At 65.0% G+C, this 230,686-nt stretch carries 171 protein-coding genes, 3 tRNA genes and 4 pseudogenes (2 of these 178 cut by a window edge); 108 read left to right on the top strand and 70 right to left on the bottom strand.

The window, feature by feature from the left end:
• The 5 genes and pseudogenes from AC6UUM_RS12775 to AC6UUM_RS12755 form a co-directional block, all read left to right on the top strand.
• On the top strand, positions 1 to 4,164 hold the 3' end of the coding sequence (locus AC6UUM_RS12775) for an MBG domain-containing protein (protein ID WP_500802655.1). It extends 5,601 nt beyond the left edge of the window; 4,164 of the gene's 9,765 nt are visible here — the last part of the coding sequence; its start codon lies off the left edge, out of view; it ends in the stop codon at positions 4,162 to 4,164.
• An 88-nt stretch (positions 4,165 to 4,252) separates the two neighbouring features.
• Positions 4,253 to 5,950, top strand: a complete 1,698-nt coding sequence (locus AC6UUM_RS12770; protein WP_500802654.1) for a ShlB/FhaC/HecB family hemolysin secretion/activation protein — start codon at positions 4,253 to 4,255, stop codon at positions 5,948 to 5,950.
• 173 nt (positions 5,951 to 6,123) lie between these two features.
• Positions 6,124 to 7,218, top strand: a pseudogene (locus AC6UUM_RS12765) (choice-of-anchor tandem repeat GloVer-containing protein); the annotation flags it as partial.
• A 36-nt stretch (positions 7,219 to 7,254) separates the two neighbouring features.
• Positions 7,255 to 7,359: pseudogene (locus AC6UUM_RS12760) on the top strand (PEPxxWA-CTERM sorting domain-containing protein); the annotation flags it as partial.
• A 54-nt stretch (positions 7,360 to 7,413) separates the two neighbouring features.
• Entirely contained in the window at positions 7,414 to 8,208 is a 795-nt protein-coding gene (locus tag AC6UUM_RS12755) for a carbohydrate-binding family 9-like protein (RefSeq protein WP_500802653.1), read from the top strand.
• Here the strand turns inward: AC6UUM_RS12755 and AC6UUM_RS12750 are convergent.
• Positions 8,205 to 10,136, bottom strand: coding sequence for a beta-galactosidase (locus AC6UUM_RS12750; RefSeq protein ID WP_500802652.1), 1,932 nt, complete (start codon positions 10,134 to 10,136; stop codon positions 8,205 to 8,207). The two genes, AC6UUM_RS12755 and AC6UUM_RS12750, sit on opposite strands and share 4 nt — an antisense overlap.
• Complete coding sequence (locus tag AC6UUM_RS12745; protein ID WP_500802651.1) at positions 10,136 to 12,247, bottom strand: alpha-galactosidase; 2,112 nt, start codon at positions 12,245 to 12,247, stop codon at positions 10,136 to 10,138. Before AC6UUM_RS12745 ends, AC6UUM_RS12750 begins: the two co-directional genes overlap by 1 nt.
• Before the next feature lie 82 nt (positions 12,248 to 12,329).
• Here AC6UUM_RS12745 and AC6UUM_RS12740 point away from each other — a divergent pair, with 82 nt between their 5' ends.
• The 9 genes from AC6UUM_RS12740 to AC6UUM_RS12700 all read left to right on the top strand — a co-directional run bounded on the left by AC6UUM_RS12740 (position 12,330) and on the right by AC6UUM_RS12700 (position 25,454).
• Positions 12,330 to 13,796 carry a sodium:solute symporter family transporter gene (locus AC6UUM_RS12740; protein WP_500802650.1) on the top strand — a complete coding sequence of 489 codons (1,467 nt, stop codon included), beginning with the start codon at positions 12,330 to 12,332 and terminating at the stop codon, positions 13,794 to 13,796.
• Complete coding sequence (locus AC6UUM_RS12735) at positions 13,793 to 14,803, top strand: UDP-glucose--hexose-1-phosphate uridylyltransferase (protein WP_500802649.1); 1,011 nt, start codon at positions 13,793 to 13,795, stop codon at positions 14,801 to 14,803. Before AC6UUM_RS12740 ends, AC6UUM_RS12735 begins: the two co-directional genes overlap by 4 nt.
• The gene (gene galK, locus AC6UUM_RS12730; RefSeq protein WP_500802648.1) at positions 14,800 to 15,951 is read left to right on the top strand and encodes a galactokinase; all 1,152 of its coding nucleotides are present in this window, start codon (positions 14,800 to 14,802) and stop codon (positions 15,949 to 15,951) included. Before AC6UUM_RS12735 ends, galK begins: the two co-directional genes overlap by 4 nt.
• Positions 15,952 to 16,101: 150 nt before the next feature.
• On the top strand, positions 16,102 to 17,142 hold the full coding sequence (locus AC6UUM_RS12725; protein WP_500802647.1) for a sugar phosphate isomerase/epimerase family protein: 1,041 nt from the start codon (positions 16,102 to 16,104) through the stop codon (positions 17,140 to 17,142).
• A gap of 202 nt (positions 17,143 to 17,344) precedes the next feature.
• Positions 17,345 to 18,109 (top strand): ThuA domain-containing protein, encoded by a 765-nt coding sequence (locus tag AC6UUM_RS12720; protein WP_500802646.1) that lies wholly within the window; start codon positions 17,345 to 17,347, stop codon positions 18,107 to 18,109.
• A gap of 29 nt (positions 18,110 to 18,138) precedes the next feature.
• The gene (locus AC6UUM_RS12715) at positions 18,139 to 20,430 is read left to right on the top strand and encodes an outer membrane protein assembly factor BamB family protein (RefSeq protein WP_500802645.1); all 2,292 of its coding nucleotides are present in this window, start codon (positions 18,139 to 18,141) and stop codon (positions 20,428 to 20,430) included.
• A gap of 162 nt (positions 20,431 to 20,592) precedes the next feature.
• Positions 20,593 to 23,412 (top strand): TonB-dependent receptor plug domain-containing protein, encoded by a 2,820-nt coding sequence (locus AC6UUM_RS12710; protein WP_500802644.1) that lies wholly within the window; start codon positions 20,593 to 20,595, stop codon positions 23,410 to 23,412.
• 78 nt (positions 23,413 to 23,490) lie between these two features.
• Positions 23,491 to 24,177 (top strand): hypothetical protein, encoded by a 687-nt coding sequence (locus tag AC6UUM_RS12705; RefSeq protein WP_500802643.1) that lies wholly within the window; start codon positions 23,491 to 23,493, stop codon positions 24,175 to 24,177.
• A complete protein-coding gene (locus AC6UUM_RS12700) occupies positions 24,174 to 25,454 on the top strand; it encodes an MFS transporter (RefSeq protein ID WP_500802642.1) in 1,281 nt (426 codons plus the stop codon). Before AC6UUM_RS12705 ends, AC6UUM_RS12700 begins: the two co-directional genes overlap by 4 nt.
• A 33-nt stretch (positions 25,455 to 25,487) precedes the next feature.
• Here the strand turns inward: AC6UUM_RS12700 and AC6UUM_RS12695 are convergent, their stop codons facing one another.
• Positions 25,488 to 26,312, bottom strand: coding sequence for a 3-keto-disaccharide hydrolase (locus AC6UUM_RS12695; protein WP_500802641.1), 825 nt, complete (start codon positions 26,310 to 26,312; stop codon positions 25,488 to 25,490).
• Positions 26,303 to 27,304: a VOC family protein gene (locus AC6UUM_RS12690; RefSeq protein WP_500804968.1), complete on the bottom strand. Its 1,002-nt coding sequence runs from the start codon at positions 27,302 to 27,304 to the stop codon at positions 26,303 to 26,305. The genes AC6UUM_RS12695 and AC6UUM_RS12690 overlap by 10 nt, the downstream gene beginning before the upstream one ends.
• A 174-nt stretch (positions 27,305 to 27,478) precedes the next feature.
• Here AC6UUM_RS12690 and AC6UUM_RS12685 point away from each other — a divergent pair, with 174 nt between their 5' ends.
• From AC6UUM_RS12685 to AC6UUM_RS12660, 6 genes are all read left to right on the top strand, one after another.
• Positions 27,479 to 29,704, top strand: a complete 2,226-nt coding sequence (locus AC6UUM_RS12685) for a S8 family peptidase (protein WP_500802640.1) — start codon at positions 27,479 to 27,481, stop codon at positions 29,702 to 29,704.
• A gap of 85 nt (positions 29,705 to 29,789) precedes the next feature.
• Positions 29,790 to 31,418, top strand: a complete 1,629-nt coding sequence (pyrG, locus tag AC6UUM_RS12680) for a CTP synthase (protein WP_500802639.1) — start codon at positions 29,790 to 29,792, stop codon at positions 31,416 to 31,418.
• Between the two features lie 45 nt (positions 31,419 to 31,463).
• Positions 31,464 to 31,772, top strand: coding sequence for a BrnT family toxin (locus tag AC6UUM_RS12675; protein WP_500802638.1), 309 nt, complete (start codon positions 31,464 to 31,466; stop codon positions 31,770 to 31,772).
• Positions 31,741 to 31,998: a CopG family antitoxin gene (locus AC6UUM_RS12670; RefSeq protein ID WP_500802637.1), complete on the top strand. Its 258-nt coding sequence runs from the start codon at positions 31,741 to 31,743 to the stop codon at positions 31,996 to 31,998. The genes AC6UUM_RS12675 and AC6UUM_RS12670 overlap by 32 nt, the downstream gene beginning before the upstream one ends.
• Positions 31,999 to 32,052: 54 nt before the next feature.
• Complete coding sequence (locus AC6UUM_RS12665; RefSeq protein WP_500802636.1) at positions 32,053 to 32,769, top strand: type I pantothenate kinase; 717 nt, start codon at positions 32,053 to 32,055, stop codon at positions 32,767 to 32,769.
• A gap of 130 nt (positions 32,770 to 32,899) precedes the next feature.
• Complete coding sequence (locus AC6UUM_RS12660) at positions 32,900 to 35,686, top strand: TonB-dependent receptor domain-containing protein (RefSeq protein WP_500802635.1); 2,787 nt, start codon at positions 32,900 to 32,902, stop codon at positions 35,684 to 35,686.
• A gap of 74 nt (positions 35,687 to 35,760) precedes the next feature.
• Here AC6UUM_RS12660 and AC6UUM_RS12655 read toward each other — a convergent pair whose 3' ends face one another.
• From AC6UUM_RS12655 to AC6UUM_RS12600, 12 genes are all read right to left on the bottom strand, one after another.
• The gene (locus AC6UUM_RS12655) at positions 35,761 to 36,366 is read right to left on the bottom strand and encodes a glutathione S-transferase family protein (protein WP_500802634.1); all 606 of its coding nucleotides are present in this window, start codon (positions 36,364 to 36,366) and stop codon (positions 35,761 to 35,763) included.
• Positions 36,367 to 36,437: 71 nt separating this feature from the next.
• Complete coding sequence (locus AC6UUM_RS12650) at positions 36,438 to 37,178, bottom strand: hypothetical protein (RefSeq protein WP_500802633.1); 741 nt, start codon at positions 37,176 to 37,178, stop codon at positions 36,438 to 36,440.
• Positions 37,175 to 38,155 (bottom strand): sterol desaturase family protein, encoded by a 981-nt coding sequence (locus AC6UUM_RS12645; RefSeq protein WP_500802632.1) that lies wholly within the window; start codon positions 38,153 to 38,155, stop codon positions 37,175 to 37,177. The genes AC6UUM_RS12650 and AC6UUM_RS12645 overlap by 4 nt, the downstream gene beginning before the upstream one ends.
• A gap of 122 nt (positions 38,156 to 38,277) precedes the next feature.
• Positions 38,278 to 39,189, bottom strand: coding sequence for a Vgb family protein (locus tag AC6UUM_RS12640; protein WP_500802631.1), 912 nt, complete (start codon positions 39,187 to 39,189; stop codon positions 38,278 to 38,280).
• Positions 39,190 to 39,200: 11 nt separating this feature from the next.
• Positions 39,201 to 40,958, bottom strand: coding sequence for an allophanate hydrolase (gene atzF, locus AC6UUM_RS12635; RefSeq protein WP_500802630.1), 1,758 nt, complete (start codon positions 40,956 to 40,958; stop codon positions 39,201 to 39,203).
• Positions 40,955 to 44,548 (bottom strand): urea carboxylase, encoded by a 3,594-nt coding sequence (gene uca / locus AC6UUM_RS12630; RefSeq protein WP_500802629.1) that lies wholly within the window; start codon positions 44,546 to 44,548, stop codon positions 40,955 to 40,957. The genes atzF and uca overlap by 4 nt, the downstream gene beginning before the upstream one ends.
• Positions 44,545 to 45,180, bottom strand: a complete 636-nt coding sequence (locus AC6UUM_RS12625; RefSeq protein WP_500802628.1) for an urea amidolyase associated protein UAAP2 — start codon at positions 45,178 to 45,180, stop codon at positions 44,545 to 44,547. Before AC6UUM_RS12625 ends, uca begins: the two co-directional genes overlap by 4 nt.
• Before the next feature lie 11 nt (positions 45,181 to 45,191).
• Entirely contained in the window at positions 45,192 to 46,037 is an 846-nt protein-coding gene (locus tag AC6UUM_RS12620; RefSeq protein ID WP_500802627.1) for an urea amidolyase associated protein UAAP1, read from the bottom strand.
• Positions 46,034 to 46,519: a CopG family ribbon-helix-helix protein gene (locus tag AC6UUM_RS12615; RefSeq protein ID WP_500802626.1), complete on the bottom strand. Its 486-nt coding sequence runs from the start codon at positions 46,517 to 46,519 to the stop codon at positions 46,034 to 46,036. Before AC6UUM_RS12615 ends, AC6UUM_RS12620 begins: the two co-directional genes overlap by 4 nt.
• Complete coding sequence (locus AC6UUM_RS12610) at positions 46,516 to 47,277, bottom strand: ABC transporter ATP-binding protein (RefSeq protein WP_500802625.1); 762 nt, start codon at positions 47,275 to 47,277, stop codon at positions 46,516 to 46,518. Before AC6UUM_RS12610 ends, AC6UUM_RS12615 begins: the two co-directional genes overlap by 4 nt.
• The gene (locus AC6UUM_RS12605; RefSeq protein ID WP_500802624.1) at positions 47,274 to 48,083 is read right to left on the bottom strand and encodes an ABC transporter permease; all 810 of its coding nucleotides are present in this window, start codon (positions 48,081 to 48,083) and stop codon (positions 47,274 to 47,276) included. The genes AC6UUM_RS12610 and AC6UUM_RS12605 overlap by 4 nt, the downstream gene beginning before the upstream one ends.
• A gap of 43 nt (positions 48,084 to 48,126) precedes the next feature.
• Positions 48,127 to 49,197 (bottom strand): putative urea ABC transporter substrate-binding protein, encoded by a 1,071-nt coding sequence (locus AC6UUM_RS12600; protein ID WP_500804967.1) that lies wholly within the window; start codon positions 49,195 to 49,197, stop codon positions 48,127 to 48,129.
• 198 nt (positions 49,198 to 49,395) lie between these two features.
• Here AC6UUM_RS12600 and AC6UUM_RS12595 point away from each other — a divergent pair.
• Together AC6UUM_RS12595 and AC6UUM_RS12590 are read left to right on the top strand one after the other, a co-directional pair.
• Positions 49,396 to 49,472 (top strand) — tRNA-Pro (locus tag AC6UUM_RS12595).
• Positions 49,473 to 49,608: 136 nt separating this feature from the next.
• A complete protein-coding gene (locus AC6UUM_RS12590) occupies positions 49,609 to 50,583 on the top strand; it encodes an alpha/beta fold hydrolase (RefSeq protein ID WP_500802623.1) in 975 nt (324 codons plus the stop codon).
• Between the two features lie 91 nt (positions 50,584 to 50,674).
• On the opposite strand, the gene AC6UUM_RS12585 is transcribed toward AC6UUM_RS12590, so the two are convergent.
• Complete coding sequence (locus AC6UUM_RS12585; protein ID WP_500802622.1) at positions 50,675 to 51,919, bottom strand: acyl-CoA dehydrogenase family protein; 1,245 nt, start codon at positions 51,917 to 51,919, stop codon at positions 50,675 to 50,677.
• Between the two features lie 255 nt (positions 51,920 to 52,174).
• On the opposite strand from AC6UUM_RS12585, the gene AC6UUM_RS12580 reads away from it, so the two are divergent.
• Positions 52,175 to 53,899: an amidohydrolase gene (locus AC6UUM_RS12580; protein ID WP_500802621.1), complete on the top strand. Its 1,725-nt coding sequence runs from the start codon at positions 52,175 to 52,177 to the stop codon at positions 53,897 to 53,899.
• Positions 53,900 to 53,982: 83 nt separating this feature from the next.
• On the opposite strand, the gene AC6UUM_RS12575 is transcribed toward AC6UUM_RS12580, so the two are convergent.
• Entirely contained in the window at positions 53,983 to 55,470 is a 1,488-nt protein-coding gene (locus tag AC6UUM_RS12575; RefSeq protein ID WP_500802620.1) for a serine hydrolase domain-containing protein, read from the bottom strand.
• 214 nt (positions 55,471 to 55,684) lie between these two features.
• On the opposite strand from AC6UUM_RS12575, the gene AC6UUM_RS12570 reads away from it, so the two are divergent.
• From AC6UUM_RS12570 to AC6UUM_RS12555, 4 genes are all read left to right on the top strand, one after another.
• On the top strand, positions 55,685 to 58,099 hold the full coding sequence (locus tag AC6UUM_RS12570) for a M1 family metallopeptidase (protein ID WP_500802619.1): 2,415 nt from the start codon (positions 55,685 to 55,687) through the stop codon (positions 58,097 to 58,099).
• Entirely contained in the window at positions 58,096 to 58,584 is a 489-nt protein-coding gene (locus AC6UUM_RS12565) for a DUF6702 family protein (RefSeq protein ID WP_500802618.1), read from the top strand. The genes AC6UUM_RS12570 and AC6UUM_RS12565 overlap by 4 nt, the downstream gene beginning before the upstream one ends.
• Positions 58,585 to 58,757: 173 nt before the next feature.
• Positions 58,758 to 61,628, top strand: coding sequence for a TonB-dependent receptor plug domain-containing protein (locus tag AC6UUM_RS12560; protein WP_500802617.1), 2,871 nt, complete (start codon positions 58,758 to 58,760; stop codon positions 61,626 to 61,628).
• 26 nt (positions 61,629 to 61,654) lie between these two features.
• Positions 61,655 to 63,250 (top strand): amidohydrolase, encoded by a 1,596-nt coding sequence (locus tag AC6UUM_RS12555; protein ID WP_500802616.1) that lies wholly within the window; start codon positions 61,655 to 61,657, stop codon positions 63,248 to 63,250.
• 141 nt (positions 63,251 to 63,391) lie between these two features.
• On the opposite strand, the gene AC6UUM_RS12550 is transcribed toward AC6UUM_RS12555, so the two are convergent.
• From AC6UUM_RS12550 to AC6UUM_RS12530, 5 genes and pseudogenes are all read right to left on the bottom strand, one after another.
• The gene (locus tag AC6UUM_RS12550) at positions 63,392 to 65,797 is read right to left on the bottom strand and encodes a zinc-dependent metalloprotease (protein WP_500802615.1); all 2,406 of its coding nucleotides are present in this window, start codon (positions 65,795 to 65,797) and stop codon (positions 63,392 to 63,394) included.
• Positions 65,798 to 66,154: 357 nt separating this feature from the next.
• A complete protein-coding gene (locus AC6UUM_RS12545; RefSeq protein WP_500802614.1) occupies positions 66,155 to 67,354 on the bottom strand; it encodes a tetratricopeptide repeat protein in 1,200 nt (399 codons plus the stop codon).
• Positions 67,324 to 68,069, bottom strand: a pseudogene (locus AC6UUM_RS12540) (IS5 family transposase). Before AC6UUM_RS12540 ends, AC6UUM_RS12545 begins: the two are co-directional and overlap by 31 nt.
• Before the next feature lie 193 nt (positions 68,070 to 68,262).
• Complete coding sequence (locus AC6UUM_RS12535; protein WP_500802613.1) at positions 68,263 to 69,339, bottom strand: tetratricopeptide repeat protein; 1,077 nt, start codon at positions 69,337 to 69,339, stop codon at positions 68,263 to 68,265.
• Positions 69,340 to 69,609: 270 nt separating this feature from the next.
• Complete coding sequence (locus tag AC6UUM_RS12530; protein ID WP_500802612.1) at positions 69,610 to 70,920, bottom strand: Zn-dependent hydrolase; 1,311 nt, start codon at positions 70,918 to 70,920, stop codon at positions 69,610 to 69,612.
• Positions 70,921 to 71,079: 159 nt separating this feature from the next.
• On the opposite strand from AC6UUM_RS12530, the gene AC6UUM_RS12525 reads away from it, so the two are divergent.
• A complete protein-coding gene (locus AC6UUM_RS12525; RefSeq protein ID WP_500802611.1) occupies positions 71,080 to 71,694 on the top strand; it encodes a hypothetical protein in 615 nt (204 codons plus the stop codon).
• Here AC6UUM_RS12525 and AC6UUM_RS12520 read toward each other — a convergent pair.
• On the bottom strand, positions 71,579 to 72,388 hold the full coding sequence (locus tag AC6UUM_RS12520) for a kinase (RefSeq protein WP_500802610.1): 810 nt from the start codon (positions 72,386 to 72,388) through the stop codon (positions 71,579 to 71,581). The genes AC6UUM_RS12525 and AC6UUM_RS12520 overlap by 116 nt on opposite strands.
• 89 nt (positions 72,389 to 72,477) lie before the next feature.
• Between AC6UUM_RS12520 and AC6UUM_RS12515 the strand changes: the two genes are divergently transcribed.
• Positions 72,478 to 73,620, top strand: a complete 1,143-nt coding sequence (locus AC6UUM_RS12515; protein ID WP_500802609.1) for an acyl-CoA dehydrogenase family protein — start codon at positions 72,478 to 72,480, stop codon at positions 73,618 to 73,620.
• A 6-nt stretch (positions 73,621 to 73,626) separates the two neighbouring features.
• Here AC6UUM_RS12515 and AC6UUM_RS12510 read toward each other — a convergent pair whose 3' ends face one another.
• Together AC6UUM_RS12510 and AC6UUM_RS12505 are read right to left on the bottom strand one after the other, a co-directional pair.
• Positions 73,627 to 73,902, bottom strand: a complete 276-nt coding sequence (locus tag AC6UUM_RS12510; RefSeq protein WP_500802608.1) for a BrnA antitoxin family protein — start codon at positions 73,900 to 73,902, stop codon at positions 73,627 to 73,629.
• Positions 73,895 to 74,173, bottom strand: coding sequence for a BrnT family toxin (locus tag AC6UUM_RS12505; protein WP_500802607.1), 279 nt, complete (start codon positions 74,171 to 74,173; stop codon positions 73,895 to 73,897). Before AC6UUM_RS12505 ends, AC6UUM_RS12510 begins: the two co-directional genes overlap by 8 nt.
• A gap of 239 nt (positions 74,174 to 74,412) precedes the next feature.
• Here AC6UUM_RS12505 and AC6UUM_RS12500 point away from each other — a divergent pair, with 239 nt between their 5' ends.
• The 7 genes from AC6UUM_RS12500 to AC6UUM_RS12470 all read left to right on the top strand — a co-directional run bounded on the left by AC6UUM_RS12500 (position 74,413) and on the right by AC6UUM_RS12470 (position 83,254).
• Positions 74,413 to 76,035: a DUF885 family protein gene (locus tag AC6UUM_RS12500; RefSeq protein WP_500802606.1), complete on the top strand. Its 1,623-nt coding sequence runs from the start codon at positions 74,413 to 74,415 to the stop codon at positions 76,033 to 76,035.
• Positions 76,036 to 76,118: 83 nt separating this feature from the next.
• Positions 76,119 to 77,372 (top strand): acetyl-CoA C-acetyltransferase, encoded by a 1,254-nt coding sequence (locus AC6UUM_RS12495; RefSeq protein ID WP_500802605.1) that lies wholly within the window; start codon positions 76,119 to 76,121, stop codon positions 77,370 to 77,372.
• 148 nt (positions 77,373 to 77,520) lie between these two features.
• Positions 77,521 to 78,729, top strand: coding sequence for a CoA transferase (locus AC6UUM_RS12490; protein ID WP_500802604.1), 1,209 nt, complete (start codon positions 77,521 to 77,523; stop codon positions 78,727 to 78,729).
• Entirely contained in the window at positions 78,726 to 79,526 is an 801-nt protein-coding gene (locus AC6UUM_RS12485) for an HTD2 family dehydratase (RefSeq protein ID WP_500802603.1), read from the top strand. Before AC6UUM_RS12490 ends, AC6UUM_RS12485 begins: the two co-directional genes overlap by 4 nt.
• Positions 79,527 to 79,529: 3 nt before the next feature.
• A complete protein-coding gene (locus AC6UUM_RS12480) occupies positions 79,530 to 80,672 on the top strand; it encodes an acyl-CoA dehydrogenase family protein (RefSeq protein WP_500802602.1) in 1,143 nt (380 codons plus the stop codon).
• Positions 80,672 to 81,871: an acetyl-CoA C-acetyltransferase gene (locus AC6UUM_RS12475; RefSeq protein WP_500802601.1), complete on the top strand. Its 1,200-nt coding sequence runs from the start codon at positions 80,672 to 80,674 to the stop codon at positions 81,869 to 81,871. Before AC6UUM_RS12480 ends, AC6UUM_RS12475 begins: the two co-directional genes overlap by 1 nt.
• A gap of 156 nt (positions 81,872 to 82,027) precedes the next feature.
• Positions 82,028 to 83,254 carry a CaiB/BaiF CoA transferase family protein gene (locus tag AC6UUM_RS12470; RefSeq protein WP_500802600.1) on the top strand — a complete coding sequence of 409 codons (1,227 nt, stop codon included), beginning with the start codon at positions 82,028 to 82,030 and terminating at the stop codon, positions 83,252 to 83,254.
• A gap of 36 nt (positions 83,255 to 83,290) precedes the next feature.
• Here AC6UUM_RS12470 and AC6UUM_RS12465 read toward each other — a convergent pair whose 3' ends face one another.
• Both AC6UUM_RS12465 and AC6UUM_RS12460 read right to left on the bottom strand, forming a co-directional pair.
• Positions 83,291 to 84,091, bottom strand: a complete 801-nt coding sequence (locus tag AC6UUM_RS12465; protein ID WP_500802599.1) for a crotonase/enoyl-CoA hydratase family protein — start codon at positions 84,089 to 84,091, stop codon at positions 83,291 to 83,293.
• 25 nt (positions 84,092 to 84,116) lie between these two features.
• Positions 84,117 to 86,003: an acyl-CoA dehydrogenase family protein gene (locus tag AC6UUM_RS12460; RefSeq protein WP_500802598.1), complete on the bottom strand. Its 1,887-nt coding sequence runs from the start codon at positions 86,001 to 86,003 to the stop codon at positions 84,117 to 84,119.
• A gap of 92 nt (positions 86,004 to 86,095) precedes the next feature.
• On the opposite strand from AC6UUM_RS12460, the gene AC6UUM_RS12455 reads away from it, so the two are divergent.
• From AC6UUM_RS12455 to AC6UUM_RS12445, 3 genes are all read left to right on the top strand, one after another.
• Positions 86,096 to 87,451, top strand: a complete 1,356-nt coding sequence (locus tag AC6UUM_RS12455; protein WP_500802597.1) for an L-serine ammonia-lyase — start codon at positions 86,096 to 86,098, stop codon at positions 87,449 to 87,451.
• 1 nt (position 87,452) lies between these two features.
• Positions 87,453 to 88,235: an enoyl-CoA hydratase/isomerase family protein gene (locus tag AC6UUM_RS12450; protein WP_500802596.1), complete on the top strand. Its 783-nt coding sequence runs from the start codon at positions 87,453 to 87,455 to the stop codon at positions 88,233 to 88,235.
• 65 nt (positions 88,236 to 88,300) lie between these two features.
• A complete protein-coding gene (locus tag AC6UUM_RS12445) occupies positions 88,301 to 88,627 on the top strand; it encodes a hypothetical protein (protein WP_500802595.1) in 327 nt (108 codons plus the stop codon).
• Positions 88,628 to 88,662: 35 nt separating this feature from the next.
• Here the strand turns inward: AC6UUM_RS12445 and AC6UUM_RS12440 are convergent, their stop codons facing one another.
• The 3 genes from AC6UUM_RS12440 to AC6UUM_RS12430 all read right to left on the bottom strand — a co-directional run bounded on the left by AC6UUM_RS12440 (position 88,663) and on the right by AC6UUM_RS12430 (position 92,193).
• The gene (locus AC6UUM_RS12440; RefSeq protein WP_500802594.1) at positions 88,663 to 89,877 is read right to left on the bottom strand and encodes an acyl-CoA dehydrogenase family protein; all 1,215 of its coding nucleotides are present in this window, start codon (positions 89,875 to 89,877) and stop codon (positions 88,663 to 88,665) included.
• A gap of 175 nt (positions 89,878 to 90,052) precedes the next feature.
• Positions 90,053 to 91,357 carry an alkaline phosphatase family protein gene (locus tag AC6UUM_RS12435; RefSeq protein ID WP_500802593.1) on the bottom strand — a complete coding sequence of 435 codons (1,305 nt, stop codon included), beginning with the start codon at positions 91,355 to 91,357 and terminating at the stop codon, positions 90,053 to 90,055.
• Between the two features lie 38 nt (positions 91,358 to 91,395).
• Positions 91,396 to 92,193, bottom strand: a complete 798-nt coding sequence (locus AC6UUM_RS12430; RefSeq protein WP_500802592.1) for a glycosyltransferase family 2 protein — start codon at positions 92,191 to 92,193, stop codon at positions 91,396 to 91,398.
• A 122-nt stretch (positions 92,194 to 92,315) separates the two neighbouring features.
• On the opposite strand from AC6UUM_RS12430, the gene AC6UUM_RS12425 reads away from it, so the two are divergent.
• Genes AC6UUM_RS12425 through AC6UUM_RS12410 form a run of 4 tightly spaced genes read left to right on the top strand, consistent with a single transcriptional unit; the run spans position 92,316 to position 98,072 of the window.
• Positions 92,316 to 94,547: a fused MFS/spermidine synthase gene (locus AC6UUM_RS12425; protein ID WP_500802591.1), complete on the top strand. Its 2,232-nt coding sequence runs from the start codon at positions 92,316 to 92,318 to the stop codon at positions 94,545 to 94,547.
• Between the two features lie 44 nt (positions 94,548 to 94,591).
• Positions 94,592 to 95,581 carry an aspartate carbamoyltransferase catalytic subunit gene (locus AC6UUM_RS12420; RefSeq protein ID WP_500802590.1) on the top strand — a complete coding sequence of 330 codons (990 nt, stop codon included), beginning with the start codon at positions 94,592 to 94,594 and terminating at the stop codon, positions 95,579 to 95,581.
• Positions 95,578 to 96,816 (top strand): dihydroorotase, encoded by a 1,239-nt coding sequence (locus AC6UUM_RS12415; RefSeq protein ID WP_500802589.1) that lies wholly within the window; start codon positions 95,578 to 95,580, stop codon positions 96,814 to 96,816. Before AC6UUM_RS12420 ends, AC6UUM_RS12415 begins: the two co-directional genes overlap by 4 nt.
• Positions 96,813 to 98,072: an SPOR domain-containing protein gene (locus AC6UUM_RS12410; RefSeq protein ID WP_500802588.1), complete on the top strand. Its 1,260-nt coding sequence runs from the start codon at positions 96,813 to 96,815 to the stop codon at positions 98,070 to 98,072. Before AC6UUM_RS12415 ends, AC6UUM_RS12410 begins: the two co-directional genes overlap by 4 nt.
• A gap of 35 nt (positions 98,073 to 98,107) precedes the next feature.
• On the opposite strand, the gene AC6UUM_RS12405 is transcribed toward AC6UUM_RS12410, so the two are convergent.
• Positions 98,108 to 98,821: a GGDEF domain-containing protein gene (locus AC6UUM_RS12405; protein ID WP_500802587.1), complete on the bottom strand. Its 714-nt coding sequence runs from the start codon at positions 98,819 to 98,821 to the stop codon at positions 98,108 to 98,110.
• A 73-nt stretch (positions 98,822 to 98,894) separates the two neighbouring features.
• The gene (locus AC6UUM_RS12400) at positions 98,895 to 102,326 is read right to left on the bottom strand and encodes an indolepyruvate ferredoxin oxidoreductase family protein (RefSeq protein WP_500802586.1); all 3,432 of its coding nucleotides are present in this window, start codon (positions 102,324 to 102,326) and stop codon (positions 98,895 to 98,897) included.
• Positions 102,327 to 102,389: 63 nt separating this feature from the next.
• Here AC6UUM_RS12400 and AC6UUM_RS12395 point away from each other — a divergent pair, with 63 nt between their 5' ends.
• The 5 genes from AC6UUM_RS12395 to AC6UUM_RS12375 all read left to right on the top strand — a co-directional run bounded on the left by AC6UUM_RS12395 (position 102,390) and on the right by AC6UUM_RS12375 (position 109,710).
• Complete coding sequence (locus tag AC6UUM_RS12395; protein WP_500802585.1) at positions 102,390 to 103,094, top strand: endonuclease/exonuclease/phosphatase family protein; 705 nt, start codon at positions 102,390 to 102,392, stop codon at positions 103,092 to 103,094.
• Complete coding sequence (locus tag AC6UUM_RS12390) at positions 103,091 to 104,467, top strand: phospholipase D-like domain-containing protein (RefSeq protein ID WP_500802584.1); 1,377 nt, start codon at positions 103,091 to 103,093, stop codon at positions 104,465 to 104,467. The genes AC6UUM_RS12395 and AC6UUM_RS12390 overlap by 4 nt, the downstream gene beginning before the upstream one ends.
• Positions 104,468 to 104,535: 68 nt before the next feature.
• Entirely contained in the window at positions 104,536 to 105,771 is a 1,236-nt protein-coding gene (locus AC6UUM_RS12385; protein WP_500802583.1) for an acyl-CoA dehydrogenase family protein, read from the top strand.
• A 79-nt stretch (positions 105,772 to 105,850) separates the two neighbouring features.
• On the top strand, positions 105,851 to 107,773 hold the full coding sequence (locus tag AC6UUM_RS12380; RefSeq protein WP_500802582.1) for a TIR domain-containing protein: 1,923 nt from the start codon (positions 105,851 to 105,853) through the stop codon (positions 107,771 to 107,773).
• The gene (locus AC6UUM_RS12375) at positions 107,770 to 109,710 is read left to right on the top strand and encodes a TIR domain-containing protein (protein ID WP_500802581.1); all 1,941 of its coding nucleotides are present in this window, start codon (positions 107,770 to 107,772) and stop codon (positions 109,708 to 109,710) included. The genes AC6UUM_RS12380 and AC6UUM_RS12375 overlap by 4 nt, the downstream gene beginning before the upstream one ends.
• A gap of 13 nt (positions 109,711 to 109,723) precedes the next feature.
• On the opposite strand, the gene AC6UUM_RS12370 is transcribed toward AC6UUM_RS12375, so the two are convergent.
• Positions 109,724 to 111,415: a formate--tetrahydrofolate ligase gene (locus AC6UUM_RS12370; RefSeq protein WP_500802580.1), complete on the bottom strand. Its 1,692-nt coding sequence runs from the start codon at positions 111,413 to 111,415 to the stop codon at positions 109,724 to 109,726.
• Between the two features lie 87 nt (positions 111,416 to 111,502).
• Between AC6UUM_RS12370 and AC6UUM_RS12365 the strand changes: the two genes are divergently transcribed.
• From AC6UUM_RS12365 to AC6UUM_RS12325, 9 genes are all read left to right on the top strand, one after another.
• Entirely contained in the window at positions 111,503 to 112,924 is a 1,422-nt protein-coding gene (locus tag AC6UUM_RS12365; protein WP_500802579.1) for a cytochrome ubiquinol oxidase subunit I, read from the top strand.
• Complete coding sequence (gene cydB, locus AC6UUM_RS12360; RefSeq protein ID WP_500804966.1) at positions 112,924 to 113,928, top strand: cytochrome d ubiquinol oxidase subunit II; 1,005 nt, start codon at positions 112,924 to 112,926, stop codon at positions 113,926 to 113,928. Before AC6UUM_RS12365 ends, cydB begins: the two co-directional genes overlap by 1 nt.
• Positions 113,921 to 114,046, top strand: a complete 126-nt coding sequence (locus AC6UUM_RS12355; RefSeq protein ID WP_500802578.1) for a DUF2474 domain-containing protein — start codon at positions 113,921 to 113,923, stop codon at positions 114,044 to 114,046. Before cydB ends, AC6UUM_RS12355 begins: the two co-directional genes overlap by 8 nt.
• Positions 114,047 to 114,276: 230 nt before the next feature.
• Positions 114,277 to 114,361, top strand: a tRNA-Leu gene (locus tag AC6UUM_RS12350).
• A gap of 61 nt (positions 114,362 to 114,422) precedes the next feature.
• Positions 114,423 to 116,057: a trigger factor gene (tig, locus tag AC6UUM_RS12345; protein WP_500804965.1), complete on the top strand. Its 1,635-nt coding sequence runs from the start codon at positions 114,423 to 114,425 to the stop codon at positions 116,055 to 116,057.
• 141 nt (positions 116,058 to 116,198) lie between these two features.
• Positions 116,199 to 116,828 carry an ATP-dependent Clp endopeptidase proteolytic subunit ClpP gene (clpP, locus tag AC6UUM_RS12340; RefSeq protein WP_500802577.1) on the top strand — a complete coding sequence of 210 codons (630 nt, stop codon included), beginning with the start codon at positions 116,199 to 116,201 and terminating at the stop codon, positions 116,826 to 116,828.
• Between the two features lie 180 nt (positions 116,829 to 117,008).
• Positions 117,009 to 118,259: an ATP-dependent Clp protease ATP-binding subunit ClpX gene (clpX, locus tag AC6UUM_RS12335; RefSeq protein WP_500802576.1), complete on the top strand. Its 1,251-nt coding sequence runs from the start codon at positions 117,009 to 117,011 to the stop codon at positions 118,257 to 118,259.
• 4 nt (positions 118,260 to 118,263) lie between these two features.
• Positions 118,264 to 118,722: a cupin domain-containing protein gene (locus tag AC6UUM_RS12330; RefSeq protein ID WP_500802575.1), complete on the top strand. Its 459-nt coding sequence runs from the start codon at positions 118,264 to 118,266 to the stop codon at positions 118,720 to 118,722.
• 166 nt (positions 118,723 to 118,888) lie between these two features.
• Positions 118,889 to 120,907: a GmrSD restriction endonuclease domain-containing protein gene (locus AC6UUM_RS12325; RefSeq protein ID WP_500802574.1), complete on the top strand. Its 2,019-nt coding sequence runs from the start codon at positions 118,889 to 118,891 to the stop codon at positions 120,905 to 120,907.
• 200 nt (positions 120,908 to 121,107) lie between these two features.
• On the opposite strand, the pseudogene AC6UUM_RS12320 reads toward AC6UUM_RS12325, so the two are convergent.
• A pseudogene (locus AC6UUM_RS12320) lies at positions 121,108 to 121,877 on the bottom strand (IS5 family transposase).
• A gap of 19 nt (positions 121,878 to 121,896) precedes the next feature.
• Between AC6UUM_RS12320 and AC6UUM_RS12315 the strand changes: the two are divergent.
• On the top strand, positions 121,897 to 122,118 hold the full coding sequence (locus AC6UUM_RS12315) for a hypothetical protein (RefSeq protein WP_500802573.1): 222 nt from the start codon (positions 121,897 to 121,899) through the stop codon (positions 122,116 to 122,118).
• A gap of 198 nt (positions 122,119 to 122,316) precedes the next feature.
• Here AC6UUM_RS12315 and AC6UUM_RS12310 read toward each other — a convergent pair whose 3' ends face one another.
• The 3 genes from AC6UUM_RS12310 to AC6UUM_RS12300 are packed head-to-tail and all read right to left on the bottom strand — an operon-like array spanning position 122,317 to position 125,758.
• Entirely contained in the window at positions 122,317 to 122,628 is a 312-nt protein-coding gene (locus AC6UUM_RS12310; RefSeq protein ID WP_500802572.1) for a hypothetical protein, read from the bottom strand.
• A complete protein-coding gene (locus AC6UUM_RS12305; protein WP_500802571.1) occupies positions 122,628 to 124,337 on the bottom strand; it encodes an alpha/beta hydrolase in 1,710 nt (569 codons plus the stop codon). Before AC6UUM_RS12305 ends, AC6UUM_RS12310 begins: the two co-directional genes overlap by 1 nt.
• 56 nt (positions 124,338 to 124,393) lie before the next feature.
• Positions 124,394 to 125,758, bottom strand: a complete 1,365-nt coding sequence (locus AC6UUM_RS12300) for a M20/M25/M40 family metallo-hydrolase (protein ID WP_500802570.1) — start codon at positions 125,756 to 125,758, stop codon at positions 124,394 to 124,396.
• A 219-nt stretch (positions 125,759 to 125,977) separates the two neighbouring features.
• Between AC6UUM_RS12300 and ettA the strand changes: the two genes are divergently transcribed.
• The gene (gene ettA, locus AC6UUM_RS12295; protein WP_500802569.1) at positions 125,978 to 127,657 is read left to right on the top strand and encodes an energy-dependent translational throttle protein EttA; all 1,680 of its coding nucleotides are present in this window, start codon (positions 125,978 to 125,980) and stop codon (positions 127,655 to 127,657) included.
• Positions 127,658 to 128,082: 425 nt separating this feature from the next.
• Positions 128,083 to 128,580 (top strand): hypothetical protein, encoded by a 498-nt coding sequence (locus AC6UUM_RS12290; protein ID WP_500802568.1) that lies wholly within the window; start codon positions 128,083 to 128,085, stop codon positions 128,578 to 128,580.
• 3 nt (positions 128,581 to 128,583) lie between these two features.
• Here the strand turns inward: AC6UUM_RS12290 and AC6UUM_RS12285 are convergent, their stop codons facing one another.
• Positions 128,584 to 129,180 carry a pyridoxamine 5'-phosphate oxidase family protein gene (locus tag AC6UUM_RS12285; protein ID WP_500802567.1) on the bottom strand — a complete coding sequence of 199 codons (597 nt, stop codon included), beginning with the start codon at positions 129,178 to 129,180 and terminating at the stop codon, positions 128,584 to 128,586.
• A complete protein-coding gene (locus AC6UUM_RS12280; RefSeq protein ID WP_500802566.1) occupies positions 129,177 to 129,680 on the bottom strand; it encodes a RidA family protein in 504 nt (167 codons plus the stop codon). Before AC6UUM_RS12280 ends, AC6UUM_RS12285 begins: the two co-directional genes overlap by 4 nt.
• Before the next feature lie 72 nt (positions 129,681 to 129,752).
• Here AC6UUM_RS12280 and AC6UUM_RS12275 point away from each other — a divergent pair, with 72 nt between their 5' ends.
• A complete protein-coding gene (locus AC6UUM_RS12275) occupies positions 129,753 to 131,027 on the top strand; it encodes a serine hydrolase domain-containing protein (RefSeq protein ID WP_500802565.1) in 1,275 nt (424 codons plus the stop codon).
• On the opposite strand, the gene AC6UUM_RS12270 is transcribed toward AC6UUM_RS12275, so the two are convergent.
• Both AC6UUM_RS12270 and AC6UUM_RS12265 read right to left on the bottom strand, forming a co-directional pair.
• Positions 131,017 to 131,679 carry an HAD family hydrolase gene (locus AC6UUM_RS12270; protein WP_500802564.1) on the bottom strand — a complete coding sequence of 221 codons (663 nt, stop codon included), beginning with the start codon at positions 131,677 to 131,679 and terminating at the stop codon, positions 131,017 to 131,019. The two genes, AC6UUM_RS12275 and AC6UUM_RS12270, sit on opposite strands and share 11 nt — an antisense overlap.
• A gap of 49 nt (positions 131,680 to 131,728) precedes the next feature.
• A complete protein-coding gene (locus tag AC6UUM_RS12265) occupies positions 131,729 to 133,249 on the bottom strand; it encodes a fumarate hydratase (protein ID WP_500802563.1) in 1,521 nt (506 codons plus the stop codon).
• A 530-nt stretch (positions 133,250 to 133,779) separates the two neighbouring features.
• Between AC6UUM_RS12265 and AC6UUM_RS12260 the strand changes: the two genes are divergently transcribed.
• The 4 genes from AC6UUM_RS12260 to AC6UUM_RS12245 all read left to right on the top strand — a co-directional run bounded on the left by AC6UUM_RS12260 (position 133,780) and on the right by AC6UUM_RS12245 (position 138,139).
• Positions 133,780 to 135,639: a ribonucleoside-diphosphate reductase subunit alpha gene (locus tag AC6UUM_RS12260; RefSeq protein WP_500804964.1), complete on the top strand. Its 1,860-nt coding sequence runs from the start codon at positions 133,780 to 133,782 to the stop codon at positions 135,637 to 135,639.
• Positions 135,640 to 135,809: 170 nt separating this feature from the next.
• On the top strand, positions 135,810 to 136,862 hold the full coding sequence (locus AC6UUM_RS12255; RefSeq protein WP_500802562.1) for a ribonucleotide-diphosphate reductase subunit beta: 1,053 nt from the start codon (positions 135,810 to 135,812) through the stop codon (positions 136,860 to 136,862).
• Positions 136,862 to 137,353, top strand: coding sequence for a Panacea domain-containing protein (locus tag AC6UUM_RS12250; protein ID WP_500802561.1), 492 nt, complete (start codon positions 136,862 to 136,864; stop codon positions 137,351 to 137,353). The genes AC6UUM_RS12255 and AC6UUM_RS12250 overlap by 1 nt, the downstream gene beginning before the upstream one ends.
• Complete coding sequence (locus tag AC6UUM_RS12245) at positions 137,354 to 138,139, top strand: hypothetical protein (RefSeq protein ID WP_500802560.1); 786 nt, start codon at positions 137,354 to 137,356, stop codon at positions 138,137 to 138,139.
• Between the two features lie 71 nt (positions 138,140 to 138,210).
• Here the strand turns inward: AC6UUM_RS12245 and AC6UUM_RS12240 are convergent, their stop codons facing one another.
• Together AC6UUM_RS12240 and AC6UUM_RS12235 are read right to left on the bottom strand one after the other, a co-directional pair.
• Entirely contained in the window at positions 138,211 to 138,501 is a 291-nt protein-coding gene (locus tag AC6UUM_RS12240) for a type II toxin-antitoxin system RelE/ParE family toxin (protein WP_500802559.1), read from the bottom strand.
• Entirely contained in the window at positions 138,488 to 138,733 is a 246-nt protein-coding gene (locus AC6UUM_RS12235) for a ribbon-helix-helix domain-containing protein (RefSeq protein ID WP_500802558.1), read from the bottom strand. Before AC6UUM_RS12235 ends, AC6UUM_RS12240 begins: the two co-directional genes overlap by 14 nt.
• Before the next feature lie 138 nt (positions 138,734 to 138,871).
• Between AC6UUM_RS12235 and AC6UUM_RS12230 the strand changes: the two genes are divergently transcribed.
• Positions 138,872 to 139,129, top strand: a complete 258-nt coding sequence (locus tag AC6UUM_RS12230; protein ID WP_500802557.1) for a type II toxin-antitoxin system CcdA family antitoxin — start codon at positions 138,872 to 138,874, stop codon at positions 139,127 to 139,129.
• A gap of 171 nt (positions 139,130 to 139,300) precedes the next feature.
• Here AC6UUM_RS12230 and AC6UUM_RS12225 read toward each other — a convergent pair whose 3' ends face one another.
• Genes AC6UUM_RS12225 through AC6UUM_RS12215 form a run of 3 tightly spaced genes read right to left on the bottom strand, consistent with a single transcriptional unit; the run spans position 139,301 to position 140,617 of the window.
• Positions 139,301 to 139,624, bottom strand: a complete 324-nt coding sequence (locus AC6UUM_RS12225; protein WP_500802556.1) for a type II toxin-antitoxin system PemK/MazF family toxin — start codon at positions 139,622 to 139,624, stop codon at positions 139,301 to 139,303.
• An 8-nt stretch (positions 139,625 to 139,632) separates the two neighbouring features.
• Positions 139,633 to 139,884 (bottom strand): AbrB/MazE/SpoVT family DNA-binding domain-containing protein, encoded by a 252-nt coding sequence (locus AC6UUM_RS12220; RefSeq protein WP_500802555.1) that lies wholly within the window; start codon positions 139,882 to 139,884, stop codon positions 139,633 to 139,635.
• A gap of 52 nt (positions 139,885 to 139,936) precedes the next feature.
• Positions 139,937 to 140,617, bottom strand: a complete 681-nt coding sequence (locus tag AC6UUM_RS12215) for a S24 family peptidase (RefSeq protein ID WP_500802554.1) — start codon at positions 140,615 to 140,617, stop codon at positions 139,937 to 139,939.
• Between the two features lie 153 nt (positions 140,618 to 140,770).
• On the opposite strand from AC6UUM_RS12215, the gene AC6UUM_RS12210 reads away from it, so the two are divergent.
• From AC6UUM_RS12210 to AC6UUM_RS12175, 8 genes are all read left to right on the top strand, one after another.
• Positions 140,771 to 140,992 (top strand): hypothetical protein, encoded by a 222-nt coding sequence (locus AC6UUM_RS12210; RefSeq protein WP_500802553.1) that lies wholly within the window; start codon positions 140,771 to 140,773, stop codon positions 140,990 to 140,992.
• On the top strand, positions 140,976 to 141,299 hold the full coding sequence (locus AC6UUM_RS12205; protein ID WP_500802552.1) for a hypothetical protein: 324 nt from the start codon (positions 140,976 to 140,978) through the stop codon (positions 141,297 to 141,299). Before AC6UUM_RS12210 ends, AC6UUM_RS12205 begins: the two co-directional genes overlap by 17 nt.
• Before the next feature lie 149 nt (positions 141,300 to 141,448).
• The gene (locus tag AC6UUM_RS12200; protein ID WP_500802551.1) at positions 141,449 to 142,546 is read left to right on the top strand and encodes an efflux RND transporter periplasmic adaptor subunit; all 1,098 of its coding nucleotides are present in this window, start codon (positions 141,449 to 141,451) and stop codon (positions 142,544 to 142,546) included.
• Complete coding sequence (locus tag AC6UUM_RS12195) at positions 142,543 to 145,608, top strand: efflux RND transporter permease subunit (protein ID WP_500802550.1); 3,066 nt, start codon at positions 142,543 to 142,545, stop codon at positions 145,606 to 145,608. Before AC6UUM_RS12200 ends, AC6UUM_RS12195 begins: the two co-directional genes overlap by 4 nt.
• A 32-nt stretch (positions 145,609 to 145,640) precedes the next feature.
• On the top strand, positions 145,641 to 146,012 hold the full coding sequence (locus AC6UUM_RS12190) for a hypothetical protein (protein ID WP_500802549.1): 372 nt from the start codon (positions 145,641 to 145,643) through the stop codon (positions 146,010 to 146,012).
• Between the two features lie 70 nt (positions 146,013 to 146,082).
• Positions 146,083 to 147,288, top strand: coding sequence for an O-succinylhomoserine sulfhydrylase (metZ, locus tag AC6UUM_RS12185; protein ID WP_500802548.1), 1,206 nt, complete (start codon positions 146,083 to 146,085; stop codon positions 147,286 to 147,288).
• Positions 147,289 to 147,293: 5 nt separating this feature from the next.
• Complete coding sequence (apaG, locus tag AC6UUM_RS12180; RefSeq protein WP_500802547.1) at positions 147,294 to 147,704, top strand: Co2+/Mg2+ efflux facilitator ApaG/CorD; 411 nt, start codon at positions 147,294 to 147,296, stop codon at positions 147,702 to 147,704.
• A gap of 10 nt (positions 147,705 to 147,714) precedes the next feature.
• Positions 147,715 to 148,542 (top strand): LysR substrate-binding domain-containing protein, encoded by an 828-nt coding sequence (locus tag AC6UUM_RS12175; RefSeq protein WP_500802546.1) that lies wholly within the window; start codon positions 147,715 to 147,717, stop codon positions 148,540 to 148,542.
• Between the two features lie 9 nt (positions 148,543 to 148,551).
• On the opposite strand, the gene AC6UUM_RS12170 is transcribed toward AC6UUM_RS12175, so the two are convergent.
• Complete coding sequence (locus AC6UUM_RS12170) at positions 148,552 to 149,016, bottom strand: hypothetical protein (protein WP_500802545.1); 465 nt, start codon at positions 149,014 to 149,016, stop codon at positions 148,552 to 148,554.
• Positions 149,017 to 149,062: 46 nt separating this feature from the next.
• Here AC6UUM_RS12170 and AC6UUM_RS12165 point away from each other — a divergent pair, with 46 nt between their 5' ends.
• A complete protein-coding gene (locus AC6UUM_RS12165; protein ID WP_500802544.1) occupies positions 149,063 to 150,955 on the top strand; it encodes an ABC-F family ATP-binding cassette domain-containing protein in 1,893 nt (630 codons plus the stop codon).
• On the opposite strand, the gene AC6UUM_RS12160 is transcribed toward AC6UUM_RS12165, so the two are convergent.
• Complete coding sequence (locus tag AC6UUM_RS12160) at positions 150,925 to 151,569, bottom strand: SGNH/GDSL hydrolase family protein (protein WP_500802543.1); 645 nt, start codon at positions 151,567 to 151,569, stop codon at positions 150,925 to 150,927. The genes AC6UUM_RS12165 and AC6UUM_RS12160 overlap by 31 nt on opposite strands.
• A gap of 29 nt (positions 151,570 to 151,598) precedes the next feature.
• Positions 151,599 to 152,063 carry an acyltransferase gene (locus AC6UUM_RS12155; protein ID WP_500802542.1) on the bottom strand — a complete coding sequence of 155 codons (465 nt, stop codon included), beginning with the start codon at positions 152,061 to 152,063 and terminating at the stop codon, positions 151,599 to 151,601.
• Positions 152,064 to 152,207: 144 nt separating this feature from the next.
• Between AC6UUM_RS12155 and AC6UUM_RS12150 the strand changes: the two genes are divergently transcribed.
• Positions 152,208 to 152,522 carry an acyltransferase gene (locus tag AC6UUM_RS12150; RefSeq protein WP_500802541.1) on the top strand — a complete coding sequence of 105 codons (315 nt, stop codon included), beginning with the start codon at positions 152,208 to 152,210 and terminating at the stop codon, positions 152,520 to 152,522.
• 140 nt (positions 152,523 to 152,662) lie between these two features.
• Here the strand turns inward: AC6UUM_RS12150 and parE are convergent, their stop codons facing one another.
• The 3 genes from parE to AC6UUM_RS12135 all read right to left on the bottom strand — a co-directional run bounded on the left by parE (position 152,663) and on the right by AC6UUM_RS12135 (position 156,996).
• Positions 152,663 to 154,666: a DNA topoisomerase IV subunit B gene (gene parE, locus AC6UUM_RS12145; protein ID WP_500802540.1), complete on the bottom strand. Its 2,004-nt coding sequence runs from the start codon at positions 154,664 to 154,666 to the stop codon at positions 152,663 to 152,665.
• 526 nt (positions 154,667 to 155,192) lie between these two features.
• The gene (glnA, locus tag AC6UUM_RS12140) at positions 155,193 to 156,602 is read right to left on the bottom strand and encodes a type I glutamate--ammonia ligase (protein ID WP_500802539.1); all 1,410 of its coding nucleotides are present in this window, start codon (positions 156,600 to 156,602) and stop codon (positions 155,193 to 155,195) included.
• 55 nt (positions 156,603 to 156,657) lie between these two features.
• Positions 156,658 to 156,996 (bottom strand): P-II family nitrogen regulator, encoded by a 339-nt coding sequence (locus AC6UUM_RS12135; protein ID WP_500802538.1) that lies wholly within the window; start codon positions 156,994 to 156,996, stop codon positions 156,658 to 156,660.
• A gap of 134 nt (positions 156,997 to 157,130) precedes the next feature.
• Here AC6UUM_RS12135 and AC6UUM_RS12130 point away from each other — a divergent pair, with 134 nt between their 5' ends.
• The 3 genes from AC6UUM_RS12130 to AC6UUM_RS12120 all read left to right on the top strand — a co-directional run bounded on the left by AC6UUM_RS12130 (position 157,131) and on the right by AC6UUM_RS12120 (position 160,132).
• A complete protein-coding gene (locus AC6UUM_RS12130) occupies positions 157,131 to 157,325 on the top strand; it encodes a hypothetical protein (protein WP_500802537.1) in 195 nt (64 codons plus the stop codon).
• 40 nt (positions 157,326 to 157,365) lie between these two features.
• Positions 157,366 to 158,655 carry an ammonium transporter gene (locus AC6UUM_RS12125; protein WP_500802536.1) on the top strand — a complete coding sequence of 430 codons (1,290 nt, stop codon included), beginning with the start codon at positions 157,366 to 157,368 and terminating at the stop codon, positions 158,653 to 158,655.
• 310 nt (positions 158,656 to 158,965) lie between these two features.
• On the top strand, positions 158,966 to 160,132 hold the full coding sequence (locus AC6UUM_RS12120; RefSeq protein ID WP_500802535.1) for an outer membrane beta-barrel protein: 1,167 nt from the start codon (positions 158,966 to 158,968) through the stop codon (positions 160,130 to 160,132).
• Positions 160,133 to 160,206: 74 nt separating this feature from the next.
• Here the strand turns inward: AC6UUM_RS12120 and AC6UUM_RS12115 are convergent, their stop codons facing one another.
• The 3 genes from AC6UUM_RS12115 to AC6UUM_RS12105 all read right to left on the bottom strand — a co-directional run bounded on the left by AC6UUM_RS12115 (position 160,207) and on the right by AC6UUM_RS12105 (position 163,540).
• Positions 160,207 to 160,977 (bottom strand): SDR family oxidoreductase, encoded by a 771-nt coding sequence (locus tag AC6UUM_RS12115; protein WP_500802534.1) that lies wholly within the window; start codon positions 160,975 to 160,977, stop codon positions 160,207 to 160,209.
• 80 nt (positions 160,978 to 161,057) lie between these two features.
• The gene (locus AC6UUM_RS12110; RefSeq protein ID WP_500802533.1) at positions 161,058 to 162,686 is read right to left on the bottom strand and encodes a spinster family MFS transporter; all 1,629 of its coding nucleotides are present in this window, start codon (positions 162,684 to 162,686) and stop codon (positions 161,058 to 161,060) included.
• Positions 162,687 to 162,748: 62 nt separating this feature from the next.
• Complete coding sequence (locus AC6UUM_RS12105) at positions 162,749 to 163,540, bottom strand: helix-turn-helix transcriptional regulator (protein ID WP_500802532.1); 792 nt, start codon at positions 163,538 to 163,540, stop codon at positions 162,749 to 162,751.
• A 169-nt stretch (positions 163,541 to 163,709) separates the two neighbouring features.
• Between AC6UUM_RS12105 and msrA the strand changes: the two genes are divergently transcribed.
• On the top strand, positions 163,710 to 164,246 hold the full coding sequence (gene msrA, locus AC6UUM_RS12100) for a peptide-methionine (S)-S-oxide reductase MsrA (RefSeq protein ID WP_500802531.1): 537 nt from the start codon (positions 163,710 to 163,712) through the stop codon (positions 164,244 to 164,246).
• Between the two features lie 75 nt (positions 164,247 to 164,321).
• Complete coding sequence (locus tag AC6UUM_RS12095; RefSeq protein WP_500802530.1) at positions 164,322 to 166,373, top strand: M13 family metallopeptidase; 2,052 nt, start codon at positions 164,322 to 164,324, stop codon at positions 166,371 to 166,373.
• Between the two features lie 9 nt (positions 166,374 to 166,382).
• Here the strand turns inward: AC6UUM_RS12095 and glmS are convergent, their stop codons facing one another.
• Together glmS and glmU are read right to left on the bottom strand one after the other, a co-directional pair.
• Positions 166,383 to 168,206, bottom strand: a complete 1,824-nt coding sequence (gene glmS / locus AC6UUM_RS12090) for a glutamine--fructose-6-phosphate transaminase (isomerizing) (protein ID WP_500802529.1) — start codon at positions 168,204 to 168,206, stop codon at positions 166,383 to 166,385.
• Positions 168,206 to 169,567: a bifunctional UDP-N-acetylglucosamine diphosphorylase/glucosamine-1-phosphate N-acetyltransferase GlmU gene (gene glmU / locus AC6UUM_RS12085; RefSeq protein WP_500804963.1), complete on the bottom strand. Its 1,362-nt coding sequence runs from the start codon at positions 169,565 to 169,567 to the stop codon at positions 168,206 to 168,208. Before glmU ends, glmS begins: the two co-directional genes overlap by 1 nt.
• A 137-nt stretch (positions 169,568 to 169,704) precedes the next feature.
• Here glmU and gph point away from each other — a divergent pair, with 137 nt between their 5' ends.
• The 9 genes from gph to AC6UUM_RS12040 all read left to right on the top strand — a co-directional run bounded on the left by gph (position 169,705) and on the right by AC6UUM_RS12040 (position 178,773).
• Positions 169,705 to 170,373: a phosphoglycolate phosphatase gene (gene gph / locus AC6UUM_RS12080; RefSeq protein WP_500802528.1), complete on the top strand. Its 669-nt coding sequence runs from the start codon at positions 169,705 to 169,707 to the stop codon at positions 170,371 to 170,373.
• A complete protein-coding gene (locus AC6UUM_RS12075; protein ID WP_500802527.1) occupies positions 170,370 to 171,524 on the top strand; it encodes a sensor histidine kinase in 1,155 nt (384 codons plus the stop codon). Before gph ends, AC6UUM_RS12075 begins: the two co-directional genes overlap by 4 nt.
• A 164-nt stretch (positions 171,525 to 171,688) precedes the next feature.
• The gene (locus tag AC6UUM_RS12070; protein WP_500802526.1) at positions 171,689 to 172,741 is read left to right on the top strand and encodes a substrate-binding domain-containing protein; all 1,053 of its coding nucleotides are present in this window, start codon (positions 171,689 to 171,691) and stop codon (positions 172,739 to 172,741) included.
• Positions 172,738 to 174,132, top strand: coding sequence for a phosphate ABC transporter permease subunit PstC (pstC, locus tag AC6UUM_RS12065; RefSeq protein ID WP_500802525.1), 1,395 nt, complete (start codon positions 172,738 to 172,740; stop codon positions 174,130 to 174,132). The genes AC6UUM_RS12070 and pstC overlap by 4 nt, the downstream gene beginning before the upstream one ends.
• 68 nt (positions 174,133 to 174,200) lie before the next feature.
• Positions 174,201 to 175,442, top strand: a complete 1,242-nt coding sequence (gene pstA, locus AC6UUM_RS12060; RefSeq protein WP_500802524.1) for a phosphate ABC transporter permease PstA — start codon at positions 174,201 to 174,203, stop codon at positions 175,440 to 175,442.
• Positions 175,443 to 175,480: 38 nt separating this feature from the next.
• Positions 175,481 to 176,227 (top strand): phosphate ABC transporter ATP-binding protein PstB, encoded by a 747-nt coding sequence (gene pstB / locus AC6UUM_RS12055; protein ID WP_500804962.1) that lies wholly within the window; start codon positions 175,481 to 175,483, stop codon positions 176,225 to 176,227.
• A gap of 35 nt (positions 176,228 to 176,262) precedes the next feature.
• Positions 176,263 to 176,973, top strand: a complete 711-nt coding sequence (phoU, locus tag AC6UUM_RS12050) for a phosphate signaling complex protein PhoU (protein WP_500802523.1) — start codon at positions 176,263 to 176,265, stop codon at positions 176,971 to 176,973.
• A 28-nt stretch (positions 176,974 to 177,001) separates the two neighbouring features.
• A complete protein-coding gene (gene phoB, locus AC6UUM_RS12045) occupies positions 177,002 to 177,718 on the top strand; it encodes a phosphate regulon transcriptional regulator PhoB (RefSeq protein WP_500802522.1) in 717 nt (238 codons plus the stop codon).
• 158 nt (positions 177,719 to 177,876) lie between these two features.
• Positions 177,877 to 178,773 (top strand): SDR family oxidoreductase, encoded by an 897-nt coding sequence (locus tag AC6UUM_RS12040; protein WP_500802521.1) that lies wholly within the window; start codon positions 177,877 to 177,879, stop codon positions 178,771 to 178,773.
• A gap of 168 nt (positions 178,774 to 178,941) precedes the next feature.
• On the opposite strand, the gene AC6UUM_RS12035 is transcribed toward AC6UUM_RS12040, so the two are convergent.
• The 4 genes from AC6UUM_RS12035 to AC6UUM_RS12020 all read right to left on the bottom strand — a co-directional run bounded on the left by AC6UUM_RS12035 (position 178,942) and on the right by AC6UUM_RS12020 (position 181,373).
• Entirely contained in the window at positions 178,942 to 179,283 is a 342-nt protein-coding gene (locus AC6UUM_RS12035) for a DUF2794 domain-containing protein (RefSeq protein ID WP_500802520.1), read from the bottom strand.
• Positions 179,284 to 179,314: 31 nt separating this feature from the next.
• Positions 179,315 to 179,986, bottom strand: a complete 672-nt coding sequence (epsC, locus tag AC6UUM_RS12030; protein WP_500802519.1) for a serine O-acetyltransferase EpsC — start codon at positions 179,984 to 179,986, stop codon at positions 179,315 to 179,317.
• Positions 179,987 to 180,138: 152 nt separating this feature from the next.
• Positions 180,139 to 180,657, bottom strand: a complete 519-nt coding sequence (ahpD, locus tag AC6UUM_RS12025) for an alkylhydroperoxidase, AhpD family (RefSeq protein ID WP_500802518.1) — start codon at positions 180,655 to 180,657, stop codon at positions 180,139 to 180,141.
• Between the two features lie 167 nt (positions 180,658 to 180,824).
• Positions 180,825 to 181,373 carry a peroxiredoxin gene (locus tag AC6UUM_RS12020; protein ID WP_500802517.1) on the bottom strand — a complete coding sequence of 183 codons (549 nt, stop codon included), beginning with the start codon at positions 181,371 to 181,373 and terminating at the stop codon, positions 180,825 to 180,827.
• Positions 181,374 to 181,507: 134 nt separating this feature from the next.
• Here AC6UUM_RS12020 and AC6UUM_RS12015 point away from each other — a divergent pair, with 134 nt between their 5' ends.
• From AC6UUM_RS12015 to AC6UUM_RS11995, 5 genes are all read left to right on the top strand, one after another.
• Entirely contained in the window at positions 181,508 to 182,413 is a 906-nt protein-coding gene (locus AC6UUM_RS12015) for a hydrogen peroxide-inducible genes activator (protein ID WP_500802516.1), read from the top strand.
• Positions 182,414 to 182,455: 42 nt separating this feature from the next.
• The gene (locus AC6UUM_RS12010; RefSeq protein ID WP_500802515.1) at positions 182,456 to 183,430 is read left to right on the top strand and encodes an NADPH:quinone oxidoreductase family protein; all 975 of its coding nucleotides are present in this window, start codon (positions 182,456 to 182,458) and stop codon (positions 183,428 to 183,430) included.
• A 23-nt stretch (positions 183,431 to 183,453) separates the two neighbouring features.
• The gene (locus AC6UUM_RS12005; protein WP_500802514.1) at positions 183,454 to 184,896 is read left to right on the top strand and encodes an aldehyde dehydrogenase family protein; all 1,443 of its coding nucleotides are present in this window, start codon (positions 183,454 to 183,456) and stop codon (positions 184,894 to 184,896) included.
• Between the two features lie 196 nt (positions 184,897 to 185,092).
• On the top strand, positions 185,093 to 185,887 hold the full coding sequence (locus AC6UUM_RS12000) for an outer membrane protein assembly factor BamD (protein ID WP_500802513.1): 795 nt from the start codon (positions 185,093 to 185,095) through the stop codon (positions 185,885 to 185,887).
• The gene (locus AC6UUM_RS11995) at positions 185,887 to 186,303 is read left to right on the top strand and encodes an MAPEG family protein (RefSeq protein ID WP_500802512.1); all 417 of its coding nucleotides are present in this window, start codon (positions 185,887 to 185,889) and stop codon (positions 186,301 to 186,303) included. Before AC6UUM_RS12000 ends, AC6UUM_RS11995 begins: the two co-directional genes overlap by 1 nt.
• 166 nt (positions 186,304 to 186,469) lie before the next feature.
• Here AC6UUM_RS11995 and AC6UUM_RS11990 read toward each other — a convergent pair whose 3' ends face one another.
• The 6 genes from AC6UUM_RS11990 to AC6UUM_RS11965 all read right to left on the bottom strand — a co-directional run bounded on the left by AC6UUM_RS11990 (position 186,470) and on the right by AC6UUM_RS11965 (position 193,679).
• Positions 186,470 to 187,129 carry an MBL fold metallo-hydrolase gene (locus tag AC6UUM_RS11990; protein WP_500802511.1) on the bottom strand — a complete coding sequence of 220 codons (660 nt, stop codon included), beginning with the start codon at positions 187,127 to 187,129 and terminating at the stop codon, positions 186,470 to 186,472.
• Positions 187,130 to 187,251: 122 nt separating this feature from the next.
• Positions 187,252 to 187,728, bottom strand: a complete 477-nt coding sequence (locus tag AC6UUM_RS11985; RefSeq protein ID WP_500802510.1) for a Rid family hydrolase — start codon at positions 187,726 to 187,728, stop codon at positions 187,252 to 187,254.
• 89 nt (positions 187,729 to 187,817) lie between these two features.
• On the bottom strand, positions 187,818 to 190,598 hold the full coding sequence (locus AC6UUM_RS11980; protein WP_500802509.1) for a TonB-dependent receptor plug domain-containing protein: 2,781 nt from the start codon (positions 190,596 to 190,598) through the stop codon (positions 187,818 to 187,820).
• Positions 190,599 to 190,938: 340 nt separating this feature from the next.
• A complete protein-coding gene (locus AC6UUM_RS11975) occupies positions 190,939 to 191,508 on the bottom strand; it encodes a GNAT family N-acetyltransferase (protein WP_500802508.1) in 570 nt (189 codons plus the stop codon).
• Complete coding sequence (locus tag AC6UUM_RS11970) at positions 191,505 to 193,223, bottom strand: amidohydrolase (RefSeq protein ID WP_500802507.1); 1,719 nt, start codon at positions 193,221 to 193,223, stop codon at positions 191,505 to 191,507. The genes AC6UUM_RS11975 and AC6UUM_RS11970 overlap by 4 nt, the downstream gene beginning before the upstream one ends.
• A gap of 135 nt (positions 193,224 to 193,358) precedes the next feature.
• Entirely contained in the window at positions 193,359 to 193,679 is a 321-nt protein-coding gene (locus AC6UUM_RS11965; protein WP_500802506.1) for a hypothetical protein, read from the bottom strand.
• Positions 193,680 to 193,866: 187 nt separating this feature from the next.
• On the opposite strand from AC6UUM_RS11965, the gene AC6UUM_RS11960 reads away from it, so the two are divergent.
• Both AC6UUM_RS11960 and AC6UUM_RS11955 read left to right on the top strand, forming a co-directional pair.
• Positions 193,867 to 195,159 carry an acyl-CoA dehydrogenase family protein gene (locus AC6UUM_RS11960; RefSeq protein WP_500802505.1) on the top strand — a complete coding sequence of 431 codons (1,293 nt, stop codon included), beginning with the start codon at positions 193,867 to 193,869 and terminating at the stop codon, positions 195,157 to 195,159.
• Between the two features lie 9 nt (positions 195,160 to 195,168).
• Entirely contained in the window at positions 195,169 to 196,197 is a 1,029-nt protein-coding gene (locus AC6UUM_RS11955; protein WP_500802504.1) for a DUF2855 family protein, read from the top strand.
• Between the two features lie 3 nt (positions 196,198 to 196,200).
• Here the strand turns inward: AC6UUM_RS11955 and edd are convergent, their stop codons facing one another.
• Positions 196,201 to 198,015 (bottom strand): phosphogluconate dehydratase, encoded by a 1,815-nt coding sequence (edd, locus tag AC6UUM_RS11950; RefSeq protein WP_500802503.1) that lies wholly within the window; start codon positions 198,013 to 198,015, stop codon positions 196,201 to 196,203.
• An 88-nt stretch (positions 198,016 to 198,103) separates the two neighbouring features.
• Here edd and AC6UUM_RS11945 point away from each other — a divergent pair, with 88 nt between their 5' ends.
• Positions 198,104 to 199,411, top strand: coding sequence for an amino acid permease (locus AC6UUM_RS11945; RefSeq protein ID WP_500802502.1), 1,308 nt, complete (start codon positions 198,104 to 198,106; stop codon positions 199,409 to 199,411).
• On the opposite strand, the gene AC6UUM_RS11940 is transcribed toward AC6UUM_RS11945, so the two are convergent.
• Positions 199,354 to 200,934, bottom strand: coding sequence for a phytoene desaturase family protein (locus AC6UUM_RS11940; protein WP_500802501.1), 1,581 nt, complete (start codon positions 200,932 to 200,934; stop codon positions 199,354 to 199,356). The two genes, AC6UUM_RS11945 and AC6UUM_RS11940, sit on opposite strands and share 58 nt — an antisense overlap.
• A gap of 91 nt (positions 200,935 to 201,025) precedes the next feature.
• On the opposite strand from AC6UUM_RS11940, the gene AC6UUM_RS11935 reads away from it, so the two are divergent.
• The 10 genes from AC6UUM_RS11935 to AC6UUM_RS11890 all read left to right on the top strand — a co-directional run.
• Complete coding sequence (locus AC6UUM_RS11935) at positions 201,026 to 202,609, top strand: MFS transporter (RefSeq protein WP_500802500.1); 1,584 nt, start codon at positions 201,026 to 201,028, stop codon at positions 202,607 to 202,609.
• Positions 202,610 to 202,624: 15 nt separating this feature from the next.
• Positions 202,625 to 203,845, top strand: a complete 1,221-nt coding sequence (locus tag AC6UUM_RS11930) for a CaiB/BaiF CoA transferase family protein (protein ID WP_500802499.1) — start codon at positions 202,625 to 202,627, stop codon at positions 203,843 to 203,845.
• A 139-nt stretch (positions 203,846 to 203,984) separates the two neighbouring features.
• Positions 203,985 to 206,375, top strand: a complete 2,391-nt coding sequence (gene lon, locus AC6UUM_RS11925; protein ID WP_500802498.1) for an endopeptidase La — start codon at positions 203,985 to 203,987, stop codon at positions 206,373 to 206,375.
• 105 nt (positions 206,376 to 206,480) lie between these two features.
• Positions 206,481 to 206,555, top strand: a tRNA-Val gene (locus AC6UUM_RS11920).
• A gap of 174 nt (positions 206,556 to 206,729) precedes the next feature.
• Positions 206,730 to 207,299 carry an OmpA family protein gene (locus AC6UUM_RS11915; protein WP_500802497.1) on the top strand — a complete coding sequence of 190 codons (570 nt, stop codon included), beginning with the start codon at positions 206,730 to 206,732 and terminating at the stop codon, positions 207,297 to 207,299.
• Positions 207,300 to 207,399: 100 nt separating this feature from the next.
• Entirely contained in the window at positions 207,400 to 207,855 is a 456-nt protein-coding gene (locus AC6UUM_RS11910) for an OmpA family protein (RefSeq protein ID WP_500802496.1), read from the top strand.
• Between the two features lie 184 nt (positions 207,856 to 208,039).
• The gene (locus tag AC6UUM_RS11905) at positions 208,040 to 209,830 is read left to right on the top strand and encodes a ShlB/FhaC/HecB family hemolysin secretion/activation protein (protein ID WP_500802495.1); all 1,791 of its coding nucleotides are present in this window, start codon (positions 208,040 to 208,042) and stop codon (positions 209,828 to 209,830) included.
• Between the two features lie 14 nt (positions 209,831 to 209,844).
• Positions 209,845 to 227,097 (top strand): hypothetical protein, encoded by a 17,253-nt coding sequence (locus tag AC6UUM_RS11900; protein ID WP_500802494.1) that lies wholly within the window; start codon positions 209,845 to 209,847, stop codon positions 227,095 to 227,097.
• A gap of 14 nt (positions 227,098 to 227,111) precedes the next feature.
• A complete protein-coding gene (locus AC6UUM_RS11895) occupies positions 227,112 to 230,249 on the top strand; it encodes a CHAT domain-containing protein (RefSeq protein WP_500802493.1) in 3,138 nt (1,045 codons plus the stop codon).
• Positions 230,246 to 230,686, top strand: partial view of a type VI secretion system protein TssA gene (locus AC6UUM_RS11890; protein ID WP_500802492.1) — the beginning only. Its footprint extends 741 nt past the window's final position; 441 of the gene's 1,182 nt are visible here — the first part of the coding sequence; its start codon is at positions 230,246 to 230,248; the stop codon falls past the right edge of the window. The genes AC6UUM_RS11895 and AC6UUM_RS11890 overlap by 4 nt, the downstream gene beginning before the upstream one ends.

The raw sequence follows: 230,686 nt of genomic DNA, 5'->3' as shown, positions 1-230,686 counted from the left end.
GGCCAGGGGCTGGTCAATGGCGACACGCTGAGCGGTGCCCTGGCCACCACGGCCACGACGACCAGCAATGTCGGCGCCTATGGCATCACCCAGGGCACGCTGGTCGCCAGCAGCAATTACGCCTTGGGTTTCACCGGCGCCAACCTGACTGTTACCGCCCGGCCCCTGAGCATTGCCGCCGATGCGCAGAGCCGGATCTATGGCAATGCCAATCCGGCGCTGACCTTCACTGTCGGCGGCCAGGGGCTGGTGAATGGCGACGCGTTGAGCGGTGGCCTAGCCACCACGGCCGGCGCCACCAGCGGCGTCGGCAATTATGCGATCACGCAAGGCGCGCTGGCCGCCAGCAGCAATTATGCCGTCAGTTACACCGGCGCCAACCTGTCCGTCACCGCCCGGCCCCTGACCATCACTGTCGCTGAACAGGCACGGGTTTATGGCAATGCCAACCCGCCGAACAGCTATGCCGTGGGTGGCCTGGGCCTGGTGAATGGCGATGTGCTGAGCGGCAGCCTGGCCAGTACGGCGGTCGCAACCACCGGCGTGGGCAACGTCCCCATCACGCAAGGCACGCTGAGTGCCGGCAACAATTATGCGATCAGCTACATCGGTGCCAATCTGATCATCATGGCGCGGCCATTGACGGTGAATGCCTTTGCGCAAAGCCGGATTTACGGGGCCAGCAACCCGGCCTTGACCTATGAAGCCTTCGGGCTGGTCAATGGCGACAATCTGGCTGGCGGGCTGGCGACCACGGCCACCGTCAGCAGCAACGTCGGCGCCTATGCCATCACGCAAGGCACGCTGGCGGCCAGCAGCAATTATGCGATCAACTTCACCGGCGCCAACCTGACTGTCACGGCGCGGCCGTTGACCATCTCTGCCAGCAACTTGAACCGTGTCTATGGCAATGCCAACCCGGCGCTGACCTATACCATCGGCGGCCAGGGTTTGGTGAATGGCGACACGCTGAGCGGCGGCTTGGCGACCACCGCCACCATCACCAGCAATGTTGGTGGCTATGGCATCACGCTGGGCACGCTGTCGGCCGGCAGCAACTATTTCGTGCAGCTCTTCAACGGCGGGGTCTTGAACGTCACTGCGCGGCCATTGACCATCACGGCCAATGCGCTGAGCCGGACTTATGGTGAGGCCAACCCGGACTTGACCTATGGCATCGGTGGCCAAGGGCTGGTCAATGGCGACACGCTCAGCGGCGCGCTGGCCACGACAGCCGCGGCTACCAGCAATGTTGGCAGCTATGGCATCACGATCGGGTCACTGGCGGCCGGCAGCAACTATGCCGTCACCTACAACGCCGCCAATCTGACGGTCACCGCCCGTCCGCTGATCCTCACGGCCAACGCGCAGACCCGCCTTTATGGCGATGCCAACCCGGCCCTGACTTACACGCTTGGCGGCATGGGGCTGGCGAATGGCGATGTGCTGACCCCGTTCCTGGGCACCGTCGGCGTCGCTGCCAATGTCGGCAGTTTCCCCATCGTGCTGGGCAATGTGGGCAACAACAATTATGCCGTCACCTATATCGGCGCCAACCTGACCGTCACGCCGCGGCCCATCACCGTCGCCGCCAATGCGCAAAGCCGCGTCTATGGCAGTGCCAATCCGGCTTTGACGTACGCCGTCGGCGGCCAGGGCCTGGCCAATGGCGACAGCCTGAGTGGCAGCCTGGCCACCAGCGCCGGCCTGACCAGCAATGTAGGAACTTACGGCATCGCGATAGGGTCACTGGCCGCCAGCGGCAATTATCTGCTGCAGGGCTTCACGCCTGCCGATCTTGTCGTCACCGCCCGGCCGATCAGCATCACGGCCAATGCGCTCAGTCGCTTCTATGGCAATGCCAACCCGACGCTCGCCTACGTGGTCGGCGGCCTGGGCCTGGCCAATGGCGACACACTCAGCGGCGCGCTGGCCACAACCCCCGGCTTGACCAGCAATGTCGGTGCCTATGCCATCACGCAGGGCACGCTGGCCGCCAACAGCAATTATGCGGTGCAAGGCTTCACCGGCGCCAATCTGACCGTGGCGCCCCGGCCGCTGACCATCACCGCCGATGCCAAGACCAAGGTCTATGGCGATGCAACCCCGGCGCTCACCTACACGATTGGCGGCTTGGGCCTGGTCAATGGCGACACCTTGTCCGGCGCCCTGCCGACCTCGCAGAGCGTGGCGGGCCTATATGCCTATGTAGGCTCCTATGCGATCACGCAGGGCACGCTGGCCGCCAGCGGCAACTATGCCGTTACCTTCAACCCGGGCAATCTGGTCATCACCCCCCGGCCGCTGACCGTGACTGCGAATGCCATCTCCGCGGTTTATGGGCAGGGCGCCCCTTCGACATTTGGTTATACGCTGTCAGCCGGAACGCTGGTTCAGGGCGACCCATTGACCGGGTCGCTGGCTTCACCAGTGACCGCCACCACAAATGTGGGCTCTTACAACATAAGTCTGGGAACCCTGCGGGCTCAGAATCACCCCAACAACTACGCCATCACGCTGGTTACCGCCGCCCACACCGTCACCCAGCGCGGCCTGACGATCACGGCCCTTGGCGACAACAACCGCACCTATGGCACGCAGGCCGCGCTGGTTTACACCCTCAGCGGCCAGGGCCTGATCAACGGCGATACGTTGAGCGGTGCCTTGACCACATCGCAAGGCCGGCCCATCCATCTGACGGATGTGGGCAATTGGCGCGTCACCCGCGGTAGCCTGACGGCCGGCAGCAATTACGCCATCAACTTCATCGACGCTGCCCTTACCATCACAAAGCGGCCTCTCACCATCACGGCGAATTCGTTCAACATGGTTTACGGCGATGCCGTGCCGGGATTGACCTATGTTCTGTCTGGCGCCGGCCTGGTCAATGGCGACACGCTGACCGGTGCGCTGGCCACCAATGCCAGGTCGACCAGCAATGTTGGCACATATTTTGTCACCAAGGGCACGTTGACCGCCGGCAACAATTACGCGATCACCGATGCAGCAGGCACGATCACCATCACGAAACGCCCGTTGACGATCACCGCCTTGAATGCCGACCGATATTATGGCGATGGTAACCCGACCCTGTCCTATCAGGTGGGCGGGCGCGGCCTGGTGAATGGCGATGTGCTGACCGGCAGCCTGACATCGGGCACCACGGTCAGAAGCAATGCCGGCCGCTATGCGATCACCCAAGGCTCGCTGACGGCGACCAACAATTACTTGCTGAGTTACAACGGTGCCTTCCTGGATGTTGTGCGGCGGCCGATCGTGATCACCCCCACCACGGTGGAGCGGACCTATGGGGATTACGTACCCGACTTTGTTTTTGAATTCGGCGTACAACGTCGCAGCCTGCCCTTCACCGTGAGCGGCATCACCCAAGGCTTCACCACGTTGACCGGCCTGGTCAATGGTGACTCGCTGGTCGGTTCGCTGGGCACCAACGCCACCCAGTATAGCGAAGTCGGCCAATATTCGATCACCCTGGGCAGTCTGGCCGACAACAATCCCAACTATCGCCTGCTTCTGGACAACGCCTATGTGCTGGTCAGGCCCGCGGTGGTGCGGGTCATTCCGCAAGCGCAACAGCAGAAAACCTATGGCCAGGCCGATCCCAATTTCCTTTTTTCCGTCTTTACGACGAGATCCAATGAATTGCTCCCGGGTCTGAAGAACAGCGACACGATCGCCAACACCATCACCGGGCTGCTCAGCCGTGATGCCGGCAACGATGTGGCGTCCTACTTTATCCGGCAGGGCACGCTGTCCGCCGGGCCGAATTATACCATCCAGTTTGAACCTGTCCGGTTCACGATCAATGCCGCCCGCCTGACCATTTCAGCCCCCACGCTGACATCCGTTGCTGGCTTCGCCTTGCCGACGATCAACCTCAGCTACCAGGGTCTTGTGGCGCCTCGCCCGGGGCTGGCGGTTGACACGGTTGCCTCCGCCTTTTCCGTGTTGCCGCAGGCATTCACTGCGGCCAGGTCAAGTACGCCGGGCAATTACCGGATCGATATCCTCCCCGGCTTCGCGCGCAACTATATCGTCAGTAGCTCGCCGGGCCTGATGCTCGTCCTTCCACCGCCGCCGCCGCCCGCTTCCTGCTGCATTCCCAGGGTGACCTATACGCCCGGCATCCAGCAGAGACGATAAGCCGGCATGCGCCACAACCGGTGCCATCATGAGCGTCGCAAGGGCGGGTGCCGGTTCGGCGCCCGCCGGTGAAATTGCGCGGGCCAGCATGTTGAAATATCTTGCAGTGGCCCTGGCCGGGCTGGCCGCGCCGGCGGCCGCGCAGGTCAGCATCCCCAACCCCAGCCAATTGCCGCCCGGCCAGCAGCTGGAACGCCAATCGCCAGCGGCCACCATCCAGCTGCCCGCCACGGTCGGCCTGGAGATCCCCGAAGGCGCCGCAGCGATTTCGGTGAAGCTGGCCGCGGTGACGCTGCGGGGTGATCTGGCCGGCTTGCCCGCCGTGCCGGACGACCTGCTGCCCGTCGCCGGCAGGCAGGTCACGCTGGACGAAGTCTATCGCGCCGCCTTGCGGGTGCAGCAGCATTTTCTGGACGCCGGCTTCCCGCTGGTCCGGGTGTTCGTGCCGGTGCAGAATCTCAACCCTGACGCTGCCGACATCGGCATTTCGGTGGTGGCCGGCTATATCGCCCGCATCGACGCCACGGCCCTGCCGGCGCGCGCGCGCACCAGGGTGACGCATGTGCTGCTCGCGCTGGTGAATCGCCGCAACGCCACCACGACACAGATCGAACGCGCCATCCTGCTTGCCGGCGACACGCCGGGCTTGACCTTGTCCAGCGCGCTGGCGCCCGGCAACACCACTGGCGAAACCGTGTTGATCCTTTCGGGCGATTACCGCCCGTTCGACCTGATGATCGCTGGCGACAACCGGCTGGCTGCGGAATTCGGGCGCAATCAGATCACCGGCTCGCTGGCGTTCAACAATCTGTTGGGGCAGGGCGAACGCATTGGTCTGACTGCCGCCACCGCCGGGGCCGATCTGTCTTTCGGCCCGGCGGCGCTGCGGCGCTATGCCGGCCTGTCCATCGATCTGCCGATCGGCACGCATGGCCTGGCTGCCGGCATGGACACGGTGCTCAGTTCCTCGCGGCTGGGCGGCGCCCTGGCGCAGCTGCAACTGGAAAGCCAGTTCATCCGGGTGGCCGGTCGCCTGGCCTATCCCTTGGTGCGCAACCGGCAAACCAGCCTGCTTGGCCGCCTGCAGTTCGATGCCAACGCCGACAAGTTCCTGTCGCTGCTGCTGGGCTTTCCGGTGCCGTTGTCGCGCGATGAAACCCGGGTGCTGCGCGCTGGCCTGAACGGCAATCAGCGCATCGGGCGCAGCATCGGTGCGGCGTTCGACGTGGAATATTCCCACGGTCTGGCCGGGCTGGGTGCCCGCCGCGCGCAAGACGTTGGTGTCGATGAACCCCTGTCGCGCGCCGGCGCCGATGCGGTGTTCAACAAGCTGGTTGCCGATGTGCGGGCCGAAGCCGGCCTGTTCCGCCGGCCGGTGCTCCTGCGACTGACGGTGCGCGGGCAAAGCAGCTTTGGCACCGCGCTGGTGCGATCCGAACAATTTGCCGGGGTCAGCAACGATCTGGTCTCTGGGCCGCCGAGCGGCACCATGGTTGTCGATCAGGGCGTCGCCGGGCGGACGGAAATGGTGCTGCGGGCGTTGGAGGGCCGCTTTGGGCTGGAGCCTTATCTGCATGCGGCCGGCGCCTTCGGCTGGTTGCAGCAGGCTACGGCCCTGGAATTGCCCTACACTCGCCTGTTCGGAGCCGGCGCCGGCGTCAGGGCGACGGTGCCGCTGGCCAGTCGGCTGCGATTGAGCCTGCAGGCAGAATATAGCCAGACCAGCGGCAACAACCCGACCCTGAACGGCCAGTGGTTCTCGCTGCAAGCGTCCGCGCGCTTCTGATGGCTGCGGGTGGCGCAAGGCCCCGGCGGCAGGCCCACAAACCTGCCGAATTTGCGTTGATTGCGGCACGGGCGCGTGGCTGGCAACGTGCGATGTTCGTTAACCGTGGCGACGGGTTGACAGGGGTTGCGGGGCTGGCCAGTGAAGCGTCTCTTGATGGTTAAGGAGTAGTTATGCGCAGGGTCGGGCTTGGAATTGCAGTGGCCGCGACGCTGGCGCTGGGCACGCCGGCGACGGCCGCGGGGATCGACGTGCTGCACAGCTTCAACGGGGCTGATGGCAGCACGCCGTCCTATGGCAGTCTGGCCGTTGATGCGTCCGGCACGCTGTTCGGCATGACGACCTATGGCGGCAGCAATGGCCTGGGCACGGTGTTCAGCTTTGGCAACACCGGTTTCTCCAGCCTGCACAGCTTTGAGACCAGCGATGGCGCCTATCCCTTTGGCAGCGTGATCCTCGGCGCATCGCAAACCCTCTATGGCATGTCGTCCTTTGGCGGCACCGACCTTGTTGGTACGATTTTCAGCCGGACCCAAAGCGGCACCGTCACCACACTGCACAATTTTGATTATCTGGGCGGCGGCTTTCCCTTTGGCGGCCTGACGGCCGATGCCGCGGGCACGCTCTATGGCGTGACGGCTTTCGGCGGCAACTCCACGGCCGGTACGATCTTCAGCCTGACCAGCGGTGGCAGCTTCACATCGCTGTACAATTTCGATCTTCCCGAAGGCCTGATACCCTATGGCAATCTGACGATTGATGCGGCCGGCACGCTATACGGCACGACGACGGCCGGTGGCACATTTACGACCGGCACGATCTTCAGCCTGACCAGCAGCGGCACCTTCACCACCCTGCATCATTTTGATGGCGTGGGCGGGGCCGGCCCACTTGGCGGCCTGACGGCCAATGCCGCCGGCACGCTGTTTGGCATGACCGCTGGCGGCGGTGCCAATAATGCCGGTACGATCTTCAGCCTGGCCAGCGATGGCAGCTTCACCACCTTGCACAGCTTTGATGGCGCCGATGGCAGCTTTCCCTATGGGGATCTGCTGGTCGATTCTGCCGGCTCGCTTTACGGGATCACCTCGGCGGGCGGCGCCATGGATGCCGGCACCATCTTCAAGCTGACCAAAAATGGCAATTTTGTCACTCTGCACAGCTTCGATGGCCTGGATGGCGCCAAACCGCTCGGCGGGCTGACGGTTGACGGCCAGGCTCGGCTGTTCGGCACCACGTCCGAAGGCGGCGCGAACAATCTGGGCACGGTGTTCCGTGTGCTGGGCGCCAATTATCGCCTGACGGGTTCGGCCGTGCCGGAACCGGCCAGCTGGGCGATGCTGATCGCCGGCTTTGGCCTGGTGGGCGTCAGCGCCCGGCGCCGCAAGGCCAGGCTGATCCCGGCTTGAAGCCATCAGCGCGGCGCTGCTGGCGCTGGGCCTTGAGCGAGGGAGGCTGGATTGGTGGACTGTATTGCACGGCGGATATCAGCCGATCTGGTTGTTGATGGCGATCTCGGCAAGCCGGCTTGGGCTGCGGCGGCGTGGAGCGACAGCTTTGTCGACATGGCAACCGGCGCGCCGGGCCTGTTCGAAACGCGCACGGCAATATTGTGGAACGAGAAAAATCTCTACATCGCCTTCAAGGTTGAAGAACCCTTCGTCGAAGCCCAGCTGACGGAGCGGGACAGCATCATTTTCACCGAGAATGATCTGGAATTGTTCATTGATGGCGGCGATTGCTATTACGAACTGGAAGTCAACGCCGCCAATACCGTTTATGAAGTGTTCTTCATCTGGCGTGATGCGTTCACGCGCGGCGGCCGGTTCGATACGCCGCAATTCGATCTGTTCGATGCAAACACCTACAGCTTCGGCGGCGATTATGATCGCAGCGGGCCGACCTTTTGGCGCGGCACCCACCCACGCGGCGTCCGCTGGGCGTTCACCGGCTTTGACATGCCGGGCCTGCAAACCGCTGTGCAGGTGCAGGGCACATTGAATGACAACAGCGATCGCGATTCCGGCTGGACCCTGGAGATCGCCATCCCCTGGGCCAGCCTGGCGCTGCTCGCCGATGGCCGCCAGGTGCCGCCGGCCGATGGCGACATCTGGCGCATGTTCCTGGGGCGCTTCCAGAAACTGCTGCTCAGCGGCGGCGAAGTGATGCCGCATCCGGCTTGGGCGCTGAACAGCCATGGGGTGTATGACACGCACCAACCGGAAAAATGGAGCCGGGTCCGCTTTGATGCGGCCTAAGCCGGCACCCGCCACGCAGCGACGCCGGCCGGGGGCAGCAGGTGGGTGCCGATGATCAGCGACGGCGCTGCAAAGCCGCTGATGTCGGCCGGTTCGCGGCCATAGTTGAAGGCAAAGCCGATATCGCCAGCGCGGCGCAGCCGCACGCCTTGTGGCAGCGTAACCGTCGCCAATCCGGCCTCCGCTGCCATCGCGGTCAGCACACGGTCAAGCAGCCCATCGTCGGGCCATCCCGCCAAATAACGCAGCGGCCCGTCGCGATAGACGATGCCGCGGCCATCGTTCAGGGCGATTTCGGGTGTCAGCTGGCTTTCGACATGTTCGAACCAGCGCGCCACGGCAAAGCCGTCGCCTGATTCCACCAGGCCCTCGCGCAGCGATTCAACGCGGGGGATGATGATCGGCAGGGCGGTGCGCAGCGGGCCGGGTGGCAGGCCTTCGGGGATCTGGAACGTAGCCGTGCGACTGCCGCTGCGCGGACCGAACAGCACCGGCACATTGAGGCCGGCCAGCCGCGCCACCAGAGCATCGTCCAGCATCGGCAGCGACGGCACGATCACCATCGCATAGCCATCAAGCCCGGCATCTGCGGACACGATATCGACATCAAGGCCCAACTGCCGCAGCGCCGCATAACAGCGGAACACCAGCTCCATGTAGCGGAAGCTGCGCCCCTGCGGCTGGGCTTCGAACAGCCAGGCCGCTTCATAGGAAAACAGCAGCGCCACCAATCGGGCTGGCGGCCCCAGCTCGCCGAGCGCGGCGAGATCGGCCGCTGCGGCGCGTGCCTCGTGGGCGCCGACATCCTCGATGCTGTCGGGTCGCAACAGGCCGGCGTGGTGCGCCTCCTGCCCGAACGGCGCCTGGCGCCAGCGGAAATAGCTGACCAACTCGGCGCCATGCGCGGCGGCCTCCAGCGTCCACAGCCGCACCATGCCATCGAGCGGCGCCGGATTGTGCGCGGCCCAGTTCACCGGGCCTGGCTGTTGTTCCATCACCCACCAGCGGCCGCCCGCGCAACCGCGATAAAGATCATGGTGGAAGGCGGCGATATCGGGGTGGCCCTGGCGGGCATAGGCCAATTTCTCGTCGGCGTTGAACCAGAATTGATCGAGGAATCCGATCGGATAGCTGTCCCAGGTGGCGACATCGAGATCGCGGCTGAGATCATGGTGATCGAACTGGGTGAAGAAGCCCATGAAATTGTGGACAATGTCGCGCCCCGGCGATCCGGCCCGAAGAATTTCCACCTGGGCACGGTTGAAGCTGGCGACTTCGTCTGATGCAAAGCGCCGATAATCGAGCACATGCGCCGGGTTGGGCTCGGTCACGGTCAGGTTCGGCGGATCGATGGCGTCGAAGCTCGAATATTCCATGCTCCAGAACACATTGCCCCATGCCGCATTCAGCGTGGCGATATCGCCGTGGCGCGCCGCCAGCCAGCGCCGAAACCCGCGCGCTGCTGCGGCCGAATGGCTGACGACGGAATCGTGGCAGCCATATTCATTGTCGGTCTGCCAGGCGACGATGCCGGGGTGATGGCCATAACGATCCACCAGCGCGGTCACGATGCGCGCACATTCGGCGCGATAGCCGGGGTGGGAGAAACAATAATGCCGCCGTGATCCGAACCGGCGCTCACGCCCCTCGGCATCGATGGCCAGCATGTCGGGCATGGTATCGACCAGCCATTTCGGCGGGGTGGCGGTGGGCGTGCCCAAGATGATGCCCAGGCCCGCGGCGTGCAGCGTGTCGATGGCGCGATCGAGCCAGTCCCAGTCATAGCGGCCTGCCTCCGGCTCGATCCGGCTCCAGGCAAATTCGCCGATGCGCACGCGGCTCAGCCCCAGCGCCGCCATGCGGCGCGCATCCTCGGCCCACCAGTCTTCCGGCCAGTGTTCGGGATAATAGCAGCAACCCAGACGCATCAGCGGTGATCCTGTCGTTCAAAGGCGATCAGATGTGCGGTGGCCGGGCGGGACAACGGCAGCACCAGGCCGGCATCGGCCAGCATCCGCCCGCTCATGGCCAGCCCTGCCGCGCCATCGGCGAGCGGAAACGCGATGTCGTAAATGGCCTCAGGCGCCAGCCCCGGAAACCGCACGGGCCGCGCATTGTAGTCACCGGACAATTCGGTGCACGCCACCAGCGCCAGGGCATGAGCACCGTCGGCCACCATGGTGCCGAACAGGCCCGGTTCGTCAAACGCCAACTCGCGCTGCACGCCGCTGTGCAGCAGGCCGCGATGGCGCTTGTAGCAGGCGATATGCGCCGCCAGCGTCTGGCGTTCCGCCTCCAGCATGGCGCCCGGATCAGCCTCCACCCCCATATGCCCGAACATCGCCACCTTGGCGCGAAAGTCCATCGGCAGCACGCGGCCGGTGATCGGGTTGGGGCAGGGGCCGACATGGTTGCCCAGCACTTCGGGCGGCAGGAACAGGCTCCACGCGCGGTTGATGCGCAACCGATCGATGGCGTCATTATTGTCGGATGGCCACACCCGGTGGCAGCGGCTGAGCATGGCGAAATCGATGCGCCCCCCGCCGCTGGCGCAGCTTTCGATTTCGACGTGCGGGTGCGCCAGCCGCAGCCGGTCGATCAGGGCATGCAGGGCCTGCGTCTGGGCGAAGCCAACGCCATCATTGGGGAACAATTCCCGATTATGGTCCCATTTCAGATAGGCGATGGCGTGGTCGCGCAGCAGCCGGTCGAGCACAGCGAACAGATAAGCGTTCACCTCTGGCCGGGCGAGATCGAGCACCAATTGATGGCGCTGCGTGGGCCGATCCATCCCCAGCCGGTGCAGGCACCAATCGGGATGGGCGCGATACAGATCACTGTCGGGGCTGATCATTTCCGGTTCGACCCACAGGCCGAAATCCATGCTCAAGCCGGCGACGGTCGCGATCAGCCGGCCCAGACCAGCGGGGAAACGCTCAGGATCAGGCACCCAATCGCCCAGGCTGGTGCAGTCGTCGCGGCGGCCGGCAAACCAGCCATCATCCACCACGAACCGCTCGATGCCGATGGCCTGGCCAGCGCGGGCCAGTTGCACCAGCCGGTCTTCATCCATGCCGAAGGCGACGGCCTCCCAACTGTTGAGATGCACGCGCCGCGCCGGCCAATTGGCTCGCGCTGGCAAGACCTCGCTGCGTAGTTGGGCATGAAAGGCCCGCCGCACCGCGTTCCGACCGACGAGGCCCAGCGCGATGACCGCATCGGGCGTGGCAAAGGCCTCACCCGGCGCCAACATGATCTCGCCGGGATCAAGCCGCGGCCCGATCTGCACGATGGTGCCGTCGGCATTGCGCTCGATCAGACTGTCATGATCGCCGCTCCACGCCAGATGCAGCGCCAGCCCAAGGCCATGATCGGCGCCGAAGCCGGCGTCATGCAGGATCAGCCAGTTGCCGCCATCAAAGCCCGGCCGCCCACCGCGTGAGGCGCCACCGCTGGTGCCATGCGGGATGGCCGACGTGGCCTCCTGCATTTCGGCGGCCCAGCGCCCGTGAAAGCGGGTGGCGTGGGTGGCCCAGGCCGGCAGCGGCAGGCACAGGCTGGCGATGCGGTCGATGGCCAAGGGGGGCGCGCCGGTGTTGGTGATCGTGCTGCGCGCGCGGATCACGTCGCCGCTGCTGATCTGCCAGTCGATGGCAATGCGCACCCCGGCGGCGGCATCGCTGAAAACGAGATGGAAACCGCGCGGGCCGAGCGTTGATCCCGCATCGGGCACCAGATCGAGAGGCAGAGCCGCATCGCCGCGCCGGGCGATCAATGCCGGCTGGCCCATATATCCGCGCCCCGATTGCGGCCACAGCGACGCCAGCGGCGCAAGCTCCGGCTGCGAAGCATGGCGCAGCGGCCGCAACGCGCGGGCGAGCGCGCCGAGATTCTCGGCCGCCGGTAGCGCCGCGCCGGCATGAAGCAGGGTGGGCACCGCGCCGCCCTGCCGATCGAAGACCAGGGTGATGGCATCCCCATCTATGCGAAAGGCCTCGCCATCCCAAATGCCTGTGTTGCTGGCGATATCGCGTTCCATCGTGCAATCCTTGCCGCAGCCCCGCTTGCGCGCAAGGTCTGACCGCCTATGCTCTGGGCAAAATCGGCGCGGGGAGAGCAGTTTGTCGGGCATCGCCATTGATACGGGCGTCCAGTTGGGCGTGGCCATCCTGTGGCTGGCGGCGATCGGCCTTGCCACCTGGCTGAAGGTGCGGCGTGCCGGCCATGATGGCAGCGAGAAGGACGTCTATCTGGCCGGTGGCGGCCTCGGCTGGGTGTTTGTTGCCGGCTCGATCACGCTCACCAACCTGTCCACCGATCAACTGGTCGGCATGAACGGCAACCAGATGCTGCTGCTCGCCTGGTGGGAGATTTCGGGGTTCTTCGGGCTGCTCATCCTGGCGCTGGTGTTTGTGCCCATCTATTATCGCAACGCCTGCACCACGGTGACGGAGCTGCTCGATCGCCGATACCAGGGCGATACGCGCACGTTGCGCACGCTGATTTCCGGGCTGTTCCTGTTCGGCAACATCCTGATCTATCTGCCGGCCGGCCTGTATAGCGGGGCGCTGTTCCTGCAATCGCTGTTCGGCGGCGGGGTGTCGCTGCTGGTGTTCGCCGGGATATTGGCGCTGATCAGCGCCGCCTACACCATCGTCGGCGGCCTGCGGGCCGTGGCGGTGATGGACACCTATTCGGGCTTCGGCGTGCTGGCCATTGCCGTGCTGGTGGTCGTGCTGGCGGTGGCGGCGGTCAATTTTGATCCGTTCGGCGGGGTGCCGCCAGACCGCACGACGATGATCGGCAGTGCCGCATCGCCGATTCCGTTCCACACCTTGTTCACCGGCATGGCGTTCATCCAGATCTTCTATTGGTCCACCAACCAGAACATCACCCAAAAGGCGATGACCGCGCCGACCGTGCGGGAAGCGCAGAAGGGCGTGCTGGCCGCCGCCGTGATCCGCATCCTGATCATTCCGGTCATCGTCACCGTGCCCGGCGTGGTCGCCTTCAAGCTGATGGGCAATGTCGGCGACCGGGCCTATGGCTTGCTGGTGGCGCAGGTGCTGCCGGCCTGGCTGTCGGGCAGCTTTGCCGCCATGATCGCCGCCGCGGTGATTGCCCACACCAGCGCCGTGCTGAACAGCACGGCGGCGCTGTATGCGGTGGATTTCCACAAGGGCTTTTTCGGCAAGACGCAAGACAATTGGCGGCTGAGCAGCATCACCACGATCATCGTCACCATCAGTTCGGTGGCGCTGGTGCCGATGTATCAGAATGCCCAGAGCATCATCAATCTATTGCAGCAATTGAACGGCTTGACGTCGATGCCGATCCTGTCGGCGTTCATTGTCGGCCTGATGTTTCGCGGCGTTGGCGCCAGTGCCGCGACAACTGGCGTGATCTGGGGCGTCGGCGTGTACGCGCTCTACAGCTTCTGGCTGCAGCCGGCCGGCATTGTGCCCTTGCACTATATCGATTTCATGCTGATCACGCTGGTCAGCTCCGTGCTGGTCGCGCTGGCCTTCAATCGTCTGGTGTTGGGCCGCCGTGCGCAGCTGATTTCGTGGCGGCGGGCGGTGTCATGAGCGTGCCGCACCCGCATCGCCGGCGCAATCCGCTTACCGGGCGCTGGGTGATGGTGTCGCCGCACCGGCTGGCACGGCCCTGGCAGGGGCAGCAGGATGCGCCGGCGCCAGCGGCCCCGGCCCATGATCCGGCCTGTTACCTGTGCCCCGGCAATGCCCGTGCCCAAGGTGCGCGCAATCCGGATTATGCCGGCACCTTCGTGTTCGACAATGATTTTGCCGCCGTGCTGCCCGATACGCCGCCGGCCAACAGCGACGATCCGCTGTTTGCCAGCGCCAGCGCCCGCGGCGTGGCGCGGGTGATCTGCTATTCCTCCGATCATGGCGCCACCATGGCGCAGCTGCCAGTGCCGGCGGTGCGGCGCATCGTCGATTGCTGGGCCGATGAAAGCGCCAGCTTGGGTGTGCAGTACCCGTCGGTGCAGATCTTCGAGAACAAGGGCGCGATGATGGGGTGTTCAAACCCGCACCCGCACGGCCAGATCTGGGCGACAGCGCATGTGCCCGACGAAGTGGCGACCGAGGCCGCCAACCAGCGCGAATATCATGCCCGGCATGGCAGGCCGATGCTGCTCGATCTGGCGGCGCGGGAAGCCGATGGCCCGCGCGTGGTGGCCAGCAATGCTGATTGGCTGGCCATCGTGCCGTGGTGGGCGAGTTGGCCGTTCGAGACGCTGTTGCTGCCGCGCTTTGCCGTGGCGCGCATGCCCGATCTCTTGCCCGGCCAGCGTGACAGCCTGGCCAATATATTGTGCCGGCTGACGGCGCGGTATGACAATCTGTTCGCCTGCCGCTTTCCCTATTCGATGGGCTGGCACGGCGCGCCGTTTGGCGATGCGGATAGCGCGCCCTGGCAATTGCACGCGCATTTCTATCCGCCGCTGCTGCGCTCGGCCAGCGTGCGCAAATTCATGGTCGGCTATGAGCTGCTGGCCGAAGCGCAGCGCGACCTGACCCCGGAAGCGGCCGCCGCGATGCTGCGCGCCGTGCCGGATGCCCTGACATGACCGATCCTGTCGCCCGCGCTGCCGCGGCCTTTCGCGCTGCCTTTGGTGAAGAGCCGGCGCGGATTGTTTACGCGCCGGGCCGGGTCAATCTGATCGGCGAGCATACCGATTACAACGATGGCCATGTGCTGCCCTGCGCCATCGATCGCGGCACGGCAGTAGCCATCGGCCCGGCGGTGGACGGCATGATGGCCGTGACCAGCGCCGATTATGACGAGACCGACCAGTTTGATGCCGGGGCGCCGTTCGTGCCGGCGCCGGGCTGGCGCAGCCATGTCCGCGCGCTGGCGGCGGTGTTCCGGGCGCGGGGCATTGAACGGGATGGGCCGCTGGCCGGCGCGCGGCTGGCCATCGCCGGGGACGTGCCGCAGGGCGCCGGCCTGTCTTCCTCGGCGTCGCTTGGCGTGGCCCTGGCGGCGGCGCTGGATGCCGGGCAGCAGCTCGACGCCACGGCCTATGCGCTGATCGCCCAGGCGGCGGAAAATGAGTTCGTCGGCGTGGCCTGTGGCAACATGGATCAGCTGATCGCCGCCCATGGCCAGGCCGGGGCGGCGCTGCTGATCGATTGCCGATCGCTCGCCACCAGGGCGGTGGCGCTGCCCGGCGAGATGGCGGTGCTGATTGTCCACTCCGGCATTTCGCGCGGGTTGGTGGAAAGCGAATATAACGAACGCCGCGCGGCCTGTGAGGCGGTTGCGGCCCGGCTTGGGGTGAAGGCGCTGCGTGATGCCGATCTGCCGGCGCTGGCCGCAGCGGCAGGGCTTGATGCGGTCGCCATCCGCCGCGCGCGGCACGTGATCACCGAAAATGCCCGCACATTGGCGATGGCCGATGCGGTGACGGCCGGCGATTGGTCAAAGATCGGCACGCTGATGGCGGCATCCCATGCATCCATGCGCGACGATTTCGAAATCACCCTGCCGGAAATCGACGCACTGGTGGCGCGGCTGGCGGCGGCGACCGGTGGCATCGGCGGCGCGCGGATGACGGGCGGTGGCTTTGGCGGCTGCGTGGTGGCGCTCACCCGCAGCGATCTGATCCCGGCCTTGCACCGGGCCGCGCTGGCGCATTTCGCCAGCGTCGGGCGCGCGCCTGGCTTGATCCATGCCTGCCGGCCGGCCGCTGGGCTGCGGGTCATGCCAGCCTGATTGCACACGACCCATTGCTTGCGCCGCCGCGCCGGCATAGCATGTACGGACGAGTTCGGACATAAGAGCAGCGGACAGCCTCGGCAACAGGGGCGCCGATGGACCGAACAGGGGGAGGCAAAGGCGTTGGACGGCTGGCAGGGTGGCAGCATGGAGCACACACGGCGCAGCGCGCTTGCGTTGCTGGCGGCGGGTGCGGCTGCGTTGCCGGCGCAGCGGGCGATGGCCGAACAACCAGCTGCGCCCCCCGCTGTACCCACGCTGGCGCTGGTGTCGCGGCATCTGCAATGGACGAGTGCCGATCACGGCCTCGATGTCGCCCAGCGCGCCGGTTTCCCGGCGATCATCTGGACAGTGCGTCGCGGCGCCCATGTCGAACCGGGGAACGTGCGCACCTTATTGCCGCGCATCATCAAGGCCACGCAGGCGGCCGGCCTCGCCACACCGATGGTCATCACCGGCATCGCCGATGCCCAGTCCGAAGGCATCGACGCGACCCTGGCCACGCTGCAAAGCCTGGGCATCCGGCTCTATCGCGCCGCGGCGCCGCGCTATGATTATGATGCGCCGTTCCAACCGCAATATGATCGGCTCCGCACCAAGCTGGAGCAGCTCGCCCGGCTGAACGAGACATATGGCACCACGGCCGCCTTCCACACCCATGCCTATGCCGACACCATCGGCGGCAGCGCCTGGGATTTGTGGCTGCTGATGCGGGGCATTGATCCGCGCTTCATCGGCATCAATTACGATATCGGCCATGTCATGGCCAAGGGCGGCGCCGGCTGGCGCGAAAGCATCCGCGCGCTGGGGCCCTATCTGCATTCGGTGTCGATCAAGGATTTCCGCTGGGAGAAGCAGAATCAGGTGCCCGCCGGGCAATGGCCGTGGCGCACGCGGCTGGTGCCGCCGGGCGAGGGCATGGTCAATTTCGGCGACTTCTTCCGCTATCTGCAATCCAGCGGCTTTGGCGGCCCGCTGGAGACCTATTATGAATATATGGCGCAGGTGCCGGGGGTCGCTGCCCCGTTCGACATGCTCGGCACGGATGTGGGAAAATGGCAGCTCGCCATCCCTGAAGCCGCCTTCATCGCGCTGTTGCAGCGCGATGTGCAATTCTACCGGCAAGCCTGGACGACGGCGCTGACCACGCCGGCACCGCCGCCCTTCTCGGTCAAGGCGCCCGACTGACATGCCGCGCCCGCCAGCCTCCGGAGACACGTCGATGTCCACACGCCGACTTGCCGTGATGATGGCGGCCCTGCTTGCCGCCGCCAGTGCCTATGCGCAGCCCGCCGCACCGCCTGCAGCCCCGCAGGGAGGGCCAGCCCCGCAGGGAGGGCCTGGCGGCCCTGGCGGCCTGTGCAACGCGCCCTGCGATCCCTATCCAAACATGAAGAAGCTGCTGATCGTCGCCGATGTGCAGACGGGTTTTCACCACGCCAGCCTCAATCACACCATGGCGGTGCTGGAACAATTGGGCCGCAAGGCCGGCGTCTATGTGACCTTCCTGCGCACCGACAGCCAGCTCATCACCAAGCAGCCGATCAAGGTGACCAGCGCCCGCTATGCGCGCGGCAACACCAATATCCGCAATCTCGATTATTTCGATGCCGTGATGATCCTGGGCAGCGGCGAAGGCACGATGACCGACGCGCAAAAGACCGATCTGCTCAGCTTCGTGCGCGATGATGGCAAGGGCCTGATCGTCGGCCACGCGCAGGGCATCAATTTCTACAACTGGCCGGAATGGGGCGTGATGATCGGCGGCGTCATGGCCAGCGAATATCCGGCCACAGGCATGTTCGCGCGGGTGAAGGATCCCACCTGGAAATCCGCTGCCGCCTTCGGGCGCAAAAGCTTCCTGTGGAAAGACCAGTGGCCGGTGCTCACCCCGGCGTTCAAGCGCGGTGATGTCCACACCATCATCGAGCTTGATCCGGCCAAACTGACCCCCGACCAGTTGAAGCGCGCGGGCCGAACCGACAATTATTTCCCGATCGTCTGGGCCAAATCCTACGGCAAGGGCCGGGTGTTCAACATGACCGGCGGCCACAACGACGCGCTGCTGGATGAGCCCAAGACCCAGGCCCTGTATCTCGAAGGCATCAAGTGGGCGCTCGGCCTGACCCCGCATGATGTGACGCCCGACCAATGATCCGCAACCAACAGCCCGATGGAACCGCCATGCAAAGCACCAACCGCACGAACAATTGGCTTGCCGCCGGCTTCCTCGGCACCGCCGGCCTGATGGCATTGGCCGCCACTGCGGCTTTTTCGCAAGATACCCCGGCCGCCATGCAGTTGCCGGCCGGGCCAGGCCGCGATCTGGTCGCCACCAACTGTGCGCAGTGCCACGCGCTCGGTCTCGCGCTCGGCAAGCGCCGCACGCCCGAGGAATGGGGCACGCAGTTGACCGCCATGGTCGCGCGCGGCGCCCAGTTGGACGCGGATCAGCTGAAACTGGCGCAGGCCTATCTGGCCACCCATTTTGCGGCCGCGCCAAGCGCCGGCGGTGCGGTCCAGGCCGCCGCGTCGCAGCCAGCTGGCCCGGCGAAATCCTATCCACGCCCCACTGGCCCCGCCCAATGGCCCGCCTATGGCGGCGGCAACGCCAACCGCAACTTCGCCGCCCTCACCCAGATCACGCCCAAGAATGTCGCCAAGCTGCAGCCGGCCTGGTCCTATCATTATGGCGCCGGTGTCGTGGCGCAGGGTGATCAGGGCCTCGATTATCGCTTCGAAGTGACGCCGCTGCTGATCGGCGGCATCATGTATTTCTCCACGCCCTCCTCGCCCGCGACGCCAAGCCTGAAGGCGTCGATTACCGCACTGCGCCCGGAAACCGGCGAGCTGATCTGGAAATATGAAAGCCCGGTCAACATCCATGGCCGCGGCGTCGCCTATTGGCCTGGCGACGACAAGACGGCGCCGCGCGTCATCTTTGCCACCGATGGCGGCTTGATCATGGCGGTGGACGTCACCACCGGCAGGCTGGCGCCCGATTTCGGCTGGGGCGGACAGATTGATGCCTATATCGGCGTGTCGTCGGAAGTGGTCGGCGAAACCCGCCGTTCCAGCTTCACCATTCCTAATCCGGTCACCGTCTGGCGCAACCTGTTCATCACCGGGTCGCGCCCCGGCGAGGACGGCCCGCCCGGCCCGCGCGGTGATATCCGCGCCTTCGATGCCCGCACCGGCCGCAAGGTCTGGGAATTCCACACAATTCCGCACCCCGGCGAAGAGGGCAATGATCAGTGGCCGGGCAACAGCTGGCGCGATGTAACCGGCGCCAATGTCTGGTCGACGATGAGCGTCGATGACGAGCGTGGCATCGTCTATGCCACCACCGGTGATGCCAATGTGGCCGCCGCCGTCGGCGGGTCGCAACCCTATGCCGCCTCCATCCTTGCGCTCGACGCCGCCACCGGCAAACGGCTGTGGAGCCACCAGTTGACCCACCAGGATGTGTGGGACTGGGATTCACCGACCCCAGTGGTGCTGATGGACCATGTCGAGAACGGCAAGACCGTCCCGGCCGTGCTGGTGACCGGCAAGCATGGCCTGGTGTTCCTGTTCGACCGCGTCACTGGCGCGCCGCTGAACGGCGTGGCCGAACGGCCGACCCCGCAGCTGGACAAGCCCGATCCGTCGATCTGGCCGACGCAGCCGTTCCCGGCCTGGCCGGAACCGGTGGCGCGCACGCAGATGACCCGCGACGAAATCCCCGATCTGGTGCCCGGCATGAAGGCCGCCTGCCAGGCGACCTGGGATCAGTACAAGGCGGTCAGTGGTCCGTTGTACACGCCGCGCCGCCATCCCGATCACGCTGTTGTCACCTATCCCAGCTCGGTCGGCGGGCCGAATTGGGGCGGCGGTGCCTATAATCCGGAAACCGGCCTCTATTACATCGCCGTGCAGAACCGGGTGACCTTTTCGCTGCCATCGAACGCGCCCCAGGGCATGGGCCATGCCAGCCCGCCGGTGCCGGGCACCGCCGCTGCGGCCGCCGCTGCTGCCGCACCGCCCCGCCCGCGCGGCCGCCCCGGTGGCCGCAACCAGCCGTTCACCTTCACCACGCCCGACAACATCACCCTGTCATGCGGTGCGCTGCCGTGGGGCGAAATGGTCGCGGTGGACATGAAGGCCAAGAAGATCGCCTGGCGCGTGCCGCTGGGTATCACCGAAGGCATCGGCCCCAAGGGCCTGACAACCGGCACCAGCAACATCGGCGCCACGCTGACCACCGCCACCGGCCTGGTGTTCGTTGGTGCCACCAACGATCGCCGCCTGCGCGCGCTGGACGGCAAAACGGGGCGCAAGCTGTGGGAAACCACGCTGGACGCCAGCGCTGCCGCCGCGCCGATCAGCTACATGGGCAGCGATGGCAAACAATATGTCGTGGTTGCCGCCGGCGGCGGGACATCGGTGGGCCAGAAGCAGATGGCGGACACGCTGATCGCCTTCAAACTGCCATGAGCGGCCATCACGGCCCCTATGGTCAAGCCAAATCATCTGTTCTATGTACGAACTTGTTAAACCATCACTGGTCGGGAGCGGGTGTTGGTTGACGGCAAATAGACGGCATCAGGTGCGCAAAGACGCATCGTTACGACGATCAAATCCAGGGGGAGGGGTCTCATGACACAGGCACGATATTCACATCTGATCACGTATCTGGCGGCGACGGTGTTCACCTTGTCGCTCAGCGGGCTGGCCAACGCCCAGCAGGCGGCGGCACCGGCCCCTGCGGCTGACGATGAAAATGCCGAGGCCGAAATCATCGTCACCGGCACCGCCATCCGCGGTGTTGCGCCAGTGGGGTCCGCCACGGTCAACATCAGCCGCGACACCATCCTGCAAAGCGGCCTGCGCGATTCCAGCTCGCTGATCGCGCAGCTGCCGCAGGGGTCTTCGCTGGGTGCCACGCTGGCCAACAGCGGCGGCCGTTCGGCCGGGGTCAACCTGCGCGGCCTGGGCAACAACGCCACGCTGCTCCTGTTCGACAGCCACCGCACCGTCACCCAGGGCGTGCAGAATCTGGTGCCCGATCCCAACACCATCCCGTTCGGCGCCATCGAGCGCGTCGAGGTCGTCACCGACGGTGCCTCGGCCATCTATGGCTCGGACGCGGTCGCCGGTGTGGTCAACTATATCTTCCGCCGCCCGTTCGACGGCGCGGAGGTGACGGCCCGCTTTACCACCAGCATTTATGATCAGGCGGCGGTCGATGCCGTGCTGTCACGCAAGTGGAACGGCGGCGGCGTGCTGGTGGCCTTTGGTTATGAAGGCAACAGCCGCATTACCCAGGGCAGCATCCCGGCGCTGCGGGCGGATCTGCGCGCCTTCGGCGGCAACGACAGCCGCCTGCAAGGCACCGTCTTCAACGCGGTCGGCCAGAACGGGGCGCTGTTGCAGGGCAACACGGTCTATGGCCTGCCGAGCGGTCTGAATGGTCGCACGCCCACCACGGCCGAAGTGCTGGCGCTGCGCGGCAATCCCTCGCTGGTCGATTCGGCGGATTTCCAGGATTATTATACGGCGCGCACGCGTTATTCGGTGCTGGCGCGGGTGGTGCAGGATCTGGGCGATCTGGGTGACGTGTCGCTGACCGCGATGTTCAACCGCCGCACCAACGCGGCCCGCGGCCAGGGGGATGGTGCCTTCCAGTCGATCGCCATCGCCATCCCCAGCACCAGCCCCTATTTCGTGCCGGGCCTGGGCACCGGCAGCCAGTCGATCGTCTACAACTTCCGGCTCAACAATCCGGATCGGCAGTTGAACCGCAATGATTATGAAAACACCCATAACGTGCTGTTCGACTACAAGGTCGGCCTGTTCAGCAATTTCCGGCTGACCGTGGGTGCCGGCTGGGGCGTGTCGCAGGGTTGCGCGGTCTGCCAGCCGCAGGCCAACACCATCCTGACCAGCTTCATCGCCAACCCGGCCAACGCCGCGCGGTTCAACCCCTATGTGCAGGGCCCGCAGCCGTCAGCGGAAGGGATCTTCGGCATCTTCGTGCAGCGCGTGCGCAACGAGATGATCGATTTCCTGCCCAAGATCGACGGCACCTTGTTCAACCTGCCGGGCGGCGCGGTGCGTGTCGCGGTCGGCGGCGAATGGACCAAGAGCTATTACAAGCAGCAGTCCGATTATTCGCTGAACCCGACAACCACGCAGGTGATCTTCCGCTTCGCCAACAGCAACCGCACCGTCACCTCGGCGTTCGGCGAAGTGTTCGTGCCGATCTTCGGCGATGACAATGCGACGACCCTGTTCCGCAAGCTCGACCTGTCGGCCGCCGTCCGCCACGATCGCTATTCGGATTTCGGCAGCACCACCAATCCCAAGTTCGGCCTGACCTGGAAGCCGATCGACGATCTGCAGCTGCGCGGCTCCTATGGCACCTCGTTCCGCGCCCCGACGCTGGCCGAGACCAACTTCAACGTGGTCGGCGCGGCCAACCGTACCTTCCTCACCAACAATCTGGGCAATCCGCAGATCCCGATCAGCAACGCGTCGAATGGCACGTCGCTGTTCCTGGTCTCCACCTTCCGCTTCGCCCAGTTGCGGCCCGAAACCGCCGACATCTTCTCGTTGGGCGCCGATTATTCGCCGTCCTACATTCCGGGTCTGAAGCTGGGCGCCACCTATTACAACGTGGACTATCGGGATCGCATATCGGCGCTGCCCAACACGGCTTCGGCGCTGAGCAGCGCGGCCAATTTCGCGCTGTACCAGCCGTTCATCACGCTGGCGCCGCAGCCCAATACCTGCGTCAACGGCTCGGTGAACGGCAATCCGGGCGCGCCGGAATACAACACCTACAATCCGGCCTATCTCAAGTTCCTGAACGCGCCGGGCAGCTACCCTCCCACCACGGCCAATGACTGCCAGCTGGTCGGCATCCTGAACGCCGCCACCAGCAACCTGGGCCAGGTCAAGCAGAGCGGCCTCGATCTCAATGCCAGCTATGTCGCCGACACCGGCATCGGCACGATCAATCTGAACGGTGCCTTCACCAAGATCCTGAAGCTGCAGCGCAATCTGCTGCCGGGCGCGCCCATCTTCGACGCACTCGACCGCATCGGGGAGCAGATCGGTAACCGTGGCCGCTTTGCAGCTGGGCTCACCAATGGTGGCTTCTCCGGGCTGATCGCCGCCAACTATATCGGTGGATATCTGAACAACTTGCGGCCGACGGTCGCCGGGGTCCGCCTGCCTGACCAAAATGTGCCGTCGTGGACGACGGTTGATCTGACGCTCACCTACTCGTTCCAGAACAAGAGCGGCATGTTCGCAGGAACGCGCTTCACCGTGAACGCGCAGAATATCACCAACAAACAACCGCCGGTGGTGCTGAGCACGCAGGCGACCGGCGGCGTGCCGACGGCGACCGATCTCAACGTCCACAATGTGTTCGGGCGGATCGTGACGTTCGAAATCTCCAAAGCCTTCTGATCGGGGGCGTTTCGATACGGCGCGGGCGGGGGCAGGGTGCCGCCGCCCGCTGGCGTGTCACAGCAGACGGGAACCAGCATGGCGCTCAAGGGTACGGCGTTCGTCATCATGTGGCACGATATCGCCGCCGACGCCGACGCCGAATATAATCGCTGGCACACGCAGCAGCATATGCCGGAGCGGCTGGATCACCCCGGCTTCCTGCGCTCGCGCCGCGGCATCAATCGCGGGCTCGATCGCCAGATCTATTTCACCTGCTATGAAGGCGAGACACCGGACACGTTTGTTTCGGCCGAATATCAGCGCAGCCTGAACAACCCGACCGACTGGACGCGGGCGGTGGCGCCGTCGTTCCGCAACTTCCTGCGCATGGCCTGCACATTGCTCTACACCGGTGGGCGCGGCGTCGGCGGCGGGCTGGTCACGTCGCGCTTCACCCTGCCGGCCGGCCTGAGCGAAGCCGATGCGGCCGCGCGCCTGGGGCCGGTGATCGCCGCGCTGGAACAACATGATCTGATCAGCGCCGTGCATCTGGCAGGTGCGCGCCCCGCCGTGTCGGGCGGTGCCACCTCCGAAACTGCACTGCGCCCGCCGATGCACGAAGCGCCGTTCGATCTGGTGCTGTTCGCCGAGACCATCGGCCTGCCGGAAGCCGAAGCCGCTGCACCGGCCATCGCTGCTGCCATCACGGCGGCTGGCTTTGGCGATCAGATCGTGCAGCCTTATGCCGTGGCCTACACGCTCGAACGCCGCGACGCGCAATGACCGCCCAGCGCCCCACCCGCGCGCGGCACGCGATGCTGGCGCTGATCGCCATCGCCACTGCGCTCAACTATCTCGATCGCACCCTGCTTGGGGTCGCCGCGCCAGCGATGAGCAAGGAGCTGGCGATCAGCCCGGAATTGATGGGCGTGGTGTTTGCGGCCTTTTCCTGGAGCTATGCCATCGCCCAGGTGCCCGGCGGCGTCTTTCTCGATCGCTTCGGTACGCGCATCACCTATGCCGTCGCGCTGGTCGGCTGGTCGGCTTTCACGGTGATGCAGGGCTTCGTGCGCTCCAGCGCCGTGCTGATCATGGTGCGGCTGGGGCTTGGCGTCGCCGAAGCACCGTGTTTTCCGGCGAACAGCCGCGTGCTGATCGCCTGGTTCCCGCGTGCCGAGCGCGCCCGGGCCAACAGCATCTATTCGGTGGGCATGTATTTCGGCATCGGCTTTTGCAGTCCCTTGCTGTTCTGGATCGCCACCAATTGGGGCTGGCGGTCGCTGTTCTGGATTGTGGGCAGCATCGGCGTGCTGTTCGGGCTGGTCTGGTATCGGCTCTACCGCGACCCCTCCGAGCACAAATGGGTCAACGAGGCCGAACTGGCGCTGATCCGCGCCGATGGCGGCGTTACCGCCAAGGCGAGCCCGCGCGCCTTTCGCTGGAGCGATGTGACTTATCTCGCCCGGCAGCGTAGCCTGATCGGCGCCTCCATCGGCCAGTTTGCCACCAACAGCACGTTGGTGTTCTTCCTCACTTGGTTCCCGACCTATCTGGCCACCGAACGCCAGATGGATTGGATGAAGGCCGGCGTGTACGCCATGCTGCCGTTCATTGCCGCGTCGGTGGGCGTGCTGGTCGGCGGGCAACTATCGGATCGCGTGCTGCGCGCCGGGCGCAGCCTGACCTTCGCGCGCAAGCTGCCGGTGGTGACGGGGCTGCTGCTCTCCACCGTCATCACCTCGGCGATCTGGCTGGAAAGCGACGCTGCGGTGATCGCAGTGATGTCGATCGCCTTCTTCGGCCAGGGCATGTCCAATCTGGGCTGGACGCTGATTTCCGAACTGGCGCCGGCCAAGCTGGCGGGCCTGACCGGCGGCCTGTTCAACCTGTGCACCAATCTGGCCGGGATCATTACCCCGATCGTCATCGGCGTTACCGTCGGGCGCACCGGATCTTTCTATCTCGGGCTGGTCTATGTCGGGGCGATGGCCATGCTCGGGGTGTTGTCTTACGTCTTCGTGGTCAACCGGGCGGAGCGGTTGCCGGACCCGCAGGACTGACCCCTCTCCCTTGAGGGGAGAGGGGTCCTTTGCTTACGGTAACCGCTTCACCCACAAGCCCCGATAGGAAACCTTGCGCACCCCGCTGCCTTCCAGCTGGATGGCCAGCCGGCCGCTGGCCATGAAGCGCTGCGGATCATCATCGGTCACGACCGACATCAGCCGGCCGTTGAGATAATAAAGCATGGTGTGGCCGCGCGCGACGACGTGGAGCTGGTTCCAGTCCCCAAGCTTTACGCCGGGTTCCAGTTCGGCGCGCGGCGCGATCGTGCCGATGATCGTTCCGCCCGCGGCGTTGCTGCTGACATGCAGCGCCAGCCCCATGCCGGCGCGAAAGGGGCGCGGGCTGGGGCCACGGCGCGGGCCGGCGCAGCATTCGATCAGCGCGCCGGTCTGCACGTTGGCATAATCGAAATCGGCCTGATAGCCGAAGCTCTCCCACTCCGAATTCGGCTTCTCCGTCTTGCCGAGCATTTGCGCGCGAAACTGCACGCCGCTGTTGGCCTTCTCGCCTTCGAGCTTGATTTCGGTCTTGAACTCGAAATCGGCCAGTTCGCCCTTCCAGAACAGATAAACCGGCGCGTTGCTGCTGCCGTCGTTGGCCGACACGATGGCCCCATCGCTGACGCGCCAGGCGTCCATCTGGCCTTCCCAGCCGGCCAGCGTGCGACCGTCGAACATCGGCTGCCAGCCGTCATGCGCGGCAAAATCAAACGGCGCCGGATCGACATAGCGCGGCGGCCGGGCAGTGCCGGGCGCCGTGCCGGCGGGCGGCGGGGTCTGCGCGGCCGCGCTGCCAGCCAGGGCCAGCGCCACCATCATCATCGCCTTGTGCATTGTCGTGCCCCTCATGGCCATGGATAGACTCCGCGGATAGTGGCCAGGATCGGCGGTGCCGGCGGCCCCGGCGGCATCACCGAAAAGGCCGGGATCGCATCCGGCACCGTGTCACGGCTCATCAATTCCACCCGCGATCCATCGCTGTCGAACAAGTGGATCAACCAGTGGCGGTTATTGCCCACCGCGGTGCGCAGCCGCATGTCGTCAAAGCCGCCGCGTGCTTTCAGCGTTTCGCGTGCGGCGTGCATGTCATCAATCTCGAGCGCGAAATGATAGACCGCACCATAGACTTCGCGCGTATATTGCGGCAGCGTCGCCGGGTTTTCCGGATCGAGCGGCGGGTTCTTGGTTTCCAGATTGCGGTCACTCGCCGGGGTTTCGATATAATCGCCGCGCGGGCCGGGCAGCAGCCGCCCCCAGCCGAGGCTACGGAAAAACGCCTTGGTCGGCTCGTCGCGCACCATAGTGCCGGCATGCAGCAGGCGCGTGGCGATCCGGTTCGGGCCGAGCAACTTGCCCTTGAGCCGGCTCTGACGGGACGCGGGCGCATATTCGATGAAATCGAGCGGCGTGCCGTTGGGCGCCACGATCCGGAACACCGGATTGCCATCGCCACCGATGCCAATCGCACCGGGCTGCAACCCTTGCGCCACATAGATGTCATGCAGCTTGCGCACGTTCGACGCCTGCACCACCAGCCGTACCTGGCGGATCAGTTCCACCTTCGCCGCCGGCAGCAATTCGAGATACTGGTCATCGTTGATCTTGAAATAGACTGATCGGATTGCGCCGGCCCGGTTTTTCAGGGTGAAAGCCTCGGCAAAGCCCAGCACATCGCCATAAAAGGCCCGCGCCTTGGCGAGATCGCTCACCGTAACGCTCACTTGCGCCAGGCCCAGGATCGGCAGATCCTTGATCTCCACGGCTGGTGGCGGCGGCGTTGTCGGCGTGGGGGCCTGCGCCCACAGCGGCGCGGGCCCTGCCAGCCCGGCAGCAATAGCCACTGCCATCAACAATCTGGCCCCCATCCTGATCCTCCCCGTCGGCTTGGCTGCATGTACGAACCAGACCGTACCACAGCATAGCCGCCAACCGGCGGCGATCAAAGCCTTGCGTTGGCGCACCCCATCCAAATGCCGGCGCGGGCAATTGCCAGCGGCTTCGGGCTGACGCATGCTGCGGTCATGGCGGGGCGGCGTTTCGGGATAAGGATTGGCGAGGCCAGTGCGCTGGCGTTGCTGCTCGCCGGCTGTGGCGGCGGCAGCGGCGGCGTGTCCACGATTCCAGCGCCACCGGTGGTGACACCGACGCCGACCCCGACACCCACGCCGACACCCACGCCGACACCAACACCAACACCCACGCCCACGAGCAGCTTCAACAGCGCCGAATATCGTCGCTCCAATGGCGCGGTGGGGGTGCAGGCGCTGGCCGCCTATGATCGCGGCGCATCGGGGGTGGGGGTCACGCTGGCGCTGATCGATTCGGGCGTGAACCCGGCGCTCAGCGAATTTTCGGGCCGCATAGCGGCCGCCAGCCGTGATGTGGCGTCCAACCGGGTGCTGGCCGATGAACGCGGCCATGGCACATCTGTGGCCGGCGTCGCACTTGCGGCGCGGGACGGCAGCGGCATCCACGGGCTCGCCCCGCGGGCGACGTTGCTGGCCCTGCGCGCCGACACGCCGGGCACGTGCAACGATGAAGGCTGCTCCTACGCCAGCCCTGCCATTGCCGCCGGGCTGGATGCAGCGATTGCGGGCGGAGCGCGGGTGGTCAACGTGTCGTTGGGCGGCGGCAACACCACAGCAGCGCTGCGCGCGGCGGCCGCGCGGGTCAGCAATGCCGGCATCGTGCTGGTGCTGTCGGCCGGCAACGAAAGCCTGTCCACGCCGGAGGGCTTTGCCAACCAGTTGACCGCGGTGGGCCAAACCACCACGCTGGTGGTGGGTGCCGTCACCGATGCCGGCGAGATCGCCGATTTTTCCAATCGTGCCGGGGTATTGATCAACAATTATCTGGTCGCACCCGGCGTATCGGTGCGCAGCTTCAACCAGGATGGCACCGCGTTTCTGTACAGCGGCACGTCAATCGCGGCGCCAGTGGTATCGGGATCGGCGGTGTTGCTGGCGCAGGCCTTCCCGGCGCTGACCGGTGCGCAGATCGTCGAAATCTTGCTGCGCACCGCCGATGATCTCGGCGCGCCGGGGCCTGATGCCATCTATGGCCAAGGGCGCTTGAACCTGGCCCGCGCCTTCCAGCCGGTGGCCGGGCTGACTGCCAGCAGCGGCACGCCCATCACGCTGGGCGGCATCTTGGGCGGCCCCCTGGGTGATGGCGGGGCGCTGCGCAGCGCGCTGGCGGCAGTGCCGGCGCGCGATGGCTATTCAAGGCCGTTCATGGTCGATCTGGGGCAGGGGCTGGCCAATGCCGCGCCCGGCCGGCTGGCAGCGCGGTTGTTCGCGCAAGCAGCGGTGAGCGCGGTCACGCGGGGCGACGGCCATGTGGCGGCATTCCGGCTGAACGGCGATCCGCGCAACCTGTGGCTTGGCGATCGCGCCACCATGGCGGCGCTGGCGCCGGGCACCGCGCCACAAGCCAGCCCGGCCGGGCATGTCCGCCTTGCGCTCAATTCTGGCCAGGTGATTGCCGCCGGTCATGGCGAGGCCGCGACCAGCCTGATGCAGCTCGCCGACAGCACCGCCGCCGCGCCCGATTTGATTACCGCCGATGCGGCGCTGCCGATCGGCAGCCGGCCGCTGGGGGCGGCCGCGCTGGCGCAGCCGATCGGCGCCTTCACCCTGGCCGCGGGCGTCGGGCAATCCGTGCTGCCGATGACGCGCGGGGAGGCGGCAGCGCGTCAATCCACGGCGCTGCTGCGGCTGTCACGGCGCTGGCCCGGCCTGGAACTCGCCAGCCAACTGCGGATGGATGATGAACGCGGCAGCCTGGCCGGCACGCGGCTGTCGGGCGGTTTCGGCCTGGCTGGCGGCAGCACGATCAGTCTGGGCGTTGCGGCACGGCTGGCGCTGGGGCGCTGGGCGCTGGCGGGCGATTGGCGGCGCGCGCGCAGCCGACTGGCGCTTTCCCCCGGCCTGATCGCGGCGGCCGGCACGCTCGCCGGTGATGCCGCCAGCCTGTCGCTCAGCCGATCGGGGATGGCCGGCGATGTGCTCAGCCTGTCTATCGTCCGCCCGCTGGCATTGTCAGGGCCACTATGGCTGGCTGGCGGCAGCGGCCCGGTGCAATTGGGGCCAACGCATCGCGAAACCGCGCTCGAAGCTCTTTATGCGAGGGTGTTGCCCGGCGGCGGCCAGATGCAGGTCAGCTTGTTCCACCGCGACCATCCCGGCCATCTTGCGGCATCCGCGCCAGATCAGGGCGCGGCCCTGCGGCTGCACTGGGGTTGGTAGGCGAAACTCATCCACAGGCAAAATCGGGCGCTGGCAACGCAGGGGCTGGCGCTCACCCGCAGAATCGGCTTAACGCTCCTCTCCCATGACGCGGTATATTTTCATCACCGGCGGCGTGGTCTCCTCGCTCGGCAAAGGCCTTATGGGCGCCTCCCTGGCAGCGCTGCTGCAGGCGCGCGGATTCAAGGTCCGCATCCGCAAATTCGATCCCTATCTCAACGTCGATCCCGGCACGATGAGCCCCTATCAGCACGGCGAAGTCTTCGTGACCGACGACGGCGCCGAGACCGATCTTGATCTTGGCCATTATGAACGCTTCACCGGCGTGGCAGCGCGGCGGACGGACAATATCACCTCGGGCCGCATCTATCAGGACATCATCGCCCGCGAACGCCGCGGCGAATTCCTGGGCGGCACCGTGCAGGTGATCCCGCATGTGACCGACGCCATCAAGCTGTTTGCCCGCGCCGAAACCGAGGCGCTGGATTTCGTGATCTGCGAAATCGGTGGCACCGTGGGCGACATCGAAGGCCTGCCCTTCCTGGAGGCGATCCGCCAGATGGCCGCCGATACCGGGCGCGCCAATGTCTGTTACATCCACGTCACGCTGGTGCCGTTCATCGCGGCGGCCGGCGAATTGAAAACCAAGCCGACCCAGCACAGCGTCGCCGAATTGCGCGGCATCGGTGTGCAGCCCGATGTGCTGGTCTGCCGGTCTGAACATCCGCTGCCCGACAGCGATCGCGCCAAGATTGCGCTGTTCTGCAATGTCCGCAAGGAAGCGGTGATCTCCGCGCTCGATGCCGCTTCCATCTATGAAGTGCCGCTGCAATATCATGCCGAAGGGCTGGATGATGAAGTGCTGCGCGCCTTTGGCATCAGCGATGCGCCGCCGCCGGTCCTCACCCGCTGGCAGGATATTTCAGCACGTATCCACAGCCCGGAAGGCGAAGTCACCATCGGTGTGGTCGGCAAATATACCGGCATGAAAGATGCCTATAAATCGCTGACCGAAGCGCTGGTGCATGGCGGACTGGCCAACCGGGTGAAGGTCAACATCAAATGGCTCGATGCCGAAGAGTTCGAGACCGAGGATGTCGCGGCCCGGCTGGAGCCGATGCATGGCATTTTGGTGCCGGGCGGCTTTGGCGAGCGCGGCAGCGAAGGCAAGATCGCCAGCGTGCGCTTTGCCCGCGAACGCGGCGTGCCGTTTTTCGGCATCTGCCTTGGCATGCAGATGGCCTGCATCGAAGCGGCGCGCAACGAAGCCGGCATCGATGCCGCATCGACCACCGAATTCGGGCCGACCGACGCGCCGATTGTGGGCCTGATCACCGAATGGATGAGCGCGGAAGGCCTGCAGACGCGCGCCGAAGGCGGGGATCTGGGCGGCACCATGCGCTTGGGCGCCTATCCGGCGACTTTGGCGCACAACAGCGTGGCCGCCAGCGTCTATGGCGCGACCGCCATCGCCGAACGCCACCGCCACCGATATGAAGTGAACGTTGCCTATCGCCCGCAACTGGAAGCCGCCGGCCTGATTTTTTCCGGCATGTCGCCCGATGGTCTGTTGCCCGAAGTGGTCGAGCGCCCGGACCATCCCTGGTTCATCGGCGTGCAGTTTCACCCGGAACTGAAATCCAAGCCTTTCGAACCGCACCCGTTGTTTGCCGGCTTCATCAAGGCGGCCATGGCGCAGAGCCGGCTGGTGTGAGGCTTATTGACGTTTGTATAGACAAGGTGCGATAAACCGCGGTCGATGCAGGTTGCTGGCGGTTTTGATTGGGATGCGGGCAATCGGGACAAGTGCCTGAAACATGGCGTTTCAATTGACGAGATTGAGGCGCTTTTTCATCACGGGCACCATGTTTTTCCCGATCCGGCCCATAGCGCAGACGAAGCCAGGCTGCTGGCAATCGGCACGGGTGGTTCGGGCCGGCACATGTTCGTGGCGTTCACCTTGCGCCAACGGGGGCGTGATCGGCTGATCCGCCCGATCAGTGCCCGGTACATGCATGCAAAGGAAATCGCCCATTATGAGCAAGAAGTTGCCCGCTCTGACCAGTGATGCCGAGGCCGAAGCCTTTGTCGAAACGGCGGACCTGACCGCATATGACCTGTCTGCCATGGTGCCGCACAGCTTTGAATTCGCGCCGAAAACCGCTCAGGTCAACATGCGCTTTCCAGAGCCACTGCTCGCGGCGGTCAAGGCCCAGGCGGCTGTACTCGGCATGTCGTATCAACGCTTCATTCGGCACACGCTGGAAGCAGCGCTCCACAAGGCGGAGCGTTGATCGGAATCGCTGCTGCACTTGCCGGCTGCGGCTTCTCCCGCCACAATCATCGGCATGACTCAAATCACCCCCGCCGATCTTGCGCAGCACATCGCGGCGCGGCGGCGGCCGGGCGAGACGCTGGTGATCGGCGTCACCGGATCGGTGGCCGTGGGCAAGACGACGCTGGCCCGGCAGATCGCCGAAGCACTGGGTGCCGGCGTGGACATCGTCTCCACCGATGGCTTTCTGAAGCCCAACGCCGTGCTGGAGGCGCAGGGCCTGATGATGCGCAAGGGCTTTCCCGAAAGCTATGACGCGCCGGCGCTGGCCGCCGTCATAGCCGGCCTCAAAACCGGTCCGGTGACGGTGCCGGCCTACAGCCACGCCACTTACGACGTCGATCCGGCCGCTGCCCGCACCATCAGCGGCGCGGAGATCGTGTTGGTCGAAGGGCTGGGGCTGGCGCCGGACGGCGATGGTCAGCGCCCGCCGGTCGATCTGCTGGTGTATATCGATGCGGAAGAGGCCGATATCGTCGCCTGGTTCCTCGCCCGCTTCATGGCGCTATGGCAGGCGGCAGAGCATGACCCCACCAGTTTCTACGCCCGTTTCCGCCACATGAGCGTGGACGAGGCGCGGGCCTTTGCCTTGAACGTATGGAACGGCATCAACCGGCCCAACTGGCAGGATCATATCGCCCGCGCGCTGCCCGTGGCCGATCTTGTGGTCAAGAAGTTGGCCGATCACGCGCTGGTGCTGGCGCGGGGGATCGAAGCGCCCGGGCCGTAGTCATTGCCGCACGGCTTTCCCAAAGCTGCTTAGGCAGTTAGGGCCTCCGGCAACCAGATTTCGAGCCTGCCCCCGGCCCAGCACAGGAATTGCCCGTTTGATCCGTTTCCTCCCCCGTTTCGCCCTGTTGTTGGCGACTGCGCCCGTGGCGCTTGCTTCGGCGCAAACTGCGCCGCCGGTGCAGGTGGCGCAGGCTGCGCCCGAAGATGACGAGCAGATTACCGTTTCCACTGCGCGCCTGCCCGGCCAGGTGGTGGGCGATATCAAGCCGGAGGTGAGCTTTGGCGTGCAGGAATTGCGCGCCATCGGGGCCGGTTCGATCACCGAGCTGCTGGCCGAACTGGCGCCGCAAACCCGTTCGGGCCGCGGCCGCGGCGGCGGCCCGCCGGCCGTGCTGGTCAACGGCAAGCGCGTGTCGGGCTTTGCCGAAATCCGCAACATCCCGCCCGAAGCCATCTTGCGCGTCGACGTGCTGCCCGAAGAGGTCAGCCTGAAATATGGTTTCCGCGCCGATCAGCGGGTGATCAATTTCGTGCTGCGCCCGCGCTTTTCGGCCGTAACCGGCGAACTGACCATCGGCGGGCCGACCGATGGCGGGCGTTTTTCCACCGAGCTCGAAGCCAATCTGCTCAAGCTGAACAACGGCACCCGCACCAGCATCGAAGGCGAGGTGAAGATCGATACCATGGTGACGGAAGCCGAACGCCGCATCACCACGCCCACATCCAGCCGGCCGTTTGCCATCGGCGGCAACGTGAGCGCGATCCTGCCTGGCGCCAATGTCGATCCGGCGTTCCCCGGCCGCAGCGTGCTGGGCGTGCCGGCCGGTGTTGCCCGGCCCAGCCTGGCGCAGTTCGGCGCGGCGCCGGTGAACAGCACCGATGTGCGGCCGTTCCGCACCTTGCTGCCCGACACGCGCACCACCAGCTTGAACGGCACCGTCTCCGGGTCATGGGGCGCCGCCAACGCCACCCTGACTGGCGGTGTCGAGCGTACCGTGACGGAAAGCCTGGCCGGCCTGCCGTCATCCAGCCTGACCGTTCCGGCGGGCAACCCGTTTTCGCCGTTCAGCCAGGCGGTGCTGGTCAACACCCAGGCCCCCGATCCGTTGCGCCGCGAAGGCGACAGCTGGACCACCCGGCTGGGCACGGTGTTCGACGGCAATCTCGGCAAGTGGCGCTGGAACATCACCGGCAACTGGAACCATGCCGAAAGCTCCAGCCGCATCGATCGCGGCATCGATACCAGCGCCGCGCAGGCGCAGATCCTCAGCAACAGCACCAGCCTGTCGCCGTTCGGCGATGCGGTGCTGGCCGGCGCGCGGCTGACCGATACGGCGAGCAGCATCAGCAACAATGCCAATATTGATCTGCTGCTGAACGGCCGCGCCTTTGGCGTGCCGGCCGGCGACGTCGGCGTGTCTCTCAAGGGCCAGGTGCAGCATCTGGCGCTCGATACGCGTTCGCTGCGCGCGGGCCTGGCCAGCAATGCCGATCTGGCGCGCACGCAGGGCAATTTCCAGGCCAATGTCGATCTGCCCATCGCATCCGCGCGGGACAATGTGCTGTCCGCGCTGGGCAAGCTGACGCTGAACGGCAATATCGCGCTTGATACGCTGTCGGATTTCGGCACGCTGATCACCTGGGGCGCCGGGGTGAATTGGGAACCGAAAAGCGGCTGGGCAGTGATCGCCAGCTTCACGCGCGAACAGGGCCCGCCCACCATCGGCCAATTGGGTGATCCCACCATCATCACGCCCAACGTGCGGGTGTTCGATTTCATCCGCGGCGAAACCGTGGACATCAGCCGGCTGGATGGCGGCAATGCCGCGCTGCGCAACGACACGCGCCGGGTGTGGAAGCTGGGGCTGAACCTGAAGCCGTGGGAAGCCACCGATCTGGTGTTCAACGCCAATTTCATCGACACGCGCATCGATGATCCGATCGCGGCCTTCCCCACCGCGACCGCCGAACTGGAAGCGGCCTTCCCGAACCGCTTCACGCGTGACGCCAGTGGCCGCTTGCTGCAGATCGACAATCGCCCGGTGAACTTTGCCTATTCGCAGCGCACCGAACTGCGCTGGGGCTTCACGCTCACCCAGGCGCTGAAGCCTGATGCCACCGAGCGGGCGGCTGCGGAAAAGCGCATTGCCGAAACCCGCGCCAAGGCCGCCGCCGCCTTCCGCGCCGGACAGCCGCTGCCGCCGGAAATTCGCGCGTTGGCCCGCAATCCTTATGGATTTACCCCGGGGCAGCGCCCGCCGGGTGCATCGGCAGCGGCGGGTGCCGCCCCCGGCGTCGCACCGGCCGTGCCCAGTGCTGCGCCTGCTGGTGCCCCACAGGCGGCTGGCCCGCCGCCCGGCGGTGGTGGCGGCGGTCGGGGTTTTGGCGGCGGCGGCGGTCCGCCACGCGGTTTCCTCGATGGCCGCCTGCAACTGGCCCTGTTCCACACCGTCACCTTCCGCAATGAAATCGGCATTCGTCCGGGCGTGCCGGTGCTCGATCTGCTGAACGGTTCGGCTGTCGGCTCATCGGGCGGCGCGCCGCGCCACCAGGTGGAAATGCGGCTGGGCGCCGGCCGGCGCGGGCTGGGCGCGCGGCTTTCGGTGAACTGGCAATCGGCCACGTCGGTGCTGGTCGATCCCACTGGCGCCACCCAATCGCCGGATGACCTGTATTTTTCGGGCCGCACCACCGCCAATCTGCGGCTGTTCGTCGATCTGGGGCAGCGGCCGGAGATCGTCACCAAAATCCCGTTCCTGCGCGGCAGCCGCATCAGCCTGAATTTCGACAATTTGCTGAATGATCGCATCAATGTGCGCAACCGGCTCGGCCAGGAACCGCTGGGTTTCCAGCGCGACCAGCTCGATCCGCTGGGCCGCACCGTATCGCTGTCGCTGCGGAAGTTGTTCTTCTAGCGTCGATTGCAGATTGATTGAAGCGCCCAAGTTCCCTCCCTTCAAGGGAGGGCGCAAAGGCGCTGCAACCAAACCTAACCCGTCAGCCGCGCCGTGCAGCGCTGGTGCCAATCGCGCAAGCTTGCGGCTTCATCGGGCATGGCGAGGCCAATCCAGCCAGCGAAATCCACCAGGGTCAGCAGGGTGATGTCGGCCAGGGTGAAGCGATCGCCCACCAGCCACGGCCGATCTGTCAGTTGCGTGTCGAACCAGCCCATCATGGCCAGCGCCTGCGGTTTGGCGGCTTCCCCCATCGCCGGGATCTGGTTGACGACCTTGGCGGTGTAGGGGTGGCCGTGCTGCCAGAACAGGCTGACCGGTGTGCCCAGCGCGGTTTCGACGCGGCGGATCCACATGTCGGTTTCGGCGCGCTCGAACGGCGTGCTGCCCAGCAGCGGCGGTTCGGGATGAAGTTCATCCAGATAACGGCAGATGCTGATGGTTTCGGCGAGGACGCGGCCATCATCCAGTTCCAGGAACGGCACCTGGCCGCGCGGGTTCAGCGCCAGCACCTCGGCGGATTTATGCTCGCGCGCCATCAGGCTGACCATGCGTTCCGGGATGGTGATGCCCTTGGCGGCCAGAAACAGTCGCACGCGGCGCGGATTGGGCGCCGGATCCGGCGCAGACCATAACAGCATTTTGATTGTCCTCCCGGCGCGCAGCATGGCGCGGCCGGCCGGCAAAGGCCAGCCACTTGTGGGCAAAAGGCTTATTCGCCGAAGAGCGCCTTGCGGAACAGCTTCTTCGCCAGCCAGGCTTCGAGGATGCGCCCGATCAGATACAGCGCTGCAAAGATGCCGGCAAACACATAGGCCGGCGTGGCCGACGGCGGTTCCTTTTCCTTTTCGGCCTTGTCGGCGGCCATCTGCTTGCGGGTTTTTGGTGCCGGCGCGCCGAGCGCGACATCGATCGGATTGAGCACCAGCTCCTTCTTCTCGGGCTTCTTGGCCTTGGCGTCCTTGGCGGCTCCGGTCTTGGCGTCCTTGGCTGCTTCGGCCTTCTTCTCGGCTGCGGCCTCGGCGCGCTCGCGCTTTTCCACGTAGAGCATCACTTGCCCGAAGCCGAGGAACATGAGGGGCGCCACAAAACAGGCGAGCAGGCTGCGGCTGACCATGTCGAAGCGCAGAACTTGCTTGTCCGCATCCGACACGATGCGCAGCACGCCGGAATCGAACACCGCCAACTTGTCCTGTGCGGCGGCATCCCGCTTGATGAACACCAGCGCGTCGCCAGTGCGTTCGTGATGGGTGCCCGGCGTACCCAGCAGCGGCGCCAGCCGGTCGAGCGCTTCGCTGGCCGATTGGCCGGGGGGCAGTTCCAGCGTGCCATTGACGCGCCAGATCCAACCGAAGGTGCGTTGCAGGAAGCTGGCGTCATCCGATGGTGGATGCAGCAGCGTTTGCGGACTGGTAGGCAGGGCGGATGGCGGCAGGGGTGCGGTGCCGGTCACTCGGCAGCCACCGCTACGGGCGGGCCCATGCGCTTCCTGATGCTCTTCCAGCCTTCGGTGAACGGATGCAGCATCTGTTCGCGGATCGACATGCGGCGCCCGCCTTCCAGGCCGAGCACTTCGGCTTCGCCATCAACGCAGGTGCCAAAGATGCGATCGATGAAGATATACATGCCGGCATAGTTGCTGCGCGTCGCTTCGAAATCCTGGCTGTGGTGCACGCTGTGATGTTCGGTGGTGTTGAACAGGAATTGCCACCACATCGGCGTGTCGAAACGGACATTGAGGTGCATATAGACCCCGATGCTCAGCCGCAGCGCACCGGCCAGCAAGAACGCCCGCGGCAGGAAATCGAACAACCCGCCGATACCCAGACCGATCAGAAACAGCTCGATCGGGTTGCCGACCGCGCCCTTGTTGATGTTGAACTGGGTGATGTAGTGATGCACCGAGTGGGTCAGCCACAACGGATGCCAGTGATGCATCGCGCGGTGCATCCAATACTGGCCGAAATCGAAAATGAAGGTGATCGCGAAGGCCTGCACCAGCAGCGGCAGCGCGATGAACCAGGCGAACTTGTCCCAATCAAAGGCATCCTGTACCAGCCCGAGAATGACCTCGTCGCCGATGAAGCCATCGACCACGCCCAGGATCGTGGCGCCCAGACCGACATAAAACAAATCGACGGCCACTTCCTTCCAGGTCATCTGCCAGCTGTCGTGGCGCGGGAAAAACCATTCGAGGCCGAACAGCAGGATACGGAAACCCAGCCCGATCCCGAAGGCAATCGAGGCCTTGGCAATTTCGTTGGGAGCGTAATACCAGAAGGCCAGCAGGCCGAACAATACCGCCGGCTGGAACCAGCGGAAGAACAGCCGCTTGAACGGGCCACCTTCGACACGGGGCACATTTTCCCAGCCAATCGTCACCGGCGCTTCCGCCCCGATCACCCTCTTGCCTACGCGGACGCCTGTCATCGTTTCCCCGCCAATCCCGATCGAAGCTATCGGGTGTTGGAATTGCCCCGGCCATAACATACGTCAATTCGCGTAACGGCGTCCACCCGGCGGGTATGAGCCGGTAGAACCGGCAATCTGGCCTAATTTGCCGCAGCGCCAAGCGCAGGCTTCGGCCACCACGACAGGGTCTTGACGTCATGGGCGCTGGTCCACACGCCGCGCTTGGTGAAGCGCAGCGCACCGCTGCCCACTGGCTTGCCGACACGGGCAATGATGGCGAGGGATTTGGCGTCTATCACGGTATATTCCTGATCGTCGGTGGTACGGAGCCAGACGCGCCCTGCACCGGTATCGATGTCGCCATATTTCAGATTGGCGCCCACTTTCACCCGGCCGGTGACGCTGTTGCTGCGCCGATCGATGCGGGCCAGCGTGCCGTCGCCCTGTTCCTGCACCCACACCGCGCCTTCCCCGGCGGCGAGGAACCCCGGCTGGGCCCCAAGCGGCGTGGTCGCCGCCACGGTGTTGCTGGCGGGATCGATGCGTTGCAGCGTGCGCGTAGGGGCACTGACCGCCCACAGCGCGCCATGGCCGAAGGCAAGATAGGACGTGCCCTTGGCCGCCTTGATGCGGGCGGTGATCGTGCCGCTCTTGGGATCGACGCGGGCGACTTCGCCGTCGGCGGCGCTGGCCACCCAGATCGATCCGGCGCCGGCGACGACATTCAGTTCGCCGGATCGGTCGGCGATGCCGGTTGCCACGGTCTGGGTGATCGTGGCGGTTCTGGTGTCGATGCGGTTGATGGTGCCATCCTTGCAGTCGGCCACCCAGACGCCGTCCGCCTTGATCGCCATCGCGCCGCACGGCCGCGTCATCTTCACGGCAGCGATCAGGCCCGTTCGGCTCCAATGCTCCACCCGGCCGCGGTTGGTCATCCACACCGTCTTGCCATCGACGACGAGGAAATCGCCGAAATCCGGCACCGTCTGCACCTGGGCGGGTTGGGCGAGCGCTGGCGCGGCGAGCAGCGCGGTGAGCAGAAGGATGCGCATGATCGGTTCCTTCAGCTGCGCTGGGCGATATAGGCGCGCCAGCCGCCGAGATGGGTGATGTCGGTGGCGCCATTCAGCGCGCGCGGTTCGGCGACAAAGCCTTTCACGCTGCTGCCGTCGGCCAATGTCACCGTGCCGATGGCGAGCGGCGGCGGCACATCGACCACGAAGCTGCCGAATTCGGCGACGCCCAGTTCATACACCTCGATCTTGATCGCTGCGCCGCTGGGATCATAGACCAGCGCCGGCTTGGGCGGGGTGCTGTCGGCCATGGCATAGAGGCGGTAGCTGGGCGCGGTCTCGAACGCCCCGACAAACACGGCATTGCGGGAGGTGAGCTGCCAGTGCAGCGGCATCCCCTCCAGATGGGCGCCGACAACGGCGAGTTTCACGGTCTGCATCTTGCCCTCCAGATCAAGTGGTGGTGGTGCGTGGCCTGTCGCGGCGGCCCAGGTGGCCGCAAGATCGAGCAGCGCGCGATCCGTATCCGCCGGCGCGATGAAGCTGATGCCAAAGCCGACGCCATTCGCCTTCGCGCCAGCCGGCACCGCCACCGCCGCCATGTCGAGCAGGTTCACGAAATTGGTGTAGAGCCCGAGATTGCTGTTCAGCCCCACCGGCGCGGCCAGCATTTCCGCCACGCGGTAACTGGTTGGCGTCGTCGGGAAGGTCAGCACATCGATATTGGTCCACAAACCATCGGCATGGCGCTTGATATCGGCGAGGCGATAGACGGCATTCCACAGATCGACGGCGCTGTGCTGCCAGCCCTGTTCCACCACGGCGCGGACGGTGGGATCGATGGCATCCGGGTTGCTGGCGAGGATGCCGGCCATGGCGGCGGTGCGTTCGGCCACCCACGGCCCGCCATAGAGAAGTTGCGCGGCCTCCAGCAGCGGCGCGATATCGATTTCCACGACGTCGCCCAGCGTGGCCAGCTGTGCCAGCGCCTGATCGTAAAGATATTCCGCCGCGACATCGCCGAACCAGTTGCGCTGGTCGCGGCGCGGCACGCCGAAGCGGCGCGGGTTGATCGCTCGGTCGGCAAGGGGCTTGGAATAGGCGTCTGCCGGATCAAAGCCGGCCATCACGCCATCGACCAGCCCGGCATCGGCGGCATCGTTGGTGAAGGCGGTGATGCAATCGAGCGTGCGGCAGGCCGGCACCAGGCCGGTGCTGCTCCAGCGCCCGCGGCTGGGCTTGAAGCCGATCAGATGCTGGAAGGCCGCCGGCACCCGGCCGGAACCGGCGGTGTCGGTGCCGAGCGCGAACGGCACCAGCCCGGCGGCAACCGCCACCGACGACCCGGAGGACGAGCCGCCGCTGATCCAGGCCAGATCATGGGCATTGCGGGGCGCGCCATGGGGGCTGCGCGTGCCGTTCAATCCGGTGGCGAATTGGTCGAGATTGGTCTTGCCGACGCAAATCGCCCCCGCCGCCTTCAGCCGCGCGATCACCGCCGCATCGGCGGCCGGCTGATAGGCAAAGTCCGGGCAGGCGGCGGTGGTGGCAAGGCCGGCCACGTCGATATTGTCTTTGGCGGCAAAGGGCACGCCGGCCAGGGGCAGGATTTCACCGGCGGCGATGCGGGCATCCACGGCGCGGGCCTTCGCCAACAGATCATCATCGGCGGCGCGGCTGATCCAGATTTGCGGCTGCACGGCGTCATAGGCGGTGATGCGCGCCAGGGTTTCGGCCATCACGGCCTCGGCACTGGTGCGGCCGCTCTGGACGGCGCTGGCCGTGGCGGCGACGTGAACGCGGATCATGAGGCCCTCCGGATCGCCAGCATCGGCGCGCCGGGCTGCACCGCACGGCCTTCGCTCAGGTAAAGCGCCGCCACCGTGCCGGCCATCGGGCTTTCGACGGGGCATTCGGTTTTCATCGCTTCGATGATGGCGATGGTGTCGCCGGTCGCAACAGTGTCGCCGGGCGCCACCAGCAATTTCCAGACGCTGCCGCCGAATGGGGATTCGACCAGGTCACTGCCTTCGGGCACTTCGACGGCTGCGGCGCCCGGAGCAGTGCCGCCATCATCGGCCACGCGGTCAAATTCGCCCTTGCGCTGCCAATCGGCGCGTTCCTCGTTGAACGCGGCTTGGCGGGTGTGCTGGAATTCGGCGATGGGGCCGGCATTGTCCGCCAGAAACTGGCGATATTCGGCCAGCCGGAACTCCGAAGGTTCGATGCGGATGGCGCGGCGGCCGCTCGGCACGTCGCGCCGCCAATCCACCAGTTCTTCGGCGCTCACCGGGAAGAAGCGGATCTGATCGAAGAAGCGCAGCAGCCACGGCTTGCCTTCGATGAAGGCCTGGGTCTGGCGGTGGGTGTTCCACACCTGCACGGTGCGGCCGAACAATTGATATCCGCCCGGCCCTTCCATGCCATAGATGCACATATAGGCGCCGCCGATACCGACGACATTGGGCGGCGTCCAGGTGCGGGCCGGGTTGTATTTGGTGGTCACCAGCCGGTGGCGCGGATCGACCGGCGTGGCCACCGGCGCGCCGAGATAGACATCGCCCAGGCCCAGCACGAGATAGCTGGCCTGCCAGATGATGTCCTCCACGGCGCCTACATCGGGCAGGCCGTTGATACGGCGGATGAATTCGATATTGTCCGGGCACCATGGCGCATCATCGCGCACGGCGGACATATATTTCTGGATGGTCTCCAGCGTTGCCGGATCGCGCCAGCTGAGCGGCAGGTGGACGATGCGCGATGGGATGCTGAAGTCTGCCAGTTCGCCCAGCCGCTCGTCCGCGGCCAGCAACGCCGCGCGTGCGCCAGCCTGATCGAGCTGCTCGCCATCGAAATGCAGCTGCAAAGATCGGATGCCCGGCACGATATCAACGACGCCGGGCAGGGCGAGGCGATCGAGTTCGGTGGCCAGCGCCGCCACCCGGATGCGCAGCTCGATATCCAGCACGATGTCGCCATATTCGACGAGGATGTAGCGATCGCCCTGGGCGCGATAGACGGCGCGCGGCCGTGCAGCGGTGGCCGGGGTTTCGGCGAGGATCGGGGACAACGCTGCGATCGGTCGGGCCGGGCCTTCATTGGGCGCGGTGCCGTGCGTCAGCAGTGCGGTCACGGCCCGGTTGGCAGTCCGCGCGTCATCCTGCGTTACCGGCACGAAGCGCAACGTGTCGCCGGGCACCAGCTGGCCGATTTTCCACAAATCGGCAGCGATCACCACGAACGGGCAGACGAAGCCGCCCAGCGACGGGCCGTCAGGGCCCAGGATGATCGGCATGTCGCCGGTGAAATCGACGGCGCCGATGGCATAGGGATTGTCGTGGATGTTGGACGGATGCAGCCCGGCCTCCCCGCCATCGCGGCGCGCCCATTGCGGCTTTGGCCCGATCAGCCGCACGCCGGTGCGGTTGCTATTGTAATGCACCTGCCAATCGGCGGCGACGATGGTGGCGATATCGTCGGCGGTGAAAAACTCCGGCGCGCCGTGCGGGCCATAGATCACCCGCACATCCCAGCGGCTGGGCAGCGCCGGCAGCGGTGCCTGCGGCAGCGCTTCGCCGACCGGATCGTCGCCGAAATGCAGCATGTCGCCTGCCAGCAGCCGGCGCGCGCCGTGGCCGCCAAAGCCGCCCAGATCGAAAGTGGCGCGGCTGCCGAGATAAGGCGCGATATCGAAGCCGCCAGCGACCAGCAGATAGCCGCGGATGCCACCATGTTGGGCGCGGCCCATGGCCAGCACCTGGCCCGCCGCCACCTCGATGGCTTGGCCGCGCGCCACCGGCGCGCCGTCCAGCGTCGCGCCGAAATCGGCGCCCATCAGGCAGATGCGTGTCGGCGCCGTGAAGGCCAGCTTTGGCCCGGTGACAGTGATCTCCAGCCCGGCAGTGCCCTCGGCATTGCCGATCAGGCGATTGCCGAGCCGGAACGAGCGATCATCCATTGGCCCGGACGGCGGCACACCCACCGCCCAGTAATGCAGCCGGCCCGGCCAATCCTGCACCGTGGTCGCGGTGCCGCCGGAGATCACGCGAATGCCGCGCGGCGCATGGGCGACATCGTTCAGCGCACGGGTGGAGACCGCGCCGCTGGTGAAGGCCGGCATGCGCACCACCTCGCGCAGCCAACGCAGATTGGTTTCGATGCCATCGATGCGGCTGGCATCAAGCGCGCGCGCCATGCCGGCCACGGCGGCCTCGCGGGTGGGGGCATGCACGATCAGCTTGGCCAACATCGGATCATAAAAGGCGCTGACCAAGCTGCCGGCCATCACCCAGGTTTCGGTTCGGATATCGGACGGAAATTCCACCGCAGTGAGGAGCCCGGTGGTCGGCCGATAATCCAGCGCCGGATCTTCGGCATAGAGGCGCACCTGCACGGCATGGCCATTTGGCTGCGGCGACGGCGAGTCCAGCATGGCAAAATCGCCGGCCGCAGCGCGGATCATCCATTCGACCAGATCGATGCCCATCACCGCTTCGGTCACGCCATGTTCGACCTGAAGGCGGGTGTTCACTTCGAGGAAGTAGAAGTCGCGCGTGTCGGCATCATAGAGAAATTCCACCGTGCCGGCATTGCGATAGCAAGCCGCTTCGCCCAGCCGCACCGCGGCGGCAAACAACTGCGCACGCACGCTGTCGGGCAAATTGGGGGCCGGCGCTTCTTCCACCACCTTCTGGTTGCGGCGTTGCAACGAACAATCGCGTTCGCCCAGCGCCACCACGCGGCCTTGGCCATCACCGAAGATCTGTACTTCGATATGGCGGGCACGGGCGACATAGCGTTCCAGAAACACGCCGGCATCGCCGAAATTATTCTGCCCAAGCCGCGCCACCGCATCATACGCCTCGATCAGCGCGGCTTGATCGGCACACACGCGCATGCCGATGCCGCCGCCGCCGGCCGTGGCCTTCAGCATCACCGGATAACCGATCGCCGCTGCGGCGGCTGCGGCCTCTTCAATGTCACGCAGCAGCCCGCTGCCCGGCGCCAGCGGCACCTCGTTGGCCTCGGCCAGAGCGCGCGCACTGTGCTTGAGGCCGAAGCTGCGGATATTGTCCGGCGTCGGGCCGATGAAGATGATGCCGGCCGCAGCGCACGCCTCGGCAAAACCGGCGTTTTCCGCCAGAAAGCCATAACCGGGGTGGATGGCGCCGGCGCCGGTGGCCTTGGCGGCGGCAATGATGGCTGCGCCGTCCAGATAAGTGTCGGCGGGCCGCTCACCGGGCAGGCGCACCGCCACGTCCGCGGCTGCAACATGGGCGGACGCTTCGTCGGCATCGGAAAACACCGCGACCGATTTCAGCCCCATGGCCCGCACCGTGCGGATGATCCGCGTGGCGATGGCACCGCGATTGGCGATCAGGATGGTATCGAACCTCATGCGCTGATGATCATGCGCACGGGCGTCGGGTTGAACGCGTTGCAGGGATTGTTGATCTGCGGGCAGTTGGACACCACCACGATCACATCCATCTCGGCGCGCAGATCGACGGTCAGGCCGGGAGCCGACAGGCCATCGACAATGCCCAGCGCGCCATCGGCCTCCACCGGCACATTCATGAAGAAATTGATGTTGGAAACAATGTCGCGCTTGCCGCGGCCCTGGCCCAGATTGGCTTCCAGGAAATTCTCGACACAGGCGTGCTGCGATTTGGTGTGGTGGCCGTACCGCAGCGTATTGGACTCGCAGGAACACGCCCCGCCGATGGTGTCGTGATAGGGGATGGCGCTGGCGATGATGGTCATCATCGGCCGGCCTTCATTCGAAATCAGCCGGGTGCCGGTGCGCAGGAACAGATTGGCCTGGGCTGCCACTGTGTCCTGCGCGCTGTAGCGCTCGGCATCATCGGCGGCGGCATAGATCAGGAAATCCACCGCCTGATTGCCTTCCAGATCGACGATGCGCAGCGTCTGCCCGGCGGCGACCTCATGCAGCCACGGCGCGCGCGCCGGCACGATTTCGTCATGAACAATGGCGCCGGGCAGGCCGGCCAGATGCGGATCAATTGGCATGGCAAGCGTCCTCAGCGGCGATAATGGTCTTCGACATTCAGAAAGGCGCGCAGCCCTTCCGGTGTCGCGGTGCGAATGGGATCATCGACTGGCGTGACGGCCCCGCGCCAGGCCGTCGCGCGCAATGGTGTCACCGAATAGGTGGCGCGCGGATCGAGCACATGCGGGCAATTGGCGACGACGAAGATCAGGTCCATCTCGGCACGCAACAGCACGTGCCGGCCGGGCGCGAACGGGCCAATCTGGGGCGTGATCGTGCCATCGCTTTCGATGCGCGCGCCTTTGAACAGGGTGATCGACGGATGCACATCGCGCCGGCCCAGGCCATGCTTGGCCGCGCCGAGCAGCAATCGGTCACGCGCTGACGGGTGCGTGCCGCTGTTGGCACCCTCGCCATAGCGCGCCGCGTTGCTGACCGGGCTGGATGCACCGCAAAACGCATCATGCGTGCCGGCACTGTCCTCCACGAAGCTCATCAGCACCCGGCCCATATCCGACAGCAGCAGCTTGCCGGCCCCCAGATAGGCGTTCCACTGGATCTTCACCGTATCGGCGACATTCAACCGCTCGCTGGGCATTTCGGCGTTGAAAATCTGGATGGTGGCCGCCGCATCGCCGTAGAGATCGATCAGCCGCAGCCGCGCGCCGCGCGGCAGCCGCCTTGTGGCATAGCCGCCCGGCGCGATGGTTTCCGCCCACAGCAGATCGTCTGGCGCGACCCCGGCGGGCAGATCGTTGGCCACCGGCGGCAACAGCGGCATGGCCTCCACAATCGTGCCGCCCTGGGCGCGGGCATGATCGCGCGCGGCCAGCGGATCGGCCAGCGCATGACCGGGCAGGGGGGTGTTATCCGTCATTGCAGCCGTTTCCCATTTGCAGTGCGTTCCTGTTCGTGAAGGGGTGGCAGCAGCGCCGGGGTGGTCACCAGATCCAGTTGCTGCACGCCGCGCACCATGCGCAGCGCATCGGCCAGCGCGCGCAGCCGCCATGCCGGCCCCTGCAACAACAGCACCTCCAGCGACTGGTCATCCTCCAGGAAGACATGCTGGGCCGAAATCACCTCTTTCAGAAATTCGGATTCGATGTGCGCGAGCTGCGTGCGCACGCGGCCGCGATCGGCGCGATAGACCAGCGTGATGGTGCCGGCGAAGATCGCCTCCGGGTGCGCCAGCGCTTCATGCTCGGCCACGGCGTTGCTGATCAGCTCGGCGATCAGCTGCGACCGTGTTGCAATCTGGCGCTCGTGCAGCATGTTATCGAGCTTGCGCATCAGCGCTGCCGGCAGGCTGATGCTGAGCCGCGCCAGAGCGGCGACGGTGGCGGGCGCGGCATTCTTCATGCGCCGGCTGCCGCAACAGCGTCGAGCGCCACGTCCTTGGGCTTCAGCGCCAGATCATAGGTCGCCACCGCGCCAAAGCGATGCGGCGCATGCGGATCGTGGCGGCGCTTGTCCAGCGCGATCACCCGCGTGCCCAGCGTGAAGGCTTCGCGGATATCGTGGGTGACCATGATGATGGTCAGGCGGTGTTCCTGCCACAGCCGGCGGATCAGCCCGTGCATGTCGGCCCGGATGCCGGGATCGAGCGCGCCGAACGGTTCATCGAGGAGCAGGATGCGCGGGCGCATCATCAGCGCCTGCGCGATGGCCAGCCGCTGCTGCATGCCGCCCGACATCTGCGCCGGATACAGGCCGGCGGCATCGCCCAGGCCGACCGCCGCCATCATCGCCAGCGCGTCTTCGCGGGCGCTGCGCCGGGCGGTGCCGAACAAGCGCGCCAGGATCGGGCTGGTGGCAAATTCGCGCGCCAGCATCAGATTGCCCAGCGCGGTCAGATGCGGAAACACCGAATAGCGTTGGAACACCACGCCGCGATCCGGGCCGCACTGCGCCAGCAGCGGTTGCCCATCCAGCAGGATCTGGCCGCGTGTGGGCGCTTCCTGCCCCAGCACCAGCCGCAGCAGGCTGGATTTGCCAGCGCCCGAAGGGCCGACGATGGAGACGAACGCGCCGGCCTCGATGCTGAGATTCAGCCGTTCCAGCACGATGCGGTCGCCATATTCGACCCACACGTCGCGCATCTGCAGCAGGTCGGTCATGGCCGCTGCGCCCACGGGAACAGCCGGCGCCCGCCTGCGACCAGCGCCAGGTCCATCGCAATTGCCAGAAAGGCGATCCACGCGACATAGGGAATGATGATGTCCATCGACAGATAGCGCCGCACCAGAAAGATGCGGTAGCCGAGCCCGACGTCCGCCGCGATGGCTTCGGCGGTGATCAGGAACACGAACGCCGGGCCCAGCGACAGCCGGGCGGCCTGGATCAACCGCGGCATGGCCTGGGGCAGGGCGACGCGCAGGATCACCTGCCAACTGCTCGCGCCCAATGTTTGCGCCTTGATGATCTGTTCGGGCGGCAGGCCGGCGACATGCCCGGCCAGATCGCGGATCATCACCGGCGCGACGCCGATGACGATCAGGGCGACCTTGGCGGTCTCCTCCAGGCCAAGCACGATGAACAGGATCGGCAACAACGCGATCGGCGGGATCACCGCCACGCCCACCACCAGCGGCCCCAGCGCGGCGCGCGCCAACGGCAAGGCCCCCAGCGCCAGCCCGACCAACAGCGCCGCCGCCGTGGCAATCCCCATGCCCAGCCCCAGCCGTTGCAGGCTGGCCAGCGTGTCGGCCCAGAACAGATAATTGCCGGTGAGCGGATCGGGCTGTGCCGCCAGCGCCCACAGCGCCGACGCCATCGCGCCGGGCAGCGGCAGCAGGCGATCGGCCGGATTGGCCGCGTGCCGCATCGCCGCCGCCACCAGATAGGCGATGGCCAGCGCCGCGATCGGCACCGCGCCCAGCAGCACGGCTTGCTGGCGGCTGATCTTGTGACTCACCCCGCGCAAGGCAGAACATCACTGGCAAGGTGGAAGGGGCGGCTGCACGCGATCATAGCGCACCATCGGCCGCCATCTGCATGAAGCGTTCGTCAAAGCGCAGCGTGACGCGCGCCGGATCGCCCAGCGTCTTGCCGCCCGGAAAGCCGATGCCGACGGCGTCGGCGCTGGTGGCTCCCTTGAACAGCCCGCGCGAGAAGGAAAAATCGCGCACGCGGGTCATGGTGGTGATCAGCGCCGGGCTGGCGGTCGCTGCTACTGCAGCCTTGGGATCGGCATAGAAGAAGGTGGTGGCCAGTTGATTGTCGAACTGTTCGGGGCTGGCGCCGGCCATTTGCGCCATCGCCGCGCGCGCCGCCTTGCCCTGCGCATCCTGGCGTTGCAACAAGGCCACGGTTTCAAACCAGATGCCGGCCAGCGCCTTGCCCAGATCGGGATTGACCTTCAGCGTGGCGGTATCCACCACCAGCAGATCGATGATCTCGCCGGGCACGTCGGCGGAGCTGAACAGCAGCTTCGCGCCGGGCTGTGCGGTGATCGCCGACAATTGCGGATTCCAGGTGACCGCCGCCTCGACATCCGGGCTGGCAAAGGCCGCGACGATATCGGCATCGGCGGTGTTGACGGTCTTCACGTCGCGCAGTGTCATGCCCGCCTTGTCGAGCGCGCGCGCCAGCAGATAATGCGAAACCGACAGCTCAACCAGATTGATCGGCCGGCCCTTCAGCGCCGTGATGCTGGCGGCGCCCTTGGCCACCAGGCCGTCGTTGCCGTTGGAATAATCGCCAGTGATGATCGCGCTGGTGTCCTTGCCGGCCGCCGCCGGAATGGTCAGCGCGTCCATGCTGGCCACCGTCACGCCATCGAGCTTGCCAGCAGTGAACTGGTTGACCGATTCGGCATAATCATTGACCTGTACGACGTTGATTTTCAGGCCATATTTGTCGGCCCATTTCTTCACGATGCCGGCCTGGGCCGCATAGGGCCAGGGCATCCAACCGGCATAGATCGACCAGCCGACGCTGAACTCCGTGCGCTTGGCCGCGGGCGCATCGCCGCCCGAACCGCATGCCGTCACCAGCAGTAGCGATACGCCTGCGATGATCCTGCCAACCATGCCCATCTGCTTGCCCCAATCCTTGCATCCCACGCATGCCGGCGGGCCCGGCGCTCAGCAATCGGCAATATTACGTATTTCGATTTTCGTATTACCGGGCCGATGGCCACTTCAGATAGAACCGTTGCACAGCAGCCATCGCCGCCGCTCGTCCAGCCGCCAGCCTTGCGCTTTTCAGGGGCTTCACTTAGGGCAGGCCAGAGTCGGGGAGTGGCGCAGTCTGGTAGCGCATCTGCTTTGGGAGCAGAGGGCCGCAGGTTCGAATCCTGTCTCCCCGACCATTCTTCAGATCGGGAATGGATCAACAGCCTGGCCAGATTTCCGGGAACACCTCATCCTTGAATCTGCAGCATCTCAGGGCTTTGTCCTGACGTGAAAGGGCCGCCACATGCGGTCGGTTTGCAAGGAGCTCCATGCGTGGACGCACGTGATGACATCGACCCGCTTTGGGCACCGCAGCCCGATGCGCTGCCCGGCTGGTTTCATGAAGCACTCGCCGTGCCGCGCGAGGAAGGCTTCATCGATGTCGCGGGAACGCGCATCCATTATTTTGGTTGGGGGGACCGCTCGCATCCGCCGATCCTGATGACGCATGGCTTTCTGGCGCATGCGCGGTGTTTCGCGTTCATCGCACCGTTTCTGGCGGGCGACCATCACGTCATCGCCTATGACCTGTCGGGAATGGGCGACAGCGCCAACCGGCCCGGGTGCGATGCGCAGGCGCGCGGCGCCGAGATGGTCGCGGTTGCCGAGGCGCTGGGGCTGTTCGAAGGCCCCTCCAAGCCGGTCATCATTGCGCACAGCTTTGGCGCGTCTGTCGGCTTGACCGCGCTTGCGTTGGCCGCGGACCGATTTTCCGGCTTGATCCTGTGCGACATGATGGTCCTGCGGCCTGAGGTGCTGGCGGAGCGGAACCGGCAAGGCAACGGGCGTCCGGGCTCGGGCGACCCCGACAAGCCCCAGCGCCGCTATCCGGACTATCCCACAGCGCGCAGCCGATATGTGCTGTCCCCGCCGCAGCCGGTCGGTGAGGCCTTTCTGATGGATTACATGGCCTTTCACTCGCTGCGTCGGAGCGGCGAGGAATGGACATGGAAGTTTGATCCGCACGTTTTCCGTCAGAACGACGCGCAGCCGGGGTGGCATGAGATGGGCAAGCGCGTTGTTGCCGTTCCGGGCCGCAAGGCCATCGTCTATGGCGCACAAAGCCTGTTGTTCACCCCTGACTCGGCTGATTATGTCCGGGAATTGGGCGGCACCGATATTCCCATCATCGCCATTCCGGAGGCGCGCCACCATCTGATGCTCGATCAGCCGCTGGCGCTTGTAACGGCGCTCCGGGCAATACTCGAGATGTGGCACACCAACGCAAATAGGGGCCCAACCTTGTAAGGACGTTCCTCGGTTCGATCACGCCGCGTGCAAGACGGTCGAAGCGGGTTTGCCTCGACCGCATGCACCAATTTCGCCTGGAACCGAACGATCAGTGCAGCCCCGTCTCGTGCCGTCCGACAACCATGTGGTGCACCTCGTCCGGACCATCGGCAAAGCGCAAGTGGCGAACGTCGGCATAGAGTTCGGCCAGCGGTGTCCATTGCGAAATGCCGGCGGCCCCGTGGATCTGGATGGCCTGGTCGATGATCTGGCAGGTCTTTTCCGGCACCATCGCCTTCACCATGCTCACCCAAACCCGCGCCTCGCGGTTGCCCAGCACGTCCATCGCCTTGGCGGCCTTCAGCACCATCAACCGCATCGCTTCGATCTCGATGCGGGCGCGGGCGATCAGTTCCAGATTCTTGCCGAGCATGATCAGCGGGCGGCCAAAGGCCTCACGCGAATTGCCGCGTTTCACCATGTAATCCAGCGCGATCTCGGCCTTGCCGATGGTGCGCATGCAGTGGTGGATGCGCCCCGGCCCCAGCCGCACTTGTGAAATCTCGAACCCGCGGCCTTCGCCAAGCAGGATGTTTTCATACGGCACCCGGACGTTTTCAAAGCGCAGATGCATGTGGCCGCGCGGCGCGTGATCTTCGCTGAACACATGCATCGGACCCAGGATCTTCACGCCTTGCGTGTCCATCGGCACCAATATCTGGGATTGCTGGCTGCTCGCCGGGCCATCATCGCTGGTGCGCACCATCACGATCATCACCTTGCAGCGCGGATCACCGGCCCCTGAGATGTAGAATTTCTCGCCGTTGATCACCCAGTCCCTGCCATCGCGCACGGCGCGGGTGCGGATGTTCTTGGCATCGGACGAGGCCACATCAGGCTCGGTCATGGCATAGGCGGAGCGGATTTCACCGGCGAGTAGCGGCTCCAGCCAGCGTTGCTTCTGCTCGTGCGTGCCGACCCGTTCCAGCACTTCCATGTTGCCGGTGTCGGGCGCCGAGCAGTTCAGGGATTCCGATGCCAGCGGCACCTTGCCCAGTTCGGCCGCGATATAGGCATAATCCAGATTGCTCAGCCCTTCGCCGGTTTCGGCATTGGGCAGGAAGAAATTCCACAGGCCAGCCGCCTTGGCCTTGTCCTTCGCCGTCTGCAGCAATTCCAGCTGCCCCGGCGCCCAGCTCCAACGATCGGCCCGGCCCTTGCCCAGGGCTTCGAACTCCTCCGCAATCGGCACGACATTGTCGTTGATGTGCCGGACAACGGCGTCGAACAGCGGCCGCGCCTTTTCCGACATGCGCAGATCGTTCATCTCGGGATTTGTGAAGATATTGGTCATCGTCTGGGTCCTCTTGTCCGCCTGCATGCTTGCCGCCACGCCGCGGGCGCGCAAGCCCATAATTTGGTGATGGCCCACAGGCCGGTATCCTGTGTGACTGTATCGACCATCGGCGCTTGCAACACCGCAAGATCGCCGCCTAACATCAACGATGAGGCCGACATTCCGCCAATCTGCGCCGCCAGCTGGCGCAAATGAGCTGACGACGAACATGCGGGGGAGCAAATTGATATGAAGGCGGGTCAGTTCGCAAGCATGCTCGGCGCCTTACTGATCTCGGTCAGTTTTTCCCCATCAACGGCCAAGGCCGCGTCCGGCGCTGCGGATCTGATTTTGACCGACGCCCATGTCTATACGCTGCGCTGGGGCGAGCCCGCGCGCGATGGCAAGCCGGCGCCCGATGCGCCCTTTGCCAACGGCACGTGGCACCCCGATGCCGCAGCGGTGGCGATCCGTGGCGGCAAGATCGTCTATGTCGGCAGCGACAAGGGCGCGCTGGCGCTGCGCGGCAAGCGGACCCGGGTGATCGATCTCAACGGCGCGACCGTGATCCCCGGGCTGGTCGATTCGCACACCCATTTCATCGAACTGGGCGCCAAGCTGGAATCGGTTGACCTGACCGATGTCGCCACCGAAGCGCAGGCGGTCGCAAAGGTGGCCGAGCGGGCGAAGTCCGTCCCCAAGGGCGAATGGATCTTCGGTGCCGGCTGGGACGAGGGGGCCTGGGCCAACCGCTATCCGGACAAGCAGCAGTTGAGCGCCGCGGTGCCCGATCATCCGGTGGTGCTGCGCAGCCTGCACGGCTTTGCCATCTGGACCAACCAGGCCGCGCTCGATGCCGGCAAGATCACCAAGGCCAGCCCGGTTCCGGTCGGGGGCGAGATGCGGCTGGGCGCGGATGGCCAGCCGGGTGGCCTGTTCCTGAACCGCGCGGCGGTGATGGTTGACGCGGCAGTGCCGCCCGAGCCGCAGGCGGTTGTCGCGCGCCATGCGCTGAAGGGCCTCACGCAGATGGCCACCGACGGCTATGTCACGGTGCACGAGGCCGGTGTAGGCGCCCAGGCGATGGCCGCACTCCAGCGACTGGAGGACCAGCACCGCCTGCCGATCCGGGTCCATGCCATGCTCTCGCTGCGCGACCCGCCCTTGATGCGGCAGTGGATCGCCAAGGGGCCGGATCGGGACACTGACTCCATGCTCGTCACGCGCGCGGTCAAGGCCTATTACGACGGCGCGCTGGGATCGCGCGGGGCGCGGCTGCTGGCCGACTATGCCGACAAGCCGGGCCACCGCGGTATCAGCGGTGACGGTTATGGCTTTGATCAGGATTTGGCCAAGGCGGCGATGCAGGCCGGCTTCCAGCTCGGGATCCATGCCATCGGCGATGCGGGCAACCGCGAAGTGCTCGATTTCTTTGAGGCACAGTTCAAGGCCGATCCCGCCACACAGCGCAACCGCCACCGGATCGAACACGCCCAGGTCATTTCGCCGCAAGACCAGCCGCGCTTTGCCCGGCTGGGCGTGATTGCCTCGATGGAACCGCCCCACGCGGTGGAGGACAAGAGCTGGGCCGAAGATCGCCTGGGCCCGCAGCGCATCCTGGGCGCCTATGCCTGGCGCACGCTGCGCCGTGAGGGCGCGCGACTGACCTTGAATGCCGACAATCCGGGTTCCGATCACAGCATCTTCTATGGCCTCCACAGCGCGATCACCCGCCAGGACAAGCAGCTTCAGCCCGCCGGCGGATGGTATCCGGCAGAGCGGCTGACAATCGAAGAAGCGATCCGGGCCTATACCAGTTGGTCGGCCTATGCCGCCTTCCGCGAAAACCAGACAGGGATCATTGCCAAGGGCCGATGGGCTGATCTGACCGTCATGGATGTTGATCCCTTCGCCTTGGCCGGAATCGCGCCGGAAAAGATCCTGACCGGCCGGATTCGGGCGACCATTGTGGGCGGCAAGCTGGTTTATCAGCGATAGGGCGCCCGCCTGTTTTGTCAGTCGGAGACCATCGGCCCGTCCGTTCGAAATATGGGCCCCGACCACCGCCGCCGGCGGCGTGGCTATTTCTTCGGGCCCGGCTCGAACGACCAATCGAGCGCCTGGATCTGCGGCGTAAGTGTGGGCGCCAGCAGCACATGCGCAAACAGCATGCCGTTCTGGCAGTGCCACAGATAATCGCCTTCCAGAGCGCCCTTGGCGCGCACGCCGGGCGGCTGCGGGCAAGGACCGCTGTGGGTCTTTACTGCGGCGATGTCGGCGGCGCGGTGGGCGGTGTCGCGGTCCATCAGCAGGTTGACCGCCAGCGCTTTCGGCTCGGTTGCCACCGTGCCGCTGGTCCAGATGCGGTGCAGCGGTTCGACCAGCCGGGCCAGCGGCAGTGAAATCGGCAATATGTCCGGCTTGATCAGGCCAGCGGCATGCAGGGCCATCATGGCATCCCAGGCCGGCGCGGAAGCCGCGCCATAGGTGAGGTTGGTGAACACGAACACGCCCCAGCCGCTTTCCGGCACGATAACCATGTGGCTGCCATAGCCGGGATAACCGCCGCCGTGAAACGCCACGCGGCCCAGCGCGCAATCATCGCCGACCCTGAGCCCGCCGCCATAGACCACCGCGACCTCGCAGGGCTGTGTCGCCGGCAGGGCCGTGGGGCGCTGCATCCGGCGCGGGGAGCCTTCGCCGCGCAACAGGCTGCGCACGGTAACGCGCGCCTTGGGTTCGTCTGTGCCCGGCGCTGCGGCTGGCCAGGCCGACAGCAGATGATCGATCCAGCGGGCATAATCCGGCACGGTGGTGATCACGCCGCCCATGGCCCCGAAGGCGCCCGGCGCCATGTCGGGCTCGCGTTGCCATTTGCCGTCTTCCCAGCGCCAGCCGGGGGCCAGCTTGCCCGCCGGCACATCGGCCAGGTTGAAGCTGGTGGACGTCATGCCCAGGGGCGCAAAGCGGCGGCGGGTGATTTCGGCTTCGAAGGGCCGGCCGCTGACATTGGTGATGGTGCGGCCCAGCATGGCATAACCGAGGTTGCTGTATTCATGGACAAGGCCCGGCGCGCGGGTTGAGGGCACGCCAATGGCCAGCAGGGCGGTGAATTCGGCTTCAGGCAAGGGCGTTTGCCGGTCACCCCAGGGATCATCGGTGACGAATCCGGCCATGTGGTGGACCAAATCGGTCACGGTGAGCGCGCCGGCCCATCCGGCGGTTTCCGGCAGCACGGAAACGACCTTGTCATCCAGCCGCACTTTGCCTTCGGCCGCCAGATCGAACAACGTCAGCGCGGTGAAGGCCTTGGTCATGCTGGCGATGCGAAAGCGCGTGTCGGCGGCGACTTTGCGCCCTGAGGTGACATCGGCAACGCCGGCCTGGCCGGCATGCACCAGGCCCTGACCGCGGCGCACGATGCCCCAGCCCAGGCCGGGCACATGGTTCTTCGCCGCCCAATCCTGCATCTGGGCATCGATGCGGGCGGCGATTTCCGGCGGAACCGGCTGCGCCGCGGCGGGCGCGGCCAGCGCCAAGGCGGCAAGGCAGAGGCGAGCGAACATCATGGTCCTTCCTGGGCCGAAGGTCAGTGGCCAGCGGTGATTGCACGGAATGATATGCTGCCATCAAGGCGGTGATTGGTGCGATCGTCAAGCGTGCGCCTGCAGCGGATCACCGACGCCATGCTGGCCATGGCTTGCCAAGCCCCGGCAAGCTTGGCAATTGGCAGGTTTGCGGGCCGGGGAGGCTGGCAGCCGGACGGGGCAGGGGATACACGAGATGCTGAAGGTGCGGATGTGGGCGCGGGTTGTTGCGCTGCTGGTGTTTGCGGTGTCTGGCTTCGCTGCGGCCAATGCCGGACCCATCGAGCAGACCAAGGGCAGTTTCGTTGACAAGTTCCGCCAACTGGAAGGCGAGGATTGGCCAACCCCCACCGATTATCGCAACGCCGCCGGCGCGCCAGGTTATCGTTACTGGCAACAGAAGGTGGACTATCGCATCACCGCCAAGCTGGATGAAGCGAACCGCAGCATCAGCGGCAGCGAAACCGTCATTTACCACAACAACAGCCCCGATTCACTGCGCTACCTGTGGCTGCTGCTCGATCAGAATTACAAGCGCGACCACATCGCCGAGCGCGCCGAAACCGTTTCCCCCGGCGGCCAGATCGGCATGACCGATGTGCGCAAGGCCATGCGCATGAAGTTATGGGAGGGCGGCTTCAACAATCTGAAGGTGACAGATGCTGCGGGCCGGCCGTTGAAGTTCACCGTGGTCGATACGCTGCTGCGCATCGATCTGGCCGCCCCGCTGGCCAGCGGCGCCGCCACCACGGTGAAGATCGATTTCAGCCTGCCGATGCCCGAAACCCGCGTGGTTGGCGGCCGTTCCGGCTATGAATGCTTCACCAAGGCCGATCAGGACGGCAATTGCATTTTTCTGGCGGCGCAATGGTTCCCGCGCGCTGCGGTCTATTCGGATTATGAAGGCTGGCACAACAAGGCTTTCGTTGGCGGCGGCGAGTTCACCCTGGAATTCGGCGACTATGATGTGTCGATCACCGTGCCGGCCGATCATGTGCTTTCGGCGACCGGCGAACTTGCCAACCCCGATATCCTTACCGCCGCGCAGCGCACGCGCCTGGCGCAGGCCCGCACCGCCAAGGAGCCGGTGTATATCGTGACCCCAGCCGAAGCGCTTGCGGCTGAAAAGGGCAAGTCCACCACCACGCGCACCTGGCGGTTCATGGCCAAGAACGTCCGCGATTTTGCCTGGGCGTCCAGCCGCAAGTTCGTGTGGGACGCAATGGGTGTCAAACAGAATGACGCGGCTATGCCGCTGGTGATGGCAATGAGCTTCTATCCCAAGGAAGCCCGCCCCCTGTGGGATGCCTATTCCACCAAGTCCATCGCGCATACCATTGACGTTTATGGCGAATTTGCCTTCCCTTATCCCTACCCAACCGCGCAGAGCATCAACGGCCCGGTTGGCGGGATGGAATATCCGATGATGACCTTCAACGGCCCGCGCCCGGTGAAGGACAAGAAGACTGGCCAGCTCACCTACACCGAGCGCGCCAAATACGGTTTGATCGGCGTGGTCATCCACGAAATCGGCCACAGCTGGTTCCCGATGATCGTTAACAGCGACGAACGTCAGTGGACGTGGATGGACGAAGGCATCAACAGCTTCTTGCAGTTTGAAGCCGAAAGCCGCTGGGACCCCAATTACCCGTCGCGCCGCGGGGAACCGCGTAACATCGTGGAATATATGGTCAGCCAGGATCAGGTGCCGCTGATGACCCATAGCGACAGCCTGCTGCAGTTCGGCCCCAACGGCTATACCAAGCCGGCGACCGGGCTGGTGATCCTGCGCGAAACCATCATGGGCCGCGAGCTGTTCGATTTTGCTTTCAAGGAATATGCCCGCCGCTGGCGCTTCAAGCGGCCAACGCCGTATGATTTCTTCCGCACCATGGAAGAGGCCTCTGGCATTGATCTGGACTGGTTCTGGCGCGGCTGGTTCTATTCGACCGACCATGTCGACATCGCGCTCGACAAGGTCGTCGAAGCGCGGCTCGACACCCGCAATCCCGAAATCGAAAAGGCCTGGGCCAAGGATCGCAACAAGGCCGAACCCACCCCGTTGACCGTCGCCCGCAACACGCAGGTGCCGGTGGTGCAGCGCGATCCGGCCACCCGCGATTTCTATGACGAAACCGATCGCTTCACCGTCACCGCCAAGGATCGCAAGGATTACGAAGCGCTGCAGAAGAAGCTGGAGCCGGACCAGGCCGCTGCGCTGGCATTCAAGGATCATTTCTATCACTTCAGCTTCCGCAACATCGGCGGACTGGTCATGCCGGTGATCCTGAAGCTGGATTATGCCGATGGCAGCAGCGAAACCATCCGCATCCCGGCCGAAGTGTGGCGATACAACAGCCGCAACGTCACCTGGCAGCACGTGACCCCCAAGACGCTGAAATCCGCCGCGATCGATCCGTTGTGGGAAACGGCTGACGCCGATCGCAGCAACAATGGCTATCCGCGCGCCATCGAACCGGCCGTGCTGAAGGTGCGCGACGACCCGGCCGGCCCCGACAACCGCATGGCCGACAGCGACCTGGAAGTGACGCCGGACAGCACCAAGACCAAGCCGATCAAGAAGGCGCCCGAGAAGAAGGACGACAATTGAAGCGGTTGATCGGCGTGGCGGCGCTGGCGGCTGTGCTGGCCGCCGGGCCGGTCATCGCGCATCGCGGCCACGCCACCTTGTCGGTGGTGGAAATCGACGCGACATCCGGCGCCGTGACGGTGACGCACCGGATGGCGGCACATGATGTGGAGCCGGTGTTGGCCAACATTGCACCCGACGCGCAGCCGAGCCTGGACGATTCGGCGGCCGTGCAGGCGCTGATTGCCTATGTCGGCCGGTCGTTTCGTATTGCCGAAGTGCCATTGGTGTTTGTCGGCCAGGAACTGGCGGGGGACACGGTGGTGCTGCGTTTTGCCGGCCGGTTGACGGGCCAGCCGGAGACGCTGGCGATCAGCGGCGGGCTGTTCGGGGAAACCTATGCCGATCATGCCACGCAGGTGAATGTGCGCCGCGCCGGGGTGACGCGCACCTTGCAGTTCCGGGCCGATGACCCGGCCCAATCGGTGCCGCTGCCCGGCACCTGAGCCCACCCGCGCCACCGGATGGCGCCGCCTACGCCAAAAGACGTAACGCCGTGACTGGGCCAGTCATGCAAATGACACATGGGGCGCGCGGCATCATGCGTGATCTTCGCTGGATTCTGGATCGCTAGCTGGGGGTTTTTTCAATGACGATACGCAATCACGGGTTGGCCGAAATGCGCTCTATGCTGAAGCTGGGTGTCGCCAGCCTTGCCATTCTGATGCCAGCGATGGCGCTGGCCCAGGCCGCGCCTGCAACCACCGCGCAGGCAGCGCCGGAAGGGGAACCGGAAAGCGAAGTCATCACGGTCACCGGCTCGCGCATTTCGCGCACCGGATATGATTCGCCGATCCCCGTATCGGTGATCGGAGAGGCCGAACTGAAGGCCGAACCGCAGGCCAACATCGGCGATTATGTGAACACGCTGCCATCGGTGCGCGGTTCGCAATCCTCGTCCACCAACTCGGGCTCGCTGTCGAACGGCCAGGCCGGCATCGCGTCGGTCAACCTGCGCTCGCTGGGTTCGGCGCGCACCCTCGTGCTGATCGATGGCCAGCGTTCGGTGGCCTCCACCCCGGTCGGTATCGTCGATACGCAGACCATTCCGCAGGGCCTGATCAAGGGCGTCGAAATCGTCACCGGCGGCGCTTCGTCGGCCTATGGTTCGGATGCCGTGGCCGGGGTGATCAACTTCTCGCTCAATCGCGATTTCAAGGGCCTGCGCGCCGAATATGAATTCGGCATCACCGATTATGGTGATGTGCCCAACCACACGTTCCGCATCACCAGCGGTTTCGATTTTGCCGAAGGCCGCGGCAAGCTGTTGCTGGCCGGGGATTATTTTACCCAGAAGGGCGTGGATACCTATGATCGCCCCTGGCAGAATTCGGGCTTCTTCCAGATCGACAATCCGGCGTTCGTGGCCGGCAATGGTCAACCCGAACGCTTGGTCGCCAGCGGCATCGGCACCTACCAGTTCACGCCGGGCGGCATCATCAACACCGGCCCGCTGCGCGGCACCTATTTCGGCAATATCGTCAATGGTCAGGCCAGCCTGAACCAGTTCACTTATGGCCCCAACCGCGGCCAGTGGATGGTGGGCGGCGATTACCTGATCAGCCGTCAAGGCCATTGGAGCAGCAACAGCCTGGCGCCCGATGAAGAGCGCGGCAACATCTTCGGCCGTTTGAGCTTTGAAGTAAGCCCTGCGTTCACCCCGTTCGTGCAATATGCCTATGCCGGCTACAACGGCCGCAGCTTCTATCAGCAGACGCCGAGCACCGGCATCACCATCCAGCGTGACAATGCCTTCCTGCCCACTGCGCTGGTGCAGCAGATGATTGATCGCAACCTCACCAACATCAGCATCGGCACCAGCAACAATGGCTTCCCGGCTGCGGGTTCGAACAACACCCGCGAAGTCTATCGCTTCGTCGCCGGCGCCGATGGCGAGTTCGAAACCGGCAAGATCGGCTGGAAATACACCACTTATTATCAGGCCGGTATCGCCCGCACCAACGAAACGCTCACCAACACCTGGCGCAATGATCGCGTCGCGTTGGCGCAGGATGCGGTGCGCGCCCCGGCGGGCAACGCGGCTGGCATCGCGGCTGGCACCATCGTTTGCCGCTCCACGCTGACCAACCCGACCAACGGCTGCGTGCCCTTGAACCGTATCGGTATCGGCGGCGTCACCCAGGCGGCCATCGATTATGTGTTCAACAATGGTGCCCAGCCGCAGCGTCTTCAGACGCTGCGCCAGGATGTGGCGGCGCTCAGCTTCTCGACCAACGATCTGTTCCAAACCTGGGCCGGCCCGGTGTCGTTCGCGTTCGGTGGCGAATATCGGCGGGAGCGGGTGAACGGCTCGGTCGATCCGCAGTTCAATTCCGGCTGGCTCTATGGCAATTATCTCGTCACGGCGGGTTCCTTCGATGTGAAGGAAGCCTTCATCGAAACCGTGGTGCCGCTGGCCAAGGGGCTGGATTTCAACGGCGCCATCCGTCGCACCGATTATTCCACCTCCGGCGGCGTCACCACCTGGAAGGCTGGCGCCACCTGGCAGGTGATCGATGATTTCAAACTGCGCGTCGTGCGCAGCCGCGATATCCGCGCGCCCAACCTGGCCGAATTGTTCGCGCCCGGCACCGCCCGCACCAACACGGTGAACGTGCCGCTGCCCGGCGGCGGCCAGCGTTCCGATCAGTTCACCGAACAGACCACCGGCAACACGGCCCTGCGGCCGGAAGTGGCGATGACCTGGGGTGTTGGCGGTGTGTTCACGCCCAGCTTCCTGCCCGGCTTTGCCGCCTCGATCGATTATTTCGATATCAATCTGGCCGGCGCCATCGGCACAATTTCGGCGCAGACGATCACGACGCTGTGCCTGGAACAAAACCGCGCCGATATCTGCCCGTTCATCACCTTCAACGGCCCGGTGGCGGCCAGCAGCCTGATCACCGGCATCCGGCTGGTGCCGTTCAACTTCGCCAGCGTGAAGGTGCGCGGGATCGATATGGAGGCGAGCTATCGTTTTGATCTTGGTGGCGGCAAGGCGACGCTGCGCGCCCTGGTCAGCCATTATATCGACAACACATTCAACAACGGCATCGACGCGCCGGAAGATGTGGCCGGCAAGAATCAGGGCGACGGCGTGCCGGCGTGGAATTACCGCCTGACCGCCAATTACGAGCTGGACAGCTGGATCTTCAACTTGACCGGTCGCGGTATTTCCAGCGGCGTGTACAGCAACAATTTCTTCGAATGCACCAGCGGCTGCCCCGCGTCCACGCCGGCCAACCGCACGATCAACACCAACCGCATCAGCGGGCAATGGTTTGTCGATGCCTCGGTCACCAAGAAGATCAAGGTGGCCGGGTCGAAGGCCGATCTGTTCGTGTCGGTGCGCAACCTGCTGAACAGCGATCCGGTGCTGGTGGGCAACGGCCCGACCGGCAACAACACGCCGGCCTATCCAATGACCAACCGTGGCCTGTATGACGTGTTGGGGCGTGTTTACCGTCTGGGTGTGCGCTTCGAATATTGACACAGGATTTCAAGGGGGTTGAGGCTATGAGACAGGGCAAGATGCTCGCTGCATTGCTGGCGGCGACGATGATGGCTGGAACAATGGCGAGCCCGGCGTTCGCGCTGGCCACGCCGGCACAGAAGAAGGCGATTGCCGACGGCGTGGAGGCGCGCACCAAACTGGTCCAGGAAATGGTCGACATGGTGTTCAGCTATGCCGAGCCGGGCTTTCAGGAGCATAAGACCAGCGAGTATCTGACCGGCATCCTGGAAAAGAACGGCTTCACCGTGGTGCGCGGCGCTGCCGGCATCCCGACCGCCTTCACCGCCACCTGGTCGAACGGCCCCGGCCCCAAGATCGCGTTGGGCAGCGACATCGATGGCCTGCTCGGCCTGTCGCAATATCCCGGCGTCGTCGACATGAAGCCGATGGTCGAAGGCGGCCCGGGCCATGGCGAAGGCCACAACAGCGGCTTGCCGATGATGATCGTCGCGGCGCTGGCCGCCAAGGATGTGATGGAAAAGACCGGCATCAAGGGCACGTTGATGCTGTGGCCGGGCGTCGCGGAAGAGCTGCTCGCCACCAAGGCCTATTATGTGCGCGCCGGCATGTTCAAGGATGTCGATGCGTCGATCTTTGCCCATGTCGGCCGCGATCTGGGCACCAGCTGGGGCCCGGCCGGCAACAACGGCATGGTCAGCGTCGAATACACGTTCAAGGGCAAGACCGCGCACGCCGCCGGCCAGCCATGGGACGGGCGCAGCGCGCTGGATGCCGTTGAAATCATGGACGTGGCGTGGAATTTCCGCCGTGAGCATCTGCCGATCACCCAGCGCAGCCATTATGTGATCACCGAGGGTGGCGGCCAGCCGAACATCGTGCCCGAAAAGGCCAGCGTCTGGTATTATTTCCGCGAAAACACATTTGCCCGGATTCGCGAGCTGTATGAGCTGGGCAACACCCTGTCCAAGGCCGCAGCGATGGCGACGGGGACCACGGTGACCCAGCGCACCCTGGGCTATGCCGCGCCCAACTATGGCAACAAGCCGCTGGCCGAGGCGCTCTATGCCAATTTCGCTGCCGCCGGCCTGCCGGCGTGGAGCGCCGCTGATCAGGGCTTTGCCAAGGCGATGCAGGTGGCCAATGGCGTCAAGGTCGAGCCGCTCACCTCCAAGTTGGCGCCGCTGTCCACCCCGGACAGCCGCGGCCAATCGACGGGCGGCGGTTCCGATGACATCGGCGACATCATGTGGACGGTGCCCACCGTGACCATCCGCTACCCATCGAACATTCCCAACGCCATCGGCCACAACCGCCAATCGGCGATCGCCATGGCCACGCCGATCGCCCACAAGGGCGTGGTTGTGGCCTCCAAGGCAGTGGGCATGACCATCCTCGATCTGCTCACCACGCCGAAGATCATCACCGATGCCAAGGCCTATCAACAAGATGTGCAGTTCAAGAGCGACAAATATGATCCGCTGCTCACCCCCGAAGACAAGCCGGCGATCTGGCTGAATGCCGACATCATGGCCAAGATGCGGCCGCAGCAGGAGAAGTTCTACTACGATCCAGCCAAGTACAAGACGTATCTGGAACAGCTCGGGATCAATTACGAGGACTTCGCCAAGGTGAAGTGATCTCGTATTTTCTGGCAAACCACGGGCCGGTGCCGCAAGGTGCCGGCCTTTTTTCATGGGGTTTTGACCTTCCCCACCCCCAACCCCTCCCCTTCAGGGGAGGGGCTTGGGGGTGGGGCCCTGCCGCCAGGCAGCCGCCGCTTACCCCAGCGGCGGCCCCGGCGGCTGCGGCGCGCGGCTGCGCGGGCTCATACCCCAGGGGATGGAGACGGACTTGGGTTCCTTGCCGGCAGGATCGGCGAGATAGGCGGTGATGTCGGCCGCCGTCTGCTTGTTGAAGGCTGCGCCCAGCGCGTCGCCGCCCGCCATGGGCAAGCGCTTGGCCAGACCGTCGAGCGTCTGCAAGGCCAGCGCGCGGGCTTCCGGCGCGGTAGAGGCGGACGCGCCGAGGATCATCAGGCCGTCGAGCACTGTTTTCTGCACCACCCGATTCAGCGCGGCATCGCTTGCCTTGTCCGCGGCAGGCGCGTTCCAGCTTGCCGCCATCAGCGCCTCGATCAGATCGGGCAACGTGACACCGTCCAGCCCGCGCGCTTGCAGCGAAACCAGCCGCATGGCGCGGTCCGGCGCCAGCAGCGGCTCCACCACCAGCGCGGCGGAAATGCGCGCGGCTTGCAGCTGGTTGAACACCGGATCGTCGGACAAATCCTCCAAATTGCGGCCCGGATCGGGCGTCAGATCGGCCAGCAGCTTTTCCGGAATGGTCAGTTCAGCCGGCGACAGCGTGCGCAGCAGCAGGGCCAGCGTGTCGCGTTGCAGCTTGGCCGGGATGGCGCTGGTCGCCGGGCCGGGTTCACCCTTCACCTTGATGTCGGTATAGAGCCCGCCGATATATTTCACCGCCGATTCAACCTGATAACGGTGGTGGAGATAGACCATCCACAGCCGCAGGTTGCGCAATTCGCCAACAGGCTCGCCGGGCAGCAGCACGCTTTCCGGGCCATAATTGGCCAGCATGATCCGCCGTGCCGCCAGCGCTTCGCTCAACCCCTCGGCAGGCGTGGCGCGATCGTCATACCAGGTCCAGCGTGGATCGGTGTCGGGCACATAGAGCAGGCCCTGCTTGCGCATGTCGGCGATGATGGCGTTCAGCCCGGCCTTTTCATCCTTCAAGGGCGTGTAGGCGTAGCGCACCATCATCTTGTCATAGGGGCCGATGGCCTTCTGGAAGCTTTCGGACAGGTCGAGCTTGCCGTTCTTCACCGTCACCCGCGGCGTCGGATATTCCATCACCGAGGCGCGATCATTGATGCTGGAGGCAAAATTATGCCCAAAACCAAGCGCATGGCCATATTCATGCGCGGTCAGCAGCGCCTGGCGCAGCAGCACCATGTCGCGCTGGCCCTTTGGCATCGCTTCGAAACTGCCGTTCACCAATGAAGGGTCGGCCAGCGTCACGCCGCTGCCATCGCCGGGCAGGCCGCCGGCATAGGCATCGAAATAATTGGCGACGGTGCGGATGCGGTGCGAATCCATGCGCACCTTGGCGCCCAATATCTCGCCGGTGCGCGGATCGCGGAAACTGCCGCCGGAGGAAAAGCCACGCTCATCGCGGTTGATCCACTGCATGTAGTTATAGCGGATATCCTGCGGGTCCATGTCCGCCGGCGCGTCGATGGCGACGATGGCATTCTTGAACCCGGCGGCTTCATAGGCCTTGTTCCACCACAGCAGGCCCTGCTGCATGGCGTGGCGGATCGGCGCCGGGATGGCCAGATCGAAATAGACGGTGATCGGCTTCACCGGTTCGGACAGGGCCGCATTCGGGTCCTTCTTCTCCAGCCGCCAGCGCGTCACCCATTCGGTGTCGATGCCGTTCTGGAAACTCTGGCTGAAATCCTTGAAGCGGATGGCCGAAACCCCGATGCGCGGATCGGCCGGGCGCGGCGTGTAGCCGGTGGGGGCCTTCAGGAAACTGTGGTGCACCCGCATCGTCAGATGCTCAGGGTCCGGCGCGACATCACGCACCCGCGCGCCGGGATTGTCGGCGCTGAAGGTCGCGATGGTCTCGATTTCGGTGTTGAGCGGGAAGGCCTTGGTTTGCGGCGCGTGCAGGGCGAACCGGCTGGCATCAAAGCGATAACTGCCCTGATTGGCCCGGCGCAGCGCCGCCTCCACCCCACCGGCATCGCGCGCCAGCAGCGGCGTGGCATCAACCACGATGCGGCCGCCGGCTTCGCTCTCGATTGCCAGGCTGGCGACGATCCCGGTCGGGAAACTCGCCGCCACGCCGGCCTGGTTTGCGGCATCGCCCTTGAGCGAGCGGAAGGCCAGATTCTGCTCCTCCATCAGGATCTTGCCGCCCGCCCGGCGGAAGCGCACCACCGCCTGGCCCACCGTGCCGCGATCGAACGGCAATTCCACCGAACCGCCGCCACTGGCCAGGCTGACATAGTAGAGCACATCGGTATCGAGCGCCGGAATGGTGAGCAGCAGTTTGCCTTTCGCCGCGTCGATGCTCACCGGCATATAGGCCGCATCCTGCGCCTGCGCCTGCGCCGCCCCGGCGACGATGGCCATGGCAGTGGATAACAGCAGCAACTTCATTTCGGCCCCCTGATGCAGATTATTCGCTGACATTGGACACCCCGACTCGCCGCATGGAAAGGGGGACTTTGACGGACAGCGCGCCTCCGGGTGGGGGCCGCCGCCGGGTCGCGCAGTTTTGACCGTTTTGCCGAAATTGCCCTGTTCTTGCAGCGATTCCGGCAGCTGAAGATATATCTTGAACCGATCGCGCTGGCGCGGGATCGCCAACAACAGCTTAATCCGGAATTACGCCCGTAGGACAGGCCGGGCTGCACTTGCCGTCATCAGCTTATCGCGCCTGTTCTGCCTCGGAGCACGGCCCTTATGCTTCGGAAGCAATCTTCCACAACCCTCCGACCAGCCCCCGGCGCGCCGTCACATTGGGGGCCGGGCAGCGAGATAATCGTTAATCCGTAGCCTATAGTAGTGGTTAGGTGGATAAATGACCGCATAGTGAGCAGCCGCCTGCTTCAGCCATTCGTCCGCATCGTCCCGCTTGCCCAATGCGTCGGCGACCTGGCCGCGGACGAAGGCAAGCTCGGCCGACCAACGTTCACGCCAATCACCTGAGACAGGCTTGTGCGGAATTGGATCAAGGAGCGCCTTGGCAGCCGCAGCATCACCATCATGCAAAGTGGCAGCAGCATACCAATATCTGGTTACCAGCGCAGACGCATGTTCCGCCCCGTTCACCCTTTCGGTCAAAGGCAGCAGGTCTTGTAGCAATGCTTTGGCTTCAGCAGCGCGGCCCTGATCAACTAATGCGCGGGCCAGTTCATGCCTGGTCACTAGCGTGCTGGGATGCTCTGGTCCGCAAACCTTTTCAATCAAAGGTAGCAGGTCCCGGGTGAGTGCTTCGGTTTCGGCGGCGCGGCCCTGATCAAGGATGGCGCGTGCCAGTCCGTGCCGAATGCTTAACGTACCAACATGCTCTTTTCCACGAATGCGTTCCTGCAGGGGCAGTAAGTCCCGGAACATCGCTTCAGCATCGGCGGCGAGGCCTTGATTAAGGACGGCGCGTGCCATTCCATTTCTGGTCCCCAAGGTGCCGTTATGCTCAGGCCCGTGAACGCTTTCGTAATGGGTGAGTAGGTCGCGGTACAGCTTCCCGGCTTCAGCTGCACGATCCTGATCAAGTACGGCGCGGGCCAGAGTTTGCCGGGTGACCAACGTTTCGGCATGGTCCGGCCCTTGAACGCGTTCGCGCAGAGGCAGCAGATCGAGGAGCATTGCTTCAGCTTCGGCAGCACGGCCTTGCTCAAGCATAGCGCGAGCCAATTCGTGCCGGATCACCATGGTGCGGGGATGCTCCGGCCCGTGAACCCGCTCGTAAAGTGGCAGCAGATCCCGGAGCATCCTCTCGGCTTCAGCAGCGCGACCCTGATCTAGGATAGCGCGCGCCAGCACTTGTCGGGTCACTAGCGTTTCTGCATGCTCTGGCCCATGTAGGCGTTCGCGCAAAGGTAATAGGACGCGGAGCAGCGCTTCGCTTTCCGACGCGCGGCCTACGTCAAGTATGGCGCGTGCCAGCTCATGCCGGGTCACTAGGCCGCGTTGACAAAAGACTTCAGCCATAGCCTTGCGGCGGCGAGGTTGAGGAAGCTGGCGAACGAGAGTGCGGTCTTGTCATATCTGGTGGCGATGCGGCGCTGTTGTTTCAGCTTGCCGAACATTCGCTCGATGCGATTGCGATCCCGGTAGCGACGATAGTCGGGATGTTCGGGCGCCTTGCGGTTGGAACGCGGCGGGATGACGGGCAAAATGCCGTGCATCAGGAGGTTCTGCCGGAAGGCGTCGCCATCGTAGCCCTTGTCGGCCAGGAGCGCCTTCGGCTTCGCCACGGGGATCGTCATCAGCGCGTCGGCCGCGGCATAGTCCGACGCTTCGCCGCCGGTCAGGATGAAGCCGAGAGGGCGTCCTTGATTGTCTGACCGGGCGTGGACTTTGCTCGTAAAGCCGCCGCGTGATCGACCAAAAGCGTTCGCACAGGCCCCCCTTTTCCGCCCGCTGCCGAGACGTGGCCGCGAACTGTGGTGCTGTCGATCATGTGCTGCCAGTCGTCGGTGAGCCCGAGGTCGACCAGCGTTTGCAGCAAAGCATCCCACACGCCCTGTTCGGCCCAGCGCCGGAACCGAACATAAACCGAGTTCCACTTGCCGTAACGCTCATGCATGTCCCGCCAGGGGCAGCCGACCCGCAGCACGTGCAGCATCCCGTTCAAAAAGCGCCGGTTATCCCCGGCAGGCCGTGCCCAACGACCGCGCTCAGGCGGCAGCAGCGCCCCAACCACTGCCCATTCCTCGTCCGTCAGATCCCCGCGAACCACAGCTGCTCCCCAAAAAGCAGCCTTGAATCAGAAACCGAGTCCCTTGGGAATCCCTTTTGTCAACACGGCCTAGCGTATGACGATTCCCTGGCCCATGAACCTGTTCGGACAATGGAAGCAAGTCTCGGAAAAGTACTTCGGCTTCGGCGGCCCGACCTTAATCTAAGACCGCGCGAGCAAGCACATGCCGGGTGACCAGCGTTTCAGCATGATCAGGCCCGTGAACGTGTTCGCGCAGCGGCAGCAGGTCGCGGAGCAGCTCTTCGGCTTCTCTTGGCCGCCCGGTATAGATTAAACAAAGCCCTTTATGGTGTTTAGCCCACATCTGGGATAGAGCTGTCTCACCGTTTGGATTCGCACCACAACAATTGATAGCAGATTCATATGCAGCGATGGACTCCTTATATAGAGATAGTTCACGCAATGCGTCGCCTTCAGCATTTCGGGCGAAAATTATGGCATCGTCATCAGCATAATGGATATTGGCCATTTGTTGTGAAAGCCGGAGGGTTTCGCGCCAATCGTTGTCGATGAAACGGGCCTTGCCGATACGCGTCTTGAATTCCTCAACCGACCAGGCGGTCTCCTGTTTGTCGTCGATGCCCTTGGCCGCTTCTACCACCTTCGCGGCTTGGTCAGGGGTCAGCTTCGCCGTCTCGCTGTTGGTATCGGTGTTTGCTTTGACCTGGTCGACAATCGCCGCCGCCTCGCGCGCAGCTTCGGCATGGCGGGTGGCTTGTTCGGCATTGGCCTTGGCCTGTGCCATGGCGTCTGCCGATTGCTGGCGCATCTGCTCGACCTCGGCCTTCACCGCTTCGGCTTCGGCCCTGGCGGCATTGGCTGCGGCCGTCGCGGTATTGGCTTCAGCAAGCAAAGCATCAATCTGGCCCTTGGCCTTTGCAACCTCCTCGCGTGCGGCGGTAGCTGCGGCGACTGCTGCGGCCTTTTCGGTTTTGAAGCCGAACCACAGCACCAAAAAAGTGATCAATATGCTGAAAAAGCCCGCCTCAATCTCGAAGCGGTTATAGGCCTGGTCAGTCTGGGCGCTCTGCAGTTCGATCATCGCTTCGCGGATGACCAAATCGCGCTCTGCCTTGTCAGCACGGGCTGTTTCTGTAGCCAGCTTTTCAGCAGCACGTGCGACCTCTCCATTGTTGGCAGGAACCGATAGCTTCTGTGCGAAAACGGGCGCAGTCAAAAACAGAAGAAAAAAAGCAAATAGGAACCGTGGCATCAACCGGCCTTTTCTTGAGCTTGGGGCAGTCAGACAAGCCAGTATAATCAACGCAAATACTCACGCTGGCAATAGCGTGCCGGCCTGTTGCCAGCGGGATGAGTTGTCCCCTTCCCACGTAGGCCGTGGGGAGAAATTCTTGGTTGGAGGCCGCCCCAAACCAACGGGTCCAGGGTCCACGACCCTGGCCGCCGGAGGCCTCACATTTCCTTCTTCCCCACCATTCTTGGCCCGCCGATGACTAGCCAGGGTGTGATGCCTACACCCCCCTCACACCCCCGCCGCATCCACCGCCAACAACGTGTGCAGCAACACATTCGCGCCATTGGCGCAGTCGCTCCACGTCGAAAGCTCGTTGGGCGAATGGCTGATGCCGTCGATGCTGGGCACGAAGATCATGCCCATGGGGCCCAGCTTTGCCAGCAGTTGCGCATCGTGGCCGGCGCCGCTGGGCAGGTGGATGAAGGCCAGGCCGAGGGCTTTGGCGGCGGCCTCGATATGGGCCTGGATGGATGGCGTGGCCAGCGCGGGGAGGACGCGTTCGGAGAGGCGGAAGTGCATTTCCGTGCCGGTCTCAAGGGCGATCTCCCTGGCGCGGGCCTGCACGGCCGCGCCCAGGGCGATCACCTTGGCGCCGGACAAGTCGCGCAGCTCCACGGTCATTTCCACGCGGCCGGGGATGACGTTCGGCGCGTTCGGAAATACCGCCAGTTGCCCGACCGTGCCCACCTGCCGGCCGGGTTCGCGCTGCACGATGCTGTCCACCGCTTCGATCAGGCGGGCGGCGGCGATCAGCGCGTTGCGGCGGCCGGGCATCGGCGTGGTGCCGGCGTGATTGGCAAAGCCGGTGATGGTCACTTCATAACGGTCGATGGCGACGATCCCGTCCACCACGCCGATGGGGATGCGTTCCTGGTCCAGGAAGCCGCCCTGTTCGATGTGCAGTTCCAGATAGGCGTGGAGGGAGCCCGCTGGCCGCGCCGCCTGGGCCAGGCGATCCGGATCGCCGCCGATGCGCTTCAGCCCGTCGCGCAGCTTGATGCCGTAATAGAGATTGTCGAGCGCGTCGGGCGCCAGCCGGCCGGCAAAGGCCGTGCTGCCGACGGTGCCGCCTTCCTCGTTTGACCAGATCGCCAGTTCCACTGGGTGGCGCGTCTTGATCTTGCGATCATCGAGCGTGCGCAGCACTTCCAGCGCGCCCATCGATCCCACGTCGCCATCGAAATTGCCGCCGGCCCGCACGCTATCGATATGCGAACCGATTATGATCGGCTTGGCGGCCTTGTCGGTGCCGGCGCGGCGCCCGATGATGTTGCCGGCCGGATCGATCACCGGGTTCAGGCCCGCCTCGCGCATCAGCCCCATGGCATAGGCGCGCCCGCCGATATCGGCATCGGAATAGGCGGTGCGGCTGACCCCGTCGGCAAAGGTCCCGCCCTCGGGCCGGCCGAAGCGGCTGAGGCCCTCCAGCGTGGTGCGCAGGCGCTGCCCATCCACCCGCAGCGCCGGCGCGGCGGTTGCGGGCAAGGCCGCCGCTGCTGATCCCGCGAGCACAAGCCGACGACTGACTTCGTGTGACATGGGCCGATCCTCTTGCGGGCGTGGAGGCGCATGTTCACCCGGCGGCGCCCGGTTGGCAAGATTCAGCTGATGTCCATCCAGCGGCTCGACAGGGGCGGGCGGGTCGATCAATGTGCGGGGAATGAAGCCTGTTTCCCATCGCCCCCGGTTGGGCTTGCCATGCTGAGTGGTCCGATCCTGGCGGTGGCCCTGATGGGCGTCGGCATGATCACCGCGGCGGTTTCTGGCCGGCTGCGGGCGGGGGTCGTGCTGGCGCTGCTGGCCGGGGCGGGGCTGGTTCTGGTGGCGCGGCTGCTGGGCATGGCGCTGCCGCATCCGTTTTCCACGGCGCTGGCCCTGATCATCGCCAGTTTCAGCTTTGCGGCGCGCGGCGCGCTGTTTGCGCGTGCCTATCCCGGCCGCGGCTGGATGATCGCGCTGTTCGTGGTTGGCGGGGAGGCTGCGATGCTGGCGACGGCCACGACCATGCCGGGTGTGCTGCCGCCCTGGTTGCTGACCCTGTTGCCGGCGCAATGGGCCAGCACGGGGATCGCGACGGCGCTGTTCGGCACGGGCACACGCGCGGCAGGGGCGCAATTGCTGGCGCTGGCCGGCACCGGGGCGGTAACGCTGCTGGTGGCGCGGCTGTTGCCGCGGCGCTGGCCCTATGCGCTGATGTTCACGGCCTGGCTCGGTCTGTCGGCGCTGGTGTGGCACGCGCCACCTGCCGCGCCGCATCCAGATGCAGGGTCAGCCCCGCATGCAGCGGCGTGGTCGCCAGCTGCCAGCGGGTGAGCCGTTCATAATGGGCGCAGAAACGCGCAATGGCGGCCGGGGACATGCCGGGCCGGCCGGTTGCGCGCACCAGCCCCGCCTCCTGCTCGGCGCGCCAGCGTGGCAAGGTTGCCCAATCCGGCGCGGCGAGGAAGGCGAGGGCATCCATCCGGTTCCACAGCCGCTGATAGGCGCCGGCCAGCGCCTGATTGGCCGATGTGCGCCATATTGCGGCCGGGTCTTCATCGGCCTCCAGCGCGTTGACGGGATCGTGCAGCAGCGCCGCCGGTTGCGGCCGCGCGCCGACGCACCAGCCTTCCAGCACCAGCACATCGATGCGCGCCGGCAGCTGCCAATGCTGCGGCGCCAGGCGATCGTCGGCCAATTTGTCGAAACGCGGCAGCGCCACGGGCTGCCGGGCGCGCACGCTCAGCAGCGCCTGCATCAACAGCGGCACATCATGGCTGCCGGGCACACCGCGCGTGGCGAGCATGGGGTGGACGCGCGCGGCCAGCGCCAGGCGATCCCGGCGCGGCAGATAGAAATCATCCAGCGACACGGCGGCGGCGGCCAGCCCATCGGCCTGCAAGGCGCGTGCGATGCCAGTGGCCACGGTGGACTTGCCGGAGCCTTGCGCGCCGGCCAGCCCCAGGATGAAGGGGCGCGCACCCAGTTGCGGGCGCAGCCAATCGAGCAGGCGGGGTAGGGCATCCATGGCGCCATGCTGCCGGGCGGCGGGTCCATCGGCAAGCCTGACCATCAGGAGGGCTTGCGCCGGCGTGGCCCAGCGGGCCAGATGCGGGCATGACCGATTGGACCGACATTCGCGAAGCCATCATCCGGCTGTGTGCCGATTTCCCTGGCGACTATTGGCGCGCCAAGGATGCGGCGCGCGCCTACCCGACGGAATTCGTCGACGCGCTCACCCGCGAAGGCTGGCTGGCGGCGTTGATTCCAACCGAATTTGGCGGGTCGGGCCTGCCCTTGTCGGCGGCGTGCGCGGTGCTGGAGGAAATCCATGCCAGCGGTGGCAATGGCGCGGCGGCGCATGCACAAATGTATGTGATGGGCACGCTGCTGCGCCACGGCAATGCGGCGCAGAAGGTGCAATATCTGCCCGCCATCGCGCGCGGCGAATTGCGCCTGCAAGCCTTTGGCGTGACGGAGCCGACATCGGGATCAGACACGCTGTCCCTGCGCACCATGGCGGTGCGGGATGGCGAAGATTATGTGATCAACGGCCAGAAAATCTGGACCAGCCGGGCCGAGCACAGCGATCTGATGGTGCTGCTCGCCCGCACCACGCCGAAGGACCAGGTGGCCAAGCGTACCGATGGCCTGTCCGTCTTTCTGCTCGACATGCGGGACTGCGCCGGGCTTTCGATCCGCCCGATCGACACGATGATGAACCACGGCACCACCGCGGTGTTCTTCGATGATGTGCGCGTGCCGGCCGCCAATCTGATCGGCGTGGAGGGGCAGGGGTTCCGTTACATCTTGTCGGGCATGAATGCCGAACGCATCCTGATTGCGGCGGAATGCATTGGCGATGCCCGGTTTTTTTTGGACCGCGCCTGCGGATATGCGCGGGAACGTGCCGTGTTCGGCCGCCCGATCGGCCAGAACCAGGGCATCCAGTTCCCGCTCGCCATGGCCCACGCCCGCATGAGCGCGGCGCGGCTGGTGGTGGCGGACGCTTGCCGCCGATATGAGTCCGGCGAAGTGGCGGGCGCGGAGGCGAATACAGCGAAGCTGCTGGCGGCTGAAGCCAGCTGGCAGGCGGGCGAGGCGGCAATGCAGACGCTGGGCGGCTTTGCCTTTGCCGCGGATTACGACATCGAACGCAAATTCCGCGAAACCCGGCTGTACCAGGTGGCGCCGGTTTCGACCAACCTGATCCTCGCCTATCTGGCGGAGCATGTGCTGGGGCTGCCGAAGAGCTACTGAGCGGGATCACTCCTTGGCAGCGACGGCGCGCTCCAGGGCGGCGATGGCACGGCTCTGCCAGCCTTTCTCCCCATCGCGCTGGAAGAAGGCAATGACATGACGGGGCAGGCGGAGTGTCACCTGCTTGCGTTCAGAGCGTGTGGAGCCAACCGGACGTCCGGGCTTCTTCACCAGCAGCGGCATCGCTTCGGACAACTCGGCGAAATCGCTGGCCGGCCGGGCCTGCGCAAAATCCGCATCCGTCCATTCGGGATTTTCGTCGTCTGAGATACCATCAGGCATCTGGCGTGGCTTGGAGACCATGGCGTTTCCTTTCCTTGGCGTTGGCGCGGCGCAGGCTGATCAGGCGCATCGTCTGGTCGCGCAGGGTATAGACAAGGCAACAGGCGACACCGTCGATTTGACCAAACGCGCGCCAGCGAACCTCGCCATAATCCTGTCGATCATCCCGTAGGGTCAGCGGCATGGCATCGAAGCCCGAGAAATCCGCCAGCGACAGGCCATGCTTGGCGATATTGATGGCGTCTTTCGCGGGATCAAATTCGATGATCACCTATTATCTGTAGATGCAGTTAATTGTGATGACAAGCTGTGATGCGCGATACAGATCATGCACCGTGTGCCGTGGCGGGCTGGCAGACACGGGGCTGCATCGGCTTTGCCGCCGATCACGGCCTGATTGACCAAGTGCAGGGCCAGCCATAGCAATAGGTGCAGCGCGGTCTGCGATAGGCGGCTTGTTGGGGATTGGTGGTAATGGTGCGCCTGCTTGCTTGCCTTTTCGCGATTTGCTTGGTCGCGCTTTCGCCAGCGCGGGTCGAGGCACAGGCGCCCACCCTGGACGCCATCATCGCCAAGGCGTTGACGGTGCGGGAGGGTGAGGCGGGCACGCCGGCGCAGGCGCTGGCCGTGACGGTCTATCATGAAGTGCTGGAAGAGGCAGGGCGGATTGATCGGGGTGCGCTCGCCCTGGATGAGCAGGTGGATCATGATCTGCTGGTCGCGCATGTGCGCACGCGCCTGTTCGAGATGGAGACGCTGCGGCTGCACGAGGTGAACCCGGCCATGGTGTTTGCGCTGGGGCAGACCAATGCACTGTTCCTGCGGCCCGGCGCGCTGCCGGATTCAGCGGTGCGGCAGTCGGTGGCGGAGTTACAGCGGCTGCCGGCCGTGCTGGCGCGGGCGAAGTTGAATCTGAAGAACCCGGCCCGGACCTGGACGGAAAATGCTATTGTCCAGGCCGGCTATGCGCGGCTGTTGCTGCGCGAATATGTGCCGAAGGCGGTGGTGGACAGTGCGGCGCTGAAGGCCGAGCTGGTGGCGGTGGCGGGGCCGGCAATCCAGGCGGTGGATGATTTCGAGCGTTGGCTGAAAAACGATCTGCTGCCGCGATCGACGCGCTCCCCGACGTGGAAGCCGGCGGAGATCAGCTTCTACGAGACGGTGCAGGAACAGCTTGATGGCTATGACACCGAAACGATCCTGCGCATTGCCGAAGCGGAGGAAAAGCAACTCACCGCCGAGATGCGCGATCTGGCGCGGCAGATCCACCCCAGCGGCGATCTGCGCACGGCGTGGGAGGTGATGAAGAGCGAGGCACCGCCATGGAGCCAAGTCATCCCGATGGCGCAGCGCTATGTCGATATGATGGGCGCCTGGCTGAAGGGGCCGGGCGCACATATCGTGACGATCCCCGACTATATCGATTACGGCGCGCGCGAATCGCCGCCGATGGCGCGGCGCATCCTTCCATTTGGCGGCGCCACCAGTGGCCCGACCGTGGCGGGGCGGCAATCAGGCTATTATATCCTGACGCCGCTGGAGGACACGCTGACGCCGGCCGAGCGCGCCAGCCGCATCAAGGCCTATAACCCCTATTGGACGCACGTGATTTCCTATCACGAATGGCTGGGCCACAATGTGCAGATCGCGGCGCGCATCCGGCATGTGACGCGGCCGATGCGGCGGGCCTATCGCAGTGCCTATTTCAGCCAGAGCTGGTCCTTCTATCTGGAGCGGCTGATGGAGGAGGAGGGTTATTACGAGACCCTGCCCTACATGGAGGCGCTGAAGACGAAGATGGCGCGCCGGCAGATGCGCATGTGGCGGGTGCAGCGCATCCTGACCAAGCTGCGCATGGCCAAGGGCGAGATGACATTCGACCAGGCGGAGCAGGCCTATGTCGACAAGATGGGCATGGAGCCGACCAACGCCTTCATCGAGGTGCAGCGCGATTCGCAGACACCGTCCTCACCGGGGCGTGAGATCATCGGCGAGCGGGAGATCATCAAGCTGCGCGACGAATACAAAAGGCGGATGGGGGCGCATTATTCGATGCGGAACTTCCACGACGCGCTGCTCACCTATGGCGATTTGCCGTTCAAGCAGATCCGGCGGTTGATGTTCCGGGATTGAGGGGCGCTCCGCCTGCCAAAAACCGCAATCGACGCCGGCGCGCATCGGCGTAGGGTGCTCCCATCATCCAAGGGAGCAAAGCAATGGCCGAAGCCTATATCATCGATACCGTCCGCACGCCGCGGGGCATTGGCAAAGTGGGCAAGGGCGCGCTGGCCGACATGCACCCGCAGCATCTGGCCGCCGCCGTGCTGAAGGCGATTGCCGCCCGCAACGACCTGGTGACGGCCGATGTGGACGATATCATCTGGTCCACCTCCACCCAGAAGGGCAAGCAGGGCGGCGATCTCGGCCGCATGGCGGCGCTGGATGCCGGCTATGATCTGAAGGCCAGCGGCATGACGCTGGATCGTTTCTGCGGCGGCGGCATCACCAGTGTGAACCTGGCCGCAGCCCAGATCATGAGCGGCATGGAAGATCTGCTGATTGCCGGTGGCACCGAGATGATGAGCTATACCGCCACCATGGCCGCGGAAGAGCGCGCCGCTGGCATGGCGCCGATGATGATGGGCAGCGGCAACGCGCGGTTGCAGGCGCATCACCCGCAAAGCCACCAGGGCGTGTGCGGCGATGCCATTGCGTCGAAGGAAGGCATCAGCCGCGCCGATGTCGACGCGCTGGGGCTGGAAAGCCAGAAGCGGGCAGCGGTTGCCATCGCCGAAGGGCGTTTTGCGAAGAGCGTGATCCCGGTCTATCGCGATGATGGCACGCTGGCGCTGGATCGCGAGGAATTCCCGCGGCCGCAAACCACGATGGAAGGCCTGTCGGCGCTGGAGCCGAGCTTTGCCAAGCTGGCCGACATGCCGCTCGATCAAAAGGGCACGACCTTCCGCAAGCTGATCAACGCCGTCTATCCCGATCTGAAGATCGAGCACATGCACCATGCCGGCAATTCTTCGGGCGTGGTCGATGGTGCCGCCGCCGTGCTGCTGGCCAGCAAGGCCTATGCCGAGAAGAATGGCCTGAAGCCGCGCGCCCGCATCATCGCCATGGCCAATATGGGCGATTGCCCGACGCTGATGCTGAACGCGCCGGTGCCGGCCGCGCGCAAGGTGCTGGCCAAGGCGGGCCTTACCGTTGATGATATCGATCTGTGGGAAATCAACGAAGCCTTCGCCGTGGTGGCGGAAAAGTTCATCCGCGATCTGAAACTGGATCGTGACAAGGTGAATGTGAACGGCGGCGCGATTGCGCTGGGCCACCCGATCGGCGCGACCGGTTCGATGCTGATCGGCACGGTGCTGGATGAACTGGAGCGGCGTGATCTGCGGCGCGGCCTGGTGACGATGTGCGCGGCAGGCGGGATGGCGCCGGCGATCATTGTTGAGCGCATCTGACCCCTCTCCCCCTTGGCGGGAGAGGGCGACTCGGTGCAGCCGAGCGGGGAGAGGGGGTGTCCAGGTGCAGCCACATGAGCACCCCCTCTCCCTCCCACCGCTTCGCGGCGGGCCCCTCCCTCTCCCGCGAGGGGAGAGGGGTTAGCTTATGTACACGCTCCTCCCCAATCTCCGTGTCATCGAAGCCGCCGCCTTCGTCGCCGGCCCTACCGGCGGGCTCTATCTCGCGCAAATGGGCGCCACGGTGATCCGCATTGACCAGATCGGCGGCGGGCCGGATTTCAGACGCTGGCCGCTGAGCCACGATGGCCACAGCCTCTATTGGGAGGGGCTGAACAAGGGCAAGATGTCCATCCAGATCGATCTGGCGCGGCCCGAGGGCCGGGAACTGGCGGTGGCGCTGGCGACAGCGCCCGGTGACGATGCCGGCCTGTTCTTGACCAATTTTCCGGTGGAGGGCTTCCTGTCCCACGCCAATCTGGCGGCGCGGCGCCCGGATATCATCACGGCGCGCATCATGGGCTGGGCCGATGGCAAGCCGGCGCTGGATTATACGGTGAATGCCGCCGTCGGCGTGCCGGACATGACAGGTCCGGTGGACAGCACGCGCCCGGTGAATGCGGTGTTGCCAGCCTGGGATCTGCTTGGCGGCGCCTGGGCGGCCTTTGCCATGGTCAGCGCGTTGCACCGGCGGCGGGCGACGGGCGAGGGCGCAGAAATCCGGGTGCCCTTGTCCGATCTCGCCGCCACGTCGCTGTCGCACCTGGGCTTTGCCGCTGAAGCGCTGTTGCATGGGGATCGCGGGCGGCTGGGCAATGATCTGTTCGGGGCGTTCGGGCGCGATTTCGTCACCGCGTGCGGCGCGCGCCTCTATCTGGTGGCGATCACGCCGAAACAATGGCGCGGGTTGGTGGCGGCGCTGGCGCTGGCTGACGCGGTGGCCGGCGTGGAGGCGGTGACGGGCGCGGATTTTGCCGCCGATGAAGGCGCGCGCTTCACCCACCGCGCGGCGTTGTTCCCCTTGTTCGAAGCCGCGATGGCGCAGTGCAGCCTCGCCGAACTGGGGCCAGCGCTGGATGCGGCGGGCGTTACCTGGGGGCCGTACCAGACGTTGGGGCAGGCGGTGCGCGCCGATGCGCGGCTGTTCACGCGCAATCCGATATTCCAGACGATCACCCAGCCATCGGGCCTGACCTATCCCGCAGCCGGGCCGGCGGCCACATTGGCGGGCGAAGCGCGCGGGGCCGTGCGGGCAGCGCCGATGCTGGGCGCCGATACCGATGCGGTGCTTGCCAATGTGCTGGGGCTGGACAGCGGCGCGATCGGCCGGCTGCATGATGCGGGGCTGGTGGCATGACAGCTGAAGATCTGGCGCACTGGCAGACGTGGGTCGGCAAGCCGGAGCTGCGCGAGGAGATGCTGCACGCGGCCGACGTGCTGCGCTTTGCCGAGGCACTGGGCTGGGATGCGGAAGAACTGGGCTGGCCGCCTTTGGGGCATCTGGCGCTGTTCCTGCCGCCGCCGGGGCCGCGCGGGGTGGATGGCCATCCCAGGCGCGGCGGCTTCTACCCGCCGGTGTCGCTGCCGCGCCGCATGTTTGCCGGCAGCGACATCGAATTTCACCGGCCGCTGATTGCGGGCTCCCCCGCCATGCAGATGCGCGTGCTGGAATCGCTCGATTTGAAGCAGGGCAAGACCGGCATGCTTCTGCTGGGCCGGGTGCGGATCGAGATCTGGCAGGACGGCGAGATCGCGCTGAGCGAGGTGCAGACCATCGTCTGGCGTGCGGCCGGCGACCCGCTGCCGCTGCCGGTGCCGGCCAGCCCGCCGCCCGCCGGCGATGCCAGCTTCACCCCGGATGCGGTGCAATTGTTCATGTTTTCCGCCGCCACCGCCAATGCGCACCGCATCCATTATGATCTGGCCTATGCGAGAAGCGAGGAGGGATACCCCGGCCTCGTCGTGCATGGGCCGCTGGTGGCGGCGCAGTTGCTGGGGGCGTGGGAACGGCGCCATGGTCCGGCCAAACGCTTCGCCTTCAAGGCCGTCGCGCCGGTCTTTGCCGGGCAGACAGTGGTGCTCAGGGCCAGCGATGATGGCTTGGCGGCGCTGCGCTGTGATGGCACGGTGGCGATCAGTGCGGAAGCGGGGTGAAACATGGATGCCGAGACCTTCGGGCTGCTGAAAGACCAGCTCGCGCGCTATGTCGATGAACGGCTGATTCCGGCCGAGGATGCGGTGGAGGAGGGTGATGATATCCCCGCCGACATCGTTGCCGAATTCAAGGCGATGGGCCTGTTCGGCCTGTCCATCCCGGAGGCGCACGGCGGTCTGGGGCTGACCATGGCCGAAGAAGCCGCGCTGGTGCGCACCTTGTGCCGGGCGAGCATCACCTTCCGCAGCCTGATCGGCACCACCGTGGGCATCGGCAGCATGGGGCTAGTGATCGACGGCACGGCGGCGCAGAAAGCCGAATGGCTGCCGCGCTTTGCCACCGGCGAGGCGATTGCCAGCTTTGCCTTGACCGAACCGGGCGCGGGATCGGATGCGGCGAGCTTGCGCTGTTCGGCGGTGCTGGAGGGCGACCATTACCGGATCAACGGCACCAAACGCTATATCACCAACGCGCCGCGCGCGACCGTCTTCACGTTGATGGCGCGCACCGAAGCGGTAAAGGGCGCTGCCGGCATCAGCGCCTTCATCGTGCCGGCGGACAGCCCCGGCATCTCGCTCGGCAAGCCCGACCGCAAGATGGGGCAACGCGGCGCCAAAACCTGCGATGTCATCCTGGAAGACGTGATGGTGCCGGCGTCGAGCATCATCGGCGGCGTGCCCGGCCAGGGCTTTCGCACGGCGATGAAGGTGCTCGATCGCGGCCGCATCCATATCGCCGCGGTGGCGCTGGGCATGGCCGACCGGCTGATCGAAATGAGCCTTAACTACGCCATGGAGCGCCAGCAGTTCGGGCAGCGCATCGGCGATTTCCAATTGGTGCAGGGCATGCTGGCCGAGATGGAAGTGGACCGGTTGACCACCGAAGCCCTGCTGGAACGCACCGCGGCACGCTTTGATGCCGGGCTGGTGACGGCGAAGGAATGTTCGGTGCTGAAGCTGCACGCATCCGAAGCGGTGGGGCGGATTGCCGACCGCGCGGTGCAAGTGCATGGCGGCGCCGGTTACATGGCCGAATACAAAGTCGAGCGTTTCTATCGCGATGTGCGGCTGCTGCGGATTTATGAAGGCACCAGCCAGATTCAGCAGACGATCATTGCGAAAGCCATGATGCGGGAGAGAAATTGATGAGACGCGCAGCCATTGTTTCACCGATCCGCACGGGGGTTGGCCGTTTCGGCGGGTCCTTGGCCAACCTGCCGGCCGGTGAACTGGGCGCGATCATCCTGAAGGCGTTGATGGCGCGCACCGGCATTGATCCGGCGCGCGTGGATGATGTGGTGTTCGCCCACGGCTATCCCAACGGCGAGGCGCCGTGCGTGGCGCGCTGGTCATGGCTGGCGGCGGGCTTTCCCGAAAGCGTGCCGGGCGTGTCGCTGGATCGGCGCTGCGGCAGTGGCCTGCAAGCCGTGATCGACGCCGCGATGCGGGTGCAGACCGGCGCGGCGGACATCGTCGTGGCCGGCGGCGTCGAAAGCATGAGCCAGGTCGAATATTATTCCACCGATCACCGCAACGGCGCGCGCATGGGCAGCACGACCTTTCACGACCGGCTGGTGCGCGGCCGGGTAATGAGCCAGCCGATCAGCCGCTATGGCGTGATATCGGGCATGATCGAAACGGCGAACAATCTGGCCAGGGATTACGGCATCAGCCGCGAAGCGTGTGACGCCTATGCCGCGCAAAGCCACCAGCGCGCCGCCAGGGCCTGGGCCGATGGCAAGTTCGATGCCGAGCTGGTGCCGGTGGAAATCGCCCAGAAAAAAGGGCCGCCCCTGGTGTTTGCGGCCGACGAGGGCATCCGCGCCGATGCGACCGCCGAAAATCTGGCGCTGCTGAAAAGCATCGAAAAGGACGGCGTGGTGACGGCCGGCAACGCCAGCCAGCAGAATGACGGCGCCTCGGCGTGCCTGGTGGTGGGCGAGGACATGCTGGAACCGCTGGGGCTGACGCCGATGGCCTGGCTGACCGGTTGGGCGGCAGCGGGCTGCGATCCCAGCCGCATGGGCATCGGCCCGGTGCCGGCGGTGGAGCGGCTGTTCGCACGCACCGGCCTGGGCTGGGATGATCTCGATCTGGTCGAATTGAACGAGGCGTTTGCGCCGCAAGTGCTTGCTGTGCTGAAGGGTTGGGGCTGGCATGATCCGGATCGCCTGAATGTGAATGGATCAGGCATCAGCCTGGGCCACCCGATCGGCGCCACCGGCGGGCGGATATTGGCAACGATGTGCCACGAATTGCAGCGGCGCGGCGGGCGCTATGGTTTGGAAACCATGTGTATTGGCGGCGGCCAAGGTCTGGCCGCAATTTTCGAGTTGGCGCATTGACAGCAACCACTGTAACCTTATCACATCGAATCGCGCCGTTTGTTTCGGCCTTGGCAATCGCCACGCAAGTTTTGAGAGCTACCCCGGTCGGGGGCTAGGAGCGGTGCTGGTTCTTCGGAGCTGGCACCGCTTTTTATTTGGGATGATCGCGCGTTTATGACTGCCATAACCACCCCCGCCGCACTTGCCGGCATTCGTGTGCTCGATCTGTCGCGCGTGCTGGCCGGACCGTGGTGCACGCAGATATTGGCCGATCTGGGCGCCGATGTGGTGAAGGTGGAAGTGCCGGGCCGCGGTGACGACACCCGCGCCTGGGGGCCGCCGTTTCTGCAGGGCGCAGACGGCGAGGACGAGATCGGCACCTCGGCCTATTATCTCGCCGCCAATCGCAACAAGCGTTCGATTGCGGTGGATTTCACGCATCCCGATGGTCAGGCCCTGCTGCGCGATCTGGCGCGTGAAGCCGATATTGTGGTGGAAAATTTCAAGGTGGGTGGCCTCGCCAAATATGGCCTCGATTGGCCGTCGTTGCAGGCGATCAAGCCCAGCCTCGTATATTGCTCGGTCACGGGTTTCGGGCAGACCGGGCCTTATGCGGCGCGCGGCGGTTATGATTTCGTCGCGCAGGGCATGGGTGGTTTCATGTCGATCACCGGCGAGGAAGGTGGCGGGCCGCTGCGCGCCGGCGTGGCGATGGCCGATATCGGCACCGGGCTTTATGCCACCATTTCCATCCTGGCGGCGCTGCGCCATGCCGAGGCGACCGGCGAAGGCCAGCAGATCGACATCAGCCTGCTCGATACCCAAATCGCCAATCTGGCCAACCAGGCGATGAACTGGCTGGTCGGCGGGGTTGATCCCGGCCGCATGGGCAATCGCCACCCCACCGTGGTGCCCTACACGCTGTTCAAGGTCGCCGATGGGCAGATGATCATCGCCATCGGCAATGACGGCCAGTTCCGCAGCTTTGCCCGCGCCATGGGCGTGCCGGAACTTGCGGATGATCCGCGCTTCGTCACGGCACGCGCCCGGCTGATCAACCGTGACGCCATCGAAGCCGAGGTGCAGCGGTTGGTGGCCGGTGAGCCTGGCCTGCCGCTGATCGACCGGCTGGTCGCTGCCGGCGTGCCGTGCGGGCCGGTGAACAATATTTCGCAGGTGTTCGCCGATCCGTTCGTGGCTGCGCGTGGCACGGTGCATGAATTCGTGCGGGATGATGGCGTCACCATCCCCAGCGTCGCCTTTCCGGGCAAATTCTCCGCCACCCCCACCACCATGCGCCGCCCGCCGCCGCGCGTTGGCGAGGATGCGGATGAAGTGCTGCGCGACTGGTTGCGGCGGAATGATGCGGAGGCGCTGCGGGCCGGCGGGGTGATTGGTTGATGAGGCTGGGGGTGCGTCTCGCCCGCAGTGCTGGCCCTACCGCCCCGTAAACTGCGGCGGGCGCTTTTCCAGAAACGCCGCCATTGCTTCGCGATTGTCGTCCGTGGTGTGCGCCAGCGCTTGCATCGCGGCGGACAGGTTCAACACCGTGTCCAGGCTGGCGGTGCGGGCTTCCCACAGCAGGCGCTTGGTCATGCGCACGGCTTGCGGCGGGTTGGCGGCGATCTTGAGCGCGATGGCGCGCGCCGCGCCCAGCAATTCGGCATCGGGCACCACACGGCTGACGAGCCCGACACGCAAAGCCTCGGCCGCATCGATCATGTCGCCGGTCAGCGCCAGTTCGGCAGCCTTGGCGTGGCCCACCACGAACGGCAGCAGCCAGGCGCCGCCGTCACCGGGGATGATGCCCAATTTGACGAAGCTTTCGGCGAATTTCGCACTCTCGCCGGCAATGCGGATATCGCACATGCAGGTGAGGTCACAGCCGGCGCCGATGGCCGGGCCGTTGACCGCGGCCACGATCGGGACCTCCAGCGCCGCGAAGGCGCGCGGCAGGCGCTGGATGCCGGTCAGATAATTGCGGCGCGTGGTGATCGGCGCTGCACTGGCCAGGCCGTCGCCGCTGGCCATCTTCTTCAGATTGCCGCCCGATGAGAAGGCACTGCCGGCGCCGGTGAGGATGGCGACGCGCGCCGCGGGATCGCGCTCCAGCCGGGCCAGCGCGGCCAAGATGGCATCGACCATATCGTCATCGGACACCGGGTTGCGCAGCTCCGGCTGGTTGAGGGTGAGGGTGACGATGGCACCATCGGGTTCGTAGCGGACGAGGTCGGTCATGGCGGGTTCCTTTGCTTGCAGATGCTTATCGCACGCCCAACCCGCGCGCGATGATGCCGCGCAGGATTTCGCGGGTGCCGCCGCGCAGGGACACCATCGGGGCGATGTGGATCGTGGCGTCCAGCGTGGCGCGCAGCGTCGGCGGCGGATCGGCGAGCAGCGGCAGCAGGGCGCGCGCCACTTCGGGGATGGCCTGTTCGAAGGTCGCGCCCAGATCCTTGACGATTGCGGCCTCCAGCGCCGGATCCTCGCCGGCTTCCAGCAGGGCGGCCATGCCGCGGGCCATCTGGCGCAGCACGATCAGGTGGGCGCACAGGCGGCCGATTGGGGCGTGGGCGGCGGCGGGCGCATCGGGCCCCAGCGCGGCGACCAGTTCTTCTAGCAGCACCATAGTGGAGAGGAAGCGTTCCGGCCCGGAGCGTTCATATGCGAGTTCGGCCATGACCTGGGCCCAGCCGCCACCTTCCGCGCCGACCAGCGCGTCGGCCGGCACCAGCACATCATCGAAATGCACTTCGTTGAAATGATGCTCACCCATCAGATCGATGATCGGCCGTATGCGGATTCCCGGCGTGTCCATCGGGACGAGCAGCTGGCTGAGCCCTTCGTGGCGTTGGTTCGCTTCGGTGCGGCAGAGCAGCAGCATCAGATGGGCCTTGTGGGCGAAGGTTGTCCACAGCTTCGTGCCGGTGATGCGCCAGCCATCCTGATCACGCACCGCGCGGGTGGTCAGCGCCGCGAGGTCCGATCCGGCGCCGGGCTCGCTCATGCCGATGCAGGCATAAAGTTCGCCGCGGGCGATGGCCGGCAGGTGGGCCTTTTGTTCGGCAGTGCCAAGTTTCAGCAGCAGCGGGCCAGTTTGGCGATCGGCGATCCAATGCGCCGCCACCGGCGCGCCGGCAGCGAGCAGCTCCTCGATCACCACCAGGCGATCGAGGGCGCTGCGCGCGTGGCCGCCGTGCGCGTGCGGCCAGCACATGCCGATCCAGCCACGCGCGCCCAATTTTCGTGAGAAATCCGGGCTGTGGCCGTTCCAGCTGTGGGCACGGGTTTCCGGTGGGATTTCGGCGAGTTCAGCGGCAAGAAAGGCGCGGACGTCGGCGCGCAGGGCGGCGCGAGCCGGGGTTTCGGGGACGGCGGGGAAGCGGAAGCGTTCGCCCATCGTCTCACCGGCCGGCCCGTCGGACGGCGCTTGTGCGGTGGCGAGCGCCCAGACGCTGCCCGCGGTGAGCGCGGCCTGGCCCAGCGCGGCGTGGTGCTGATGCTCGCTGCCGTGCTGGTCGCGCCACTGCCACAGTGCGCGGGTGAACAATTGCAGGCGGTGATCGGCGGTCACGCCGATGGCGCCGTGCAGCTGATGGGCCAGCGCCGCAACCTGACCGGTGGCTTCGCTGGCGCGGGCCTTGGCGGCCGCGATCGGCATGGGGTTGCTGCCACTGTTCAGCGCCAGCGCGGCCACACCCACGGCTGCACCGGCGGCGGCGGTTTCGGCGGCCATGATTGCGAGGCTGTGTTGCACCGCCTGATTCTTCGACAGCGGCTTGCCGAACTGTTGGCGGGTCTGCGTCCAGTCCAGCGTCATCGCCAGCACCGCCTCGCACAGGCCGGCGATTTCGGCCGTGGCCAGTGCGGTGGCCCACTGCGCATTTGCCTGCGGGGCGTTTTCTAGCATGACCCAAGCCAGCGGCCACGGCGCGCCGGCACGACCATGGGCACGGGCGATGGCCAGCACGGTGGCCGGATCGAGGGCGAGGCCGCCGTCGGCTTCGGGTGTGAGGGCGAACGGCAGGCCGGCCTGTTCCAGCACGTCCCAGCCGTCCACGGGTACGCCGGCCCGCGCCTGGCGCAGGCGGGCCTCGGTGGCTTCGCGGGCAAGCAGGCGGGCGGCCTGGTCGATCAGGGTCGTGTCCATCGACATAAGCTAGGCCAACCTGCCCGCGCCGCACAGTCTCGGCATATCGGCAGGCCGTTGCCCTGCCGGCCGCTCTGAGGCAGGCTACACCCATGTTGTCAGTGCTCGACATGTTCCGGGTTGGCGTGGGGCCATCGAGTTCGCATACGGTGGGGCCGATGCGGATCGGCGGCCGGGTGCGCCGCGCGCTGGCCGTGATCGACTGGCCGGCCGATGCACGGTTGGTCGTGACCTTGCAAGGCAGCCTGGCCTTTACCGGGCATGGGCATGGCACGCTCAGGGCGATGGCGCTGGGGTTGATCGGCCACGCGCCGGAAACGATGGACGCGCAAGCGGCGGCGCGTGACCTGGCGGCGTTGCAGGGCAGCGGCCAGTTGGAGATTGCCGGCCGCGCGCTGGATTTCGCGCCCGACGCCGATATCCGCCTGGATTATGATACACGCCAACTGTTGCACCCCAATGCCTGCCAGGTGGCGCTGTGGGCGGGCGACGATCTGTTGTGGCAGGAAGACTGGTTTTCCACCGGCGGCGGCTTCATCGCCAGCCGGCGCCAGCTGGAACAGGCGGTGCCGGCCGATCAGGTGCTGAGCGGGCACGCCGTGCCGCACCCCTTCGGCAGCGCCGCCGAATTGCTGGCGCTGGCCGAAGCGCTGGGCCAGCCGCTGGATGCCATCGTGCTGGCCAATGAAGATGCGATCCGGCCGCGCGCGCAAACGCTGGCCGGGCTGGACATGGTCGCCGGCGTGATGTTGGCCTGCATCGATCGCGGGCTTGGCACGGAAGGCATCCTGCCCGGCGGGCTGAAGGTGGAACGGCGCGCGCCGCAGCTGTGGCGGCAACTGAAGGATGGGCGCAGCCGCAACGAGCCGGAGCGCTTGTTCGATCTGCTCAACGTCTATGCCATGGCGGTGAACGAGGAAAATGCCGCCGGTGGCCAGGTGGTGACCGCACCGACCAATGGCGCCGCCGGCATCTTGCCCGCCGTGATGCGGCATTATTGCGAAACGGGCGCGCAACGGCAGCGCTTTCTGCTCACCGCCGGCGCCATCGGCTTGCTCTACAAGCAGCGCGCATCGATCTCCGGCGCCGAAATGGGTTGCCAGGGTGAGGTGGGGGTGGCGTGCTCGATGGCGGCGGCCGGATTGGCGGCGGTGTGGAATGCCAGCCCACAACAGGTCGCCAACGCGGCCGAAATCGGCATGGAGCATAATCTGGGCCTGACCTGCGATCCGGTGGGCGGCCTGGTGCAGATCCCCTGCATCGAACGCAACGCCATAGGCGCGGTGAAGGCCGCCAACGCGGCGCGGCTGGCGCTGCACCGGCCGGGGCAGGGCCGGGTCACGCTGGATGAAGTGATCGAAACCATGCGGCAGACCGGCGTCGACATGAGCCACAAGTATAAAGAGACCAGTCAAGGCGGGCTGGCGGTGAATGTGGTGGAGTGTTGAGATGATCAGGCTGGAGGTTCACGACGCCATCGCCACCATCACGCTGGATCGCGCTGAACGCCGCAACGCCCTGACCCAGGCGATGCTGGCCGATCTGGAACGCATTGCAGACGAGATGCGTGGGCATGGGCGTGTGCGGGCGGTCGTGCTGCGCGCTGCGGGCCGGGATTTTTCGGTGGGCGCCGATCTGGCCGAGATGGAGGCCCGGATGGCCAGCCCGGCCCCGTTGGCGCAAGCGCGGCGCGGCGCGCAATTGGGCGCGCGGGTGATGCGGGCGGTGATGGGCATCGATCAGCCGACGGTGTGCGCGGTGCAGGGCATTGCCACCGGCGGTGCCACCTGCATCGCCACGGCGTGCGATTTCCGGCTGGCCGCCATGGGCGCGCGGCTCGGCTATGGCGAGGTGAAGATCGGCATCAACCTGATGTGGAACGCGCTGGGGCCGTTGGTGGCGCTGATCGGCCCGGCGCGCGCCAAGCGCATGGTGATGACCGGCGCACTGTTCGATGCCGAAACGCTGGCCGGCTGGGGCCTGATCGACGAGCTGCTGCCGGCCGACTCGCTGGATTCGCGAGCGTTGGCGCTGGCGCAGGAACTGGCCGCGCTGCCGCCGCTGGCGGTGCAGATGATCAAGCGCAGCATCAACGCCGTGGCACACGCGCTGGATGGCGCGGTGCTGCACGCTGATGCCGATCAATGGCTGCTGGCGACGCAAAGCGCGGATTTCGCCGAGGCGTTGGCCGCGTTTCGGGACAAACGGCCGGGGCAATTCAGCGGCAATTGACCTGAAGGGTAATTGCCGCGCTTATCCCCGCGGGCGAGGGTGCGGGCAACCTGAAAGGATTTCCCATGTTGCTGCTGCGCCTGCTTTGTATCCTGATCTTCGTCAGCCTGTCGGTCTATACCGCGCCGATTGTCATCGCCGAACCCAATTTGTTTCCGGCAATCTTTGGCCCGATCCTGGCCGGCGGCACCTGGCAGGGGCAGTTCAACATGGATTTCATTTTCATGCTGACCCTGTCTGGCCTGTGGGTGGGGTGGCGGCATGGCGGCACGCCGGCCGGATTGGCGCTGGGGCTGCTGGCTTTTTTCGGCGGGGCGCTGTTCCAGTCGATCTATCTGTTCGTGCAGAGTTTTCGTTGCGGCAGCGTGCGGGAGATCCTGGTGGGGCGGTAGTTTTTCACCTCTCCCCAAGGGGGGAGAGGTGATTTTTACCCGTTCCGCCGCGCCAGATATTGCCACAGGATTCCGCGCTGGATTTCGTTGGTGCCGGCATAGATGGAACCAGCACGATCGTTGAAATATTTCGGCAAGGCCTTGGCCGCCCAGTCGGGGCCAACGCCCAGGCCGTCGGCAGGCGCGGTGAAATCCGGCACGGCGCCGCCGGGCAGGGTGCGGTGCGGCTGATAAATGGGGGCATAGGGCAGGGCGGCCTCCACCTCCAGTTCGGTCAGCCGCTGGCTGAGTTCGGTGCCGAGAATCTTCAGCGCCGATGCCATCGGGCCGGGCGCGGCGCCGTTGGACAGGCCGGCATTGAATTGCAGCTCCAACGCATCGAGCGCTTCGATCTCCATGCGCAGCGCAGCGATGCGGCCGTTCATGGTGATGGGCAGGGCCGCCTCGGCCAGGTGGCGTTGCAGGCTGGCGACGCGCTGCACCATCGATGGCGCATAGGCGTGGCCGCCACGTTCGAACTCCATCAGATATTTGGCCACGGTCCAGCCATCATCGATGCGGCCGACGACGTTGGCCGCGGGCACGCGCACGTCATCGAACATCACCTGGTTCTGCACATGCTCACCCGACAGCGAGATGATCGGGCGCACGGTCACGCCGGGGGAGCCCATGTCGATCAGCAGGAACGTGATGCCGAGCTGGGGCTTTTCGAGGCGGCTGGTGCGCACCAGGCAGAAGATCCAGTCGGCATGATGCGCGTGCGTCGTCCAGATTTTCGCGCCGGTGCAGATGAAATCATCGCCGTCGCGCTCCGCCCGCATCTGCAGGGAGGCGAGATCGGAGCCGGAGTTGGGTTCGCTGTAACCCTGGCACCAGAATTCGTCGCCAGCCAGCATGGGCGGCAGAAAGCGGCGCTTTTGCGCGTCGGTGCCGTAATGCAGCAGCACCGGCCCACACATGCCCAGCCCCATCGGTGACAGCGGCGGCGCGCCGGCCTGCACGGTTTCGCGCGCCCAGATATAGCGGCGGGCGACCGACCAGTCGCAACCGCCCCATTCGATCGGCCACGATGGCGCCACCCAGCCCTGTGCGTGCAATTTCTTCTGCCAGGCCAGTGCGATGTGCGGCGGGGCGTAAACGCTCGTCATGCCGGCGGCAGCGCTGCGCAGATCGGGCGTGAGTTCGGCATCGAGAAACGCGCGCACCTCATCGCGGAAGGCCAGATCGTCACGGCTCCAGTTCAACTGCATTGGGTGTCTCCCTTGTGGGGGAGAATGGGCGCTGAACGGGGCACGTCAACCTGACCCTTTTCACGTCATCCCGCCCCGGCCTGCGCCGGGGTGACGCGCCGGGACCCATCACCCCAACGTGGCCTCTGGTGATGTTGCGCGGGCGATGGGCCCCGGCGTTCGCCGGGGTGACGGTTTAGAACGCCGCCGGCAATTCCGCGTCGCGCAGGGTCACGCCCAATTTCGCCGCCACCGCCGGCGCGATGGCGCGCATGTCGATCAGGCCCAGATCCCGGGGCGCGATGCCCGGGCCATTGGCGATCAGGCTGGTGCGCATGGCCGGCACATCGGGGAAATAGCCGTGGGTGCCTTTCGATGCGGTCGGCTCACCCTGGGCGCCGGACAGGCGATTGCCCATCGCCCAGCCGGGCTTGCTGTTCACCCAGAAGGCGGCCTCTGCCGTGCCGCCAGCCGCAGCGATGGCGGCGCTGTCCAGCACGCGATCGATGCCCGCATCGGGGTCGCGTGCCACGTCCGCCAGCACAGCGGCAACCTTGGCCCTTAGCGCGGCGTCGTCGGGCCGCGCCAGCACGATGGCGGCGCTGCCACCGGCCGGCCACGGGATCGCATCCCAACTGGCGATGCCCTTGCCATCCGGCGTCAGGCGAAGCAGGCCGGCCTTGATCAGCGGCTGGAACAGGTTGGTGGTGCGGGCGATCGGCGCAAAGCCATGGTCGGACACGATGACCACCACCGTCTCCGGATTGACGGCGCGGGCCGTCGCCACCAGCTTGCCGACGGCGGCATCGATGCGCACCAGTATGGCGCGCGCCGCCGCGCTGTCGGGGCCGGCCGCATGCTGTTCATGATCGAACGCGGTGAGATAGACGGTGGCGAAATCCGGCTGGGTGCGGCGGATCAAGGCGATGGCATGGGCGGCGCGGGCTTCGTCGGCGGCGATGCCTTCATCGATGCCGGGCGGGTAGGGGCCGGCCTCAAGCGCCAGGGCTGCGGGCAGGCCGGGGGTGGAGAGCGCTGCGATCAATTTGTCGTCGTCCGCCGTGCCCTTGCGCCAGATCTGCGGCAGGTTGGCGGCGAGGCCAACCAGGCCGACGCTGATCGGCCAATGCACGTTCACCACGCGCTTGCCGCTGCCGACAGCGGCCTGCCACAGGGTTTGCGCCTTGAAATCGCTGGCATACCAGTACCAGCCATCATCGTTGCGGCGGAAGGGATCGAAGGTGAGGTTGTTGCCGATGCCGTGGCGGCGCGGGGCGGCGCCGGTCATCAACGTGGCGTGGCTGGGGAAGGTGACGGTGGGCAGCACGCCGGTGACGGCGGCGCTCACCCCGCCAGCGGCGAGGCCGCGCAAGGCGGGCAGCGCGAGGCCATTGGCTTTGCTCTGCCATTCCACCGGGCGCAGGCCATCGATGGCGATCATCAGCACCGGGGCGGCAGCGGCCGGGGCGGCGAAGAGGGTGAGGGCGAGAATGCGGATCATCTGGCCTGCATGGCGCACCAAAGTTTCAGTCGCGTGACTTACTCCCAATCGCGGATGCGCAGGCCCGCTTCGAACATGCCGCGGCTGCGCAGCCTGGGCGCAAGGAAGCGGTAGAAGAACCAGTCCTTCACGGCATAAGGCGTCAGCGCATAGAGCAGCCGTTCGGTGAGGTTCCAGCGCACATGGCCCTTCAACGTGCGGCGCGGCGCCGGCCAGCACACATGATCGGCGGCATGGGTGAGCCGGCCCTGTTTCAACATGCGGTGGATCAGTTCGTGATCATAAAGCACGAACGGCCAATCATCATTCTTCGGCCCGCCGGCGCTGAGCAGCGCGCCCAAGCGGAAACATTGCCCGAAGGTGCCGGTGTGGCCCTGCCCGGTGAGCAGCGAGGCGGTGATCGCCATGCGGTGCCGGATGATGATGTTCTTGGGCGTATCGTAATCGCCATAGATGTCAAAGGCCTGTACGCCGGCAATGCGCGTGTCCGCGCCAAGCAGCGCATCGGCGCGGCTGATGTAATGCGGCGGGTAGAAGGTGTCGGCATCCCAATATGCGATGTTCTGCGCGCCCATTTCGTGCGCGATTGCCGTGCCCTTGCGCAGCGCAAAGGTGTGGCCTTGCGCGGTCTCGCTCACCAGCATGGCGCGCGGATGCTCCTTGATGGCATCGGCGACGATGGCGGCGCTGGCATCTGTGGAGCCATTGTCCACGCAGATCAGCATGATGTCGTCACGGTCCTGCGCCAGCGCACAGGCGACGGTCGGCGCGATGAAGCGCGCCTCGTTGTAGAAGGCGATGACGATAACCCATTTCGGGCAGAGTGCGCTGGCCATGGCTGCGGTGCTTAATGGCGGGCGGCTGTGCCGGCAAGCGGGCGGACGGACCAGGCAGGTTAACGCTTTGTTGGTGGCGGCCACCCTATGGCTAGGCGCATGCGATGGTGCAGGGGGACCAGATGACCGCGATTGCCGCCCGTGCCAGCCAGAGCCTTCGGCCGGTTTACATCGTCACCATCCTGATGGGGAGTTTTCTGCTGTTCCTGGTGCAGCCGCTGTTCGGGCGGGTGGTGCTGCCTGTGCTGGGCGGATCGCCAAATGTGTGGAACACGGCGATGCTGTTTTATCAGGCGGCACTGCTGGGTGGCTATATCTACGCCGATCGGCTGCAACGCTTGCCAGTGCGCCAGCAATTGATGGTGCATCTGGGGCTGTTCGCGCTGGCCGCGCTGACCCTGCCGGTGGGGATGGCACATTGGTTTCCGGCGGCGGATGGTGTCGATCCGCAATTGTGGCTGATCGGGCTGTTGTGCGTGTCGATCGGGCCGTTGTTTTTCGTTGTGTCAGCCCAAGCTCCGCTGCTGCAGGCGTGGTTTGCGCGCACCGATGATGCGGCCGCGGCCAATCCCTATTTCCTCTATGCGGCGTCCAACCTCGGCAGCTTTGCCGCGTTGATCGCCTATCCCTTGCTGGTGGAGCCACTGGCTGGCCTGTCGGCGCAGCGCTGGGCGTGGTCGGCCGGGTTCGTCTTGCTGGCGGGGTTGACGGCGCTCAGTGGCTATATGTCACAGGGCGCCGCCAGCGCGCAGCAAGCCGCGGCGCGCGCACCGGCCCCGGTGATCCCGTTGACGCGCCGCTTGCACTGGGCGCTGCTGGCGGCGGTGGCGTCGGCGCTGCTGCTGTCCACCACCACGCATCTGACCACCGACATCATGGCGATGCCGTTGCTGTGGGTGGTGCCGCTGGCGCTGTATCTGCTCAGTTTTGTGGCGGTGTTTTCGGCGGCCGGGCCGCGGCTGACGCGGGCGGCGCAAGGCCTGTCGCCGCTGGCGCTGGTGCTGCTGGGCAGTTGGGCCTGTCTTTCGGGCGGCCCGGAAGTGGCGACCTTGTTTGCCCTGGCCGGGCTGCTGCTGCTGTTGCTGCTGTGTGTGGCGCTGCATGGCACGCTGGCGGAAGATCGGCCGGAACCGGCCGGACTGACGACCTTCTATCTGTGGATGTCGCTGGGCGGTGCGCTGGGCGGGGTGTTTTGCGCGCTGCTGGCGCCGATGCTCTTTCCCTGGCCCTGGGAACATCCGCTGTTGCTGCTGGCGGCGGCGGGGTTGCTGCCCGGCCGGGCGTGGAGCAAGCTGGCGGCCAGCCCGGCCTGGCGGGCGTTGATGTTGCTCGCCGTGGCGGTTTTGTGCTGGGCGGCGGCGACGCGGTTCAGTTTCGTCGGGCTGGATCGCAGCAACGCCTGGCCGGTGCGCAGCATCGTGGCGGTGGTGATGGCCGCCGCATTTGCCCTGTTGCTGATCGGGCGGCGCCTGCCGTTCGTGGGGGCGCTGGCGGCGCTGATGCTGGCGATTGGTGGCGTGGTGCAGATCGAAACGGATCTGGCCGGCAAGCGCCAGCGCAGTTTTTTCGGCGTCTATACCGTCGATGCGCGGGCCAAGGCGGGCTATATCGCCTTGCTGCACGGCACCACGATGCACGGCGCGCAATCGCTGCGCCCTGAACTCGTCACCGAACCGATGACCTATTATCTGCGCGAAGCCGGCATCGGCCGCGCCCTGGCCAAGATGGGCGCCGATGCCCGCATCGGCGTGGTTGGGCTCGGCACCGGCACGCTGGCGTGCCATGCCAAGCCGGGCCAACGCTGGACCGCGTGGGAGATCGACCCGCTGGTGGTCGAGATCGCAAGGCAGCGCTTCTCCTATATCGCGCGCTGCAAGCCCGACATGAAGATCGTGGTGGGCGACGCGCGGCTGACCCTGGCCGATGCGCCGCCGGCCGAGCTTGATCTGCTGGCCATCGATGCCTTTTCATCGGACGCGATTCCGCTGCACCTGATGACCGCAGAGGCCTTTGCGCTCTATGGCCGAGCGCTGGCCAATGATGGCATCTTGATGGTGCATATCTCCAACCGCTTTCTGAATCTGGAACCGGTGCTGGCCGCCATTGCCGGCGACAACAAGGGTGATGGCGGCTGGCAGACGCGGGTGCTGCAACTGCCGCCACCGCGCGGCGACCGGCCGGGCTGGGTGACGGCGGGATCGACCTGGGTGGCCTTCACCCGCAATCGGGCGCGGATGGATGCGCTGGTCGCGGGCGGCGGTGATTGGCGGGCGTTGCAGACACGGCCGGGCATGAGCGTGTGGCGCGATGATTTCGCCAGTGTGCTGCCGGTGCTGCGCTGGCGCAAAGGTTAGCGCAGGGTTGCCGGGCTGGCGTAGCGCGTTTAGGACACAGGTTCATGGATCGCGCCCCCTCCCACCCCGCCTTGGCAGACGGCGTGCATCCGTTTCCGCACGAACATCTGCTCGGCATTGCCCAGTTGAAGCCGTGGGAAATTGCGTTTCTGATTGATGAATCCGAACAATGGGTGGAGATGAACCGCGCGCGCGCTGCCAAGCATGACGAGCGGCTGCGTGGCCTGACACAGATCAATGCCTTCTTTGAAAACAGCACGCGCACCCTGCTCAGCTTTGAAATCGCCGGCAAGCGGCTGGGCGCCGATGTCGTCAATCTCGGCGTGTCGGGATCGAGCCTGAAGAAAGGCGAGACGTTGCTCGATACCGCACTCACGTTGAACGCCATGCACCCGGACATGATCGTCATCCGCCATGGCTCGTCGGGCGCGGTGCAGCTGATTTCGGAAAAGGTCGATTGCCCGGTGTTGAACGCTGGCGATGGCCGGCATGAACATCCGACGCAGGCGCTGCTCGATGCGCTGACCATCCGCCGCCGCAAGGGCCGTATCGCCGGGCTGAAGGTGGCGATCTGCGGCGATATCCTGCACAGCCGGGTGGCGCGATCGAATTTCCAGCTGCTCGCCAGCCTGGGCGCCGAAGTGCGCGCCGTCGCCCCGCCGACGCTGCTGCCCGACGGGCTGGATGGCTATGCCGTGACAAGCTTCACCGACATGGATGCCGGCTTGCGCGATGCCGACGTGGTGATGATGCTGCGCCTGCAAACCGAACGGATGGAGGGCGCCTATGTGCCATCCCCGCGCGAATATTTCCGCTTTTTCGGCCTGACCGAAGCGCGACTGGCGCGGGCGGCGGGCGATGTGCTGGTGATGCACCCCGGCCCGATGAACCGCGGCGTGGAAATCGAAAGCGCCATTGCCGATGATATCGCGCGCAGCGCGGTGAGCGAGCAGGTGGAGATGGGCGTGGCGGTGCGCATGGCCTGCCTCGATGTGCTCACCCGCCGCCGGCGCGGCATAAAGGGCTGGGCATGACGCCGGCACCGCCCATCGCCATCATCAACGGCCGGATCATCTGCCCGGCCGGCGGGCATGATGGCATCGCTACCATCCTGCTGCAGGATCGCGTTGTCGCCGGCATCGGTCATGCGGAGCCGCCCAGCCACGCCCAGGTGATCGATGCGGGCGGGCTGGTGGTGGCGCCGGGCCTCATCGATGTGGGTGTGTTCCGCGCGGCACCGGCGGCCTGCCATGTTGGCGGCATCACCCGCGTCGTGCTGATGCCCGATCAATCGCCGCCGCTCGATGATCCGGCGCTGATCGCTTATGCGCAAGGGTCGGGCAAGCCCGATGTGTGGGTGCATCCGCTGGCGGCGGCCACGCGGGGATTGCAAGGGGCCGAACTGGCCGAAATCGGGCTGGCGCAGGAAGCCGGCGCGGTGGGTGTGGCGACCGGGCGGCGGGCGATCGCCGATGCTCGCGTCATGCACCGGCTGCTCGCCTATGCCCGTGCCTTTGGCCTGACCGTGGTGTCCCACGCCGAGGACGCCGCGCTGACCGCCGGCGCCGTGGCGACCAGCGGCGAATATGCGACGCGGCTGGGGCTGGCGGCGGCACCGGCCTTTGCCGAAGCGCTGGCGATTGCGCGCGATTGCCGACTGGCCGAAGCAACAGGCGCGGCGCTGCACATCCGCCAGGTGACGACCGCCGAAGGGCTGGCGGCCTTGCTGGCGGCGCGCAGCCGTGGTGTGGATGTGACCGCGGGCATCACGCCGGCGCATCTGCTGCTCAACGACATGGCGGTATCCGGCTTCCGCAGCTTTGCCCGCCTGTCCCCGCCGTTGCGCGATGAACGCGACCGGCTGGCGGTGATCGAAGGCGTGCGATCGGGCGCGATCGACATATTGGCGTCCGGCCACGATCCACAAAGCCAGGAAGACAAGCGCCAGCCCTTTGCCGATGCGCGGGCCGGGATGGCTGGTGCGCAAACGTTGCTGGCGCTGGGATTGGGCCTGGTGCGCGATGAGGTGATCGATTTGCCGCGTCTGATCGCCATGTTGAGCCTGAATCCGGCCCGGCGTTTTGGTCTGGTCGCCGGAACCTTGCAACTCGGCGCGCCAGCGGACATTGCAGTCTTTGACGAACACGCGCCGTGGCGTATCGATGGGCGGTCGTTCCACGGCGCCGGCAACACGCCATTTGACGGGTTGCCCACCGCCGGGCGGGTTCGCATGACAATCAAGGGCGGAGAATTGGTTTGGCAGTGTTGAAGGCGATTGGCGCATTGCTGGTGCTGGCCCTGGTGGCCGGTGACCCTGCGCTCGCCGCCCCCCGCAAGAAGAAAAAGAACCGGCGCGCCAGCCGTCCGGCGGCTGCTGCCCCGGCGCGGGCCGAACCGCCGCCGCCATCGGTGCGCCAGGGCGTGGAATTGTGGCGCGCCAGCAAATGGGACGAAGCGGTGACGATGTGGCTGCCCTTTGCCGAAAAGGGCGATGCCGATGCCATGTTCAACATGGGCCAAGCCTATAAACTAGGCCGCGGGGTCGTGCTGGACAAGGTGATTGCCCGCGATTGGTATCGCCGTGCCGCCGTGAAGGCGCATCTGCCGGCCCAGGCCAATCTGGGCATCTTGCTGTTCCAGGCCGCCGAGAAGGACGAAGCGGTGCGCTGGCTGAAATCGGCGGCAGATCGCGGCGAGATGCGGGCGCAATATGTGCTGGGCATCGTGCACTGGAATGGCGATGGCGCGGCCAAGTCCATGCCGCTGGCCTATGCCTATCTGGTGCGCGCCGCAGCCCAAGGCCTGCCCGAAGCCACCAAGGCCTTGAATGAACTCAGCCAGGTCATCCAGCCGCTCGATCGCGCCAATGGCTGGCAGATTGCCACCGCGCTGGCCAACAACAGCGGCGTGCCGCCACAATTCCAGTCGGCGATCCTGCCGCCGCTGCTGAACGCGCCGACGGCACCGCCGCCGCCAGTCGCCGTGGTTGCCAACGCGCCCAACGCCGCCTTGCCCACGCCGGAGCCCGGCACCAGCAGCAGCACCGCGGCGTTGAATGCCGCCGCGCTCAATGCCGCCAATGCGGGTTCGGCCGGCGAAACCCAAATGGGATCGGCGCCGCCCGAGGCCACCATGCCGCCCGCTGCGCTGTCATCGCCGGCCGCACTGTCATCGCCGCCGCCGGTGCGGATGGCCGAGCGTGCAACGCCCAAGCTTGCCGAGAAGCCCCCCGAAAAACCCCCTGAAAAACCACGCGCCAAGGCGCCGCCGCCGCCACCGCCGGAAACCGGCTGGCGCATCCAGCTCGGCAGCTATCCCAACCAGAAAAGCGCCATGACCGCCTGGACGAAACTGGCCGCGGCGCAGAAGCGCGACGTGAAGGGCCTGAAGCCCAAGGTCAGCAAGTTCGGCGGCATGTACCGCCTGCAAGTCGGGCCGTTCCCGACCCGTGACGACGCGATGGGCGGCTGCAAGAAGCTGGAAATCGGCAAGAACGGCTGCTTCGCGCTCGATATCGGGGATTGAGGGCAAGGGGCAACAGCCCCCATGCTCATCGCCGCTCAGGCGGCCATTCGCACCCGGTTGCGGCCGGCGCGCTTGGCGCGGTACATCGCCATATCGGCAGCTTGCACGGCATCGGGCAGCGTAGCGCAATGCTGTGCTGAAATGCCGATGCTGGCGGTGATCTGGATGGGGCCATAGTTGCGGTCAAAGATCATGACCTGCTCGATTCCGGCCCTGATGGCTTCGGCGCAGGCAGCGGCGGCCTGATCATCGGCGCCGGGCAGGAAGACGGCAAATTCTTCACCACCGATGCGCCCGACCAGATCGTCACTGCGCGCACAGCGCAGCAGGGTCTGGGCGACGCTGCGCAACACATGGTCACCCACGGCATGGCCATGGCTGTCGTTGATCGCCTTGAAATGATCAAGATCGATGATCAGGATGCGACCCTGTTGCTGCGCTTGCAGCCGTTCGGCCGCTTCCAGAAACGTGGCGCGGTTGGCCAGGCCGGTCAGATGATCGGTCTCCGCCAGCGCCTTCATCTGCGCATAGGCGCCCGACAGTTCGATGTTGAGCAGGGCAATACGGTCGGCCTGACGCGCCATCGACAAGGTTATGGGTCCTGAAAGCAACATCGGCATCAATGTGCCCAGCACCCAGTATTGCCAGGGAATTTCCAGTCCCGGCAGTCGCGACATCAGCGCCATCGTCACCAATGTGACGCTGACGGAAACGACGACTGCGCGGATGACCTTGCCCCAGATTCGCATGCTGCCGGTTGATACGCCCCTTTCAACGAATCTCCATACGCAATTTGAAACGCCGAGTCAGCTCATCGCGCGATCAAGCCGCCGCTTTCGCCCCCACACCCGGCCATTTCGCCCACATGGCTGCCCGGCGCATCGCCACTTCGGCCCGCGCCTTGGCCTTGACCGGGCCGAAGCCGCGCACATCCATCGGCAGCCGGGCGATGGCCAGCGCCAGGCCGATGTTGGCGGGGGAGAGTTCGGCGATCAGGCGCGCCACGTCGTCTTCATAGGCGGCGATGTCGGCGCGCTCCTCACGGCGTTCCAGGGTGTAGCCGAATGGATCGAGGGCTGTGCCGCGCAAGCCCTTGGCTTTGGCGAGAAGGCCGAAGGCGGTGAAGATCCAAGGCCCGAAGCTGATCTTCTTCGGCCGGCCGGTGGCGGGATCAGTGCGCGAAATCAGCGGCGGCGCCAGCAGGACGCGGGGGCGGCCGCCGCTGAACTGCGCATCATAGGCGGCGTGGAAACGGCCATCACTGTAAAGGCGGGCGACTTCATATTCGTCCTTGTAGGCCATCAGCTTGTAGAGACTGCGGGCCACGGCTTCGCCGAGCGCGTCACCGCCAGCGGTGCGGGCCTGTTCCACCAGCGCGCGGAATCGGGCCGCGTAGGCGACATCCTGATACGCCGTCAGATCGGCGGCGCGGCGGGCGATGATCTCGTCAAGGCTGGTAGCGGGCGGTTCCGCCTGTGGGCCGCGTGAAGCCTCCACCAGTGCCAGCACTTGATCCGGGCGGGTGGCGAGCAGGCGGCCCAGCGCGAAGGCGCGCTTGTTGAAGGGGATGGCGACACCGTTCAGGTCGATGGCCGCCTCGACGCTTTCCCGTTTCAGCGGGATCAGGCCCTTTTGCCAGGCATAGCCCATCAGCAATATGTTGCTGCCGATGGCGTCACCCAACAAGGCGGTGGCCACAGTGTCCGCCGCGACGAAATCGCAGGCGTTGGGGTTGCTGGCCTTGCGGATGGCGCGCTCCACGCTGGCGGTGCGGAAATCGAAATCGCGGTTGCGCACGAAATCCGATGTGGGCGCGATATCGGCATTGGCGACGACGGCGGTGCGATCGGGCACCATCAAGGTCTGGGTCGGCTTGTCGGCGGCGACGACGGCATCGCAGGCCAGCACCAGATCGGCATTGCCGGCCATGATGCGTGGGCTGAGCAGATCGCTGGGTGAAGCCGCGATGCGGACATGGCTATAGACGGCGCCGCCTTTCTGGGCGAGGCCAGCCATGTCGGCGGTGGTGCTGGCCAGGCCCTCGATATGGGCGGCGGTGCCCAGCAGCGCCGACACGGTGAGCACGCCGGTGCCGCCGATGCCGGTGACCATGATGTTGTATCCGGCGCCCGGCGCGGGCGGGTGCGGGTCTTCGATGCCATCCAGGCTGAATTCGGCACTGGATTTCTTCACCTCGGCACCGTCGATGGTGACGAAGCTGGGGCAGAAGCCTTTGACGCAGCTGTAATCCTTGTTGCAGCTCGATTGGTTGATGCGCCGCTTGCGCCCCATTTCGGTTTCCAGCGGCTCGACGGAGACGCAGTTGGATTGCACCGAACAATCGCCGCAGCCCTCGCAGACGGCGGGATTGATGAAGATGCGGCGATCGGGATCGACCATCAACTTGCGCTTGCGGCGGCGACGCTTTTCGGCGGCGCAGGTCTGATCGAAGATGATGACGGTGCAGCCAGGGGTGGCGGCGAATTCGTGCTGGATTTGTGGCAGGGCGCTGCGATCGAGCAGGCGCACGGCGGGCGGGATGCTGACGCCTTTATACCGATCAAGGTCTTCAGTGAGGATGACGACCTTCTTCGCATGTTCGGCCAGCATCTGCGCCGCGATCTGATCGACGCCCAGCTCGCCGTCATGTTTCTGGCCGCCAGTCATGGCGACGGCGTCGTTGTAAAGGATCTTGTAGGTGATGTTCACGCCCGCCGCGATCGACTGGCGGATGGCGAGCAGGCCGGAGTGGAAATAGGTGCCGTCGCCCAAATTCGCAAAGACATGATTTTCGCCGACGAACGGTGCCTCGCCCACCCAGGTGACGCCTTCGCCGCCCATCTGGGTGAAAGTTTCGGCGCGGTCCATCCACATCGCCATGATGTGGCAGCCGATGCCGGCGAGCGCGCGGCCGCCTTCGGGCGGCTTGGTGGATGTGTTGTGCGGGCAGCCGGAACAGAAATAGGGGCTGCGCTTGACCGGGGTTTCATAGGCGGCAGACTTGCCGGACTGGTCGCGGAAAAAGCCAAGCGCTTGCCTGATGCGCGGCGTGTCGTGGAAATGCTGAAGCCGCGCGGCGATGACATTGGCGATGACGCCGGGGGTCAGTTCATTGTCCGGGCTGAGCAGCCAGTCGCCGCGCTCGTCATGCTTGCCGACGACGCGCGGGCGCACGGAGGCGCGCCAATTGTAGAGCTGCCATTTCAGCTGATGCTCGATGAATTCGCGCTTTTCCTCGATGACGAGCACTTCTTCGAGGCCTTCGGCAAAGGCGCGGATGCCCGTCGGTTCCAGCGGCCAGGGCATGCCGACCTTGTAGACGCGCAGGCCGATGGCGGCGGCGACGGTTTCGGTGATGCCGAGTTCGGACAGCGCCTGCATCGTATCGGCATGGGCCTTGCCGGTGGTGACGATGCCGATGCGAGGGGAGGGTGAGTCCCACACCATGCGGTCGATGCCGTTGGCGCGGGCAAAGGCCAGCGCGGCAAAGCCCTTGTAGCGTTGCAGGCGCGTGTCTTCTTCCCGCCAGATGTCGCCGGGGCGGATATGCACGCCGCCGTCGGGGAATTCGAATTCGGGGATGATGATGCGGCGGTTCTCGCCGGCGAGATCGATGGTGGCGCTGGTTTCCACCGTGTCGGCGGTGGCCTTGAAGCCGACCCAGGTGCCGGCAAATCGGCTCATGGCGATCCCGAGCAGGCCATATTCGACAAATTCCTGCACGCTCGACGGGCTGAGGAACGGCACGAAGGCGGCCTGGAAATTATGGTCGCTCTGGTGCGGCAGGGTGGAGCTTTTGGCGCCATGATCGTCACCGACGATGGCCAGCACCCCGCCATGCGCCGACGTGCCGGCGGCATTGGCGTGTTTCAGCACATCCATGGCGCGATCGAGGCCCGGCCCCTTGCCATACCAGATGCCGAACACGCCATCGCGCAAAGCCTTGGGGTTCAGCGCGACATGCTGCGTGCCCCACACGGCGGTGGCGCCCAATTCTTCGTTCACGCCGGGAACGAAATGGATATCCTGATCTTTGAGGAATTGTTTTGCGCGCCACAATTCCTGATCATAGCCGCCCAGCGGTGACCCGCGATAACCGGAGATGAAACCGGCTGTGTTCAGCCCGGCGGCGGCATCGCGCCATTTCTGCACCAGCGGCAGGCGCACCAGCGCCTGCACGCCCGACATGAACACCCGGCCATCGCGGAAGCGATATTTGTCATCGAGCGAAACCGGCGGCAATCCTGCGACCATGGTCGCTCCCCATCATCTGATTATTGGGTCAATAATACTGACCTTTTTTGCCGAGTGCAAGCCATGTTGCTGACCATCGCCAGCTACAATATCCACAAGGACGTCGGCAGCGACGGGCGGCGGTCGCCGCAGCGCATCCTGGACGTGCTGGACGAGATCGGCGCCGATGTGGCCTTGCTGCAGGAGGCGGATACGCGCTTTGGCGTGCGCCGATCCGTGTTGCCGGGCGAACTGCTGGCGGCGCGTGGCTGGGTGGCGGCGCCGCTCGGCGATCATGCGGCGCTGGGCTGGCATGGCAATGCCGTGCTGGTGCGCGGGCCGGTGCAGATGACGCACCATGCGCCGATCCACTTGCCGGCGCTGGAGCCGCGCGGCGCGGTGCTGGCCGATGTGATGGTCACGCGAATGGCTGGGGGCCAGATGACGTTGCGGCTGGTGGGGGCGCATCTCGATCTCAGCGGCCTGTGGCGGGCGCGGCAGACGCGGGCCATGGTGGCCGCCATCGCCAGCGCACCGGGCAACCCGCCGGAACTGGTGATGGGCGATTTCAACGAATGGCGCGGCGGCGGCGCGGCGCTGGGCGAACTGGCGCGGCACTGGCGTGAGCTGCGCCTGCCAGCCAGCTTCCCGGCGCGGCTGCCGCTCGGCCGACTGGACCGGGCCTTTGCCAGCCATGCCCTGAATGTGGCGGATGCCGGCGTCCACGCCAGTGCGCTGGCGCGGGCGGCGTCGGATCATCTGCCGGTCTGGGTGCGGTTGGCGCCATGACGGCGTGGATGGCGCCTTATTGCACGGCCCATGCAGGGCAAAGCGGCGTGCGATTGCTGGGCGATGGCCCGGCGGCGCTGGCGGTGCGGATCGCGCTGGTGCGCACAGCGCGGATCAGCATCGACGTGCAATATTATATCTGGCGCGATGATGTGGCCGGAGGGCTGTTGCGGGATGAACTGGTGGCGGCGGCGGCGCGCGGCGTGCGGGTGCGGCTGTTGTTCGATGATTTCGGCACGCCGCATGCCGATCGCTTGCCGCTGGCGGGCGTGGAATTGCGGCTGTTCAATCCGGCGCGGCTGCGGCGCTGGCGCTGGATGAATCTGCTGTTCGATTTTCCGCGGCTCAACCGGCGCATGCACAACAAGGCGCTGGTGGTGGACGGCATTGCCGCGGTGATCGGCGGGCGCAACATCGGCGATGAGTATTTCGATGGAGGCAACCCGGCATTGGCGGCCGATCTGGATGTGCTGGCCATCGGCGCGATTGCGCAGGCCATGGGCAGCGATTTTCAGCGTTACTGGGATTTTGCCGCGCCGGTGCCGCCCATGAAGGCTGCGCCGCTGCCGCCGCTGCCGGCCGGGCCGCTGCGTAGCGAATATCTGGCCGCCGCCGCCTGCCCGGCGACGCTGGCGATGATCGATGCCGCGCCGGATTTCATCTGGGCGCCCGTGCAGATATTTTCTGATCCGCCGGAAAAGATCAGCGACCGCGTGGCGCAATCCAGCCTGCTGCTGCCGCAATTGCTGGCGGCGCTGGGGCCGGTGCGGCAACGCTTCCTGCTGGTGTCGGCCTACTTCATCCCGACGCCGGCCGTGGCGGCGCTGCTGGGCGGCCTGGCGGGGCAGGGGGTGCAGGTCGATGTGCTGACCAACAGCCTGGTCTCCAACAATGTCGGGCTGGTTCACGCCTGGTATGCGCCGTGGCGGCGGCGCTTGCTGGCGATGGGGGTGCGCCTGTGGGAAATGCGCGGGCGCGGCGGCGCGCGGGCGCGGCTGGGCCTGATCCCGCGCCGACGGCAGCGCGGTGCCGGCCGCGGCAGCTTCTTCAACAGCGGCGCGTCGGCGCTGCATGCCAAGACATTGCTGGTCGATGGCCGCTGGCTGTTTGTCGGATCGATGAATGTCGACGAGCGCTCGCTGCGCTTCAACACCGAACTGGGCTTTCTGATCGACTCGCCCGAACTGGCCAGCCGACTGGCGACCGCCTTGGACGCGGGCCTGCCGCGCTTTGCCTGGCGCGTGGAGCCCAGCGGTGATGCGCTGGCCTGGCGGGAAGAGGACCGCCTGCTCCAACCGGAACCCGGCACCAACGCCCTGCAACGCCTGGCCCTGCGCCTGCTCGGCTGGCTGCCTTTGGGGCAGTTCTTTTAAGGCGCGGGTGATAGGTTGCTTGGGCCTGCCCGGCCGATATGATGCGCCGAAACGCGGGGAGCAGAGCCATGTCGATCGATTTCGAGATTCCAGCCGAAGCCAAGGCCATTCGTGAACGGGTGCGGCAGTGGGTGAACGACGAATGCCGGCCGGCGGAAAAGGCGCTGCACGAGGGCGCCGATTACAAGACCGTGCTGAACGCGCTGCGCGCCAAGGCGCGCGCACAGGGCCTGTGGTTGCCGTTCATTCCCAAGGAACATGGCGGCATGGGGCTGGGGCCCTTGGCCAATGCGCTGGTGCAGATGGAACTGGGCCAAAGCCATCTCGGCGCGCTGTCGATGAACAGCCAGGGACCGGACGATGCGACGATGCTGACCCTGCTGGCGCATGGCACGGAGTATCAGAAGGAGAAATTCCTGAAACCCCTGCTGAATGGCGAAAAGCGCGTCTGTTATTCAATGACCGAGAAAGCCGCCGGCGCCGATGCCACCGGCATGCGCACCACCGCGGTGAAGGACGGCAATGAAAATTATGTGCTGAACGGCGAAAAATGGTTCTCGTCGGCCGCCAGCGCCGCCGATCTGGCGGTGGTGATGGCGCGCACCGATCCGGATGCCCCGCGCCACCGCCAGTTTTCGACCTTCATCGTCGAACTGCCCAACCCCGGTTACGTGATCAAACGCGATATCAAGACCATGGCGATCGAAGGGCCGCTGTCCCAGGTGATGGGCGGCGGCCACAGCGAGATCGAGATCAGGGATCTGGTCGTGCCGGCCGACAATCTGCTCGGCGGCGAAGGCAATGGCTTCAACATGGGGCAGCACCGGCTGGCCTATGGCCGGCTGCGCCACGGCATGCACAATGTCGCGATGGCTCAGCGCGCGCTCGATCTGGCGACGGCGCATGTCACCCAGCGTTCGACCTTCGGCAAGCCGCTACACGAGCGCCAGGGCGTGCAGTTCATGCTCGCCGAATGTGCCAGCGAACTCTACATGGCGCGGCTGATGCTGCTCCACATCGCCTACAAGGCGGAAAAGGGCATGGACCTGCGGCAGGAAAACAGCATCGCCAAGGTGTTCCTGGCGCACATGGTGCACAAGGTGGTGGATACCGCCATCCAGTTGCACGGCGCGCTCGGCTACAGCCAGGATACGCCGCTGGCGAGCTGGTACACGCACATAAGATCACAGCGGCTGGTCGATGGCCCGGACGAAGTGCACCGCTGGACGGTGGGGCGCAATGTCATCAAGGCGTATCAGGCGCATGGCACCACGGCGTCGGCGGCAGGGGGCGATCTGATCTAGGCGCCGGAGCCGCCGCGGGGGCGATTGATGCGATATTGTGCCACTTGCCGGCTTGCGGCCGATGCGGCAGGCGCGGCCCATGCCTGATATCTTCCTGTCTTACAGCCGCCAGGATGTTGGCGTGGCCAGCAAGATGGCGGCGGCGTTGAGCGCGGCCGGGCACGATGTGTGGTGGGATCAGGCGCTGCGTTCGGGCGAGGTCTATGACCAGGTGATCGAAGCCGCCCTGCGCAGCGCGCGGGTGGTGGTGGTGCTGTGGTCCAAAACGGCGGTGGTATCGGATTGGGTGCGTTCCGAAGCCACCGTGGCCATGCAGCGCGGCGCGTTGATGCCGGTCATCATCGAACCATGTCAGCGCCCCGTCAGTTTCGAACTGCGCCAGTCCGCCGATCTGACCGGGTGGAAAGGCAATGCGCAAGACCCGCGCTTGCTCGCCTTTGTTGCCGAAGTGTCGGAACGGCTGGGCGCGGCGCCTGCGGCGCTGGCGCCGGCCATTGCGCCAAAGCCCGGCCCCAACCGCCGCCTACTGATCGGCGGTGCGGCCGGCACGATGGCGCTGGCGGCGGGCGGGTTCGGGGCGTGGAAATCCATGGGCGGCGGCAACGTCGACGATGGCACCGCCAGTGTGGTGGTGCTGCCCTTTGCCAATCTGTCGGGCGATCCGGGGCAGGCGTTTTTCTCTGACGGCATTGCCGAGGAGCTCCGCAACGCCTTGTCGCAAATCAAGGGCCTGAAAGTCATCGGCCGGGTCAGTTCGGAAAAATTCCGTGATACCGATAACCTGTCGGCCGCCGCCGAAACGCTTGGCGTCGATCATGTGCTGACCGGCAGCGTTCGCAGGTCGCCGACCACCATCCGCATCGGCGCACAACTTGTCGATGGCCGCAGCGGCGTGGAAAGCTGGTCGGCCAGTTACGACCAGCCAATCGGCGATGCGCTCGCCATCCAGAGCAAGATCGCCACCAGCGTGGTGGCGGCCTTGAGTGCCCAGCTGGGTGCGGCGGCGGGGCAGATTTTGGTGGGCGGCACGCAGAACGTGCAGGCGCAGGAACTCGTGCTCAAGGCCCGCGCATTGTATTTCGACAATCCCAGTGTCGCAAACTACCAGCGCATATTGGCGATGCTCGATGAGGCCGTCATACTCGATCCAAAATTTTCCGTTGCCTGGGCCGGCATCGGCTTCATGAAAGGAAATCTTGCCTTTTTCTCAGATTCAGCCCCTGCGCGTGCGGAGCTGCAGCGGGACCAGGGGGTCGCCTGCCGTCGCGCCGTGGCGCTGGCACCAAACTCCGGCTTTGCGCGGGTGGCATTGGCTGTGCACTATGCGTCTGACCTGAACATGCGCGCCGCTGTCGCGCAAGCCGAAGCGGCGCAACGCTTGGAACCGGGCACGGCGTTGGTTCCGGACAATGCGAGTGGCATATTGATGAGCGTCGATCCCGATCGCGCGGTGGCGCTTGCGCAACAGGCGACGCGGCTCGATCCGCTTAACGCCATTTATTTCGATCGTCTGGCAAGGGCGCTGTATTTTGCACGCCGATATGCAGACGCGGCCGAGGCGGCCCGACAGACCTTGGCCTTGAGCCAGGGTCGGTTTGGCCAGAGCCCCGTCAGTTATGCAATGCTCGGCCTTGGTCAGAACAATGAAGTTCGCGCCAGCCTGCCCGGCGTGTCCGATCCAATTGACCGGCTGACGCTGACGGCCATTGTTGAACACCGCTTGGGCAACCGCGCCGCCTCCGATGCGGCTTTGGCGACTTTGCGCCCGAGCACCGCCGGGCAGATCAACGTCGCGTTGACGGCTGTTCATGCGCAGCGCGGTGAGACCGGCGCTGCCCTCGACACGCTCGAAGAAGCGCTGCGGCGCATGGAAGTCTCTGTGGTGAGTATGGTCGTCGATCCGCTGTTCGACCCAATCCGCAACGAACCGCGGTTCAAGGCGGTGCAGGATGCGGTGATTCCGCCCGATCTGTTCGTGCGGCCGAAGCGGTGGCCGGCATGAGCGACGCCAAACCGCCACGGGTGTTCCTGTCCTATTCGCGGCCCGACCGGGCATGGGTGGCAAGGCTGGTCGAGGCGCTGACCGCCGCTGGCATCAGCGTGTGGTGGGATAGCGCCATCGAAGGCGGCGCCAGCTTTTCCGCCGAGATCGAGCGGGAGCTCGACGCCGCCGATGTCGTGATCGTCGCCTGGTCGGCAAGCGCGGTCAAATCGACCTGGGTGCGCGATGAAGCCGGCGCCGGGCGCGATCGTGGGCGGCTGGTGCCAGTGCAGATCGATGCCACCATGCCGCCGCTGGGCTTCCGCCAGTTTCAGGCCATCGACTTGTCGGCCTGGAAAGGCCGCGCCGACGATCCGAAGTTCGCAAGCCTGGTGTCGGCGATCCAAAGGCTGGCCGGGGCCGAGGTCGTGGCACCGGTTGCCAAGGCGGTGCCTGCCACCAGCGGCCCCAACCGCCGCCTGCTGATCGGCGGCGCGGCTGGCGCGATGGCGCTGGCGGCGGGCGGGTTTGGCGCGTGGAAGTCGATGGGCGGCGGCAAGGCCGATGATGGCACCGCCAGTGTGGTCGTGCTGCCTTTCGCCAATCTGTCGGGCGATCCGGAACAGGCCTTCTTCTCGGACGGTATCGCCGAGGAACTGCGCAACGCGCTGTCGCAGATCAGGGGCCTGAAGGTCATCGGCCGGGTCAGTTCGGAGGCTTTCCGCGACACAGATGATCTACCGTCCGCCGCGGAAAAGCTCGGCGTCGATCACGTGTTGACCGGCAGCGTCCGCCGCTCGCCGACCACCATCCGCATCGCCGCCCAACTGGTGGATGGCCGCTCCGGCGTCGAAAGCTGGTCCGCCAGCTATGACCAGCCGGTGGGTGACGCGCTCGCCATCCAGAGCAAGATCGCCACCAGCGTGGTGGCGGCGCTGAGTGCGAAACTGGGCGCGGCGTTGGGGGCGATTACCGTGGGCGGCACGCGTGATGCGGAGGCACAGGCGTTGTTCCTGCGCGCACAGAGTCTGTTCTTTCAAGACCAAAGCCAAGCCGGGTTTCAGCAGATGCGCGCGATGGCGGAAGCGGCGATCGCGCGGGACCCAGGTTATTCCGACGCCTGGTCGGCCCTGACCATCGCGAAGGCAAATTTGGCGATATATGCCTCCAACCTCGCCGAAGGACAGCAGTTGTATGCGCAAGCCGTGATGGCCAGCCGCCGTGCCGTCGCGCTGGCGCCGCTGTCCGGCCTGGCCCTGTCGTTGCTGGCGGTAATTTCGTTGGACATGTTAACTGTTCGCTCCGCCCTTGATGATGGCAGGCGCGCCTTGGCACTGGCCCCATCCGACGCGCGTGTAATCAACAGCTATTGCAATATCGTTCAATGGTTGGATCCCGATCACGCTGTTTCTGCCAGCCGCAGGGCCGTGGCACTCGATCCGTTCAACGCTGCCTATCTGCAAGTGCTCAGCAGCGGTCTTTTGTGTGCGCGGCAGTATGAGGAAGCGAATCGCTATGCCCGGCAGGCGCTAACCCACAGCAACAACCAGCGAGGCGGCATTATGCTGTGTCTGGGGTTGTTGGCGCTGAACCGCCTCGACGAGGCACGCGCCTGCCTTGGACTGATATCGTTCGAAGCCCAGCGACTCAGTCTTGAAGCCACTATAGCGGACCGAGCCGGCGACCACGCTGCGGCGGAGGCCGCAATTTCCGCCTTGCGTCAACGCGGGGATCGCTCGGTCAACTATCTTCTGGCCTGCGTCCATGCCCAACGTCGAGACGTCGGGCCAGCACTGGAGAGCCTGGAAGCATCGCTGCAGCGCCGAGAACCGCAGATAGGGCAAATCGCCTCCGACTTCCGTTTGGACCCCCTCCGCCGCGAGCCGCGCTTCAAGGCGGTGCAGGATGCGGTCATCCCGCCCGATCTGTTCGTGCGGCCGAAGCGGTGGGTGGCTTGACGGCTGCCAAGCCTCAGCTCAGCCCCTCGATCCGGCCTTCGCTGTCCAGATGAATGCCGATCGCTGACGGCACCTTCGGCAATCCCGGCATGGTGGCGATGTCACCGGCCAGCGCGACGATGAAGCCGGCGCCGGCGGCGAGGCGCAGTTCGCGGATGGGGAGGTCGTGGCCGGAGACGGCGCCGCGGACTTTTTCATCCGCCGTGAAGCTGTAGGGGGTTTTGGCGAGGCAGACCGGCAGGCCCGCGAGGCCTTCGGCGCGCAAGAGCGCGAGTTGCTTTTGCGCGGCTGGCGACAGGGTGACGTGGCCGGCGCGGTGGATTTTGGTGGCGACGATGGTCAGCGCGTCGAGCACGTCGGTGCCGGTGGCGTAGAGCGGGGTGAACTGGCGTTGCGGGTCGATGTTGGCGTCGGCCAGGGCGGCGACGCTGCGGGCCAATTCTTCCGCACCGGCCGGGCCGTCGGCCCAGTGGCGGCAGAGGTGGGCAGCGACGCCCAGCGTGTCGCGGCAGTGGGCGAGCACCTGGGCCTGTTCGTCGGCATGGTCGTTGGTGAAGGCGTTGATGGCGACGGCGACGGGCAGGCCCAAGCTGCGCAGATTTTCGACATGGCGGGCCAATACTTCGAGGCCGCGGGCGAGCGCCGCCGGGTCTGGCGTGCCGAGATCGGCCAGCGCCAGGCCGCCATGATATTTCAGCGCACGCACCGTGGCGACGACCACGGCGGCGGCTGGCGCCAGCCCGGCGGAACGGCATTTGATGTGGCAGAATTTCTCCGCGCCCAGGTCCGCGCCGAAACCGGCTTCGGTGACGGCGAATTCGCCCAGGCCCAGCGCGGCACGGGTGGCGATAACGCTGTTGCAGCCATGCGCGATGTTGGCGAACGGCCCGCCGTGGATGAGGGCAGGGGAGCCATGGATGGACTGCACCAGATTGGGCTGCATCGCATCGATCAGCAGCGCCGCCATCGCCCCGGCCGCGCCGATGTCGCCGGCGGTGACCGGGTTGCCCGCGATGTCCTTGGCGACGCGGATGCGGGCGAGGCGGGTTTGCAGATCGGCCACATCCTCGGCGAGGCACAGGATGGCCATCACTTCCGACGCCACGGTGATGTCGAAGCCGGTTTCGCGTAAGGGGTGGTTGCCGCTGCCCATGCCCGACACGATCTGCCGCAATGCGCGGTCGTTCATGTCCAGCACGCGCTTCCAGCTGATGCTGCGCGGGTTGATGGGGCTGCCCGATGGCATGGTGAGGCCAAAATGCACGGCATTGTCGAGCATGGCGCTCAGCAGATTGTGTGCGGACGTGATGGCGTGGAAATCGCCGGTGAAGTGCAGGTTGATCTTCTCCATCGGCAGCACCTGCGCCTGGCCGCCGCCGGTGGCGCCGCCCTTGCGGCCGAACACCGGACCCAGTGAAGGCTCACGCAGCGCGATCACCGCGCGGCGGCCGATGCGGTTGAGCGCATCGGCCAGGCCGATGGTGGTGGTGGTCTTGCCTTCGCCGGCCGGCGTGGGGTTCACCGCGGTGACCAGGATCAGTTTGCCGGCCGATAGCCCACGCAGACGGGCGAGCGTAGCGGTCGCCAGCTTGGCAATGTGATGGCCGTGCGGTTCGATGTCGGCGCTGCCCAGGCCGATGCCGGCCGCGACGGCGGCGATGGGGCGCAATGTCGCTGCGCGCGCAATTTCAATGTCAGTCGCCATGATTCCCCGCCATAGGGCCGTTGTTGATCCCGCTGGATGCGCCTACACGGCTGCAACGCTGGCGGGAAGGAGCGAACGGACCTTCACATGTTCGATGATATTTCTGCCCTGTCGCTGGCGCGATTCCAGTTCGCGTTCACCGTGTCGTTTCATTTCATCTTCCCGGCCTTCTCGATCGGCCTGGCGAGCTATCTCGCCGTGCTCGAAGGCCTGTGGCTGAAAACCGGCCGCGATGTGTATCTGCAATTGTTCAAATATTGGCTGAAGATCTTCGCCATTGCCTTTGGCATGGGCGTGGTTTCGGGCATCGTCATGGCCTATCAGTTCGGCACCAACTGGGCGGCCTTTTCCGACAAGGCGGGGCCCGTCATTGGCCCGCTTATGGCTTATGAAGTGCTGTCGGCGTTCTTCCTCGAATCGGGCTTTCTTGGCGTCATGCTGTTCGGGCTCGACCGGGTCGGCAAGAAGCTGCATTTCATGGCGACCTGCCTGGTGGCGTTCGGCACCACCGTGTCGGCCTTCTGGATCATCGTCGTCAACAGCTGGATGCAGACGCCGCAAGGCTATGCCATTGCCGCCAATGGGCAATTTTACGCAACCAGCTGGCTGGAAGTGGTGTTCAACCCGTCCATGCCCTATCGCCTGGCGCACACGCTGCTGGGCGCGTACCTGACCACCGCGCTGGTGGTTGGCGCCGTGGGTGCGTTCCATCTGCTGAAGGATCGCAAGCTCGGCCGCACGGCCCAGCCGGCGACGAAGATCATGTTTGCCATGGCGATGGGCATGGTGGCCATCACGGCACCGTTGCAGGTGCTGGCCGGGCATGAACATGGCGTCAACACGCTGGCGCACCAGCCGGCCAAGATTGCCGCGCTGGAAGGCCATTATGAAAGCCATGATCGTCGCGCGCCGCTGATCCTGTTCGGCGTGCCCGACGATGCGGCGCAGCAGATGCATTACAAGGTGGAAATCCCGGCCGTCGGCAGCCTGATCCTGCAACATGATCTCGAAGCCTCCACCATGGGCTTGGACAAGGTGGCGCCGGAAAATCGTGCCAAGGTGGCGCTACCCTTCTATGCGTTTCGCGTGATGGTCGGGCTGGGCATGCTGATGCTGCTGCTGGGCGCTTGGGCGGCGTATAATGCCTGGCGCGGGCGCTTGTTCGATACGCCGTTGCAGCACCGGTTGGCGCTGGCCATGGGGCCGGCCGGCTTTGTCGCCGTGCTGGCCGGGTGGATCACAACCGAAACCGGGCGGCAGCCGTTCACCATCTTTGGCGTGCTGCGCACCGCGCAAAGTGCCTCGCCGCTGGATGCGCCGGCGGTGGCGGCATCGCTGATCGCTTTCATCCTCGTCTATTTCTTCGTGTTCGGGGTGGGCAGCTGGTTCATCCTGAAACTGATGGCAGGCGAACCAACGCCGGCCGAAGCGATGCCCGATCCCGAACAGGCCGCCGACGTGGGCAGCCTGCCGCCCGACGCACCGTTCGGTTTCCAATTGGCGGAATGATGGCGCCCGATCCCACCCTCACGCTGATCTGGGCCGGCATCATCGGGCTGGCAATCTTCGTCTATGTCATCACCGATGGCTTTGATCTGGGCATCGGCATCCTGTTTCCGGTGATGGCGCCGGGGCCGGAGCGTGAGACGGCGATCGCCACCATCAAGCCAGTGTGGGATGCCAATCAGACTTGGCTGGTACTGGGCGGCGGCGGCGTGTTTGCGGCGTTTCCGCTGGCTTATGCGATCTTGATGCCGGCGGTTTATGCACCGCTGATCATGATGCTGCTGGGGCTGATCTTTCGCGGGGTGGCGTTCAAGTTTCGATCGCGCACCACCCGCATCTGGCTGTGGGATTTCGCGTTTTTTGCCGGATCGACCCTGGCGGCCTTTTGCCAGGGCGTCATCCTGGGCGCGGTGTTGCAGGGCGTGAAGGTTGCCGGGCGCAGCTATGCCGGCGGCTGGTGGGATTGGCTCTCGCCGTTTTCCCTGCTCACCGGCGCATCGGTGGTGGCGGCCTATGCGCTGCTGGGTGCGTGCTGGTTGATCTGGCGCACTGAAGGCGCGGTGCAGGATCATGCCTATCGCATGGCGTGGCGCGGCGGCGCGGCCAGCATTGCGGCGGTCGGCGCCGTCAGCCTGGCCACGCCGTTCCTCAACCATGATTATTTCAGCCGCTGGTTCGAAGCCCCCGGCCTGTATTTTTCGGCGCCGGTGCCACTGCTGGTGGCGGTGACGGCGATTTTGTTCGTGCGCGCCCTGAAACGCCGCGCCGAAGTGGCGCCGTTCTTCCTGGCGCAGGCGTTGTTCCTGCTCACCTTCATCGGCCTCGGCATCTCGATCTTTCCGTGGGCAATTCCGGGACAGGTGACCATCTGGCAGGCCGCAACCATGGCCAATGCGCAAAGCTTCATGCTGGTTGGCGTCGGCATGCTGCTGCCGGTGATCCTGGGCTACACCGGCTATGCCTATTGGCTGTTCCGCGGCAAGGTCGGGGCCGAAGGCTATGGCTGATCCGAAAAGCACGCCGCGGCTTGCCGGCCGGTTGTTGTGGTTTGCCGCACTGTGGGCCGGCAGTGTTGCCGTGGTCGGTGCGGTGTCGCTGCTGCTGCGGACCTGGTTGTTGGGCTGACATGATCAGTTGACGGTTGTCCTGCATCGGACTGCCTTGGCCAGGTGGCGCTCTCGCGCAATTCAGTCTGCCTCGCCGCGTTCAGCGTGCAACTGGCTGGCAGCCCCCGCAGTGCGGGCCGATTTTGTTTGCGCGCGCGCCGCGCCGCGATCGGGCGCGAATATTGGCGGGCTTTGCTGCCTTGCGCTGCCCGGTCACACTGGTATACGCGTCCGCTTCCAGCCCCCGGTGCGGGCGTGGCGGAATTGGTAGACGCGCCGGATTTAGGTTCCGGTGTTGAAAGACGTGGGGGTTCGAGTCCCTTCGCCCGCACCATTTTTGCCACGGACGCGTGGGGGACATGTTCACTGAATTTGACAGGAAGACGGGTTTTTCGATGCAGATTGCCGAAATCACCAACCAGGGCCTGCGCCGCGCTTATTCGCTGGTGATCCCTGCCGATATCATCGCTGCCAAGGTCGATGCCCGCCTGGCCGAAGTGTCGAAAACCATCAAGATGCCGGGGTTCCGCCCGGGCAAGGTGCCGCCCAACCTCGTCAAGAAGATGCACGGCGCGGCCCTGCGCGGCGAAGCGTTGCAGGCGGCGCTGAACGATGGCGTCAATCAGGTGCTCGCCGATCATGGCCTGCGCCCCGCCACCCAGCCGCAGGTCGATGTGGATGGCGAACTGGCCGATGATGGCGACGCGCGCTTCACGGTCAGCCTGGAGGTGTTGCCGACCATCGACGATGTGAAGATCGACGAACTGGCGCTGGAAAAACTGGTGGTGCCGGCCGACGATGTCGCCATGGATGCGGCACTGGCCCGTCTGGCCGAATCATCGCAGCGCAGCGAGCCGGCGCCGGAAGGCCATGCCGCCGTCAGCGGCGACACGGTGGTGATCGATTTCGAAGGCAGCGTGGCCGGCGTGCCGTTTGACGGCGGCAAGGGTGAAGGCATGCGGGTGACGATCGGCTCCGGCCAGTTGATCCCCGGTTTCGAAGACCAGTTGATCGGCGCCACCGTGGGCGAGGATCGCACGATCAAGGTGACCTTCCCGGCCGATTACGGCGCCGCCAACCTGGCCGGCAAGGCGGCGGAATTCGCCGTGACCGTGACCGGCGTGGAAACCCCGGCCGAAACCGCGCTGGACGATGAATTTGCCAAGGGCTTCGGGCTCGACAGCCTCGATGCGCTGAAGGAGATCCTCAAGGATCAGCTGGACAACGAGCTGGGCGGACTGTCGCGCACGCACATGAAGCGCAAGCTGCTCGATACGCTGGCGTCGCGCCATGATTTCGATGTGCCCGAATCGATGGTCGATGCCGAATTCGAGCAGATCTGGCAGACGCTGGAAGCCGAAGCCGCCAAGGATGCCGATCCGGAAGGTTCACGCGCGCAGATCGAATCCGAGCGTGATGACTATCGCCGCATCGCCGTGCGCCGCGTGCGCCTGGGGCTGCTGCTGTCGGAAATCGGCCAGCGCAACGGCATCACCGTCAGCCAGGCCGAAATGAACCGCCTGATCGGCCAGGAAGCCCAGCGTTATGCCCCGGCCGAACAGCAGAAGGTGGTGAAGTTCTTCCAGGAAAACGCCATGGCCGCCATGCAGCTGCGCGCGCCGCTGTATGAAGACAAGGTCGTCGATTTCCTGATCGGCAAGGCTGAAGTGACGGAACGCAGCGTGACCCGCGACGAGCTGGAAGCCGCCATCGAAAGCGAAGACGAATCGCCGACCGGTGCAGCCCATGGCCATCCCGGCCATGTGCATGGCCCCGATTGCGACCATGATCATGATCACGCGCCGGCCAAGCCGAAGAAGGCCGCTGCCAAGAAAACCAAGGTCGAAGAGCCGGTGGCTGAATCTGCTGCTGAAGCGGCTGTGAACGCCGAACCGGTGAAGAAGGCTCCCGCCAAGCGGGCCAAGAAGGCTGATGCCGAAGCTGCTGCGGAACCGGTTGCCGACGCCGCCGAGCCGGCTGCCGAATCCGCGCCGGCCAAGCCGAAGAAGGCCGCCAAGAAGACCGCCTGATCGTTTCGGTCAGCTTTGCACAGGCCCCCGCCCGGATTGCCGCGCGGGGGCCTGTTGTTTTTGGCGGCAATGTGCCCCCTTGAACTTGCCCCCTTGAACTGGGACGCCAAACGTCCGAACTAGGGGTCAGAGGAGATTATCATGATTGTTCCGCACGCTGGTCTGGTTCCCATTGTCATCGAAAGCTCGAACCGCGGCGAACGCTCGTTCGATATCTTCTCGCGCCTGCTGCGCGATCGCATCGTGTTCGTGAACGGCCAGATCGAAGACAATATGGCCTCGCTGATCGTGGCGCAGTTGCTGTTCCTGGAATCGGAAAATCCGAAGAAGGACATCTTCATGTACATCAACTCGCCGGGCGGGGTGATCACCTCCGGCATGGCGATTTACGACACGATGCAGTATATCCGGCCCAAGGTGGCGACGGTGTGCGTCGGCCAGGCCGCATCGATGGGCAGCTTCCTGCTTGCGGCCGGCGAACCCGGCATGCGCAAGTCGTTGAAGAACAGCCGCATCATGGTGCACCAGCCGTCGGGCGGCGCGCAGGGGCAGGCCACCGATATCGAAATCCAGGCGCGCGAAATCCTGCGCATCCGCGGCATCATGAACGATCTGTACGTGAAGCACACCGGCAAGGACCTGGACACGATCGAAAAGGCCATGGAGCGCGACAAGTTCATGAGCGCCGAAGAGGCCAAGGATTTCGGCCTGATCGACGAAGTCACCGAGAAGCGCCCGCTGCCCACCGAAGGCGAATCGCTCGCGGCGTGATGATGCGCCGCCAGAACGTGCGGATGTTACGACCAAATTACAGTTAATCGGCGTCGCCCTTGGTGGGGCGGCGTGCGGCCGCCCTTGCGGTCAAAGGCGAATTGCCGTTAAACTGTCATGCCAGTGGCAGCGCTGGCATATGCAAGCCGGTAGGGCCGACCGGCGTGAGGAAGGACGATCATGACCAAGCTGGGCGGCAGCGACAGCAAAGGTACGCTCTATTGCAGCTTCTGCGGCAAGAGCCAGCACGAGGTCAGGAAGCTGATCGCCGGGCCAACCGTGTTCATCTGCGATGAATGCGTGGAACTGTGCAACGACATCATCCGCGAGGAAACCAAGACGGCGCTGGTGAAAAAATCCGGCGACGTGCCGACCCCGCGCGAGATCTGCAAGGTGCTCGATGATTATGTGATCGGCCAGTTCCACGCCAAGCGCGTGCTCTCGGTGGCCGTGCACAATCACTACAAGCGCCTGAACCATGGCGGCAAGGGTTCCGAGGTTGAACTCGCCAAGTCCAACATCCTGCTCGTCGGCCCCACCGGCTGCGGCAAGACGTTGCTCGCCCAGACGCTGGCGCGCATCCTGGACGTGCCGTTCACCATGGCCGACGCCACCACGCTGACCGAAGCCGGTTACGTGGGTGAAGATGTTGAAAACATCATCCTGAAATTGCTGCAGGCCAGCGATTACAATGTCGAACGCGCCCAGCGCGGCATCGTCTACATCGATGAAATCGACAAGATCAGCCGCAAGTCCGACAACCCGTCGATCACCCGCGACGTGTCCGGCGAAGGCGTGCAGCAGGCTCTGCTGAAGATCATGGAAGGCACCACCGCGAGCGTCCCGCCGCAGGGTGGCCGCAAGCATCCGCAGCAGGAATTCCTGCAGGTGGACACGACGAACATCCTGTTCATCTGCGGCGGCGCCTTCTCCGGCCTCGATCGCATCATCGGGGACCGGATGCAGGGCCGCTCCATCGGCTTCGGCGCGCATGTCGCCGGGCCGGATGAACGCCGCGTCGGCGAACTGCTGCGCAAGTGCGAACCCGAAGATCTGCTGCGCTTCGGCCTGATCCCGGAATTCATCGGCCGCCTGCCGGTGATCGCCACCCTGGAAGACCTGGACGAACCGGCGCTGATCAAGATCCTCACCGAGCCGAAGAACGCGCTGGTCAAGCAATATGCCCGCCTGTTCGAAATGGAAGGCGTGAAGCTCAACTTCACCGTCGATGCGCTCTCCGCCATCGCCAAACGCGCCATCGAACGCAAGACAGGTGCCCGTGGCCTGCGATCGATCATGGAAGGCATATTGCTGGAAACCATGTTCGATCTGCCCGGCATCGAAGGCCTGGAAAGCATCGAAGTGGACAAGGATGTCGTTGCCGGCCTGAAGCAGCCGGAACGCCTGATGATGGCCGACAAGGCGGCGTAAGCCTGTGGACGAAGCCCAGCGCCTGATCGCGGCGCTGGGCCTGTCCCCCCACCCCGAAGGCGGCTGGTATCGCGAGACGCTGCGCGTGGCGGGTGATGGGCGAGCGGTCGTGACCGCCATTCACTTCCTGCTCGATGCCGGCCAGCGGTCCCACTGGCACAAGGTTGATGCCACCGAAATCTGGTGCTGGCACGCGGGTTCGCCGCTGTCGGTGGGCAGCGCGCTGGACGCCGATACCCCGCCGGTGTGGACCATTCTCGGCGGCGACGTGCTCGCCGGCCAAGCCCCGCAACACACCATTCCCGCCGGCCACTGGCAAGCCGCCGAAGCACGGGAAGGTTGGGCACTGGTCAGCTGCGTGGTGGCGCCGGGGTTCGACTTCGCCGGGTTCGTGTTGGCCGCGCCGGGGTGGGCGCCTGGCGCGTCGTTTCAAAGCAGCGGGCCTCCGGCGGGCAGGGCCTGAGGCCCTGCACCCACTTTTGTTTTCGTTCGGGCTGGTTGGGAGGGTTGATCTTAGCAGGAATGGCCGATTGCGCCTCAGTTTTCTTCCCATGCGGCGCAGATTTTCGGTTTCCAGAAACCCGCCGTTCGCTGGATCAACGACAGCGGACGTGTGCCGCAAGCATAACGTGAGCAGTGCGACGTTCTTCAACCGAAAGGTCAACGATGGCCGCATGGACGTTTCGCAGGTGCGTAAGCTGAAGATTAGCGATCGAGCCATAATAGACTTTGGTGCATTTCTGGCATCAGACGCCCCGTCGACGGCGACTGACATCCAGCATCGCGATGGGGCTCGATTTACCGCAGATGACCGCCTATACTCACTCAAACAGGGGTGCGGCGCCACGATCAGTCGCGCCACGAACGAGGCAGAGCAACTAATGGCGACGGGCAGCGAAAACTTTTTGAGCTTGGTGAGGCAAGCATTTAACGGAGATTTGAAGCTTCCGGCCTTTCAGCGCGCCTTCAAGTGGAACCGGAAGCAAGTCATTCGGCTCTACGACTCCATCAGGCTGTCCTACCCTGTAGGCAGTATAATTGTTCTGGAGGGCACTAAGCAGGAATTGAAGGAGCGTACGTTCCGTGGCTCCTCGCCTGACGCTGAAACTAAGATTCCGAAGAGGCTCGTCCTAGATGGTCAGCAGCGGCTTACCGCAGGAATCGATCTGTTTTACGGAGAGACCGAAGAGAGCCTTTCACAGTATTTCATAGATATCCAGAAGTTATCTGAGTTATTGGAGCTTGCCAAAATTGATTTGAGTTCTGATTCACAAGTAAGTTCTTTTTTGATGAATCTTGAGGATGACGATGGCTACTGTGTGGCGCGTCAGCGAATATCAGCTCCATTCCAGCTTTTGGACAACAGACATCTTCTTTCAACGGTCTTACTTCGTCCTGATAATTCTAAGAATCGTGATCATTACCTAGAAAATTACGAGAACAAATACCCACAATTTAAAACTGTCATAAGAAATGTAGTAAAGCCCTATCTTGTAATAAATGAAGCGCCGGATATTCCGTTTGTTTCAATTGATTCATCTCTCCAGATGGACTCTATTAGTCGAATATTCTCGACGCTAAACTCGACTGGCAAAGTTCTTACGCCGTTTGAGCTTGTGGTAGCAGTGCTTTTTTCTAGCGGTATTGACCTACGTGAGGACCTGAAACTCATCAAGGAATTGTATCCAACAATCAGGAATATGGATGATACGGGCGAAATTTGCCTCCAAATGGTCGTGATGCTGGCAGGGGGGGATTTTAAGAAGGCGTCCCTTCCAAAGACGCTCAGCGCGAGCGCATGGAAACACTATCAGCAAGAGGCAGCAGACTTGCTCAATAGGGTGGGCGAATTCTTAACTGTACAGTTCGGCATGGCGCTTGACACCACCAACCAGCTTATACCGTATGATTCAATCTTTGTTCCAATGGCGTCAGTCATGAAACGCGTGGGATACGCCGATGCTTCTGTCACTGTCCGCGCATCCGCTAACAAGAAGCTGATCGAGTGGCTTGTCGGCTCTGCTCTTTCGCAACGATACCAAGAAGGCGTTCACACAAAGCAGGCGCGCGACGCGGAGGATATCTCAGTTTGGATTTCTAAGAATAGCGACGAGTACAAGCCGGCCTGGCTTTCCGACGTGTCGGTTCCCTCTCTGCGTCTTATTGGGACCAAGGGCGCGATCGCTAATCTTCTGCGTTGCATCCTAAATCAGGATATTCTGAAAGACCCGCTCACTGGCGATCTAGTCAATTTTGGAAAGCCCAAAACCCACGCGCACCACATATTCCCCACCAAGTTTGTTGAAAAAATGCCAGGCTGGAATTCGCAAGCTGGCGATAGGTCCGACCTGTTCTTGAACCTGATGCAGCTTTCGTCTGAAACCAACGGTCGATTTTTGAATGACGATCCTGCTCTCCAGGTTGCTGATGCACGTAAGCATAAGTCGGATTCCGAACTCATCGAAATATACTCTAGACAGGGAATATCAACGGAAGGCTTCGCAATCATAAACAAGTCGCCCAAATTTAAGGATGATTACGTTAATTTTTTGAAGATCAGAGAGACGTTTTTTGAAAAGCGACTCGCTCAGCTTGGCTTCGGTAAAATTAGCGGGCTCGAAGTATTCGACGAACTTGAAGCAGGGTGACGCTTGAATTGTCACGCTATCAATGGCTTCCTCTTGTGGACGAGAGCCGACGGTAGGATTCGCTTCTCGGGCTCCCGATCACCAGCGAATGTCCGCCTGGCACATCGCTGTCTCGAAAACAGCCTGCCAGCTTTCCACAAGTCAGCAGACACAACGGCCTTGCGGGTCGCTTAGGGTGGCAAGCTGATGCGCGGCCTGTCCTAGGCCGTGGACTCATAATGGCGCAGGCGTAGCCTGATGCAGGCCAGCTTGGTCATTGCGAGGAAGGATGAGCCGAGCTTGTCATAGCGGGTGGCGATGCGGCGGTAGTATTTGAGTTTGTTGAAGAACCGCTCGATGAGGTTGCGCTGGCGGTAGAGCCAGGGCGAGAAGCAGACGGGATCGCGCCGGTTGCGCTTGGGTGGGATGTTGGCCCAGCCACCGCCACCAGCCACCATGGCGCGCAGCCAGTCGGCATCATAGGCCCGGTCTGCAAGCACCATCTGGCCGTGGCGGATATCGGCGAGCAGTTCAGCAGCCGCCTTGATATCGTGGGTCTGGCCGGGCGTGATGACGATCTTCACCGGCAGGCCATCGGCATCGGTCAGAGCATGGATTTTCGTAGTAAGACCGCCCCGGCTTCGTCCAAGACATCGATCTGGGTGGCTTTTTTTAAAGTGGCAGCGGCATGATGCACACGCACGCTGGTGCCGTCGATCATGCGCACGTCGCCACCGTAAGCATCTGTAATTGCATCCATGATCCGGTCCCATACGCCGGCCTTCGTCCAGCGCCGGAACCGATTGTAGCACGTGGTGTAGGGGCCATAGCGTTCCGGCAGATCACGCCAGGGCGAACCCGAACGCAGCACCCAAAAGATGCCATTCAACACCCGCCGGTCGTCCACCCGCACCACACCGCGCGGCTTGTTCGGCAGCAGCGGCGCAATCACACGCCATTCAAACTCCGTCAGATCGTAGCGGCTCACCATAGGCTCCCTTCCGGAAACCTTGAATCAGAACCTCGCCGCCTTGGGAATCCCATTTATGGGTACACGGCCTACATCGCCGAAGCCTGTCATCATCTTATTGTTCGCTGGTCTGGCGCAGATCGAAGGTGAAAAACTGAAACTGCAAATGAAATCAATGCTCAATCCCGCCGGATTCGTCAAATGTGTCAAAATTGGCGCTGATGGATTCGCATTTGCCCGCAGAAGCGCGGGCCGTTTTTAACGTTTTTGTTCTTTCTCAGGTGAAGGCTGGGCGCGCCAAGATGGGCGCCTGAAAACAAATGGGTGCAGGGGCGTCGCCCCTGCCCGCCGGAGGCTTCTTCTTGGTTCTTCATCTTTGGCGCAAATGCCCCGTGGCTCGTGAATGGCGGGGAGATCGGGCGATGGGTCCCGGCGTTCGCCGGGATGACGGGCGGTGCGGTCAGGCCACCACTTGCCTACAATGCGGGCATTTGTGGTGGGGGAAGATGGTCAGGCCTTTGATCATCAGGGGTTTTGTGCAAGCAGGGCATTTGATGAAGGCGATGATGGCGAAGTTGATGGCCAGCGCCAGGGGCGGCAGGATCAGGCCGACGAGGCGCAGGGGTGTGGGCCAGGGCAGCAGCCAGAACAATATGGGCAGCAGGACCAGTTGCAGCATCTGGTTGCGCTGCACGCGGTAGAGGCCCGGCATCGGGCCTGTGACAGGTTCCGGCCCGGTGTCAGCGGTTCTCTGGCGGGGCGGGCGGGCCATCAGTAGCGCCAGCTTTTCGTGTCGGCGCCGGGCGGGGCGGTGGCTTCGATGCGCTTCAGCATTTTGCCGACATACATGCTGTTGTACCGCAGGCGGCTGATCTTGTTGGGCTGGGTGGGGTCGCCGTTCCAGCAATGTTCGGCGCGATCGCCGTACAAGATTTCACCGGTGAATTTCGGTTCGGCGCTGCGCAGGAAATCTTCGGCGAGATAGACGGCGTTGTTCAGATAATAGTTATCCATGTCGCCGACGTAGAGGTTGATCTTGTCCTTCACCTTGGGGCCGAGCACCTTCCAGTCGCGCTTCATGATGTGGACCAGGTCAAAATTCTCGCGCCAATAGGCGGCGACCTTGGGGTCGATCACGCCGGTGCGCTTGTCGAAGATCCGCTGGGGATAGCCGTCGGTGCCTTGCGGGGAATAGACGGCTTCCCAGATGTCCCACTGCTGACCGGAGCGGCTGTGCGTGCCGAGCACCAGTTCGAGGCGCTGTTCCTGATCGACGGTATAGTCCACGTGGCCGAGGTAATTGCGGTGCGCCGGGCGCGGCACCTTGCCGAACGGACCTTCCTTGAAGAACAGATTCTTCTCTTCATAAAGGTTGATGTTGGTATATTGGCGGAAATCGATCGGATCGGGGCAGGCGGCAAAGGCGCCGTTGAAATCATCCGGGTAAAAGAGCTGCACGGCGAGCGCTTCCCAGCCGCCGGTGGAGCCGCCATAGGTGAAGCGTGCCCAACCTTCGCCGATCCCGCGATATTGTTTCTCCAGCGCCGGCACGAATTCCTTCATGATGGCATCGCCATAAGGGCCGAGATTGGCGGAGTTCACTGCATAGCTGTCGTCATAATAGGGATTGCTGTGGTCGATCTCCACTATGAGCATCCGCGGAAAATCCGGGGAGGTCCATTTCTTGTAGAAATCATACGCCTCCTGCGCCTCGATGCGGTTGTAGCATGGCTCGGAGAAGCGGGCGGCGGGCACGCATTTGGCGTTCGGATCGGGCGGGGTGGTGCTGAAACCGCCGAAATCGTCCGGGAAATGCCCATGGTTGATCACCAGCGGGTAGCGGGCTTCAGGGTGCTTGTCGAAATCCTTGGGCACCAGGATATGCCCGGTGATGAACACATCGGTGCCCCAGAATTTCGTCAGGCGTTCCGATTTATACTTGAAATGACGGATGAACTCGCTGTCCTTTGGCTGCGCAATCGGCGGCAGTATCTTGGTCAGCGGGATGGTGACGATATCCTTGGCCAGCGGGTTGAAGCGGATTTTCATCGGTTCCGAAATGATGTTGCCCGGTTCCGCCCGCCAATTTTGCCCGGCACCACGCGCCGCCGGCAGTTTCACCGTGTGGCCGGTGCTGAGATGATAGGTCTGATATTTGTGCAGCACCGCCTGCACCATGTAGTCGCCGGCCGGCACGGCGCTGAGCGATTCCGCCGGATAGCCAAGCACGCCCGCGCCGATCATCGCGGCGCCGCCGGGCTTCAGCCCTTCGACATCGATGCCCAGCACTTGCGGCGCATCGGCGCCGAGTTTGACCTGAAAGCGCGGTTCGGACGACGCATCCGGCGTGATCACCAGGTTGATGCGACCATCGGTGCTGGCATCCACGCCGCTGGCCGGCATTGTGATGCGAAAATCGGTGGCGTGCGCCGCACTGGCCAGCAATGCCGCCATCGCCGCGATCTGGTATTTGCCCTGCATGTCCGCCTCCCCGTTTCGAGACGGTTAGAGCATGGCCAGCGGCCGCCTTCAACCGGTCACGGCTTGGTGCGCAGTGGGCGATCATCGCTGGCCGCCAGCCAGATTGCCGCGGTCCAGGCCGCGACATTCTGATCGAGCTGGGCGCGCTCCACCTTGTCGAGCGTGTCGTCAGGCGTGTGGTGATAATCGAAATAGCGGGTGCCATCCTGCGCCAGTTCCAGCACACCGCTGCCCAGCGCCGCCAGCGGGCCGACATCCGCGCCGCCGCCGCTGTCGTTGCCGGGCTGCGGCTGCACGCCCAGCGGCGCCAGCGCGGCGGCGATTTCGGTGAAGAGGGGCAGGCCGGCCGGGGCCACCCGCGATTCCACCCGCCAGACGCGATCGGCGCCGAAATCGCTTTCGCCGGCCAGCACGATATTCTCGGTCTTGTGCGCTTCGCCATAGGCGCGCCCGCCGACCACGCCGATTTCTTCGGAACCCCACAGCACGACGCGCACGGTGCGGCGCGGTTGCTGCCCGCTGGCCTTGATGGTGGCGGCGGCGGCGAGCGTTATGGCGACGCCGGCGCCATCGTCGAACACGCCCTGGCCGATATCCCAACTGTCGAGATGGCCGCCGAGCACTACGATTTCGTTCGCCACGCTGCCGGGGATTTCGCCGGAAACATTGGCCGATTGGCCCGGCTGGCTGGTGGGAGTGGAAACGAGATGCACCTGCACCGGGCCACGCGCGCACAAGCGCCCGATCAGTTCCGCATCGGGCAGCGCCAGCGCCACCGCCGGGATGGCGGCGGTGCCGGCAGGGAAGCTGGTGCTGCCGGTGTGCGGATTGCGGTGGTGATCGGTGCCCAGGCTGCGGATCATCACCGCGGCGGCGCCCTTTTGCGCGGCGATGGCCGGGCCGGTGCGGCGCACGCCGCCGTTGATGCCATAGCTGCTGCCATCCTGCGTCACGGTCATGCGGTGATCGATGAAGACGATGCGGCCTTTCACGGCCGCATCCGGCGCGGCGCGCAGCGCGGCGAGCGTATCGAAGCAGGTGACCGGCGCGGTGATCCCAGCGGCCGGCGTCGCGCCGCTGTTGCCCAGTGCGGTGATGGCCAGTTCGTGGTTGCTGCCCAGCACGCGGGCGCTTTCCTGGCCGCGCTGCCAGAAGGTGATCGGGAATGCCTCCTCGCGGATGTTGACCAAGCCCAATTTCTGCATCGCCGCCTTCGCCCACGCACGGCCACGCGCTTCGGCTTCGCTGCCGGCCAAGCGTTGCCCGACGCTGTCGGTCAGGTCCACCAGCAGCGGCCAGGCCGGGTTGCTGGCCAGCGCAGCATCGCGCAGCTTGGCCGCGGTGGCGATGCGGTCATCAGGTGCCGCCAGCGCCGGCGCGGTGATGAGCATGGTGGCGGCAATGAGTGTCTTGATGGTCATATGCAAATCTCCCCAATGCCATGGGTGTGGCATTGCCGGGGGTTACTGCACAAGTGCTGCCTGCGCCCGGCCTGTGTGCGCATCTGCCCAATCCCGTTTTTCCGCTCTGCCACCGTGCTGATCTGGCGGAAACTGCTGCCACCGGTTTGCGCGCGCGCACGCCATCGGCTAAGGGCTGCACCGTCCTTTCCCCACCCGTTTTCGACCGGAGCCTGACCTGTGGCCTACCAATATGCCTATGTGATGAAGGGCCTTTCAAAGACCTATCCGGGCGCCAACAAGCCTTGTTTCAAGGACATCACCCTGTCGTTCCTGCCGGGGGCGAAAATCGCCATCATCGGCCCGAACGGCGCCGGAAAATCGACTCTGATGAAAGTCATCGCCGGGCTGGACAAGGAATATCAGGGGGAAGCCTGGGCCGCCGAAGGCGTGCGCGTCGGCTATCTGCCGCAGGAACCGCATCTCGATCCGTCCAAGGACGTCAAGGGCAATGTGATGGACGGGGTGCGCCCCGTCGCCGACCTGGTGGACCGCTTCAATGCGATCAGCGCCGAAATGGCCGACCCCAAGGACGATACCGATTTCGACAAGCTGCTCGAGGAAATGGGCACGCTGCAGGAAAAGATCGATGCAGTAGATGGCTGGACGCTCGACAATCAGCTGGAAATCGCCATGGACGCGCTGCGTTGTCCGCCGGGTGACAGCGGCGTCGAGCGACTGTCGGGCGGCGAAAAGCGCCGGGTGGCGCTGTGCAAGCTGCTGCTGGAAAAGCCGGAAATCCTGTTGCTGGATGAGCCGACCAACCACCTGGATGCCGAAAGCGTGTCGTGGCTGGAAAACCATCTGAAAGAGTACAAGGGCATGGTGATCCTGGTTACCCACGATCGCTATTTCCTCGATAATGTCGTGAAATGGGTGCTGGAACTCGATCGCGGCCGTGCCATTCCGTTCGAAGGCAATTATTCCGACTGGCTGGAAGCCAAGCAGAAGCGGCTTTCCCAGGAAGACCGTGAAGATGCCAGCCGCGAGAAGGCGATCAAGCAGGAGCTGGAGTGGATCCGCGCCAGCCCCAAGGCCCGCCAGACCAAGAGCAAGGCCCGTATCAAGGCCTTTGACGAACTGGTGGAAAAACAGGCCAACCGCCGTCTGGGTGAAGCCCAGATCCTGATCCAGATCCCGGAACGCCTGGGCAACAAGGTGATCGAGGCGACCAATCTCACCAAGAGCTATGGCGACAAATTGCTGTTCGAGAATCTGTCGTTCAGCCTGCCGCCCGGCGGCATTGTCGGCATCATCGGCCCCAACGGCGCCGGCAAGACGACCTTGTTCCGCATGATTACCGGCCAGGAAACCCCCGACAGCGGCGACATCAGCATCGGCGAAACGGTGAAGATGGCCTATGTCGATCAGAGCCGCGACGCGCTGGCCGGCGAAAAGAATGTCTGGGAGGAAATCTCCGGCGGCAATGACAAATTCTATTTCGGCAAGAATGAGGTGCTGACCCGCGCCTATGTCGGCGCGTTCAACTTCAAGGGGCCGGATCAGCAGAAGAAGGTCGGCCTGCTGTCAGGCGGGGAACGCAACCGCGTGCACATGGCCAAGATGCTGGTGAAGGGCGGCAACGTGCTGTTGCTCGATGAACCGACCAACGATCTGGACGTCGAAACGCTGCGCGCGCTGGAAGAAGCGCTGGAAAGCTATGCCGGCTGCGCCGTGGTGATCAGCCACGATCGCTTCTTCCTCGATCGGCTGGCGACGCACATCCTGGCGTTCGAAGGCGACAGCCATGTCGAATGGTTCGAAGGCAATTTCCAGGCCTATGAAGAAGACAAGCGCCGCCGCCTGGGCGATGCCGCCGATCGGCCGCATGCGTTGACGTATAAGAAGCTGACCCGCTGACGGGCGCGTGATTATCGCGCAGCGATAATCACCGACTCCGTCAAGGGCGGCCGGGCTGGCGGTCGGCCCTCAGGCCGGCCGAACAGCTTCGACGGCGTGGCTCCGCCACGCTCTTTCTTACTTGCTTTCATCAATCCAAAGCGGACTCGGCGGCTCTGCCGCCGGCCGCGACTTCCCGGCATGGCCAAGATTATGTAACTACATAGCCTTGGTGCAACTGCACGAAGAGGAGGCGCGTGATGTCGGATTGGCAAGACCCTGATGACGCCCCCGTGATCACGCGCAAAATGGCCGAGCGCGGCCAGTGGCGGGTGGATGGCGCGGTAGTCAAACTGGCGACCGGAACGTTCCGGAAAGCCAAAGGACTGAGCTTTCCAACCAGGACAATAGGCACGCTTCGTATACGGTCTGGGGATTGATCCATTATGGATATGGGGCTGATTACCGGCGCGATTTCCAGCCTGCAGGCCGCTACAGACGCAATTCAAGGCGCTCTAAACTTAAAGGTAGCCCAAGAAGTTCGCACTAAAATTCTATCTATCCAAACCGAAATGCTCAACGTGCAGTCAGCGATGATGGCGTTGCAGAACGAAAACTTCAGACTTGTGGGTGAGCTCAAAGTTGCCAAAGATAGCCTCGCTGAAGTCGATAATTGGAATAATCTTTCAAATCGCTTTGAATTGAAAAGATTTCCAGCAGGTGACTTTGTGTATACGGCTAAGGAAACTGTTGACGGGTCTCCGGAGTATGTTTGTCCAAAATGCTTTGAAGACAGAAAAAAATACACATTGAAGTTGTTTATGAGCCGTGGGGGCGGAGAAACATACGTGTGTCCTACTTGTGAGAATAAGTATAAGCTGTTCCCTCATAAGCATGATCCCGTCCGTGCAATCCCGACCGCAAGTCCCTTTAGAAGAGGATAGTCCTTAAGGCGCCCGCCATTCCCCCGTCCAGCCGTCCGCAGCGCGGAATCGCGCGCGCCGATGGCCGCTGTTGGCCAGGTGCAGCCAGTCGATTTCCGTCACGCCCACCCACAGCACAGCAAAATTCGGCCGCGCCGGGGCGACCTGGTCTTCGGTTGGTTGCAGGCCTTCCGCCCAGGCCGGCAGGCCGGAGGCCGGGCCGGGCAGGGTGGTGCCGGGGGCCTGCTGCGCCAGATAGCAGCGGCGGGCAAAGGTGGTGGATTGCTGCCAATATTGATCGACGTCGGGTTCATCACGGCCGATGCGGGCCAGCCCGGCGATGCGCAACTGGATATTCTCACCCGGATGATAGGCCAATACACTCACCGGCCGGCCATCCAGCTCTGCCACCTTCGGGCTGCGCGCGTCGGTGTGGAAACGCAAAAAGGCCGTTGCCGGATCGGCCTTGCGCAGCACCATCACCCGGGCCTGCGGCAGGCCGGCGGCATCGACGCTGGCCACGGCCGGTGTGTGCAACGGGCTCTTGCGGTCGGCGCCGCCGCGCACCAGCAGGCTCCAGGCGTGGGCGAGGATGTCTGGTAAGGATTCGTTCGCTATCATTGCACTTCCACGATCGCTTCGACTTCGACCGGGATGCCGCGCGGCAGGCTGCCGGCTCCGGCGGCGGTGCGCGGGGCTTTCCCGGCCTCGCCAAAGGCCGTCACCATCACTTCGGAAAAGCCGTTCATCACTGCAGGGTGATCGGTAAAGTCGGGCGTGGCATTGACCAGGCCCATTACCCGCACCACGCGCTTGACGCGGCTCAATTCGCCGAGCTGGGCCTTCAGCGTGGCCAGCATGCACAGCGCGACGCTGGCGGCGTTGGCCTTGCCGGCGGCGACATCCATGGTCGCGCCCAGCTTGCCGGTGGCCTTGATCGGGCATTCGGTGTGGCCTGCCAGGAACAGCAAGTTGCCCACCTGCGCTGCCGGCATGTAAAGGCCGATGGGCGCATTGGCCGGCGGCAGGGTGAGACCGGCTGCGGCCAGACGCTGCTCAGGGGTATCGGCCATCGCCGGTGCGGCGGCCATCAAAGCGAACAGGATGAAGGGGATGCGCATGGAGGCTCCTTGCCGGGTGCAATGGCCCGGCCTAGCATCCCCGCAATCACACACCAAGGGGAGGGCGCTGCCATGACTGTCGCAGCATCGAATCATGTGAACGGCCACGCGCAGGATGGCCGCCAGAGCGCCGCCGAGACCGATCCGGCGGTGATGGGCTGGATGCAGGGCGCGCCGGTGCCGGCAGACGCGCAAGTGCGCTGGGACGATGGCTCGATGTGGCGGTTTCCCCAGTTTCGTTGGGGATACAGCCACATGCGCGAACTGGTGCCGACCGCGAATATCCCGCGCGGGGCCACGGTATCGCAACTGCCGCGGGCGTTGCGTGACGATCTGGATGCGGTGCCGCTGACCACACTCGATGGCAAGGCAATGACCTGGCGCGAGAGTCTGGCCGCGACCTACACCGATGCGATCCTGGTGATGAAGGACGGCGTGGCCGTGTATGAACGCTGGTTCGGCGCCACCGGGCCGGACACGCAGCATATATTGTTTTCAGTGACCAAAAGCTTCGTCGGCACGATTGCCGAGACGCTGATCGACGAAGGCAAGCTCAATCCTGATGCGAAGGCCCAAGATTACGTCCCTGAACTCAAAGGATCGGGCCTGGGCGATGCCAGCATCCGCGACATTCTCGACATGCGCACCGGCCTCGCGTTCAGCGAGGATTATGTCGCCGGCCTTACCGGCCTGACGGACGTGCAGCGCATGAGCATCGCCGGCGCCTGGGGCCCGCGCCCGGCCGATTATGACGGGCCGGATGGCCACCATGATTTCACTGCCAGCCTGGGCGCCAATGCCCCCCATGGCGGCGATTTCGTCTATCGCACCCCCAACACCAATTGCCTGCAATGGATCATCGAGCGCGTGACCGGGCAGAGCCTGGTGGCGCAGATCCACGCGCGATACTGGTCACGGCTGGGCATGGAGCAGGATGCAGCGATCGGCGTCGATCGCAAGGGCACGGCCTTTGGCGGCGGCGGCCTGATGGCATCCTTGCGCGATATTGCCCGGTTTGGCGAGATGCTGCGGCTGGGCGGTCGCCATGCCGGCCAGCAGATCGTGCCGCCGGCTGCTGTGGAGCGCATCTTTGCCGGCGGCGATCCGGCGGCGTTCGTCGCGACGCAATATCCCGGCAATCTCGATGGCAATTATGGCAGCCAATGGTGGCACCGCGCCGGCGGCCAGACCATGGCGCTGGGCGTGCACGGCCAGGCGATTTACATCGATCGCGCGGCCGGCGTGGTCATTGCCCGGCTCGGCAGTCACCCGGTGGCGAGCAATCGCGGCAATATGGCGGTGACCATGCCGGCCTTTGATGCGATCGTGGCAGTGCTCAACGGCTGACGGCGGCCAGCCAGGCACCAACCGTGGCGAGATCGGGCGCCACTGCCAGCACGCGCGCCTGAATGGCAGGTGTGGCTGGCAGCAGATCGGGCACCATGATCACCGGCACACCGGCGGCATGGGCCGAGATCACGCCATTGTGGCTGTCCTCCAGGGCGAGGCAATGGGCCGGCGCCAGGCCCAGGTGGGCCGCGGCGGCAAGATAAGGTTCGGGATGCGGCTTGCCGTTGGCTACGTCGTCGCCGCCTAAGATGGCGACGAAATGATCGCGCAGCCCGGCATGGTGCAGATGGCTGTGCGCCTGTGCTTGCGCCGTGGAGGTGACGAGCATGGCCGGGATGTGGGCGGCCCGCACCTGCGCCAACAATTCGGCCGCACCGGGCTTCAGCGGCCGGCGCGGCCCCCACTGGGCGGTGATCCGCGCGGCCACGGCGGCGCGCATCGCGGCATAGTCCAGCCCGGCAAAACGGTTCTGCATCCACACGCGGATGGCGGCTTCGGGCAGGCCGATCAGCGCGGCGAAATCATCGTGCGTCATGGCAAAACCGCTGTCGGCCATCACCGCGATCATCACATCGCGGATCAACCGCTCACTATCGAGCAGCAGGCCGTCCATATCGAACAGGACAGCGGCGGGGTGGGTGGTAATCATGGTGTGTGCTGCTGTCTGGCGCAAATGCCACGGCCAGGGGGACGACGCTTCACGCCAATTGCTTCCCCCTTGCCGCCGCAATCCGCGCCCGCCAGTCGGCAGGGCCGGTCTGGTGGACGCTGGTGCCTTCAGAGTCCACAGCAACAGTCACCGGCATGTCCTTGACTTCGAATTCATAAATGGCTTCCATGCCGAGATCGGCGAAGGCCAGCACCTTGGCGCCCTTGATCGCCTTGGCCACCAGATAGGCCGCGCCGCCCACCGCCATCAGATAGGCCGCCTTGTGGCGCTTGATCGCCTCGATGCCCGCCGGCCCGCGCTCGGCCTTGCCGATCATGGCGATCAGGCCGGTCTGGGCCAGCATGGCTTCGGTGAACTTGTCCATGCGGGTGGCGGTGGTCGGGCCGGCCGGGCCGACGACTTCATCGCCGACCGGATCAACCGGTCCGACATAATAGATGACCCTGTTGGTGAAATCGACCGGCAGCGTCTCGCCGCGGGCCAGCATGTCGGTCATGCGCTTGTGGGCGGCATCGCGCCCGGTCAGCATCTTGCCATTCAGCAACAATCGGTCGCCGGGCTTCCAGCTGGCGACCTCGGCGGGAGTCAGCGTGTCGAGATTGACCGGAATCGAGGCCTTGTCCGGCGTCCAGTTGACCTTCGGCCAATCGGCCAGATCAGGCTGCGCCAGATAGGCCGGGCCATTGCCGGTGAGCACGAAATGGGCGTGGCGGGTGGCAGCGCAATTGGGGATCATGGCGATCGGCTTCGACGCGGCGTGGGTCGGCGTGTCGAGGATCTTCACATCCAGAACCGTGGACAGCCCACCCAGGCCTTGCGCACCGATGCCGAGATCATTGACCGCATCGTGCAGCTCGATACGCAGTTCCTCGATCGGGGAGCTGGGTCCGCGCGCCTTCAGTTCGGCCATGTCGATCGGGTCCATCAGCGATTTCTTGGCGAGCAGCATCGCCTTTTCCGCCGAACCGCCGATGCCGATGCCGAGCATGCCGGGCGGGCACCAGCCGGCGCCCATCAACGGCACGGTGTTCACCACCCAGTCGCGGATGGAATCGCTGGGGTTCAGCATGGCGAACTTCGCCTTGTTCTCGCTGCCGCCGCCCTTGGCCGACACGATGATATCGAGCGTATCGCCGGGCACCAGCTCCACGTGCACCACCGCCGGCGTGTTGTCGCGGGTGTTGACGCGGGTGAAAGCCGGATCGGCAACGATGGAGGCGCGCAGCTTGTTTTCGGGGTGCAGATAGGCGCGGCGCACGCCTTCGTTGATCACTTCCTCAAGGCTTCGCGTGGCTTCCCAGCGGATGTTCATGCCGACTTTCACGAAGACCACCACGATGCCGGTATCCTGGCAGATCGGGCGATGGCCTTCGGCACACATGCGGCTGTTGGTGAGGATCTGGGCGATGGCGTCGCGGGCGGCCGGTGATTCTTCTTGGCGGTAGGCGCGGCCCAGCGCCTGGATATAATCCATCGGGTGGAAGTAGCTGATATATTGCAGCGCATCGGCGACGGATTCGATCACATCGGCTTCGCGGATCACGGTCATGCTGTTGGCCCCTGTTGTGGTGTCGCCGCCGCCTCGCGGCATCGGCAGTTGCCGGGCAGGATAAGCCGCGGCCGGGGCTGCGTCCATATCGACACGTGGCTTGCCTGCACGGCCATTGCAGCATCTTGAGCCAAGCCCTTGAACCAGCGTAGGCGGCCAATTTTCCTGTGGAGGAATCGCCCCGGATCGCACCGGTTTGGGGGCCGTAACATTGCCGTCAAGTAAACTTTGGGCTTGCGCGTCAAACCTGCTGTGGCACTATCTGTTGCGTATCGAAACGCGCTAGGCACTAATTCTGGTGGCGTGAGGCGGGGAATGCGCAATGGGCCGGGTCGGTCACTTGTGAATATCGGGGACAAGTCACACCGCGACAAGATTGGCGCGTGACCCCGGTTTGTTCTTCTCCTATGATCAGGGACAACAGAAGAATGAGCGAATTCAGCATGACAGACAGCAGCGCCGACCTGAGCATTGCCGACCGGCCGACAGAGGCAGCGGACACGCTGTTCGCAGCGCTTGCCCAAGGTGCCATGGCTGGGGCGGTGGCGGCGGCGCAGGCGCCCGCGCCAACCCGGCCGGGCACCAGCGAGGTGCTGCCGTGGCGCTTCCCGGTGACGGTGGATCGCAGCCGCGATGCGCTGCTCACCGATTTCGGCCGTGACACGCTGGATGATCGTTATCTGCTGCCCGGCGAATCCTATCAGGATCTGTTTGCCCGCGTCGCCGCGGCCTATGCCGATGATGCGCCGCATGCGCAGCGCCTGTATGACTATATCAGCCGGCTGTGGTTCATGCCGGCGACGCCTGTGCTGTCCAATGGCGGCACCGGGCGCGGCCTGCCGATCAGCTGCTATCTGAACAGTGTGTCCGACAGCCTGGAGGGCATTGTCGGCACCTGGAACGAGAATGTCTGGCTGGCCTCGCGCGGCGGCGGCATCGGCACCTATTGGGGCAATGTGCGCGGCATCGGCGAGCCGGTTGGCCTGAATGGCAAGACCAGCGGCATCATCCCGTTCGTGCGCGTGATGGACAGCCTGACTCTGGCCATTTCGCAAGGCAGTCTGCGGCGCGGGTCGGCGGCGGTCTATCTCGACATCAGCCACCCGGAAATCGAGGAGTTCCTCGAAATCCGCAAGCCGTCGGGCGATTTCAACCGCAAGGCGCTCAATCTGCACCACGGCGTGCTGCTGACCGACAAGTTCATGGCGGCGGTGCGTGATGGCACCAGTTTCGATCTGGTCAGCCCCAAGACCGGCGAGAAGCGCGCCGAGGTCGATGCGCGCGCGCTGTTCACCAAGCTGGTCGAAACCCGGCTGGCAACCGGCGAGCCCTACATCATCTTTATCGATGAAGTGAACCGCACCATGCCCAAGCACCAGCGTGATCTGGGGCTGAAGGTGTCCACGTCCAACCTGTGTTCGGAAATCACCCTGCCGACCGGCAAGGACCATCTCGGCAATGATCGCACCGCGGTGTGCTGCCTGTCGTCGCTCAACATCGAGACCTGGGATCAATGGCAGGGCGATCCGCTGTTCATCGAGGATTGCATGCGCTTCCTCGATAATGTGCTGCAGGATTATATCGACCGGTCCGAACCGGCGATGCACCGCGCCGCCTATGCCGCGATGCGCGAACGCTCGGTCGGGCTGGGCGTGATGGGCCTGCACAGCTTCTTCCAGGCGCGTGGCCTGCCGTTTGAAAGTGCGCCGGCGAAAGCCTGGAACATGAAGATCTTCAAGCACATCCGCGCGCAGGTCGATCAGGCATCAATGAACCTGGCCGCCGAACGTGGGCCCTGCCCGGACGCGGCGGACATGGGCGTGATGGAGCGTTTCAGCTGCAAGATGGCGATCGCGCCGACGGCGAGCATCAGCATCATCTGCGGCGGCACCTCGGCCTGCGTCGAACCGATCCCGGCCAATGTCTATACCCACAAGACGCTGTCGGGCTCGTTCGTCGTCAAGAACATCTATCTGGAAAAGTTGCTGATCGCCAAGGCGAAGAACAGCGATGCGGTGTGGAACAGCATCCTGGAGCGCGGCGGTTCGGTGCAGCATCTGGAGTTTTTGACCCCGGACGAAAAGGCGACCTATCGCACCGCGTTCGAGATTGATCAGCGCTGGATGCTCGAACTGGCGGCCGATCGCACGCCCTATATCGATCAGGCGCAGTCATTGAACCTGTTCATCCCGGCCGATGTCGAGAAATGGGATCTGCTGATGCTGCATTACCGCGCCTGGGAACTGGGCATCAAATCCCTCTATTATCTGCGCTCGATGAGCGTGCAGCGCGCAGGCTTTGCCGGCGGCGTGGAGGCCGACAACACGGCCGAGGCGCCGGTGATCACCGTCGAGCGGCGCGATTATGATGAATGCCTGGCCTGCCAGTGATGGCGGCCAACGCCCCGGGCTTGCCCTGCCATCCCGCAGGGCAATGCACCGGCCGGGTTGCTGACCGGCCGGAGGGTGAGGGGGCCGGCGCCACGACTTCCACGACTCGTGACGCCGGCCCCCTCCCAACTGCAGTTTGATTTTTCGTTTTTCAGATCAGGATCACCCCCATGTCCCTCCTCAAAGCCTCCAAGAGCTACAAGCCGTTCGAATATCCTTGGGCCTATGATTTCTGGAAGCGCCAGCAGCAGATCCACTGGATGCCGGAAGAAGTGCCGCTCGGCGAGGATTGCCGCGATTGGGCGCAGAAGCTGACCGATCATGAGCGCAACCTGCTGACGCAGATCTTCCGTTTCTTCACCCAGGCCGATGTCGAGGTGCAGGATTGCTATCACGACAAATATGGCAGCGTGTTCAAGCCGACCGAAGTCAAAATGATGCTGACGTCGTTTTCCAACATGGAAACGATCCACATCGCGGCCTACAGCCACCTGCTCGACACGATCGGCATGCCCGAAAGCGAGTATAGCGCCTTCCTGAATTACAAGGAAATGCGCGACAAGCATGATTATATGGGCACGTTCGGGGTGAGCAACAACGAGGATATTGCCAAGACGCTGGCGATGTTCGGCGGCTTCACCGAAGGCCTGCAATTGTTCGCCAGCTTTGCCATGCTGATGAACTTCCCGCGCTTCAATAAGATGAAGGGCATGGGGCAGATCGTCAGCTGGTCCGTGCGCGATGAATTGCTGCATTGCGAAGGCATCATCAAGCTGTTCCACGCCTTCTGCGCGGAAACCGGCGTGCTCACCAGCCGCATCCGCGACGACATTGCGGACGTCTGCCAGCGTACCGTGCGCCTGGAAGACGCCTTCATCGATCTGGCCTTCGAACAGGGCCCGGTTTCCGGCATGACGCCCAAGGATATCAAGCGCTACGTCCGCTACATCGCCGATTGGCGCCTTACGCAGCTCGGTCTGCAACCGATCTACATGATCGAGGAACACCCGCTGCCCTGGCTGACGCCGCTGCTCAACGGCGTCGAACACGCCAATTTCTTCGAAGCGCGCTCGACCGAATATAGCAAGGCCGCCACCAAGGGCGACTGGAACGAAGTGTGGAACGCCTTCGACAGCCGCAAGGCCGCCAAGGCGATGAGCGAAACCCCGGCCGCCAATGTGGACGACCGCCAGGGCGGGCTGCTGGGGATGGCGGCGGAGTAGTGTCCAACTATGATCCCCGCGACTTGGCAAATCTCGTCCTGCAAGTTGCGGCCGAAGTAGGTGCGACCACGTCAAATCTAGCGATGAACAAGATTGTCTACTTTGTTCATGGGAACTACTTGGCTCGATTTGGAGAGCCGCTAGTAGATGCAACCATAGAGGCTTGGCAGTTTGGTCCAGTCTTCAGGGAGTTGTATCATTCATTCAAGCAGTTCGGTGACGGCCCCATTCGTCAGATGGCTGCTCGCACTGATCCAACCGATGGTAAAAAGAAGGCGTTTGTTGCCCAACTGCCCAATGATCGGCAACAAGTAGTGGAGCAGCTAATCAAGAACTATTTGTCAATAAAGCCGGCGATGCTAGTGAACATGTCTCATGTTGAAGATGGCCCTTGGCACGATGCCTGGAATTATCAGGGCACGGTGAACCCGGGCATGTCTATCTCAAACCAGGCAATTCAACAGTATTTCGCTTCACAGAAGAGGCATTAAATGGCTAGCTTTGATCAAATCAAACGCAAAGTGATGCGTCCTCCGAGCGCCCAAAACTGGACGCGTTTGAACGCGTTTGGAGATTTGCAAAAGACCACACTCTTGATCGCAAACTTCGCAGTTGGTGTCCCGGCATTTAATTACATTCCCGCGGTGGGTGCATGTAAGCACAAGGTTGAACTTGGCTTTGACCTTGATACTGCTGTAAAGTCTGTCCGTCGTTCGGGGGCGCCGGCTGGTCGAGAAAGTAATGAATCTCTAGTTCGTGCATTCTACGATTATGATGGAGAGCGTCAATACGGCTCTCAAGGGTTCGCTGAAAGCTTTGATGACGGCGCATTTCGCGTATCTCGTGATGTACGTGTGCCAACAAAACCAACCTTTACTACGCTTGATTCAGGGTTGCTTTGCCCAGTATTAATCTGTGGCTGGCAAGAATTTCCTTTTGATTTGACCCATACTCGCCTCTTTATGACAGTTCTCGAGCTTGGGCTTTTCTCTTTTGCTGACTATCGGCGGTCTCCAGCTGAAGTTGTGCTGTTTCCAATGGAAGGTGAGGGCGATGACCGCATTCGGCTTCCCAAGATTCTGAAAAGGGGTGACTACGAACTGCTTTCTGAAAGGCAACTGCGCGAGCAGTCGGAGTTGTATATAGAAGCTCAGACAGCCGCTTTGCCGATAGCTGAAGATGTTTGGCGGAAGAGGGAAGAGAAGCGGAAGAAAGAGGAAAGTGCGTCGACGCCGGCATTTACTTTTGATGCTGAGCCCGATTTTTTCCGCAGGTAAACGGGACTAAACTTGGGCAACAGTCTGCTTAGTTTCCTTCTTCTGATTACTCTCTCCCACCCAACTTAGGGTTACAGCCTTCCACTGATTGCCATTCGCGCATGCAGGAAGCGCGTCACTAAGATTCCGTCGGCACTTTGGCGATAGTAGATTATGTGGCTTTCGGCCGAAAAGCGCCGCAACGGCAGTTTGCGGTCCGGCACCTCCGGTCCCATCAACGGAAACGCCAGCAAGGCCTGTGCCGTCGCCACCAGCATCGCGGCGTAGCGGTCGGCGGTGGCTTGCCCGAAGGTGGCAAAGCCATAGTCGTAAATGGCATCAAGATCGCGCCGCGCGGCGGCGGTGAGCCTAAGCCTTGGCAAGGTTGCGCGCGCGGGCTTGGGCGATGACGTCCTCGATGCTCAGGTCACTCAGCCCGCTGGCCTCGCCCTCATCCAGTGCCGCATGAAGCGCAGCCAGCCGCTCCACATCATCGCGGTCGCGCGCCACAAGGTCGTTCAGATAGGCCGCTTCGTCCGGCCAGGCGCCGCTGGCTACCCGCTGCGCGATCCATGCGCGCGCCGGTTCGGCGAGGCGGGTTGAGGTGTCGTCCATGGCCGGAATCTCGCTTTGTGGGTGGCAAAAGTCAATTCGCCCGCAGGGTCAGGTCCGTTGCGCCGGCAGCGGCGGCATCCTTGGCAACGCGCGGCCGGCCCGCTACGATTAGTGTGTTCGATGCGCAAGGATTTGACCATGGCTGCCAATCGTTCAGGTGCGCCCGATGTTAGTGCCACTCCCCGGTCAATCAATGCCGCACTTGATCGTGCGCTTGTCGAAGAAGCGCATGCTCATGGCATCGATGTTTCGCAGGTCTCTGAGCGCAGCAACGGCGAGACATTGGCCCGCGGTCGGGCAGCACAATGGCTGGAAGAGAATCGGGCGGCGCTGGATTCGTATAATGCCTATATCGAGGAGCACGGCCTGCCATTGGCGAAGTACCGCTTGTTTTAAGCTTGGCCGCTGAGACGACGCTTGGGCGATGGGTCCCGGCGTTCGCCGGGATGACGGTGGAAGGTGTGGGCCGCTCCAGACAAATCGGTGCAGGGCTCAGCCCTGCCCGCCGGAGGCTCCCTTCTTGGTTCTCTGTGCCAACACGCCCACCCAAACCACCCGGCAGCAAACTCACGCCGGGTCGGCGAACATTTCCTGCAAGATGGCGGACAGGCGGGCGGCGGTGGCGGCATCGAGGCGGCCCAGGCGTTTGACGAACCGGGCTTTGTCCACGGCGCGCATCTGGTCGGGCAGCAGCAGGCCGGTCTTGCCCTGGAAGGTCACCGCGACGCGGAAGGCGGCGGGCCGGCTGCCGGTGGTCATCGGCACGGCCAGCACGGTGCCGAGATGCAGGTTCATCTCGTCGGGCGAGACGATCACGCAGGGACGGGTTTTCTGGATTTCGCGGCCGATCGTGGGATCGAGCGCGACTAGCCAGACGTCAAACCGGCGCACGGGGATGATTACCACTCGATCCCGGCATCATTGGCCAGTGGCGCTGCCAGCCATTCACCTTCTTCTGCGGTGACACTGAGGGCGGCCGCTGATTCGGCCCATCCTGCTCGTAGCGCCTTCAATACCGGGGTGGCCACGATGCGGCCGTCCTCGACGATCAACTCCAGTTCGGCGCCAACGCTCAGGCCTGCGGCGCGCAGCAGCGGGGCCGGCACGATGATGCCGGTGGAATTGCCCATTTTGCGAAGTGCGCTGCGCATGGTGATCAGATCCTTGTGACCACAACGTTATAACATCGGAACTGGCCAATCCCTACCCCAATTTGCGCCCCACCCACACGACACGGCCGATCACGGTGATGCTGTCCGGGTCGCAATCGGGCCAGCTGGGGTAGGCGTCGTTGTCGGAACGGATGGTGATGCGCCGGGCGATGGGGTTGAGGGACAGGCGTTTGACCAGCAGGGCGTCGTCGCTGCGCAGCACATAGATGCCGTCGCGCAGGCGCAGGTGGTCGTTTGTGTCCACCAGGATCTGGTCGCCGTGGGCGAGGGTGGGGAACATCGAATCGCCTTCGACGCCGAGCACGGCGAGGCCTTCGGGTGGGTTGGACGAAAGGTCGCGGATGAAGCCGGCCTGGAAGGCGATGGCGGCGGTGGGCACTTCGACGCCGGGCAGGGCGCCGGGGCCGGCCGATGCGCTGAGCTGATATTGCGGCACCAGCACATAATCCTCCGCCGCGCGGGCCAGGCCAGGGCGGGGCAGCAGGGCGCGGCCGGGATCCGCCGGCGATCCGCCGAGCAGATGTTCGGCGATTCCAAAATGTTGCGCCAGCAATTGGCGATCGGATTCCGACAAGCGCCGCGGCACGCCGCGCTTGATGAATTGCTGGATATAGCTGGCGTTGCGCCCAAGCCGCCGCGACAGCGAGGCATAATCCTCCCCGCGCGACGTGATGAGCGCGTCCAGCCTCTGCCGGATGGCGATGCTGTCCATGACCCACGGGCCTCCTCTCCTGGCCCGATATGGACCCTATAACAGTAGTTTTTTTCCTAGACTAGTAGGATTTTGACTTGGATAAAGTGTCTTGTCAGCCGAATCGCGAGGGATAGGCGGACAATCCTGCCCATTTTGAAGGGAGTTGACGACATGTGCCTTTTGCCTGTCGTGGAGCGCCATCTGCGCACCCACGCCATCCCGGCCTCGCGTTTCGGCCGCATGGCCACCGGCGATCCGCGTTTCGTGTTCGATCTGCGTCGCGGCCGCGAACCGCGCGCCGCCACCCGTGATCGCGTGCTGGCGCATATCGCCAGCGCCGGCGCCGCGCCGGCAGCATCAAACAGGGAGGGGCCGCATGCGACCGCATTGTGATCGGGCCCAGGCCGCCATCCTGCGTGCCGTGGCGGCCATCGCCTTGCCCCATGGCGCCCGCCTGGTGATCGAGGAGCTGCGGGCGCGCGACTGGGCCAGCCTGACGCTGGCCGGCGCCCGCCATGAACTTGATGTGCGGCTCGATGGCCCGGGCGCTGCGGCGGCGCTGGCCGCCGTCGCGGCGCAATTGCCCCATGAAACCATTTCCATCGCTGGCCAGTTGCTGGCGGAATTGCTGGTGGAGCCGGGCAGCGTCGGCGACAACGGGGTGTCGCTGACCCTGTGCGCGCTGGTGATCAACGACTGAAAGCGGCAGGCGCTGCGACAATTCTGAGCAATGCTCAAATATCTTGCGCCACGATGGATGAACGGGCAAGATATGAGTCGGAATCAAAAGCCGGGTAAGGCCAGCATGGCCTTGCCCGGCTCAACCGACCGGGATCGCAGGCACCGCCCATGAGCAATCAAGCATTTGCCCACCATGTTGCGCTTCCCGGTGTGGCGCGCCGCCTGCCGGCGCTGATCCTGCTTTCGGCTGTGCTGGCAGCGTGCAGCAGCGAAGCGCCGCCACCACCCAAGGCGGCGCAAGCCCTGCCGGTGCGGCTGGCGACGGTGCGCCCGGTCAGCGGCAGCACGGTGCTGCTGGTATCGGGCACTGTACGGTTGAAGCGCGAAACGCCCTTGTCGTTCAATACGCCCGGCCGCATCGCGGCCATCCTGGTGCGCGAGGGCGATCGCGTGGCGGCTGGCCAGGTGCTGGCCCGGCTCGATATCACCGCGCTGGGCGCGAACGATGCCTCGGCGCAGGCCGAAGTGGTGCGCGCACGCTCTGATCTCACCCGCCTGGAAGATCTGTTCAGGAAAGGCTGGGTGACGGCGCCGCGCGTCGAGCAGGCGCGGGCCACCATGGCCGCGGCGCAGGCGCGGCAGCGGGCGGCCGGCTTCGATGTCGGGCTGGCGGTGCTGCGCGCGCCATCAGCCGGCGTGGTGCTAAGCCGGCCGGGCGAGCCGGGGCAGATCGCCCAGCCCGGCCAGGCGGTGCTGACCCTGGGCGAGATGGGGCAGGGCTTTGTGCTGCGCGCGCCGCTCGCTGATCGCGATGCGGCGCGGGTGAAGTTGGGCCAGCCGGCGACGGTGCGCGTTGCGGCACTGGGTCCGGCGGCCTTGTCCGGGCAGGTGAGCGAGGTGGGCGCGCGTGGTGATGATGGCACCGGCACCTTCCGCATCGAGGTGAAATTGCCGGCCAATGCGCGGCTGGCCTCTGGCCAGATCGGGGAGGCGGAATTGCTGCTGGGCGCGGCGGAGGCGGGCGCGCCGCTGATCGTGCCCGCCGCCGCGGTGTTTGCGGCGCGCGCCGATGAAGGCTTTGTCTATGTGCTGGAGCCGGTGACACGCCGGGTGCGGCAGCGGCAGGTAGCGCTGGGCGAGGTGGCAGAGGCTGGCGTGATCGTCACGGCGGGCCTGCAACCGGGCGAACAGGTGGTCACCACCGGCATCGATCGGCTGCGCAACGGCCAAGTGGTGCAGATCGCGGCTCAGGCAGCAACCAAATGAACGGCATCATCCGTTTTGCCATCGAACGCTGGCAGATCACGCTGGTGGTGTTTCTGGCGCTGGCGGCGCTGGGGCTGTCGGCGTTTTTCAGCATTCCGCGCTCGGTCGATCCGCATTTCACCGCGCCCAATGTCTTGGTGGTGGTGACGTTGCCCGGTGCCGAGCCGGCGGACATGGAATCGACCATCGCCAAGCCGATCGAAGATGTGCTGCAGGGCCTGGATGGCATCGTGAAGGTGCAATCCAATTCCACCGATTCCACCGCGGTGATTGCCGCCGAATTCGGTTGGGATGGTGACCCAGAGAAGAATTACGACGAGGTGGTGCGCGAGGTGAATGCCATCCGCCAGACCTTGCCATCGGGCATCGTGCGGCTGGAGTTCCAGAAATTCCGCACGACCGAAGCTGCCGTGCTGCAATTTGCGCTGGTGTCGGACACGGCCAGTTATCGGCGGCTGGAAAAACTGGCGCAGGATCTGCGCGAGCAGCTGAATGCCGTTTCGGGCGTGCGCAGCACCCGCATCTGGGCGCTGCCGACGCCGGAAATGCGGGTGGCACTTGATACCGGCCGCATGGCGCAACTGGGCATCCCGGCGACAGCCGTGACCGATGCGCTGCGCAGTGGCGGCCAGGATCTGCCGCCGGGTGCCGTGCAATCGGGCAACACACGGCTGAACGTGCAGGCCGGCGGTGCCTACAAGGCGGTGGCTGATGTCGCCGACGAGCCGGTGCGCGCGCAGGACGGCCGCATCGTGCGGGTGAAGGATATTGCCCAGGTGGGCTGGGCTTATGAAGAGCAGCCGCATTTTGCCCGCTACAACGGCAAGCGCGCGATCTGGGTGACGCTGAACCAGAAGGACGGGCTCAATGTGCTGGATATCCGCAATGATGCTGTGAAGATTGCCGATGCGTTTGCGGCCCAGTTGCCGCCGGATGTGAAGCTGGAAACCGGTTTTGACCAGAGCGGTGACATCGCCCGCAAGCTGGGCCAGTTGGGCCGGGATTTCGGCATCGCGCTGGGGCTGGTGCTGATCACGCTGCTGCCGCTGGGCTGGCGCGCGAGCATCGTGGTGATGGTGTCGGTGCCGCTGTCGCTCGCCATGGGCGTCGCCGTGCTGAACTGGACCGGCTTCACGCTCAACCAGCTGGCGATTTCCGGCTTCATCATCGCGCTTGGCCTGCTGGTGGACGACAGCATCGTGGTGACCGAGAATATCTCGCGCCACCTCCGCATGGGCAAGACGCGCGCGCAGGCCGCCATCGATGGCACCAACCAGATTGCCGTGGCGGTGATCGGTTGCACCTTCGTGCTGCTGTTTGCGTTTTTCCCGCTGACCATGCTGCCCGAAGGCGCCGGCAAGTTCACGCGCAGCCTGCCGGTGGCGGTGCTTGCCACAGTGGCGGCCTCACTGGTGGTCTCGCTCACCATCGTGCCATTTCTGGCCAGCCGGATGTTGCCGCGGGAGGAAAGCGAGCACGGGAACCGTTTTCTGCAGGCGGTCAACCGCGGCATCCACCGTTTTTACCAGCCGGTGCTGCATTGGGGCCTTGGCAATCCGTGGAAGGCGATGCTGGCGTCCTCGCTGCTGATCCTGTCCGGCCTGGCGCTGGTGCCGCTGATCGGATCGAGCCTGTTTCCGCCGGCCGAAACGCCCTATTTCCTCGTGCAGGTGACGGCCAGTGAAGGCACCGCCATTCCCGCCACCGATGTCGCGGTGCGCAATGTGGAATCCGCTTTGCAGGACGAGCCCGAGGTGACAGCGGTGATGAGCAATGTCGGCCGGGCAAATCCGCGCATCTTCTATAACCAGAGCAACAATGATCAGCGCAGCAGCATCGGCGAAGTGCTGGTTGTGCTGAAAGAATGGGATGAATTTGGCGGGCCGGCGCTGGTTCAGCGGTTGCGCACCAAGCTGGAAGCCCTGCCGGATGCGCAATATGTGGTGAAGATCTTCAAGAACGGCCCGCCGATCGATGCCCCCATCCAGATGCGCATCATTGGCCCGGAACTGGATGTGCTGAAGCGGCTGGCCACCGAGGCGGAAAGCGTGATGCGCAAGGTGCCCGGCACCCGCGACGTGCGCAATGCCGTGGCAGTGGACCAGCCGCGGCTCAATCTGGGGCTGAACAACGACAAGGCGGCGCTGTTGGGCGTGCAGCCGGGTGCGCCACGCCGGGCGCTGCGGCTGGCGCTGGCCGGCGAAAATGCCGGGCGTTTTCGCGATGTGGAAGGCGACAGTTACAACGTGGTGGTGCGGCTGCCGTTGGCAGAACGTCACAAGGTTTCGGTGCTGGACAATATCTATGTGCAGGGCAGCCGTGGTCCGGTGCCGCTGCGCGAGATCGCCACGCCCTATCTCGATTCAGCGCCGCCGCAAATCAGCCGCCTGCGCCAGAACCGTGTGGTGTTTGTGGATTGCCAGGTCGGCGAAGGCTTTCTGACGGCCAAGGTCAACCGGGCGGTGATCGATGCGCTGCAGGCCCAGGTCAAGCTGCCCTATGGCTATCGCTTTGAAGTGGGCGGCGAAGCTGAAACCGCGGCGCGCAGCTTTGGCGGGTTGGGGCCAATCATTGCGCTGGCGGTATTCGGCATATTGGCGGTGCTGGTGATCGAATTCGGCCGCTTCCGCGAGACTCTGGTGGTGGCCGGGGTCATCCCGCTCGGGCTGTTCGGCGGCTTGGTCGCGCTGTTCCTCACCGGCAATTCGCTCAGTTATACCGCCGTCATCGGCTTCGTCGCGTTGATCGGCATCGAGATCAAGAACAGCCTTTTGCTCGTCGATTTCACCACGCAATTGCGCGAAGCCGGGCGGCCGTTGCGCCAGGCCATTGAGGAAGCCGGCGAGGTGCGCTTCCTGCCCGTCTTGCTGACCAGCGTGACGGCCATCGGTGGCCTGCTGCCGCTCGCCCTGTCCGGTTCCGGCCTTTATGGCCCGCTGGCGTGGGTGATCATCGGCGGGCTGGTGTCGTCAACGCTGCTCAGCCGCGTGGTCACGCCGGTGATGTATCTGCTGATCGTGCAGGGCGATGCCAAGCGGCCGCCCGTGGTGGCTCCGGCCTGACGGCGGTGCGGGGTCAGCCGGCCATCGTAGTCGTGCTGCTGGCATTGATGTGTGCGGTGCGTTTTGGTCTGGCCGCCTTTGCCTATGCAGCACCCGAAGCCTTGATGGCCGAACTGGGCGCGCCGGCAGCGGCCAATCTGCAGGCACCCTATATCGTCAGGGTATGGGCGATCCGCGACATGGTGATTGCCGTGCTCGTGCTGCTGGCGCGGCCGGCCTGGTTGCTGCCGCTGTTGCTGGGCTGCATCGCCATCGATGCGACCGATATTGTTTCTGCGTTGCTCAGCGGTGCAGCCGGGCAGTTTGATCAAGCGGAGACATGGGGTCTGATGACCACCGCCATTGCCGCGCTGGTGCCTGAAACGCTGGCGGCGCTGCTGGTGTGGCGCCGCAGCACGCGATGAAGCTGGGCTTGCCCAAGAAAAATCCCTTGCTTGATTGCACTGCTACTAAGGTCGCACTATCCCGGATGCCATGAAACGACACGCCGGCCAGAACCCAGAAATTGTGAAAACGTGGCGCCCCGCCACGCAAATGGTGCGCGGCGGCACCATGCGTACCGAAGTGGGGGAGACGTCCGAAGCCATCTTCATGACGTCTGGCTATTGTTACGACAGCGCTGAGGAAGCCGCAGCGCGTTTCCGCGGCGAACGGCCGGGCATGACCTACAGCCGGCTGCAGAATCCCACCGTGGAAATGCTGGAGCAGCGCATCGCCCTGATCGAAGGTGCAGAGGCTGCGCGCGCCACCACCACCGGGATGGCGGCGATGAGCGGCATGCTGCTCTCCACGCTTTCGGCCGGCGATCATCTGGTGGCCGGGCGCGCGCTGTTCGGATCGTGCCGGGTGCTGGTTGATACCATCCTGCCGCGCTTCGGCATCGAGACGACGACGGTCGATGCTCGCGACGTGGATGCCTGGGCGAAAGCCCGCCGGCCCAACACCAAGGCGTTTTTCCTGGAAACGCCGACCAATCCCGGCCTCGATCTGTGCGATATCCGGGCGATTGCCGATGTGGCGCACGATGCCGATGCGCTGGTGATGGTCGATAATGCCTTTGCTTCGCCGATCGTGCAGCGGCCGCTGGAATTGGGCGCCGATATCGTCGCCTACAGCGCCACCAAGCTGATGGACGGGCAGGGCCGGGTGCTGGCCGGCGCGGTCGTCGGCAGCGAGAAATGGATGAACGACACCTATCTGGCGTTCGCGCGCCACACCGGGCCGAACCTGTCGCCGTTCAATGCCTGGGTGGTGCTGAAAAGTCTGGAAACGCTCGACCTGCGCGTGCGCCGCCAGTGTGACAATGCGCTGAAGGTGGCGATCTTCCTGGCGAGCCGGGTGCCGAACCTGATCTATCCGGGCCTGGCCAGCCATCCGCAGCATGATCTGGCCCGGCGCCAGATGAAGGCGGGCGGCACCATCATCGCCATGCATCTGGATGATCGCGCGCAGGCGCATGCGCTGCTCGATGCGCTGCACCTGATCGATATTTCCAACAATCTCGGTGACTCGCGCAGCCTGATGACGCATCCGGCCAGCACCACCCATTACAGCGTGTCGGCGGCCGTGCGCGAAGAAATGGGCATCAGCGAAGGCATGCTGCGCCTGTCGATCGGGCTGGAAGACGCAGACGATCTGATCGATGATCTCGGTCAGGCATTGGCTGCGGCCGGGCTGTAATCGCGGTGATCCGGCAGATTTTCCCCTACGCCGAAACCACCGCCGGCATCACCGTGCGGGTGGCGCCGCATTATCTGCCCGAACAATCCGATCCGGATCGCGGTTATCATGTCTGGTCTTATCATGTACGGGTGGAAAATGGCAGCGCCCAGGCCGTGCGCTTGCTGGCCCGGCGCTGGACGATCATCGATGCCACGGGACGCACCGAGGAAGTCGCTGGCGATGGCGTCGTCGGTGTGCAGCCGCTGATCGCGCCGGGCGGTGCCTATGACTATGTGTCTGGCTGCCCGCTCGCCACTGCGACAGGGTTGATGCACGGCCGATATGTGATGCAGGCCGACGATGGTGAGCGCTTCATGGTCACCATCCCGCAGTTCAAGCTGGAATTGCCCGGCCCGCGCCCGGCCGTCCACTGATCGCCTTCCGATGAAACGCACCCATCTGCCCTTGAATGCTCTGCGCGTGTTCGAGGCGGCGGCGCGCCATTTGTCGTTCACCCGCGCGGCCGATGAACTGGCGGTCACGCCGGCGGCGGTGGGCCAGCAGATCCGCGCGCTGGAGGAAACGCTTGGCGTCGTCCTGTTCCGCCGCCTCACCCGCAATCTGGAACTCACCCCGGAAGCTGAACAGGCGCTGCCGGCCCTGCAACAGGGGTTTCTGGCCTTTGAAGAATCGGTGCGGCTGATGCAGGCCGGGCAATCCAGCCGGGTGCTCAGCCTGGCGGCACCGCGCGCTTTGGTGGCGAAATGGCTGGCGCCGCGCCTTGCCGATTATGGCCGGCTCTATCCGGGTCTGCGCTTCTCGATCGTTGCCCATGATGCCGGTGAGGTCGATTTCACCCAGGCCAATCTCGATCTGGCCATCCATTATGGCGATGAACCGCAAGCCGAAGGCATCCACGGCCGCACGCTGGGAGCCGAACGGCGCATCAGCGTGGCAGCGCCGGGCGCAGGCGCAGATGCGCCGTGCATCGCCCACCCGCTCGATCCCGAAACGCCGTGCGTCGCCAGCGCCTTTACCTTTGCCGATGCTGGCCTCGCCATCGATGCGGCGGCGGCCGGGCTGGGCCGCACGCGGGTGCCGGCGCTGCTGGCGGCGGCCGATCTCGCTGCTGGCCGGGTAGTGGCGCTGGACGAAGGTGAACCGGCCACGGGTGCCTGGTGGCTGACTGCGCCGACCCCGCAATGGCGTCAGGCCAAGGTGCGCGCCCTGGTGGCGTTTCTGGCGGACGACACCCAGCCGGGCGCGGCCTGAAGCGGCGTTTCAGGCCCCGGCAATCACCGGCCGGCCGATCAGCTCTGCCGCTTCCAGCGTCAGCACCCGGCCTTCGCCGGTGAGCGGATCGCGCACACTCAGCAGACCATCATGGCGCGCCTCCAGCAGCCACCAGCGGCCATCGCGGCCGAGCAGCAGCGCCGGCCGGCGGGCGGCCAGATCGCGGTCAAGCAATGGCCAGGCCGGGGAGGGCGACCGGCCGGCTTCCCAGACGATTTCCACCACGGTTTCCTGATCGTCATCATTGGCGTCGGTCCAGGCACCGGCAACCGCCGCCAGCGCGGCGCGGCCGATCTTGCCACCGATGCGCGCCGCCACCTGCGCCGGCGTGAAGCGCACGCCGCGCGCCTGCCAGCAGATCACCAGCGCGGCAGGCAGCGAATCAGCCTGCTGCGCTTTCGCGGGCAGGGCCAGCGCCAAGGGCAGGGCAAGCAGGAGGCGGCGATCAATCATGGTCACAGCCTAGCCGCAGCGCGCCCGGCCTGCTAGGGCGCTGCGCATGCTTTCGATCTCCGCTGTCACCGTTCGCCTTGGCGGGCGCACCATCCTCGATGGCATCAATGTCACGCTGCCGCCGCGCGCCTGCATCGGGCTGATCGGCCGCAATGGGGCAGGCAAATCGACGTTGATGAAGGCCATCGCCGGCCAACAGGAGCTGGACGCTGGCAGCATCGACATGCCGCGCGCCACGCGGCTGGGCTATATCGCGCAGGAAGCGCCGGCCGGGCAGGGCACGCCGTTCGATACGGTGCTGGCGGCCGATCTTGAGCGCGCGGCACTGATGCTGGAGGAAGACGCGCTCGCCGCCAGCGCTGCCGATCCGCTGCGGCTGGCTGAAGTGCATGAACGGCTGGTGGCCATCGACGCTTACACGGCGCCGGCGCGGGCCGGGCGCATCCTCGATGGCCTGGGCTTTGATGCCGCGGCGCAGCAGCGTCCGCTCGACAGTTTTTCCGGCGGCTGGAAGATGCGCGTGGCGCTGGCGGCCCTGCTGTTCAGCCAGCCCGATCTGCTGCTGCTGGACGAACCGTCGAACCACCTCGATCTTGAAGCGGCGATGTGGCTGGAAAGCTTCCTGAAATCCTATCGCGGCACCATCCTGCTGATCAGCCACGAACGTGATCTGCTGAACAATGTCGTCGATAACATCCTGCATCTCGAACAGGGCAAGGCGACGCTGTACGCCGGCAATTACGACAGTTTCGAACGCCAGCGTGCCGAACGGCTGGCGCAGCTCGCCGCCGCGCGCGAAGCCCAGGCCACCCAGCGTGCCAAGCTGCAGGATTATATCGCCCGCAACTCGGCGCGCGCCTCCACTGCAAAACAGGCGCAGAGCCGGCAGAAGGCGCTGGCCAAGATGCAGCCAATTGCCGAAACCGCGGTCGATCCCAGCCTGAAGTTCGATTTTCCGTCGCCGCCGCCGCTGAAACCGCCGCTGGTGCAGCTGGATGATGCCGCGGTCGGCTATGATGGCACCGCGATCCTCACCGGCCTTGATCTCACGCTCGATCCCGATGACCGGCTGGCGCTGCTGGGCCGCAACGGCAATGGCAAGACCACCTTGGCGCGGCTGCTGTGCGGGCAATTGCCGGCGATGGCCGGATCGAAGCACGCGCCGGGCAAATTGCGCGTCGGTTATTTCACCCAATATCAGGTGGAGGAGCTCGACCGCGACGACACCCCGCTGGAGCATATGACTCGGCTGATGCGCGGGGCCAACCCATCGGCGGTGCGCGCGCAACTGGGCCGGTTCGGCTTCACCGGCGGCATGGCCGAACAGAAGGTCGGCCATATGAGCGGCGGCGAGCGCGCCCGGCTGGCGCTGGCGCTGATCACCCGCGACGCGCCGCATCTGCTGATCCTCGATGAACCGACCAACCACCTTGATGTCGATACGCGCGAGGCCTTGGTCCAGGCGCTGAATGGGTATGAAGGCGCGGTGGTGGTGGTCAGCCATGATCGCCACATGATCGAGGCCAGCGCCGATCGGCTGGTGCTGGTCGATGCCGGCCATGCCCGCAATTTCGATGGCAGCATCGATGATTATGAAGCGCTGATTGTCGGCGGCCCGCCCAAGAAAGCCGATGCACCAAAGGCGCCGGCCGCACCACGCGAAGACCCGAAGGAAGCCCGCCGCCGCGCCGCCGCCCAGCGTGAAGCCACGGCAGCGCTGCGCAAGGCGTTGAGCGCTGCCGAACAGCGCATTGCCCGGTTGACGGCGGAGCGCGATGGTCTGGATGTGCGGCTGGCTTTGCCCGGCGCCAACAGCGCGGCCCTGCTCAAGCAGCGCGGCCAGATCGAGGCCAGCCTGGCAGCGGCGGAAGCCGAATGGCTGGTCGCCAGCACAGCGCTTGACGCCGCTCAGCCGGGGGCGGCTGGGCAAGCATCCTGAAGCAGCGGCACCAGCCCGGCGGCGAGGCCGGCATAGCCGGCATCGGAATAATGCAGATGATCGCTGCGCATGGCAGGATCGATGCCGCCATCGTGCCCAGCGAGCAGCGGCGCCACGGGTAGCCGCCGCGTGCCCGCAGGCAGCGCCAGCCGCGCCGTGATCGCTGCCATGGCCCGGCCCTGACGATCACCGGTCAGCAGCGTGCGCCACCAGGGCTGCGGCCCCGGCGCGACCAGATCGGCCACCACCACGCGGGCGCCTTGGGCCTGCCCGGCGCGGGCGATGGCAGCGATGGCAGCGGCGGCGCGCGGCACAGCATGGCCCCACGGCCACAGGGCAGCAGCGCGCGCATCGTTGCTGCCGGCAAACAGCAGCACCGCGTGCGGCCGGGTCGCGGCAATCAGCGCGGCACCGGGACCGGCCAGGTCATCGGCGCGGGCGCCGGCCTGGCCGGCCACGGCCTGACGCCAGCCGGGCGGCGGCGGCGCCGACCAGCGCACCGCCAGGGAATCGCCGAAAATCAGCAGCCGGCACGGCCCCAAGCCAGCCCAGTCTGGCGGCAAGGTGGCGGCGCTGGCCGGGCCGCCGGCCAGGGCTGTGATCAGCAGGGCCACACCCGGCAACCAGCGGCCGCGCGCCGGAATCAGAGTTTGTAGAGACGCCGCGTGTTGTCGTCAGCGCCCTCCAGCCGGCCAAAGTGGCCGACCTTGATGTCCGAACGCACGACCCGCGCCGGGTTGCCGGCCACGATCGAGCGCGGCGGTACATCATCGAACACCACCGCACCGGCCGCGACGATCGATTCGTCCCCCACGGTCACGCCCGGCATGATCATCGAGCTGCCGCCGATGAAGCAGCGCTGCCCGATCAGGATCGGCCGCACCTTGCCAGTTTCCAGATCGCGGGCGTCGAGCAGCGTCTTGAAGGCGACCAACGAATAGGCCCCCACCTTCACGCCGCCCGGTCGCCCGCCAATAAGCCGGCTCGACAGCGAAGCGGTGGACGTTGGATCGATGTCCACGCCATAGCGCAGCCGCAACCAGCGCCGGCGCAAGCCAAGAATGAGCAAGCGCAGCTTGCGCAAGCGGTTGAGGGAACCGAGGGCCATGACACCTGCAAATAACGACCATCTTGGCCGCTTGTAAATGAAGTTGGGCCGTGAGAATGCAGCGGCAGCAGGGGAAAGGTCACCATGCGTCGATTGAGTTTGCGGCAGCACTGGCAGAGATTTGTGCGGGATCGCATCTGGGCCATGGACGTGCATCCCAGTGCCTGGATCGCCGAGACCGCGCTGATCGATCGCACGTGGCCGCGTGGTATCCACATCGGTGCGGAATGCATGATCGGCGAGGAGGTTGTGGTGCTGACCCACGACATGACGCGCGGCATCTATCTGGACACGGTGATTGGCCCCGGCACCCGCATCGGGGCCCGAGCCATCATCCTGCCCGGTGTGACCGTTGGCCGGGATTGCGTGATCCAGCCCGGCGCACTGGTCAACCGTGACGTGCCCGACGCGCATATCGCGTCCGGCAATCCCGCGGTGTCTGCGCCCATCGCGCCCTGATCCGTTGCTGCGAATATGTTCCGCCATGCCGGCATGCTCCACAAGCCGCGGCATCATCGGTGATCTAAGCTGCGGTTGACAGGCGCAGCAGCACCAAAGCGGGCGCGCATCGGCCCCAAGATGTATCCATTATGGCGTATTCACGCGTCCAGTGCGTCGGCGTCGATCGAAGTGGCATGGCTCTGGATGAAATTGAAGCGGTGTTCCGGGTTGCGTCCCATCAGCCGTTCGACAAGATCGGCGACGTCGGCGCGGCCTTCGGGATTTTCGGGCAGGCGCACGCGGATCAGGCAGCGGCTGTCCGGGTCCATGGTGGTTTCCTTCAACTGCTGCGGGTTCATTTCGCCCAGGCCCTTGAAGCGGCTGACCTCCACCTTGCTGCGGCTGGAGAAGGTCGTGCGCATCAGTTCTTCGCGGTGGACATCGTCGCGGGCATAGGCGACGGTGCCGCCCGCCGACAGACGATACAGCGGCGGCTGCGCCAGATAGAGGCGGCCGTCGCGCACCAGTCCGGCCATCTCGCGGAAGAAGAAGGTCATCAACAAGGTAGCAATGTGCGCGCCATCAACATCGGCATCGGTCATGATGATGATGCGTTCATAACGCAGGCTTTCCGGCGTGTAGCGTTCGCGCGTGCCGCAGCCCAGCGCCTGGATCAGATCGCCGATTTCGCTGTTGGCGCCGATCTTCGCGGTGTTGGCACTGGCCACGTTCAAGATCTTGCCGCGGATCGGCAGGATCGCCTGCGTGTTGCGGTTGCGCGCCTGTTTGGCACTGCCGCCGGCCGAATCGCCTTCCACGATGAACAATTCGGTGCCCGGCGCATCGCCGCGCGCGCAGTCGGTCAGCTTGCCGGGCAGGCGCAACGAGGATTTGCTGGTGGCGGTCTTGCGCTTGACCAGCGCTTCCTGGCGGCGGCGCAGCCGGTCTTCCATGCGCTCCAGCACGAAGGCCAGCAGCGGCTTGCCCCAAGCACCCCCGTTGCCGCCGCTGCCGGTCAGCCAGTGATCGAAATGATCCTTGATGGCATTTTCCACCAGCTTCGTGGCTTCGGGGCTGGTCAGCCGGTCCTTGGTCTGGCTCTGGAATTGGGGATCGCGGATGAACAGCGACAGCATCAGTTCGGCGCCGGAAAACACATCCTCGCCGGCCAGTTCGCCGGCCTTCTTGTTGCCAGACAGGGTGGCGAAATTCTTCAGGCCACGGGTCAGCGCCAGCCGCAGGCCGGCTTCGTGGGTGCCGCCATCCGGGGTGGGAATGGTGTTGCAGTAAAAACTCGCCGAACCTTCGCCCCATTGCGGCCAGGCGCAGGCCCATTCCACCGCGCCCATCGGCTTGCCATCGGCGCCGGCAGCCAGATCGGCGCGGCCGGCAAACAGATCGGCCACTACCAGCGGGCGATCTTCCAAGCGCTCGCGCAAATGATCGGCAAGGCCGCCGGGGAAGGTGAACACGGCCGTTTCCGGCACATCACCGTCGCAGCGTTCGGTCGCGCATTTCCAGCGGATTTCGACTCCGCCGAACAGATAGGCCTTTGATCGCGCCAGCTTGTACAGGCGGCTGGCGCGGAAGGCCGCTTCCGCCCCGAAGATCTGCGGATCGGGATGAAAGCGTACCGAGGTGCCGCGGCGGTTGGCGACCGCGCCCAGCTTTTCCACCGGCCCCAGCGGCACCCCACGCGAAAAGCGCTGGCGATACAGTAACTTGTCGCGCGCCACTTCGATGGTGGTATCGTCGGACAGCGCGTTGACCACGCTGATGCCCACCCCGTGCAGGCCGCCGCTGGTGGCATAGGCCTTGCCGCTGAACTTGCCGCCAGAATGCAGCATGGTCAGGATCACTTCCAGCGCCGATTTGTCGGGAAAGCGCGGGTGCGGATCGACCGGGATGCCGCGGCCATTGTCAACGATGGTCAGGCTGCCATCGACTTCCAGGCTGACCTCGATGCGGCTGGCATGGCCGGCGACGGCTTCATCCATTGCATTATCAAGCACTTCGGCGGCAAGATGGTGCAGGGCGCGTTCGTCGGTGCCGCCGATATACATGCCCGGCCGGCGCCGTACCGGTTCCAGGCCCTCCAGCACTTCGATGTGGCTGGCATCATAATCGGCGGAGCTTTGGGTGGCGGCAAACAGATCGGACATGGGCAGGCTATAGCAGCTTGGCAGCGGCCTGCCAGTTGCGGCGCAAAGCCGGGCTTTGGCACCTGCGACAATTTTTTGGGCACCTACGCAATTTCGCGCATTGAGTTTCGCTATGGTGCGGTGCAAAAGGGGCATGCCGATATGGCGATCCTCCCCAAGGATTTACTAGGGCCGGAACTCAGGTTCCGGCCCTTTTTTTTATGTATGTCAGATATTTGACGGTCGCGGGGCTGAGCGAGGGAGTTGCGTCTTGACCTTTCAGGCGCATGTTGCAGTGCACAAGATGCTGCCAATTTGGATGGGTTAAGTGAGGTAGCAGGGGTTCTGCTGATCCTGACGGCACGGCCGGCGGCGGAGCCGCCGAGTCCGTGCGGACTGCAAGAGGGAAGGAAGAAGGAAGAGCACGGCGAAGCCGTTCCGTCAGAAGAGTCAAAAAAGGGCGGCCTGTTGGGGCCGCCCTTTTCTTGCTCGCTGGCCGAGCGCTACGCGAGTCGAAAATTAGTGCTTCGCACTAATTTCGCGCCGCTTAAGCGCTATAGTACATGTCGAACTCAACCGGCGCCGGGGTCATTTCCCAACGCTGCACTTCTTCCATCTTGAGTTCGATGTACGAATCAATCTGGTCGTCAGTGAACACGCCACCCTTGGTGAACACAGCCCGGCTCTTGTCCAGAGCAGCAAGCGCTTCACGCAGCGAGGCGCAGACGGTTGGCACTTTCTTCAGTTCGCGCGGCGGCAGGTCATAGAGATTCTTGTCCATGGCCGGGCCGGGGTGGATGCGATTTTCGATACCGTCCAGGCCCGCCATCAGCAACGCCGTGTAGCAGAGGTACGGATTGGCGGTGGCATCCGGGAAGCGCACTTCCACGCGCTTGGACTTGGCGCCGGTGCCATAAGGAATGCGGCACGAGGCGGAGCGGTTGCGGCTGGAATAGGCCAGCAGCACCGGCGCTTCGAAACCGGGCACCAGCCGCTTGTAGCTGTTGGTGCTGGGATTGGTGAAGGCGTTGCAGGCCTTGGCGTGCTTGATGATGCCGCCGATGAAGAACAGCGCCATTTCCGACAGGCCAGCATATTCGTCGCCGGCAAACAGCGGCGTCTTGCCGTCCCAGATCGACAGGTGGGTGTGCATGCCACTGCCGTTGTCGTCCTTGATCGGCTTGGGCATGAAGGTCGCGGTCTTGCCATAGGCATGGGCGACCTGGTGCACGACATATTTGTAAACCTGCATGCGGTCTGCGGTTTCGACCAGCTTGCCATAGGTCAGGCCCAGTTCGTGCTGGGCAGAGGCGACTTCATGGTGATGCTTGTCGCAGGGCAGGCCCATTTCCAGCATGGTCGCGACCATTTCGCCGCGCAGATCCACAGCCGAATCGACCGGGGCCACCGGGAAATAGCCGCCCTTGGCGCGCGGCCGGTGGGCCATGTTGCCCTGTTCATAGCTGCGGCCCGAATTGGTCGGCAGCTCGATATCGTCGAGATGGAAGAAGCCTTCGTTGTAGCCGAGGCCGAAACGCACATCGTCGAAGACGAAGAATTCGGCTTCCGGGCCGACGAACACCGTGTCGCCGATGCCGGTCGCCTTCAGATAGGCTTCGCCGCGCTTGGCGGTGCTGCGCGGATCGCGGCTGTAGAGTTGGCCGGTGGACGGTTCGACAATGTCGCACACCAGAATCAGCATCGGGGTGGCGGAGAACGGATCGATGTAGGTCGCGTCCAGATCCGGCATCAGGATCATGTCGCTTTCGTTGATCGCCTTCCAGCCGGCGATTGACGACCCGTCAAACATGAAGCCATCGGTAAGCATGTCTTCATCGATCACACCCGACACCATGGTCAGGTGCTGCCATTTGCCTTTGGGATCGGTGAAGCGCAGGTCAACCCACTCGATGTCCTTTTCTTTGATCAGGTTCAAAATGTCTGCGACGGTGGCCATTCGGCTCTTCCCCTGTTGTTGGTTGGTGGTTTTTGAAATTGATGTGGCGCGCGGATCAGATCGCGTCGCTGTCGCGCTCGCCGGTGCGGATGCGCACGGCCGATTCGATGGTCGAAACGAAGATCTTGCCGTCGCCGATGCGTCCGGTGCGCGCCGCGTTGGTGATGGCTTCCACCACACGCTCGACCTGATCATCGTCAACGATGACCTCCAGCTTCACCTTGGGCAGGAAATCCACGACATATTCGGCACCCCGATACAGTTCGGTGTGGCCCTTCTGCCGGCCAAAGCCCTTGGCTTCGGTGGCCGTGATGCCGGAAACGCCGACTTCGTTCAGGGCTTCTTTCACTTCATCCAGCTTGAATGGCTTGATGACGGCTTCGATCTTTTTCACGTCCTTCTCCTGCCCGCAAATCTGCCAAGAAGATCCAGCAACGAACCGCCGTTGTGGTGGCTGAAGGATGCAGGTCATGCGCCATTTGCCAAGACCGCGCCACCGTAATTTGGCTTATATGCCCGCCGGCAAGGGTGCAGGCGCAGCTTGTTTCCGGGACGGATCACGGTGATGGCGGCCTGCATCGGCGGGCTTGCGCGGCGGGGCGCACCGTCAAACGCCTTATGTTGCAGGGCAGAATCGACGGGCATCTAATGCGGCTGGAACTGCCGATCTACACCCGTGAACAATGTCTCAACGCAGGGGAAATTGATGACAACGATCTTTGACAGACTGCGAGGGCCCGCAATATCGGCCGCCATCGCGATCATGGCTGCGGGGCCAGCGCTGGCCCAGGATGCGGCACCGGTTCCGGTTCCTGACAAGGGCGACACGGCATTCATGCTGATTGCCACGGTGTTGGTGCTGTTGATGATCCTGCCGGGCCTGCAACTGTTCTACGGCGGTCTCACGCGCTCCAAGAACATGCTGGCCACCATGACGCAGATCGCCGCTGCCACCTGCCTGACGATGTTGCTGTGGGTGGTTTTCGGCTATTCGCTCGCCTTCGGGCCGGACAGCGAAGGCGCCATCAAGCCCTTCATCGCTGGCTTTGACCGCCTGTTCCTGGCTGGCATCGACGCCAGCTCCACCGCTGCCACCTTCACCGCCGGCGTGGTCATCCCCGAATATGTGTTTGTCGTCTTCCAGATGACGTTCGCGGCGATCACGGTCAGCCTGGTGCTGGGATCGGTGGTTGAACGGATCAAGTTCTCCGCCGTGCTGGTCTTCACCCTGGTCTGGCTGCCGCTGGTCTATCTGCCGATCGCGCACATGGTGTGGGCGGCTTCCGGCTTGTTCTTCGTGATGGGTGCGCTGGATTTTGCCGGCGGCACCGTGGTGCACATCAATGCTGGCGTGTCCGCGCTTGTTGCAGCCATCATCCTCGGCAAGCGGATTGGTTACGGCAAGGACATCACCGCGCCGCACTCGTTGACGCTGACCTTGGTCGGCACTGGCCTGCTGTGGGTCGGCTGGTTCGGCTTCAATGCCGGTTCGGCGCTGGAAGCCAATGGGTCGGCGGCGCTGGCCATGATCAACACCTTCGTTGCGACCGCTGCAGCCGCGTTGGCCTGGCTTGCCATCGAAAAACTCGCTGGTCACAAGCCGTCCGCACTGGGCCTGGCTTCGGGCATCATCGCGGGCCTGGTGGCCGTGACGCCGGCCGCGGGCAACTCCGGCCCGCTGGGTGCCATCGCGCTCGGCGCCATCGCTGCGGTCTTCTGCTACATCGCGGTGGCCGTGATCAAGCCCAAGCTGGGCTATGACGACTCGCTCGATGCCTTCGGGATCCACGGCGTGGGCGGCATCGTCGGCGCCATCGGCACGGCGGTGGTCTATGCCCCGTCGCTCGGCGGCCCTGGCGCTGCGGACTATGACATGGGCGCCAAGCTGATTGTGCAGTTGGCCGCCGTGGGGACGACCATCGTGTGGGCTGCTGTCGGCACAACGATCGCCATCTTCATTGCCAAGGCAGTGACCGGCCTGCGCGTCAGCAAGGATGTGGAGCAGGAAGGCCTCGATCTGGGCGAGCATGGCGAACGCGCCTACAACCCCTGATAGCTGCGGGATTGACCTGGCCGGGCAGGAAACTGTCCGGCCAAGTCAAATCGCTTCGGGCCATGGTACATCATGGTCACCACGGCTCGAATATTTTGCCAAATATGTGTGAAGCAATCTGCAGAAGTTGGTATGCGCCAACTTCTGCATTTTTTTTGGAAACCATTGTTTCTGGTTTTCTCTACGACATATGACGTACTTACGCCATTTGGCGTAGATGTTTCAACATTGTTGCAGTGCATGATTTCGGGGTTGTCGTGCGCTCGCAGGCGTCAGGCATCGATGGCAACCACCGGTCAAAGGATTCCGGATGATCAAGCAGACTTCGAAGTGGCACGTGCAGGTTCGCACCGCACTGGCAACCACAGCGCTTCTTTCGGCGGGTGCCGCCGCAGCACAAGAGGCCGCGCCGCCGGCGCTGTTGCCCGGCCTCGCGGGACCGCTCAGCTATAATCCCAAGCCGATCAGCTTTGATCTGGGCGGCAGCCAGATTTATGTCACCGGCATTGCCAGCGGCTATCTGGGTGTCCAGTCCAAGAGCACGGCCGGCGTTTCGAGCGGCTTTGCCGATCTTTCCAATGCCCAGGTGATCATCCAGAAGCCGGAAGGCGTCGTGCAGTTCCTGGTGCAGGCTGGCCTGTACAGCCATGAAACCCTGGGCTTTGGCTATGCCAAGTCGACCACCTACACCGATGGCACGTATGGCGTGGTGCCGCAGGCCTGGTTGAAGATTGCGCCGTCGTCGAGCTTCAACGTTCAGGCCGGCATCCTGCCGACGCTGATCGGCCTCGAAGCGCCGTTCAGCTTCCAGAACATGAACATCGAACGCGGTGTGCTGTGGGGCCAGGAAAATGTGTTGACCCGCGGGGTGCAGGCCAACGTCACGTCCGGCAAGATCAGCGCGTCGCTTGCGCTGACCGATGGCTTCTTCTCCGGCAAGTTCAACTGGTTGAGCGGCATCGTCAGCTATGTCGATGGTCCGCACACCTTGTCGCTGGTGCTGGGCGGTGCGCTGTCCAAGAATGATCGCGCGGCCTTCTCGACTCCGACCGTGCAGAACAACAGCACCATCCTCAACGTCATCTACAGCTATGCCGGCGACAAGTGGCTGGTGCAGCCCTATTTCCAGTATGTCTGGGTACCAACCCTGCAATTCAACGGCTCCACCAAGGCCGAAAACTGGGGCGTCGGCGTGCTGGCGAAGTACAAGATCGACGACAATTGGAGCCTGCCGGTGCGCTTCGAGTATTTTGACAGCTCGGCGCCGCGCGCAACGGCTGCCAATTTCCTCTATGGGCCGGGCAGCAACGCCTTTTCGGCGACCATCACGCCGACCTACACGTGGGATCGCTTCTTCGTCCGTCCGGAACTTTCCTATGTGTCGGCGTCCGATGTGGCACGCGGCGCTGTATTTGGCGCCGCTGGCAACAGCAAGAGCCAGGTCCGCGGGCGTTTGGAGTTCGGCGTCATCTTCTGATCACATGACCCTTATCGGTCGTGCGGGAAGGGCGGGGGCAACCCCGCCCTTTTCTGCATTGATCGCCAGCCGCATCACACCGTGGTGGCATAGCCCCCATCAACGGTGATCACGCTGCCGGTCATGAAGCCGCTGGCCCGGCTGGACAGGAACAGCGCGACTCCGGCCATGTCGTCTGCATTGCCCCAGCGCTGCATCGGCGTTTCGGCGCGGAAAGCTTCGCGGAACTCCTCGGCGATGGCGGCGGTCATCTTCGACGGGAAAAATCCCGGTGCGATGGCGTTGACGGCAATGTGGCGCGCGCCGAGGAACTTCGCCATCATCCGCGTCAGGTGCAGCACGCCGGCCTTGGAGGCGGCGTAGCTGTAGGTTTCCAGATCGGAGACATGCTGGCCATCGATGCTGCCGATGTTGATCACTCGCGCCATCTGTTCGGGGCTGGCGGCGGCGGCGAGGTTCGGCAGCAGTTTCTGAGTGAGGAAGAACACCGACTTGACGTTCAGGTCCATCACCTTGTCCCAGCCGATTTCCGGGAACTCATCGATGCCGGCGCCCCAGCTGGCACCAGCATTGTTGAACAGGATGTCGAGCCGCGGGAACCGCTCGGCTACGGCCGCGGCGAAGCGTTCGACCTCGGCCATCTGCGACAGATCGGCGGGTAGGGCGATGCAGGCCGGGCCGAGCTCGGCGGCCAGGGCATCGCAATCACTGGCCTTGCGGCTGGAGATGATCACGGTCGCGCCATTTTCCACCAGCGCCCGCGTGATCATTTCGCCAATGCCGCGGCTGCCGCCGGTGACCACGGCGGTCTTGCCGGCCACGCTGAACAAGTGTTCGATCTTCATGATGTTTCCTTCTGCTACCCCTCTCCCCTTTGCGGGAGAGGGAGGGGCCCGCCGCGCAGCGGTGGGAGGGAGAGGGGATGTCAGATTGCTTCACCCGCCGCACGCGCCCGGTCAAGCCGGCTGGCCTCCGCGGCGGGCAGCAGGCGATAGACAAAGAACAAAGTGACGATGGTGAAGGGCGCCATCAGCAACAGCGCCAGCACGCCGGTGGCCAGATTGCCGGTCACCGCCGACACAAAGCCGGTGAACCACGGGCCCAGGCCCAGCCCGAACAGGGTGGTGCCGATGAAGAAGGTGGCGGTAGCGGCACCGCGCATGCGCGGCAGCACCAGATCCTGCGTCGTGGCCGCGGCAACCCCCACATACATGGCGCCGAACACGGTGGTGGGGGCAAAGCACAGGAAGAAGGTCGCCAGATCGGTGGTGGTATATTGCATCCAGACAAAGGGCGCCGGCACCAATGTGGCCAGGCAGCCGACCATGATGCGGCCCGATGGATGGCGCTGCTTGGCCCAATCGCCGAGCACGCCGCCCAGGATGGTCCCGACAAAGCCACCCAGCGCGCCACCAGCCCCCAGGATGAACGCCACGGATTCGCGCGTGCCATACCAGACCCCTGCGCCGCCGCTCGCCTCGATGGGATCGACAAAGGTGCGCATGGCATAAGGCACGGCCCAGAAACCGACGGAATAGCCGACGAAACTGATCGAGCCGAAGCCCAGGATGGTCAGCACGAAGGCCGGCGTGCCCCAGATCATTGCATAGGTTGGCTTGTCACGCCGCTTGATCGATTGCGCCCAGCTGATGACCGCGTACAGCCCGGTGCCGACGGCGACGAACTGGGGCACCTCGCCGGTGACGGTGACCAGCATGGTGACCAGCCCGGCCACGAGCAGCAGCGCAGCCACATTTTCCAGCAGGGCCCGCCGGCCGAGCAGCGCCATGTTGATCAGCGTGAACGGCGGGATCACGCTGGCCAGGTCGGCAGCAAAATTGCGCAGGATGGTGCGGCCGGGCAGGGCCTTTGGCGGCGGCAGGCCATCGGCGCGGCCGCGGATGGGTTCGATCAGCGTGGCCACCCAAAGCGCCAGCAGCAAGCCGGGAATGCCCACGGCCATGAAGGCGGCCTGCCAGCCGACCAGGCCCAGCGGCCCACCGCCGGGATAAGCGGCGTTCCAGCCCTTCACGATTACCGCGCCGATCAGATAGGAGACACCGCCGCCCAGATAGAGGCCGGCGGCATAGATCGACAGCGCAGTGGCGCGCCGGGCCTTGGGAAACCAATCCGAAATCATCGAATAGGCCGACGGGCCAGCGGTCGCTTCGCCGACGCCGACGCCGACACGCGCCAGCGACAATTGCGTGAAGCTGCCCGACAGGCCGGACAGCGCCGTCATCCCCGACCACAGGGTGAGGCCAAGGCCGAGCAGCCGGGTGCGCACCCAATTGTCAGCAAGCCGGCCGATCGGCACCCCGAACAGCGCATAGAAGACGGCAAAGGCGGTGCCATAGAGAAAGCCGAGCTGGGAATCGGTCAGCCCCAGATCGCGTTTTATGTCTTCCGCCAGGATCGAAAGGATCTGCCGGTCGATGAAATTGAAGACATAGACCAGCACCAGCAGCGCCAGCACATACCAGGCATAAGGGCCGCCCACCGGCGGTATCTTGGGGTCGCGACCTGATGTGGCTTCGCCGTCCTGTGGATCCATGTGTCCTCCCGACTGGCCGGGGGCATCTGACGACCCCTGCTGGCAACAGCCACAATGGCTTATCAGTCGTCCCGGTGCCTGTCACCCATCACATCGGCGAACGACAAATGCCCGTCATACAGCGCGCGCACCACCAGCTCGGTGCGACTGGACACGCCATAGCGCCGTTTGGCGGCCTCCAGATACTTGTGCACCGTGCCTTCGGTCAGGCCGAGCAATTTGCCGGTTACCCAATTGGATTTGCCGCGCGCCGCCAGCACCACGCAATCGAGCTGACGCTGGGTGAGGCGAATGCCGCGGCCGATGCTGCCGCCGTTGCTGCCGTCATGGCCGGACAGCTTCAGCCGCCGCGCCGCTTCGAAGGCAAAGCACGCCAGATATTGCGCGGCCGGCAATGCTTCGGCCGGCAGTTCGCGACCCGTCCCCATCACGAAGCTGACCAGGCCGGATGCCTGCCCGGGCACATGGATCGGCACGGTATAGCCATCGGCCAGGCCGGCGGCCCCAGCCTGCGCCATGAAGGCACGGTGGCGATCATTCATCGGTAGCAAGGTTTCGAGACTGCTCCACGCAAAAGGCGCCACGCTGCGTTCGCAGGCCAGCAGTACCGGATCATCGGCGATGCGGCCCTGGCTTACCAATTGTTCGACCCAGGCATCCGGAAAATCCGTCAGCCGCACAGGCCCCAATGGCAAATTCGTGGCGCTGGCCGGGCTCGTCAAACGCTGCGCCAGGGCAAAATGATCGAATTGAAAACTGTGCGTCGCATCCTTGAGGATGAGACCGATATCGGTCAGCGATGGCGCAGTACGCACTTCGCGCACGAACGCCTGCACGTTCTTGAAACCACCCATACGCAACACCCCCAACAACACTACATGGTGTGTCGCATGACCCCTGCGACACGGCACCCACGCCCGTCCCCCCTTGTCGACGCGGAGATGCCAGCCTATCCACTGCCCTGAATGTTGCCGGCAAGGTAACGGTATAGTTCAGTATTCAATCTTTGACAACGAGGCTCCGATGACAAACAATGTTGCAATAATTGCAGGTGGTTGCTTCTGGTGCACGGAAGCTGTGTTCAGCGAACTTCGTGGTGTGGAATCGGTCGAGTCTGGATATATTGGGGGTGCCATCGTCAACCCCAGTTACGAACAAGTCTGTTCGGGTCGCACGGGTCATGCCGAAGCTGTGCGTATCGAATATAATAGTTCCGAAATAAGCTATTCAGAACTGCTCGACATTTTCTTTCACACCCATGATCCGACCACGCTCAACCGCCAGGGCGGGGATATCGGCACCCAGTATCGGTCGGCAATTTTCCCGCAAAACGGCGTCCAGGCCGGCGAAGCCGAAGCCGCAATCGCGCGCAATCAGGCCAGTTGGGACAACCCGATCGTCACCAGCATCGAACCCAATGCGCCCTGGTATCCGGCCGAAGCCTATCACCAGCGCTATTTCGAGAAAAATGGCACCAGCAACGGCTATTGCGCTGCCGTGGTCGCGCCGAAGCTGGCCAAATTCCGCAAGGGATATGCCGCGCGGCTGAAGGGCCGCTGATGATCGAGCCTCGTTCCGGTGACGGCGGCGGTGGCGTCCGCTAACATATTGGCAGTTCAATCGGCTTGGGGAAGCATGATGCACGTTCGGCTGTTTGCGGTATTGCTCTTGCTGGGCGGCAGCGCGCCGGTGTTGGCGGCAACGGCCGCGCCGGCCTCGCCGCGCTTTCCACCCTGGGGTGTCGGGCTTGCCGACATGGACCGCAGCGTGAAGCCCGGCGACGATTTCTTCCGTTATGTAAATGGTTCATGGCTGCAACGCGCGGAGATCGCGCCGGACCGGAGCTTTGTCGGTATCGATTCCGTGATCAATGATCAGACCGATCGTGACGTGCGCGCCATTATCGAGGATGCGGCGCGCGATCCGGCCAAGGCCGGCACGATGGGGCAACAGATCGGCGATTTCTACAACAGCTGGATGGACGAGGCCGGCATCGAGGCGCGAGGCCTTGCACCGCTGCAGCCGTGGCTGGCGCGGATCGAGGCGGTGAGCGACCGCACCGGGCTGATCAAGCTGTTTGCCACGCCTGGCTATAGCGCGCCCGTGGCGCTGAGCATCATTCCCGATCCGGCCAATCCCACCCGCTATGTCGCCTTTGCCGAACAATCGGGCCTGGGCTTGCCCAATCGCGATTATTATCTGCTGGATACGCCCAAGTTCGTGGCGTTTCGCGCGGCCTATCGGGATTATGTCATCCGCATCCAGACCCTGGCCGGATTGCCCGATGCCGCGGCGCGCGCCGACCGCATCATCGCGCTGGAAACCGCGATCGCCAAGGCGCATTGGACCCCGGAACGCAGCCGCGACATCATCGAAACCAACAATCCGATGACACGCGCCCAGCTGGTGGCGCTGGCACCACAATTCCAATGGGATGCGATGCTTGGGCATGCCGGGCTCGGCGGCGCGCCGATCACGCTGGTGCGGCAGACGACTGCTGTCGCCGCGGCGGGTGCGCTGCTGGATACGGTGCCGCTGGCAACATGGAAGGCCTATCTGTCCTATCACTTCCTTCGCACCCATGCGACGGCGCTGCCGCGTGCCTTTGACACGGCGAATTTCGATTTTTTCTCCAAGACGTTGCGCGATGTGCCAACCCAGCGGGACCGGTGGAAACGCGGGGTCGATCTGGTCAACCGCGCGCTGGGCGAAGCCGTGGGGCAAATCTATGTCGAGCGGCATTATCCGCCAGCCAGCGATGCGCAGATGGGCGAGCTGGTCGCCAATCTGCGGGCGGCGCTGCACGATCAGATCACTGGCAATCCCTGGATGGACGAAGCAACCCGCAAGGAAGCGCTGGCCAAGCTGGCCAGTTTCGATCCGCGCATCGGGCATCCGAAAACCTATATCGATTATTCCACGCTGGTGGTGAAGCGCGATGATCTGCTGGGCAATATCATGGCCAGCACGGCATTCGACTGGAACCTTGAGCTGTCGCGCCTGCCCAAGCCGGTGGACCGCGGCCTGTGGGGGATGACGCCGCAAACCAACAACGCCTATTATGATCCGTTCCAGAACCAGATCACCTTTCCGGCGGCGATCCTGCAGCCGCCCTATTTTGATCCGGCGGCCGATCCGGCGGCAAATTATGGCAGCATCGGCGCGACGATCGGCCACGAGATCGGCCATGGCTTTGACGATCAGGGCCGCAAGTTCGATGCCAGCGGCAAGGTGCGCGATTGGTGGACGGCGCAATCGGCCGAGCGCTTTGGCGCGCGCGCGGCGATGCTGGTGAAACAATATGATGGCTATCAGCCGATTCCCGGCATGCCGATCAAGGGCACGCTGACGCTGGGCGAGAATCTGGGTGATCTCGGCGGGCTGGAAACCGCCTATGCGGCGTGGCGGCGCTATGTGAAGGCGCACGGCGAGCCCAAGGTGATCGGCGGGCTGACCGGCGATCAACGCTTCTTCATCGCCTATGGCTATAGCTGGCAGCAGAAAGCCCGCGAGGGCGCGCTGCGGCAGCAGTTGCTGACCGATCCGCACAGCCCTGCCGAATATCGGGTCAATGGCGTGGTGCGCAATCTTGATGCCTGGTACCGGGCATTTGACGTGAAGCCAGGTGACAAATTGTACCTGCCGCCAGAACAGCGGGTGCGCATCTGGAGTGAGGCGGCGCCGTAAGCGCGGGCGTCATTCCACCGTGACGGATTTGGCGAGGTTGCGCGGCTGATCGACATCCGTGCCCTTGGCCACGGCGACATGATAGGCCAGCAATTGCACCGGAATGGCGCTGATCAAAGGGGTGATGAACGGATCGACCGTGGGCATGGCAACGGCCGCAACGATGCCCTGGCCCTGCGCCGCGATGCCTTGCGCGTCGCTGAGCAGCACGACCTGGCCGCCGCGCGCCATCACCTCCTGCATGTTGGACACGGTCTTTTCGAAACGCGGCCCCGATGGGGCGATCACGATCACCGGTACATGTTCGTCAATCAGCGCGATCGGCCCATGCTTCAATTCGCCGGCGGCATAGCCTTCGGCGTGGATGTAGCTGATTTCCTTCAGCTTCAACGCGCCTTCCAGCGCCATCGGATAATCCGGGCCGCGGCCGATATACAATATGTCGCGCGCCTTGGCCAAATTCGGCGCCAGCGCCGCTATCGCGTCTTCGCAATTCAGCGCGGCGTTCATCGCCGACGGCACTTCGGTGAGCAATTGCACCAGCCGGGCTTCCTCGGCTGCCGGCACCCGGCCCTTGGCCTTGCCCAGCGCAATCGCGAAGGCCGCCAGCACGGCCAATTGGCAGGTGAAGGCCTTGGTGCTGGCCACGCCCACTTCCGGCCCGGCATGAGTAGGCAACAGCAGCTGGGTTTCGCGGGCCATGGTGGAGGTGCCGACATTGACCACGGCGGCCACCATCTGCCCGCCGGCCAGCGCGTGGCGCAAGGCGGCAAGCGTGTCGGCGGTCTCACCCGATTGGCTGATGAACAGGCACAGGCCGCCCGCTTCATACACCGGATCACGGTAGCGATATTCCGAGGCGTTCTCGATGCTCACCGGCAAGCGCGCCAGGGCCTCGATCCAGTAACTGGCGACATGCCCGGCGAGCAGCGCGGTGCCGCAGGCGACGATCTGCACGCGCTTTACGCCCGAAAGATCGAACGGCAGATCGGGCAGCGCCACGGTTTGCGCCAGCGGATCGAGATAGGCCCCCAGCGTCTGCGCCACGACGATCGGCTGCTCGTGGATTTCCTTTTCCATGTAATGGCGATGGTTGCCCTTTTCGATCACTGCGGCGCTGGCCGATGAGGTGATGAAGACGCGCTCCACCGGCTGGTCGCTCGAATCGAAAATGGTGACGCTTGTCGCCGACATGCGCAGCCAATCGCCTTCTTCCAGATAGGCGATGCGATTGGTGAACGGCGCCAGGCCCAGCGCGTCGGAGCCGAGGAACATCTCGCCGGTGCCACGGCCGACGACCAATGGCGAACCGCGCCGCGCGCCGTAGATGGTGCCGGGATGATCCTTGAACAAGATGGCGAAGCTGAAGGCGCCATGCAGGCGCTTCAGGGTCTCGGCCACGGCGGTATCGGGTGACGCGCCGCGCGCCAGCGCCAGTTCGAGCAGATGCGCCACCACCTCGGTGTCGGTGTCGGAACTCAGCGTGCAGCCGGCAGCCAGCACTTCGTCGCGCAGCGGCTTGAAATTTTCGATGATGCCATTGTGCACCAGGCAGATATTCCGGGTGGCGTGCGGGTGGGCATTGTCGGTGGTCGGCGCGCCGTGCGTGGCCCAGCGCGTGTGGGCAATACCGATGTGGCCGGGCAGGGGGTCCAGGGCCAGTTCGCGCGCCAGATTGGCGAGTTTGCCGGGCGCGCGCCGCCGGTCCATTTCGCCATCATGGATGGTGGCGATGCCGGCACTGTCATAGCCGCGATATTCCATCCGCCGCAGGCCATCGATCAGCCGGTCGGCGACGGGATCGGCGGAGACGATGGCAATGATGCCGCACATCAGTTCTTGCCCTTCTTCGCGGCGGCGGCAGCCCGGAAACGCAGCGCCCAGCCGGCCTTTTCGGTCTGTTGCGGGCGCACCAGTGCCAGCGCGTCTCTGCCGACGTCACGGGTGATGGTGCTGCCCGCCGCGACAATCGCCCTTTCGCCCACGGTCACCGGCGCGACCAGCGCGCTGTTCGAGCCGATGAAGGCGCCGGCACCGATCTGCGTGCGATATTTGAAGAAACCATCATAGTTGCAGGTGATGGTGCCGGCGCCGATATTGGCCGCAGCGCCAATGCTGGCATCGCCCAGATAGGACAGATGGCTGGCCTTGGCGCCAGCGCCGAACGCGGCGTTCTTGGTTTCGACGAAATTGCCGATCTTCACCCCGGCGCCGAGCACGGTGCCGGGCCGCAGCCGGGCAAACGGGCCAATCTCGCAATCGGGGCCGATGGTTGCGCCTTCGATATGGCTGTGGGCGCGGATGCAGGTGCCGCTGGCGATGGTCACGCTGGCACCGAACACCACGAAGGGCTCGATCTCGACATCGGCTTCGATCTGCGTGTCCGCACACAGGAAGACGGTTTCGGGTGCCTGCATGGACACGCCAGCCGCCATCAGCTCGGCGCGGCGGCGGCGCTGGAAGATGGCTTCCAACTGCGCCAGCTCGGCGCGACTGTTGGCCCCGGCGACTTCATCGGCCTGGGTTTCGATCACCGTGCAGGCGCGGCCATCGGCCAGCGCCAGGCCGACCACATCGGGCAGATAATATTCGCCGGTCGCATTGTTGTTGGTGACGCGGGCGAGCAGGGCGAACAGATCGGCGGCGCGTGCCGCCATCAGGCCGCTGTTGCACAGGGTTTCGGCGCGTTCGGCAGCGCTTGCGTCCTTGTACTCCACCATCTTCGCGATATGACCATCTTGCGCGATGATCCGGCCATAGGCACCCGGATCGGCCGGCCGGAAGCCCAGCACCGCCACGGCGACATCGTCGGTCAGCGCCTCCAGCAGCCGCGCCATGGTTGCGGCCGGCACCAGCGGCGCATCACCATAGAGCACCAGCAGCTTGCCGTCGAAATCTGCCAGCGCGGCCTGCGCCTGCTGAACGGCATGGCCAGTGCCCAACTGCGGTGATTGCACCACCACCTCACCACGGCTCGCAACTTCGGCTTCCACCTGCTCCCGCAACGCCCCGACCACCACCACCGTGCGTGCCGGCGCCAGGCTGGCGAGGCTGTCCATCAGATGGCGGAGCATCGGTTTGCCGGCGATGGCGTGCAGCACCTTGTGGCGTGCCGATTTCATGCGCGTGCCCATGCCGGCCGCCAGGATGACAGCGGCAAACGCCGGGTTTGGGAGGGAAGGCGGATCGGCGATCACACGCGCAGCCCTGCCACATGCGTCGGGGCTTGAAAAGTGAAGCTGCGCGCCGGCGCCCTGCTTGCCAAGCCGGCAGGTGAAGCGCATCGCACCGTCGCATATCCGCAACATCGTTCTGGCAAGGATGATCCTTCGTGATTTTGCCCCGCACCATCCTCTTCGATCTCGACGGCACCTTGGTCGATACCGCGCCCGATCTGGCCGGTGCGATGAACCATGTGCTCGCCGGCTTGGGCCGCCCGCCGGTTCCGGTCGATCATGTGCGCCATCTTGTTGGCCACGGTGCGCGCGCGCTGATTGCGCGCGGGCTGGCGGTGACCGGAGAGGCCCGGCCTGATCTGGTGGAAGGCGCGATGCCCTTGTTCCTGCAATATTATGCGGCGCATATTGCCGATGCGTCGCGGCCGTTCGCGGGCGCCGAAACCGCGCTCGATGCGCTGGCGGCGGCGGGCTGCCAGCTCGCCATCTGCACCAACAAGCCCACGGCGCTGGCGGTGGCGCTGATCGACGCGCTCGGCTGGCGCACGCGCTTTTCTGCCATCGTCGGATTTGATTCGGCGCCGCGGCCCAAGCCCGATGCCGCGCATGTGCTGGCCACGCTGGCGGCCTGCGGCGCGCAGCCGTCAGGCGCGGTGTTTGTCGGCGATTCCGCCACCGATGTTGGCGGTGCGCGCAATGCCGGCTTGCCCATCGTGCTGGTCAGTTTCGGCTATACCGATACGCCGGCCGCTGATCTGGGCGGCGATGTGGTGATCGATCATTATGACCAGCTGCTGCCGGCGCTGGCGGGGCTGGCCAGATGACCAGCACCGGCGAAATGCTGCTGCTGGCGCTGGCGGCCTTGCTCGTTGGGCTGGTGCTTGGCCGCTTGTCGCGGCCCGATGCCGATGCGGCACCGATGCTGCCGGCCGAAGCGCCGCCGCCGCCGCCGGCCCCGCCGCCGCCCGATCGCATCCACATCGACAGTCTGAACGATGCCGCACTAATCATTCAGGGATCGTGGGTGGCGGCGGCCAATGGCGCGGCGCGCGCGCTGCTGGGGGATCGCGTGGTGGGCAGCGATCTGCGGCTGACCGTGCGCCACCCCGTGCTGCTCGATGCCGTCGAGGCGGTGATGGCCGGCAAGGCGGTGGATGATTGCGAGATCAGCGGGCTGGGCAATGCCAACCGCAGTTTCCGGCTGCGTGCGGTGGGCGATGGGGAAGGCCGCTGCCTGGTGCTGCTCGATGATGTCACCCAGGCCAAGGTGACCGAGCGCATGCGGGTCGATTTCGTTGCCAATGCCAGCCACGAACTGCGCACGCCGCTGGCGACCCTCACCGGCTTCATCGAAACGCTGCAAGGCCCGGCGGCCGAGGATGAACCGGCCCGGCAACGTTTTCTGGCGATCATGGCGCAGGAAGCCGATCGCATGCGCCGGCTGATCGACGATCTGATGAGCCTGTCGCGCATCGAGCTCGACAAGTTCATCCGGCCCACCCAGGCGCTGGAATTGAAAGGCATTGCGGCCGAGGTTGGCCGCACACTGGCGATCCGGCTGGAGACTGATCAGCGCCAGTTGCTGATCGACGAACCGGCCGATCTGCCCAGGGTGATCGCCGATCGCGATCAGGTGCTGCAGGTGCTGCACAATCTCGTCTCCAACGCTTTGAAATATGGCCGCAGTGGCACGCCGATCCGGGTGTCTCTGGTGGCCGATCCCGGGGCCGCCGGGCGTGATCCGGCGGTGCGGATCAGCGTGACTGATGAAGGCGAGGGCATCGCGCCCGAACATTTGCCGCGCCTGACCGAGCGATTTTACCGGGTGGATTCGCAGCGCAGCCGCACGCTGGGCGGCACCGGCCTGGGCTTGGCCATCGTCAAGCATATCGTGGAGCGCCACCGCGGCCGGCTGGAGATCGACAGCCGGCTGGGGGAAGGGACGCGAGTCGGCTTCACGCTGCCGCTGGTGTGAACACGCGGATGCCCCCGGCAGCGGGCGTAGGCGGCAGGCGTAAGCAGAGGGCGTAACAAGAATGTCACATTATCGTCATAAGTCCCTCACCAGCGCCGGCTAGGGCGAGCGCTACAGGGGTCATCATGTCGGTGATTCGTCCGGCCGCAACGCAGGGGTCCAGCTTGACGCAGCATGCACGACTTCGTGTGACGGCCGGTATCGCTGTTGCGGTGCTGGCGCTGCTCGCCGGTTGTTCGGGTGGCAGCCGCACCCAGATTCGCATTGTCGGTTCGTCAACCGTCTATCCCTTCACCACGGCGGTGGCCGAACAGTTCAAGCGCAAGTGGCAGCAGTTTCCGGCGCCGATTGTCGAATTGACCGGCACGGGCGGTGGCATCAAGCTGATGTGCGCCGGCTTGGGGGCGCAATTTCCCGATGCCGCCAACGCTTCGCGCCGCATCAAGGCCAGCGAGATCGCCGATTGCCGCAAGCACGGTGTGAAGGGCATCATTGAATTGCAGGTTGGTGTCGATGGGCTGGTGGTGGCGCAGGCGCGCAGCGCCGATTTCCCGGGGTTGACCGAGCGTGACGTCTACCTGGCGCTGGCGGCCAATCCGTTCGGCAAGGGGCCGAACACTGCCAAGCTCTGGTCCGATGTCAATCCGGCGCTGCCGGCGATCCGCATCGAAGTGATTGGCCCACCGCCAACATCAGGCACGCGTGACAGTTTCAACGAGCTGTACATGCTGAAGGGCTGCAACAGCGAACCGACGATGCAGGCCCTGAAAAAGCAGGACGAAACCGCCCACAAGCAGATTTGCGAGAAGGTGCGCGAGGATGGCGCCTTCGTCGAAGGTGGCGAGAACGACAATCTGATCGTGCAGAAGATTTCGGCCAATCCCCAGGCGCTTGGCGTGTTTGGTTACAGTTTTGTCGAGGAAAACAGCGACCGCGTTAAGGATGTGCCACTGCACGGCGTGCAGGCCAGTTATGACAATATCGCCAGCGGCCGGTTCCCGGCGTCACGACCGCTGTATCTTTATGTGAAGGCGCAGCATGTGCCCGCCGTGCGCGGCATGCGCGAATTTCTGGCGGAATATGCCCGCGAATCGACCTGGGGCCGCAAGGGCTATCTGGCGCGCAAGGGCTTGGTCGCCGCGCCCGACGCGATCAGGCGCGCCGGCGAGGCCGTGGCCCGTGAATTGACCCCGATGGATGAGGCCAGCGTGACATGACGCTGTTGATTGCCCTGTTGCTGGTGATTGCGTTGACCGGCGTTGCCTATCTGGCGGCCCGCGCGCGGGCCGGAAAGATGATCGTTGCGGCCGCCGGCAAGTTCGGCGCCGTGCACAGCCGCCCGGTGTATCATGGCGCCTATGTGGCAGTGCTGGCGCTGGCGCCGGCGCTGATCGTGCTGGCCGGCTGGAGCCTGGTTGGCGAACGTTGGATCGAACAGCAGGTGGTCGGCGCGTTGCCGGCTGCCGAGCAGCCGGTGGACAAGCTCGACCGTGCCGCGCTGATGAACGAAGTGCGCGGCCTGGTCGCCGGCGATCTGCCGCAGGCTTTCAATCCGGTCGCGCCGAAACTGGCGCCGGTTTATGCGGCCGCCGTGGCCAATGGCGACATGCTGGCCGGCGCCCTGGCCGTGGCGCTTCTGTGCGGCGGCGGCCTGTGGGGCTATGGTCGCATCCGCCCGGATTTCCGCGCCCGCACCGCCGTGGAAACCCAGGTGCAGGCGGTGCTGCTGCTGGCCTCGGTGGTGGCGATCCTCACCACCTTCGGCATCGTGCTGTCGCTGATCTTTGAATCGATCCGCTTCTTCGGCATGGTCTCGCCGGTTGAATTTCTCACCGGCCTGCAGTGGAGCCCGCAGACGGCGCTGCGCGCTGATCAGGTCGGCTCCACCGGCTCGTTCGGGGCGGTTCCGCTGTTCTGGGGCACGATCTTCATTGGCGCGATCATCGCCATGGCGGTCGCAATTCCGCTGGGGCTGCTGTCGGCCATCTATCTCACCCAATATGCCGCGCCCTCGCTGCGCCGCTGGCTGAAACCGGTGCTCGAACTGCTCGCCGGGGTGCCCACGGTGGTCTACGGATTTTTCGCCGCGCTGACCGTCGCGCCGCTGGTGCGCCAGTTGGCGGTGGCGATCGGCATGTCCGATGCCTCGTCTGACAGCGCGCTCGCCGCCGGGCTGGTGATGGGCATCATGATTATCCCGTTCGTGTCGTCGATGGCCGACGATTCGCTCACCGCGGTGCCGCGGGCGATGCGCGACGGCAGCCTGGCGATGGGTGCCACCATGTCCGAAACCGTCAAGAAGGTGATGGTGCCAGCCGCCTTGCCCGGCATCGTCGGCGGTGTGCTGCTGGCGGTGTCACGCGCCATCGGCGAAACCATGATCGTGGTGATGGCCGCCGGCCTGGCCGCCAATCTGACCGCCAATCCGTTCAGCAGCGTCACCACCGTCACCACGCAGATCGTCGCGCTGCTGACGGGCGATCAAGAGTTCGACAGCGCCAAGACCTTGTCGGCCTTCGCGCTCGGCCTGGTGCTGTTCTGCATGACTTTGGTGCTCAACATCTATGCGCTGGCGGTGGTGAAGCGCTATCGGGAGGCTTATGAGTGATGGCGACGGTTGCCGCCTCCGCTGCCGCGCCACTTGAGCGTCGGCCAACCGACTGGGCCTCCCCTGAAATGCAGGGCCGCATTGCCGCGCGCTATCGGGCCGAGCGCAATTTCCGGCGGCTGGGTGCCGGCGCGCTGATGGTGGCGGCCGGCTTCCTCGCCTTCCTGCTGTTCACCATCGTGCGGGATGGCTGGACCGGGTTTCTGCGCACCGAAGCGCGGGTGGAAGTGATGTTCGATGCCGCCACGCTGGGGGTCGATCCAGCCGCCCTGCGCGGACCCCAGGCGCAGGCCGTGCTGGCGCGGGCCGATTATGTCGCCCTGATGGACAAGGCGGCGCTGCAACTGGGGCCGGCGTCCGACATGTTGTCGGATGCGGCCTGGCTCGCACTTCGGGATCGCCTGGTGGCGGATCCCACGCTGATCGGCCGGACCGAAACCTTGTGGGTGCCGGTGCGCTCCAGCATCGATCTGCTTGCCAAGGGCAAATATGATCTGGAGGCGCCAGCCGACAGCCGCGGCGTCACCGATCGCGAAGTCTCCGATTGGCACTGGCTGGAAAAGGAAGGCCGGCTGCGCACCGTGTTCAACCGGGCCTTCATCGGCAATGCCGATTCCACCGAGCCGGAACTGGCCGGCATCGGCGGTGCGGCGCTGGGATCGCTGTTTACCCTGTTCGTCACCATTGCCATCGCCTTCCCGCTGGGCGTGTTTTCGGCGGCCTGGCTGGAGGAATTCGCACCCAAGGGCCGGCTGGCCGACATCATCGAATTGTCGATCAACAATCTGGCGGCGGTGCCGTCGATCATTTTCGGCCTGCTGGGCCTGGCGTTTTTCCTCAACTATGCCGGCTTGCCCCGGTCGTCGCCGCTGGTGGGCGGCATCACGCTGGCGCTGATGATCATGCCGGTGATCGTGATTGCCTCGCGTGTTGCCATTCAATCGGTGCCGCCTTCGATCCGCGACGCCGCGCTCGGCATCGGCGCCTCGCCAATCCAGGTGGTGTTCCAGCATGTGGTGCCGTTGGCGCTGCCCGGCATCATGACCGGCACGATCATCGGCATCTCCCGCGCGCTCGGTGAAACGGCGCCATTGTTGCTGATCGGCATGCGCGCGTTCGTGACCGATACACCGCAGGGCCTGACCGCGCCGGCCACCGTGCTGCCGATGCAGGTGTTCCTGTGGTCGGATGATGTGCAGCGCGGTTTTGTCGAGAAAACCTCGGCGGCCATCATGGTGCTGCTGTTCATCCTCATCCTGATGAACAGCGTGGCCATCTATCTTCGCAACCGTTTCGAGAGGCGCTGGTGAACACCCAACCTGCAATTGGCCACAACGCCGTGCCCAAGATGACGGCGCGCAACGTCAATGTCTTTTATGGCCAGAAACAGGCCATCAAGGATGTCTCGATCGACGTGTCGCCCGAACATGTCACGGCCTTCATCGGGCCATCTGGCTGCGGCAAGTCCACCTTCCTGCGCTGCCTCAACCGCATGAACGATACGGTGGACGGCGCCCGCGTCGAAGGTCGCATCGAACTGGATGGCCAGGATATCTATGCGCCGGTGATGGATGTGGTGCAGCTGCGCGCCCGGGTCGGCATGGTGTTCCAGAAGCCCAATCCGTTTCCCAAGTCCATCTATGAAAATGTCGCCTATGGCCCGCGCATCCACGGCCTGGCCCGCGCCAAGCCCGATATGGACAATATCGTCGAAAGCGCCCTGCGCCGTGCCGGCCTGTGGGACGAAGTGAAGGACCGGCTGGGCGAAAGCGGCACCGCCATGTCGGGCGGGCAGCAACAGCGCTTGTGCATCGCCCGCGCCATCGCCGTCGATCCCGAAGTGATCCTGATGGACGAGCCCTGCTCGGCGCTCGATCCGATCGCCACGGCGCGCATCGAAGAGCTGATCGACGAACTGCGCGGCCGCTATGCCATCGTGATCGTCACCCACAACATGCAGCAGGCCGCCCGCGTCAGCCAGCGCACGGCGTTTTTCCACCTCGGCACGCTGGTGGAATATGACGAGACGCCGGCGATCTTCACCAACCCGCAGCAAACCCGCACCAAGGATTACATCACCGGTCGTTACGGCTGACGCCCCCATCAGCCGGCGACACAAAGGATCAGACCATGGCCGAAGTCACCGCCCACACCGTCAAGAGTTTCGACGAGGATATCGCCCAGCTGCGTGCTGTGATCAGCCGCATGGGTGGCCTGTGCGAAACCCAGATCGCCGATGCCGTCGATGCGCTGATCACCCGCAACATCGATGCGGCGCGGGTGGTGATCGAAGGCGACAAGCGCATGGACCAGCTGGAGGCCGAAGCCGAAGTGCTGGCGGTGCGCATCATCGCGCTGCGGGCGCCGTTGGCCAGCGATCTGCGTGAAATCGTGGCGGCGCTGAAGATTGCCGGCGTGCTGGAGCGCATCGGCGATTATGCCAAGAATATCGCCAAGCGCACGATCGTGGTGGCGCAGTCGCAGCCGGTGGGGCCGGCGGTGATCATTCCGGAAATGGCGCGCATCGTGGTGGAAATCATCCGGGACACCATGGATGCCTTTGTCGATCGCGATGCGGTGAAGGCCGTGGCGCTTTTGTCGCGCGATCAGCAGGTCGATGAATTTTACAACTCGCTGTTCCGCTCGCTGCTGACCTTCATGATGGAAAATCCGCACTATATCACGCCATCGACCCATCTGCTGTTCGTGGCAAAGAACCTCGAACGCATCGGCGATCACGCCACGTCGGTGGCGGAAATGGTGCATTTTTCCGTCACCGGCCAACGGCCGGCCGAACGCCCGAAGAATGATTTCGCCTCCACCGTCTATAGCCCTGAATAAGCCTGCCCCCTTTTCGGGAGAATAACCCATGCGCGCCAAGATCCTTCTCGTCGAAGACGATGCCAGCCTGATCGAGCTGGTGACCTACAATCTTGAAAAAGAGGGCTTTGATGTGGTGCGCACCGGTGATGGTGAGGAGGCGCTGACCCTGGCCGAGGAGGAAAAGCCCGATCTGGTCATCCTGGATTGGATGATCGCCAATCTTTCGGGCATCGAGGTCTGCCGCCGCCTGCGCCGCGCACCGGCCACCGCCAATCTGCCGATCGTCATGCTGACAGCGCGCGGTGATGAGGCCGATCGCATCCGCGGCCTCGAAACCGGCGCCGATGATTATATGACCAAGCCGTTTTCCCCGCGCGAACTGATCGCCCGCATCCGCGCGGTGCTGCGCCGCCTGCGCCCGGCGCTTTCGGGCGGGCAGCTGGAATTTGCCGGCATTGCCATGGATACCACCGCGCACCGCGTGGTGCGCGATGGCCGCACCGTGCAGCTTGGCCCCACCGAATTCCGCCTGCTGCGCCACTTCCTCGAACATCCCGGCCGGGTGTTCAGCCGTGAACAACTGCTCGATGCCGTGTGGGGCCGCGATGTCTATGTGGAACAGCGCACGGTGGATGTGCACATCCGCCGGCTGCGCAAGGCCGTGAACGCCGGGCCGACCGGCGAGGAGCTGCCCGATCTGATTCGCACTGTGCGCTCCGCTGGTTATTCGCTGGATGGTGCCCCGGTGGTGCAGGCCGCCTGAGCCACAGTTTCGGATTTGCTTTGCAGCCTGCCCCGGCCCGGCTAAACCGCGTGGGCTTGGCATCGATTCCCATGCGCAGGCCGTATGACCAACAGGGCTGGGAACGCGGCGGCATTGCCGGTGCAAAGGCCCGCAACAAATTCAGGGGTATGTAGCCTATGTCGCTTTCCTTCGAAGGGCGTGTTGCCATTGTCACCGGTGCTGGTGGCGGCCTGGGCCGGGCCTATGCGCTCGATCTGGCGCGCCGCGGGGCCAAGGTTGTGGTCAATGATCTGGGCGGTGCCCGCGATGGTTCCGGCGCGTCACTGTCGGCGGCGCAGACGGTGGTCGATGAAATCACCGCCATGGGCGGCGAAGCCATGGCGAATGGCGCCAGCGTCACCGACATGGCGGCGGTCGAGAAGATGGTTGCCAACGTCAAGGAACGTTGGGGCCGGATCGATATCCTGATCAACAATGCCGGCATCCTGCGCGACAAGACCTTCGTGAAGATGACGCTGGATGAATTCCGCACCGTGATCGACGTGCACCTGATGGGCAGTGTCAATTGCACCAAGGCGGTTTGGGATCTGATGCGCGAACAGGCCTATGGCCGCATCCTGATGACCACGTCGTCCACCGGCCTCTATGGCAATTTCGGCCAGGCCAATTATGGCGCGGCGAAACTGGCGCTGGTTGGCCTGATGAAGACGCTGGCGCTGGAAGGCGCCAAGTATAACGTGCATGTGAACACCATCGCGCCGCTGGCCGCGACCCGGATGACCGAGGATCTGATGCCGGCGGCCATGCTTGAAAAGCTTGGTCCCGAAACCGTGGTGCCGGCTTCGGTGTTCCTGGTATCGGAAGAAGCGCCGACCAACGTCATCCTCAATGCCGGCGGCGGCGGCATCGAGCGCGCCTACGTGACGCTGACCCGCGGCGTGCATCTGTCGCCAGAAGAACTGACCGCCGAAACCGTGGCCGCGCGCTTTGCCGAGATCAGCGACCGTACCGGTGAGGTTGTGCCCGACAATGGCGGCGCGCAGGCGCAGATGGCTCTGGGCGGGGGACGGTAACGTTCACCTCTCCCCTCTGGGGAGAGGCCGACTCGCGCGAAGCGCAGCCTGCCCCGGACATGATCCGGGGGCGGAAGAGGGAGGGCGCCTGTGGCCACGGCCGGCGCCAGGCCCCTCTCCCGGGCCGGCTGCGCCATCTCTCGACCTCTCCCCAATGGGGAGAGGTGATCAGTTCTCCACGGCTTTGAGCAAGCGCCGCTCCACCACCGCCAGCACCCCAGCCAGTTCGTGGCCGCGTTTCAGCACCACGCCGCCTTCGCCGTACAGCACCCATTCGCCCTGCTTGGCCCGCAACGCCGGGTCTTTCACCAGCCGCACTTCGGGATTCTCGGCGGAGCGGCGGAAGGCAGAGAAGCTTGCCTGCTTGGCGCCCAGCTCCAGCGCATAATCGCGCCACAGGCCGGCCGCGACCATGCGGCCATACAGCGACATGATGCGATCAAGCTCGATCCTGGTGAAGGCGACCTGGCGGACGCCCGGGGAAATGGCCAGCGGGACAATGATGCTCACGACGTGAATGTGGCGCGGGCGTCAGCGTCGGTCAACCAGCCTTGCGGTGCGCCTCTTCCCGGGTCAGATCATCGAGCCGGGATTTCAGCACCTCGATCTCGCATCGCAGCAATTCCAGCTTTTGTGTTTCCGGATCGAACTTCTGCGCGCAGGGCGTGCCATAGGGCATGAACGGCTTGGCATAATCCTCCGCCGCCACCACCACCGGCTTGGCCGGAATGCCAACCATGGTAGCGCCTTCCGGCACATCGCGGGTCACCACGGCATTGGCGCCGATGCGGGCATTGGCGCCCACGGTGATCGGGCCCAGCACCTGCGCGCCCGAACCGATGATGCTGCCGTCCAATATGGTCGGGTGGCGCTTGCCGCCCTGGCCGCCGGCCGGATCGGTGCCGCCAAGGGTGACGCATTGATAGATGGTGACATTGTCGCCGATCTCAGCCGTTTCCCCGATCACCACAAAGCCGTGATCGATGAAGAAATTGCGGCCGATGCGGGCGCCGGGATGGATATCGATGGCGGTGAGCAGGCGTGAGATATGATTGACCAGCCGCGCCAGAAAGAAGAAGCGAGCGCGGAAAAGGCCGTGCGCGATGCGGTGAAAACCCAGCGCCCAAACGCCCGGATAGATCAGGATTTCCCATCGCGAACGCGGCGCCGGATCACGGTGCTTCACCGAATCGAGAAAGGCGATCAGAGACATGGGCCTACCTTCTGATGGTCATGCGCCATCAAATTGAGTCTGGCTTAACCCATTTCAAGGCGAAAGGCCAGCCATGCCAATGCATAGCTGGCCTTTGCCGACTTCGGCCCTGTTTCAAAGCGCCTGCGTTGCCTTCAGGCGGCGTTACAGCGTTACAGCGCCTGGAGTGTCCGCGCCACCGCATGCACCACCGCCGCGATGCGCACGGCGGCCTGGATCTTGTCGGCGCCCACGCCGTGCTGGGCCAGCACCTTGTCATGCGCGTCAATGCACATGCCGCAGCCGTTGACGGCTGAGACGGCGAGGCTGAACAGCTCGAAATCGGCCTTCTCGATGCCTGGCGCGCCGATCACATTCATGCGCAGCTTGGCCGGCATCGTCTTGTAATCGGGACGCGACGCCATGTAGGTGAAGCGGTAATAGATGTTGTTCATCGCCATGATGCTGGCGGCGGCCTTGGCCGCATTCAGCGCTTCGGGCGTGATCTTGGTCGCCGCTTCGGCCTCGGCCGCATCGATCAGTGGCTTGTAGGCGCAGGCATGGGCGACGGCGACGATGGTGCCCCACTTCTGCTGATCGCTCAGCAGTTGCTCGGTCAGCAGGCTGGACACGTTCAGGCGCAGATCCTTGGCGTAATCCGGCAAGGTTTTCGCGAGTTCGGAAAAAAGCATGGGTGCTCCTTATCCCCTCTCCCCTTGTGGGAGAGGGAGGGGCCCGCCGCAAAGCGGTGGGAGGGAGAGGGGGTGTGAACGGGGGAGGGATGCCCTACCTGGACAACCCCTCTCCCCGCTCGCCTTCGGCGAGTCGCCCTCTCCCGCAAAGGGGAGAGGGAAGTGCGTCACGCGGCCGGCTTCAGCGTGTCTTCGCCGCCCTGCCAGTTGCACGGGCACAGCTCGTCGGTCTGCAACGCATCGAGGATGCGCAGGGTTTCGGCCGGGTTGCGGCCGACGTTGAGGCCGTTCACCGTGATGTGCTGGATGACGTTTTCCGGATCGATGATGAAGGTGGCGCGCAGAGGAACGCCGGCTTCCGGGACGATGATGCCCAGCGCATTGGCCAGCAGCTTGGAATTGTCGGCCAGCCACGGGAATTCGCAGGCAGCCAGACGTTCGTCGCTCTTGCGCCAGGCGAAGTGCACGAAATCGGTGTCGGTCGATGCGCCGATCATCACGGCATCACGATCGGCGAAATCGCCGAGCAGATCGCCATAGCCGATGATCTCGGTCGGGCAGACGAAGGTGAAATCCTTCGGCCAGTAAAACAGGATCTTCCACTTGCCAGGATAGGCCGTGGTGATGTCCAGGGTTTCGCCCGCCGGCAAGGCGGCAACGCCCTGCTGCACCGGCAGAACGAAGGAGGGGACGGTATCGCCAACAGTGAGAGCCATGTGCCAGATCCTTTGGTCAGGGGGTGAAAATTCGTACCGACCGCGCGCCATCGCGCTGCCGACGCCTTGCCTCTAGGTCCGATGCGAGATAGAAATCCAATCGATAATATCTCTGTTACAAATCGATTGCATCAATGACAGCCTATCAGCCGACGTTGAAACAACTGCAGTATCTCACCGCGCTGCACATCCATGGCCATTTCGGCCGGGCGGCGGAAACCTGCTTTGTCACTCAGTCGACGTTGTCGGCCGGCCTTGCAGAGCTGGAATCGCTTTTGGGGGTTCGGCTGGTCGAGCGCAACCGCCGCGTCGTGCGCTTCACGCCGATGGGCGAGCGGGTGGTGGCCAAGGCCTATGCCGTGTTGCGCGAAACGGACGAGCTGGTCGGCCTGACCGTGGGTGGTGACAAGCCGCTGGCCGGCCCACTGCGGTTGGGGGTGATTCCCACCATCGCGCCCTATCTGCTGCCGCGCGTCACCGGGCATATCCGCCGCGATTACCCGGATCTGAAACTGCACCTGCGCGAAGACATGAGCGGGCCGGCGAGTGAAGCCTTGAGCCGCGGCATGCTCGATGCCGTGCTGCTGGCGCTGCCGTGGGAAACGCCCGGCCTTGGCGTGATGCCCTTGTTCGAAGACCCATTCTATCTGGTGTTTGCGCCTGGCGATCTTCCCGATCCACCGCCGGCCGTGGCGCCCGATTCGATCAACAGCGATCATCTGCTGCTGCTGGAAGACGGGCATTGCCTGAAGGATCAGGCGCTTTCGGCCTGCGGGCGCCCGGAATTGCGCGCCGATCCGGCGCATCGCGGCACCAGCCTGATCACCCTGGTGCAGATGGTGGCCGGCGGGCTGGGGCAGACTTTGGTGCCGAAACTGGCACTGGATGCGGGCATATTGGCCGGCACCAACCTGATCGCGCGGCCGGTTTCCGGCGATGCCTCGCGCACCGTCGCCCTGGTCTGGCGGCAGGGGTCCCCACGGGAAGCCGAATTCCGCCTGCTGGGCGATGCAATAATGGCAGGATTGGCGCTGGGCTGAGGCCTCGCTATGCTGATGCCAACGAATGACGGGGAGTGAGTGATGAAGGCGGTATTGTGCGTTGAACATGGCGGCCCGGAAAAGCTGGTGGTGGCCGATATTGCCCTGCCTGAACCCGGCCGCGGCCAGGTGCGGATCAGCGTCAAGGCGGTCGGCGTCAATTTTCCCGACACGCTGATCATCCAGAATCTCTACCAGTTCAAACCGTCCCTGCCGTTCAGCCCTGGCGGCGAGTGCGCGGGCATCGTCAGCGCGATCGGCGAAGGCATCACCGATGTGGCGGTGGGGGATCAGGTGATCGCCATGACCGGCCATGGCGCCATGGCCGAGGAAGTGATTGCCAATCGCGGCCAGGTTGTGAAGATGGCACCGGGCATGCCGTTCGACATCGCCGCCGGTTTCACCATGACCTATGGCACCAGCCACCACGCGCTGAAGCAACGCGCCAATCTCCAGCCCGGCGAAACCCTGCTGGTGCTCGGCGCGGCCGGCGGGGTCGGCCTGACCGCGGTGGAACTGGGCAAGGTGATGGGCGCGCGGGTGATCGCCGCCGCCTCGTCGGATGAAAAGCTCGAACTGTGCCGGCAGATGGGCGCGGACGAAGTGATCAACTATGCCACCGAGGATCTGAAGGACCGCATCAAGCAATTGACCGGCGGGAAGGGCGCGGACGTGATCTATGATCCGGTCGGCGATCGCTTTGCCGAGCCGGCGTTTCGCGGCATTGCCTGGAACGGCCGTTATCTGGTGATCGGTTTTGCCGCCGGCGCCATCCCGGCACTGCCGCTCAACCTGCCGCTGATCAAGGGCGCCAGCATCGTCGGGGTGTTCTGGGGGGCCTTCACCCAAGCCGAACCGGCGTTGCACCGCGAGAATATGGAAGAATTGCTGCGCTGGTATGCGCAAGGCAAGCTCAAGCCGCATGTGTCGCGGCACTTCCCGCTGGCCGAAGGCGCCCAGGCGATCCGCTGGATGATGGATCGCAAGGCGTTGGGCAAGATCGTGCTGACTGTCTGACCAATATCAAGGGAGTTCGGGCCATGGCGCTCAGGGATGTCTATCCGCTCTATGTCGCCAACCGGGCCGAACAGCCCAACACCGATCTGGTGGTGACCGACAAGTTCACCGGGCATCCGGCGACGCGCGTCGCCATGGCCGATGCCGCCACCATCGATCGCGCCATTGCGGCGGCCGTGGCCGCCACCGAACCAATGGCGCGCATGGCCAGTTACGAACGCCAGGCGGTGCTGATGCATTGCGTGACCCGCTTCACCGAGCGCTTCGAGGAGCTGGCGCATGCGCTGTGCATCGAAGCCGGCAAGCCGATCCGCGACGCGCGCGGCGAAGTCGGCCGGCTGATCGACACCTTCCGTATCGCCGCCGAAGAAAGCGTGCGGATGACCGGCGAGGTGCAGCCGCTCGATATTTCGGCCCGCGCCAAGGGCTATCAGGGCATGTGGAAACGTGTGCCGATCGGGCCATGCAGCTTTGTGTCGCCGTTCAACTTCCCGCTTAATCTGGCGGCGCACAAGATCGCGCCGGCCATCGCGGTCGGCTGCCCGTTCGTGATGAAGCCGGCCAGCCGCACGCCGCTGGGCGCCATCATCATCGGCGAAGTGCTGGCCGAAACCGATCTGCCGCTTGGCGCCTTCGCCATCCTGCCGGCGCACCGCGATGGCGCCGATCTGTTCACCACCGATGATCGGCTGAAATTGCTCAGCTTCACCGGTTCGCCCGATGTCGGCTGGGATCTGAAGGCCCGCGCCGGCAAGAAGAAGGTGGTGCTGGAACTGGGCGGCAACGCGGCGGTGATCATCATGCCCGATGCCGATCTGGACGATGCGGCGGATCGCACGGTGTTTGGCGCCTTTTATCAATCCGGCCAATCCTGCATCGGCGTGCAGCGCATCTTGGTGCATGACGCTGTTTATGACGCGTTCAAGGCCAAGCTGATCGAACGCACCGCCAAGCTGATCGCCGGGAACCCGAGCGATGAAGCCACCTTCATCGGCCCGATGATCGATGTAAAGGAAGCGACGCGGCTGGATGGCTGGATTCAGCAAGCCGTTGCCGGCGGCGCGAAATTGCTGTGCGGCGGCACGCGGGACGGTGCCATGCTCGCCGCCACCCTGCTGGAGGACGTGCCGCGCGGCGCCAAGCTGAACACCGAGGAAGCCTTTGGACCGGTGGCATTCTTCGCCCGCTTCCATTCGTTCGACGAAGCACTGGAGATGGTCAACGACAGCAAGTTCGGTCTGCAAGCCGGCATCTTCACCCGCGATCTGTTCCACATGCTGAAGGCCTGGGACGTGCTGGAGGTTGGCGGCGTGGTGATCAACGACGTGCCGAGCTACCGGGTGGACAACATGCCCTATGGCGGCGTGAAGGATTCAGGCTTGGGCCGCGAAGGCGTGCGCTTTGCCATGGAGGACATGACCGAGATCCGCAATCTGGTGATCCGGCGGCGGCCGCAGGATTTTTGAGCGGGATTTTCCCACCCCCAGCCCCTCCCGCAAGCGGGAGGGGAGCAGATTGGGAGTGGAGAACGCGCTCCCCACAAGCCGACACGGCTCCCCTCCCGCTTGCGGGAGGGACTGGGGGTGGGCCGGGCGAGACACCCCCCATTCATCCGGATGTGCGAACCTTCCCCCCGCCAACCCATCCTGCTAATAGGCTGCCATGTCCCGCCCCAACCGCATCGCCATCCTGTCCCTGTCTGCCCTGGTGCTGCTGTCGGCCTGCGCTGGCAGCGGCGGCAAGGCCAAGAAAGATCAGCGCTATATCGCACAGGATGTGGAAACCCTCTACAGCGCCGCGCGGCAGACGCTGGACAAGCGCCAGTATCGCCTGGCCGCTGCGCAATTCGATGAAGTGGAGCGGCAGCACCCCTATAGTGTCTGGGCGCGCCGCGCGCAGCTGATGTCGGCCTTTGCCTATTATGTTTCGGGCGAATATCAGGAATCCATCGGCGCCGCACAGCGGTTTCTGTCGCTGCACCCTGGCAGCCGCGAGGCACCCTATGCCTATTACATGGTGGCCTTGAGCTATTACAACCAGATCATGCCGGTGACCAAGGATCAGAAGATCACCCAGCAGGCGCTGGATGCGCTGGGCGAACTGGTCCGCCGTTATCCCAACACCGATTTTGCCGCCGATGCCCGGCTGAAGATCGATCTGACCCGCGATCACCTGGCCGGCAAGGAAATGGAAATCGGCCGTTTTTACCAGAACCAGGGCCTGCAGGTCGCCGCGATCACCCGGTTCCGCACCGTGGTCGATCAATATGATACCACCAGCCACGCGCCCGAAGCGCTGCACCGGCTGGTCGAATCCTATCTGGCCATGGGCATTCCCGAAGAAGCGGTGAAGGCGGCTGCCGTGCTCGGCAACAATTATCCAGCCTCCAAATGGTATGAGCGCAGCTATAAACTGGTGCAGCGTTTCGTGCCGGATGCGCCGAAGAAGGCCGCCTGATGCTGTTGCCAGTCACCTTGATCACGGCGGGCTGCCTGGGCCTGCTGTTCTTCCTGCTGAGCCTGCGCGTGGTGCAAAAGCGCCTGGCCGGCATGGTGGCCTTTGGTGACGGTGGTGACCAGGCGTTGCTGGAACGGGTGCGCGCGCACGGCAATTTTGCAGAGCATGTGCCCTTCCTGCTGCTGTTGATGGCCGGTGTTGAACTGGCATCTGGCCATGGTTCGTTGTTGTTGTGGGGCTGCGGCGCCCTGTTGATTGTGGCTCGCATTGCCCACGCCATCGGCATGTCGCGCCCATCACCAAATCTGTTCCGGTCGGTTGGCGTGGTGGTCACCTGGCTGCTGTTGGTCGGCTTGTCGCTGTGGGCATTGTGGCTGGGCGTCGCGCCATCGCCGGGTTCCACCGACTTCGTCTGAACGCTGCCGGATCAGGCGTTTTCCGCAGGGCCTGTCCTACAGGTCCGACTGCCACTATGCTGCTGCGTAACAATTGGCGCTCTGCCAACGCAAGATATATCTTGGCGGGCCAATTGTTGGAAAAAAGCGGAACCTTTGTAACCTTGTAAAATACAATTTTCGGAAATCAGTTCAGCATTCGATCGGCCACGAAGGCGTTGGATTGGCGCTCACGGCCGAAGGTGCTCATCGGGCCATGGCCCGGCACGAAGGCGGTGGCATTGCCGAGCGGCCAGAGCTTGCTGGTGATCGATTCCACCAGATCATTGAAATTGCCCTTGGGAAAATCGGTGCGGCCGATGCTGCCCTGAAACAGGACGTCGCCGACGATCGCCAGATTTGATGGCGAATGATGGAACACGACATGGCCGGGCGTGTGGCCGGGGCAGTGATAGACATCCAGCACCAGCTCACCCACGGTCACCTGGTCGCCATTGTTGAGCCAGCGGTCCGGCGTGAACGCTTCGGCGCCGGCCAGGCCATAGGCCGCACCCTGCGCCGGGTTCATGTCGATCCAGAATTTGTCATCGATGTGCGGGCCTTCGATCGGCACGCCCAACTGCCGCGCCAGCACCGCGGTCAGCCCGCAGTGATCGATGTGTCCGTGCGTCACCAGCAATTTCTCGATGATCACGCCGCGGCTGTCGGCCTCATGCATCAACCGATCGAGATCGCCGCCCGGGTCGGTGAAGGTGCCGCGCATGGTTTTGGTGCACCAGATCAGCGTGCAGTTCTGCTGCAACGGCGTGACGGGAATGATGACGGCCTGAAGCGGTGCGGTGGTCATACGAACATCTGTGCCGCGCAGCGCCGACGCATGCAAGCCGTTGATGCGCGGACTTGCCCAAACCGGAAAGCGGGCTGCAGAAACGTCACCTCTCCCCACCGGGGAGAGGTGACGCGCAGTCCTTACTTGGCGGCGATCACCGTCAATTCCACCAGGAAATTCGGGCCGGCCAAGGCGGCGACCTGCATGGTGGTGCGGGTGGTGGTGGTGGGGTTTTCGGCATTGCCGAAGAATTCGGCGAAACCGGCGTTGAAGCCATTGAAATCCATCTTGCCGTCCATGCCGGGCGCGGCAACCAGATAGGCATCCATGCGCACGATGTCCTTCATGGTCATGCCCTGGGCTTCCAGCAACGCCTTGATCTTCTTCAGCGTGCTGATCGTCTGGGTCTTGGTGTCCCCAAATTCGGTCGGCTTGGCCGGATCGATCGGCGAGGCGAGATTGCCCGACAGATAGACGGTGGTGGCACCGGGCTTGACGACAGCCGTGGTCAGGATGCGGCCGCCGGGCGTGCCAACCTTCTGGACATTCTGGGCGGCGACCGGGGCGGCAGCGATGGCCAGCACGAGGCTGGCGGCAGCGAGGGCGACGAATTTCATGAGATGATCCTCCGGTTGGTTGAAACGGCAACGGGCGGCAGGATTGCCCTGCCGCCCGTGCTTGGCAAGCGGTAAAACCCGCCTTTCGATCAGAAGCGGGCCGAAGCGCGCACGTACCAGAAGCCGCCCATCTGCCCGATCGGCGCGGTATCCGGATAGAGCGAGCCGTTGGCCTGACCGCCGGTCTGCGGGAAGGCGTTGCGGGTTTCGCGGGCCGGGTAGGTGTTGAACAGGTTCTGCGCACCCACCGCAATCCGATACTTCTCGGCAAAGGTCGCGCCGACTTCGATGTCGAAGGCCACTTGCGCCCCGAAGGTCTTGCTGAACGGCACCGGATACAGCGCTGCCGCCTGCGCGGCATCGACACCCGGCGTCGCGCCGATCCCGGTGGTGATCGGATCGTTGAACGACGTGAACTTGCCGAAATAGCTGCCACGTGCGGTCACGTCGAAGATATCATGCTGCCAGGTGGTGGACAGCACGGCGCGCCAGTTCGGGTTGGACTGTTCGATGTTGCCAACGCGGACATCGTCAACCGGACGGAAGTTCGAAAGCGACTGGCCATTGGCCAGCGTGCCGGTGATCACCTTGCGATCGGTGACCTTCGTCCTGTTGTAGTTGATGGCCAGGCTGGAGTTGAAGCGGCCGATGCCGGTATCAGCCTTGTGCTGGATCACGATGTCGAAACCCTGCGTGCGGGTGTCGAAGGCGTTGGTGAAGTAACGCAGCGCGCCCAGCTCGGCAGCTTCGGCAACGCCCTGGGCCAGCAGGAACTGCGTGGCGGTCAGGCCGGTGCCGTTGGCCTGGTTGGGGTTCAGGTTGCCGGTGATGCCGATCCGGTCCTTCACCTTGATGTTGTAATAATCGATGGTGACGTTGAAGCCGCCACCCGGGGTGAACACGAAGCCGCCCGAGAAGTTGGTCGACTTTTCCGGGCTGAGCGGCTGGGCCAGGAAGAACTGGCCGATCGGGCTGTCCGGACGCACGGTAGCAATGCCGAGCGGCACGGTCGAACCGAACGGGAAGCCGGTGGTCAGGTTCTGGGTGAACTGCTGACCCGGGGTCGGGGCGCGGAAGCCGGTCGAGGCCGCGCCGCGGATGGCGATGGCATCGTTGAAGGCATAACGCCCGCTGATCTTGCCGTTGAACGTGTCACCAAAGTCGTTGAAATAGTCGTAACGGGCGGCAACACCGATATCGAGACCTTCCACCGGGGTGGAGTCGAAATCGATATAGGCGGAGTAGTTGTTGCGGCCGCCTTCGATCACCGACGCCGGGCCAAAGCCCTGGAAGCCGTTCGAGCCGGGCAGGCTGGTTGCAACGCGGGTCACGGTCGGGTTGACCACCGCGCCCGGCGTGGAGCAGGGGACCGTGGCCGCCGCGAGGGTGCAGCGCACCAGCGACTGGGCGGCATAGGGGCCGACTTCCCACGATGCCTTGTCGCCAAGGCCGACTTCATAGGCTTCACGGCGGACTTCGAAGCCCCACGCGATGAACAGCGGCTTGGCAAAACCAATTTCGGCTTCGGTGGTGAAGTCCGCGTTGAGGTTGAATTCACGCTGCACCAGCTTGCCCATGTAGAAATCGGTGGGCGTCGCCGGGCCGAGCGAGGCGTTGATCGTGTCGCTCATGAAATAACGGATCTGGTTCTGACCGTACATCAGCGAGACGTCATACTTAATGCCGAGCTCGGTGCCCTTGAAGCCGCCGACCAGGCCGATATCTTCATTGGTCGCTTCGAAGAACGGCACGAAGCCGTTGCGGAAAGACGGGAAGCGCGAATCATCGTTGATGTTGAAGGTCGCACCGTTCTCATCCCACAGCGGCGTGCCGGTGGCCGTGAAGCCGACGCGGTTCAGGAACACCGGGTTGACCGAACGGCTGGTTGTGGCCGTGCCGGGGCGGCCCGGGATCGGGGCATGGGTGACAGTCACCGGAATGCGCAGGTTGAAGTCATTGCCCTGACGCTGCCAGCCGTAGTTGCCGAACGCATAGAAAGTGGTGTCACCGGCCGGCAGTTCCATGTTGAACACCGCGCGATAGGCGCGGTTTTCCGGGCCGCCCAGGCGGTTGCCGGTGGGGAAATCGGTGATGATGTTCTGGAGGCGCAGCGGGGCCACCGACGGGCGCTCAACCGAACGATCCCAGATGTTCTGATCGATGAATTCGCCGGTGATGTTGAAAAAGCCGCCATCATCGCCCAGCTTGGTGCCGTAGAAGGCCGACAGCTGCGTGTCCTGGCCGTCGCCCTGATAAGTCTGGCCATAACGGGCCGTGACTTCGACGCCGGTGTCGCGGCGCAGGCCGAGGTTGATCACGCCGGCGATGGCGTCGGAGCCGTACTGGGCGGCGGCGCCATCGCGCAGCACTTCCAGGCGGCCGAGGGCGATGCCGGAGATCTGCGAAAGGTCAGCGCCTTGCGAACCGGCATTGAGCGCGCCAGCGGCCACCTGCACCAGCGCGGAGCGATGCATGCGCTTGCCGTTGATGAGGACGAGGATCTGGTCAGCCGGCAGGCCGCGCAGCGTGGGCGGACGCACGAAGGCGGAGGCATCGCCGAGCAGGTTGCGCTGCTGGTTGAAGGAGGGGACGAGCGTTTGCAGGATGGTCTGCAGTTGCGGCGCAGGCTGCGCCTTGAAATCGTCGGCGCTGAACACATCGATCGGCACGGCGCTTTCAGCGACGGTGCGATCGGTGCGGCGGGTGCCGGTCACGATGATCGTCGAATCTTCTTTCTCTTCGGCGGCGGCCGTCGCGGCCTGGTCCTGCGCGGCGAATGCCGGTGCGGCCATGCCGGCCAGCATCAGCGCCAGCACGGAGGTGGCCAACTTGAAGTCGCCCGCGCGGGCCGTGTTCTTGCTTTGCATCATGTCAGTCCCCTGGGTTGGATCAATCTGGTCATCAGTTCGCTTCGTTCCGCGCATACGTCACGCCGAACCATGCGACCCTGCCTGCCCGCAAACTCGCGACGCCAACAGATTCGGCCCGAGAGCCAAACTGTTCAGCATTGCCCTGCAGGTGGCAAAACCTGCCGATGTCCGTCGACAAAGCCTTTCTTTCAAGGCTCGCAACATCGCATCGGGCAACTGCTTCAAGCGATGAACTGCTGTTGCCTGACATACGCTATTTGCGCATCTCAAAAAATCGCCACTATGCTGTTGCCGCAAAGTTACAGTTGCTGGGCGTGGCCTTTGCGCAACAGTTGATGCGTCAAACCGCCGCGCCGCGTTGCAATAATTGCTTGTGCATCGGCACAAACGGAACGGCCACGCCGCCACAATCCAGGCTGATCGCTGCGTCTGCCTGGTAACCATATGCGGCATAGAACGGCACGCCGGGCAGCGTCGCCATCAATTCGGTGCGCGCGAATCCCGCCGCCGCTGCGGCCGTTTCGCAGGCATTAAGGAGGGCCGCCCCCACGCCGCGGCGGGCGGCGTGCGGCGCCACGAAAAAGGCGCGCACCTTGGCCGCATCGCGCGCCGGATCGAGCAGGCCCGAAACGCGGCCAGCAAATCGATCCCCGCCAAACAGCGTGGCGCGCTGGCTCCAGCCGCCGCAGCCGGTGATGCCATCATCGGCTTCGGCCACCAGATAGGTACCGTCGCGCACCAGTTCGCTGTCCACCCCGAACACATGGGCGATCGCGGCTTCGGTTTGCGCGTGGGTGTAATGGCCCAGGCTGAGCCCGCGGGCCGATGCGGCGATCAGGGCTTCCAACGCGGGGACTTCGCTGGCGAGGGCAGGGCGGATATGCAGCATGGTCATGTCGGCGGCGGTCATGCCCGATACTGGCTGCGGCCGTCCACCACGGTTTCGATGATCTTGATATCCTTGATCTTGTCGGGCACGATTGCGGTCGGATCATCGGCCAGCACGACATAGTCGGCCAGCTTGCCGGCGGTCAGGCTGCCCTTGACCGCTTCCTCCTTCGCAGCCCAGGCGCCGTTCAGCGTGTTGATGCGGATCGCCTCAAGCACCGAAACCCTCTGATTGGCGCCCCAGGTCTCGCCGTTCCAGCCGGTGCGGGTCACCATGCCCTGGATGCCCATCAAGGGGGCGAACGGGCCGGGGAAGAAATCGCTGCCGGCGCACACCTTGATGCCGTGATCGAGGAAATCGCGGAAGGCCATGGCATGGGCCATGCGGTCAGCCCCGTAAAATCCGAACTTGTCGCTGTTGTAATAGGCATAGCTGGTGAACGGTGCCGGCACCGCCCCCAGCGCCGCCATGCGCTTCAGCAGGCTTTCGTTGACCAGGGTGCAGTGGGTGATCTTGGGCCGCAGATCCTTCACGGCGAGCTTGGCCTGCGCGCGTTCAAAGGCGGTGAGCGCCATGTCGATCGCTACATCGCCATTGGCGTGGATATTGGGCTGAATGCCGGCGCGGACGATTTTTTCGACCCAGGCGTCGAGGACGTCCTGCGGCTCGGTGACATTGCCATAATAGGCCGGCGTGCGGCCGGCATAGGGCGTTGAAAGCGCCATGGTACGTTCCGAAAAACTGCCGTCGGCGGTATGTTCGGCGGTGGCGCCCAACCGAATCCAGTCATCGCCGAACCCGGTTTTCAGCCCGCCGGCGATCATCTGGTCCAGAAAGGCACCGCGCGCTTCGTAACTGACCCGGTGGGTGAGCTGCCCGGCGGCGCGCACATCCTGGATGGCTGCCAGATCGCCGCCCTGATGATGCACCGTGGTCAGGCCATAACGGCTGAAGGCACCGCTGATATGCGCCATGCCGGCGCGGGCGCGTTTGGCCTTTTCGGCGGCATCCAGCACCGGGCGCTGGCCCTTTTCCTCCACCAGATCAATGGCATTGTCGGTGATGCGGCCCGAAAGCCGGCCATCGGGCAGCCGATCGAAGGTGCCGCCGGGCGGGTTTGGCGTGTCCTTGGTCACCCCGGCCAGGCTCAGGGCGAAGCTGTTGACGAACACGGTGTGGCCACCGCGGTGGCGCACCATCACCGGATGCGTGGTGCTGATCTTGTCGAGATCATCCACCGTCAACTGGCGGCCATCCTTCAGCTTGGTATCATCGTGGAAATAGCCGTCCACCCAATATCCGGCCGGAGTCTGCGCGGCCTTGGCCTTCAGCTTGTCGATGATCGACTGGATGGTGACGAACTCCACCTCATAGGGGTTGCCGACCAAGGTTTCATACAGCAGCACATCGCCGATCGGGTGGTTATGGCAATCGATGAAGCCCGGCACCACGCAGGCGCCCTTCAGATCGATCAAGCGCGTGGCCTTGCCGGCCAGGCCGCGCACGCTGTCATCGCCCACGGCCATGATGCGCCCCGCCTTGATCGCCATGGCCGTCGCCCGCGGCCGCATATCGTCCATTGTAATCATCCGGCCATTGAAGAGGATGGCATCGGCATCGCGTTCCTGCGCGATGGCGCGGGCTGCCCAATTGGCCCACAGCGGCGCAGCAAGTGCTGCGGACATCAAGGTGCGGCGGTTGGTGTGCAAGGTCATGTGCGTGTCTCCCCGGCGCATGGTCGCGCCGCGTGGGCGGCGGTGCAAGGGGGAAAACGGCGGCCAAAGCGCCGGCCAAAACTGCACGGGGCCACAAGGGCTGCCGCGCAGCCCGTGTGGCCCCGTCATCATGGGATGGCGCCAGCGCGCCAGGCGTTACTTGATCGCGGCCAGATTGGTCTTCACCGTCGCGATGATTTCGTCGGTGATTGCGCCGGCCGAATAGGGCTGCACTTCGGTCAGGCTCATCGCCTTGAACTGATCGAGGCTGGGGTGCATCGAAATGCCGGGGATCGATGCTTCCAGCACGGCCTTGGCGGCCGGATCGGCGAGCAGTTGCTCGATCGGGGTGTTGACGGTGAACTTCGGCGCCGGCGCAGCAGCTTCGGCCGGCGCTGCCGGGGCAGCGGGTGGCGCCGCTTGCGCGAACAATGGCGCGGCAAGGGTCAGCGCAAGGAGGGCAGCGAGATGCTTCATGGGAGACTCTTTCGCGTCAGGGAGGTTGGAACCGAGCGCCGATTACCAGCAGATCAGGGGTGCGGGCAATCCTCCAAGTTCGAGCCAAAGTTCGGCATTGCTGCGGGGCGCTTCCTTCCCAATCCACCAGTTATATCCGGCGCCATCCCGGCCCACACTCGATCCGTCATATGCGGAGGGATTGCCCGTGGATTTTGCACTGCCGGAAGATTTGAAAGCCTATCTGGCTGATCTTGACGCGTTCATCGCCGCTGAGATCAAGCCGCTGGAAGCCAGGGACGACAATATCCGCTTCTTCGATCATCGCCGCGAATGGGCGCGCACCGATTTTGAAAATGGCGGCTTGCCGCGCCACGAATGGGAACTGCTGCTGCGCGAGGCGACTATTCGGGCCGATGCGGCCGGCCACTGGCGGTTTTCGGCGCCGAAGAAATATGGTGGCAAGGATGGATCGAATCTGTGGATGGCGGTGATCCGCGATCACTTCGCCGCCAAGGGCCTGGGCCTGCACAATGATCTGCAGAATGAGCACAGCATCGTCGGCAATTTCCCTTTCGTCGCCATGTTCGAAGCCTTTGGCACGCCGGCGCAGCAGGAGGAGTTCATCCTGGGCGGCTTTGCGAGGCAGCGCATCACCGCCTTCGGCCTGACCGAGCCGGAGCATGGATCGGACGCCACCCACATGGAGACGCGCGCCGTGCCCGAAACCCGCGATGGCGTGGCCGGCTGGCTGATCAATGGCGAGAAGATGTGGACGACCGGCATGCACGTGGCAACGCACTGCGCAACCTTTGCCCGCACCAGCGGCGCCAACGGCGCGGCGCGCGGCATTTCCTGTTTCCTGGTGCCGACGTCCACGCCGGGGCTGAAGATCGAGGAATATCTGTGGACGTTCAACATGCCCACCGATCACCCGCGCGTCAGCTTCACCAATGTCTGGGTGCCGGATTCGACGCTGCTGGGGCCACCGGACGGGGGCCTGGCGCTGGCGCAAAGCTTCGTTCACCAGAACCGCATCCGCCAGGCCGCATCCTCGCTGGGCGCCGCGACTTTCTGCGTCGAGGAAAGCGTGCGCTACGCCCGTACCCGCAAGCCGTTCGGGGAGGCCTTATCAAAGAACCAGGCCATCCAGTTCCCGCTGGTGGAACTCGCCACCCAATGCGAGATGCTGCGCCTGATGATTTACAAGACGGCGTGGGACATGGACCGGCTGCCGCACGAAGCCATCGAGAGCCAGTTGTCGGACAAGATTTCCATGTGCAATTACTGGGCGAACCGGCTGGTGTGCGAAGCCGCTGATCGGGCGATGCAGGTGCATGGCGGTATCGGCTATAGCCGGCACAAGCCGTTCGAGCATATCTATCGCCACCACCGCCGCTATCGCATCACCGAAGGATCGGAAGAGATTCAGATGCGCAAGGTGGCGGCCTATCTGTTCGGCTATCTGGGGCCTCGCAAACAATTGTTCGCTGGCCTGTAAGGAATTGTCATGACCACTCTCGCTGCCCGCATCGGCAATCTTGCCGAAACCACTGCACTCCCCGATCACGGCCCGATCGCTGATGGTGAGGTGCGCTTTGCTGTCGAGCAATTCGCGCTGACCGCGAACAATGTCACCTATGCCGTGCATGGTGAGGATTTCGCCTATTGGCGCTTTTTCCCGGCCCCCGAAGGTCACGGTATCGTGCCGGTGTGGGGCTTTGGCCGGGTGATCGAAAGCCGCGCGGCGGGCCTTGACGTCGGCAGCCGCTGGTTCGGTTACTGGCCGATGGCGGCCCAGGCGGTGCTGACCCCGGTGGCGATTTCGGCGCATGGCTTCACCGATGGCGCGGCCCATCGTGCCGCGCTGCCGCCCTTTTACAACCGCTATGCCCCGGCCGGTAGCGCCTGGGGCAGCGATGCCGTGCAGTGCCTGTTCCGGCCGCTCTATGCCACCAGCTTCTTGATCGATGCGCTGATGGCAACGCGACCGGTCGATACGTTGCTGCTGTCATCGGCCTCGTCGAAAACCGCGCTGGGCGTGGCGCAATTGGCGCAAGGCCGGAACCAGGTGGTGGGGCTGACATCGGCGGCAAATCGCGCGTTCTGCCTGGCCACCGGCTATTATGACCAGGTGTTCAGCTATGACGAGATCGGCGGCGTGCCGGGTGAGGCCATCGCCTTCATCGACATGGCCGGCAACGGCAGCGTGCGCCTGGATGTGCACTCGCTGCTGGCTGGCCGGCTGGCCGAAAGCCATGTCGTGGGAGACACGCACTGGCAGCAGCCCAATGCGGCAAAGCTGCCCGGCCCGGCGCCGCAAATGTTCTTTGCGCCAACCGTCGGCCAGAACCGCGTCGCGGAATGGGGCCCGGCCGGCTATGAAGAGCGGCTGAATGCGGCCTGGACCGGCTTTTCCGCCACGCTGGGCTGGCTGCGGGTGGAAGTGGTGGACGGCACCGAGGCCGTAGCTGCCGCTTGGAAAGGCCTGGTGGAAGGGCGCATCGATCCCGCGGTGGGGATTGTCGCCAGCCTTTGAGGGCTACAAACCGGCGGCGCGCAGCATGGCTGATGCGCCGGCTTCGGCATTGTCGCTTCCGGTGCGGAACAGGGCGAACAGTTCGCGGGCCGTGCCATGGTCTGACGGTGCCGCCACACTGTCAGTACGCGCGGCAAATTCGTCCGCCGCCACCGCCACATCCAGCGCGCCTTCGCGGGCGCACAGCCGGATGATGTCACCATCGCGCAGCCGGGCGATCGGACCGCCGGCCATGGCTTCGGGCACCAGATGGATGGCGGCCGGCACCTTGCCGGAAGCGCCCGACATGCGGCCATCGGTGACCAGCGCCACGGCATGCCCACGATCCTGCAACACACCCAGGGCCGGGGTCAGCTTGTGCAGTTCCGGCATGCCGTTGGCCTGGGGCCCCTGGCCGCGCACCACCACCACCACATCGCGGTCGAGCTCGCCGGCCTTGAACGCGGCCAAAACGCTGTCCTGATCGTCGAACACCCGGGCTGGCGCTTCGACCGACCAGCGCGATTCGTCCACCGCGCTGGTCTTGAAGATGGCGCGGCCCAGATTGCCCTGCACCAGCCGCATGCCGCCATCGGGCCGGAAGGGATCGCTCACGGCCCGCAGGATGGTTTCGTCGCGGCTGTCTGGCACGTCACGCCAGGCCAAAATCTCGCCTTCCAGCATCGGTTCGCGGGCATGATCCGTCAGGCTGTCGCCGGCGACCGTTGGGATATCGCCATGCAGCAGGCCTGCATCGATCAACGTGCGGATGGTGAAGCCGATGCCGCCGGCCGCATGATACTGGTTAACATCTGCGGCACCGCCCGGATAGACGCGCGCGATCAGCGGCACGGCAGCGGAAAGTTCATCGAAATCCTGCCAATCGATGGCGATGCCGGCGGCGCGCGCGATGGCCGGCAGGTGGATGGCATGGTTGGTCGAACCGCCAGTGGCGAGCAGGCCGACAATGGCGTTGACGATGGCGCGTTCATCCACGCAGACGCCCAAGGCCCGATCCCCGGTGCTGCCCAGCGCTGCCAACCGGTGCATGGCGGCGCGATTCAGTGCGGTACGCAAGGGGGTGCCCGGATTGACGAAGGCGGCGCCCGGCACGTGGAGCCCCATCACCTCCATCAGCATCTGGTTGCTGTTGGCCGTGCCGTAAAAGGTGCAGGTGCCGGGGCTGTGGTAACTGGCGCTTTCGGCCTCCAGCAGTTCGGCGCGGCTGGCCTTGCCTTCGGCCGCCAGCTGCCGGATGCGCTGCTTTTCCTTGTTGGGCAGGCCCGATGGCATCGGCCCGGCCGGCACGAACAGCATCGGCAGATGGCCGAAACGCAGGGCGCCGATCAACAGGCCGGGCACGATCTTGTCGCAGATGCCGAGCAGCGCGACCGCTTCGAACATGCCGTGCGACAGCGCGACGGCAGTGGCGAGCGCGATCGTATCCCGGCTGAACAGCGACAATTCCATGCCGACCTGCCCCTGGGTGACGCCGTCGCACATCGCCGGCACGCCGCCCGCGACCTGTGCAGTGGCGCCCACTTCACGCGCGAACAGCTTCAGCTGCGGTGGATATTGGCCATAGGGCTGGTGGGCCGACAGCATGTCGTTGAAGGCGGTGACGATGCCGATGTTCACGCGGGCACCGGCCTTGATGCTGGCCTTGTCATCAAGCGCGGCGGCAAAGCCATGCGCGAGATTGGAGCAGGAGAGGTTGCCGCGATTCATGCCGGCCTCCCGTTGGCCGGCAATCAGATCGAGATAGCGGCGGCGGCCGTTCCAGCTGCGTTCGATGATGCGATCAGTGACGCGGGCGATGGTGGGGTGCAGATTCGGCATGCTTGCAGCTTACTGCGGTCTGCGCGGTTTGGGCAGGTGGCGTTGACGGGTCGCAGCTTAAGAGGCAGCAAGGCGCGGGGAGACAGACATGGAAACACCGCAGCGCAGCCTGGGACTGATGGCGTGCATCGCCCTGGTGATGGGCAATATGGTGGGATCGGGCGTGTTCCTGCTGCCGGCGACGCTGGCGCCCTATGGCTGGTCGGCGATGGGCGGTTGGGTGATCGCGCTTGCCGGCACCTTGGCGCTGGCCGGCTGCTATGCAGCGCTGTCGCGGCAATTGCCGGGGCTTTGCGGACCGCATGCCTATGTGGAACGGGCGTTTGGCGGCCAGGCCAGCTATTATGCGGCGTGGAGCTATTGGATTGGCGTCTGGGTGGGCAATGCCGCCTTGGCGGTGGCGGTGGTGTCGAACCTGACCGTGCTGTGGCCGGCGCTGGCGACCGTACCGGGGCTGGGGGTTGCGACATCGGTGGCGGTGCTGGGGCTGGTGACCCTGATCAATCTCAACCGGGCCAGCGTGGTGAGCTGGTTCCAGCAGGCGACCTTGCTGGCCAAGCTGGTGCCGTTGCTGGCGGTGGTGGGCATTGCCGGCTGGTTGCTGCTGACCAAGGGCGCTGCTGCCGTGGTGACGCCGCCGGCACCGATGGAAGCGGGCGGCGTGATCACCAGCGTGACGCTGACCATGTGGGCGTTTCTGGCGTTTGAATCGGCAACCGTGCCGGGAGACAGGGTGATCAGGCCGGAATTCAACGTGCCGGCGGCCACCATCATCGGCACATTGCTGGCCGGGCTGCTTTATATGGCGATCTCGGCGGCGATGATCGCGTTGATGCCCGAAGCCGCGCTGGCAAAATCCAATGCGCCATTCGCGGATTTTGCCGCGCCGTTCGTCGGGCGGGAAACTGCGGCACTGATCGGCGTGTTTGCGGCGATTTCCGCCTTGGGCACGGTGAATGGGTTGACGCTGATGGCCGCGGAATTGCCGCGGGCGATGGCGTTGGCCGGGCAGTTTCCACCGCGCTTTGCCGGGCTGAACCGCCATGGTGCCGCCGCTGCTTCTGTGTGGCTGGCCAGCGGGCTGGCGGCCGTCCTGGTGCTGTTCAATGTCAGCCGCAGCCTGGCTGGCCTGTTCGAATTTTTCATCCTGGTGGCAACGTCGGCGATGCTGCTCGGCTATCTGGCGGTGGCGCTGGCCGCGGTGAAGCTGCTGGGGGGTGCGCTGCGGCTGGTGGCCGTGGCGGGCTGCGGATATGCGGTGTTTGCGCTCTATGCCGCCGGGCTGGAACCGAATTTGTGGAGCCTTGGGCTGGTGGCTGCGGCCTGGCCGATGCTGGCCTACACGCGCGCCCAGGCAAAGCGCCGATCAGACAATATGGCGCGCGCCGCATTGTGACCGGGCGCGCCGGTGACGCCGCCGCCGGGATGCGCGCCACTGCCGCACAGATAAAGACCGGGGATGGGCATGCGGTGGTCGCCATGCCCCAGCACCGGGCGGGCGGCCCACAACTGATCCAGGCTCATGCGGCCGTGGAAGATGTCGCCGCCGACCAGACCGAACTTGCGTTCCAGATCGAGCGGGGAATGGAGCTGGCGGGCGATGATGCTGGCCTTGAAATTGGGGGCGTGCGCGGTGACGGTGTCGATAATCAGATCGGCAACGGTGTCACGCACATCGTCCCAGCTCTGCCCATCCGGCAAGCGCGGCGCGAATTGCTGGCAGAACAGGCTGGCGACATGTTGGCCGGGCGGGGCGAGCGTGTCGTCGAGTGTCGAGGGGATCAGCATTTCGACGATGGGTGCGCGTGACCAGCCGTGCGCCTTGGCGTCGGTATAGGCGCGGTCCATGTAATCCAGGCTGGGCGCCATGATGATGCCGGCACCGTGATGGTCGCCGGGTCCCGGCAGCACGCTGAAATCCGGCAGTTCCGACAGCGCGACATTCATGCGAAACGTGCCGGAGCCGGTGGCATAGCCATCCATGGTGCGGGCGAAGTCAGCGGGCAGGGCGGTGCGTTCCACCAATTGCCCGAACAACAGCGCCGGGCCGACATTGCTGGCCACCAGCCGGCTTTCCAGCACGCGGCCATCGGCCAACGTCACCCCGCAGGCGCGGCCATTGGCGATGTTCACGCGGGCCACGGGCTGTTCCAGCCCGATCGACACGCCGGCCGCGGCGCAGGCCTTGGACATGGCCTGGGTGATGGCGCCCATGCCGCCGATGGCATGGCCCCACGCGCCCTTAACGCCGTTCACCTGCCCGAACACATGGTGGAGCAGCACATAGGCCGAGCCCGCGGTGTCGGGGCTGGCGAAATGGCCGACGATCGAATCAAAGCCCAGCACCGCCTTGATCGGATCGGATTCAAACCAGCCATCCAGAAATTCGCGTGCGCTGCGCGTAAACAGCGCGAGCAGATCGCGCTGTTCGGCGATGTCCAGCCCAGTGAGCGGCCAGCCTTGCGTGGCCAGCGCCGCCAGCCCCCGCAGGCCGCGTCCCGGCGGGATCTGCAATGCCAGTCGGCGCATCTGATCCGCCAGCACCTCCAGCCGCGCATCATAGGCGGGCAGGGCGGCGGCATCCCTGGCCGAGAAGCGCGCGATTTCCGCCTGCGTCTGCCCGGCGCCGAACTTCAGATAATCGCCGTCCAGCGGCAGGAAATTGCCCAGCGGCCGGAGCACGATGCGCAGACCATGATCGGCCAGCCGCATGTCAGCCGCGACCTTCTCCTGCAACAGCGAGACGGTGTAGCTGGCGGTGGAGTTGCGAAATCCGGCTGCGAATTCCTCGGTCACGCACGCGCCGCCCACCACATCGCGGGCCTCGCAGATGTGCACCTTCAGGCCGGCACGGGCCAGATACCAGGCCGTCACCAGCCCGTTATGGCCACCGCCAATGATGATCGCGTCGTATCGCATGGGCCGCAGCCTTGCCCATGTGCACATCCCATTGCAACGGCCGCCGCATGCGCTATGCCGAAGGGCAAGCAACAGGCGGGGAGGCCGGAACTTGGGTGCAGGGTCAGCAGCGGTTGAAGACGTGATCGATCCGAAGCGGGATCGGCTGGTGATCGTTGCCAGTTCGCTCGGCACCGTGTTCGAATGGTATGATTTTTTTCTGTACGGCATCCTGGCCGGCCTGCTCGGCAAGCTGTTTTTCGCCACCGGCAATCCCACCACCGAACTGCTGTTCAGCCTGTTCGCCTTTGCCATCGGCTTTTTCTTCCGGCCGCTGGGTGCGCTGGTATTCGGCTGGTTCGGGGACAAGGTCGGGCGCAAATATACCTTCCTGATCACTATCGCGATGATGGGCGGCGCCACCGCCTGTATCGGGTTTCTGCCCACCTTCGAACAGGCCGGCATCCTGGCGCCGATCCTGCTGCTGGTGCTGCGCACGCTGCAGGGGCTGGCGCTGGGCGGTGAATATGGCGGCGCGGCGATTTACGTCGCCGAACATGCGCCCCCCGGCAAGCGCGGTGCCTATACCAGCTGGATCCAGGCGGCAGCGGCGGGTGGCTTCATGCTGACATTGGCCGTGGTGCTCACCACCAAGGCCCTGATTCCGGAAGACCAGTTCAATGCCTGGGGCTGGCGCGTGCCGTTTGTCGTCTCGCTGCTGCTGCTGGGCATCTCGCTGTGGGTGCGGCTGAAACTGTCGGAAAGCCCGGTGTTCCAGAAGATGAAATCGGCCGGCACCACGTCGGCCAATCCATTCAAGGATGCGCTGTCGGCGCCGGGCAACAAGGGCCGGCTGCTGGTCGCGCTCGCCGTGTCGGCCGGCTTCACGGTGATCTTTTACACCAGCCAGTTCGGCACGCTCTATTTCCTGCAGAATACCGCCCGCCTGCCGGAGCGGGAGGCGCTGCTGTATCTCGCGGTCGGTGTGCTGGTGTCGGCCCCGGCCTATATCTATTTCGGCGGGCTGTCCGATCGGTTCGGCCGCAAGCAGGTGCTCAGCGTCGGCTTTGCCATCACGCTGGCGTCGCTGTTCCCGATTTTCCACCTGATGGCCAGCGGCGCCAATCCGGCGCTGTCCGAAGCCATGGCGACGGCGCCGGTCACCGTCGAACTGCCGCCCTGCCAATACAACATCTTCCTCAAGCAGGAGGCCGAGTGCGGCAAGGCGCTGGAATGGCTGACCAAGCGCGGCGTGTCCTATGAGAAGGAAGACGCGCCGGTGCTGGCGATGAACGTGGCCGGCGCGCGGCTGGAAGGCTTCGACAAGGAAAAATGGGGCGCCGCGCTGAACGCGGCCGGCTGGCCGGAAAAGGCCGATCCCGATCGCGTCATCGTCTGGCAGTTGCTGCTGGCGGTTGCGGCCATCGGCCTGCTGTCGGGCTGGACCTATGCGCCGATTGCCGCCGTGCTGGTGGAAATGTTCCCGGCGCGAGTGCGCTACACCAGCATGTCGGTGCCCTATCATATCGGCACGGGCTATTTCGGTGGGTTCCTGCCGGTGATCTCGCAATATATCGTGGTCTCGACCGGCGATGTGTTTGCCGGCCTGTGGTACACGATCGTCGTCGTGGCCGTGGGCCTGGTGATCATGTTGCTGTTCCTCAAGGATTCGCGTCACATCAACATCAACGATTGAGTTTGGAGCCTGACCATGGCCGGACCCCAAGGCAACGGGCCACTTTCGGGCATCCGTATCATCGATCTGTCGCAGATCGTTTCCGGCCCGATGGCCTGCCAGATGCTCGCGGATCAGGGCGCCGAGGTCATCAAGGTCGAAAGCCCCGGCGGCGATCCGGTGCGCGCGCTGGGGCCACGCAAGGCCGATCTGTCGAGCATGTTCATCGCGGTCAATCGCGGCAAGCAGGGCCTTTGCCTCGATCTGAAATCGCCTGCGGGACTGGCCGTGCTGGAACGGCTCGTCGCCACGGCAGACGTGCTTGTGGAAAATTTCCGCCCCGGTGTGCTGGCGCGGCTGGGGCTGGATTGGACGCGGCTGCAGGCGATCAATCCGCGGCTGATCTATTGCAGCATCACCGGCTTTGGCCCCGATGGGCCTTATTCCAACGTGCGGGTCTATGATCCGGTGATCCAGGCGGTCTCTGGCATTGCCGCCAGCCAGACCGACAAGGAAGGCACGCCGGGCCTGGTGCGCCATCTGGTGGCGGACAAGGTGACGGCGCTCACCGCCGCGCAGGCGATCACTGCGGCGCTCCTGCGCCGCGCGATGGCGGGGGCAGGGGCCTGCGGTGAGCGCATTGAGGTGGCGATGCTCGATGCGGCGGTGGCCTTCAACTGGCCGGACGGCATGTACAATGATGCGTTTCTGGATGATGCGCCGCCGCGTGGACCGGAATATGGCGCACAGATGCGACTGTGGAAGGCCGCCGATGGCCAAGTGGCGATCGGCGCGCTGCAAACCAGCGAATTTGTCGCGCTGTGCCGCAGCCTCGATCGCGACGATCTGGCCAGCGATCCGCGCTTCCAGTCCTTGGGCGGGCGCTTGGCTCATCAACGTGAATGGGCGCCGCAAGTCTCCGCCGAAATCGCCTGCCGCACCCGCGCCGAACTGATGGCCGGCTTCGTTCGGGAAGGTGCGGTGGGTGGCCCGGTGGTGGCGCTGATGGATGTGCCCGATGATGTACAGGTGCAGCACAACGGCATCTGCATCACGGTTGATCATGATGACAGTGTTGGTCGTGTGCGCCAGGCCCGCCCGCCAGCCCGCTTTGGCACGGCGCTGGCCACCCCCGGCCCGGCGCCGCATCTGGGCGAGCACAGCCGGCAGATTCTTGCCGCCGCCGGCTATGATGCTGCCGCCATTGCCGCCCTGTTTGCCAATGGCGTGGTCACGGGCGCTGCAAACACGGGATGAATTTTCTGGCCGGTTCGGCACGGCCCTTGCATCATGCGGCATCAAGCTGCGCTGATTCTGCCATTGCGTCCGCCGCGGGCGCTTCCCATATCAGCGAGGCAAGACGGGAACCGGCAATTGCCGACCCAATGGAGAGATCATGACCAGTCAAACCCTGCCTGTGCTGCCGCTGCGCGATATCGTGGTGTTCCCGCAGATGATCGTGCCGCTGTTTGTCGGCCGCGAGAAATCCGTGGCAGCGCTGGAAGCCGCGATGCAGACCGGCCGCACCGTGTTCCTGCTCAGCCAGAAAAACCCCGGCGATGAAGATCCCGGCGCCGATGAGCTCTATGATGTCGGCACGCTGGCCAATGTGCTGCAATTGCTGAAGCTGCCCGATGGCACGGTGAAGGTGCTGGTCGAAGGCCAGAGCCGCGCCCGGCTGGTGGCGCTTGATGCCAGCGGCCCGCATCTGATGGCCGAAATTGCCGAGCTGGAGGATGTGATCCGCAGCGAAACCGAGGTCGCCGGCCTGCTGCGGTCGGCGCAGGGTCAGTTCGAACAGTTCATCAAGCTCAATCGCAAGATCGCCTCGGAAATCTCCAGCCAGATCGGCGCCATCGAGGAAGCCAGCCGCTTTGCCGACACGGTGGCGGCCAATCTGGGCCTGAAGATCGCCGACAAGCAGGGCTTGCTCGCCGAAGCCGATGTGGCGGCGCGGCTGGAGAAGCTGTTTGCCTTCATGGAAGGCGAAATGGGCGTGCTCCAGGTCGAGAAGAAGATCCGCAACCGCGTGAAGCGGCAGATGGAGAAGACCCAGCGCGAATATTATCTCAACGAGCAGATGAAGGCGATCCAGCGCGAGCTGGGCGAAGGCGAAGACGAAAAGGATGAAGTTGCCGAATTCGAGGAGCGAATCGCCAAGACGAAACTCTCCAAGGACGCCCGCGAGAAGGTCATTGCCGAACTGAAGAAGTTCAAGGCGATGGCGCCGCAATCGGCCGAAGCCACGGTGGTGCGCAATTATCTCGATACGCTGCTCGGTCTGCCGTGGGGCAAGAAGTCCAAGATCAAGAAGGATATCGTGGCGGCGCAGGCCGTGCTCGATGCCGATCATTTCGGCCTGGAAAAGGTGAAGGACCGGATCGTCGAATATCTCGGCGTGCAGGCGCGCACCAGCAAGCTGAAAGGCCCGATCCTGTGCCTGGTCGGCCCGCCCGGGGTCGGCAAGACCAGCCTTGGCCGCAGCATCGCCAAGGCGACGGGGCGCGAGTTCATCCGCATCAGCCTGGGCGGCGTGCGCGATGAAGCCGAGATCCGTGGCCACCGCCGCACCTATATCGGTTCGATGCCCGGCAAGATCATCCAGAGCCTGAAAAAGGCCGGCACATCCAACCCGCTGTTCCTGCTGGATGAAATCGACAAGCTGGGCCAGGATTTCCGCGGCGATCCGGCCTCGGCGTTGCTGGAGGTGCTCGATCCCGAACAGAACAAGGCATTCAGCGATCATTATCTGGAAGTGGATTATGATCTGTCGGATGTGATGTTCGTCACGACCGCCAACAGCTATAACATGCCGCAGCCGCTGCTCGACCGCATGGAGATCATCAGCCTGTCGGGCTATACCGAAGACGAGAAGGTCGAAATCGCGCAGCGCCACCTGATCGACAAGCAATATGAAGCGCACGGCCTGAAGAAAACCGAGTTCAGCGTCGCGGAATCGGCGCTGCGCGATCTGGTGCGTTATTACACGCGCGAGGCCGGGGTGCGCACGCTGGAGCGGGAAATCGCCAAGCTGGCCCGCAAGGCCCTGCGCCGCATCCTGGAAGGCAAGGCGGAAAGCGTCACCATCGACGCCGAAAATCTTGCCGAGTTCGCCGGGGTGCGCAAATATCGTTACGGCCTGGCCGATGTCGAAGACCAGATCGGCGCGGTGACCGGCCTGGCGTGGACCGAAGTGGGCGGCGATCTGTTGACCATCGAAGCAGTGACGGCGCCGGGCAAGGGCGTCATCAAGACCACCGGCAAGCTGGGCGAAGTGATGACCGAATCGATTTCGGCAGCGCTGTCATTCGTGCGGGCCGGCGCGCACAATTATGGCATCCGCCCAACGGTGTTCGAGAAAAAGGACATCCACGTCCATGTGCCGGAAGGCGCCACACCCAAGGACGGCCCATCGGCGGGCATTGCCATGGTAACGGCGATCATCTCCACGCTGACCGGTGTGCCGGTGCGCCCGAATGTGGCGATGACTGGCGAAGTGACGCTGCGCGGCCGTGTGCTGCCGATCGGCGGCCTGAAAGAGAAACTGCTGGCGGCGCTGCGGGGCGGCATCACCACGGTGCTGATCCCGGCCGAGAATGAGAAGGACCTGATCGAAATCCCCGACAATGTGAAACAAGGCCTAACCATCGTGCCAGTCAGCCATGTCGATGAAGTGCTGGCGCTGGCACTGACCAAGCCGCTGGTCGCCATCGAATGGAACGAAGCCGACTCGCTGGCCGTGCAGCCGCCGGCCACAGCGGCTGTCGAACCGGCGGTTCGGCACTGATCAACGGGCGGTCGATTGCGAACGGTAAAAAGCGCGGGCGGGGCTTTACAGCCTCGCCCAAACCGCCTAATCCGCCGCTCCCGGCCGGAATGCCTGCGGTCATCGGGGCGCGTAGCTCAGCGGTAGAGCACTGCTTTCACACGGCAGGGGTCACAGGTTCAATCCCTGTCGCGCCCACCATTCTGGCATTTTGCAACGCATCCCCGTCGGGTGCCTTTTCGTATAATCGTTTGATATGCCGGTCAGCGTGTGCCTGCGGGACGGTCGCGATAACGCGCCGGTCCAGCGACGTTCGTTGACAAAGCGTGTAACAAGCGTAGGAAACGGCATTATCTCGAAGGGGAGTCGGATAGCATGACCCAAGTGTCATTGAAGTTGTTCGCTGCGGCGATCATGTCCGCGGCAGTCTCGGCATCGCCCGCCTTTGCGCAAAACGTCGAGGAACTGGCCAAGCAATTGGCGCTGCCGCCTGCTGCTGAAGCGGCCGCCGTGTGCGAAGCGAGCCTTCCGGATGGCACCTGCGCTGATCAGCCGGAAACCCGCCAGATGCGCCTGCCCGGTGCCGGCAAGATCGCAGCGACCGCTTCCCGCGCGATTCGTGCCGACATCAAGATGAGCTTCCTGCTGGGTTCGGCCGAATTGACGGCCCAGGCGCGCGCCACGCTGGATCGTTTTGCAGCGTCATTGATCCAGGTCGCCACCTATCGCCCGTTCGTGGTGGAAGGTCATACGGACCGGACCGGCACGCGCGAGACGAACATGGCGCTCAGTGCTGCCCGGGCGCAGGCCGTCGTAAATTATCTGGCGGCCAAAGGGGTTGACCGTTCGCGCCTTGTCGCCCAAGGTTACGGTTCTGACAGGCCTTTGGCTGGCCGTGGCCCCGAAGACGCTGCCAATCGGCGCGTAGAAGTGGCTGCGCGCTGATCGCAACTTCTGAGGGGATCGAGGCGTGTTTGCGCGGGTGCTTTTGGTGAGTATTGCGGTTTTGGTCAGCGGTGCAGCCGTTGCCCAGAGCTCGGCATCAATGAGTACTGTAGACGCGCTTGCCGATTCGCTCTCGGATTGCCCTGCAGGCGGCGTTGCCGCCGCCAACCCCGACGGCACCCAGCCTGACATGGTCTGCACCCGGCAATGGGTGAAGGGGCGGGTTGTTCGTCAGGATATTCACATGAGTTTCGACGTTGGGTCTGCCGTGTTGACGGTGGAAGCGCGGCAAATTCTGGATAGATTTGCTGCGAGCTTGCTGCGGGTTGGCCTGTTTCGGCCGTTCACCGTGGAAGGCCATACCGACAGCAGCGGCGGGCCCGCAATCAATATGGCCCTTAGCCAGGCTCGTGCAGCGAACGTGGTTGCGTATCTTGCCGCCAAAGGTGTTGATCGCAGCCGTCTGACGGCGCGTGGTCTGGGCTATGATCGGCCTTTGCCCGGTCATGGTGCTGGTGATCCTGCAAATCGCAGAGTAGAGATTGTGGCACGTTGAACTTTGGTGGGTTCCGGAGGGGTCGGGAATTCACATGGGTCAGCGTAAATATTCGACGGAAATGTACGTAAAGCGAACGTAAGTTCAGCGGGGGAGTGGTCGCATGGGGCGCACAAGTGGCACAGGCGCAATCGCGTCCGGCGATTCTTGCCGGCGAGATTTGAGCCAACGCGTTGTGCGATTGGTGGTGCTGGCGGGAGGATCGGTGATGATCCCGGCCGTCTCCCCAGTCTTTGCCCAGGTGGCTGCACCAGTGACCCCGCCTGCCTTGCCGGGCTCGACGGCCCGGCCGCCCACGGCGCAGGAACTCGATCGCACGCCGCCTCCGCAAACGCTGCCTGCGCCGCGTGCCACGGTGCGCTCGCGCGGCTTTGTGCCGGGCCCGTGCCCGGAAGCCATTGCCAACAGCACGCTCACGACCCCGCTGCGCAGCGTTACCTTCAATGGCCCTGGCGGCAGCGAATTGCCTGCCGAGGTCAAGGCCGTGCTGGCGGGCATCGGTGCCGATCTGAACGGCAACGCCGTGCCTTTGGCCGAAGTCTGTCGCCTGCGCGATGAGGCGACGGTTGCGTTGGCCCGGGCGCGCTATGTGGCGGCCGTGCAGGTGCCCGAACAGACGCTGGCCGATGGCGTGCTGCAACTACGCGTCACGACCGCAAAGATTGTCGAGTTGCGGGTGCGCGGCGCGCCGGGCAAGAATCAGGCGCGGCTGGAAGGCCTGCTTGCCAGATTGCGCGCGCTCGATCCGCTGAACGAAAGTGATGCCGAGCGTATCCTGCTGCTTGCCAACGACATTCCGGGCACGCAGGTGACACTTGAACTGCGGCCGGCACCGTCGGGGCGCCCCGGCGAGGTGATCGGCGAAATCCAGTTGGCCCGTACCCCTGGCAGCCTGATCCTCAATGCGCAGAATTATGGCTCCAGCCAGATCGGGCGCTGGAGCGGCCTGATCCGTGGCGAGTTGTATGGGCTGACCGGTCTGGCTGACCGTACCTATGTTTCGATGTTTTCAACCAGCGATGTCCGCGAGCTGGTGCTGTTCCAGGGTGGCCATGATTTTGCGGTGGGCAGCGATGGCCTGCGGCTGTCATCGGGCATCACCTATGCGCGTACACGTCCCACGCTGCCCAATGCAGCGGCCGGGTTCAATCTGAATTCCGAATCCATTTTGGGTACCCTGGGTGCAAGTTATCCGCTGGTCCGCAGCACGTCGGCCAATGTGCGGCTGGGTGGCGGGCTTGATATCATCGATCAGCGCACGCGGGCGGTGGGGCAATTGATCAACCTCGATCGCATCCGCACCGGTTGGCTGCGGGTTGATGCCGATGCTGTGCCGCGCCGCTTGTCGGCCTTGGCGCCAACGTGGCGCGTTGCCGGGTTTGCCGAACTGCGGCAGGGCTTTGCAATCTTCGGATCGACGCCGGTGGGCGGCAATGGCGGCTCGGCGCTGCCGACGCGCTTTGAAGGCAATTCACGGGCATTTGTGGCCCGCGGCGGCCTGAATGGTGAGGCGCGGGCGCGCTTTGGCAAGAATGAAGCCTGGGCCATCACCTTGGCCACCGATGCACGCGGCCAGTGGACGCCTGACCCGTTGATGGCGTTCGACGAATTTGCCGTAGGCAACCTTACGCTGGGTCGCGGTTATGATCCGGGGGCCACCGCCGGCGATCGCATGATCGGTGCCAGTACCGAATTCCGCATCGGCAAGCCGGTGCCGCTGACCGCCCGCGACACGGCCGTGGAAGCAATCGGCTTTTATGATCATATCGAGTTGTGGAACCTGGACACCAACAATTTCGAACGGCGTCGCACGCTGCGCAGCGTGGGCGGCGGGGTGCGGGCGACGTGGGGCAGCCGGGTCCGCCTGGATCTGGTCTATGCCAAACCGCTGGACAAGAATCTGGCGATTGATCTGCAGAAACCAGGCGGCCGACTGTTGTTGTCGGTTACCGTGCGCGCATTTCCGTGGCGTTGAAGGGGGATATCGACATGATGCTTGACCGTCGGATCACCCGTCGTCGCCATTTGCTGGCTGGTGCGGCTGCCATGGCAGTGGCCATCAATGCGCCGGCCATCGCGCAGATTGCCTTGCCGGATCTTGGAACCGTCACCTTCCCGCCGGCCGTGGTAGCGGTCAATACGTTGGAATGGCGTTACGGGGCTGACGCCTTTTCTACGAACGGGGTGATCACCGCCCCGGTGCTTCTGCCGGGCGATCCGACGCCGACGAACCTGACGATCCGGATCGGCAGCACGGCCACACTGATCGATTGGCAGAGTTTTTCCATCGGTTCGGGCAATACGGTCGAATTTCAGAACAACGCGGGCGGCGTGCCCTTTGCGGTCTTGAACCGCGTTGGGGCAGGAGCGGCGCAATCGACCATCGATGGCATCCTTAGCGGTGATTCGGGTGCTGCTGCGGGCAGCAAGGGCAGCATCTGGCTGGTGAATCCCAACGGGATCATGTTTGGCCCGGGCGGCAGCGTGAGCAATGTGTCGGGCTTCGTGGCTTCGACATTGTCGGTGACCGATGGGGACTTCGCTGCCTTTTACGACGCCACCGGGCCAGTGACGTTTGCCGGTGCATCAACGCAGAGCATCACGCTGTCTTCGGGTGCGACCATTGGCTCCGACGGTGTCGTGTTGCTGGTTTCGGCCGATCTGTCGCAGTCGGGTACCATCAATGCCGGCGGCGATGTCGGCTTGGTCGTGGCGCAGGATGCGCGGGTGCAATTGACGCCCAACAGCCTGATGAGCATCGGTATCCAGGCGGGCACCACCGTGGCCAATGGACGGTTGCTCGCCGCCGGCACGGTGAACGGTCAGCGTATCTATGCCGCCGCCGCCAGCCAGGCCGCAGTTGCCGATATCCTGCTGAACGTGACCGGCAACATGAACGCCACCACGGTATCGGCATCGCCCAATGGCATCGTGCTGCGCGCCGGCACCGGCGACGCCGCAGGTGCGGTGCCGATCACGTTGCCGGCCATGGCCGCGCTGAACACGGCACGGGATATCGTCGTAAGCGACACGGCCGTGCTGACCACCACGGCAACCGGCTTTGTGGATCTCGCTGGCAACAGCAACCTGACACTGGATGGTTCCCAGACCATCGTCGCCGGCAGCCTGACCCTGGCGAGCGCTGGCAACATGACGCTCGGCACCATCGATGGTGTGCTGGGCGATACCACCGCGACAGCGAGCGGTGCACTTTCAGTCATCAACCTTTCGACAGGGGGCGGGGTTTCGCTCACCGGCGCTGGTGTGACGCTGGGCAACAATGCCACCACGAGCAGCATCACGGCCAGCGATGGCGTGGCGATCGCGGCCGGCGCGGGTGCCATCACCCTTGGCACCCAGAATGTCGCGCTCACGGCCAACAGCGGCAACACGGCTGCGGCTGGCCGCACCGTCTCGCTCACCGCGGGCACTGGCATCGGCGCTGGCGGCGGCTTGCTTTCGATCACGGCCGGCACCGACCTGGCCAGCGGTCTGGCCATCACGGTGGATCCCGGCGCAGCGGCGCCGGTCACGTTGGGCGCCGTCACCGGCGGTAGCCTGGCGGTGAACGCCGCAGCCGGCGCGATCACGCTTGGCGCCACAAATCTGTTTGGCGGCTTGACCCTGGCCAACGCCTCTGGCGGCATCACCATTGCCAGCCTGACCACGGCCGACACGATTGACCTGAACGCCGTTGGCGGCGCGCTGGTAACGGGCAGCCTCGACAACAGCGCCGGCACGGTGACGCTGCGCGGCGGCAGCATCCAGGTGACCGACACCAGCGGCCTGACGGTGGCCAGCGCCACGTCCACGGGCGGCAACATCGTCTTGAACGCCACGGGCGCGCTGGCCGTGACTGGTGCTGTGGGTGCCAGCGGCGGCAATGCGCAATTGAGCGGCAGCAGCGTCGGGCTTGGTGCCGGCGGGATCACCGCCGAGACCAGCATCGCGGTGACCGCGACGACCGGCAACATCACCACCAGCGGCGGCACGCTGCGTTCCAACAGTGTTGACGCGGTTGTCGGCGCCCGGGGCATCACCCTGACGGCAGCCAGCGGCTCGGTCGGGTCAGGCGGCGCCAATGCGGCCAACCTGGTGACCGGCCTTGCCGGCACGCCTGCCAGCCTGGACGCCGTCAGCGTCACGGCCGGTGCGGGCAGCGCTGTGACCTTGGGCGATATCACCGCCAGCGGCCTGTCGGTGAACAACACCGCCGGCGCGATCACGCTTGGCGCCACAAATCTGTCTGGCGGCCTGACCCTGGCCAACGCCTCTGGCGGGATCACCATTGCCAGCCTGACCACGGGCGACACGATTGACCTGAACGCCGTTGGCGGCGCGCTGGTAACGGGCAGCCTCGACAACAGCGCCGGCACGGTGACGCTGCGCGGCGGCAGCATCCAGGTGACCGACACCAGCGGCCTGACGGTGGCCAGCGCCACGTCCACGGGCGGCAACATCGTCTTGAACGCCACGGGCGCGCTGGCCGTGACTGGTGCTGTGGGTGCCAGCGGCGGCAATGCGCAATTGAGCGGCAGCAGCGTCGGGCTTGGTGCCGGCGGGATCACCGCCGAGACCAGCATCGCGGTGACCGCGACGACCGGCAACATCACCACCAGCGGCGGCACGCTGCGTTCCAACAGTGTCGATGCGGTTGTCGGCGCCCGGGGCATCACCCTGACGGCGGCCAGCGGCTCGGTCGGGTCAGGCGGCGCCAATGCGGCCAACCTGGTGACCGGCCTTGCCGGCACGCCTGCCAGCCTGGACGCCGTCAGCGTCACGGCCGGTGCGGGCAGCGCTGTGACCTTGGGCGATATCACCGCCAGCGGCCTGTCGGTGAACAACACCGCCGGCGCGATCACGCTTGGCGCCACAAATCTGTCTGGCGGCCTGACCCTGGCCAACGCCTCTGGCGGCATCACTATTGCCAGCCTGACCACGGCCGACACGATTGATCTGAACGCCGTTGGCGGCGCGCTGGTAACGGGCAGCCTCGACAACAGCGCCGGCATGGTGACGCTGCGCGGCGGCAGCATCCAGGTGACCGACACCAGCGGCCTGACGGTGGCCAGCGCCACGTCCACGGGCGGCAACATCGTCTTGAACGCCACGGGCGCGCTGGCCGTGACTGGTGCTGTGGGTGCCAGCGGCGGCAATGCGCAATTGAGCGGCAGCAGCGTCGGGCTTGGTGCCGGCGGGATCACCGCCGAGACCAGCATCGCGGTGACCGCGACGACCGGCAACATCACCACCAGCGGCGGCACGCTGCGTTCCAACAGTGTTGACGCGGTTGTCGGCGCCCGGGGCATCACCCTGACGGCAGCCAGCGGCTCGGTCGGGTCAGGCGGCGCCAATGCGGCCAACCTGGTGACCGGCCTTGCCGGCACGCCTGCCAGCCTGGACGCCGTCAGCGTCACGGCCGGTGCGGGCAGCGCTGTGACCTTGGGCGATATCACCGCCAGCGGCCTGTCGGTGAACAACACCGCCGGCGCGATCACGCTTGGCGCCACAAATCTGTCTGGCGGCCTGACCCTGGCCAACGCCTCTGGCGGGATCACCATTGCCAGCCTGACCACGGCCGACACGATTGACCTGAACGCCGTTGGCGGCGCGCTGGTAACGGGCAGCCTCGACAACAGCGCCGGCACGGTGACGCTGCGCGGCGGCAGCATCCAGGTGACCGACACCAGCGGCCTGACGGTGGCCAGCGCCACGTCCACAGGCGGCAACATCAGCTTGTCCGCCACTGGCGCGCTGGCCGTCACCGGCGATGTCGGCGCCACCGGGGGCGGGGTTTCGCTCACCGGCGCTGGTGTGACGCTGGGCAACAATGCCACCACGAGCAGCATCACGGCCAGCGATGGCGTGGCGATCGCGGCCGGCGCGGGTGCCATCACCCTTGGCACCCAGAATGTCGCGCTCACGGCCAACAGCGGCAACACGGCTGCGGCTGGCCGCACCGTCTCGCTCACCGCGGGCACTGGCATCGGCGCTGGCGGCGGCTTGCTTTCGATCACGGCCGGCACCGACCTGGCCAGCGGTCTGGCCATCACGGTGGATCCCGGCGCAGCGGCGCCGGTCACGTTGGGCGCCGTCACCGGCGGTAGCCTGGCGGTGAACGCCGCAGCCGGCGCGATCACGCTTGGCGCCACGAATCTGTTTGGCGGCCTGACCCTGGCCAACGCCTCTGGCGGCATCACTATTGCCAGCCTGACCACGGCCGACACGATTGACCTGAATGCCATTGGCGGCGCGCTGGTAACGGGCAGCCTCGACAACAGCGCCGGCACGGTGACGCTGCGCGGCGGCAGCATCCAGGTGACCGACACCAGCGGCCTGACGGTGGCCAGCGCCACGTCCACGGGCGGCAACATCGTCTTGAACGCCACGGGCGCGCTGGCCGTGACTGGTGCTGTGGGTGCCACCGGGGGCGGGGTTTCGCTCACCGGCGCTGGTGTGACGCTGGGCAACAATGCCACCACGAGCAGCATCACGGCCAGCGATGGCGTGGCGATCGCGGCCGGCGCGGGTGCCATCACCCTTGGCACCCAGAATGTCGCGCTCACGGCCAACAGCGGCAACACGGCTGCGGCTGGCCGCACCGTCTCGCTCACCGCGGGCACTGGCATCGGCGCTGGCGGCGGCTTGCTTTCGATCACGGCCGGCACCGACCTGGCCAGCGGTCTGGCCATCACGGTGGATCCCGGCGCAGCGGCGCCGGTCACGTTGGGCGCCGTCACCGGCGGTAGCCTGGCGGTGAACGCCGCAGCCGGCGCGATCACGCTTGGCGCCACAAATCTGTTTGGCGGCTTGACCCTGGCCAACGCCTCTGGCGGCATCACTATTGCCAGCCTGACCACGGCCGACACGATTGACCTGAATGCCATTGGCGGCGCGCTGGTAACGGGCAGCCTCGACAACAGCGCCGGCACGGTGACGCTGCGCGGCGGCAGCATCCAGGTGACCGACACCAGCGGCCTGACGGTGGCCAGCGCCACGTCCACGGGCGGCAACATCGTCTTGAACGCCACGGGCGCGCTGGCCGTGACTGGTGCTGTGGGTGCCAGCGGCGGCAATGCGCAATTGAGCGGCAGCAGCGTCGGGCTTGGTGCCGGCGGGATCACCGCCGAGACCAGCATCGCGGTGACCGCGACGACCGGCAACATCACCACCAGCGGCGGCACGCTGCGTTCCAACAGTGTTGACGCGGTTGTCGGCGCCCGGGGCATCACCCTGACGGCAGCCAGCGGCTCGGTCGGGTCAGGCGGCGCCAATGCGGCCAACCTGGTGACCGGCCTTGCCGGCACGCCTGCCAGCCTGGACGCCGTCAGCGTCACGGCCGGTGCGGGCAGCGCTGTGACCTTGGGCAATGTGACTGCCAGTGCCTTGACCATCAACCCCGGCACCGTTGGCAATATCAGCCTGGGCGTTGTCGACCTGACTTCTGGTTTGACGCTCGACAGCGTGGGCACGATCGATATCACCAGCCTTAACGCTCGCGGTGCCGTTGATCTGGAATCGACTGGCGCCATGACGGTGGGCGGCATCAGCAACACCACAGGCAACGTAATCTTGAGCGGCAGCAGCGTCGGGCTTGGTGCCGGCGGGATCACCGCCGAGACCAGCATCGCGGTGACCGCGACCACCGGCAACATCACCACCAGCGGCGGCACGCTGCGTTCCAACAGTGTTGACGCGGTTGTCGGCGCCCGGGGCATCACCCTGACGGCAGCCAGCGGCTCGGTCGGGTCAGGCGGCGCCAATGCGGCCAACCTGGTGACCGGCCTTGCCGGCACGCCTGCCAGCCTGGACGCCGTCAGCGTCACGGCCGGTGCGGGCAGCGCTGTGACCTTGGGCAATGTGACTGCCAGTGCCTTGACCATCAACCCCGGCACCGTTGGCAATATCAGCCTGGGCGTTGTCGACCTGACTTCTGGTTTGACGCTCGACAGCGTGGGCACGATCGATATCACCAGCCTTAACGCTCGCGGTGCCGTTGATCTGGAATCGACTGGCGCCATGACGGTGGGCGGCATCAGCAACACCACCGGCAACGTAATCTTGAGCGGCAGCAGCGTCGGGCTTGGTGCCGGCGGGATCACCGCCGAGACCAGCATCGCGGTGACCGCGACCACCGGCAACATCACCACCAGCGGCGGCACGCTGCGTTCCAACAGTGTTGACGCGGTTGTCGGCGCCCGGGGCATCACCCTGACGGCAGCCAGCGGCTCGGTCGGGTCAGGCGGCGCCAATGCGGCCAACCTGGTGACCGGCCTTGCCGGCACGCCTGCCAGCCTGGACGCCGTCAGCGTCACGGCCGGTGCGGGCAGCGCTGTGACCTTGGGCAATGTGACTGCCAGTGCCTTGACCATCAACCCCGGCACCGTTGGCAATATCAGCCTGGGCGTTGTCGACCTGACTTCTGGTTTGACGCTCGACAGCGTGGGCACGATCGATATCACCAGCCTTAACGCTCGCGGTGCCGTTGATCTGGAATCGACTGGCGCCATGACGGTGGGCGGCATCAGCAACACCACAGGCAACGTAATCTTGAGCGGCAGCAGCGTCGGGCTTGGTGCCGGCGGGATCACCGCCGAGACCAGCATCGCGGTGACCGCGACCACCGGCAACATCACCACCAGCGGCGGCACGCTGCGTTCCAACAGTGTTGACGCGGTTGTCGGCGCCCGGGGCATCACCCTGACGGCAGCCAGCGGCTCGGTCGGGTCAGGCGGCGCCAATGCGGCCAACCTGGTGACCGGCCTTGCCGGCACGCCTGCCAGCCTGGACGCCGTCAGCGTCACGGCCGGTGCGGGCAGCGCTGTGACCTTGGGCGATATCACCGCCAGCGGCCTGTCGGTGAACAACACCGCCGGCGCGATCACGCTTGGCGCCACGAATCTGTTTGGCGGCCTGACCCTGGCCAACGCCTCTGGCGGCATCACTATTGCCAGCCTGACCACGGCCGACACGATTGACCTGAATGCCATTGGCGGCGCGCTGGTAACGGGCAGCCTCGACAACAGCGCCGGCACGGTGACGCTGCGCGGCGGCAGCATCCAGGTGACCGACACCAGCGGCCTGACGGTGGCCAGCGCCACGTCCACGGGCGGCAACATCGTCTTGAACGCCACGGGCGCGCTGGCCGTGACTGGTGCTGTGGGTGCCACCGGGGGCGGGGTTTCGCTCACCGGCGCTGGTGTGACGCTGGGCAACAATGCCACCACGAGCAGCATCACGGCCAGCGATGGCGTGGCGATCGCGGCCGGCGCGGGTGCCATCACCCTTGGCACCCAGAATGTCGCGCTCACGGCCAACAGCGGCAACACGGCTGCGGCTGGCCGCACCGTCTCGCTCACCGCGGGCACTGGCATCGGCGCTGGCGGCGGCTTGCTTTCGATCACGGCCGGCACCGACCTGGCCAGCGGTCTGGCCATCACGGTGGATCCCGGCGCAGCGGCGCCGGTCACGTTGGGCGCCGTCACCGGCGGTAGCCTGGCGGTGAACGCCGCAGCCGGCGCGATCACGCTTGGCGCCACAAATCTGTTTGGCGGCTTGACCCTGGCCAACGCCTCTGGCGGCATCACCATTGCCAGCCTGACCACGGCCGACACGATTGACCTGAACGCCGTTGGCGGCGCGCTGGTAACGGGCAGCCTCGACAACAGCGCCGGCACGGTGACGCTGCGCGGCGGCAGCATCCAGGTGACCGACACCAGCGGCCTGACGGTGGCCAGCGCCACGTCCACGGGCGGCAACATCGTCTTGAACGCCACGGGCGCGCTGGCCGTGACTGGTGCTGTGGGTGCCAGCGGCGGCAATGCGCAATTGAGCGGCAGCAGCGTCGGGCTTGGTGCCGGCGGGATCACCGCCGAGACCAGCATCGCGGTGACCGCGACGACCGGCAACATCACCACCAGCGGCGGCACGCTGCGTTCCAACAGTGTTGACGCGGTTGTCGGCGCCCGGGGCATCACCCTGACGGCAGCCAGCGGCTCGGTCGGGTCAGGCGGCGCCAATGCGGCCAACCTGGTGACCGGCCTTGCCGGCACGCCTGCCAGCCTGGACGCCGTCAGCGTCACGGCCGGTGCGGGCAGCGCTGTGACCTTGGGCGATATCACCGCCAGCGGCCTGTCGGTGAACAACACCGCCGGCGCGATCACGCTTGGCGCCACAAATCTGTCTGGCGGCCTGACCCTGGCCAACGCCTCTGGCGGGATCACCATTGCCAGCCTGACCACGGGCGACACGATTGACCTGAACGCCGTTGGCGGCGCGCTGGTAACGGGCAGCCTCGACAACAGCGCCGGCACGGTGACGCTGCGCGGCGGCAGCATCCAGGTGACCGACACCAGCGGCCTGACGGTGGCCAGCGCCACGTCCACGGGCGGCAACATCGTCTTGAACGCCACGGGCGCGCTGGCCGTGACTGGTGCTGTGGGTGCCAGCGGCGGCAATGCGCAATTGAGCGGCAGCAGCGTCGGGCTTGGTGCCGGCGGGATCACCGCCGAGACCAGCATCGCGGTGACCGCGACGACCGGCAACATCACCACCAGCGGCGGCACGCTGCGTTCCAACAGTGTCGATGCGGTTGTCGGCGCCCGGGGCATCACCCTGACGGCGGCCAGCGGCTCGGTCGGGTCAGGCGGCGCCAATGCGGCCAACCTGGTGACCGGCCTTGCCGGCACGCCTGCCAGCCTGGACGCCGTCAGCGTCACGGCCGGTGCGGGCAGCGCTGTGACCTTGGGCGATATCACCGCCAGCGGCCTGTCGGTGAACAACACCGCCGGCGCGATCACGCTTGGCGCCACAAATCTGTCTGGCGGCCTGACCCTGGCCAACGCCTCTGGCGGCATCACTATTGCCAGCCTGACCACGGCCGACACGATTGATCTGAACGCCGTTGGCGGCGCGCTGGTAACGGGCAGCCTCGACAACAGCGCCGGCATGGTGACGCTGCGCGGCGGCAGCATCCAGGTGACCGACACCAGCGGCCTGACGGTGGCCAGCGCCACGTCCACGGGCGGCAACATCGTCTTGAACGCCACGGGCGCGCTGGCCGTGACTGGTGCTGTGGGTGCCAGCGGCGGCAATGCGCAATTGAGCGGCAGCAGCGTCGGGCTTGGTGCCGGCGGGATCACCGCCGAGACCAGCATCGCGGTGACCGCGACGACCGGCAACATCACCACCAGCGGCGGCACGCTGCGTTCCAACAGTGTTGACGCGGTTGTCGGCGCCCGGGGCATCACCCTGACGGCAGCCAGCGGCTCGGTCGGGTCAGGCGGCGCCAATGCGGCCAACCTGGTGACCGGCCTTGCCGGCACGCCTGCCAGCCTGGACGCCGTCAGCGTCACGGCCGGTGCGGGCAGCGCTGTGACCTTGGGCGATATCACCGCCAGCGGCCTGTCGGTGAACAACACCGCCGGCGCGATCACGCTTGGCGCCACAAATCTGTCTGGCGGCCTGACCCTGGCCAACGCCTCTGGCGGGATCACCATTGCCAGCCTGACCACGGCCGACACGATTGACCTGAACGCCGTTGGCGGCGCGCTGGTAACGGGCAGCCTCGACAACAGCGCCGGCACGGTGACGCTGCGCGGCGGCAGCATCCAGGTGACCGACACCAGCGGCCTGACGGTGGCCAGCGCCACGTCCACAGGCGGCAACATCAGCTTGTCCGCCACTGGCGCGCTGGCCGTCACCGGCGATGTCGGCGCCACCGGGGGCGGGGTTTCGCTCACCGGCGCTGGTGTGACGCTGGGCAACAATGCCACCACGAGCAGCATCACGGCCAGCGATGGCGTGGCGATCGCGGCCGGCGCGGGTGCCATCACCCTTGGCACCCAGAATGTCGCGCTCACGGCCAACAGCGGCAACACGGCTGCGGCTGGCCGCACCGTCTCGCTCACCGCGGGCACTGGCATCGGCGCTGGCGGCGGCTTGCTTTCGATCACGGCCGGCACCGACCTGGCCAGCGGTCTGGCCATCACGGTGGATCCCGGCGCAGCGGCGCCGGTCACGTTGGGCGCCGTCACCGGCGGTAGCCTGGCGGTGAACGCCGCAGCCGGCGCGATCACGCTTGGCGCCACGAATCTGTTTGGCGGCCTGACCCTGGCCAACGCCTCTGGCGGCATCACTATTGCCAGCCTGACCACGGCCGACACGATTGACCTGAATGCCATTGGCGGCGCGCTGGTAACGGGCAGCCTCGACAACAGCGCCGGCACGGTGACGCTGCGCGGCGGCAGCATCCAGGTGACCGACACCAGCGGCCTGACGGTGGCCAGCGCCACGTCCACGGGCGGCAACATCGTCTTGAACGCCACGGGCGCGCTGGCCGTGACTGGTGCTGTGGGTGCCACCGGGGGCGGGGTTTCGCTCACCGGCGCTGGTGTGACGCTGGGCAACAATGCCACCACGAGCAGCATCACGGCCAGCGATGGCGTGGCGATCGCGGCCGGCGCGGGTGCCATCACCCTTGGCACCCAGAATGTCGCGCTCACGGCCAACAGCGGCAACACGGCTGCGGCTGGCCGCACCGTCTCGCTCACCGCGGGCACTGGCATCGGCGCTGGCGGCGGCTTGCTTTCGATCACGGCCGGCACCGACCTGGCCAGCGGTCTGGCCATCACGGTGGATCCCGGCGCAGCGGCGCCGGTCACGTTGGGCGCCGTCACCGGCGGTAGCCTGGCGGTGAACGCCGCAGCCGGCGCGATCACGCTTGGCGCCACAAATCTGTTTGGCGGCTTGACCCTGGCCAACGCCTCTGGCGGCATCACCATTGCCAGCCTGACCACGGCCGACACGATTGACCTGAACGCCGTTGGCGGCGCGCTGGTAACGGGCAGCCTCGACAACAGCGCCGGCACGGTGACGCTGCGCGGCGGCAGCATCCAGGTGACCGACACCAGCGGCCTGACGGTGGCCAGCGCCACGTCCACGGGCGGCAACATCGTCTTGAACGCCACGGGCGCGCTGGCCGTGACTGGTGCTGTGGGTGCCAGCGGCGGCAATGCGCAATTGAGCGGCAGCAGCGTCGGGCTTGGTGCCGGCGGGATCACCGCCGAGACCAGCATCGCGGTGACCGCGACGACCGGCAACATCACCACCAGCGGCGGCACGCTGCGTTCCAACAGTGTTGACGCGGTTGTCGGCGCCCGGGGCATCACCCTGACGGCAGCCAGCGGCTCGGTCGGGTCAGGCGGCGCCAATGCGGCCAACCTGGTGACCGGCCTTGCCGGCACGCCTGCCAGCCTGGACGCCGTCAGCGTCACGGCCGGTGCGGGCAGCGCTGTGACCTTGGGCGATATCACCGCCAGCGGCCTGTCGGTGAACAACACCGCCGGCGCGATCACGCTTGGCGCCACAAATCTGTCTGGCGGCCTGACCCTGGCCAACGCCTCTGGCGGGATCACCATTGCCAGCCTGACCACGGGCGACACGATTGACCTGAACGCCGTTGGCGGCGCGCTGGTAACGGGCAGCCTCGACAACAGCGCCGGCACGGTGACGCTGCGCGGCGGCAGCATCCAGGTGACCGACACCAGCGGCCTGACGGTGGCCAGCGCCACGTCCACGGGCGGCAACATCGTCTTGAACGCCACGGGCGCGCTGGCCGTGACTGGTGCTGTGGGTGCCAGCGGCGGCAATGCGCAATTGAGCGGCAGCAGCGTCGGGCTTGGTGCCGGCGGGATCACCGCCGAGACCAGCATCGCGGTGACCGCGACGACCGGCAACATCACCACCAGCGGCGGCACGCTGCGTTCCAACAGTGTCGATGCGGTTGTCGGCGCCCGGGGCATCACCCTGACGGCGGCCAGCGGCTCGGTCGGGTCAGGCGGCGCCAATGCGGCCAACCTGGTGACCGGCCTTGCCGGCACGCCTGCCAGCCTGGACGCCGTCAGCGTCACGGCCGGTGCGGGCAGCGCTGTGACCTTGGGCGATATCACCGCCAGCGGCCTGTCGGTGAACAACACCGCCGGCGCGATCACGCTTGGCGCCACAAATCTGTCTGGCGGCCTGACCCTGGCCAACGCCTCTGGCGGCATCACTATTGCCAGCCTGACCACGGCCGACACGATTGACCTGAACGCCGTTGGCGGCGCGCTGGTAACGGGCAGCCTCGACAACAGCGCCGGCATGGTGACGCTGCGCGGCGGCAGCATCCAGGTGACCGACACCAGCGGCCTGACGGTGGCCAGCGCCACGTCCACGGGCGGCAACATCGTCTTGAACGCCACGGGCGCGCTGGCCGTGACTGGTGCTGTGGGTGCCAGCGGCGGCAATGCGCAATTGAGCGGCAGCAGCGTCGGGCTTGGTGCCGGCGGGATCACCGCCGAGACCAGCATCGCGGTGACCGCGACGACCGGCAACATCACCACCAGCGGCGGCACGCTGCGTTCCAACAGTGTTGACGCGGTTGTCGGCGCCCGGGGCATCACCCTGACGGCAGCCAGCGGCTCGGTCGGGTCAGGCGGCGCCAATGCGGCCAACCTGGTGACCGGCCTTGCCGGCACGCCTGCCAGCCTGGACGCCGTCAGCGTCACGGCCGGTGCGGGCAGCGCTGTGACCTTGGGCATTGTGACTGCCAGTGCCTTGACCATCAACCCCGGCACCGTTGGCAATATCAGCCTGGGCGTTGTCGACCTGACTTCTGGTTTGACGCTCGACAGCGTGAGCACGATCGATATCACCAGCCTTAACGCTCGCGGTGCCGTTGATCTGGAATCGACTGGCGCCATGACGGTGGGCGGCATCAGCAACACCACCGGCAACGTAATCTTGAGCGGCAGCAGCGTCGGCACCGGCAATCTTACGGCTGCCAACATCGATGTGCGCGCTACCGCGGGTACGGTGAACGTCGCCAGCGTCAGCAATTCTGGCACGGTGCTGGTGCAGGCCAGCGGCAACACCACGATCGGCGCGATTGGCGCCACCGGCGCGGTGACCTTGCGTGCCGGCCAGGTCGGCGCCACCGGTGCGGGGGGTACCATCGCTGGTGCCGGCGATCTGGTGCAGACCGGTGCATTCACAGCGCGTGACATCACCATATTGGCCAATAATGGCCGGATCGAAACGGGTCCGTTGACGGCTGGTCTTTTGGTGGAAAGCAGCCTGACCGGCGGGGTAATCAGCTTCACCGCCACGCGTGCCGGCACGGCGGCAGCGGGAAGCATGCAAGGCGACATCAGCGTTGCCAGCATCGCGCGCGCCTCTGGCCTGACGGCCACCGCCGGCCGCAATGTGGACATCATCGGCAATGTGGTGATGACCGGGAATGCCACGCTGACAGCGGCTGGTCTCATCAAGACGGCCGATATCAGCCTCGGCAATGGCGCGTTGGTTGGCACCGCCGCCAATACACTGGCGATCGCGGGAACCGGCAGCATCAAGACCGGTGCCGTGACGAACACGACCTCTATCGATCTGCGGGCGACCGCCGGCACGGTGGACGTGGCCAGCATCAGCACGGCGGGCACGGTGCTGGTGCAGGCCAACAGCAATACGACCGTTGGCGCGATCGGCGCCACGGGCGCAGTGACGCTGCGTTCCGGCCAGATCGGCGATACGCCGGGTGCCGGCAGCGGCAATCTGCGCACCGGCACGATCAATGCCGGCACGGCGGCGATCACGCTGCGGGCCAACAATGGCAATGTGGTGGCGGGCACAGCCGTGGATGACCGGTTGGCCGGCGGCGCCATCGTGGCTTCGGCCACAGGCGACGTGACAATGATCAGCGTGACCAACGCCAGCAGCCTGGGCGTGACCGCCGGGCAGGACATCGTGAGCGGCACCATTGGCATTGCCGGTGGCGTGACGTTGACTGCAGGCCGCGACGCCTCGCTGAACAGCACGCTCAATGCGGCGTCGTTGACGGTCACAGCTGGCCGAACGGCAACAATTGTTGGTGCGGCCACTTTGGCTGGCGCAGCAACAATTGGAGCTGGCAGCATCCAGACGGCGGCTGTTGGTGCCAACAGCATCGGCTTCACCGGTGTCACCAGCGTTGGCACCGGCACGCTTTCGGCCGGCACCACCGATGTGCGGGCAACGGCCGGCAATGTGACGGTGGCAGGCCTTGCCAGCACCGGTACGGTGCTGGTGCAGGCCAGCGGCAACACGACGATCACCGGCACGACCACCAGCACAGGTGCTGTGACTCTGCGCGCCGGCCAGGTCGGCGACACGGCGGGGTCCAGCAGCGGCAATCTTCGTACCGGCACGATCAATGCCGGCACGGCGGCGATCACGCTGCGGGCCAACAATGGCAATGTGGTGGCGGGCACAGCCGTGGATGACCGGTTGGCCGGCGGCGCCATCGTGGCTTCGGCCACAGGCGACGTGACAATGATCAGCGTGACCAACGCCAGCAGCCTGGGCGTGACCGCCGGGCAGGACATCGTGAGCGGCACCATTGGCATTGCCGGTGGCGTGACGTTGACTGCAGGCCGCGACGCCTCGCTGAACAGCACGCTCAATGCGGCGTCGTTGACGGCCACAACCGGCCGCGCGGCAACAATCGTTGGTGCGGCCACTTTGGCTGGCGCAGCAACAATTGGAGCTGGCAGCATCCAGACGGCGGCTGTTGGTGCCAACAGCATCGGCTTCACCGGTGTCACCAGCGTTGGCACCAGCACGCTTTCGGCCGGCACCACCGATGTGCGGGCAACGGCCGGCAATGTGACGGTGGCGGGCCTTGCCAGCACCGGCACCGTGCTGGTGCAGGCCAGCGGCAACACGACGATCACCGGCGCGACCACCAGCACGGGCACCGTGACCCTGCGCGCCGGCCAGATCGGCGACACGGCGGGGTCCAGCAGCGGCAATCTGCGCACCGGCGGCATCAATGCCAATGCTGCGGCGATCACGCTGCGGGCCAATAGCGGCGATGTAGTGGCGGGCGTGGGCGAAACTGACCGTCTGGCCGGAGGTGCCATCGTGGCTTCGGCCAGCGGCACCGGCACTGCGGGCAATGTCACGATCCGCGGCGTTTCGCGCACGGGTGGCACTGCGGGTGCAACCTCGCTGACCGTGACGGCATCGAATGCAGCCACGGTGCAGACGGACTCCAACGTGTCCGGCGCGGCGACTATCGGGGCTCGCACGATCAGCACCGCGGGCGTCACGGCCGGCAGCATCGGCTTCACCGGCACAGCCAGTTTGGCCACGGGCAATCTGACGGCCAGCGCCATCGACGTGCGCGCCACAGCCGGCACCGTGAATGTGGCCGGTGTCAGCGGTTCGGGCACGGTACTGGCGCAGGCCAGCGGCAACACCACCATCGGCGCCGTCAGTTCGACCGGCGCGGTCACGCTGCGCGCTGGCCAGGTTGACGGCACGGCCGGCACGGGTTCGTTGGTCGCGGGGGCGGTCACATCGGGAACCGCCGCAATCACGCTGCGCGCGACCAATGGCGACATCACCACGGGTGCCCTGTCGGGCGGCGTGCTGCTGGCCGAGGCCACGGGTGCGGCGCCGGTTGGCAATGTCACCATCGCATCGGCCAACGCTTTGGTGCTGAGTGCAACCGCCAGCAGCACGGCGACCTTGCAGGCAGCCAGCACGCTGACCGGTGCCGCAACGATTGGCGCGGCCGCCATCAGCACCCAGGCAGTGACCGCGGGGAGCCTCGCCTTCACCGCCGCCACCGCGGCCACCACCGGCGCACTGACCGCCAGCGCAGGCAATGTCGATGTGCGGGCCACCAACGGGGCGGTGTCGATCGCCAGCATCACCGGCACTGGCACGGCGCTGGTGCAGGCCAGCGGCAACACAACGATCACCGGCGCGACCAGCACCACCGGCGCTGTCACGATGCGGGCCGGGCAGGTGGGGGCAACCGGCGCTGCCGGCACAATCTCGGGCGCGGGCAATCTGGTGACGGCGGCCATCACGGCAGCTGGCACATCGCCGCTTGATCTGCGCGCCAATGGTGGCAGCATCACCACGGGCAGCCTGGCCGGCGGCACCATCGATGGCATCGCCACGGGCAACACGGGCAATATCACCGTCTCTGGCATCTCCAGGGCAACCCGGCTGACGCTGGCATCGGGCGGCACCATCTCGTTCACCGCCAATGTGCGGGTGACGGGCGAAGCCAGCCTGACCGCCAACCGCATCGACCTGGGCACTGCGGCGGAACTGCGCACCGACGGCGGCATTCTGTTCCGGGCCAACAGCGGCACCACCGCGGTGAATGTCGCAAATGGCACCGGCAGCCTGTTCGACAATGAAGACATGCCGCGCGTGTTCGCACCGTCGCTGCGCATCGATGGCGTCAGCCGCTCGGTGACGATCGGCACCACTGATCTCTTCCCATCGATCGCCAATGTCGGCGTGACGACCACGGGCGACATCGATGTGATCGGTGCCCTCACGTTCCGGACGGCATCGGGCACCGCGCGCACGCTCACGCTTGGCGGCGACGCCGTGGCCGACAGCAGCGCGAACGCCGGGCTGGCGACACAAGCGCGCAGCGTGGCAGTGCGGGTCCAGACGCCTGCGGGCGGCGCCATCACCGGCGGCCGGATCATCGGCGATGGCTCTGCCATCCGGCTCAACGGGCAGGTTGTCGCTGTTGGCCAGGCGACTGCGCCGGCACCGGCGCAATTGGCGCCGCAAGGTGGTCTGTTTGGCGATCGTGTGCTTGGCACCGGCCAGACGGTGACCGCCGATCAGGCCCGCAGCGACTTCACCGAAAACCCCGGTTCACCCTTCTATCGGGCGTTCCCGGCCTATGTTCCGCCGGGCTACACCATCGTTACTGCCGACAAGCTGGTGGTGCGGGTGCAGCAGTGGGGCCTGTTGCAGAACACCGATACCGCGGCCCAGCCGGGTGGCGGCGTGCGGCTGAACAATGTGCAGTTGCTGGCGGCGTCCGGTGGGCCCTCGGGCGGGCCGATCGTCGGCTTCTTCGGCAGCCTGGGCGGCCAGGAAGGGATCGCTGCGGCGCTGCGGGTGTCAGTGGATCAACTTGGCGGCATCAGCCCCAACAATGTGCGCATCAACGGCTGCGTCGCGCTGACCACCGCCGGCTGCATCGTCACCGGCCTGCCGTTGCCGCTGGTGCAGTTGAACGATCCGAACCAGTCGCTGCTGATCCGCACCACGCCTGATCTGGTGCTGCCGGTGGAGCTGATTTCGGGCACCACCAACGAAGCGCTGTGGCGCGACGACCAAGATGATGATGATGAAAAGCCGGCGCTGCCGCCGGTGCCGGCAACCGATGGTGCCCGGCCATGATGGGAGAATCGGCGATGATGCGCGTTGTCCTGCTGCTGGCGGCATCGGCGCTGGCGATGCCAGCGGCTGCCCAGGCCCTGCCTGACAGTTTCGATGCTGGCCGCGGCCCGCAAGGCGAATTGTGCCAGGCCGAACGGGTCTGGAACGATCCGGCGGCTGCCAACGCCTTTGATGCAGTGTATAATGTGCGCTGCCGGGGTTGGACCGAAACTGCCAGCGTCGGCCGGGTTGGCTTGTTCGTCGCGCGCGATGGCCTTTCTGATGCGGTGCGCAAGGCGGTGGCCAGCCGCATGTCGTGCGCCACTCCTGGCGCTGTGACCGTAGCCGAACTTGGCGCTGGCGAAGCTGCGCGCTGCCGCAATGGTGAAGGCGGCTATGCGGCCTTTGCAGTCGCCGCGCCGCAGCGCCGGCAGCTGCTGGCGCTCGATGGCCTGGATCGTTTTTCCGCCAATCTGGCGTCGGTGGCGCGGGCCGTTCTGGCCGGTCGGGCCGCGCTGGCGGCGCAAGCCGGCAAACCGATCGAGCTGGGTGCCTTGCCGGCCGCAGAAGGCGGCAGTGTGGTGGCAAGCGCGGCCTATGTGGCCAGCGGCATTGCCAGCCGCCGCGGCGAAGTGATCGAATACAGCGTTCGCGGCCAATATGGCGAAGCCCGTGAACTCGCCACGCGCTATCTGTCCCAGCTGTCACAGGGCGCATCGGCGGCCGATCGTGCGGATTTCATTCTGGAAGCGGCGTTGTCGTCGTCCAACCTTGGCTATGCCGACGCAGCCGGGGCCGGGCTCGATCAGGCCGAAGTCCTGGCGCGATCCGTGCGCGGGGCGGCCGCCGAAGCGCTGAATCGCAAACTGCTGGTGTATCGCGCCTTTGATGCGCTCAATCGTCGTGATTTTGCTGAAGCGCTGCGCCGGTCGGATGCGTCGCTGGCGGCGGCGATGACGGTGGCCAGCACTGGTGCGCCGCCACTGCAGGATGCGGCGGTGCTGGCGCAGCTCAATACCAGCAATACCCGATCGGCATCGACGCAAAACGATCAGTCATGGGAAGGCCCGACCATCCTGGAAGCCCAATCGCATTATGTGCGGGCTGCCGCGCTGCGCAAGCTGGGTCGGTTGAACGAATCCAGCGCTTCATTGGCGATTGCCGATGGCTTGCTGGCGCGTTTCGACAACAGCGGCCGTGATTTGTCGCGGCTGCAATTTCTGCGCAGTGAAGTGACCGCCGAGCAAGGCCGGGTTGCACAACGGTCAGGCGATCGTGCCGGCGCGCGCGCCGCCTTTGCCCGATCGGTGAGCGCACTGGAGCGCTCGTCGGTCTATGCCGGCACGCCGCTGCTTGGGCAGCGTCATGTCGAACTCGCCAATGCAGCACTGGCGGCGGGTGATGAAGCGGCTGCGCGGACCAGCTTCGCCAACGGCTTTGCCATCTTGCGTGAGCTGGGGCCGTCCACAGCCGCCACGGTCGGTGGGTTGGATCCATGGTTCGGCTTGCTGGTGGCAGATGCTGCGGCTGGCGGTGCACGTGCTGCCGAAGCCAAGGCCCGTTTTTTCGAAGCCGCGCAGTTGGTGAGCCCGCCGGCGGTTGCCAGCCAGATTGCAGCGCTGCAGAAAATTTTCGAAAGCGGCAGCAGCGATGGGGCCGTGCGCGCCAAGACTCTGCAATATCTCGATCGCGAAACCCGGGCGATGGCCACCAAGCTGAGCCTGCTGGCGCCTGACGCGTCGGATCGGGCCGCATTGGAAGCCCAGCTTGCCGCCTTGAACGAACGCGCATCCGGTGTGCGCGCCGAATTGGCCGGCGATCAGCAATTCCAGCAAGCGACCGAAAGCGTCGCGACTTTGGCGGAATTGCAGAAGAGCCTGCGCCCCGGCGAAGCCTATCTCAAGCTGGTGACCTTGTCGGGCCGCAGCTATGCGATGCTGGTGCGATCGAATGATGCGGCGGTTTATGCCACCGGGATGGAAACGAGAGAACTGGCGGCGCTGGCGCAGAAACTTCGCAGTTCGATCGACGGCACACGTTCACGCGATGGCCGCACCATCGTGCTGGTGTACGACGTTGAAGGGGCTTATCGGCTGAAACAGGCGCTGCTCGGCGGCGCAGGTGCCGCCCTGGATGGCGTGACCACGTTGATCACCGAACCAAATGGCCCGATGACTCAGCTGCCCTATTCGGTGCTCGTTGAAGATCAAGCCAGCGTTGCGGCCTTTGCCGATTCGGTGAAGCGCAACAGCCGCGATTACACTGGGGTGCGTTTCCTGGTGCAAAGCCGGCGGATTGATTCCGCCGTGTCGCCGCGGTCGTTCCTGATCAGCCGCAGTGTTTCGGCATCGCGTGCGTCGCAGCCCTATATCGGCCTCGGCAATCATGCCGTGCCAGAGGCGGCGGCCCTGGCTGATCTGCCGCAACGCGGGGCCTTCCGTGGCCAGTGTGCGACACGGGCCGATGCCTTGCGCGCCGGCTTTGCGTCGTTGCGGCCGGTGGGGGACACAGAAATTGCTGCCGCGCGCAAGGCGATGGGCGCTGGCGCCGAATCCGTCGAGCAGAATGCGTTCAGCGACACGCTGATCGACGATGCGAACGGGCTTGGCGGCCGTTTGCGCAACTTTGCCGTGGTGCACTTTGCCAGCCACGGCCTGAAGGAAGGCGAGCTTGATTGTGACAGCCCGCCGGCGCTGGTCACATCGATCGCTGACAATCCGCAAAGCGACGGCCTGCTGAGCTTCGAAGAGATCGCCGGCATGTCGCTCGATGCCAATCTCGTGGTGCTGTCGGCGTGCAACACAGCGGCGACCTCCAGCAGCAAGCGCGCCAACCAGAGCGGTTTCCGGAGTGAACTCGGCCAGGCGGCAACGCTCAATGGCCTGGCGCGCGCCTTCCTGGTGGCGGGCAGCCGCGCCGTTCTTGCCACGCACTGGGCCATCCCGGACAGTTTCCGCTCCCGTGATGGCCGCACCATCGAGGCATCGACCCGACTGATTTCGGAAATGTTTTCAGCCGGCAAATCGGGCCCGATGGGTGACGCGCTGCGCCAGGCGCAGCGCGGCATGATCAGCAGCATCGACACGTCGCATCCTTATTACTGGGGCGCGTTCATGCTGGTTGGCGATGGCGCCAAGCCCATGCTTGGCGGCCCGACTGGCAACGGCCGGTGAGCAGCATCGACATCGAAGCGCTGCGGGCGCCGATTGACGGGGACAACCCGTGCGGCCCCGATTTGCGCGGCGAACCCGAATTTCGGGAATTGGAGGACGCGCCGGGCGACTTTGCCGGCATGAAGCCGCCGGAGCTCGGCAAAGTCGTCAAGCGCTGCGCCGAGATGTTGATGCGCACCCGCGACCAGATGCCAGCCATTGTCGGCATCCAGGCCGCTGCCCGCGCCGGGGATATCCCCACGGCTACCGCGCTGTTCGCGTTCCTGGCGCAGCTGGCCGATGACCATTGGGAAACCTATCACCCCGGTCCGGCGGAGGACATGGCAATCGGGCGCGTCAACGAGCTTTCGGCGCTGTCCCGGCCGGCGGCCCTGCTGCTGCCGCTGCAACGCCTGGGCATCGTCAGCCTGCCGCCACCCTCGACCACGGAATATATC

The organism is Sandarakinorhabdus sp. (assembly GCF_987265915.1).
This window is presented reverse-complemented; position numbering and strand designations above follow the sequence as displayed.

Bases quoted from the DNA above. Each gene is read 5' to 3' on its own strand.
- AC6UUM_RS12770 (WP_500802654.1), top strand. From the start codon at position 4,253: ATGTTGAAATATCTTGCAGTGGCCCTGGCCGGGCTGGCCGCGCCGGCG.
- AC6UUM_RS12750 (WP_500802652.1), bottom strand. From the start codon at position 10,136: ATGCGTCTGGGTTGCTGCTATTATCCCGAACACTGGCCGGAAGACTGG.
- AC6UUM_RS12745 (WP_500802651.1), bottom strand. From the start codon at position 12,247: ATGGAACGCGATATCGCCAGCAACACAGGCATTTGGGATGGCGAGGCC.
- AC6UUM_RS12735 (WP_500802649.1), top strand. From the start codon at position 13,793: ATGAGCGTGCCGCACCCGCATCGCCGGCGCAATCCGCTTACCGGGCGC.
- galK (WP_500802648.1), top strand. From the start codon at position 14,800: ATGACCGATCCTGTCGCCCGCGCTGCCGCGGCCTTTCGCGCTGCCTTT.
- AC6UUM_RS12725 (WP_500802647.1), top strand. From the start codon at position 16,102: ATGGAGCACACACGGCGCAGCGCGCTTGCGTTGCTGGCGGCGGGTGCG.
- AC6UUM_RS12720 (WP_500802646.1), top strand. From the start codon at position 17,345: ATGAAGAAGCTGCTGATCGTCGCCGATGTGCAGACGGGTTTTCACCAC.
- AC6UUM_RS12715 (WP_500802645.1), top strand. From the start codon at position 18,139: ATGCAAAGCACCAACCGCACGAACAATTGGCTTGCCGCCGGCTTCCTC.
- AC6UUM_RS12710 (WP_500802644.1), top strand. From the start codon at position 20,593: ATGACACAGGCACGATATTCACATCTGATCACGTATCTGGCGGCGACG.
- AC6UUM_RS12705 (WP_500802643.1), top strand. From the start codon at position 23,491: ATGGCGCTCAAGGGTACGGCGTTCGTCATCATGTGGCACGATATCGCC.
- AC6UUM_RS12700 (WP_500802642.1), top strand. From the start codon at position 24,174: ATGACCGCCCAGCGCCCCACCCGCGCGCGGCACGCGATGCTGGCGCTG.
- AC6UUM_RS12695 (WP_500802641.1), bottom strand. From the start codon at position 26,312: ATGGCCATGAGGGGCACGACAATGCACAAGGCGATGATGATGGTGGCG.
- AC6UUM_RS12690 (WP_500804968.1), bottom strand. From the start codon at position 27,304: ATGGCAGTGGCTATTGCTGCCGGGCTGGCAGGGCCCGCGCCGCTGTGG.
- AC6UUM_RS12685 (WP_500802640.1), top strand. From the start codon at position 27,479: ATGGCGGGGCGGCGTTTCGGGATAAGGATTGGCGAGGCCAGTGCGCTG.
- pyrG (WP_500802639.1), top strand. From the start codon at position 29,790: ATGACGCGGTATATTTTCATCACCGGCGGCGTGGTCTCCTCGCTCGGC.
- AC6UUM_RS12675 (WP_500802638.1), top strand. From the start codon at position 31,464: ATGCAGGTTGCTGGCGGTTTTGATTGGGATGCGGGCAATCGGGACAAG.
- AC6UUM_RS12670 (WP_500802637.1), top strand. From the start codon at position 31,741: ATGAGCAAGAAGTTGCCCGCTCTGACCAGTGATGCCGAGGCCGAAGCC.
- AC6UUM_RS12665 (WP_500802636.1), top strand. From the start codon at position 32,053: ATGACTCAAATCACCCCCGCCGATCTTGCGCAGCACATCGCGGCGCGG.
- AC6UUM_RS12655 (WP_500802634.1), bottom strand. From the start codon at position 36,366: ATGCTGTTATGGTCTGCGCCGGATCCGGCGCCCAATCCGCGCCGCGTG.
- AC6UUM_RS12645 (WP_500802632.1), bottom strand. From the start codon at position 38,155: ATGACAGGCGTCCGCGTAGGCAAGAGGGTGATCGGGGCGGAAGCGCCG.
- AC6UUM_RS12640 (WP_500802631.1), bottom strand. From the start codon at position 39,189: ATGCGCATCCTTCTGCTCACCGCGCTGCTCGCCGCGCCAGCGCTCGCC.
- atzF (WP_500802630.1), bottom strand. From the start codon at position 40,958: ATGATCCGCGTTCACGTCGCCGCCACGGCCAGCGCCGTCCAGAGCGGC.
- uca (WP_500802629.1), bottom strand. From the start codon at position 44,548: ATGAGGTTCGATACCATCCTGATCGCCAATCGCGGTGCCATCGCCACG.
- AC6UUM_RS12625 (WP_500802628.1), bottom strand. From the start codon at position 45,180: ATGCCAATTGATCCGCATCTGGCCGGCCTGCCCGGCGCCATTGTTCAT.
- AC6UUM_RS12620 (WP_500802627.1), bottom strand. From the start codon at position 46,037: ATGACGGATAACACCCCCCTGCCCGGTCATGCGCTGGCCGATCCGCTG.
- AC6UUM_RS12615 (WP_500802626.1), bottom strand. From the start codon at position 46,519: ATGAAGAATGCCGCGCCCGCCACCGTCGCCGCTCTGGCGCGGCTCAGC.
- AC6UUM_RS12610 (WP_500802625.1), bottom strand. From the start codon at position 47,277: ATGACCGACCTGCTGCAGATGCGCGACGTGTGGGTCGAATATGGCGAC.
- AC6UUM_RS12600 (WP_500804967.1), bottom strand. From the start codon at position 49,197: ATGGGCATGGTTGGCAGGATCATCGCAGGCGTATCGCTACTGCTGGTG.
- AC6UUM_RS12585 (WP_500802622.1), bottom strand. From the start codon at position 51,919: ATGACCAATATCTTCACAAATCCCGAGATGAACGATCTGCGCATGTCG.
- AC6UUM_RS12580 (WP_500802621.1), top strand. From the start codon at position 52,175: ATGCTCGGCGCCTTACTGATCTCGGTCAGTTTTTCCCCATCAACGGCC.
- AC6UUM_RS12575 (WP_500802620.1), bottom strand. From the start codon at position 55,470: ATGATGTTCGCTCGCCTCTGCCTTGCCGCCTTGGCGCTGGCCGCGCCC.
- AC6UUM_RS12570 (WP_500802619.1), top strand. From the start codon at position 55,685: ATGCTGAAGGTGCGGATGTGGGCGCGGGTTGTTGCGCTGCTGGTGTTT.
- AC6UUM_RS12560 (WP_500802617.1), top strand. From the start codon at position 58,758: ATGCGCTCTATGCTGAAGCTGGGTGTCGCCAGCCTTGCCATTCTGATG.
- AC6UUM_RS12555 (WP_500802616.1), top strand. From the start codon at position 61,655: ATGAGACAGGGCAAGATGCTCGCTGCATTGCTGGCGGCGACGATGATG.
- AC6UUM_RS12550 (WP_500802615.1), bottom strand. From the start codon at position 65,797: ATGAAGTTGCTGCTGTTATCCACTGCCATGGCCATCGTCGCCGGGGCG.
- AC6UUM_RS12545 (WP_500802614.1), bottom strand. From the start codon at position 67,354: ATGGCTGAAGTCTTTTGTCAACGCGGCCTAGTGACCCGGCATGAGCTG.
- AC6UUM_RS12535 (WP_500802613.1), bottom strand. From the start codon at position 69,339: ATGCCACGGTTCCTATTTGCTTTTTTTCTTCTGTTTTTGACTGCGCCC.
- AC6UUM_RS12530 (WP_500802612.1), bottom strand. From the start codon at position 70,920: ATGTCACACGAAGTCAGTCGTCGGCTTGTGCTCGCGGGATCAGCAGCG.
- AC6UUM_RS12525 (WP_500802611.1), top strand. From the start codon at position 71,080: ATGCTGAGTGGTCCGATCCTGGCGGTGGCCCTGATGGGCGTCGGCATG.
- AC6UUM_RS12520 (WP_500802610.1), bottom strand. From the start codon at position 72,388: ATGGATGCCCTACCCCGCCTGCTCGATTGGCTGCGCCCGCAACTGGGT.
- AC6UUM_RS12515 (WP_500802609.1), top strand. From the start codon at position 72,478: ATGACCGATTGGACCGACATTCGCGAAGCCATCATCCGGCTGTGTGCC.
- AC6UUM_RS12510 (WP_500802608.1), bottom strand. From the start codon at position 73,902: ATGCCTGATGGTATCTCAGACGACGAAAATCCCGAATGGACGGATGCG.
- AC6UUM_RS12495 (WP_500802605.1), top strand. From the start codon at position 76,119: ATGGCCGAAGCCTATATCATCGATACCGTCCGCACGCCGCGGGGCATT.
- AC6UUM_RS12490 (WP_500802604.1), top strand. From the start codon at position 77,521: ATGTACACGCTCCTCCCCAATCTCCGTGTCATCGAAGCCGCCGCCTTC.
- AC6UUM_RS12485 (WP_500802603.1), top strand. From the start codon at position 78,726: ATGACAGCTGAAGATCTGGCGCACTGGCAGACGTGGGTCGGCAAGCCG.
- AC6UUM_RS12480 (WP_500802602.1), top strand. From the start codon at position 79,530: ATGGATGCCGAGACCTTCGGGCTGCTGAAAGACCAGCTCGCGCGCTAT.
- AC6UUM_RS12475 (WP_500802601.1), top strand. From the start codon at position 80,672: ATGAGACGCGCAGCCATTGTTTCACCGATCCGCACGGGGGTTGGCCGT.
- AC6UUM_RS12470 (WP_500802600.1), top strand. From the start codon at position 82,028: ATGACTGCCATAACCACCCCCGCCGCACTTGCCGGCATTCGTGTGCTC.
- AC6UUM_RS12465 (WP_500802599.1), bottom strand. From the start codon at position 84,091: ATGACCGACCTCGTCCGCTACGAACCCGATGGTGCCATCGTCACCCTC.
- AC6UUM_RS12460 (WP_500802598.1), bottom strand. From the start codon at position 86,003: ATGGACACGACCCTGATCGACCAGGCCGCCCGCCTGCTTGCCCGCGAA.
- AC6UUM_RS12455 (WP_500802597.1), top strand. From the start codon at position 86,096: ATGTTGTCAGTGCTCGACATGTTCCGGGTTGGCGTGGGGCCATCGAGT.
- AC6UUM_RS12450 (WP_500802596.1), top strand. From the start codon at position 87,453: ATGATCAGGCTGGAGGTTCACGACGCCATCGCCACCATCACGCTGGAT.
- AC6UUM_RS12445 (WP_500802595.1), top strand. From the start codon at position 88,301: ATGTTGCTGCTGCGCCTGCTTTGTATCCTGATCTTCGTCAGCCTGTCG.
- AC6UUM_RS12440 (WP_500802594.1), bottom strand. From the start codon at position 89,877: ATGCAGTTGAACTGGAGCCGTGACGATCTGGCCTTCCGCGATGAGGTG.
- AC6UUM_RS12435 (WP_500802593.1), bottom strand. From the start codon at position 91,357: ATGATCCGCATTCTCGCCCTCACCCTCTTCGCCGCCCCGGCCGCTGCC.
- AC6UUM_RS12430 (WP_500802592.1), bottom strand. From the start codon at position 92,193: ATGGCCAGCGCACTCTGCCCGAAATGGGTTATCGTCATCGCCTTCTAC.
- AC6UUM_RS12425 (WP_500802591.1), top strand. From the start codon at position 92,316: ATGACCGCGATTGCCGCCCGTGCCAGCCAGAGCCTTCGGCCGGTTTAC.
- AC6UUM_RS12420 (WP_500802590.1), top strand. From the start codon at position 94,592: ATGGATCGCGCCCCCTCCCACCCCGCCTTGGCAGACGGCGTGCATCCG.
- AC6UUM_RS12415 (WP_500802589.1), top strand. From the start codon at position 95,578: ATGACGCCGGCACCGCCCATCGCCATCATCAACGGCCGGATCATCTGC.
- AC6UUM_RS12405 (WP_500802587.1), bottom strand. From the start codon at position 98,821: ATGCGAATCTGGGGCAAGGTCATCCGCGCAGTCGTCGTTTCCGTCAGC.
- AC6UUM_RS12400 (WP_500802586.1), bottom strand. From the start codon at position 102,326: ATGGTCGCAGGATTGCCGCCGGTTTCGCTCGATGACAAATATCGCTTC.
- AC6UUM_RS12395 (WP_500802585.1), top strand. From the start codon at position 102,390: ATGTTGCTGACCATCGCCAGCTACAATATCCACAAGGACGTCGGCAGC.
- AC6UUM_RS12390 (WP_500802584.1), top strand. From the start codon at position 103,091: ATGACGGCGTGGATGGCGCCTTATTGCACGGCCCATGCAGGGCAAAGC.
- AC6UUM_RS12385 (WP_500802583.1), top strand. From the start codon at position 104,536: ATGTCGATCGATTTCGAGATTCCAGCCGAAGCCAAGGCCATTCGTGAA.
- AC6UUM_RS12380 (WP_500802582.1), top strand. From the start codon at position 105,851: ATGCCTGATATCTTCCTGTCTTACAGCCGCCAGGATGTTGGCGTGGCC.
- AC6UUM_RS12375 (WP_500802581.1), top strand. From the start codon at position 107,770: ATGAGCGACGCCAAACCGCCACGGGTGTTCCTGTCCTATTCGCGGCCC.
- AC6UUM_RS12370 (WP_500802580.1), bottom strand. From the start codon at position 111,415: ATGGCGACTGACATTGAAATTGCGCGCGCAGCGACATTGCGCCCCATC.
- AC6UUM_RS12365 (WP_500802579.1), top strand. From the start codon at position 111,503: ATGTTCGATGATATTTCTGCCCTGTCGCTGGCGCGATTCCAGTTCGCG.
- cydB (WP_500804966.1), top strand. From the start codon at position 112,924: ATGGCGCCCGATCCCACCCTCACGCTGATCTGGGCCGGCATCATCGGG.
- AC6UUM_RS12355 (WP_500802578.1), top strand. From the start codon at position 113,921: ATGGCTGATCCGAAAAGCACGCCGCGGCTTGCCGGCCGGTTGTTGTGG.
- tig (WP_500804965.1), top strand. From the start codon at position 114,423: ATGCAGATTGCCGAAATCACCAACCAGGGCCTGCGCCGCGCTTATTCG.
- clpP (WP_500802577.1), top strand. From the start codon at position 116,199: ATGATTGTTCCGCACGCTGGTCTGGTTCCCATTGTCATCGAAAGCTCG.
- clpX (WP_500802576.1), top strand. From the start codon at position 117,009: ATGACCAAGCTGGGCGGCAGCGACAGCAAAGGTACGCTCTATTGCAGC.
- AC6UUM_RS12310 (WP_500802572.1), bottom strand. From the start codon at position 122,628: ATGGCCCGCCCGCCCCGCCAGAGAACCGCTGACACCGGGCCGGAACCT.
- AC6UUM_RS12305 (WP_500802571.1), bottom strand. From the start codon at position 124,337: ATGCAGGGCAAATACCAGATCGCGGCGATGGCGGCATTGCTGGCCAGT.
- AC6UUM_RS12300 (WP_500802570.1), bottom strand. From the start codon at position 125,758: ATGACCATCAAGACACTCATTGCCGCCACCATGCTCATCACCGCGCCG.
- AC6UUM_RS12290 (WP_500802568.1), top strand. From the start codon at position 128,083: ATGGATATGGGGCTGATTACCGGCGCGATTTCCAGCCTGCAGGCCGCT.
- AC6UUM_RS12285 (WP_500802567.1), bottom strand. From the start codon at position 129,180: ATGATAGCGAACGAATCCTTACCAGACATCCTCGCCCACGCCTGGAGC.
- AC6UUM_RS12280 (WP_500802566.1), bottom strand. From the start codon at position 129,680: ATGCGCATCCCCTTCATCCTGTTCGCTTTGATGGCCGCCGCACCGGCG.
- AC6UUM_RS12275 (WP_500802565.1), top strand. From the start codon at position 129,753: ATGACTGTCGCAGCATCGAATCATGTGAACGGCCACGCGCAGGATGGC.
- AC6UUM_RS12270 (WP_500802564.1), bottom strand. From the start codon at position 131,679: ATGATTACCACCCACCCCGCCGCTGTCCTGTTCGATATGGACGGCCTG.
- AC6UUM_RS12265 (WP_500802563.1), bottom strand. From the start codon at position 133,249: ATGACCGTGATCCGCGAAGCCGATGTGATCGAATCCGTCGCCGATGCG.
- AC6UUM_RS12260 (WP_500804964.1), top strand. From the start codon at position 133,780: ATGGCTGGGGCGGTGGCGGCGGCGCAGGCGCCCGCGCCAACCCGGCCG.
- AC6UUM_RS12255 (WP_500802562.1), top strand. From the start codon at position 135,810: ATGTCCCTCCTCAAAGCCTCCAAGAGCTACAAGCCGTTCGAATATCCT.
- AC6UUM_RS12245 (WP_500802560.1), top strand. From the start codon at position 137,354: ATGGCTAGCTTTGATCAAATCAAACGCAAAGTGATGCGTCCTCCGAGC.
- AC6UUM_RS12235 (WP_500802558.1), bottom strand. From the start codon at position 138,733: ATGGACGACACCTCAACCCGCCTCGCCGAACCGGCGCGCGCATGGATC.
- AC6UUM_RS12230 (WP_500802557.1), top strand. From the start codon at position 138,872: ATGGCTGCCAATCGTTCAGGTGCGCCCGATGTTAGTGCCACTCCCCGG.
- AC6UUM_RS12220 (WP_500802555.1), bottom strand. From the start codon at position 139,884: ATGCGCAGCGCACTTCGCAAAATGGGCAATTCCACCGGCATCATCGTG.
- AC6UUM_RS12215 (WP_500802554.1), bottom strand. From the start codon at position 140,617: ATGGACAGCATCGCCATCCGGCAGAGGCTGGACGCGCTCATCACGTCG.
- AC6UUM_RS12210 (WP_500802553.1), top strand. From the start codon at position 140,771: ATGTGCCTTTTGCCTGTCGTGGAGCGCCATCTGCGCACCCACGCCATC.
- AC6UUM_RS12205 (WP_500802552.1), top strand. From the start codon at position 140,976: ATGCGACCGCATTGTGATCGGGCCCAGGCCGCCATCCTGCGTGCCGTG.
- AC6UUM_RS12200 (WP_500802551.1), top strand. From the start codon at position 141,449: ATGAGCAATCAAGCATTTGCCCACCATGTTGCGCTTCCCGGTGTGGCG.
- AC6UUM_RS12195 (WP_500802550.1), top strand. From the start codon at position 142,543: ATGAACGGCATCATCCGTTTTGCCATCGAACGCTGGCAGATCACGCTG.
- metZ (WP_500802548.1), top strand. From the start codon at position 146,083: ATGAAACGACACGCCGGCCAGAACCCAGAAATTGTGAAAACGTGGCGC.
- AC6UUM_RS12175 (WP_500802546.1), top strand. From the start codon at position 147,715: ATGAAACGCACCCATCTGCCCTTGAATGCTCTGCGCGTGTTCGAGGCG.
- AC6UUM_RS12170 (WP_500802545.1), bottom strand. From the start codon at position 149,016: ATGATTGATCGCCGCCTCCTGCTTGCCCTGCCCTTGGCGCTGGCCCTG.
- AC6UUM_RS12165 (WP_500802544.1), top strand. From the start codon at position 149,063: ATGCTTTCGATCTCCGCTGTCACCGTTCGCCTTGGCGGGCGCACCATC.
- AC6UUM_RS12155 (WP_500802542.1), bottom strand. From the start codon at position 152,063: ATGGCCCTCGGTTCCCTCAACCGCTTGCGCAAGCTGCGCTTGCTCATT.
- AC6UUM_RS12150 (WP_500802541.1), top strand. From the start codon at position 152,208: ATGGACGTGCATCCCAGTGCCTGGATCGCCGAGACCGCGCTGATCGAT.
- parE (WP_500802540.1), bottom strand. From the start codon at position 154,666: ATGTCCGATCTGTTTGCCGCCACCCAAAGCTCCGCCGATTATGATGCC.
- glnA (WP_500802539.1), bottom strand. From the start codon at position 156,602: ATGGCCACCGTCGCAGACATTTTGAACCTGATCAAAGAAAAGGACATC.
- AC6UUM_RS12125 (WP_500802536.1), top strand. From the start codon at position 157,366: ATGGCTGCGGGGCCAGCGCTGGCCCAGGATGCGGCACCGGTTCCGGTT.
- AC6UUM_RS12120 (WP_500802535.1), top strand. From the start codon at position 158,966: ATGATCAAGCAGACTTCGAAGTGGCACGTGCAGGTTCGCACCGCACTG.
- AC6UUM_RS12115 (WP_500802534.1), bottom strand. From the start codon at position 160,977: ATGAAGATCGAACACTTGTTCAGCGTGGCCGGCAAGACCGCCGTGGTC.
- AC6UUM_RS12110 (WP_500802533.1), bottom strand. From the start codon at position 162,686: ATGGATCCACAGGACGGCGAAGCCACATCAGGTCGCGACCCCAAGATA.
- AC6UUM_RS12105 (WP_500802532.1), bottom strand. From the start codon at position 163,540: ATGGGTGGTTTCAAGAACGTGCAGGCGTTCGTGCGCGAAGTGCGTACT.
- msrA (WP_500802531.1), top strand. From the start codon at position 163,710: ATGACAAACAATGTTGCAATAATTGCAGGTGGTTGCTTCTGGTGCACG.
- AC6UUM_RS12095 (WP_500802530.1), top strand. From the start codon at position 164,322: ATGATGCACGTTCGGCTGTTTGCGGTATTGCTCTTGCTGGGCGGCAGC.
- glmS (WP_500802529.1), bottom strand. From the start codon at position 168,206: ATGTGCGGCATCATTGCCATCGTCTCCGCCGATCCCGTCGCCGACCGG.
- AC6UUM_RS12075 (WP_500802527.1), top strand. From the start codon at position 170,370: ATGACCAGCACCGGCGAAATGCTGCTGCTGGCGCTGGCGGCCTTGCTC.
- pstC (WP_500802525.1), top strand. From the start codon at position 172,738: ATGACGCTGTTGATTGCCCTGTTGCTGGTGATTGCGTTGACCGGCGTT.
- pstA (WP_500802524.1), top strand. From the start codon at position 174,201: ATGCAGGGCCGCATTGCCGCGCGCTATCGGGCCGAGCGCAATTTCCGG.
- pstB (WP_500804962.1), top strand. From the start codon at position 175,481: ATGACGGCGCGCAACGTCAATGTCTTTTATGGCCAGAAACAGGCCATC.
- phoU (WP_500802523.1), top strand. From the start codon at position 176,263: ATGGCCGAAGTCACCGCCCACACCGTCAAGAGTTTCGACGAGGATATC.
- phoB (WP_500802522.1), top strand. From the start codon at position 177,002: ATGCGCGCCAAGATCCTTCTCGTCGAAGACGATGCCAGCCTGATCGAG.
- AC6UUM_RS12040 (WP_500802521.1), top strand. From the start codon at position 177,877: ATGTCGCTTTCCTTCGAAGGGCGTGTTGCCATTGTCACCGGTGCTGGT.
- epsC (WP_500802519.1), bottom strand. From the start codon at position 179,986: ATGTCTCTGATCGCCTTTCTCGATTCGGTGAAGCACCGTGATCCGGCG.
- ahpD (WP_500802518.1), bottom strand. From the start codon at position 180,657: ATGCTTTTTTCCGAACTCGCGAAAACCTTGCCGGATTACGCCAAGGAT.
- AC6UUM_RS12020 (WP_500802517.1), bottom strand. From the start codon at position 181,373: ATGGCTCTCACTGTTGGCGATACCGTCCCCTCCTTCGTTCTGCCGGTG.
- AC6UUM_RS12015 (WP_500802516.1), top strand. From the start codon at position 181,508: ATGACAGCCTATCAGCCGACGTTGAAACAACTGCAGTATCTCACCGCG.
- AC6UUM_RS12010 (WP_500802515.1), top strand. From the start codon at position 182,456: ATGAAGGCGGTATTGTGCGTTGAACATGGCGGCCCGGAAAAGCTGGTG.
- AC6UUM_RS12005 (WP_500802514.1), top strand. From the start codon at position 183,454: ATGGCGCTCAGGGATGTCTATCCGCTCTATGTCGCCAACCGGGCCGAA.
- AC6UUM_RS12000 (WP_500802513.1), top strand. From the start codon at position 185,093: ATGTCCCGCCCCAACCGCATCGCCATCCTGTCCCTGTCTGCCCTGGTG.
- AC6UUM_RS11995 (WP_500802512.1), top strand. From the start codon at position 185,887: ATGCTGTTGCCAGTCACCTTGATCACGGCGGGCTGCCTGGGCCTGCTG.
- AC6UUM_RS11990 (WP_500802511.1), bottom strand. From the start codon at position 187,129: ATGACCACCGCACCGCTTCAGGCCGTCATCATTCCCGTCACGCCGTTG.
- AC6UUM_RS11985 (WP_500802510.1), bottom strand. From the start codon at position 187,728: ATGAAATTCGTCGCCCTCGCTGCCGCCAGCCTCGTGCTGGCCATCGCT.
- AC6UUM_RS11980 (WP_500802509.1), bottom strand. From the start codon at position 190,598: ATGATGCAAAGCAAGAACACGGCCCGCGCGGGCGACTTCAAGTTGGCC.
- AC6UUM_RS11975 (WP_500802508.1), bottom strand. From the start codon at position 191,508: ATGACCGCCGCCGACATGACCATGCTGCATATCCGCCCTGCCCTCGCC.
- AC6UUM_RS11970 (WP_500802507.1), bottom strand. From the start codon at position 193,223: ATGCGCCGGGGAGACACGCACATGACCTTGCACACCAACCGCCGCACC.
- AC6UUM_RS11965 (WP_500802506.1), bottom strand. From the start codon at position 193,679: ATGAAGCATCTCGCTGCCCTCCTTGCGCTGACCCTTGCCGCGCCATTG.
- AC6UUM_RS11955 (WP_500802504.1), top strand. From the start codon at position 195,169: ATGACCACTCTCGCTGCCCGCATCGGCAATCTTGCCGAAACCACTGCA.
- edd (WP_500802503.1), bottom strand. From the start codon at position 198,015: ATGCCGAATCTGCACCCCACCATCGCCCGCGTCACTGATCGCATCATC.
- AC6UUM_RS11945 (WP_500802502.1), top strand. From the start codon at position 198,104: ATGGAAACACCGCAGCGCAGCCTGGGACTGATGGCGTGCATCGCCCTG.
- AC6UUM_RS11940 (WP_500802501.1), bottom strand. From the start codon at position 200,934: ATGCGATACGACGCGATCATCATTGGCGGTGGCCATAACGGGCTGGTG.
- AC6UUM_RS11930 (WP_500802499.1), top strand. From the start codon at position 202,625: ATGGCCGGACCCCAAGGCAACGGGCCACTTTCGGGCATCCGTATCATC.
- lon (WP_500802498.1), top strand. From the start codon at position 203,985: ATGACCAGTCAAACCCTGCCTGTGCTGCCGCTGCGCGATATCGTGGTG.
- AC6UUM_RS11915 (WP_500802497.1), top strand. From the start codon at position 206,730: ATGACCCAAGTGTCATTGAAGTTGTTCGCTGCGGCGATCATGTCCGCG.
- AC6UUM_RS11910 (WP_500802496.1), top strand. From the start codon at position 207,400: ATGAGTACTGTAGACGCGCTTGCCGATTCGCTCTCGGATTGCCCTGCA.
- AC6UUM_RS11900 (WP_500802494.1), top strand. From the start codon at position 209,845: ATGATGCTTGACCGTCGGATCACCCGTCGTCGCCATTTGCTGGCTGGT.
- AC6UUM_RS11895 (WP_500802493.1), top strand. From the start codon at position 227,112: ATGATGCGCGTTGTCCTGCTGCTGGCGGCATCGGCGCTGGCGATGCCA.